At 49.1% G+C, this 217,986-nt stretch carries 167 protein-coding genes, 1 tRNA gene and 3 pseudogenes; 101 read left to right on the plus strand and 70 right to left on the minus strand.

The window, feature by feature from the left end:
* The 3 genes and pseudogenes from BGO59_RS28365 to BGO59_RS28375 form a co-directional block, all read right to left on the minus strand.
* Positions 1-710, minus strand: a pseudogene (locus BGO59_RS28365) (alpha/beta hydrolase); the annotation flags it as partial.
* A 31-nt stretch (positions 711-741) separates the two neighbouring features.
* Positions 742-2,202: an alpha-L-fucosidase gene (locus BGO59_RS28370; protein WP_293689429.1), complete on the minus strand. Its 1,461-nt coding sequence runs from the start codon at positions 2,200-2,202 to the stop codon at positions 742-744.
* A 23-nt stretch (positions 2,203-2,225) separates the two neighbouring features.
* On the minus strand, positions 2,226-3,335 hold the full coding sequence (locus tag BGO59_RS28375) for a glycoside hydrolase family 18 protein (protein ID WP_293689894.1): 1,110 nt from the start codon (positions 3,333-3,335) through the stop codon (positions 2,226-2,228).
* A gap of 293 nt (positions 3,336-3,628) precedes the next feature.
* Here BGO59_RS28375 and BGO59_RS28380 point away from each other — a divergent pair, with 293 nt between their 5' ends.
* Together BGO59_RS28380 and BGO59_RS28385 are read left to right on the plus strand one after the other, a co-directional pair.
* On the plus strand, positions 3,629-4,864 hold the full coding sequence (locus BGO59_RS28380) for an ROK family transcriptional regulator (RefSeq protein WP_293689431.1): 1,236 nt from the start codon (positions 3,629-3,631) through the stop codon (positions 4,862-4,864).
* Positions 4,865-4,897: 33 nt separating this feature from the next.
* Positions 4,898-6,460 (plus strand): VCBS repeat-containing protein, encoded by a 1,563-nt coding sequence (locus BGO59_RS28385; protein WP_293689433.1) that lies wholly within the window; start codon positions 4,898-4,900, stop codon positions 6,458-6,460.
* A 67-nt stretch (positions 6,461-6,527) separates the two neighbouring features.
* Here the strand turns inward: BGO59_RS28385 and BGO59_RS28390 are convergent, their stop codons facing one another.
* Entirely contained in the window at positions 6,528-8,132 is a 1,605-nt protein-coding gene (locus BGO59_RS28390; RefSeq protein WP_293689435.1) for a SusD/RagB family nutrient-binding outer membrane lipoprotein, read from the minus strand.
* Between the two features lie 15 nt (positions 8,133-8,147).
* Positions 8,148-11,462 carry a SusC/RagA family TonB-linked outer membrane protein gene (locus BGO59_RS28395; protein ID WP_293689437.1) on the minus strand — a complete coding sequence of 1,105 codons (3,315 nt, stop codon included), beginning with the start codon at positions 11,460-11,462 and terminating at the stop codon, positions 8,148-8,150.
* A gap of 281 nt (positions 11,463-11,743) precedes the next feature.
* Here BGO59_RS28395 and BGO59_RS28400 point away from each other — a divergent pair, with 281 nt between their 5' ends.
* Entirely contained in the window at positions 11,744-12,199 is a 456-nt protein-coding gene (locus tag BGO59_RS28400) for an SRPBCC domain-containing protein (protein WP_293689439.1), read from the plus strand.
* 54 nt (positions 12,200-12,253) lie between these two features.
* Here BGO59_RS28400 and BGO59_RS28405 read toward each other — a convergent pair whose 3' ends face one another.
* A complete protein-coding gene (locus BGO59_RS28405; RefSeq protein ID WP_293689441.1) occupies positions 12,254-13,432 on the minus strand; it encodes a hypothetical protein in 1,179 nt (392 codons plus the stop codon).
* Between the two features lie 186 nt (positions 13,433-13,618).
* On the opposite strand from BGO59_RS28405, the gene BGO59_RS28410 reads away from it, so the two are divergent.
* The gene (locus tag BGO59_RS28410) at positions 13,619-14,335 is read left to right on the plus strand and encodes a DUF5020 family protein (RefSeq protein ID WP_293689443.1); all 717 of its coding nucleotides are present in this window, start codon (positions 13,619-13,621) and stop codon (positions 14,333-14,335) included.
* A 75-nt stretch (positions 14,336-14,410) separates the two neighbouring features.
* On the opposite strand, the gene BGO59_RS28415 is transcribed toward BGO59_RS28410, so the two are convergent.
* Entirely contained in the window at positions 14,411-14,827 is a 417-nt protein-coding gene (locus BGO59_RS28415) for a putative toxin-antitoxin system toxin component, PIN family (RefSeq protein WP_293689445.1), read from the minus strand.
* Complete coding sequence (locus BGO59_RS28420) at positions 14,827-15,045, minus strand: hypothetical protein (protein WP_293689448.1); 219 nt, start codon at positions 15,043-15,045, stop codon at positions 14,827-14,829. Before BGO59_RS28420 ends, BGO59_RS28415 begins: the two co-directional genes overlap by 1 nt.
* A 199-nt stretch (positions 15,046-15,244) precedes the next feature.
* Here BGO59_RS28420 and BGO59_RS28425 point away from each other — a divergent pair, with 199 nt between their 5' ends.
* Positions 15,245-17,668 carry an ABC transporter permease gene (locus tag BGO59_RS28425; protein ID WP_293689451.1) on the plus strand — a complete coding sequence of 808 codons (2,424 nt, stop codon included), beginning with the start codon at positions 15,245-15,247 and terminating at the stop codon, positions 17,666-17,668.
* A 67-nt stretch (positions 17,669-17,735) separates the two neighbouring features.
* On the opposite strand, the gene BGO59_RS28430 is transcribed toward BGO59_RS28425, so the two are convergent.
* Positions 17,736-18,212 carry a Uma2 family endonuclease gene (locus BGO59_RS28430; protein ID WP_293689454.1) on the minus strand — a complete coding sequence of 159 codons (477 nt, stop codon included), beginning with the start codon at positions 18,210-18,212 and terminating at the stop codon, positions 17,736-17,738.
* A 45-nt stretch (positions 18,213-18,257) separates the two neighbouring features.
* Between BGO59_RS28430 and BGO59_RS28435 the strand changes: the two genes are divergently transcribed.
* On the plus strand, positions 18,258-20,723 hold the full coding sequence (locus tag BGO59_RS28435) for an ABC transporter permease (RefSeq protein WP_293689457.1): 2,466 nt from the start codon (positions 18,258-18,260) through the stop codon (positions 20,721-20,723).
* Between the two features lie 137 nt (positions 20,724-20,860).
* Positions 20,861-21,475 (plus strand): hypothetical protein, encoded by a 615-nt coding sequence (locus BGO59_RS28440; protein ID WP_293689460.1) that lies wholly within the window; start codon positions 20,861-20,863, stop codon positions 21,473-21,475.
* On the opposite strand, the gene BGO59_RS28445 is transcribed toward BGO59_RS28440, so the two are convergent.
* Entirely contained in the window at positions 21,476-21,946 is a 471-nt protein-coding gene (locus BGO59_RS28445) for a Uma2 family endonuclease (RefSeq protein WP_293689463.1), read from the minus strand. It lies immediately after the preceding gene.
* Positions 21,947-21,990: 44 nt separating this feature from the next.
* On the opposite strand from BGO59_RS28445, the gene BGO59_RS28450 reads away from it, so the two are divergent.
* The 16 genes from BGO59_RS28450 (at position 21,991) to BGO59_RS28525 (ending at position 50,730) form a co-directional block, all read left to right on the plus strand.
* Positions 21,991-24,414 (plus strand): ABC transporter permease, encoded by a 2,424-nt coding sequence (locus tag BGO59_RS28450; protein WP_293689466.1) that lies wholly within the window; start codon positions 21,991-21,993, stop codon positions 24,412-24,414.
* A gap of 100 nt (positions 24,415-24,514) precedes the next feature.
* Positions 24,515-26,962 (plus strand): ABC transporter permease, encoded by a 2,448-nt coding sequence (locus tag BGO59_RS28455; protein ID WP_293689469.1) that lies wholly within the window; start codon positions 24,515-24,517, stop codon positions 26,960-26,962.
* Between the two features lie 222 nt (positions 26,963-27,184).
* Complete coding sequence (locus BGO59_RS28460; RefSeq protein WP_293689472.1) at positions 27,185-29,611, plus strand: ABC transporter permease; 2,427 nt, start codon at positions 27,185-27,187, stop codon at positions 29,609-29,611.
* Between the two features lie 311 nt (positions 29,612-29,922).
* The gene (locus BGO59_RS28465; protein ID WP_293689475.1) at positions 29,923-32,307 is read left to right on the plus strand and encodes an ABC transporter permease; all 2,385 of its coding nucleotides are present in this window, start codon (positions 29,923-29,925) and stop codon (positions 32,305-32,307) included.
* Between the two features lie 93 nt (positions 32,308-32,400).
* Positions 32,401-34,761 carry an ABC transporter permease gene (locus BGO59_RS28470; RefSeq protein ID WP_293689478.1) on the plus strand — a complete coding sequence of 787 codons (2,361 nt, stop codon included), beginning with the start codon at positions 32,401-32,403 and terminating at the stop codon, positions 34,759-34,761.
* 102 nt (positions 34,762-34,863) lie between these two features.
* Positions 34,864-37,248 carry an ABC transporter permease gene (locus BGO59_RS28475; protein ID WP_293689481.1) on the plus strand — a complete coding sequence of 795 codons (2,385 nt, stop codon included), beginning with the start codon at positions 34,864-34,866 and terminating at the stop codon, positions 37,246-37,248.
* 219 nt (positions 37,249-37,467) lie between these two features.
* Positions 37,468-38,097 carry a hypothetical protein gene (locus BGO59_RS28480; protein ID WP_293689484.1) on the plus strand — a complete coding sequence of 210 codons (630 nt, stop codon included), beginning with the start codon at positions 37,468-37,470 and terminating at the stop codon, positions 38,095-38,097.
* A gap of 176 nt (positions 38,098-38,273) precedes the next feature.
* Positions 38,274-40,634 (plus strand): FtsX-like permease family protein, encoded by a 2,361-nt coding sequence (locus tag BGO59_RS28485; RefSeq protein ID WP_293689487.1) that lies wholly within the window; start codon positions 38,274-38,276, stop codon positions 40,632-40,634.
* Between the two features lie 166 nt (positions 40,635-40,800).
* Positions 40,801-41,346, plus strand: a complete 546-nt coding sequence (locus BGO59_RS28490) for an RNA polymerase sigma factor (RefSeq protein WP_020594712.1) — start codon at positions 40,801-40,803, stop codon at positions 41,344-41,346.
* On the plus strand, positions 41,321-42,157 hold the full coding sequence (locus BGO59_RS28495) for a HEAT repeat domain-containing protein (RefSeq protein ID WP_293689489.1): 837 nt from the start codon (positions 41,321-41,323) through the stop codon (positions 42,155-42,157). Before BGO59_RS28490 ends, BGO59_RS28495 begins: the two co-directional genes overlap by 26 nt.
* An 84-nt stretch (positions 42,158-42,241) precedes the next feature.
* Entirely contained in the window at positions 42,242-43,108 is an 867-nt protein-coding gene (locus BGO59_RS28500) for a DUF4097 family beta strand repeat-containing protein (protein ID WP_293689492.1), read from the plus strand.
* Positions 43,108-44,016 carry a DUF4097 family beta strand repeat-containing protein gene (locus BGO59_RS28505; RefSeq protein WP_293689494.1) on the plus strand — a complete coding sequence of 303 codons (909 nt, stop codon included), beginning with the start codon at positions 43,108-43,110 and terminating at the stop codon, positions 44,014-44,016. The genes BGO59_RS28500 and BGO59_RS28505 overlap by 1 nt, the downstream gene beginning before the upstream one ends.
* 152 nt (positions 44,017-44,168) lie before the next feature.
* Positions 44,169-45,347: a serine hydrolase gene (locus BGO59_RS28510; protein WP_293689497.1), complete on the plus strand. Its 1,179-nt coding sequence runs from the start codon at positions 44,169-44,171 to the stop codon at positions 45,345-45,347.
* A gap of 170 nt (positions 45,348-45,517) precedes the next feature.
* On the plus strand, positions 45,518-47,869 hold the full coding sequence (locus BGO59_RS28515) for an ABC transporter permease (protein ID WP_293689500.1): 2,352 nt from the start codon (positions 45,518-45,520) through the stop codon (positions 47,867-47,869).
* A gap of 89 nt (positions 47,870-47,958) precedes the next feature.
* Positions 47,959-50,334: an ABC transporter permease gene (locus tag BGO59_RS28520; protein WP_293689503.1), complete on the plus strand. Its 2,376-nt coding sequence runs from the start codon at positions 47,959-47,961 to the stop codon at positions 50,332-50,334.
* A gap of 102 nt (positions 50,335-50,436) precedes the next feature.
* The gene (locus tag BGO59_RS28525; RefSeq protein ID WP_293689506.1) at positions 50,437-50,730 is read left to right on the plus strand and encodes a hypothetical protein; all 294 of its coding nucleotides are present in this window, start codon (positions 50,437-50,439) and stop codon (positions 50,728-50,730) included.
* A gap of 105 nt (positions 50,731-50,835) precedes the next feature.
* Here BGO59_RS28525 and BGO59_RS28530 read toward each other — a convergent pair whose 3' ends face one another.
* Together BGO59_RS28530 and BGO59_RS28535 are read right to left on the minus strand one after the other, a co-directional pair.
* A complete protein-coding gene (locus BGO59_RS28530) occupies positions 50,836-52,272 on the minus strand; it encodes a SusD/RagB family nutrient-binding outer membrane lipoprotein (protein ID WP_293689509.1) in 1,437 nt (478 codons plus the stop codon).
* 115 nt (positions 52,273-52,387) lie between these two features.
* Positions 52,388-55,633, minus strand: a complete 3,246-nt coding sequence (locus BGO59_RS28535; protein WP_293689512.1) for a SusC/RagA family TonB-linked outer membrane protein — start codon at positions 55,631-55,633, stop codon at positions 52,388-52,390.
* A gap of 742 nt (positions 55,634-56,375) precedes the next feature.
* Between BGO59_RS28535 and BGO59_RS28540 the strand changes: the two genes are divergently transcribed.
* Both BGO59_RS28540 and BGO59_RS28545 read left to right on the plus strand, forming a co-directional pair.
* Positions 56,376-57,428 (plus strand): DUF4097 family beta strand repeat-containing protein, encoded by a 1,053-nt coding sequence (locus BGO59_RS28540; protein ID WP_293689515.1) that lies wholly within the window; start codon positions 56,376-56,378, stop codon positions 57,426-57,428.
* 79 nt (positions 57,429-57,507) lie between these two features.
* Positions 57,508-57,858, plus strand: coding sequence for a hypothetical protein (locus tag BGO59_RS28545; protein WP_293689518.1), 351 nt, complete (start codon positions 57,508-57,510; stop codon positions 57,856-57,858).
* 10 nt (positions 57,859-57,868) lie between these two features.
* Here BGO59_RS28545 and BGO59_RS28550 read toward each other — a convergent pair whose 3' ends face one another.
* Entirely contained in the window at positions 57,869-58,420 is a 552-nt protein-coding gene (locus BGO59_RS28550) for a biopolymer transporter ExbD (protein WP_293689521.1), read from the minus strand.
* Positions 58,421-58,425: 5 nt separating this feature from the next.
* A complete protein-coding gene (locus tag BGO59_RS28555) occupies positions 58,426-58,974 on the minus strand; it encodes a biopolymer transporter ExbD (RefSeq protein ID WP_293689524.1) in 549 nt (182 codons plus the stop codon).
* Positions 58,975-59,074: 100 nt separating this feature from the next.
* On the opposite strand from BGO59_RS28555, the gene BGO59_RS28560 reads away from it, so the two are divergent.
* The 3 genes from BGO59_RS28560 to BGO59_RS28570 all read left to right on the plus strand — a co-directional run bounded on the left by BGO59_RS28560 (position 59,075) and on the right by BGO59_RS28570 (position 63,837).
* Positions 59,075-59,551, plus strand: a complete 477-nt coding sequence (locus BGO59_RS28560; RefSeq protein ID WP_293689526.1) for a DUF1648 domain-containing protein — start codon at positions 59,075-59,077, stop codon at positions 59,549-59,551.
* Positions 59,552-59,580: 29 nt separating this feature from the next.
* Positions 59,581-62,646 (plus strand): FAD-binding and (Fe-S)-binding domain-containing protein, encoded by a 3,066-nt coding sequence (locus BGO59_RS28565; RefSeq protein WP_293689528.1) that lies wholly within the window; start codon positions 59,581-59,583, stop codon positions 62,644-62,646.
* Positions 62,647-62,784: 138 nt separating this feature from the next.
* A complete protein-coding gene (locus BGO59_RS28570; RefSeq protein WP_293689530.1) occupies positions 62,785-63,837 on the plus strand; it encodes a hypothetical protein in 1,053 nt (350 codons plus the stop codon).
* A gap of 91 nt (positions 63,838-63,928) precedes the next feature.
* On the opposite strand, the gene BGO59_RS28575 is transcribed toward BGO59_RS28570, so the two are convergent.
* Positions 63,929-64,834 carry a hypothetical protein gene (locus tag BGO59_RS28575; protein ID WP_293689533.1) on the minus strand — a complete coding sequence of 302 codons (906 nt, stop codon included), beginning with the start codon at positions 64,832-64,834 and terminating at the stop codon, positions 63,929-63,931.
* Between the two features lie 80 nt (positions 64,835-64,914).
* Between BGO59_RS28575 and BGO59_RS28580 the strand changes: the two genes are divergently transcribed.
* A complete protein-coding gene (locus tag BGO59_RS28580; RefSeq protein ID WP_293689536.1) occupies positions 64,915-65,595 on the plus strand; it encodes a DUF1080 domain-containing protein in 681 nt (226 codons plus the stop codon).
* Between the two features lie 293 nt (positions 65,596-65,888).
* Here BGO59_RS28580 and BGO59_RS28585 read toward each other — a convergent pair whose 3' ends face one another.
* Positions 65,889-66,110: a hypothetical protein gene (locus BGO59_RS28585; RefSeq protein WP_293689539.1), complete on the minus strand. Its 222-nt coding sequence runs from the start codon at positions 66,108-66,110 to the stop codon at positions 65,889-65,891.
* Between the two features lie 123 nt (positions 66,111-66,233).
* On the opposite strand from BGO59_RS28585, the gene BGO59_RS28590 reads away from it, so the two are divergent.
* From BGO59_RS28590 to BGO59_RS28600, 3 genes are all read left to right on the plus strand, one after another.
* Positions 66,234-67,709, plus strand: coding sequence for an acyl-CoA synthetase (locus BGO59_RS28590; RefSeq protein WP_293689542.1), 1,476 nt, complete (start codon positions 66,234-66,236; stop codon positions 67,707-67,709).
* A gap of 3 nt (positions 67,710-67,712) precedes the next feature.
* Complete coding sequence (locus BGO59_RS28595) at positions 67,713-67,835, plus strand: hypothetical protein (RefSeq protein ID WP_262508068.1); 123 nt, start codon at positions 67,713-67,715, stop codon at positions 67,833-67,835.
* 82 nt (positions 67,836-67,917) lie between these two features.
* Complete coding sequence (locus BGO59_RS28600) at positions 67,918-69,474, plus strand: hypothetical protein (protein ID WP_293689551.1); 1,557 nt, start codon at positions 67,918-67,920, stop codon at positions 69,472-69,474.
* A 119-nt stretch (positions 69,475-69,593) separates the two neighbouring features.
* On the opposite strand, the gene BGO59_RS28605 is transcribed toward BGO59_RS28600, so the two are convergent.
* From BGO59_RS28605 to BGO59_RS28660, 12 genes are all read right to left on the minus strand, one after another.
* On the minus strand, positions 69,594-70,985 hold the full coding sequence (locus tag BGO59_RS28605; protein ID WP_293689554.1) for a sialate O-acetylesterase: 1,392 nt from the start codon (positions 70,983-70,985) through the stop codon (positions 69,594-69,596).
* A 239-nt stretch (positions 70,986-71,224) separates the two neighbouring features.
* Positions 71,225-72,685 (minus strand): FAD-dependent oxidoreductase, encoded by a 1,461-nt coding sequence (locus BGO59_RS28610; protein WP_293689557.1) that lies wholly within the window; start codon positions 72,683-72,685, stop codon positions 71,225-71,227.
* A 101-nt stretch (positions 72,686-72,786) separates the two neighbouring features.
* Positions 72,787-74,232, minus strand: a complete 1,446-nt coding sequence (locus BGO59_RS28615) for a RagB/SusD family nutrient uptake outer membrane protein (protein ID WP_293689560.1) — start codon at positions 74,230-74,232, stop codon at positions 72,787-72,789.
* 153 nt (positions 74,233-74,385) lie between these two features.
* Positions 74,386-77,793, minus strand: coding sequence for a TonB-dependent receptor (locus BGO59_RS28620; protein WP_293689563.1), 3,408 nt, complete (start codon positions 77,791-77,793; stop codon positions 74,386-74,388).
* 23 nt (positions 77,794-77,816) lie between these two features.
* Positions 77,817-78,845: a FecR family protein gene (locus BGO59_RS28625; protein ID WP_293689566.1), complete on the minus strand. Its 1,029-nt coding sequence runs from the start codon at positions 78,843-78,845 to the stop codon at positions 77,817-77,819.
* Positions 78,846-78,888: 43 nt separating this feature from the next.
* Entirely contained in the window at positions 78,889-79,539 is a 651-nt protein-coding gene (locus tag BGO59_RS28630) for an RNA polymerase sigma-70 factor (RefSeq protein ID WP_293689569.1), read from the minus strand.
* Positions 79,540-79,750: 211 nt separating this feature from the next.
* Positions 79,751-81,091, minus strand: coding sequence for a hypothetical protein (locus BGO59_RS28635; protein ID WP_293689571.1), 1,341 nt, complete (start codon positions 81,089-81,091; stop codon positions 79,751-79,753).
* Positions 81,092-81,241: 150 nt separating this feature from the next.
* On the minus strand, positions 81,242-82,573 hold the full coding sequence (locus BGO59_RS28640) for a hypothetical protein (protein ID WP_293689573.1): 1,332 nt from the start codon (positions 82,571-82,573) through the stop codon (positions 81,242-81,244).
* On the minus strand, positions 82,570-84,066 hold the full coding sequence (locus BGO59_RS28645) for a RagB/SusD family nutrient uptake outer membrane protein (protein WP_293689576.1): 1,497 nt from the start codon (positions 84,064-84,066) through the stop codon (positions 82,570-82,572). Before BGO59_RS28645 ends, BGO59_RS28640 begins: the two co-directional genes overlap by 4 nt.
* Before the next feature lie 19 nt (positions 84,067-84,085).
* Entirely contained in the window at positions 84,086-87,457 is a 3,372-nt protein-coding gene (locus tag BGO59_RS28650; RefSeq protein ID WP_293689579.1) for a TonB-dependent receptor, read from the minus strand.
* A 224-nt stretch (positions 87,458-87,681) separates the two neighbouring features.
* Entirely contained in the window at positions 87,682-88,800 is a 1,119-nt protein-coding gene (locus tag BGO59_RS28655; protein WP_293689582.1) for a FecR family protein, read from the minus strand.
* Between the two features lie 70 nt (positions 88,801-88,870).
* Positions 88,871-89,509, minus strand: a complete 639-nt coding sequence (locus BGO59_RS28660) for a sigma-70 family RNA polymerase sigma factor (protein WP_293689585.1) — start codon at positions 89,507-89,509, stop codon at positions 88,871-88,873.
* A gap of 200 nt (positions 89,510-89,709) precedes the next feature.
* Here BGO59_RS28660 and BGO59_RS28665 point away from each other — a divergent pair, with 200 nt between their 5' ends.
* Entirely contained in the window at positions 89,710-91,026 is a 1,317-nt protein-coding gene (locus BGO59_RS28665) for an AAA family ATPase (protein ID WP_293689588.1), read from the plus strand.
* Positions 91,023-91,859: an HNH endonuclease gene (locus BGO59_RS28670; protein ID WP_293689591.1), complete on the plus strand. Its 837-nt coding sequence runs from the start codon at positions 91,023-91,025 to the stop codon at positions 91,857-91,859. Before BGO59_RS28665 ends, BGO59_RS28670 begins: the two co-directional genes overlap by 4 nt.
* Before the next feature lie 24 nt (positions 91,860-91,883).
* On the opposite strand, the gene BGO59_RS28675 is transcribed toward BGO59_RS28670, so the two are convergent.
* The 3 genes from BGO59_RS28675 to arfB form a co-directional block, all read right to left on the minus strand.
* Positions 91,884-93,341 carry a sulfatase gene (locus BGO59_RS28675; RefSeq protein WP_293689594.1) on the minus strand — a complete coding sequence of 486 codons (1,458 nt, stop codon included), beginning with the start codon at positions 93,339-93,341 and terminating at the stop codon, positions 91,884-91,886.
* Positions 93,342-93,355: 14 nt separating this feature from the next.
* On the minus strand, positions 93,356-93,481 hold the full coding sequence (locus BGO59_RS28680) for a hypothetical protein (protein WP_293689597.1): 126 nt from the start codon (positions 93,479-93,481) through the stop codon (positions 93,356-93,358).
* Positions 93,482-93,677: 196 nt separating this feature from the next.
* Complete coding sequence (gene arfB, locus BGO59_RS28685; protein WP_293689600.1) at positions 93,678-94,079, minus strand: alternative ribosome rescue aminoacyl-tRNA hydrolase ArfB; 402 nt, start codon at positions 94,077-94,079, stop codon at positions 93,678-93,680.
* A 169-nt stretch (positions 94,080-94,248) separates the two neighbouring features.
* Here arfB and BGO59_RS28690 point away from each other — a divergent pair, with 169 nt between their 5' ends.
* The 5 genes from BGO59_RS28690 (at position 94,249) to BGO59_RS28710 (ending at position 96,273) form a co-directional block, all read left to right on the plus strand.
* Positions 94,249-94,626 (plus strand): hypothetical protein, encoded by a 378-nt coding sequence (locus BGO59_RS28690; RefSeq protein ID WP_293689603.1) that lies wholly within the window; start codon positions 94,249-94,251, stop codon positions 94,624-94,626.
* 173 nt (positions 94,627-94,799) lie between these two features.
* Entirely contained in the window at positions 94,800-95,159 is a 360-nt protein-coding gene (locus BGO59_RS28695; RefSeq protein ID WP_293689606.1) for a hypothetical protein, read from the plus strand.
* Between the two features lie 22 nt (positions 95,160-95,181).
* Positions 95,182-95,529 (plus strand): hypothetical protein, encoded by a 348-nt coding sequence (locus tag BGO59_RS28700; protein ID WP_293689609.1) that lies wholly within the window; start codon positions 95,182-95,184, stop codon positions 95,527-95,529.
* Positions 95,530-95,570: 41 nt separating this feature from the next.
* Positions 95,571-95,921, plus strand: a complete 351-nt coding sequence (locus tag BGO59_RS28705) for a hypothetical protein (RefSeq protein WP_293689612.1) — start codon at positions 95,571-95,573, stop codon at positions 95,919-95,921.
* Between the two features lies 1 nt (position 95,922).
* On the plus strand, positions 95,923-96,273 hold the full coding sequence (locus BGO59_RS28710) for a hypothetical protein (RefSeq protein ID WP_293689615.1): 351 nt from the start codon (positions 95,923-95,925) through the stop codon (positions 96,271-96,273).
* A gap of 59 nt (positions 96,274-96,332) precedes the next feature.
* Here the strand turns inward: BGO59_RS28710 and BGO59_RS28715 are convergent, their stop codons facing one another.
* The 7 genes from BGO59_RS28715 to BGO59_RS28745 all read right to left on the minus strand — a co-directional run bounded on the left by BGO59_RS28715 (position 96,333) and on the right by BGO59_RS28745 (position 101,817).
* Positions 96,333-96,971 carry a hypothetical protein gene (locus BGO59_RS28715; RefSeq protein WP_293689618.1) on the minus strand — a complete coding sequence of 213 codons (639 nt, stop codon included), beginning with the start codon at positions 96,969-96,971 and terminating at the stop codon, positions 96,333-96,335.
* 67 nt (positions 96,972-97,038) lie between these two features.
* Positions 97,039-98,289 (minus strand): VCBS repeat-containing protein, encoded by a 1,251-nt coding sequence (locus BGO59_RS28720; RefSeq protein WP_293689621.1) that lies wholly within the window; start codon positions 98,287-98,289, stop codon positions 97,039-97,041.
* A gap of 43 nt (positions 98,290-98,332) precedes the next feature.
* Positions 98,333-99,193, minus strand: a complete 861-nt coding sequence (locus BGO59_RS28725; protein ID WP_293689624.1) for an MBL fold metallo-hydrolase — start codon at positions 99,191-99,193, stop codon at positions 98,333-98,335.
* A gap of 18 nt (positions 99,194-99,211) precedes the next feature.
* Entirely contained in the window at positions 99,212-100,066 is an 855-nt protein-coding gene (locus tag BGO59_RS28730; protein WP_293689627.1) for an SDR family oxidoreductase, read from the minus strand.
* A 39-nt stretch (positions 100,067-100,105) separates the two neighbouring features.
* Positions 100,106-100,840, minus strand: coding sequence for an SDR family oxidoreductase (locus tag BGO59_RS28735; protein ID WP_293689630.1), 735 nt, complete (start codon positions 100,838-100,840; stop codon positions 100,106-100,108).
* Positions 100,824-101,174 (minus strand): darcynin family protein, encoded by a 351-nt coding sequence (locus BGO59_RS28740; protein ID WP_293689633.1) that lies wholly within the window; start codon positions 101,172-101,174, stop codon positions 100,824-100,826. Before BGO59_RS28740 ends, BGO59_RS28735 begins: the two co-directional genes overlap by 17 nt.
* Before the next feature lie 76 nt (positions 101,175-101,250).
* The gene (locus BGO59_RS28745; RefSeq protein WP_293689636.1) at positions 101,251-101,817 is read right to left on the minus strand and encodes a Crp/Fnr family transcriptional regulator; all 567 of its coding nucleotides are present in this window, start codon (positions 101,815-101,817) and stop codon (positions 101,251-101,253) included.
* A 143-nt stretch (positions 101,818-101,960) separates the two neighbouring features.
* On the opposite strand from BGO59_RS28745, the gene BGO59_RS28750 reads away from it, so the two are divergent.
* Together BGO59_RS28750 and BGO59_RS28755 are read left to right on the plus strand one after the other, a co-directional pair.
* Entirely contained in the window at positions 101,961-102,527 is a 567-nt protein-coding gene (locus BGO59_RS28750) for a hypothetical protein (protein WP_293689639.1), read from the plus strand.
* A 164-nt stretch (positions 102,528-102,691) separates the two neighbouring features.
* On the plus strand, positions 102,692-103,171 hold the full coding sequence (locus tag BGO59_RS28755) for a hypothetical protein (RefSeq protein WP_293689642.1): 480 nt from the start codon (positions 102,692-102,694) through the stop codon (positions 103,169-103,171).
* 69 nt (positions 103,172-103,240) lie between these two features.
* On the opposite strand, the gene BGO59_RS28760 is transcribed toward BGO59_RS28755, so the two are convergent.
* Positions 103,241-103,603, minus strand: a complete 363-nt coding sequence (locus tag BGO59_RS28760; RefSeq protein WP_293689645.1) for a hypothetical protein — start codon at positions 103,601-103,603, stop codon at positions 103,241-103,243.
* 237 nt (positions 103,604-103,840) lie between these two features.
* Between BGO59_RS28760 and BGO59_RS28765 the strand changes: the two genes are divergently transcribed.
* Together BGO59_RS28765 and BGO59_RS28770 are read left to right on the plus strand one after the other, a co-directional pair.
* A complete protein-coding gene (locus BGO59_RS28765) occupies positions 103,841-104,260 on the plus strand; it encodes a hypothetical protein (RefSeq protein WP_293689648.1) in 420 nt (139 codons plus the stop codon).
* A 108-nt stretch (positions 104,261-104,368) separates the two neighbouring features.
* Positions 104,369-105,298, plus strand: coding sequence for a homoserine kinase (locus BGO59_RS28770; protein ID WP_293689650.1), 930 nt, complete (start codon positions 104,369-104,371; stop codon positions 105,296-105,298).
* 90 nt (positions 105,299-105,388) lie between these two features.
* Here the strand turns inward: BGO59_RS28770 and BGO59_RS28775 are convergent, their stop codons facing one another.
* A complete protein-coding gene (locus BGO59_RS28775; RefSeq protein WP_293689653.1) occupies positions 105,389-106,720 on the minus strand; it encodes a lytic transglycosylase domain-containing protein in 1,332 nt (443 codons plus the stop codon).
* Between the two features lie 351 nt (positions 106,721-107,071).
* Here BGO59_RS28775 and BGO59_RS28780 point away from each other — a divergent pair, with 351 nt between their 5' ends.
* Positions 107,072-109,507: a glycoside hydrolase family 20 protein gene (locus tag BGO59_RS28780; protein WP_293689656.1), complete on the plus strand. Its 2,436-nt coding sequence runs from the start codon at positions 107,072-107,074 to the stop codon at positions 109,505-109,507.
* Between the two features lie 72 nt (positions 109,508-109,579).
* On the opposite strand, the gene BGO59_RS28785 is transcribed toward BGO59_RS28780, so the two are convergent.
* Positions 109,580-110,314 (minus strand): hypothetical protein, encoded by a 735-nt coding sequence (locus BGO59_RS28785; protein ID WP_293689659.1) that lies wholly within the window; start codon positions 110,312-110,314, stop codon positions 109,580-109,582.
* A 134-nt stretch (positions 110,315-110,448) separates the two neighbouring features.
* Between BGO59_RS28785 and BGO59_RS28790 the strand changes: the two genes are divergently transcribed.
* The 6 genes from BGO59_RS28790 (at position 110,449) to BGO59_RS28815 (ending at position 116,577) form a co-directional block, all read left to right on the plus strand.
* Positions 110,449-110,937 (plus strand): hypothetical protein, encoded by a 489-nt coding sequence (locus BGO59_RS28790; RefSeq protein ID WP_293689662.1) that lies wholly within the window; start codon positions 110,449-110,451, stop codon positions 110,935-110,937.
* Positions 110,938-111,081: 144 nt separating this feature from the next.
* The gene (locus BGO59_RS28795) at positions 111,082-111,471 is read left to right on the plus strand and encodes a helix-turn-helix domain-containing protein (protein ID WP_293689665.1); all 390 of its coding nucleotides are present in this window, start codon (positions 111,082-111,084) and stop codon (positions 111,469-111,471) included.
* Positions 111,472-111,520: 49 nt separating this feature from the next.
* Positions 111,521-111,907: a VOC family protein gene (locus BGO59_RS28800; RefSeq protein WP_293689668.1), complete on the plus strand. Its 387-nt coding sequence runs from the start codon at positions 111,521-111,523 to the stop codon at positions 111,905-111,907.
* A gap of 197 nt (positions 111,908-112,104) precedes the next feature.
* On the plus strand, positions 112,105-114,297 hold the full coding sequence (locus BGO59_RS28805) for an alpha-galactosidase (protein ID WP_293689671.1): 2,193 nt from the start codon (positions 112,105-112,107) through the stop codon (positions 114,295-114,297).
* A gap of 130 nt (positions 114,298-114,427) precedes the next feature.
* Positions 114,428-116,086: an FAD-binding dehydrogenase gene (locus BGO59_RS28810; protein WP_293689674.1), complete on the plus strand. Its 1,659-nt coding sequence runs from the start codon at positions 114,428-114,430 to the stop codon at positions 116,084-116,086.
* A gap of 56 nt (positions 116,087-116,142) precedes the next feature.
* Complete coding sequence (locus BGO59_RS28815; RefSeq protein WP_293689677.1) at positions 116,143-116,577, plus strand: SRPBCC domain-containing protein; 435 nt, start codon at positions 116,143-116,145, stop codon at positions 116,575-116,577.
* A gap of 13 nt (positions 116,578-116,590) precedes the next feature.
* On the opposite strand, the gene BGO59_RS28820 is transcribed toward BGO59_RS28815, so the two are convergent.
* Positions 116,591-117,949 (minus strand): T9SS type A sorting domain-containing protein, encoded by a 1,359-nt coding sequence (locus BGO59_RS28820; RefSeq protein WP_293689680.1) that lies wholly within the window; start codon positions 117,947-117,949, stop codon positions 116,591-116,593.
* A gap of 577 nt (positions 117,950-118,526) precedes the next feature.
* Here BGO59_RS28820 and BGO59_RS28825 point away from each other — a divergent pair.
* From BGO59_RS28825 to BGO59_RS28850, 6 genes are all read left to right on the plus strand, one after another.
* Positions 118,527-119,996: an APC family permease gene (locus BGO59_RS28825; RefSeq protein WP_293689683.1), complete on the plus strand. Its 1,470-nt coding sequence runs from the start codon at positions 118,527-118,529 to the stop codon at positions 119,994-119,996.
* 175 nt (positions 119,997-120,171) lie between these two features.
* Positions 120,172-120,864, plus strand: coding sequence for a hemerythrin domain-containing protein (locus BGO59_RS28830; protein WP_293689686.1), 693 nt, complete (start codon positions 120,172-120,174; stop codon positions 120,862-120,864).
* Positions 120,865-120,967: 103 nt separating this feature from the next.
* Positions 120,968-121,594, plus strand: a complete 627-nt coding sequence (locus BGO59_RS28835; protein ID WP_293689689.1) for a TMEM175 family protein — start codon at positions 120,968-120,970, stop codon at positions 121,592-121,594.
* Between the two features lie 15 nt (positions 121,595-121,609).
* Positions 121,610-122,983, plus strand: coding sequence for a peptidoglycan DD-metalloendopeptidase family protein (locus tag BGO59_RS28840; RefSeq protein WP_293689692.1), 1,374 nt, complete (start codon positions 121,610-121,612; stop codon positions 122,981-122,983).
* A 76-nt stretch (positions 122,984-123,059) separates the two neighbouring features.
* Entirely contained in the window at positions 123,060-123,422 is a 363-nt protein-coding gene (locus BGO59_RS28845) for a DUF6686 family protein (RefSeq protein WP_293689694.1), read from the plus strand.
* Positions 123,423-123,525: 103 nt separating this feature from the next.
* The gene (locus BGO59_RS28850) at positions 123,526-124,059 is read left to right on the plus strand and encodes a ferritin (protein WP_293689697.1); all 534 of its coding nucleotides are present in this window, start codon (positions 123,526-123,528) and stop codon (positions 124,057-124,059) included.
* A 53-nt stretch (positions 124,060-124,112) separates the two neighbouring features.
* Here the strand turns inward: BGO59_RS28850 and BGO59_RS28855 are convergent, their stop codons facing one another.
* The 4 genes from BGO59_RS28855 to atpA all read right to left on the minus strand — a co-directional run bounded on the left by BGO59_RS28855 (position 124,113) and on the right by atpA (position 128,097).
* Positions 124,113-124,409, minus strand: a complete 297-nt coding sequence (locus BGO59_RS28855) for a hypothetical protein (protein WP_293689700.1) — start codon at positions 124,407-124,409, stop codon at positions 124,113-124,115.
* A gap of 100 nt (positions 124,410-124,509) precedes the next feature.
* Positions 124,510-125,079 carry a DUF4136 domain-containing protein gene (locus BGO59_RS28860; RefSeq protein WP_080054538.1) on the minus strand — a complete coding sequence of 190 codons (570 nt, stop codon included), beginning with the start codon at positions 125,077-125,079 and terminating at the stop codon, positions 124,510-124,512.
* A 367-nt stretch (positions 125,080-125,446) separates the two neighbouring features.
* On the minus strand, positions 125,447-126,331 hold the full coding sequence (gene atpG / locus BGO59_RS28865; RefSeq protein ID WP_293689702.1) for an ATP synthase F1 subunit gamma: 885 nt from the start codon (positions 126,329-126,331) through the stop codon (positions 125,447-125,449).
* A gap of 191 nt (positions 126,332-126,522) precedes the next feature.
* Positions 126,523-128,097, minus strand: coding sequence for a F0F1 ATP synthase subunit alpha (gene atpA, locus BGO59_RS28870; RefSeq protein WP_293689704.1), 1,575 nt, complete (start codon positions 128,095-128,097; stop codon positions 126,523-126,525).
* A 373-nt stretch (positions 128,098-128,470) separates the two neighbouring features.
* Here atpA and BGO59_RS28875 point away from each other — a divergent pair, with 373 nt between their 5' ends.
* From BGO59_RS28875 to BGO59_RS28885, 3 genes are all read left to right on the plus strand, one after another.
* Positions 128,471-129,241, plus strand: coding sequence for an FKBP-type peptidyl-prolyl cis-trans isomerase (locus BGO59_RS28875; RefSeq protein WP_293689706.1), 771 nt, complete (start codon positions 128,471-128,473; stop codon positions 129,239-129,241).
* Between the two features lie 136 nt (positions 129,242-129,377).
* Positions 129,378-131,492 carry a carboxy terminal-processing peptidase gene (locus tag BGO59_RS28880; protein WP_293689708.1) on the plus strand — a complete coding sequence of 705 codons (2,115 nt, stop codon included), beginning with the start codon at positions 129,378-129,380 and terminating at the stop codon, positions 131,490-131,492.
* A gap of 144 nt (positions 131,493-131,636) precedes the next feature.
* Entirely contained in the window at positions 131,637-131,876 is a 240-nt protein-coding gene (locus tag BGO59_RS28885) for a hypothetical protein (RefSeq protein ID WP_293689710.1), read from the plus strand.
* Positions 131,877-131,899: 23 nt separating this feature from the next.
* Here the strand turns inward: BGO59_RS28885 and BGO59_RS28890 are convergent, their stop codons facing one another.
* On the minus strand, positions 131,900-133,288 hold the full coding sequence (locus tag BGO59_RS28890) for an MATE family efflux transporter (RefSeq protein ID WP_293689712.1): 1,389 nt from the start codon (positions 133,286-133,288) through the stop codon (positions 131,900-131,902).
* A gap of 139 nt (positions 133,289-133,427) precedes the next feature.
* Between BGO59_RS28890 and BGO59_RS28895 the strand changes: the two genes are divergently transcribed.
* The 7 genes from BGO59_RS28895 to BGO59_RS28925 all read left to right on the plus strand — a co-directional run bounded on the left by BGO59_RS28895 (position 133,428) and on the right by BGO59_RS28925 (position 139,091).
* Positions 133,428-134,204, plus strand: coding sequence for a DUF4290 domain-containing protein (locus BGO59_RS28895; protein ID WP_293689715.1), 777 nt, complete (start codon positions 133,428-133,430; stop codon positions 134,202-134,204).
* A 114-nt stretch (positions 134,205-134,318) separates the two neighbouring features.
* A complete protein-coding gene (gene murA, locus BGO59_RS28900) occupies positions 134,319-135,626 on the plus strand; it encodes a UDP-N-acetylglucosamine 1-carboxyvinyltransferase (protein ID WP_293689717.1) in 1,308 nt (435 codons plus the stop codon).
* A 61-nt stretch (positions 135,627-135,687) separates the two neighbouring features.
* Complete coding sequence (locus tag BGO59_RS28905) at positions 135,688-136,017, plus strand: hypothetical protein (RefSeq protein WP_293689720.1); 330 nt, start codon at positions 135,688-135,690, stop codon at positions 136,015-136,017.
* The gene (locus BGO59_RS28910) at positions 135,998-136,540 is read left to right on the plus strand and encodes a hypothetical protein (protein WP_293689722.1); all 543 of its coding nucleotides are present in this window, start codon (positions 135,998-136,000) and stop codon (positions 136,538-136,540) included. Before BGO59_RS28905 ends, BGO59_RS28910 begins: the two co-directional genes overlap by 20 nt.
* A 92-nt stretch (positions 136,541-136,632) precedes the next feature.
* The gene (locus BGO59_RS28915; RefSeq protein WP_293689724.1) at positions 136,633-137,277 is read left to right on the plus strand and encodes a DUF305 domain-containing protein; all 645 of its coding nucleotides are present in this window, start codon (positions 136,633-136,635) and stop codon (positions 137,275-137,277) included.
* 42 nt (positions 137,278-137,319) lie between these two features.
* Complete coding sequence (locus tag BGO59_RS28920; RefSeq protein ID WP_293689726.1) at positions 137,320-138,150, plus strand: bacteriorhodopsin; 831 nt, start codon at positions 137,320-137,322, stop codon at positions 138,148-138,150.
* A gap of 35 nt (positions 138,151-138,185) precedes the next feature.
* On the plus strand, positions 138,186-139,091 hold the full coding sequence (locus BGO59_RS28925; RefSeq protein WP_293689728.1) for an S-adenosyl-l-methionine hydroxide adenosyltransferase family protein: 906 nt from the start codon (positions 138,186-138,188) through the stop codon (positions 139,089-139,091).
* A gap of 58 nt (positions 139,092-139,149) precedes the next feature.
* Here BGO59_RS28925 and BGO59_RS28930 read toward each other — a convergent pair whose 3' ends face one another.
* Positions 139,150-140,982 (minus strand): ABC transporter ATP-binding protein, encoded by a 1,833-nt coding sequence (locus BGO59_RS28930; RefSeq protein WP_293689730.1) that lies wholly within the window; start codon positions 140,980-140,982, stop codon positions 139,150-139,152.
* 188 nt (positions 140,983-141,170) lie between these two features.
* Here BGO59_RS28930 and BGO59_RS28935 point away from each other — a divergent pair, with 188 nt between their 5' ends.
* From BGO59_RS28935 to BGO59_RS28945, 3 genes are read left to right on the plus strand one after another with little or no spacing between them, the layout of a single operon-like run.
* Positions 141,171-141,515 (plus strand): PadR family transcriptional regulator, encoded by a 345-nt coding sequence (locus BGO59_RS28935; protein WP_293689732.1) that lies wholly within the window; start codon positions 141,171-141,173, stop codon positions 141,513-141,515.
* 2 nt (positions 141,516-141,517) lie between these two features.
* Positions 141,518-142,189 (plus strand): hypothetical protein, encoded by a 672-nt coding sequence (locus tag BGO59_RS28940; RefSeq protein ID WP_293689735.1) that lies wholly within the window; start codon positions 141,518-141,520, stop codon positions 142,187-142,189.
* 4 nt (positions 142,190-142,193) lie between these two features.
* On the plus strand, positions 142,194-142,877 hold the full coding sequence (locus tag BGO59_RS28945; protein WP_293689737.1) for a hypothetical protein: 684 nt from the start codon (positions 142,194-142,196) through the stop codon (positions 142,875-142,877).
* Positions 142,878-142,881: 4 nt separating this feature from the next.
* Here the strand turns inward: BGO59_RS28945 and BGO59_RS28950 are convergent, their stop codons facing one another.
* The gene (locus BGO59_RS28950; RefSeq protein WP_293689739.1) at positions 142,882-143,943 is read right to left on the minus strand and encodes a glycosyltransferase family 1 protein; all 1,062 of its coding nucleotides are present in this window, start codon (positions 143,941-143,943) and stop codon (positions 142,882-142,884) included.
* Between the two features lie 102 nt (positions 143,944-144,045).
* Between BGO59_RS28950 and hemE the strand changes: the two genes are divergently transcribed.
* Positions 144,046-145,089, plus strand: a complete 1,044-nt coding sequence (gene hemE, locus BGO59_RS28955; RefSeq protein ID WP_293689742.1) for a uroporphyrinogen decarboxylase — start codon at positions 144,046-144,048, stop codon at positions 145,087-145,089.
* A gap of 99 nt (positions 145,090-145,188) precedes the next feature.
* Here the strand turns inward: hemE and BGO59_RS28960 are convergent, their stop codons facing one another.
* The 5 genes from BGO59_RS28960 to BGO59_RS28980 all read right to left on the minus strand — a co-directional run bounded on the left by BGO59_RS28960 (position 145,189) and on the right by BGO59_RS28980 (position 150,003).
* A complete protein-coding gene (locus tag BGO59_RS28960; protein ID WP_293689745.1) occupies positions 145,189-145,905 on the minus strand; it encodes a hypothetical protein in 717 nt (238 codons plus the stop codon).
* A 65-nt stretch (positions 145,906-145,970) separates the two neighbouring features.
* Complete coding sequence (locus BGO59_RS28965) at positions 145,971-146,432, minus strand: hypothetical protein (RefSeq protein WP_293689747.1); 462 nt, start codon at positions 146,430-146,432, stop codon at positions 145,971-145,973.
* A gap of 52 nt (positions 146,433-146,484) precedes the next feature.
* A complete protein-coding gene (locus BGO59_RS28970) occupies positions 146,485-147,486 on the minus strand; it encodes a bifunctional heptose 7-phosphate kinase/heptose 1-phosphate adenyltransferase (RefSeq protein WP_293689750.1) in 1,002 nt (333 codons plus the stop codon).
* 84 nt (positions 147,487-147,570) lie between these two features.
* Positions 147,571-149,088, minus strand: a complete 1,518-nt coding sequence (locus BGO59_RS28975; RefSeq protein WP_293689753.1) for an NADH-quinone oxidoreductase subunit N — start codon at positions 149,086-149,088, stop codon at positions 147,571-147,573.
* 102 nt (positions 149,089-149,190) lie between these two features.
* Positions 149,191-150,003, minus strand: coding sequence for a TerC family protein (locus BGO59_RS28980; protein ID WP_293689756.1), 813 nt, complete (start codon positions 150,001-150,003; stop codon positions 149,191-149,193).
* A 478-nt stretch (positions 150,004-150,481) separates the two neighbouring features.
* Between BGO59_RS28980 and BGO59_RS28985 the strand changes: the two genes are divergently transcribed.
* Both BGO59_RS28985 and BGO59_RS28990 read left to right on the plus strand, forming a co-directional pair.
* Positions 150,482-155,566, plus strand: a complete 5,085-nt coding sequence (locus BGO59_RS28985; RefSeq protein WP_293689759.1) for a translocation/assembly module TamB domain-containing protein — start codon at positions 150,482-150,484, stop codon at positions 155,564-155,566.
* A gap of 189 nt (positions 155,567-155,755) precedes the next feature.
* Positions 155,756-158,011, plus strand: a complete 2,256-nt coding sequence (locus BGO59_RS28990) for a BamA/TamA family outer membrane protein (protein ID WP_293689762.1) — start codon at positions 155,756-155,758, stop codon at positions 158,009-158,011.
* Positions 158,012-158,018: 7 nt separating this feature from the next.
* Here the strand turns inward: BGO59_RS28990 and BGO59_RS28995 are convergent, their stop codons facing one another.
* Complete coding sequence (locus BGO59_RS28995; RefSeq protein WP_293689765.1) at positions 158,019-158,738, minus strand: arylesterase; 720 nt, start codon at positions 158,736-158,738, stop codon at positions 158,019-158,021.
* A 129-nt stretch (positions 158,739-158,867) separates the two neighbouring features.
* On the opposite strand from BGO59_RS28995, the gene BGO59_RS29000 reads away from it, so the two are divergent.
* From BGO59_RS29000 to BGO59_RS29020, 5 genes are read left to right on the plus strand one after another with little or no spacing between them, the layout of a single operon-like run.
* A complete protein-coding gene (locus tag BGO59_RS29000; RefSeq protein WP_293689768.1) occupies positions 158,868-159,560 on the plus strand; it encodes an ABC transporter ATP-binding protein in 693 nt (230 codons plus the stop codon).
* A 56-nt stretch (positions 159,561-159,616) separates the two neighbouring features.
* A complete protein-coding gene (locus BGO59_RS29005) occupies positions 159,617-162,175 on the plus strand; it encodes an FtsX-like permease family protein (protein WP_293689771.1) in 2,559 nt (852 codons plus the stop codon).
* A 51-nt stretch (positions 162,176-162,226) separates the two neighbouring features.
* A complete protein-coding gene (locus tag BGO59_RS29010) occupies positions 162,227-162,463 on the plus strand; it encodes a hypothetical protein (RefSeq protein WP_293689774.1) in 237 nt (78 codons plus the stop codon).
* The gene (locus tag BGO59_RS29015) at positions 162,460-162,867 is read left to right on the plus strand and encodes an HNH endonuclease signature motif containing protein (protein ID WP_293689777.1); all 408 of its coding nucleotides are present in this window, start codon (positions 162,460-162,462) and stop codon (positions 162,865-162,867) included. Before BGO59_RS29010 ends, BGO59_RS29015 begins: the two co-directional genes overlap by 4 nt.
* A gap of 60 nt (positions 162,868-162,927) precedes the next feature.
* Positions 162,928-164,535, plus strand: a complete 1,608-nt coding sequence (locus tag BGO59_RS29020; protein ID WP_293689780.1) for a CehA/McbA family metallohydrolase — start codon at positions 162,928-162,930, stop codon at positions 164,533-164,535.
* Positions 164,536-164,537: 2 nt separating this feature from the next.
* Here BGO59_RS29020 and BGO59_RS29025 read toward each other — a convergent pair whose 3' ends face one another.
* The 5 genes from BGO59_RS29025 to BGO59_RS29045 form a co-directional block, all read right to left on the minus strand.
* On the minus strand, positions 164,538-165,170 hold the full coding sequence (locus tag BGO59_RS29025) for an ATP-binding cassette domain-containing protein (protein ID WP_293689783.1): 633 nt from the start codon (positions 165,168-165,170) through the stop codon (positions 164,538-164,540).
* A 75-nt stretch (positions 165,171-165,245) separates the two neighbouring features.
* Positions 165,246-166,040 carry an acyl-ACP--UDP-N-acetylglucosamine O-acyltransferase gene (gene lpxA / locus BGO59_RS29030; RefSeq protein ID WP_293689786.1) on the minus strand — a complete coding sequence of 265 codons (795 nt, stop codon included), beginning with the start codon at positions 166,038-166,040 and terminating at the stop codon, positions 165,246-165,248.
* A gap of 90 nt (positions 166,041-166,130) precedes the next feature.
* Positions 166,131-167,525, minus strand: coding sequence for a bifunctional UDP-3-O-[3-hydroxymyristoyl] N-acetylglucosamine deacetylase/3-hydroxyacyl-ACP dehydratase (locus BGO59_RS29035; protein ID WP_020594596.1), 1,395 nt, complete (start codon positions 167,523-167,525; stop codon positions 166,131-166,133).
* Between the two features lie 102 nt (positions 167,526-167,627).
* Positions 167,628-168,656 carry a UDP-3-O-(3-hydroxymyristoyl)glucosamine N-acyltransferase gene (gene lpxD / locus BGO59_RS29040; RefSeq protein WP_293689794.1) on the minus strand — a complete coding sequence of 343 codons (1,029 nt, stop codon included), beginning with the start codon at positions 168,654-168,656 and terminating at the stop codon, positions 167,628-167,630.
* Positions 168,657-168,829: 173 nt separating this feature from the next.
* Entirely contained in the window at positions 168,830-170,071 is a 1,242-nt protein-coding gene (locus tag BGO59_RS29045; RefSeq protein ID WP_293689797.1) for an HD domain-containing protein, read from the minus strand.
* A gap of 127 nt (positions 170,072-170,198) precedes the next feature.
* Here BGO59_RS29045 and BGO59_RS29050 point away from each other — a divergent pair.
* The 9 genes and pseudogenes from BGO59_RS29050 to BGO59_RS29085 all read left to right on the plus strand — a co-directional run bounded on the left by BGO59_RS29050 (position 170,199) and on the right by BGO59_RS29085 (position 184,432).
* Positions 170,199-170,272 (plus strand) — tRNA-Ile (locus tag BGO59_RS29050).
* A gap of 597 nt (positions 170,273-170,869) precedes the next feature.
* Entirely contained in the window at positions 170,870-173,344 is a 2,475-nt protein-coding gene (locus BGO59_RS29055) for a glycoside hydrolase family 95 protein (RefSeq protein WP_293689800.1), read from the plus strand.
* 62 nt (positions 173,345-173,406) lie between these two features.
* Complete coding sequence (locus BGO59_RS29060; RefSeq protein ID WP_293689803.1) at positions 173,407-176,052, plus strand: c-type cytochrome; 2,646 nt, start codon at positions 173,407-173,409, stop codon at positions 176,050-176,052.
* Positions 176,053-176,149: 97 nt separating this feature from the next.
* Positions 176,150-176,287: pseudogene (locus BGO59_RS36485) on the plus strand (hypothetical protein); the annotation flags it as partial.
* A gap of 155 nt (positions 176,288-176,442) precedes the next feature.
* Complete coding sequence (locus BGO59_RS29065) at positions 176,443-177,117, plus strand: response regulator transcription factor (protein ID WP_293689806.1); 675 nt, start codon at positions 176,443-176,445, stop codon at positions 177,115-177,117.
* Positions 177,118-177,119: 2 nt separating this feature from the next.
* Positions 177,120-178,520, plus strand: coding sequence for a HAMP domain-containing sensor histidine kinase (locus BGO59_RS29070; RefSeq protein ID WP_293689809.1), 1,401 nt, complete (start codon positions 177,120-177,122; stop codon positions 178,518-178,520).
* 64 nt (positions 178,521-178,584) lie between these two features.
* Positions 178,585-180,024, plus strand: a complete 1,440-nt coding sequence (locus BGO59_RS29075) for a TolC family protein (RefSeq protein WP_293689812.1) — start codon at positions 178,585-178,587, stop codon at positions 180,022-180,024.
* 10 nt (positions 180,025-180,034) lie between these two features.
* Entirely contained in the window at positions 180,035-183,298 is a 3,264-nt protein-coding gene (locus BGO59_RS29080; RefSeq protein WP_293689815.1) for an efflux RND transporter permease subunit, read from the plus strand.
* 3 nt (positions 183,299-183,301) lie between these two features.
* The gene (locus BGO59_RS29085) at positions 183,302-184,432 is read left to right on the plus strand and encodes an efflux RND transporter periplasmic adaptor subunit (RefSeq protein ID WP_293689817.1); all 1,131 of its coding nucleotides are present in this window, start codon (positions 183,302-183,304) and stop codon (positions 184,430-184,432) included.
* Positions 184,433-184,537: 105 nt separating this feature from the next.
* On the opposite strand, the gene BGO59_RS29090 is transcribed toward BGO59_RS29085, so the two are convergent.
* Both BGO59_RS29090 and BGO59_RS29095 read right to left on the minus strand, forming a co-directional pair.
* Positions 184,538-187,642: a two-component regulator propeller domain-containing protein gene (locus tag BGO59_RS29090; RefSeq protein WP_293689820.1), complete on the minus strand. Its 3,105-nt coding sequence runs from the start codon at positions 187,640-187,642 to the stop codon at positions 184,538-184,540.
* Positions 187,639-188,280, minus strand: a complete 642-nt coding sequence (locus BGO59_RS29095; RefSeq protein WP_293689822.1) for a response regulator transcription factor — start codon at positions 188,278-188,280, stop codon at positions 187,639-187,641. Before BGO59_RS29095 ends, BGO59_RS29090 begins: the two co-directional genes overlap by 4 nt.
* 510 nt (positions 188,281-188,790) lie before the next feature.
* Here BGO59_RS29095 and BGO59_RS29100 point away from each other — a divergent pair.
* From BGO59_RS29100 to BGO59_RS29140, 9 genes are all read left to right on the plus strand, one after another.
* Positions 188,791-189,312 carry an RNA polymerase sigma factor gene (locus BGO59_RS29100; RefSeq protein WP_293689825.1) on the plus strand — a complete coding sequence of 174 codons (522 nt, stop codon included), beginning with the start codon at positions 188,791-188,793 and terminating at the stop codon, positions 189,310-189,312.
* Positions 189,313-189,347: 35 nt separating this feature from the next.
* Complete coding sequence (locus tag BGO59_RS29105) at positions 189,348-189,797, plus strand: response regulator (RefSeq protein ID WP_293689828.1); 450 nt, start codon at positions 189,348-189,350, stop codon at positions 189,795-189,797.
* 384 nt (positions 189,798-190,181) lie between these two features.
* On the plus strand, positions 190,182-191,198 hold the full coding sequence (locus BGO59_RS29110) for an aldose 1-epimerase family protein (protein ID WP_293689901.1): 1,017 nt from the start codon (positions 190,182-190,184) through the stop codon (positions 191,196-191,198).
* Between the two features lie 35 nt (positions 191,199-191,233).
* The gene (locus tag BGO59_RS29115) at positions 191,234-192,733 is read left to right on the plus strand and encodes a sugar ABC transporter ATP-binding protein (RefSeq protein ID WP_293689831.1); all 1,500 of its coding nucleotides are present in this window, start codon (positions 191,234-191,236) and stop codon (positions 192,731-192,733) included.
* Positions 192,734-192,756: 23 nt separating this feature from the next.
* Positions 192,757-193,746: an ABC transporter permease gene (locus tag BGO59_RS29120; RefSeq protein WP_293689834.1), complete on the plus strand. Its 990-nt coding sequence runs from the start codon at positions 192,757-192,759 to the stop codon at positions 193,744-193,746.
* 146 nt (positions 193,747-193,892) lie between these two features.
* Positions 193,893-194,840 (plus strand): sugar ABC transporter substrate-binding protein, encoded by a 948-nt coding sequence (locus tag BGO59_RS29125; protein ID WP_293689837.1) that lies wholly within the window; start codon positions 193,893-193,895, stop codon positions 194,838-194,840.
* Positions 194,841-195,057: 217 nt separating this feature from the next.
* Positions 195,058-195,891 carry a ThuA domain-containing protein gene (locus tag BGO59_RS29130; RefSeq protein ID WP_293689904.1) on the plus strand — a complete coding sequence of 278 codons (834 nt, stop codon included), beginning with the start codon at positions 195,058-195,060 and terminating at the stop codon, positions 195,889-195,891.
* A gap of 21 nt (positions 195,892-195,912) precedes the next feature.
* The gene (locus tag BGO59_RS29135) at positions 195,913-199,101 is read left to right on the plus strand and encodes a PVC-type heme-binding CxxCH protein (protein ID WP_293689840.1); all 3,189 of its coding nucleotides are present in this window, start codon (positions 195,913-195,915) and stop codon (positions 199,099-199,101) included.
* Positions 199,102-199,129: 28 nt separating this feature from the next.
* Positions 199,130-200,023 carry a sugar phosphate isomerase/epimerase gene (locus tag BGO59_RS29140; RefSeq protein ID WP_293689843.1) on the plus strand — a complete coding sequence of 298 codons (894 nt, stop codon included), beginning with the start codon at positions 199,130-199,132 and terminating at the stop codon, positions 200,021-200,023.
* A 196-nt stretch (positions 200,024-200,219) separates the two neighbouring features.
* On the opposite strand, the gene BGO59_RS29145 is transcribed toward BGO59_RS29140, so the two are convergent.
* Positions 200,220-202,415, minus strand: coding sequence for a PQQ-binding-like beta-propeller repeat protein (locus tag BGO59_RS29145; RefSeq protein WP_293689846.1), 2,196 nt, complete (start codon positions 202,413-202,415; stop codon positions 200,220-200,222).
* Between the two features lie 128 nt (positions 202,416-202,543).
* Here BGO59_RS29145 and BGO59_RS29150 point away from each other — a divergent pair.
* A pseudogene (locus tag BGO59_RS29150) lies at positions 202,544-202,743 on the plus strand (hypothetical protein); the annotation flags it as partial.
* Between the two features lie 187 nt (positions 202,744-202,930).
* Here BGO59_RS29150 and BGO59_RS29155 read toward each other — a convergent pair.
* Together BGO59_RS29155 and BGO59_RS29160 are read right to left on the minus strand one after the other, a co-directional pair.
* A complete protein-coding gene (locus tag BGO59_RS29155; RefSeq protein WP_293689849.1) occupies positions 202,931-203,437 on the minus strand; it encodes a hypothetical protein in 507 nt (168 codons plus the stop codon).
* Between the two features lie 11 nt (positions 203,438-203,448).
* Positions 203,449-204,603: a zinc-dependent alcohol dehydrogenase gene (locus BGO59_RS29160; RefSeq protein ID WP_293689852.1), complete on the minus strand. Its 1,155-nt coding sequence runs from the start codon at positions 204,601-204,603 to the stop codon at positions 203,449-203,451.
* 302 nt (positions 204,604-204,905) lie between these two features.
* On the opposite strand from BGO59_RS29160, the gene BGO59_RS29165 reads away from it, so the two are divergent.
* Positions 204,906-205,769, plus strand: a complete 864-nt coding sequence (locus BGO59_RS29165) for a manganese catalase family protein (RefSeq protein WP_293689854.1) — start codon at positions 204,906-204,908, stop codon at positions 205,767-205,769.
* Between the two features lie 90 nt (positions 205,770-205,859).
* On the opposite strand, the gene BGO59_RS29170 is transcribed toward BGO59_RS29165, so the two are convergent.
* Genes BGO59_RS29170 through BGO59_RS29180 form a run of 3 tightly spaced genes read right to left on the minus strand, consistent with a single transcriptional unit; the run spans position 205,860 to position 208,797 of the window.
* Complete coding sequence (locus tag BGO59_RS29170; protein WP_293689856.1) at positions 205,860-206,927, minus strand: VWA domain-containing protein; 1,068 nt, start codon at positions 206,925-206,927, stop codon at positions 205,860-205,862.
* Between the two features lie 4 nt (positions 206,928-206,931).
* A complete protein-coding gene (locus BGO59_RS29175) occupies positions 206,932-207,936 on the minus strand; it encodes a hypothetical protein (protein ID WP_293689859.1) in 1,005 nt (334 codons plus the stop codon).
* Positions 207,937-208,797, minus strand: a complete 861-nt coding sequence (locus BGO59_RS29180; RefSeq protein WP_293689861.1) for a DUF58 domain-containing protein — start codon at positions 208,795-208,797, stop codon at positions 207,937-207,939.
* A gap of 177 nt (positions 208,798-208,974) precedes the next feature.
* Here BGO59_RS29180 and BGO59_RS29185 point away from each other — a divergent pair, with 177 nt between their 5' ends.
* The 3 genes from BGO59_RS29185 (at position 208,975) to BGO59_RS29195 (ending at position 213,804) form a co-directional block, all read left to right on the plus strand.
* Positions 208,975-209,349, plus strand: coding sequence for a DUF4296 domain-containing protein (locus tag BGO59_RS29185; protein ID WP_293689864.1), 375 nt, complete (start codon positions 208,975-208,977; stop codon positions 209,347-209,349).
* A 173-nt stretch (positions 209,350-209,522) separates the two neighbouring features.
* Entirely contained in the window at positions 209,523-210,323 is an 801-nt protein-coding gene (locus tag BGO59_RS29190) for a polyprenol monophosphomannose synthase (protein WP_293689867.1), read from the plus strand.
* Positions 210,324-210,546: 223 nt separating this feature from the next.
* Positions 210,547-213,804, plus strand: a complete 3,258-nt coding sequence (locus BGO59_RS29195) for a C25 family cysteine peptidase (protein WP_293689870.1) — start codon at positions 210,547-210,549, stop codon at positions 213,802-213,804.
* 1 nt (position 213,805) lies between these two features.
* Here the strand turns inward: BGO59_RS29195 and BGO59_RS29200 are convergent, their stop codons facing one another.
* The gene (locus BGO59_RS29200; protein ID WP_293689873.1) at positions 213,806-214,465 is read right to left on the minus strand and encodes a hypothetical protein; all 660 of its coding nucleotides are present in this window, start codon (positions 214,463-214,465) and stop codon (positions 213,806-213,808) included.
* Between the two features lie 178 nt (positions 214,466-214,643).
* On the opposite strand from BGO59_RS29200, the gene BGO59_RS29205 reads away from it, so the two are divergent.
* Positions 214,644-216,596: an asparagine synthetase B gene (locus BGO59_RS29205; protein WP_293689876.1), complete on the plus strand. Its 1,953-nt coding sequence runs from the start codon at positions 214,644-214,646 to the stop codon at positions 216,594-216,596.
* Here BGO59_RS29205 and BGO59_RS29210 read toward each other — a convergent pair.
* Positions 216,554-217,801, minus strand: a complete 1,248-nt coding sequence (locus BGO59_RS29210) for a nucleotidyltransferase family protein (RefSeq protein WP_293689879.1) — start codon at positions 217,799-217,801, stop codon at positions 216,554-216,556. The genes BGO59_RS29205 and BGO59_RS29210 overlap by 43 nt on opposite strands.
* Between the last annotated feature and the right edge of the window lie 185 nt (positions 217,802-217,986).

Below are 217,986 nucleotides of genomic sequence, written 5' to 3' on the forward strand. Positions count from 1 at the left end.
TGCAGATCGGTGAGGGGTTTGGTTGATGCATTGACAACCACTACGGCCCCTTGTAACGCGGCATTAGATTCGCCTAACCGGATACTGGGTAAGGTAGGGTCGTCGGTACTGAGCAATGCTGGCTTATTCGGAAAATCCAGAATGGCCGTGATCATAATTCCCCGCACATAAAACTCATTTAAGCCTTTGCGTAGCTTTATCGGAATGTGCAGGTAGCCCATATTATAGGCATCGCCCATGTGCAGTTCACCATTTACATAGACGTTACTATTACCTTTTATGGTCAGCAACGCCATCTGTTCACGCGATGAGGGGTAGGTCAGATAGGTGTAGCCACCTCCTCCACCGATACCTCCCCGCAAACTACCGGCCACCACGCCCGGTCCTGCCGGTGCTCCTCCATTACCCCGATTGTTGCCCCGCAACCGAAGCCGACCCAGGCTATCGGCTTCTACAGCAATCCAATTAATGGCACGACCTTGATCGTCGGTACCGAATGCGGCACCTTCTGCCGGGGCCGTTAGCGAACCTGTATACAGCCGATAGGCCAGCGGGTCGGTATAAATGGCTTCGCGACCATATCGGCTACCGGTCAGCGCCACCAGCCCTTTTGTAAATGTGTAGGATCGAACAGGTTCCGGGGTCGTTTGCGCCCACAGTTGACTGATTGACAAGAACGAGAGGGCCAGGCTGGCCAGTAGTTTTCGCATTGTTGATTAAAAATCGAGGATCAAAATAAAGTTACCGCTCCGACACTTTGAAAACCCAGGCGGGTTGTGATTGCAACCACTTACGGGCTGCATCGGGCAACACAACAACAAAACCGTCGGATGATTTGCTATACTTGAGCGGCTTGGCGTAACCCAGTAGTTTAATGGTTGGCTTGCTTGTCTTGACAATCGAACTGAGTGTTAGCGTAGCCGTTGGTGTTTCCTGTTCGACAGGTAGGTACGTCTGATAAACCGTTGATCCATTGCCCGTATATGCCCACTGCTTTTGCCGATACGGCGCAACAGGCTTAGTGTCGTAAATCGACTCGCCATTGATCCGCAGCCAGGCACCAATTTCCTGTAATCGCTGGTAAGCCTCTGGATGCCAGTCGCCGTTGGGGCTGGGAGCAATGTTCAGCAGGAGGTTGCCGTTCTTCGCTACAATGTCCACCAATGTATGAATTAGCTTACGCGTCGGTTTAAAATTCTCTTTCGGAATATACGACCACGAATCGCCCATGGTCATGCACGACTCCCAGGGAATAGGCATGTACGAATCAGGAATGGATTGTTCGGGGGTTACGTAATTCTCAAATTCGCCGGTAACGGTTCGATCGACGACCAGCAAACCCGGTTGATGGCTTCGACCCATACGGGCAATACGCGCCATGTCGATGTCCTGATCGTAGGGTATGGTACGTTGCCAGCTAATGGTTGAGTCGATGGTTGTTCGGGGGCGTACCCAGCCTCCATCGAGCCAGAGAATATCGATTTTACCATAATCGGTCATCAACTCCTGAATCTGGTTGTAGGTAAAATCCTTGAATTTCTGCCAACGCTCCGGGTATTTCTGGGGCGAGTAAGATACGTTGCGGTCTTTGGGCGGGAAATAGGGGTCCCAGTAGTAGGGTGTATGCCAGTCGGGCTTCGAAAAATAAGCTCCTACCATAAAGTTCTGTGCCCGAAACGCATTGAACACTTCTTTGGCGACGTTGCTGCGTGGATTCGACGAGAACGGTGATTTCGGATCGGTAATTTTGTAATCCGTTTGCTTGGTATCGAACATACAAAACCCATCATGGTGCTTGGTCGTAAACACCACGTATTTCATACCAGCCTCTTTAGCCGCCGTCGCCCAGCGTTCGGGATTGAACTCGGTTGGGTTGAAGGTGGTCTGAAGGTTTTCGTAAGCCCGTTTGTAGTCGTACCAGTTGGCTGCGTATGGACCTCTCCGTACGCACCATCCCTCATCTTCGGGGCATAGCGACCAGGATTCGACAATACCCCACTGGCTATACGTTCCCCAGTGCATCAGGAGCCCAAACTTAATTCCCTGCCACTGTGTGAGTTTCTGGCGAACCAGGCTATCTGTAGGCGTTATGTAGTGCGTGTGGTTCTGTTCGGAATGCTGTTGCGCCAGCAACGTACCGGGCAGCAGACAACTAGCCACCAACCAGGCATAACAGCGTGAGTAAAACGATTGTCTCTTCATACTATCTTGTGGGAGGAATTAGGTTAATTCAAGCCGTTCACAACGGTATCGAGCAGGGCTTTGTGTTTCAGATCGTAAATGTATTCCCAGAACATAATCCCGCCCAGCCCCTTCTGTTTCACGTAGTTGAGTTTAGGAATAAAGGATTCGGTATCGGCATACGAAATAAAGGTGCGTGAGGTAGGATTCCAGAGATAGGGGGCTTTGGCATCGGCATCCCAGTAGCGTACAAACCCATTTTTGTTGATGTACTTATCGACCAGTTCATCGTGACTAAGAAAGGAATGCTTTCCTGTCGACGGCTGATACAGGCCGTTATCGACCGGACGAACATCGGACCAGCCGCGTCCATAGAAGGGAATCCCCAAAACGATTTTGCGAGCCGGAACACCCGCCTTAATATGTCCATCTACAGCCGACATAGAGCTGTTACGCGACTGATCGCCCTTTTTCGACTGCGCCAATGGACTGTGATGCCCGGTTACTTTGTCATTGCCATGATACAGATCGTAGGTCATGATGTTTACATAATCCAGGTAGCGTTGCGCTTCGCCCAAATTGGTATGACTCACAAAAGCCGTATCGCCCCCAGTAGCGGCCGTCAGCAGATAGTGATTTGAGCCCGTACGTTTATCACGTTGCCCCTGCTTGTCGAGTTGGTCCCGGATTGCTTTGAGAAACAACGTAAAATTGCCCTTGTCTTCGGGCCGAAAAATGTTTCCGGCACCAATTTGAGCGGGGTACTCCCAATCGATATCAACGCCATCGAGCTTATATTTTTTGAGGAAAGCCACCGCACTAGCCGCAAATTTCTGCCGGGAAGCGTCGGTTAAAGCAGCGTCGGAAAAGTACTTGCAACCGCCCCAGCCACCGACCGAGATCAGGATTTTCAGATCTTTATTGATAGCCCGGAGCGACGTTAGCGCCACCAGATTGGCAGAGTCTTTGGGGGAAATAGTCGCAAATTCGCCGTTTTGGGCCGGTACGGTAAAGGCGTAATTGATATGGGTCAGTTTGCGCGCTTCAATCTGCTCTTTGGTCCACCCATTCCCACTTACATACCCAATGAGTACGTATCGTTTGGGAGAAGACTGAGCTATTCCTTCTGTAGAACAAATAAAAAATAGGCCGATGCAGCAAACGGCCAATAAATTGGCGACGATTTGATAGGATGACTTCACAATATTTTGATCAGGGTGAGTTAGAACAAAGATACCTAGATTTTAAATTTTTTATAAAATAAGGCCGCATTAAGAAAAATATTTATTAACTATGTTAGTGAAATGCCATAAACATTGCTCAACTACACTTACTTGCTAAGTTTTTTAAGTTTTTCAATAGAAATGGCATGGTTATGTCTTATTAATGAACAGGACTTGTTCGCTTCTAATTGAACGACCGCTCTAGCAAGGAGTCGTTAACGTATATGCTCTCATCTGCCACCTCGGAAGGCAATCTTCTTGCCGCCAAACGCTCCATCGTTGCTTTCAAAAAAAATCAGCAGGTTAAAAAGGCACTTCTCCATCTGTATCAGGAAGGGTCTTTGACACTGGCAAAGCTGGCCGAATTATTAAATACCAGTATTCCGTCGGCAACGCAGATTATTGACCAGTTGACAGATGATGGCTGGGTCAACACCATCGGAACAGTATCAGGCAATAATGGTCGGCGACCTGTCCTTTTCAGTCTGAATCCATCAGGGCATTACGCAGTGATTCTGGATAGCAACACACACGACACCACCTTGCTACTGGTTAACCCACTACGGGAAATTATTTTTCAACAGCGTGTCGACATGGCCCTGGAAGACAGTCCGCGTTTTTCAGAATTTCTGGTATCGTTCGTTAATGAAGCCGTTGCCGAGTCAGGTGTTGATAAATCCAGCATCGTCGGTGTTGGCCTATCGTTACCCGGCCTGATCGATTCACAGCATGGGCTTAACCTAAGCTATACGAACCTGGCTTTACCCGATCAGTCGCTTACGGCCTGGTTAGAACAGCAGTGGAATTGGCCTGTGTTTATGATTAACGATACCAAAGCCACCGCTTTAGGTGAACATCGATTTGGGAGTAGTGTGGGTAAACAACACGCGCTGACCATCAATATCGACTGGGGTGTGGGCTTGGGCATTATCATCAATGGTGAGGTTTTCCATGGCGCTTCGGGCTTTGCGGGCGAACTGGGGCACATCCAGGTAGCTCCTCAGGGCGAGTTATGCTATTGCGGAAAAATAGGCTGTCTGGATACATTGACCTCCGCATCGTCGCTCGTCAAGCGAGTACAGCGAGAAGTACAGGCCGGCCAGGTAACCAAACTAGCGGTCTTCCACGACGATCCAGGCCAGATTACTATCAGCCACGTGATCCAGGCAGCTGCCCAGGGCGACACCTTCGCCATCGATCAACTACATGAAACGGGTTATCAGCTTGGCAAAGGACTGGCCATTGCCGTTACCTTGTTCAATCCCGAGATTATCGTAATCGATGGCGTATTGGCCGAAGCGTCTCTGTTCATCACCAATTCCATCAAGCTCGCCATTAATAAACATTGCCTGAGTGGCTTCCGCAATGATTTACTGGTCGAGGTTACGCAACTAAATGGGGCGGCCAAGTGGTTAGGTACACATGCGCATGTGCTCGAAAGCCTGTTCGCCGATACCTGATTTTCTTCTTAGTTTCTGTAAACGAATTGCTGGATGGTTCCCTTAAAAACGGGTCTGCTTCTTTTTATCGCTGTTGGCATTGCTTCTTTTGCCAGTATTGACCAGGATTTCGCTCCGGTTCGCCAGGGAAAAGCGGTTAAGGATTCGGTCTTAACCGGAAAACAACTGGCATCGCGTTATTGTGGAAGTTGCCACCTGGTTCCAGAACCCGAGTTGCTGGATAAAAAAACCTGGACTGGTCGTGTTTTGCCCGTTATGGCCATGCGCCTGGGGCTTAAATTGCCAGGGCAGGATACGCTCCAGGCGCTCTCGCCCGAAGAAGAAAATGCGATCAGGCCGCTACATATTTACCCGGAAACACCTGTACTGTCGATGAGCGACTGGGGAAAAATCGTCAGCTACTATGAACAGACAGCTCCCGAAGAACCCTTACCACAAAAACCTCACCCATCGATAACGAATACCCTGCCGCTGTTTACGGTGAAAGCTCTGTCGATTGGTGATAAATCGGTACCGCAAACAACGTTGTTAAAATACGATAACCGGAAGGGCCAATTGTATGTGGGCGATGCACAGAATTCACTTTATGTGCTGGACAAAAACCTGCAACTGGTCAATACCTGGTGGATCGATACCCCTCCGACAGACATAGATTTTCCCGAAAATGCGGCCCCACGACTGCTCACTATCGGTGTCTTCAGTCCGTCCGATCAACACCTGGGCCGACTAATGACCTTGGAACGGTCGGCCAAGCCGGGCACCTCTCCCATCAATATCAAAGGATTACCCCGCCCGGTTCAGTTCACCGCTAGTGACCTAAACGGCGATGGCAGGCAGGATGCTCTCGTCTGCGGATTTGGGAACAATGCTGGAAAACTGTTTTGGTACGATGGGTTCGACCCTACCAAAGAACATGTTCTGAAGGCATTACCGGGTGCCCGAAACGTACAGATTGCCGATTTCAACCACGATAAAAAGCCCGATATTATGGTGCTGATGGCCCAGGCGCGGGAAGAGGTAACCATCTTCTATAATCAGGGCAAAGGTCAATTCGCCGAAAAAACGGTCTTGCGGTTTTCACCTTTGTTTGGGTCCAGTTATGTTGAACTCGTCGATTTCAACAAGGATGGCTTTCTGGATATCTTACTGACCAATGGCGATAACTGGGACTATTCGGCCATCCATAAAAATTATCATGGTGTACACATCTACCTCAACGACCGGAAAGATAATTTTAAAGAGGCCTGGTTTTTCCCCATCTATGGAGCCAGCAAAGCTATTGCCCGCGACTTCGACAACGATGGCGATATGGATATAGCAGCTACTGCTTTTTATACCACGCTGGAACAGCCCGAACAGAGCTTTATTTATTTCTCGAACGAAGGCAAGCTGAACTTCAAACCCTTCAGCACGCCCGAAGCCGCTTATGGAAAATGGCTCACGATGGAAGCCGCCGACGTTGATCAGGATGGTGATACCGACATTGTACTCGGCTCTTATTTTCATACGGTTGGCGAAATGACCCAGCTCCTATATAGAGGTATTACCACCTTTCCGCAACTGCTCGTGCTGGAAAACCAACGTCAACAAAAATAGGCAGGCCAATAGCCTACCTATTTTTTATACTTAACCAAACCTACTCTAACTTAACTGTATTAACTGCTTATTTTACGTCCCAGAAAACCTTGGTGGTCAACTTATCAGAAGCCCGTACGGTCTCGTAGTTAGCAGTGTTGTACGTGATTTCGTTGCCTGGAATGGTCCACTTCACGGGCGGTAACGTCTGATTGTTCGAGTTATCGGTCCAGAAGCTCAGTACAGGATAATCTAACCGACGAACATCCGACCAGTTTTCATAAGGCTGAACCAGGTTATAGTGCAACCATTTCTGGGTAGCAATCAGCTTCAGTTTATCAGCATTCGTAGCCGCTTTCGCCCAGCTTACGCCATTGCCTGCAATGTAAGTCGCAATAGAGGCATCTGTAGCGGCTGCGGGCTTCGCCGAACCCGTAATACCCGTTGCATTTGACAGTGCTAAAAGCCCGTTGTAGAACTGAACCGACTGCGTGATGGCCGTTTCGTAGGCCGTTTTAGCAGCGGCATCATTATTAGCACGCAGATAGTATTCCGCCTTGATTAAATTAACCTGGGCTGCATTGATCAAAATGCCAGGGAAGAACTGGTTACGGCTCAGCGTATAACGGTTATAGATCGCAATCTGTCCACCATTGATCTGTGCTGTCTGAGTAGCCGAAGTACCCAGTGGGTCAACACCTACGTATTTCCCACCGGCATTAGCACCGGGCTCGAATAACAGCGGCAGACGAGGATCGCTATTGGCATTCATGTTGTCGATGATTGCCTTACCAGCCGTATTACCATACCAGCCATCGCCTTCAATCCCACTCTGAAATCCTTTAGAATTGATATCGGTGTTCAGATCATAGACGTTCATCTGGATGTTCTGTGCGTTTGTTTCCACAACCGGATAGGTACTTGGGCTACCCAGGATCTCAGCGATTTCTGAGTTTGAACGCGACTTGAAAGCATCTACATCCGAAACCCGGTTCAGCAGACGCAAACGCAGGGAGTTGGTATACCGTTTCCAGAGCGTCAGGTCACCTTTATTGAGGAAATCCTGCGTCTGGAACGACTTCTGATAACCAGCGTTCAGCGAGATCCCGTTCATTTCGGTGGCGATGCTTTTCAGATCGTCCAGCAGGAAGGAGTAGATCCCATCGGCCGTATCGAATTTAGCACTCGACGTCTGGTATTCTCCACCATTCGTACTTAATAAACCAGCCTGGCTGAAGGGGATCGGCCCGAACAGATCGACAAGCTTGGCGGTATAATCATAGACAAACACCGCAGCACTCAGCATGAATATGCGAAGATCTTTCTGCTGATCGGCTGGCTTTGTAGCATATACTTTCTGCAGTTCACGATACTGCGCCAGTACGTTGTAGTAGTTATACCAGACATCTTCCACACCCGACGAACCTGGCACATACTGGCCCGACTCATTAGGCCAGCCCACAGCCTGGTTATAACGGTTCAGAGAAGTACGCAACGTAACGAAGTAAAACCGATAACCTGGCAGCACGTAATCACGGCTGGCATAGAGAACCCCGGTGAATTGCTTTTCAACCGTTGTGGTCGAAATCTTCGCAGGATCAGGATAGGCTTCCGTAAACTCAGAGTCCTTACAGGCTACGTTTGCCAGGAGCATTCCTGATAAAAGCAGTAATGATATATGTTTCTTTTTCATGATTGCATTAAGAGATTAGAAGCTAGCCCGTAGCATGACGCCCATTGTACGGAAAGATGGGTTGTTACCTGCGTTGCTGATGTTATCAGTCCAGCGGGTTCCGGTGTTGGCCTGTTCAGCATCCATATCCTTGATGGTTCTGTAGATAAAGAACAGGTTCCGGCCAAATACCGACAACGTCAGGTTTTGCGTACCGATTTTACGGGTAAGTGCAACAGGCAGGCGATAGCCCAGCGAAAGCTCCCGCATTTTGATGTAGGTGTTGTCTTTCACGTATAGCTCATACCGTGCACTACCATACTGTGGTCCACCCCAGTTATAGGTAGAGTTGTAGTAAACTGCCTGCGAAACAATGTTGGTGTTCTTTTCGCCAGTAGCCAGTACACCATCCATCAGCATACCATCATTATAAACGGTTTGACCGTTAGGGCCAGCGGCTGCTGTCGTCTGCACACCCTTGCCGTTGGCATCGATGTAGTACGACAATCCACCATGTTCAGCATCCATCGCGGTGAGGCTTTCTTCGGTCAACCCACGCGAGGTCATCCAGTTGATACCCGTCGGCATGATAGCACCCCCGAAACGGAAGTCGGTGATCACATCCAGCGTAAATCCTTTGTAGGTGAAGTTATTCAGCAAACCACCCGTCAGTTTTGGCATAGCATTACCAGCCTTAATCCAGTTGTTGCCATCCAGTTGATAGATACCGTTCGGACCAACAATTTTCTGGCCTTGTGCATTGGTCAGGATTCCATGCACGTAGATGTCGCCCATTGGCTGACCCACAACCGAACGAAGCTGAGCAGCATTACCGTCGTAATCAGCATGCAAAAGCTCGGTAGAACCATTGGCCAGTTTCTCGACCTTGTTCGTGTTTTTGGCCAGGTTCAATGTCAGATCCCAGCGGAAGTCGCTCGTCCGAATTGGAGCGATGTTCAACGCCATTTCCAGACCCTGGTTGCGCAATGTACCGATGTTTGCCAGTACCGATTTAGCACCCGTCGAAGCAGCAATAGTCAGCGGCAGGATCTGATCTACGATTTGTGCATTATAGTAAGCCAGGTCGACACGTAACCGATCTTTGAACAGACGGGTCTCTAAACCAAATTCAAACTCGCGCTTCTGCTCAGGACGAATTTTGTCGTTGCCATAATCGCTGCTGATGTTCGTATACAATACAGAGCTTCCGCCCGACTGCTGTACGTTCAGGTTACCCTGCGTATAGGCATTGTTGGCGCGATAGATAGAGGGGTAGTTACCCACGATACCGTACGATGCCCGCAGTTTGGCATAGCTGATAGCTGTAGGCAGTTTCAACAATTCGCTGATAATAAACGACGAGTTTACAGAGGGGTAAACGAACGCGTTATTGCCAGGAGCAAGCGTCGATGTTTTATCCCGACGCAACGTTCCTTCTACGTAGATAACGTCTTTATAGTTGAAATTCACCGTACCCAGGAAAGCATCGCGCACCCAGCGATCCCGTGAACTGCTACCACCTACCGTGTTTACAGAAGCCGACAGATCGAAGAAGTTCTCTGTGCTCAAACCACCATTGGTCGACCGAGTCATCAACGTATTCAACTGCTTATAGGCATTGTAACCACCCATGGCCGAAAGCGTAATATCTTCGTTCAGCTTTTTGGTGTATGATAACAACACGTCGGTATAGACATTGCTATACAGGTTGTTGCTCAGCCCAAACGAACCCGAGTATCCAAACGCCAGCGGAATCGAGCTACGTTGCTTATCTTCGATACGCTCCGAGGTGAAGTCGGTTCCTACACGCCCACGCAGGTTCAGGTTTGGTACGATTTCCCAGTTCTGGGTGATGCTGGCAATGATCCGGTTGCTGTATTCATCGTAGGTATTGGCCCGCGTACTCCATACATAATCACCAATGTCCGTTTTGAATCCGTTCCGAATGATGTTCTCGTTCGGGGTCAGGCTTTGGTTGGTACCCGTTACATATTTATACCCCAGGCTGGTCTGATACTTGTTAAAATACCAATCGGCCGATTCGAAGCGGTTCATCATCCCGGAGAAGTTGTTGATCATCCGGTCAACTTTGTACGGGCGATTGTGCGTGTACTGGTTGATGTAGTTCACGACCAGATCCGTCTTCAGATTCTTACTCTCATTGAAGCTGGCATTCAGGTTCATGATGTTCTTTTCGTTTTTCGCTTTGTAGCTGATCATGCCATTATCCTGGCGGGTATACGAAAAACGGAGCGACGAGTTTTCAGTAGCCTTCGAAATCGAGAGGTTAATGTTGGCACTGTTTGCACTCTGGAACAGATCGGCGTAGCTGTTGTTGGATGCCGAGTATGGACGAATCACACCATCGAATGCCATGACAGGCTGACCATCGAATTTGGGACCGAAGTTAACAGTCGCGTTAAGCAGCCCACGTGTATCGCCTTTACCATCACCATTGGTGTCGTAATAGATGAATCCGTTGGCATCCTGTCCGCCATTGTTGTAGTTCAGCATATAGCCAGGACCACGAACATTTTGATAACGGGGCAGATAGGCGATATTATCGACACTATAGCTGGCACTGAAGTCGATGCCCAGTCCTTTCCGGCCTTTGCCACTTTTGGTCGTAACCAGAATAACCCCGTTTACGGCTTCAGAGCCATACAGGGCGGCTGCCGAAGCACCTTTCAGGATCGAAAGGTTTTCAATATCGGCTGGGTTCAGGTCCAGGATACCATTACCCCGAATCCGCTGGTCGCCCCAGTAATCGTTGTTTCGGGCTTCGCCGTTCCGAATGGGGATACCATCCATTACAATAAGTGGCTGGGTATTACCCGTAATCGAAGACAGACCACGAATATTGATGTTGACAGCACTAGTAGCACCACCCGGTGTTGCGTTGATAGTTACACCTGGGGCCTTTCCGTACAGAGCAGTAGCAAAGTTCGGGGTAGCCGTTTTCACCAATTGATCGTTGTTCACAATCGCTGTGGCATAGCCCAATGCCCGTTCCTCCTTTTTGATACCCAACGCTGTAACAACAAATTCATTCAGCATCGTAGCATCTTCTTCCAGCGTTACATCGACCGTTGTCCGGTTGTCGATGGCTACTTCTTTGGTTTTGTAGCCAATGTAAGAGAACACCAGTGTTTTATTCCGACCAGACGCAATGCTGTATTTACCTTGTGCATCCGTCACGGTTCCCGAATTGGACCCTTTTACCACAATGGAAACACCCGGCAAGGGTTGTCCATCTGTTGTTGTGGTAACTTTACCCGAAATGGTCTGCGCCAGTACGGGGCTACTTATTACCAACAGTAGGATAATAAGCCTAAGTACAGTTTTTGCCATAGAAAAAGCTATTAAATCTTCAGTTAAGTTTAATTACAGACAATATTAATATATTTTTTTAATTACCTAAAACAAAATAAATTTTTTTAAAAAATAACCTGATTAATTAAAATAAATTAGACAAAACTCGTATCAGGACAAGATTTGAAGCTATGATCACCCATTTTTCCGCAAAATTAGCCCGTTTTCATTGAGCGTCCACTCCTAGCAAAATGAAGCCTATTTAGCCTTAAGCTAGTTATAAATCCTGAATCGACGGACAAGAAATACCTATTCCAACCATGCAGCCTAACGCTATAGTATATAGGACAGTGCCCATTAAAGCTCCCCTTTCAACCGTGTGGGATTCGCTGACGGAACCCGATTTGATAAAACGATGGATGTGGGATTCCGATGTTGCGATCTATACCGACTGGAGCGTCGGCAGTCAGATCCGTATCCAGGGAGATTTCCATGGGATTCGTTTTGACAATAAGGGGACCGTTTTGCAGTATATCCCAGAGCGCACCCTCCAGTATACTTATTGGAGTACGTTATCCGAAATTGCCGACGCGCCCGAAAACTATTCGATCATCGAGTTTTCATTGGATACACATGCCGATCAGACAATTCTTATATTTCGGCAAAGCCAGTTCGCGACCTACGCCATCTACAAACACTTCGAATTCTATTGGAACACAACGCTTCACATCCTGAAGCAACGGCTGGAGACCCCTCTTTCAACAGACCAGAATTAATCAAGAAGTTAGCGGCAGGGCCCCGATGGGATCATACTGACGGTCGTTATCGTATTAGTTGCACGACTGCCCATCCAGTCGAAAATAGCGGACTTTTACGGGTGCTACCGCCGTCGAATCGACATAGCCTTTGAGGGCAAACAGACCTATATAGTTCGGGGCGATGTCAAATTCGTACGTAGTTAGCTCCTTAAACGAAAAGTTGTCGACCGGACTGGCGGAGTAGAGTATCCGAAATTTCCGCCCCTGTTTTTCGATTCGAAAGGCAAAGTTTTTCAGGTTGGTGTCGGCAATACGACGCTCTTCAGCATTACTGATATGAAACAGAGGCTGATGGATAAACTCTTCCAGATTGGCATCCGCTTTCCCATACGACGAAATAGCCTGAATCAGAATCTCGGCCGGACGATGAAAGCCCCCGAAAAAATCGTTGTACGAGAGCGACAACCGGATGCTTTTACCCGTAAACAGGGTATCTTCCATCAGCAGCAAACCCGCCTGCTGCCAATTGCCCATAGGAACGAAATCTGTCATGTGCATTTCGGTTCGGAAGCAATCATTCCTGATTTCGCGAATCAGCAGGTTCTGTACGCGTGGTGTCTCGCCAGTCTTAGGCCAATTATCCCCCTTTAGCGTAAACAGTGTCAGACGTCCGGGGCTTTCATTCCGTCGTTTCCAGTAGGATTCATTTTTATGTTGTACCGTCCAACCGCTCTGGCTGAGATAGGCATCGGATGTATTGCGAAAATCTTCCTGAACCTGCTCCAGATTTGACTGATGAAAAAACAAGTACCCTACCACCAGCACGATCAATAGTAGAACCGCTACGAGCCAGCCATCGCCCGACCTTTTCGGCTCCATATTGGCTGTCTTAATCAGTGTTGGTGTACCTATCTGTTCGCGGTATCGAAACCAATGCGAAAAGTTCTCTCCCGCTTTTTTTCGTTCGGCTTCAGTAATGGAGGGCGCGTCGAGCACATAACGCGCCAGGGTATCGAGCGTAGCTATGGACGGATTCTCCTGCTTGCTGGTCGAAGGATTCAAGACAAAAGCCGTATAGTTTTTAATGCTTCGCCAGCCGATCACCAACCCGGTTCGTTCTTCGATCTCGGTACTCAGGTGTTTACTCTCCGGCTCCGACAATGGGCTTTTCAGCGGATGGTCGAAGCATTTTCTGACCACCGCATCCATTAGTTCGGCAAACGCCCGCCTATCGAAGTCGTCTCTATACATACGCTATGTAAATGGATAATGGATAATGTACAATGAATGATAGATAATTAGCATACACTTTTCATTATGCATTGTGCATTATCCATTGTGCATTTTTACAGAATTCACATTTCCGCGACGTTTCCGCCCTAATTCCGCCCGATTCAGCCCATGCGACGAAGTTTTGCCGAAACAATTTCGTCGTCGATGAAAACGCTTCTTCTGTTTTTTTTCTGTCTGATTATGCTGGCTGGCAAAGCGCAACAGCTTCAACTTCATTATGATTTCCGCCATTCGCTCGACCCTACGTTGAACCGAACGAATTTTGCCTCCCTTTCTTTTGAGTACTTCAAGAGCAATGACTCCACCGGCTCGTTTCTCCTGAAAATGCAGACCGACTTTTCGGGCGAAAATAACAACATCGGGCAGCTTTTCGTACAGGTATCCCGGAATCTGCGGTTCTGGCGGCCAAAGGTGTATCTGGCACTCACCTACAGTGGCGGTCTAGGGGTAGCACCGCCATCCTTTGGGTATTACCTCACCAATACGTTTGGCGTGGGAGCTGCCTATCCGTTTCAATGGCGTGGTGCCTGGTTCAGTACGAGTCTGGTGTATCGATACAATGCCTTTCTGAAGCCAAGCTACGATCCACAGCTAACGTTTTATTTCGGAAAAGGCTTTTTCAACTATCGGCTCATGATTGCCGGGAGCCTGGTGGCCTGGAGTGAAAACCGCAATCAGGGTAATGATTTTACGAAAGGGCTGGCTGGTAAAAAAGTAGCATTCTTTGGCGATCCTCAATGCTGGGTTAAAGTAGGCAAAACGGTTTCTGTCGGCTCGCGCATTAACCTCTTTTATCACACTTTAACAAACGAAAACCGGATTCAGGTATACCCCACGCTGGCGTTGAAAAATCAGTTTTAATTGCTATTAACCATTTTCCCCATCAGATGAAGGGAGTTGCCCTCACCCTACCCAAGCAAAACGCTGTACATTGACTCACTGAAGCAACTTCTTAAGCAGAGAGCAAAAAGCATCGAACGACAGCAAATCAATTTTAGGAAAAGGAATAGTAGGCAGGTGCCCAAAATGGCCATCGTTCGTTATTATATAATCGGCATTTCCAATTATAGCGGCATCGGTGAATTTATTGTCGTCGGGATCGTTCGGAATAAGCAGGAATCGAAATGCGGGCTCTACCCGAATCACTGTTGGAAAATTATCTAAAGCTAACAAAGTCCGCTCGGCGAAGGTGGCTGAATAGTGGCGTTCGAGTAGTTCAGCGTACTCAGCCAAGATCTCGGTTGATACCACTAATTCAAACTGTCCTTCCTTTAACGCATCATACACCCAGCGATAAGCGGAAAAATACGGTGTAATGACTAAAATGATATTGGTGTCGAGTAAGACCCTCATTATTGTTTGTAGGGAGTACGGAGGTGCGCGGTTAACAACTCATCCATATCCTTTTGAGTTATTGATTTCTGTTCTTGCAATCTGACCATTTCTTCATCTGCTTTTTTAACAAAATAGTCAGCCAGCAGGGCTTTAATGTCCTTGAGTTCATTTTGGCTCAAGTCATGTGAGAACAATTGCAGCAGGTGTAATTGTACCGGATTGAGTTTTGTCGTCATTTCAGTTGATGGATAGTCTCCGTACCAAAGTTACGAAATCAGAAGATTAGAACTCCATACCCCTGTCCGTAACTGAACTTATCGCGTCCATAAACGGACACACAGCAATTGCCTCAAGACATATAACACTGACAATCAACTTCTTAACTTTCTGGTACGGCATTTGGGCATCTTTTATGAATAAACTTCAGATGCTGGTATGCTACGCAATTATTTGCTAATCGCTTTTCGTAATCTGCAGAAGCACAAAACGTTTAGTTTCATCAACATTGTTGGGGTAGCCGTCGGGCTGGCGTGTTTTCTGCTCATCGCCCTGTATGTACAGGACGAACTCAGCTACGACCGCTACAACACCCATGCCGACCGAGCTTACCGGCTTACCCGTACGTTTCTTACATCGGATGGATCCCCTTCGTTGAAACTGGCGCAGGCCGCACCACCCTTTGGCCCTCTGATCAAACAGGATTTTTCAGAAGTTGAACAGGTTGTCCGAACGCTGGACATAAGCAATGGTCTGTTACGCGTTGGCGAACATTCGTTCAATGAGCCGGACATTTTTCTGGCCGAAGCGAATCTGTTTAAAATACTTGATTTCGATATTGTTAGTGGCAATCCCGATCAGGCACTGGCCAATCCGTTTTCGATCATGTTCTCCCGGCCTATGGCCCAAAAATATTTCGGCAGCGAAAGTCCCGTGGGCAAGACGGTTCGGTTCAATAACCAGTTCGACCTGACCGTTACGGGTGTGTACGAACCACTACCCACTCAGGCCCATTTCCATCCCGGCTTTCTGATTTCGTTCTCGACCCTGAACGACAACCGGATTTACGGAGCCGAAGGCTTACGGACCAACTGGAGCAACAATTCCTTCAACACCTATGTATTGCTAAAACCAGGACATGACGGTGCTTCGGTCGATCCTAAACAGATTGAAGCTGGTTTTCCAGCCTTCCAGGACAAATACGTCCCAGCCGAAGAGGGTCGAAAAGCATCTACCTGGTCGGTATTGAACCTGCAAAAACTAACGGACATCCATCTTCGGTCGCATACTGATTCGGAAGTGGAGCCCACCGGCGACATCACTTATATTTATCTTTTTTCGGCCATCGGTTTATTCATTTTGCTGATTGCCTGCATCAATTATATGAATCTGGCCACTGCCCGTTCGGCGGGGCGAGCCAAAGAGGTTGGTATGCGTAAGGTTGTAGGGGCCTTGCGCAACCAGCTCATTGGTCAGTTTCTGAGCGAATCCCTGGTGCTGGTCCTGTTTGCCCTGGGCGTTGCTGTATTTCTGGTCATGCTGGGATTACCGGCTCTCAACGATTTTACCCACAAGCAACTATCGTTCAGCCAACTCCTAAATCCAGTTTTTCTAGCCATTCTGGTCGGCATTACGCTCCTGACAGGGTTGGTGGCCGGTAGTTATCCCGCCTTTTTCCTGACCTCGTTCCGGCCACTGGGCGTACTGAAAGGACAAATAGCCTCGACTGTACGAAGTGGAAAACTTCGGCAAGTGCTGGTTATCACCCAGTTTTCCATCGCCATTGTTCTAATCATCAGCACCGCTGTGGTCTACAACCAGATGAAATACATCCAGAATTACCGACTGGGCTATGCGAAAGATCAAGTGTTGATTCTCCGTGATGTGGGTGATTCAACCACGAACTATGAAACACTGAAACAGCAACTGGTTCAAACCGGCTCTGTGCGCGATCTGGGTCGCTCATCGCGGATACCGTCGGGCCGACTGCTGGATTCATACGGGGCTATGGCCATGAAAGGCGACACCATGGCTCCAGTTAAAATCAACCTGCGGGGGCTGAGTGTCGATTACGATTTTATTCCAGCCTACCAGATCAGCATGGCCGCTGGACGCAACTTTGCCCGTACCTATTCGACCGATACAGCGATGGTTATTCTGAATGAAACCGCCGTTCGGCAACTGGGCTGGACACCGGAGCAGGCGATTGGCAAACCATTTCACTACGGCCCCGCTAAAGGCCAGATCATTGGTGTCACGAAAGACTTTCATTTTGAGTCCCTTCACCAGCAAATGGCAGCCCTGGCTATGATTCTGCGTCCCGGTCAGCTCAACTGGCTATCGATACCGCTCAAAGGCAATATGCCGGAAGCGGTGCAGCGGGTCGAGTCGGTCTGGAAACAGTTTTTCCCGCAACAACCGTTCGATTACAAGTTTCTGGACGAGCGCTTTGATCGGCTCTATGCGCGTGAGCAAACTCAACAAACCCTGTTCAGCGTGTTTGCCGGCATCGCCATTCTGATTTCGTGTTTGGGTCTGTTTGGGCTGTCGATGTTTATGGCCGAAGCCCGTACCAAAGAGATTGGCATTCGAAAAGTGCTGGGCGCGTCGGAAGCCAGTCTGGTTGCCCTGTTCTCAAAAGACTTTATGAAGCTGGTGCTGGTCGCGCTGGTTATTGCCTCACCCGTGGCCTGGTACGCCATGCACAACTGGCTGAAGGATTTTGCCTATCGTACCGACATTCAGTGGTGGGTATTTGCGCTGGCTGGTGGCCTGACGGTTCTGATCGCCCTGCTGACGGTCAGTTTCCAAAGTGTAAAAGCGGCCCTAACGAATCCAATTAAATCACTTAAATCAGAATAGCATGGAGCGAGGTGCTGGGAGCAAGGAGTAACTTAACCCCAGCACCTCGCCCCCTGCCCTATAATTCTTATGCAAAAATGGCGGGTAAATTTAGCTCAAACCCAGTATTAGGATCATGCAATACATCAGCTTCGTAGAAAAACTGATAATGGCCAGGACGATCATAAACGAATATACCCTGCACAGCAGGTGCCACAATCCAACAGGATTTTACACCAAAGTCGAAGTAAATAGTTGTTTTGTCGACCATTTGTTCAAGACTTTGTGAAGGTGATTGTATTTCAATACAGACCAATGGAGCATCTGTTCGTTTAGCAGGTTCATGTTGATAGTCTAGCATGATAGCAGGATAGATGACAACATCGGGCGTAGTTCCATCGGGTAGGGTAGCTAATGTTACCTCGCTGGCAATTCGGTACTCATTGCGGTAGGCCGTCTTAAGTTCGAAAACCAGATTAGCCTGAATAGCACCGTGAGTAAGATTAGGCATAGGTTTACCGCGTTCTGTTTCATAGTCAGATAATTGCTCTGTAATTGCTTCCATGTCCGAACACGTGTTTTTTATCAAAGTTAACCAAAACGCTTAACAATGCTTCTCAACTATCTCAAAATCGCCGTTCGGAATCTGCTGAGGAGTAAGTCGTTCTCAGCGATCAATATTTTTGGGCTCTCGGTCGGGATGACCTGCTGTATGCTCCTGCTGCTGTACATACGCAGCGAGTTGTCGTATGACAAACATCAGGAACATGCGGACAGGCTGTATCTGATGGCTCAGGAAACCATCATCGGTAAGGGGAACAAAGGGGCCAGTATGGACAAGAACTCGAACGCATCAGCTCCCTATGCATTTGCCCTGAAATCCGAATTCCCGGAAATTGACCAGGTAACCCGCTTGTGGATCAACCTGATCGACGATAAGGCGTTGTTGCAGGTACGTGAAAACGGGAAATCGGTCAAGGCCTTCTACGAAACAAAAGGCTATCAGGTCGATTCGACATTCTTTGACCTGTTTTCGTATCAGTTTACCGAAGGCAATGCCCATACTGCCCTAATCGACCAGCATTCTGTAGTGCTATCAGAAGAAATTGCCCATAAGTTATTTGGCAATGGCCCCGCCCTGAACAAACTGATACGAATTGGTGGTACATCGGGCAGTGGTGAAGATTTCAAAGTCACAGGTGTTTACCGCGACGAAAGCGCCCGTTCACACATCGACGCCAAATTCTTTTTGCCTCTCAGTGCTGGTTGGGTAGGCGGTTTTCTTCGAAACGCCAAGTTGGACTTTTGCTGCAACAATATGTTCGTCACGTATCTGAAGTTGCAACCCAACGCCGACCCCGCTCAGTTGACCCAGAAATTTCCGGCCTTTATGGCGAAGTATGCTGCCAACGACCTAAAAAACGTGGGTTTCGACAAAAAACTGTTTCTGGTTCCGGTATCTGCTATTCACCTCTACGATCAGATCAATACCATTGTTACGCCAACCAATACCACAACCTACCTCTACATTCTGGCTTCCATTGCGCTGTTTACGCTGCTAATTGCCTGTATCAACTTTATGAATCTGAGTACGGCCCGTTCCGCCAAACGAGCTGCCGAAGTTGGGGTTCGGAAGGTAATGGGCGCCGAACGGGGTTCACTAATCGGGCAATTTCTAGGCGAGTCGATGGTATTATCCCTGCTGGCGTTAGGTATTGCTGTGGCGCTGGTCGTCGTCCTGCTGCCTATCTTCAATCAGTTAACTAATAAGTCATTGCAGTTGCTGGAACTGTTCGAACCACGCATTATTCTGACGTTCATCGGCCTTGCCCTTCTCACGGGTTTGCTGGCCGGAAGTTACCCCGCCTTCTACCTGTCGATGTTCAATCCCGCGCAGGTGCTGAAAGGCAAATTTGCCAATACCTTATCCGCAGTCGCGCTACGTCGTGGGCTGGTGGTGTTTCAGTTTGTGATTTCGGTAGGGCTGGTGCTAGCCACGTTTGTGATTCAGGAGCAAATGCGTTTTCTGCGCAACACGCCCCTCGGTTTTACCCAGGATCAGCAGATTGCCGTTGCCCTGACCAGCAAAGAAGCTCATGATGTCTATAGCGCCTATCGCACCGAAATTCTGCGCAACAATCAGATTACGGGCGCTGCCGGAACCCAATATTATCCGGGTATCAACAACGCCAGTGATTTTTTACTGTACCGACCCGACCAAGGGCCAATGAATGCCGATCAGGTCAAAACAAACTGGGTCGATTACGATTTCCTGCCAACGATGGGTTTCAAACTCCTGGCAGGCCGGATGTTTTCCCGGCAGTTTCCGGGCGACACCAGCAACCGGCTCGTCGTCAACGAAGCTACCTTACGTAAATTCCATATTCCCTTAAACAAAGCCATCGGGCAAAAACTACAGTTCGACTGGCAGGGCCAAACAAACAGGTACGAGATTATGGGCGTACTTAAGGATTTCCATTTCGAAGACCTTCGGCAAAGCATTGAACCGTACGCGTTTCTGTTGAGCAGCCGTCCCAATTACAATTACATCATCGTGCATGTCAACACCGCCAACATGTCGAACGTCATAAATTTTCTGGAACAAAAGTGGAAATCCCTTCGCCCGGAAGAGCCGTTTACGTATACGTTCCTCAATGAAGATTTTCAGAAGAATTACGAAGCCGAAGCCCGTACTTCTCGAATTGTGAGCTATTTTACCATTATTTCCATCCTCATTTCGTGTCTGGGTCTGTTCGGCCTGGCCGCGTTTGCCGCTCAACAACGAACCAAAGAGATCGGGGTACGGAAAGTCCTGGGGGCCTCGGTGACGAACATTGTGCTGTTACTCGCTAAAGACTTCCTCATTCTGGTGATTGTTGCCATTGTGATCGCTTCACCCATTGGTTGGTATGTTATGAACAAGTGGTTGCAGAATTTCGAGTATAAAATCGATATACCCTGGTGGATTTTTGCCGTGTCAGGTATTCTGGCCATTACCATTGCATTCATAACCGTCAGTTTCCAAAGTATCAAAGCTGCGTTGGTTAATCCGGTAAAATCATTAAAAACAGAATGATGTAGAGACGCGACACCTCGCGTCTCCTGACCGGATGGTTTTTTCGGTTATTGACATTACTATGGTTATTACTGGCTTAAACAATTGCTGACGCATAGGAGACGCCAGGGATGGCGTCTCTACATTAACAAACATTTATGAAAACACATATCACAATCCTACTGGCGCTGGCAAGCTCACTGGCGATGGCGCAGAAACATTCGTCGCTCAGCACGAGCATTAACGACGATGAGAAGACCCTCTCGATTCGCGTAAATGGTACGGTCGATGGGCAAAAGATCGATTATGACCGGAATTTCAATGTGTCGGGTTTAAATCTTGCCGAACGCAACGCCCTTCGCGAACGCATTCTGGACTCGTTGCACATCAGCAGGCCTGAACCACCGATTCCACCCACCGAGCCTTCGATCAGTATGACTGCTCCTGTAGCACCAAAGGCTCCTAAAACACCAAAACCCCCTCGCTTTGATGGCAGTGAGTCCGTCACGATCATCAGTAGCGATGGCCCGACCATAACGAGTAGCAATGGCGGCAATCAGGCTGTAGCAGTTGGCGGCAAAAATCCCTACACCAAAGAAGTGAATTACGACTCAGAGACGGGCAAGCTATTCCTGCGCTATCGGTTCACAAAAGACGGTGAAGACATTACCTACGAGCGTACGCTCAACGCCCGCGACAAGTCGCAGCAGGAACGGCAACAGCTTATTAAACGTATCGAAAAAGAGATTGGTGTACCGAAGAGTGAGAAGTGATTAGCCTTCAAAGATTTCGCTCAACTGGAGTTGGATGCCAGTTACGGGGTCGGCAACGAGGCCATTCGCAAAATTAAGCTGCCGACGGTCAGGCAGCAGAATCGAAACCGTTTGGACCGTAGGCACCACTAGCCAGACCGATTTAACGCCAGCCGGGAAATGCTTTTTATAGATGCGTTCGGTCAGGCTGTTCAGGCTTTGCTCAGGAGAGAGAATCTCGATGGTCGTAAGTGGAACATCCTGTACAACAATTTCATCGGCTAGCCAGTCTATGTGCCGTTTCGGAAATATGCATAAGTCTGGACGAGTTTTACCTGAAGCAAATTCAAGATCAAGTTCCGTGAAAATACTGTATTGCGTACGGTAAGATAGCTTGAATAGAAAAGCCAGATGGCTTTGTAATTCAGAATGATTTAAACTGGACATTTTTTCGTCTTCGAATTCGGTGGGTTGATCAATGACGGCCTCCATAATGCAACGAAGTTTTTTATCAAAGATAACAAAAACGCCATAAGATGCTCCTTAACTATATCAAAATCGCCTGGCGGAATCTGGTTCGCAACAAGGCCTTCTCAGCCATCAATATTGTCGGGTTGGCCCTTGGCCTGGCAACGTGCCTGCTCATCAGTTTGTACCTGTTCAATGAACTCAGCTACGACCGCTACAACGAAAAAGCCGACCGGATTGTGCGGGTCGTTTTTCAGGCCATTACGAATGGTGGACAGATCAATGAGGCCAATGTGATGCCACCCGTGGCTCCGACGCTCAAAGCCGACTACCCGGAAGTGGAAGAAGCAACCCGTATCCGGGCTGCCGGGGCACCATCTATCACGGTGGGCGATAAAACGTTTCGGGATGACCAAATTGCGTTCGTCGATTCCAACTTCTTTCAGGTATTTACCCTACCCCTGCTTCAGGGCGATGCCAAAACAGCGCTGATCCAGCCCAACACGGCTGTTATCACCCAGGCGATGGCGCGTCAACTTTTCGGTACTGAAAACCCGATTGGAAAATCGATACCAATCAAAAGCTGGAATACCCTCTTCCGGGTAACCGGCGTAATCGACAAAATTCCGGTCAACTCACATTTCCATTTCGATATGTTCGTGTCGATGGCCGGGGATTCCGACGCGAAATCGCCTTCTTGGATGACGTCGAGCTATCACACGTATTTGGTACTTGCCAAAGGATACGACCCTGCAAAGCAGGAAGCCAAGCTGCCGCAGATGGTCAGCAAGTATATGGCAGCACAACTTCAGCAAGCCTTTGGTATGACACTGAGCCAGTTCCGGCAGAAAGGCAACGACGTTAGATTTCTATTGCAACCCTTAACCGACATTCATCTGCACTCGAACCTGACGGGCGAACTGGAACCCAACGGCGATGCTCAGTATGTCTATATTTTCGGGGCTATTGCGCTGTTTATGCTGGTTATTGCCTGTATTAATTTCATGAATCTGAGTACAGCCGGTGCCTCGAAACGAGCAAAAGAAGTGGGTATTCGGAAGGTGATGGGTTCAGTGCGCCAAAGCCTGACCAACCAGTTTCTGATTGAGTCGCTGCTCCTGACGGCCATTGCGCTGGTGCTGGCCGTTGGGCTGGTTTATCTGGCATTACCGCTTTTCAATGACCTTTCGGGCAAAGAACTCACCTTCAATTTTACGACCAAGCCCTGGCTTCTACCAGGTTTATTGCTGCTGGGCGTAGTAGTAGGTGTGCTGGCCGGAAGTTATCCTGCCTTTTTCCTGTCGTCGTTCAGGCCCGTTCAGGTGCTGAAAGGCACCAAGTTTACGGGTGATCGAAAAAGTATTGGGCTGCGAAGCGGACTGGTAGTGGTTCAGTTTTTTATTTCGATTACGTTGATGATTGGCACAACGGTCGTGTATCGGCAACTCAGCTACATTCAGAACAAACGACTGGGCTACGATAAAGACCAGGTGCTGGTACTGCCCGAAACCTGGCAGCTTGGTAAACAGGCAGAGGTGTTCCGCAATATGGTCATGCAGGACCCTCGGGTGGTCAATGTCAGCACATCGGGATACCTACCAGCGGGGCCGAGCTATAACAACAATTACATTAGTTACCCCGAGTCTAACTCAACACAGTTGGTTAAAACGCTTCGGTACGAGGTCGATTACAATTACATTCCGACGTTGGGCATGCAGATGGCCTATGGACGCAATTTTTCCAGAGCTTACGGTACCGATTCGTCGGGGGTAATCCTGAACGAAACGGCCGCCCGAACGTTTGGCTGGAACGGCAATGCACTTGGGCACACCATTACCCATACCGAAAACGACGGAAAAATCGGAACCTATCGAGTTATTGGTGTAGTAAAAGATTTTCATTTTCGCTCGATGCACGAAGCCATTTCTCCCCTGGTTATGATGTTGGGTAGTAATTCTGGCGCTGTCATTGTGAAGATCAAAACCAAAGACATCCATGGCCTATTGGCTTCGCTGAAAAAGCAATGGGAGCAACTGACCACCGAAGCGCCATTTGCCTACTCGTTCCTGGAGGAACGCTTCAACAATACCTATCTGGCCGAACAGAAAACCGGGCGCATTCTGGGCCTTTTTGCCGGACTAACCATTTTTGTAGCCTGCCTGGGACTGTTTGGCCTGGCAACGTTTATGGCGGAACAGCGCACCAAAGAGATTGGCGTTCGGAAAGTATTGGGTGCCAGTGTTCCAAGTATCGTCGGTCTGCTTTCCAAAGATTTTCTGAAGCTGGTGGCTATTGCCATTGTGCTGGCAAGTCCGGTGGCCTGGTACGCCATGAACCGATGGCTGGCTGATTTCGCCTATAAGATCGACATCGAGTGGTGGATGTTTGTACTGGCGGGTGTACTGGCCGTCGGCATTGCGCTGTTGACCGTGAGTTTCCAGAGCATCAAAGCCGCGCTGATGAATCCGGTGAAATCGTTACGAGCAGAATGACCTACTGTAGAGACGCAATCCCTTGCGTCTCATGACCGGATGGTTTAGGCTGACGCACAGGAGACGCAAGGGATTGCGTCTCTACATACCACCTGACCCCATGCTTCTTAACTATATCAAAATCGCTATCCGCAATCTGAGTCGTAATCGGCTGACCACCCTCCTTAACGTAGCGGGGCTATCGGTAGGCATTGCATCTTGTCTGGTCATTTATCTCATCGTAGAGTTCGAACTGGGTTTCGACAAACGAGTGCCTGACAGGGAGCAAGTTTACCGACTCGTGTCCAAATTCAAGTTCGGGGACGATTTCTACTACAATTCAGGCTTATCGGCGCCTATCCCGGAAGTGGTGCGAACCAAACTGGCGGGTGTCAGAACCGTAGCACCGTTTCACACAGGGAGTTTTCAGGTTGTTGATGTTCCGCAGCCGGGTAAGGAACCGCTTCAGGTTCGGGCCGGAAAGAACGAGCGGGAATGGATGGTCAGTACGACCGAAGCTTTTTTCGAGATTCTACCCCGTGAGTGGCTGGCAGGTTCCCCTAAAACATCGCTGTCGAAGCCCGGACAGGTTATTCTTACCGAGAAGCAGGCCCGGTTGTATTTTGGTAATGCCAGTCCAGCCCTAATCGGCCGTCAACTGATTGGGGAACAATACAAAGACACCTTGATGCTGACCGTTTCAGGCTTGATAAAAGACCTTCACACGCCCAGTGATTTTGATTTTCAGGCCTTTATTTCCCTGACAACACAAACCAGCAGCAAAAAACGGCGGGACAATCTGGGGTTCGGCCAATGGAACAATACCAACTCGTCGTCGCAATGCCTGCTCAAACTAATACCCGGCACCGACCCCAAACGGTTTGGCGAGCAGGTGACCAAACTAGTAACAGCCAACGTACCACCCAGTGAAGAATCGGGCGACCGCTGGCTGTTACTCCAGCCATTGTCCGACATTCATTTCAATGCCGATTATGCCAGCGGCCATCACATTGCCCATAAGCCGACCTTACTCATCTTGGGCTTAGTGGGTGGGTTTCTTTTACTGCTGGCCTGTATCAATTTCATCAATCTGGCAACGGCTCAATCGACACAACGGGCGAAGGAAATTGGTATTCGTAAATCGCTGGGTAGCGAACGGAGCCAATTGATGGCGCAGTTTCTGGGCGAAACCCTATTGCTTACCTTGCTGGCGTCAAGTCTGGCTATGCTACTCTCGAAGGGAGCGATAGCGTATCTGGGCGAAATAATCCCGAAAGGTGTGGTGCTTGATTATACCCGGCCCAGTCTGTATCTGTTCCTGATGGGCGTAGCCCTGTTTACGGCCTTACTGGCCGGTTTTTATCCGGGTACGCTGCTGGCCCGGTTGTCGCCAGTCGTTACACTGCGAAACCAGACAGGGCAGGCAACGGGCAATGCGCTTTTGCGAAAGGGGCTGATTGTCGGTCAGTTTACCGTAGCGCAGGTGTTTATCATCGGCGCGTTGCTGGTGGGAAAGCAACTTCGGTTTATGATCAACTCCGACCAAGGGTTTCAGCGCGAAGCCGTCGTTACGTTTCACACGCCAACCAGTTCGTTTTTCAATGGCGATCACCACGATGTTCGGTTTACGCTCGCCGACCGAATTCGTACACTGGCGGGTGTCGAACGAGTAAGTCTGGCCAATCAGACACCCCTCTCGGGTGGTTATTCCACCTCTACGCTGGAATATACAGGTAAAAAGGGCAAGTCGGAGGTGAATGTATACCGCAAGGAAGTGGATACCAGCTTCATCGCACTATATGGCCTAAAGCTGTTGGCTGGTCGAAATCTGATGGCAAGCGATACCGCCAATGAATTTGTCATCAACGAAACCCTGGCCCGGCATATGGGGTATCAAAAACCATCGCAAGCCATTGGAAAGATGCTGGCCAAAATGCCGATTGTTGGTGTTATCCGGGATTTCAATCACCGTTCACTACACACTACCATACAGCCGACGGCCCTGATGAGCCAGAAATCAAATCTGCATATATTCAATGTGCGCTTCAGGCAGACCGGGGCCGCTTCATTCGACCAGACATTGGCGCAAATAAAAACGCTCTGGGCCAGTACGTATCCGGGTGAAACGTTTGAACCCAAATTCGTTGATGAATCGATTGCCGACCTGTACCGTCAGGAACGTGACCTGGGCAAACTCATTACACTGGCAACAGGCATAGCCATACTGATTAGCTGCCTGGGTCTTTTTGGCCTCGTCACCTTTACCGCCGAGCGCCGAACGAAAGAAATCGGGGTTCGAAAAGTGCTTGGAGCCTCCGTCGCCAGCCTGGTCGCTCTGCTCTCGAAAGATTTTCTGGTGCTGGTTCTGATTGCCATTATCATTGCATCGCCCTTGGCGTGGTGGGGTGTCCGTACATGGCTGGACGGATTCGCCTATCGTATCGACCTTCCCTGGGGCATGTTCTTCCTGGCCGGCCTACTGGTGATCGGTATCGCGCTCATTACGGTAAGTTTTCAAAGTATCAAGGCAGCTTTAATGAGTCCGGTAAAAAGCTTAAGAGCGGAGTAGACGAGTACGGGAAAGAAGAAAAAGCGAAGTTCTTCCTTACTTTTTGTACCTGTCCGCAAACGAATGAGCGACCGTCCGTTTGCGGACATTCTTAGCCAGACCTACAGATTAATCCACTGACAGTAAGACACTTATCTTTGTGGTATACCTTTTGGGGATGTATTGACTCAACGATGATATGTTGAAGAATTTGCCTTTGGTTCTTCCCTAGCTTTTTCTGTCATGCTAAAAAATTATTTCACCACAGCTCTTCGCGCTCTCCGGCGCAACTGGAACTACACGGTTATCAATGTACTGGGGTTAACCTTCGGACTGGCCTGCTGCCTGATTCTGTTTCTGGCTATCCGGCATGAACTGAGTTACGACCGACACAATGCCAATGCTGATCGCACGTACCGGCTCGTTTCGTACAATAAAAAATCGGAAGACGAAGGGCGCAATGTAGGCATTCCAATGCCTGCCTTAGCCGCTTTACGCAACGACTTCCCCGAACTGAAGCATCAGGTCACGATGGCGTATGGACTGTATGATGGTCTAGTTAAAGTGAATGACAAAAAAGCCAGCAAATTTCAGGAGCATGGTGGCGTAATCGCCTTCATCGAGCCAGAGTACTTCCGCATTTTCGATTACCAGTGGAAAGCCGGGAATCCTCAAACAGCCCTTAAAAATCCGAACACAGTTGTCCTTTCGGAAGCCATAGCGCACAAATACTTTGGCGATGTTGATCCAATGGGCAAAAGCATCCGGGTAGAGAATAAAGTGGACTTTACCGTAACAGGCATTGTTCAGAATCCGCCTGCCACCAGCAGTGTTCCTTTCGACGTGCTACTGTCCTTTGCATCCCTCAAACAATACGGTGTTAACGGTGGCTGGGACGACTGGGGGGCTTCGTACAGTGGAGCTCATATCTACCTGACTCTCCCGAATCAGGTTACCTCGGCGCAAATGGAAGCGCAACTGGTTCCGTTTGTCAAGAAATACATGCAGCCTGAGCAGGCCAATGAACTACAATATGAACTCCAGCCGCTAACCAGCATCCATTCCGATACACGCACCGAAAATGCAGCCGGACGTACGGTGAGCAAACAGATGATCTGGGCGATGGCCCTGATTGGCCTGTTCATTCTATTTACGGCCTGCATCAACTTCATCAATCTGGCTACGGCACAGGCCATTCGTCGGGCTAAAGAAGTGGGCGTTCGGAAAGTACTGGGCAGTTCACGTATGCAGTTGGTACGGCAGTTTCTGAGCGAAACGGGATTACTTACCCTACTGGCTATCGTGCTGGCGTTTGGTATAGCCTCTCAATCGTTGCCCTATGTTTCAGAGCTGCTGGACATCAAAGCGACTGCGCTTACGCTGATCGATCCTACGGTAATTGGTTTCGTGATTATCCTGGCGCTCCTGACAACGCTGCTGGCCGGTTTTTATCCGGCCTTAGTACTGTCGGGTTATCAGCCCGTTCAGGCATTACGCAGTAAGATTCGCATGGCGGGGAGCAGTCAGCTAACCCTTCGCCGGAGCCTGATTGTGTTTCAGTTTGCCATTTCACAAATACTGGTCATTGGCACCATCATCGCCTATAGCCAGATGAACTACTTCCGCTCGGCCGATCTGGGCTACAATAAGGATGCCGTACTGACCGTCAATATCCCCGAACGTAAACCGGGGCAACTGGAGCAACTCAAATCCGAAATTGCGCAACTACCGAACGTAAAAGCGCTGAGTTACGGCATTTCCATTCCTTCAGCCGACGGTAACTGGTGGACAGGCATCCGCTATGAGAACGCCGATAAAGATGCCGACTTTGGGGTGATCATGCGCTATGCAGACACCGCTTATTTCAGCACTTATGGCCTGAAGCTGATTGCCGGACGGATGTATCAGCCGGGCGATACCGCTCGGGATATTGTCGTAAACGAATCGATGGTTAAAAAGCTGGGACTCCGCAGCCCTCAACAGATTCTGGGCAAATCCATAACCATTGCAGGTGGCAACAACCCAAAAAAGCAGGTGGTTGGCGTAGTTCATGACTTTAATACCTTCTCGCTGCACCAGCAAACGAACCCCTGTATTCTGGCGCCCCGTCGTAGCGCCTACCATACGCTGGGCATCAAACTATCGACCCAACAGGGTGGAACGGAAGCCATTAGCCGATTGATTCGTCAGGTCGAAACCAACTGGACTGCCGTCTATCCCGACTTTGTTTTCCAGTACCAGTTTCTGGATCAGCAACTGGCGGATTTCTACAAGGGCGAAGAGCGTTTCTTCTCTCTCTTCCGACTGCTGGCCGGTATTGCCATTTTCATTGGTTGCCTTGGTCTGTATGGTGTAGTCGCCTTCATGGCCGAATCGCGAACCAAAGAAATTGGCATTCGCAAAACACTGGGCGCGTCAACAGCGCATATTTTCAGCCTGTTCTCAGTCGATTTTATCAAACTGATCATTGTCGCCCTGGTCATTGCGTCGCCTGCGGCCTGGTATATTATGACGAAATGGCTGGCCGACTTTCCGTACAAGATCGACATCGAGTGGTGGATGTTTGTCCTGACGGGAGTACTGGCTGTAGGCATCGCCCTCATTACGGTCAGTTTCCAAAGCCTGAAAGCAGCGTTTATCAATCCAGTGAAAAGCTTGCGCAGCGAGTAGCTCTGTCTGGGGTCAATTCCCAGGAACTGGCATGATAAGCGTAGTTCACTAGTGCGTTTCTCAAAACCTCGTCAATTAGTTTAACGCGGTTTTGAGAAACCTCGCTGTGTCAGCTGTAAGCATCTGCCACCACACTACATCTGCTTCCTACGACGATAGCTGTCCGTAAACAACACCCAGTCGTCCGTTAGCGGACAAGGGCGCTCAATACCATACAGGGCATTTCCCTGATAATCAATAAGATAGCTCAAGTAAAAAGATTTGGTTATGTATTTGTTGTAGAAGTAGCATCTTAACGCTAAACGCCGGTCATGATCAGAAACTACCTCAAAATCGCACTGCGGAATCTTTGGAAAAACCGCCTGTTTAGTAGTCTCAATGTTATGGGGATGGGGATTGGTCTGGCGGCTGTCGGGCTGATGAGCCTGTACATCATCCACGAACTCAGCTACGACCGTTTTCATACCAACGCCGACCGGATTGTTCGGGTCGTTCACTATGCGAACTGGCCCGGTGGTAACCTCCAGCTTGCGCCTACCTCTGCCCCTTTTGCCGATGCACTGAAAGCCGAATACCCAGACATTGAGAAAACCGTACGCATTCATCCCGAAGGTGGTGGACAGATCACGTACAAGGATAAAAAGCTGGACGTTGGCGACATCATGTTTGCCGACAAAACAGTATTCGACGTTTTCTCCTTCCCGTTTCTATACGGCGATCCAGCCAGCGCCCTCACGCAGCCGCAGAGCATTGTCCTGACCAAAAGCCTGGCTGAAAAACTGTTTGGCGATGCCGCTAAAGTCGTTGGGCAGACAATCGAATTCAGCAATCACTTTCCTAACAAAGTAACGGGGGTTATAGAAGATGTTCCGTCCAGCTCGCATTTACAGTTCAGTGCTCTGCGGTCGCTACCCGATAACTTCACCAACGGCTGGCAGAATTTCGAGCTATATACCTACTTACTGCTAGCCAAAGGCAGCGATTACAAAACGCTGGAACCTAAGCTGGCTTCTTTCTTCCCCAAATACCTCAAACGGGAAATGGGCGACGTAACGTACCGCATGGAGTTACAGCCAATAACCTCGATTCACCTGCATTCGCACCTGGATTACGAAATTAGTCCAAACGGCAACAGTACCACCATCTATACTTTTGCTGTAGTGGCGGCCCTGATTTTATTGATTGCCGGTATCAACTATGTCAACCTCTACACCGCTCGCTCTATTGCTCGTACCCGCGAAGTGGGCGTTCGGAAAGCGATTGGCTCCCGTCGTGGTCAGTTGATGAGCCAGTTCCTGACCGAGTCGATGCTGATGGCATTTCTGGCTAGCCTGGTCGGCCTACTATTAGCTAAGGCAGCATTGCCTCTGTTCAATGATCTGGCAGGTAAATCGCTGACGTTAAGTCAATATGGCCCCGTGGCCACGGGTCTGGTGCTGGTGGCATTTACCGTTTTGCTGGGCGTTGGCAGTGGTCTTTATCCGGCATTTCTTCTTTCCGGCTTCCGGCCGGTTGTAGCCCTCAACGGGCGGCTGGGGATGAAACTCGGCGGCAGTCGATTCCGCGAAGCACTGGTTGTGTTTCAGTTCGTTGCGGCTGTTGTCCTGATTGCCTGTTCGTGGGTTATTTACCGGCAGATGGGCTATTTCCTGCATAAAGACCTGGGATTCAACAAAGATCAGGTGCTAACCTTCCATCTGGATAATCAGGGCGTCCGCAAACAGATTCAATCATTGAAAGAAGAGCTGCGGAAAAGTCCGCTGATTGAGCAGGTATCGGCCGCCACCAATCCGATTGGCAACAACAACATTGGCACCAATGGCATGTTTTTCGAGCAGAATGGCGTCATGCCAACGAGTACGCAGATCGTTCAAACGTTCCAGGTCGACGCCGATTATCTGAATACTATGCAAATCAAGTTGCTGGAAGGCCGCAACTTTACTGAGTCGATCAGCGATGGGTTCGGCGCGGTGCTTGTCAACGAAACCCTGGCCAAAACGCTGGGCTGGCAGCATCCGGTGGGTAAGCGCGTCAAGTATTTCCTGGGCAAAGATCAAACCGCCGAAGCACGGGTGATAGGCGTTGTCAAAGACTTCCATACGTACTCGCTCCAGCATAAAATTGAGCCACTGGTGTTGCAAATGCCCGCTCCTGATCAAAAAGATAACCTGTATGTTCGGATTCGGCCTGCCAAAACAACGGAAGCACTGGCTTATATCCAGTCGGTTTACCAGAAATTTGATCCCGATGCGGAGTTAAGCTTCCATTTTCTGGACGAGAACTTTTCCCAACAGTATCAGGCCGAGCAAAAGCAGGGGACGGTCTTACTTACCTTTACCATATTGGCTGTACTGATTGCCTGCATGGGCTTGTTTGGACTGGCCGCTTTTGCCGCTGAAGCCCGGACGAAAGAAATTGGCGTTCGGAAAGTATTGGGCGCTTCGGTGGCGAGTATTGTCGCTTTGCTAAGTAAGGATTTTCTCAAGCTGGTTCTCATCGCAATCGTCGTAGCGACACCGCTTGCCTGGTACATTGCCAATCAGTGGCTACAAAGTTTTGCCTACAAGATCGAGCTTACGTGGTGGTTCTTCATACTGGCCGGTCTGATTGCTATCGTTATTGCCCTGGCTACCGTCAGTTTCCAAAGTGTTAAAGCCGCGTTGATGAATCCAGTTAAATCATTACGTTCGGAATGATGTAGAGACGCGATACCTCGCGTCTCAAGACCGGATGTTTATTACTGACGCATATGAGACGCGAGGTATCGCGTCTCTACATCCCTACTTCCTATGCTAACCAACTACCTCAAAATCGCACTTCGAAATTTATTGCGGAGTAAGGGCTTTTCGGTTATCAACATCGTCGGTCTGTCTATCGGCATGGCCAGCGCCATTCTGATTATTCTCTGGATCCAGCACGAACTCAGCTACGATCAGTTTCACGAAAAAAAAGACCGGATTTATGAAGCCTGGAATCGGTCGATTTTCAGCAATAAACTGGAATGCTGGAATACGACGCCACGGGTGCTGGCAAAGACCATGACCCGTGATTTCCCGGAAGTAGAACGCACAGCCCGTGTCGACTGGACCCAGGACATGCTGTTTACGGTTGGTGATAAACGGCTGGTGGCAAAAGGCAATGTCGTGGATTCGACGTTCCTGAGCATGTTCAGTTTTCCTTTACTGCGGGGCAATCCGCAAACGGTGCTGAACGGGGCAAATACCCTTGTCGTTACCGAGAAGCTGGCGCAAAAGCTGTTTGGTAACGCCGATCCTATGGGTCGTACCGTAAAGCTGAACAACAAAGACCTGTTCACCGTAACTGGCGTGTTGAAAGACCTGCCCACCAACACCCGGTTCAACTTTGAGTATTTATTATCCTGGGCCTACAACCGACAAAACGGCAATGACGACGAGTATTGGGGCAATAATTCAACCCAAACGTATGTCGAATTGAAACCGAAGGCCACGCTGGCCTCCATTGAGCCCAAGTTAAAATTGCTGCGTAAACGGTATGACAAAGACGACCCGAAAGGCGAGGTTTTCCTCTACCCCATGAGCCGGTGGCGGTTATACTCCAGTTTTACGCATGGTGTCGAAAACGGGGGACTGATTGATTTTGTCAAGCTCTTTGGCCTCATTGCCGTCTTTATTCTGCTGATTGCCTGTATCAATTTCATGAACCTGAGTACGGCCCGTAGCGAGAAACGAGCCAAAGAGGTAGGCATTCGGAAAGCATCGGGAGCACAGCGCGGTTCGCTGATTGCTCAGTTTCTGGGCGAATCTATTTTAATTGCTTTTCTGGCAGGCATTGCCGCCCTTGGTATTGTACAGGCCAGTTTACCCGCTTTCAACACGCTGACGGATAAACTCCTGTCGGTTCCTTACAACCAACTGTATGCCTGGTTCTTTTTCGGCGGTTTTGTGCTGCTGTCCGGACTGCTGGCGGGTAGTTATCCAGCATTTTTTCTCTCGTCCTTTAAACCCGTAAACGTGTTAAAGGGCCACTTCCGAAAAGTAAATGCGCTCATAACGCCCCGAAAAGTACTGGTTGTACTTCAGTTCACGTTTGCCGTTATGCTGATTATCAGCACCATCATTGTTCGTGAGCAGATTCAGTATGCCCGCGACCGAAGCATGGGTTACGCCAAAGACAATCTGATTTATCATAGCCTGTCGGGCGATATTGGCAAAAACTACGAACTCATCAAGAACGAGTTGATGACCAGCCAGGTAGCCGTTTCGATCAGCAAAACCAGTGCGCCACTTACCCAGGGGTGGAGCAATAGCTGGGGCTTTCAATGGGCGGGGAAAGCTCAAAATGACAAAACCATCATTGATCGATTCGGTGCCGACGATAACCTGATCAAAACGACGGGCCTACAACTGGCACAGGGCCGCGACTTCGACCTGAAACAATACCCCAGCGACTCAACGGCGATGATTTTGAACGAGTCGGCCGTCAAATTAATGGGATTCAAACAGCCAATTGGTCAGGTCGTACAAGACAATGGGCGCGATTGGCACGTGGTGGGGGTTATTAAAGATTTTATTCTTCAGTCGCCCTATTTTCCGACCAAGCCAATGGCCATCGAAGGTAGTAAAGGCTGGCTCAGTATCATGCATATTAAACTGAATCCGGCCAATTCAACCGAACAGAACCTACGCAAAGCCGAGGCTATTTTCAAAAAATACAATCCGGAATATCCATTTGATTACAAGTTTATCGATCAGGAATACGCCCAAAAATTCGATAACGAACAACGGATTGCCACCCTTTCGGGCCTGTTCGCTGGCCTGACGATCCTTATTTCGTGTCTGGGCCTGATTGGTCTGGCAACGTTTACGGCCCAGCAACGCACCAAAGAAATTGGCATTCGTAAAGTTTTGGGGGCATCCATACTAAGTGTCGTTGCGCTACTGTCCAAAGACTTTGTGCGGCTGGTGATCATCTCGATCCTGATTGCCTCGCCGATAGCCTGGTACGCGATGGATAAATGGCTGGCCGACTACGAGTACAAAGTTCAGATTCAGTGGTGGATGTTTGTGCTAGCGGGCCTGCTGGCCGTAGGCATTGCCTTACTAACCGTGTCGTTCCAATCGATAAAAGCAGCTTTGATCAATCCAGCAAAATCACTCAAAACGGAATAAAAAGCGTGGTGCATGGAGCTAGGAGTAAAATACTCCCTGCCCCTTGCACCATGCACCGCGCTCCATGCACCCTGCTCCTCGCTTTTTTTAACCTCCTTTCCTATGCTTCGATTTGCTATTCGTAATCTCCTAAAAACCAAACTATTTGGTTTGCTGAACGTAACAGGTCTTGCTGTCGGAATGGCGGCATCGGTGCTTATTCTGCTATGGGTACAAAACGAGTTAAGTTTTGATAGTTATCACGCCAAATCGGCCCGTACCTATCCGATCATCAGCCATAATCAGGTTAATAAAGAAGAAACATGGCACTGGTCCACAACGCCCCTACCGCTGGCAGAACTAGCCAAGCGGTTGCCCGAAGTTGAAACAATAACTCGCCTTTCCAAACCCTTCTGGAACGGTCTGACGATGAAGATTGGCGGCCAATTGATTCAGGAACCCAAAGTGGCCTGCGTCGATGAAAATTGGTTTTCGGTATTCGATTACGCGCTTGTCGATGGGAGTCTGACCGATTTTAACCGCAACATGCGCAGCATCGCCCTAGCCGAATCGAAGGCCACCAAGTTGTTTGGATCAACTAAAGCCGTTGGGCAGTTGGTTCGTATCGATACACTGGATTATGTAGTACGGGCTGTTTTTAAAGATAACCCCGTCAATTCCAGTTTCCAGTACGATTGCCTGATGCCATTATCGGCTCACCTGTCGAACCCCGATACGTATAAAAATGAGAACAACTGGAACAATTTCAATTACGAAACGTACGTGGTTCTACGCCCCGGAGCCGATGCGAAAAAAGTCAGCAAAAAACTGACTCAGATCGTTCAGGTGGCCAAACCAGACGAAAAAACCAAGAAACCTGATACCAGCATTACCCTCGAACTGGAAGCCCTGACCGATATGCACTTCGATACCGTCGATCGATACGGCAGTGAGCAAGGCGATCGACGGACCGTTTACATCTTCTTTGGGCTGGCCCTGGCCATTCTGCTCATGGCGTGTATCAATTACGTGAATCTGACGACCGCCCGCGCCAGCGTTCGCGCTAAAGAAGTGGGGGTAAAAAAGATCATCGGGGCCGGTCATTCGCAACTATTTGCCCAGTTTATGCTGGAATCCATCCTGATGTGTGCGGTAGCGCTGGGGATTGCGCTAGTATGTACCTATAGCTTTTTGCCTGTGTTCAATAGCCTGACCAACAAAACCTTTTCCATCCATTTTGGAAACCCCTCGTTATGGATAGTTCTGCTCGGTACAGTATTGACCGCTATCGTTCTGACCGGCATTTACCCGGCGGTGCTGCTGTCGTCGTTTCAGCCCGTCCGGGCTATACGGGGACTCAATGTGCTCGGGTCTTCCAACAGCCTGTTCCGCAAAAGTTTAGTGGTTGTTCAGTTCTCCATTTCCATTGCGTTCCTGATTGCTACGCTGGTCGTTTACTACCAGATCAAGTTCATTCGAACCACAAAACTGGGTTACGACCGCGATCATATCCTAGCTCTCACCATTCCCTGGAACGTCCAGCCCAAGGTCGATCCGCTGGTAATGAAAAGTAAGCTTCTGCAACATTCCAGCATCAAAGAAGCGACCATTGCCAGCCAGAATATCGTGGAAATCAAAAGTGCGCATAGTGGTAGCCTCGACTGGGATGGACGCCCAACCGATTTTCAGCCCACCGTCGGCCAGATTTCGGTAGAACCTTCGTACCAGAACGTATTCAATCTGAAAATGGCCGAAGGACGCTGGTTTGCCGAAAACAATACCGCCGACGAGCATAATGTTGTTTTGAACGAAGCGGCCGTCCGAAAATTTAAGCTCCGGAAACCCGTTGTCGGTCAGCGTTTCCATTTTCAGGGATCAAAAGGGGTGGTACTCGGCGTTGTTCGGGACTTTCATTTCAAAAGTCTACACGAAGAAATTAGTCCGCTGGTGATGTTCAACAATCCGGGCTGGCGCAGTGGCATTTACGTAAAAATTGTGCCGGGTAAAGAGGCCGACGCCATCAAAGCTATTCAGCAAATCTGGACCGAGCTGGTACCGAGCCGTCCGCTGGAATACACGTTTCTTGATGAAACCTTTGATCGACTTTACAAGACCGAAGCCCGCACGGCTACGTTATTCAATGCCTTTTCGCTGGTTGCGGTTCTGATTTCCTGCCTGGGCTTGTTTGGGTTGGCTACGTTCACGGCCGAAATGCGAACGAAAGAAATTGGCATTCGAAAAGTGCTGGGTGCCTCGGTAATGAGTTTGATGACGCTGCTATCAACCGATTTTCTGAAGCTAGTTCTGATTGCGATGCTGGTAGCCATTCCCGTCGGCTATTATTTCATGAATAGCTGGCTCCAGTCTTTCGCCTATAAAATTGACCTCGATTGGTGGCTCTTTGCCCTGGCGGGCCTGATGGCCGTAACTGTAGCCCTGTTGACCATCAGTTTTCAGAGTGCCAAAGCAGCCCTGACGAACCCTGTGAAAAGTCTACGGAACGAGTGAATAGTTGGGTGCTGGGAGCGTAGTGCATGCCGGAGTAAACCAGATGCCATGCACTACGCTCCCAGCACCCAGCCCTTTGTCCACTGGCGTACAGTGTTTTGTCCGATTTCGGACATCCAATTTCTTCATATATAGCGAACAAATTGATAAACAAGCCAATACACTCTTGGCATGATCATAGAGGAGAGTAATTTTACTTAACTTTATTTCTGCCGATTCATGAAAACGCTGTTTACGCTGGTATTGGTTGCGGTTAGCTTTGGTGCAATAGCACAACGGTCGTCGAGCAAACATGTATCGACCGATGGTCGGCATTTACGTATTCGTGTCGATATGCAGGAGGCTGGGCATTCGCTCCATTACAACCGCTCGTTCGATGTATCGGAGATGGAGAAAAGCGAGGTAAAAGTCCTGGAAAACAGCATCATCGATTCGCTGGAGCGCGCGTTTAGCGAGCCAGCCGTAGCGGTTACCACGAGCCACAAGCGGGACAGTTGGAGCAAGGATAAATCATACAAATCCGATTATTCGCCAGCCCAGCAGGCATCTTACGATGAGCAGCGGATAGCGTATTCCAGAAACTCCGAAGAGAAGGAGAAAATGTATGAGTTTTCTACCGAAGCCAAAGCCAATCCTTCATTCTCGCCAAGCGAGGTGTCGCCCCAGTCGGTGAAAGTTCAGGAAGACAAAGAAAACGGTCGGCTCTGGATGCAATACACGTTTATGAAAGACGGCGAGGAGCTGATCATTGAGCGTACAGCCAATGTAGTTGGTAAAAGCGAACGCGAAAAACAAGCCATTATCCGCGACACCGAACGTAGCTTTGGCATCAAAACGGTGAATCAATAAAAAGACGAAAACATAAAGGGAGACGGGAGGCAAGGAGTGAGGTTCATTAAAACCTCACTCCTTGCCTCCCGTCTCCCTTTATGGCTCCTGGGCTGTCAAGTGTAAACAAATAGACAATTAGTTAATATCTAATTTTTTATTTACTTTACTTCGTTTCTTTATTCCGTCCACTTCTCATGTTCCGTAACTATCTCAGCATCACGACTCGTAACCTTAAACGCAACTTCCGGTACGTTATCATCAACGTACTGGGGCTCAGCATCGGGATCGGTTTTGGGTTATTGGCTTTTCTGAATTACCAGTACGCTCATACCTTCGACAACTGGCACAGAAACCGAGCCCGCATTGTTCGGGTCGAGAGCGTTAAAGCGGATAACCTGGCGCTGTATGGCACTTGCCCATCGCCACTGGCTACAGATGCCCAGCAAATTTCGGGTGTTGAAACGGGATTACGATTTGAGGCCCGCCGGGCAGTAGTCAAGTACGGAGACAATACCTTTAACGAAGTCCTGAATTTTGCCGACCTGAATTTCTTCCGCGTATTTGATTTTAAGATCATCAAAGGTTCGGCCGATTTTTCTGACCCGTCGAGCGTTCTGATTTCAAACGAAATTGCCACAAAGTATTTCGGTAATGAGAACCCGATTGGCAAATCTATTATCGTCTATGCCGATCAGCCATTCAAAAAAGCACTGACCGTACGCGGTGTGATCGATAGCCAACAAAAGCAATCCAGCATCCGATTCGACTTTCTGACGCACCTGTCCAACCAGTTCGACAACAACAAACCCGTCGATTACACCAACTGGGAATACCGGGCCGATGCCGTATTTCTCTTGCTAAAACACGCTTCCGACCGAACGGCGGTTGAAGCCGCGCTGGCTACCTTTGTGGCTCGTCAGCAATCGGCCGACCCAGAGTGGAAAATCAGCCGGTTCGTCGTTGAGCCCTTTGCCACAGTAGCTCTTTCCGGCCGTAGCCTGCGAAACAACAGTTTGTATCCATCGCTGCCCTCTGCGGCTGTTTGGGGAACCGTGGCAATGGCTATCATGATTCTGCTGACGGCCGCTCTCAATTTTGCCAATATGACCATTGCGGTCTGTAACGGACGCCTGCGCGAAATAGGTGTCCGGAAAGTGCTGGGGGGCACACAAAGCCAGTTGGTGGTGCAATTACTTACCGAATCGAGTGTGATCTGCACGCTGTCCATTTTGCTGGGTATGATTCTGGCGTATCCGATTGTGAGCTGGTACAACCATATGTGGTCGTATCTGGAACTGACCATCGACTATACCCAGCCTACGGTACTTGCTTTTCTGCTTGGCTTATTGATTTTTACTACCCTTCTGGCGGGTTCGTATCCTGCTTTTTATGTGAGTGCCTTTCGCCCGACTCATATTTTCCGGGGAGCGTTGCGGTTTGGCGGCTCAGGGCTTTTCTCCCGCGTTATGATGGGCATGCAGATTGCCATTTCCCTGACAGCCGTGGTTACCGGACTTAGTTTCGAACGCAATGCTGAGTTCAATCGAACCGCCAATGTGGGTTATGACCGGCAAAATGTTATCGGAGCTTATGTGTATGATGAATCGACCTGGCAGGTTTTCAAAACAGCGGCTCAGTCGATTCCCAACATTGAAGCCGTTGGTGGTACGCAGAATCTGCCCGGATTTAGCTTCAGCATGACCAATTTTAACCTGACTAGTGAATCGCACGAGAGTATGCTGTATAACGTGGGCGATGATTTTCTGCGAATGCTCCAGATTGAGCTTCTTGATGGTCAGCCACTGCTCCCGCTTCAGGGCGACCAGCCCGCCCAGACAGTACTGGTCAACGAAACGTTTGTGCGTGAATTTGGTGAAGGTAAACCACTCATCGGTCAGTCCATTCGACTTGATTCAACCACGTATCAGATTGGCGGAGTCGTGCGCGACTTTATGACCAATACACCGTTTCGCCCCATTTCTTCGGCTATTATCCGGCCCGTACCGCCCAGCCGGTTTGTTTATTTTATTGCCCGCGTGAAGGCCGAACACCAAAAGCAGGTATTTGCCGCACTCGAAAAGACCTGGAAGCGGCTGTTTCCCTACAAACCGTTCGATGGTGTTTACCTCAACAATGCGCTGGCCGAAGCCGAATCTGTGTCGACCAGTATTGCTGAAACAATGGGCGTTTTCTCGCTGGTAACGGTATTACTGGCTATTTCGGGCCTGTTTTCGTTGATCTCGCTCAATGTTCTGAAACGGATGCGTGAGGTGGCTGTTCGGCGAGTGTTAGGCGCTACCGGAGCCCAGGTCGGCTGGGTACTGCATAAGAACTACTTGTGGATTCTGGCCATAGCCACGCTTATCGGTTGCTCGTTAGGCTACTATATGGCGATCATGCTCATGAACAGCGTGTTTAAAATCAACAATGGCGTTTCGGCGGTCGCTATCATCCTCTCAGCTATAGCTGTGCTGACCATCGCCTTTTCAACCATCCTGCTCAAGCTCTGGCAAACCCTCCAGCTAAACCCAGTCGATGCGTTGAAGGCAGAATAAAACCCCTATCTTAACGATATTCTATCTTTATTTCCTCTCCTTCACTTTCTTCTCAAAAAATTTTTCACTTTCTCTGTAACCTTGGTCAACTTCCGCAGTTTCCAGTCCAAAACCCACTAAACGCAATAGCAAAAACGGTTTGAACGCGCTGACAGACAACGCACTCATGCTGCAGGTAAAAGCAGGAAATCTGGACACGATGGGCTTACTCTTCGAGCGATACCATCGGCCCTTGTTCGGCTTCCTGTTCCATATGACCAACCAGCGGGAGGCTAGTGAAGATATGCTGCAAACGGTGTTTTACCGGATGCTGAAATACCGGCATACCTTCACGGGCGATGGCGAGTTCAGAAGCTGGATGTATCACCTGGCCCGCAATGTTCTGGTCGATCATAGCAAGCAGAACAAACAAAGTTCGCAGCAATACGACCTGGCCGATGTAGCGGAACGAATTAGCGGGGGGCCAATGGCCGACGAGCGATTCCAGAAAGAACAGGAACTGGATACGCTGAACCGGGCCATGGCCAAATTGAGTCCTGATAATCGCGAAGTGTTGGTGCTAAGCCGGTATCAGGAATTGAAGTACGAGGAAATTGCCCGTGTACTCAACACGACAGAAGGCGCGATAAAAGTGCGGGTACATCGGGCGATGGCTGAGTTAAAAAAAATTTATCTGACTCTTGAGAATGGAAAAACTGCCTATAAACTGTGAACAAACGCAGGAGCAATTCAGCGAATGGCTCAGTAACCAGCTACCCGATGGCGAACGAGCGATTATGGAAGCGCACCTGGCAGACTGTTCGGCCTGCCGGGAAGATGCCGAATCGACCCGGCAACTCTGGCAACTAATGGGCAAATCGACCTTGCCCGAACCCAGTGCAGCCGCACGCGTACGGTTCCAGGCTATGCTCGACACGTATAAAGACACAATGGCTGTCGAAAAGGAAAGTGTATTTGAAACGTTACTGGCCAAACTTCGCCAGCTCTGGACACCTCAGTACGCCATGCGGCTGGTCTATAGCGTAGCTCTGCTGGCCGTCGGAATAGCGGCCGGTTACTGGTTTCAGCGGTCCAATGCCCCCACCGTAGCCTATCAACAGCAGGTCGATACACTATCGCGGCAGGTGGAACAGATGCGCCAGATGATGATGCTCTCACTGCTGGAAAATCCGGCAGCTTCCGAGCGGCTTCGGGCAGTGAGTTATACGGAAGAAATCAATGAGGTTGACGATAAGGTCATCGACGCCCTGCTGACAACATTAAACAACGACTCAAACGTGAACGTCCGGCTGGTTACGCTCGAAGCGCTGGCCAAACTGGCCGATAATCCAAAAGCCAGAGAAGGGCTGGTCCAATCGATTGCCCAGCAAGACTCGCCCCTGGTGCAGTCGGCACTGGCCGATGTGATGGTAAAATTGCAGGAAAAACGATCCATTAAACCCCTTCGGCAATTACTCCGCGACGATAACCTGAACCACATGGTCAAGGGTAAAATTGAACAAAGTATTCGGGAACTGTCCTGATTGTAACGCGGGTGGAAACCCACAACTCTGTCTAGAATCGCGGGTTTCCACTCGCGTTACTAAAACCATAACCCCAAAAAAACTATGCAACTGTTTATGATCCCCGTTTTGGCGGGGCTGGTGATCTCTTGTGCCCAAACACCGGCCAGCGCCCAGGAAGCCAAAGAGCACATCCGTAAAGAATTTACGGTCTCGAAAAGCTCCAGCAACGTATTTGCTCTGTACAACATCAACGGCTTCGTGAAAGTCGAAGGCTACTCGGGCGACAAAGTCATTGTGGAAGTCGACAAAGCGATCACGGCAAAAACCAATGCCGACCTGGAAATTGGCAAGAAAGAATTTCAACTTGGCTTCGACCAGAAAGGCGACAGCGTTACAGTTTACATCGCTGAGCCGTTCGATTCGCGTCCTCGTCGGCAACGGCATAACAACTGGAACAATGACCGTGATATTGAGTATGATTTTACCCTCGATTTTATGGTGAAAGTACCCAACCACATGAACCTGGTTGTCTCAACAGTGAACCGGGGTGAAGTGACGGTGAACGATGTGAGTGGCACGGTGAAAGCCCGGAATGTAAATGGCGCTATTACATTGACCAACATCAAAGGTACCACCGATGCCAACACAGTAAACGGAGCCGTCGATATCAAGTACCTGGGCAATCCGCCCGAAAACTCGTTTTATCATACCATCAACGGCGATATCCGGGTAACCTATCCGGCCAATCTATCGGCCGATATTCAGTTCAAGAGTATGCACGGAAGTTTTTACACCGACTTTCCCAATGCCGAAACCTTACCGATGGAGGCCGTTAAATCCGAACAGAAAACGGGGAATGGCACTGTCTACAAGCTCAACAAAACCACCGCTGTCCGTATTGGCAACGGAGGCAAAACATTCAAGTTTGAAACACTAAACGGAAGCATTTACATTAAAAAACAATCCTGATGAAAACGATTAAAATAACGAAATTGACAATGCATAATGCACAATGCCTACTGAAAAAAGGCTTTAGTTTCGGGTTCCTATTCATTATTCATTATTCATTATTCATTGGCTTCAGCCCATTGCTGGCGCAGAATGACGTAAAAGAACAACTGGTTGTCCCCCTGAGTGATCCTGGTAAGCCGGGTACGCTACGGACCAATTTAATCAACGGCTCAATCACAGTGGTTGGCTATAGCGGCAAAGATGTCGTGATTGACATCACATCCAGCGGAAGCCGTCGCGATGGCGACCGCGACAGAGCCCGAGATCGCGATCAGGGGGCATCGGCAGGTATGAAACGAATCAACGCTGGTAATCCGCTCGATATAAGTGCCCGTGAAAAGAATAATACGGTAAACGTAGAAGCCAACTCGATCAATCAGCCTATTGATCTGACTATCAAAGTACCTCAGCAATTTAATTTGCGCATCGGTACAGTTAATCATGGCGAAATCTCGGTCGATAATGTATCGGGCGAACTGGAAGTCAACAACGTCAATGGCGCTATTGAACTGACGAATGTATCGGGTTCTGTGGTTGCCAATACGGTAAACGGTGCCGTAAAAGCCAGCTTCAAGACTGTCAATACCGATACGCCAATGGCCTTTTCGACACTCAACGGTAATGTGGATGTAACCTTCCCGGCCAATGCGAAAATGAACGTCAAACTCAAATCTGATCGGGGCGATATGTACAGTGACTTCGATATTGACGTAGACAAGACCCAATCGAAAGTGAACCGGACCAATCAGAACGGTATGTATCGGGTAAGCATTGACGATTGGGTGCAGGGCAAAATTAACGGAGGTGGCCGCGAAATCATGATGAAAAACATGAACGGCAACATCTACATCCGCAAAGCCAAGTAAGGTTTATGGTTTACAGTATTCCGTTTACGGTGGCTGACGCATCAACTCCTCTTGCGACAGCTACCGTAAACGGAATACTGTAGCCAGCATGCAACCCCACCGTGTCAATTTGCATCCTGCTATTGATACAACCCTCAAACCAGCTCAATCCCATGAATGTCTGGCTCACGTCTGTCCTCTTGCTTGTCACCCTGGTAGCCGAACCCGTTCACCCGAAACGTCTACCGATTGTAGTCAGGCTACCCGAAAAAGCATCGACCGATAATCCCCTCGAAACCTACGTCGATTCACTGGTCGAACGGGCTGCTCAGCAATTTATGCGGATGCCTCAGGCTGTCGGACTTTCCATCGGGATTATCAAAGACGGACAGCCATTTATGTACAACTACGGAACCATCGAACGGGGCCGACATCAACTCCCAACCAGCCAGACCGTTTACCCGATTGCCTCCATCACCAAGACATTTACCGGAGCTTTGCTGGCTCAGGCCGTAGTGGATGGCAACGTAAAACTCGACGACGACGTTCGTACCTACCTGACCGGCGATTACCCAAACCTGACCTACCAGGGGCATCCTATTCGGTTATTTCATCTGATTAATCATCGGTCGGGCCTACCCTTCCTCCTACCCAACAAACCTGAGGCCTTCAGCAACACCAATACACCCGCGTCGGCCGTGGCTATGGACCTTATGCGCCCCTACAGCCGGGCCGATTTTTATGCCGACCTGCATCAGGTTACACTGGACACGATTCCGGGTGTTGCTTTCAAGTATTCGAATACAGGGGCTCAATTGCTGGGGTATATTTTAGAACGCGTTTACGGCCAATCGTTCGAACAGCTTATCCACCAAAAGCTGACCCGGCCACTGGCGATGAGCGATACAAAAATTACGTTGACGCCTTCGGCTCAGACCCGCGTAGCCAAAGGCTATGACTGTGAAGGCATTCTGATGCCCGATAGCCCCGACGAACTTCAGGCTGCCGGAGCGTTAAAATCGACCGTTGCCGATATGCTGAAATACGTTCAGTGGACTATTTCCGAAAAGTCCCTTACGGCAAAATTAACCCATCAGCCAACCTGGACGAACGGTGGTCAATATGCATCGGGCTTAAACTGGCAAATGCTTCAATCGGCAGCCAATCGGGTAATCTGGCAGGATGGTAACATTCCAGGTTTCAGTAGCTTATGCGCCAACTACCCAGAGCAGAATCTGGGTATTGTCGTTTTCGCAAACGAGTGTGACCGCACAACCGCTTCCCGAATTAAAGCCATGACCAATCAGATCATAAAACAACTGGACGAACGGGCTATATCACTACCTAACTAACTTTCCGAACCAACTATCATTAATACTGCCTGTCCGCAACTGAACTAAACCCGTCCGAAACCGGACGCAGTTGCTTCTTATTTCCAAAGTAAATAATTGACAATCAGGAGAGTAAAACAGATGGTATAATATTTGAGCATACGTTACCCAACCTAAACGAACGGGATACGATGCTTAGCAATTATCTAAAAATAGCACTCCGTAATTTCTGGCGAAACAAGCTTTATACCAGCCTGAATGTCGGTGGCTTGGCTATTGGCTTAGCCGCCTGTTTGCTAATGGTTTTGTACGTTGACCACGAGTTTTCGTATGATCAGTTTCATCCCAAAGCCAGACGGATTGTTCGGGTAACCAGTGTAATGAAAACGCCAGAGTCATCGCTGGCTATAGCTTCTGACCCAATACCACTAGCCCCCACCCTGAAACGAGATTACCCAGAAGTAGAGACCGCCGTTCGCTTTCTAATGACGGGGGGAACTGTCAAAACGAACGATAAGCTAGTCAACCAGGCTGATGTATACTATGCCGATAACGACGTTTTTTCGGTATTTGCCTATCCATTTTTAGCGGGTAATCCGGCTACGGCTTTAGTCAATCCCAATAGCGCTGTCGTTACCGAAAAGTTCGCCCATAAATACTTCGGCAAAACGGATATACTAGGCAAATCGATTGAGATCAATAAGACTACTTATCAAATTACGGGCGTTATGGCTAACCTGCCCAGTAATACCGATCTGCCTATCAGCGCCTTACTGTCTAAAAAGCAATCTGAATCAACGGATTGGCTGGGCGATGATTTCCCGGCTTATACGTACATACTGTTTAGGAACGAGCCAAACCTACCGGATTTCTCAAAAAAGCTGGCTAAACTGTCAAAAAAATACCTGGCTCCTGCGCTAAAAAAAGCAGGCGCCGAAAATTACTCGATTAACTTTGACCTAGAGCCGCTGACCGATGCCCACTACAGCCAGGGCAAACTAGAAGATACGCCAAAAGGCAATCGGCAATTCAGTTATTTGTTTGCCTTTCTGGCCGTATTTGTGCTGGTAATTGCCCTTCTGAACTACATCAATCTGCTGACAGCCAAAGCAACGGAACGAGCCAAAGAAGTGGGTATTCGTAAAGCAACGGGAGCGCAGTATGGCCAATTGGTCCGACAGTTTCTGCTCGAATCGCTTTTGCTCAGTGGTTTATCCATTGGCATTGCCCTTGGCTTATTGCAATTAACGATTCCGTTGTTCAACGACCAGCTGGCTATTCAGATGCAGTTTGGCTGGGCCGAAGCCGTTTCAGTAGTTGTTTGTACCTGGCTCATAGTCACGCTATTGGGAGGACTATACCCCGCTTTCGTACTATCAGGCTATCGGCCTGTTGAGGTCTTGAAGGGGCAGCTAACCAGTCATGGACAGGGCTTGTGGCTCCGGAAAACAATTATCGTATTTCAGTTTGTGCTGGCAGTGAGCATGATCGCTGGTGTATTGGTTATTCATCGGCAGATGCATTACCTCCAGCATTATGACGTTGGTTATACCCGCGAACAAATCCTTAGTCTTTACTTACCCGATGATTCGACTGCCCGGGCGGCTGCACCCGCCTTTGCCAATAGTTTGAAACAACATTCGGAAGTCGATGGTATAACGCTGGGATTCGGCTTAGCAAACGGGCCAATGGCGATGTCTTCAACGACGATTCGAACCAATGGCAAAAAACGGGAAGTGATGAGCAATTACCTGTTCATCGACGATAAGTTCGTACCACTCCTGAATATAGGCTTGAAAGCCGGGCGAAATTTATCTTCCCAATACAAAACAGATCTGAACGGAGGCTTTCTGGTCAATGAGGCTTTTGTAAAAATGGCGGGCTGGAAACAGGGTGAAGGACAGGCTATTTCAGGATTTGGTCATAAAGGCACAGTAGTAGGTGTTTTAAAGAATTTCAATTATCGCTCCCTGCACAATCCAGTTGAGCCATTGGTACTCATCTACTGCACTGTCCCGGCCATTAATGTAATGGCCCGTGTAAGGCCAAGCGCATTACCGATCATACAAACAATCTGGCAACAACACTATCCTAACTATCCGTTTGAGTACAGCTTCCTGGATACATCGTTCGATTCGGAGTACCGAAAAGATCGGCTTATGATGATGATTTTCAATTGTTTTGCCGGGCTTACTATTTTGGTTTCCTGTCTGGGGCTCTTTGGCCTGATAGCCTTTACAACCGAGCGCCGAACCAAAGAAATTGGCGTTCGAAAAGTACTGGGGGCATCGGTAGCCAATATTGTTACGCTACTCACCAACGATTTCCTGAAACTGATTGGTATAGCCATTCTGATTGCCAGTCCGCTAGCCTGGTGGGCCGCCGATCGCTGGCTACAGGCGTTTGCGTATAAAACCGATCTGTCGTGGTGGGTATTTGCCCTGGCGGGGGTTCTGTCCATCGCCATTGCCTTGCTGACGATTAGTTTCCAAAGTATAAAAGCGGCCCTGATGAATCCTGTTAACTCACTTAAAACGGAATAGAAGGAGGAAGGCAAAAAGGAGAAAGAAACCAATTATGCTCACCTCTTCTCCTTTTTCCCTTCTCCCTTCTCCCTTAATGCCCTCTTCCCATGCTCCAAAACTTCTTTAAAACGGCCTTTCGAAATCTCTGGAAACACAAGCTGTTTACCTTCATCAACATCTTTGGCCTGGCGTCGGGGATGCTGGTGTGTATGTTGGCGATGATCGACATAAAAGGGGCTTTTGACTACGACACCTTTCATCCGAACGCCGACCGAACGTACCGGATTCTTACCGACGTCACGACGACCAGCAACGACAAACAGGGATTTGCCACCTCGCCCTTACCCCTGGCAGAAACCCTAAAACGTCAATACGCTTTTGTGGACCGGGCCACCCGAGTCATTCGTCACAATGGCGACTTTACGGCCAATCGAAAACAATTGCCGGTAGTCTATAGCGCTGTTGATCCTGATTTCTTTACCCTTTTCGGCTTTCAACTGGCAAAAGGACAAGCTGCTATTACACCACGCACAGCCGTACTTACTCCCCAAACGGCAGCACGTTTTTTCGGCACAGCCAATCCAATTGGCAAACGCATCGACCACCCCGAGCTAGGTGCGTTGACTATTTCCGGTATTTTGGCTGAACCACCCGCTAAAACCCACCTGAATTTCGATGTACTGATTTCAACAGCCTCCCTTTCTGGTTCGGATTGGAATCAATTACGCACTAACTGGAAACAGTATACGCAAGGGTATACGTACATCTCGCTCAAGCCCGGCACCTCTGCTGATGCGCTCACAAATGTGCTACCTGCCTTAGCTGCTCAGGTAACCAAAGGCTTACACTTTGCCAACGAAAAAGGGTATACGTTCCGCAGTCAGTCGTTGGCAACCCTTTCACCATCGCGGGAAGAGTTGATGCTGGGCACCTATGAACCTTCGTCGGGTAAGTTGGAAACCGAAATGATCGTTGGCTTACTTACGCTGTTGCTGGCTTCGTTCAACTACATCAACCTGACCCTGGCCCGCTCCCTGAGTCGCGCCCGTGAAGTCGGAATCCGGAAAGTAGCTGGCGCCTTGCGCTGGCAACTGATGGGACAGTTTATGGCCGAATCAGCCATCCTATCCATTCTGGGGCTTGGCTTAGCGTATGGGATGCTGCAATTGGTAAAACCTATGCCTTTTGTACAACAATGGCTCATTGGTGGCGTACAGTGGGAGCAGGATGTACGCGTTTGGATTGTGTTCATTCTCTTTAGCCTGATCACGGGTATGCTGGCGGGTCTGTTGCCTGCCCGTGTTCTGTCGGGATTTCAACCAGCTCAGGTGCTAAGGAGCCAAACGGGTCTGCGTGTATTCCGGGGCATTACGTTACGCAAGTCACTGATTGTGATTCAGTTTTCGATTTCACTGGTGGCCATGATCGCTTTGCTGGGTATGGCTCGGCAGCAACATTACATGGGTACGGCGGACTATGGTTTTCAACGGGATAATGTGCTGACGATCCCGCTAAACGGTTCTTCTGCCGGACGGTTATCGACAGAAATCAATCGTCTGGCGGGCGTAGAGCACGTTAGCGCTACTGTAGCCAGGTTAGGCGATCATGGTGGTAACGGGCAAATGGTGCACCGTCAGCGAACCGGGGGCGATTCCGCAGCAACGGATGTTTTTTCAACCGATACGAATCTTCTATCAACCGTTGGGCTAACGTTAGTAGCAGGTCAGAATATGCCCGCATCGGTATCCGATTCAGCATCGCATCTTGTTCTGGTCAATGAAGAAGCCGTGCGGGCGTTTAAGCTGGGCGAACCGGGAGCCGCCGTAGGCCAAACGCTCTGGCTGAACGACAGCACCGAGGTTCAGATCGCAGGTGTTGTGAAAGATTTTCAGTTTACCACGATGGCCATGAAAATACATCCGCTGATGCTTCGCTACCAACCTGACCAATTTCGGTTTCTGAATGTAAAAGTGGCCGACGGCAATCCCGAAGCCGTTAAAGCCAGCATTGCCCAAGTCTGGAAACGGCAGAATCCGTACGAGCCTTTCGAAGGAGTCTGGTACGATACCTATCTGTCCGACCGACATAGCCATACCGACGACATTTCCTTTATGGGGTTATTGATTGGTTTTGCGTTATCGATTGCCTGTCTGGGGCTATTGGGTATGGTCACGTATACGACCCAGCTACGCACTAAAGAAGTGGGTATTCGTAAAGTTATGGGCGCCCGTATCGATCAGGTTATCTGGTTGTTATCGTGGGATTTCCTGAAGCTATTATTGATTGCCGGTGCCATTGCCCTTCCTATTGGGTATCTGGCCACCAGTTTCTTTCTGATGTCCTTCGCCTATCACATTTCGGTAGGTGTGGGTATGTTAGGTGCCTGTTTTGGCACGATGTTACTTTTAGGCGGTTTAACGATTGGCTGGCGCACGTATCGAACAGCGCTGACCAATCCAACGGATAGTTTACGGTCTGAATAGCGGTATGCGTGGAGCAGGGAGCAGGGTGTTTTGCTCCTTACTCCCTCCATGCACCCTGCCTCACGCAAAATACATTTCAATCAAATTCCTTTTCCTAACACTATGTCATACATCGCTATACCTATTTCTTCGATGCCTGGGAAGCAGGAAATCGAAATCGACGTGACCATCAATGGACAGAAGCAGGCACTGCATTACCGGGTCGAACTGTTCTATTGGAGCGATTGCCTGGTGCCCACCTTCGACCGAGTCGAATGCATCCGACAGTTGCTCTCTACGTATGACCAGGATTGGACACTCTATTACATTGGCTCACCAACGGATGAGTTTGTACCGATCACCTTCGTTAAAAAAGAAGATCTGGCTAAACAGCGAAACCTGCTGATGAGCCGATAAGATAACCTGATAAGTTGCTAATAGAATGATGAATCAGAAAGGGCCAGTCAGCTTGACTGGCCCTTTTTTCGGGTCTACGGTATTTGGTTCACCACACCCTATAAACTACTTATAAATCGCCAAGGCCTCAAACGTAGCGGGTACAGGCTTCGGTGTACTTGGGTTCGAGTTGATCTCATTTTGCGGGTAGATAAACCGCCAAGGCAGTTGGGTACCACTATTCGGCGTCAGCTTGATCCCATACGCTTCGGTCCGAGTCCGGCGTTCATCGTTCCAGCCAATATGCTGCCCGTAAAAGGAAACGTACCGTTCCTGCAAAATTTCGCGTAGCAACGCGTTATTGGCTGTAATACCATCAGCATTTTCAATCCCGCCAGCCGCAAAATCAGCCGCTACGTACGGCTCATATTTGTAGGAACCCGCCGTTAGATAAGCCGCGTTGATGTTACCACCCGTGTTCAACCAGGCCCGGTATGCATTCAAATGACCCAGGGCCACATCAAACCCTTTACCCGAACGCAAGGCGGCCTCGGCCAATGTCAGGCTATTCTCCTGATACGTAACCAGCGGGAAACTGGCACTCTGCGCGAAGAAACCCGTTGTACCCGTTGTGTTCGGTTCCATTTTGCCAGGGCTGTTGACGCCGACTTCCAGGTAATAAAACTTGAACCGGGCTGTCTCAATTGTTTTCGAGTTTCCTCTGTAGCGGGCACTTGTCGGATTGAGCAACGTCGTGTTATAAGCGCCCACCGCGTTTATATCACCTGTCCGTGAACTAGCCAGAAAAGACCAGTATTGGTTCTGGTTTACGTTGGCGGTGTTGCCATGTGGCGCATATAACGAATTGGCAAATACACTGATCCCGCTTTGAGCGGCTATATAGGCTTCGTCATACTTCTTCAGATCGGTCAACAGACGCGCTTTCAGCGTGTAGGCCACCTGCGTCCATTTTGTGGCATCGCCCCCAAAGTGAATGTCTTCGGTCGTCACCGTCCCGACACCCGATTTCAGATCGGTAATGGCCTCATCCAGCGAAGCCAGGAGTTTGGTATACACGGTTGGCTGGGCTTCAAAAGCTGGGTTCGGATACTTTGTATTATCGCCCGCCTGATCGAAGGGAATATCACCCCACAATTCCGTCCCCGTAGCCAGTGCATTGGCCCGCAGAATTTTAGCAATCGCAACCATTTTACGATTACCCAGTGCCGTTGCCTGCCCAATGGTCAGCAGCGCATTGGCATTAGTGGCCTGATATACCAGATTCCAGTCGCCATCGTAAATCCCGGCCGACACGTTGTAATTATAATAATCCAGCCATTGCCTGTCGGCCCCGGACGCGTAACCCGACCAGATGGTTGTCAATCGGCTAGCCATACCCTCCTGCGTAGCCATGTTGGCAATCTCAGTCCCGGTCAGCAACAGACTGGCGGTCGATTTAGTAGGGTTGTTTGGGTCTACGTTCAGATTCTCAACAATCGACGAGCAGGCGAATAGCTGAAGACCAAACACAAGGGCGAAAACTGATCTATAGAGTCGTTTCATGAAGATTTCAATGGTTAGTGCATACTGGATAATGGATAATGGATAATGGATAATGAATAATGGTGGTTAGCCTGAGACCTCATTGTACATTGTGCATTATCCATTATCCATTTAATTAGTAGTTGATTTTTATACTGAACAGCAATGACTTCGTGTTCGGGCTGTTGAAGTAATCCTGTCCGCGCGAGTTGCTGGCTCCATTGAGTGCCGTTTCGGGATCGATCCCCACCATCTTTGTCCACAGTACCGGATTTCGGCCCGTTACGGTAATATCGATCGACTGCAACTTGCTCTTCTGGCGGAACTTGGGCGAGCTAATAGAGTACCCCAACGAAAGCTCACGGATACGGGTCCAGCTGGCATCGGTGATAAACTGCTCGACGAGTGTACTGAAACCGCCCCCAATGGATGTGTAATACGATTGATCGAGCAGTACAGGCCCCGCGCCAAAGTCTTTGATATTACCCCGAACGGTGCTGCCAGCAGCAATCGTTTTACCCGCGTAATTTTTCAGGTCCTGAGTCAGCGTCACCTCATTACCGACATCGGCATGGGTACCAAAGTTGTAGAGCGTTCCTCGGGTACCATTGTAGAAATCACCACCCTGGAATGTCTCAAAAAGTACATTCAGCGAGATTTTCTTGTACGTCAGATTCGTGCCGAAGCCTCCCCGATAATCCGGGTTTGGATCACCAATCACGCCGAACTGCGAGGCCACCTGCGGGAACCCATTGGCGTTCAGGTTAAGCGAGCCATCATCTTTCCGGAGATAGGTCCCTCCATAGAGTGCCGACATGGCATAGCCCACTTTCGCAACGGTACTGGCGGTTGTACTGAATCCTCCTAACGTAATAATGTCCGTTCCGGCCAGGTTCGTTACCCGGTTTATGTTTCGGCTCAGGTTTCCGAATACATTCCAATTAAAACCACTCTTATTCAGCAGGTTGTAATTAAATTCTACTTCCCAGCCCTTGTTGGTCATCGACCCGGCGTTGGTGTATTTGGAGGTATAGCCCGTCGACCCGGCCACCGCTACATTGAGCAACAGGTTGGTAATCTCGTTCTGGTAATAGGTGAAACCAGCCGTCAGGCGGTTGTTCAGGAAACGAAGATCCGTACCCACTTCCCATTCGGTTTTCCGTTCGGGTTGCAGAAAAGGGTCGCCCTGAGTAGCACTGCGCACATACGCGCCATTGCCATAGCCAGCACCACTGAGCGTATTGGCCCAACTGCTGAACGAGGCATTTACGTACGTTGTGGTGTTCCGATAGGCATCGGGTTGCACGCCCACCGTACCGTAAGAAGCCCGCAGTTTACCGAACGATAGAACAGGGCTGTCGCGAAACGCAGGAAGTTGCGTAAACTGCCAGGCCACATCGGCCGATGGATAGTAGAACGTCGATTTTGTCTGACTACCAAAGGTTGAGCCGGATTCCCCTGCCAGCGATGCATTGACATAGAGCTGATTATAAAAACCCAGGTTCAGGGTCGAATACAGGCGGGCCATCCGGCGGTGCGTGGTTGTCCGATAGGGCGCGTCGTTCGAGACCAGCGAGTTACCAAAATTAGCGGGTGCATCTGGAATGATGAACGTGTTCATAGTGCCACCCAGATTGAGGTATTTCCGGTCGTTGATATTAAAGCCTACAATGAGCGTACTCGTAATATTCTTGCCAAAATCCTTGAATATCCGGCCAATCAGGTCACCGTTCATCTCCGATTCTTTATAGATATTCTCCTCATAACTTCCCAAACCACTGTTGGAGGCCGAGTTTACCGGATAGTTCGTAATGCGGTGATCGGTGTTGGCATCAATACCGCCCCGTACCGTAACGTCGAACCAGGTGGCGGGTGTAATGAGCAGTTCTGAACTCATAATGAACCGATCAACCTCTGAAAAGTTGGTCAATTCATTGATCGCCCACAACGGGTCGTTATAGATTGGATTAGCCAGAGCACCCAGGTAATTTCGGTACGCCCGCTGCCGGTTCGGTATCGCACTGGCCGTTGGCGACGCAAAGTAATTCCCTTTATAATCGCGACTATCGAAATCGGTAGGGGTACGCAGGTAGCCAATGTACAGACCGTTTACGCTGTTACTCCGTTGAATCCGGTTCGAGGTCGTTCGGGCATAAGTGGCGTTGGTCGATGATTTTATAACATCGTTGAACCGACGTTCGGAGTTAAACCGGAGCGTAGTCCGATTATAATCGCTTTGCCCGTTGATAATCCCTTTCTGACGCAGATCGCCAAAGCTCAGGTAGAAATTCCCTTTTTCGTTTCCGCCACTGATCGACAGGTTATTATCGACATACGTACCCGTTCTGAAAACGGCGTCTTTCCGTATGTCGTTGTAGGTTTCCTTCGAATTTTTGGTGATAATGGGGTAATACGTCTTGCCACTATAAGCCTCAAAACGAGCCCCGTTCATATTGACAACATCGTCGCCCCCGGCCCGATTGGCAATTTTATCACCCCACGAATTGGCAACGGTCGGGTTATAAACGCCATCCGATCCCTGACCATAATTGCTTTGCAACGGATGCAGCAAATTAGGTTTATCGAACGAAACGGTAGAGCTAAACGAGATATTGACCTTATCGCTGTTGGCGCCTTTTTTGGTTGTGATCACAATCACCCCATTGGCAGCCCGTGAGCCCCACAAAGCCGCTGCCGAAGCCCCTTTCAGAATCTGCATCGATGCAATGTCTTCGGGGTTAATATCGTTCAGACGCGACTGCTGGGTTACCCCGGCAGCCCCGTCGCCCAGTGTCGAGTTGCTGATGGGAATACCATCTACAATAACCAGTGGCTGCGTCGAGCCCGTAATGGTGTTCTGTCCCCGAATCTGGATGTAGGAACCAGCTCCTGGGTCACCCGCCGATTTCGTAATCTGAACGCCAGCCGCTTTACCCGACATCCCGTTGATTACCCCCGTTTCGCCCGAGCGAACGATGTCTTTCGCTTCAATTTTGGAGGCTGTAGCTCCTCGTTTATCCGCATTCTCTTTAAACCCTAACGCACTCACAATCACTTCATCGAGCGAGGTTTCGTCGTGCTGTAACCGAACCGATATAGATGTCTGATTGCCAACGGTTACCTCGGCTGTTTTCATGCCGATAAATGAATAAATCAGTACCGCATTTTTGAACAGATTGTCGGGGATGGCAATGGAATACGTTCCTTCTGCGTTTGTTGATGCCCCAATGGTGGTGCCTTTGATCACTACGTTTACACCGGGAAGGCCTGAGTTATCTTCGCCGGACGTGACCGTACCTTTTATAACCCGGCCCTGTGCCCAAAGCTGAAGGGGGATAAAAAAGGCAAAAAGTACGATAAGAAGTAGTTGTTTGTGCTGCATTTCACTCCATGATTAGGTTAAAAAGAACACCTACGCCAGTGACTGACTGGTGCTAATGGAAAAAGAACAGGCGCTTTATTACGAAGAAAGAAATCTGAGCAAGGCAGGTACCACGCCCTTCCTCGTTGTTGTACTTAGAGACTTACTGATGCTGGCCAGGCATGCAACCGAACAACCTGTTGTCAGGCTATTTTTAATCCAAATATAATTCCAATAAAAACATAAAATCAATACTATATTTTTAATTAAAATATTTATTCACAATTTTATTCTAATATATTATTGAATATTTAAAATATTATTTCAAATTCTTTGATTATTTCAAAATAAAACCCAAAACAGCCTAAAAATTCAATCAATCAACTAAGTATTTTTTCAAGATAATTACCTGACTTATAAACAGTATTCAGCGCTACAGATCCGTATAAATAACTAGCAATAGTACCATTTTGCAATTTACGGCACTTTATTATGTGCCAATTAATGACCTAACGAAATACTATGGATCTTGGTAAAGCGTCATACCTGTCCGCCAATGAACAGCCATCTGTCCGCAGACGGACAGGCGAAATACCCTCCTTGCAATCAATGCACTAAAAATCAACAACTTACCTAAACTGGCACACCCCTTGCCAATCCATTCTTACCCGTATGGCTACTGCCCGACAGGTAACAACAAACGCTAATGCAACCTTCGTAAGCAAAACCGCATCTTTGGTACATCGAAATCAAAACCAATCGTATGAAACGGAATCAATTCTTCTTAACACTCCTCGGCGTAGCAACCCTCTCGCTGACAACCCTTGCCAATCGCCCTTCCGACGACCAACCCCCTTACCAGACCAAAACCTTTTCGGGCAATATCAACACCGTTCGGGCCGAAACCTCAGGCGGTAGCCTGACCGTAGAGGGCGGCTCAGGAAAAGAGGTAAAAGTGGAGATGTATGTACGGGGCAATAACGGCAACGGCAATCTGGACAAGTCAGAAATTGAGGAGCGGCTCAGAGATTACGACATCTCGATTACGCAGGAAGGCAACACAGTAGTGGCCACTGCCAAACGCCGGAACAACGACCGCGACTGGAAACGCTCGCTCAGCATTGGCTTCAAATTCTACACGCCCCGTAATATCGCTACCGACCTGCGCACTTCCGGGGGCAGCATTCACCTGGCAGCCCTGACCGGCACACAGAAATTCCGTACCAGTGGAGGTAGCCTGCACATGAGTGATGTGGATGGCGACATCAACGGCCAAACCTCGGGCGGCAGCATTCATCTGGACGGTTGTCAGGCAAACGGCTCCGGTGAAATCGACCTGCAAACCTCGGGCGGCTCCATCGAAGCCAAATCATCATCGGGCAAAATGCGGCTGCATACCTCAGGCGGTAGCATTCGCCTGACCAATCTGAAAGGTCCTATCGATGCCCAAACCAGTGGTGGTAGCGTGAATGGCGAAGATATTGAAGGCGACATCAAAGCGGGTACATCGGGCGGCTCGGTTCGCCTGGACAACATCGTGGGCAGCATCGACGCCAGCACCAGCGCCGGTGGGGTTGACGTAAGCATCAGCAAACTGACGGGCCCCATTCGTCTGTCGACCAGCGCTGGTAGCGTTCGCGTCAGAATGCCTCTTGATAAAGGCATCAGCTTAAACCTGAGTGGCAACCACATCAAAATCCCGCTGAGCAACTTCAGTGGCGACACAGACCGGAACCACATTAAAGGTACGCTCAATGGTGGTGGCATCCCCGTTACACTTTCGGCTTCGGCAGGCAGTGTATATGTGAACCAGTAAGCAATGAAAAATGTAGACTGAATAATGAACAATGTCTGAGGTGCATTGTCCATTATTCAGTCTACATTTTTCATTACGAATGAACGCTTCTTTTTTCGACCGCCGACTCCTCCTGAACATCCTCCTGACGCTGATCGGGAGCGCTTTTCTTCTGTATTGCATTCGCGTTGCCATAGCGGCCCATCTTCCTTACCTGGTCGCAACCCTTCTGGCTACGGGTTTGGGGTTTCTGGAACCCCGTAAAGGCTGGTTTCTGGCCATTGTCCAGGCAGCATCGATCTGGCTCGTCTACACGTTCGTTCTCGAACACCCGACCAATTCCTTTAACATCGAGCTACAGAATTTTGGTTTGTACGGTTCCATGATCCTGACATTTGTGGGTAGTTTTATCGGTAGCCGCCTGAAGCGCGTTTTTGATCGGGGGAAGTGAATGGCTTTTCTTACTCTTCTATTGAACAGTAAAAAGGCTCCATTTTCAGAAACAACGTTCCGCTACCTATTCGATTGTGGGTAAACAGCTGCTCATAATACGTCACCCCGCACTGCTCAAATCCGGTAAGTGTCGTAATCGGCAAATAAGGAATATCTACCTCTCTCAGCACATCCAGTGCTTCAGCTACATTGCGCATTGTAGCTAACTGAGTAGGCTTCACCCTAACAGCCATATCGCCGTCAGCTGCTTTTTTCAACCCTTCCAGTAATTTCGACAGATTGCCTGTTTCAGAACTGATCTGACTCAGTTCGACCATGTCATCACCATGCCAATGTTGCATAATACCAATCTGGTTTTTCGCCAGAAGGAAAAGAGTAACTACTTTTTTTGGAGTATGCTGGATCTCAAGCTTTCTGCATTCTTTGGGTACTGTAACGCCCATCATGTCAGGCTTTGTTGCCGCCTTCAACCAAACAAAGAATACGATCAGTAGTAAAGCCACACTCACAATAGGCTTAAAGTCAACGTGAAGAGAAGCAGATATTCGTCGTGTCAGCATAGCGATTAGATAATAGGTATTCTTTTAGCATATAAAGGAATCTGCATCAATACAGGAGTTGACGGGTTAGCCGCTTTATATCGTTTGTATTTCTCCAGCATAGCCTTCTCGTCGGCAGTCAGATCGTACCCCAGATGAAACCCGATATGCCCAAGAATTTGCAGTTCGTCCAGCACGTCAACAATATTTTTGAAAGTTGCCTGATTCGTAGGTTTAATCAGGACGATAGCCCCATACTCGTGGTTCAGGCTGATGCTCAGTAGCTGCTTCCTGATGCCTTCAACGGAGTAATCGGTTTCTAAAAACTCCGCATTCGAGCCATCGGGTCGATACGTCAGAAAACCTATTCGATTGTTGGCCAAAAGGAATACGTGTGCATCTGGTTTCGGATGCTCTGCACAGAAAATCTTCTTGGTATTACGAATAGATGTAGACATGATAGCAGGCTTTTGCACCGTTTTGATCAGCATAAAGAAGGTAAGCAGTAAAAAGGCAAGATCGACAAAGGGGGTAAAGTCAACGCGAATGGGTGTAGATGTTCGGCGGAAAGTCATAGTGGTAGTCGTTTGCTGATGGATGCAGGTAAGCGATCAATTCCATAAGTCACTATGCTTTCCTACCTTCGATGCATCCATTCCCTCCATACGTACAGACATGACTACTTATGAACGCACGGCCAATTGGCTGACCATATTGCTGCTTACGCTTCTAACAGTCCTTTCCATAGTTGGTGCGGTATGGCTCCCCAGTCCAATAGCCATTCATTACAACCTACAGGGCCAGCCTGACCGATGGGGTAGCCCGGCAACCTTATTGATACTACCTGTGATCGCTGTATTTACGACCAGCCTGCTATGGGTTTCTCAAAAAATCCATCCCGATTTCATGAACTTTCCAGGTCCACGTACTTCGGAGAATGTCGCCCGCCAGCTAGGAAATATCCGTTTGATGACTGCCAGCCTGCGGCTGTTTGTGGTGAGCTTATTTCTGCTGATACAGGGGCAATCGATTTGGGCTAAATTTTACAATCATGACCAGCTTTCTGGCTGGACAATACCGTGCATGATCAGCTTCGTGTTCGTGCTTGTTGGTTTCTTTGTCTGGAGAGCTTACAAACTGGTTCCGAAGTAGTGAACTTAGTTTATTCGTACATTTGACCTATGTTTCGTCTTCCTCATAAACCGCCTTTTGCCTCCCTGGAACCTTCATTTGAAGGGGACCTCTATTTCGATGAATCACCCGAACACACCGCCCAGCGTTTACTCTACGCAACGGATGCATCGGTTTATCAGGAGATGCCTATCGCGGTAGCCCTACCCAGATCGGTCGCCGACATCAAACGACTGCTACGATTCGCCCAGCAACATGGGTTGGGCTTGATTCCTCGTGCCGCCGGAACCTCACTAGCCGGTCAGGTCGTAGGCAGCGGCATCGTGGTCGATATTTCCAAATATTTCGGAACCATTCAGGAGGTCAATGCCGCCGAACGATGGGTACGTGTACAACCTGGCGTTATCCGCGACGATCTGAACGCCTTTCTGAAACCACATGGTCTGCTGTTCGGTCCCGAAACCAGTACCGCCAGCCGGGCTATGATCGGCGGAATGATCGGCAACAACTCCTGTGGCCTTCACTCCATCATCTGGGGCACCACCCGCGATCATCTGCTCGAAGTTCGGGCCGTTCTGAGCGACGGTGCGGAGGTCACATTTGGCCCATTGACACAGGAGCAGTTCGACGCGAAATGCCGGGGCGAAAACGTAGTTAGCCCACTCGAACAACGAATTTACGTACAATTCCGCGACTGGCTTTCCAAACCCGAAGTCCAGCAACACATTCGCGAAGGCTATCCAAAACCAACCGTCACCCGCCGAAATACAGGGTATGCGCTGGATGCGCTATTGAATTTTTTTAGCGGGGAGAAGGGAGAAGGGAGAAGGGAGCAGGAAAATGTGAGTTCGGCTTCCCTTATTACCCAGCCCGCTGCGCCTTGCTCCCCGTACTTCAACTTTGCCAACCTCATTGCAGGGTCAGAAGGAACGCTCTGCTTTATTGTCGAAGCGAAGTTGAATCTGCTGCCGTTGCCGCCTAAAGAAACGGCCCTGGTCTGCGCGCACTTTTCAACGATTCGCCAATCGCTGGAAGCCAATCTGGTAGCACTGGCGCATCATTGTGCGGCCTCGGAACTGGTCGATGATTACATCCTGCAACTGACCAAAACCAACATCGAGCAAACCAAAAACCGGGCGTTTGTCGAAGGAGATCCTAAGGCTATTCTGATGGTCGAGTTTTTCGATGACACCAAAGAAGGGGTTACCCAAAAAGCGAATGCGTTTGTTGATGTGCTGAAAGAAAAGGGATTGGGCTACACCTATCCGATTCTGTTCGACGAAGAAACAAAAAAGCCCTGGGCACTGCGAAAAGCGGGACTCAGCATCATGTACAATATTCCGGGTGACGCAAAACCGGCCAACGTGATCGAAGATACGGCCGTTGATGTTCGTGACCTGCCCGACTACATCGATGAACTGGATCGGATGGCCTGGGAGAATCACGGCCTGAAACTCGAATACTCGGCCCATGCCGGAGCGGGTGAAATCCACGTTCTACCACTTATCAATCTGAAATCGTCGGAAGGGCGCGCCAATTTCCGGGCCTTGCTGATGGATACAGCGCAGTTGGTCAAAAAATATGGTGGCTCTTTATCGGGTGAGCATGGCGACGGGCGGCTCCGGGGCGAATTCATTGCCTATATGCTGGGGCCAGAAAATTATCAGTTGTGCAAAGAGGTCAAAACCCTTTGGGACCCCCACAACACCTTCAACCCCGGCAAAGTCATCGACCCGCCACCGATGAACGAGTCGTTGCGGTCGGAAGCCGATGTAGTGATTTCGCAACCCAAAACCGTTTTCGACTTTTCGAAAGATGGCGGTTTACTCGAACTGGCGGAAAAATGCTCTGGCTCCGGCGACTGCCGTAAAACCGAAATTTCGGGCGGCACCATGTGCCCAAGTTACATGGCCACCCGGCGGGAACGCGATACCACCCGCGCCCGCGCCAATATTCTCCGGCATTTTTACAGTAATCAATCGGCCCCTACTGAGCTGGACTACGAAGCAGCTAAAGAAGTACTCGACTTGTGCCTGTCGTGCAAAGGCTGCAAAGCCGAATGCCCGTCGAGTGTCGATATGGCGCGCATGAAAGCCGAATTCACACAACAGCATTACCATGAGAAAGGTGTTCCGCTACGGGCCAAACTCGTTGGTAACTTCACGAAGATGATGTCGTTGGCTAGTTTAGCTCCCTGGGCTTACAACGCCATTTACAACGCTCCTGCCCTTCGCCGGGTAGCCAACCAACTGGTCGGTTTCCACCCCGACCGAACCATGCCGCATTTAGCGGATACGACGTTGAAGAAGTGGTTTTTGAAAAGGAGTGAGGAGCGAGGAGTGAGGAGCGCGAATAGCTTGCGCCAGCGCTCCTCACTCCTCGCTCCTCACTCCTCGCTCCTTTTTTTCTGCGATGAATTTACCAATTACAACGACGTGGAAGTTGGACAGAAAGCGATTCAGTTGCTGGAACGACTGGGCTATACGGTCACAATTCCCGACCATGCCGAGAGTGGCCGAACCTACCTGTCGAAAGGCCTGGTTGATGAAGCTCGAAAGCTCGCTATTCGAAACGTGACCCTGCTGAAAGACCAGGTAACCGCCGAAACGCCGTTGATAGGCTTAGAACCTTCGGCCATTCTAACCTTCCGCGACGAATACCCTGATCTGGTGCCTACTGAACTGAAAGCCGATGCCCAGCGCATTGCCAAAAACGTTTTTCTGTTCGAGGAATGGCTGGCTCAGGAAGTTGACGCCGGACGAGTGAACAAAAGTTTATTTACCGAAGAAGCCAGACTGGTGAAAGTACACGGCCATTGCCATCAAAAAGCGCTCTCGTCGATGGTTCCGGTAAAAAAGGTGCTATCCTTACCCGCCAATTACAACGTACAGTTAATACCATCCGGCTGTTGCGGAATGGCCGGGTCGTTTGGGTATGAAGCGGAACATTACGAACTATCGATGCAAATCGGGGAGTTAGTCTTGTTCCCTACGGTACGAAAAGCTGAAACGGCTATCATTTCGGCTGCCGGTACAAGTTGCCGCCATCAGATCAAGGATGGAACTGGCCGAAAGGCCCAGCACCCCGCCGAGATTTTATTTGATGCGCTGTTGTGATTCTTTTCCGACAGGATTTACAGGATGAACAGGATTTTTGGCTTATAAATGGATAATCCTGCTCATTCTGTAAATCCTGTCGGAAAACCTTTTGCGTTTCCAGTAGTTCTTTTTAAACCTAAAACGTTCACAGTTCTCATGGAAAATTCAAATTCATCAGCCCTTAGCGATGGCGCTCAACAGGCCAATCTGGTGTCGAACGAAAACGCAGAAGCGATGTTCGGTGCCGATCAGGGCGAAACAAATATGGTCAAACTCGTCGACGGTAAACTGACTCCTATTGGTGATACCGACGATGACGTTGTGGATGAACAACTTCGTAATCGGTATAGCTCCGACGAAGAACGAACCGTACAGGGCGATCCATCGCGGGGAAAAACGTACGAAAATTCGGAAGCCTCATTGCACGTAGGCGAAGGTGTCGATGAAGCCATCTTACCGAATGATCCAATTGCTGTTGCCGATATTACGGGAAATCCGGATTCGGGTTCAACGATAGCAACTGGCCTTCCATCGGAAGACGAACCCAACAATTCGACCAATTCGGACTCGAAAAGCACATCGACCAATTCGTTTGCAGGCTGGAATTATATTGGCGGAGGCCAACCGTTGAGCAGCAACGGGATTCAGAACATGGTTCCGCCTACACCCGGTACACCCGATCCAACGCAGCCTATTCCACCAACGCCCGGTGTGCCTCCGGAAACGCCCCCTACTCCACCCACACCCGGCCCTGAAATCCCTGACTTACCGGATACCCCAAAGCCAGCCGTTCCCGATATTCGGAATGGCCTTACTCCATTGAGCACATTCACAGCTACGGTAGCGGCTCCGGCCGAACCGAAGTCGGCCAATGCAGAGAAGGGTACGCAATACGAAGGGATTCATAAGGATATAGCCGAAGCAGCAAAAGCCGTTCCGGGTACGGAGGAAGGTATGGAAGACGCTCCTGATACGGGTGATTCGGCTCGGCCCTACGATGTAAATGCCAAAGATCCAGCTCAGAACCAACCCGGCGAACGGCCTGAAGAAGGCCGGGAAGCAGAAAAGTTACCCCGCGAAATGGCCGATGAAAGTAGCATTGCGGCACAAAATATGATTTCTGGACCCGATCGTTCCGACCAGAAATCGACCGAAGGGCTCGACCGGAAATACAACGACCTGGACGCTACCCGCGACATGGCAACCTAGTGACTGAATACTCCAAAATCTGAAAGCGCCCAAAACAGTGAATGATTACTGTTGAGGGCGCTTTCAGATTTATAAATGACTTGATTAATAGCTATTTTTTTAGTTCGCTCTTTACTCTTCGCACAAACTCGTCTGAGACACTCGCGAAATTGGCGACTTCTGCATCCGTAAATTTCTCAGCAAGCAGCAGTTTACGGACCACTTCAATGCTTTTTTGCTCATATCCTTCTTCCAAGCCTTCTTCTCTGGCTAGCATTTTAATTGTGTCGATGATACCCATAGCTTTCTGACTTCCGGTTAGCAGTTCAATCTCCTTATCAAAGTTACGATTTATGTCTGGATCTCCAATGTAGACAAACGTCTTCAAAAAGAACAGAAAACGTTGTATTTGTTCGCTGTCGTAGCGTTGGCTTTGAATCAACGCTTTGGCAATGGTCAGTCGTTCTTCCCCCAGTTCTTTTTCAGGAATTTTGCCTAACAACAAAGCTTTCTGGGCCGCCAGAACGATGAGCGCAAACGGATTAGCCATTGCTATCAACTCACTTTCCGAATGATCGAGAATATGGTAAGCGTTGTATTTGTACGTGATCTCAGTTCCTAAAAACCGTTTGTGGTACTGATCCGGTCGGGGTTGATTTTTACCACCTGTAAACACCGCCAGGGCAACAATATCCACTTCATACCGATCATAAATACGGTACCAGTATTGCAACATCCGATGAGCGAATCCACGCGTATCGTCACCCTGAATTTCCAGGTGTACTAAAATCCATTCTTCAGTACCGTCCAGCAGCCAGGCTTTGACCAGCATATCTACAAATCGGGAACCACCCTGCTTTTCCAGTTCGGGAAAGAGTTCGCTCAACTCCTTGTCCATGAACTCAAAACCTCGGTTCATGTCGAATAACTCGTCAGCCTCTGGAAAGAAAAATCGTAATAAATCAGGAAAAGCTTCCTCAAAAGCGCTTTTCAATAAAATGTCGTTCTTTCTACGCATCGGGCAAAGATAGACGATGTGCGGACGTGTAGTTAAAATCCACTGTTCCAGTTACCTTTATCTCAAAAATTCTAATCTCCATGAAACGATTACTGATTCTGAGCGTACTCTTTTGTCCATTATCCTTCACATTTCCCCCAAAATGGACCTCGTTATTTGACGGAAAAACGATAAAAGGCTGGCACAGCTACCATAAAGATGGGATTGTTGGCTGGTATGTCGAAGATGGGGCCATGACACCCGACGGTACGGGCGGTGATCTCGTTACGGATAAGGAATACGAAAACTTTGAGCTGGAGTTTGAATTCAAAATCCCCAAAGGCAGCAACAGTGGTGTGGTGTATAAAATCATCGACAGCCCGGAAATTAAGTCAACCTACATGTCGGGGCCAGAGTATCAGGTGATTGACGACAAAGGCTATCTGGATGGTGACGGAAAACCCTATAAGTTGAAAGATACGCAGTTAACCGGTGCCAACTACGACATGATTCCCCCGGCCGATATGAATGCAGCCAAAGCACCGGGCGAGTGGAACAAAGGCCGTATTGTAGTAAACAAAAACCATGTGGAGCACTTCCTGAACGGCAAAAAAATGGTCGATTACGAATACGGTTCCGACAACTGGAAAGCACTGGTTGCCAAAAGTAAGTTTGCCAACTGGCCTTACGCAACGCCCCATGCAAAAGGCAAAATCGCCCTTCAGAACCACAGCCCCAAAGAGCGTGTCTGGTACCGGAATATCCAGATTCGGGAATTATAAAGAACTAGTCAGTTGTGGTCCGTTGCCTTCGGCGTCATTCATGGTCATTAGTCGCATTCCAATAATAACAATCCCTGACGCCGAAGGCAACGGACCACGAATGCAACTGGCTTATTTTTTACGTTTCCAGTCATTTAGTTTTTTCCGCAAAGCCTCTACTGCGTTTATTGTATTATTGATGCCATACACAATCAAATTCAAGTATGGCCTCTGTCACCACACCGCTTATCACCACCCAGTTTCGCGCCCGCTTCCAGAATTTGTTCGGGTGGAGCATCAACCATAATCATCCGTCATGCCTGCGTACGGGCTGCTCCACTGGCCTGCACAACAACAGCCCCTTTCCCCGGCACGATTGACCCGATACCATAAACGCTGTACGTACAGGAGGCCCCCGCTATCCCAATGGCTTTGGTTTGAGGATCAATAAGTATGATCGACCAGGTTGCGTAAGCCTGTATGACGCTAGCGGTCAGTACCAAACCAATCAGACTCAATCGTTGAAGAGCTTTCATGTGGAAGAAAGTAGTATAGACATTTTTGGGTAACTTACGATTCTGTAGGTATATCGCCAATACATTTGGCAAACCAACACTGGTTAATAGGGTAACAAGCTGCTAATCGCTACTTTGGGGTCTATGATTCATCTTATTCAGCAAGCTCATCGCCATTCATCCACTACGGCCATTCTGGCTAACGGTCAAGGATATACGTACAAACAACTGCTGGAGGATTCGGCAGCGTTTAGCCAGCAGTTGCTCAACGGCCAGAGCGATCTTGCCGAAGCACGCGTAGCCTTCATGGTCGAGCCGGGGTACGACTATGTACGAGTGCAATGGGGCATCTGGCGTGCCGGGGGTATCGCGGTGCCGCTCTGCATTACGTATCCGCCAGCCTCCCTGCAATATGTGATCGACGATACGGCAGCCAGCATTATAGTAGCCTCTGCCCGATACACGTCTGTTCTCCAACCACTTGTTGACGCTAAGAATCTGCGTTTTATCGAGCTAACTCATCCAGAAAGCAATCCGCCTGTTGAACTGCCCGACGTTGACCCAGCGCGGGGCGCGATGATTCTGTATACCAGTGGCACAACGAATCTGCCTAAAGGGGTGGTGAGCACACACGCCAATCTGGAAGCGCAGATGACAACCCTCGTCGAAGCCTGGGAATGGCAGCCAAGCGATCATATTCTTTGCGTATTGCCCCTGCATCATGTGCATGGTATTGTCAACGTAATCGGGTGTGCGCTCTGGTCAGGCGCCTGTTGTGAGTTTCTGCCAGAATTTTCGCCCGCAGCCGTCTTCAACGCCTTTCAGCAGGGAGCCATTAATCTGTTTATGGCTGTGCCGACCATTTATTTCAAACTGATTGCCTATTGGGAAGGGCTACCGACCAATGAGCAGCAGGCTCTGACAAACACGATGCGCTCGTTCCGGCTGATGGTTTCTGGATCCGCAGCCTTGCCCGTGACGGTCATGGAGAAGTGGGAACGGGTCAGTGGTCATGTGCTGCTGGAACGCTATGGTATGACCGAAATTGGTATGGCGATCAGCAATCCGTATCGAGGGCAACGGGTGCCAGGGCATATTGGCCAGCCGCTACCGGGCGTTGGTGTTCGACTGGTAGATGAAGAAAATAATCCAGTAGCCGACGGCCAGCCTGGCGAAATTCAGGTGAAAGGGCCGACCGTATTCCGCGAGTACTGGCAGCGGCCACAGGCTACTCAGGAGGCCTTTACCCCAGATGGCTGGTTCCGAACGGGCGATGTAGCGGTGGTTGACGAAGGAAGTTATAAAATTCTGGGACGCAGCTCGGTCGATATTATTAAGTCAGGCGGCTACAAGCTGTCGGCGCTTGAAATCGAAGAGGTATTACGCACGCATCCAGCCATCGGCGATTGCGGTGTTATCGGACTGCCCGACGAAGAATGGGGCGAAATTGTGGGCGCGGTACTGGTGACCAAAGAGCCGATTGACCTAACCGACCTGAACCAGTGGATGCGCACCCGAATGCCTGCTTACAAAGTACCGCGCCATTATCGGATTGTGACCGAACTGCCCCGTAATGCCATGGGTAAAGTGACGAAAAACGACTTAAAACAAATTTTCTGACCAATGGACTTTCTGACTGCGTTTCCGTACTGGTTCATTATCGTGATCATGATTCTCAACGCCATTGCAGTTCAGTTCATGAACATCGACATCCGTAACGACGACAAAAAAATGGATAATGAGTAATGGATAATGAATACCTCCTACTGAATTTCAGTGGAATCCATTATCAATTATTCATTATGCATTGCTCATTATCCATCATTCTATGGCCTACTTCTCCGAACATGCTACGGTGCTGATTTGCATGGTAGTTTACCTGATTTCACTGATTACGTTTGGCTGGTATCTGCAACGGCAGGCCAGCAAAACCGTGGGCGAATACTACGTAGCCGATCGCAGGATACCCGGCTGGGTGGTATCGCTGGCCTTCTTTTCAACCTTTGTCAGCACCAACACCTACATCGGTCAGGCGGGCGAATCGTTCCGGTACGGCCTTTCCTGGACCTGGGTGGGTGTTTTCTGGGCAGTGTTCTGCATCATTTCGTGGCAGATTTTAGGTCCCCGCATGCGGAATCAGAGCATCCGACTAAAGTCGTTTACCGTACCCGATTATTTTCAGTTGCGCTACCAGAGCCAGCTTTCGCGCAGCATCCGGGTGTTATCAGCCGTGATTATTCTGTTTGCAACGGTCTGGTACATGACGGGTATTGCCAAAGGCTGTGCCCACCTGCTTCAGTCGTTGCTCGATATTCCTTATGCATATGGCGCGGCCTTCATGCTGTTCTTCACCTGTTTTTATACCATTGCGGGCGGGATGTACGGCATCATGTGGACCGACGCTGTTCAGGGTATTCTGATGTTCATTGTAGCGATCATCATGCTAGCCTTGCCCTTCATCTACGTAGGAGGGTATGATGCGCTGATGGCTAAAATTGCGTTCGTCGATCATGTGTCGAAAAAAGGAGCCCCTATTGGCAATGGATTGGTGACGTTTGGGCAACTGACCTCATTTACCTACATCGTCGGGATTGGCCTGTCGATTGGCATGAAACAAATCTCCGAACCCAAACTACTCATCCGGTTCTATACTGTGAAAGACAAGGCAGGCATGAAGTTCGCCATGACCTGGACGCCCATTTTTATGGGTGTTTCGCTCGTTTGCGTCATGGGTCTGGGCGCTTTGGTACACGGCATGGTAAGTAGTGACGAAGCGGCCCAACTCATCAACAATACTGACGAAGTGGTGGGCTTTATGCTCAAGAAATTCAACAATCCACTCATTAGTGGTATCTGTCTGATGGGGTTATTTGCGGCTGGGATGGCGGCACTGGCATCGGTCACGCTGGTGGTGGGAACAACCCTTGTGAAAGACATCTGGAATGTCTGGCAACCGATGCCTGTGGAGAAAATCATTCCCCGCACCAAAGTGGTTATGCTGCTCTACTGCATCATCGTGTATTATTTCACCATCTTCCCACCTGCCGATGTGGTCGAATTATCCGCTTTTGCCGGGTCGGTCTATGTAGCCAGTTTCTTTCCAACCATTTTTGGCGGGTTATATTTCCGCTGGGGGACCGATCTGGGTGCCGTCGCGTCGATGCTGGCGGGGATTGTGGTCAATATCGTCTGGCGGTTTGGCGTCCGAACCCGTTACGAGAACCTGGGCGACATTCACGAAGTATTTCCGGCGTTTCTGGCGTCGTTTGTGGCCTATGTGCTGGTGAGCCAGCTAACGGCCCAACGAAAACCTACACAAGACCACCTGGCAACGGTTTTCGGCGAAGAATCGAAGCTGGATTTTATTCCATCCGCCAATCGTTAAAACCGTTTTTCTACGATCTCCAAACTATAAATCTCCCGGCAGATGCCGCCGGGGATTTATTAAAACCAACCTATTTCTGAAAATTCCTGATCGGTCTGGACGAAGCCATTTTGGGCCAATCAAAATTTAGTCAGGCCCAAATCCCAATTATCGGTGCGAAACGGGATAACAGGTAAACCTTCTCGGCTGAACAGATTTGGTTCGGGGGCGTCGCGAAAAGCAAACCGCACAGCTACGGGAGTTTTAACGCTCTCGGCCCAAACCTCAATCTCATTGCCGACGATCCGGGCCTTGGCTTTTACAAACACCTGATCGATACCCGCAATGCCAAATTCAGTCAGTTCATTCCCTGTACTCATGAACCCGTTTGGTACTTGATCGAACGTAAGCCGAATTACCGAACCACGTATTTGCATCGACCGATATTTAGGGCTTTTATAGGCGATTACTGGTCGCTTGTAATTCTCAGCTAACGCCCAGTTTGCCAGCCGATTACCAACCTCTTTTTTAAAGATCGGATGTACATCATCCAGATTATCAGCTAAATCAGTTGTAACAACCATACCCGTTTTGGGTATATCCATAGCGTTGGCTTGGGCTTCCCGAAGTAGTGGCGTTTCAAATTTTCCTCCGTACCGATACGGAGCCAGTTGTACGTAGTAAAACGGAAAATCAGTCTGCCAAAGCCCTCGCCAACCCTCAATCAGCAGGTGCATGAGCCGGTAATAGGCTGGTGCATAATGCCGGTTCGATTCACCCTGATACCAGATCACTCCTGCAATAGCAAACGACGTAATAGGGGCAACCATGCCATTGTACAACCAACCGGCTTTGGCAGGTGCCCATTGGTTTTGGGGCATCATCTGAATCGAGTGACGCGTCTCGGGGTAAAGCATAGCCAGTGCTTCGGGCATCCAGGATTCAATCTTTGTGGCACCCCACGACATATCAATCAGGCCAATCGGGACATTCAGGCCTGCATGCAGCTTTTTACCGAAAAAATAACCGACCGCACTAAAGGCTTTCAGACTAGCCGAATCACAGATTTGCCACCGCCCTTTTACATCGTCCTGAGGTACAGGAGACGACCGTTTTGTCATCTTAAACAGGCGAATACTCGGATTGAACGCCTGTGGCAACTCAGCCTGCGCATCTTTAACGCCCCCTGCCGCACTCAGGCCCATATTCGACTGACCCGAGCAAAGCCATACTTCACCAATCAGGATGTTGGTCAATTGGATGGTCGAACTCCCCGCAATGGTAATCGTATGAGGCCCACCAGCGGCTGGTGTTCGTAATCGAACTTTCCAGGTAGCATCGTCGGAGCAGGTTACGCTTATGGGTCGATTGTCCCAACTGGCCGTGACGATGATTTTTTCCGGCGGACTCCCCCAACCCCAGATGGCAACATCCGTCTGTTGCTGCAATACCATATTCGATCCCAGAATAGACGGTAAGCTAACTTCAGCTCTGGCAGCCAGAGCCAGCAGGAAGAAGACTATGGTTTTCAACAGCTTTATGTTTTAACGAATTATATGGTGTCTATCCGTGGTGTCGGTTACTTTAACCGACACGTGAGGTTCCTCAAAACCTAATTCGATCTGTTCGGTTTTAAGAAACCTCACGTGTCAGCTATGAGTAGCTGACATCACGATATGCTTTAGTCAGGATTTGACTTTTTTGATCAACCCTAAACTCCCATTTAGATCTCTCCTTGGGTCGGGGTGACAACATATAAAACCCCATAACCCTAAGCCCGCATACCCAGCTTAGTCAGCAATTGGGCAGCATCGCTCCAGGCTACTTCATTGGGCAGTTTATTGGTTTTGGCCGCAATGGAAGCCACAGCACCAGCCGCTTCGCCCATGGCAACGGCATTGCCCGTTACCCGATAACTGGCATGAGCTACAAAGTCGCCACTGATGCAACGTCCGGCCATCATTAGCCCATCCACATCTTTAGCAATCAGTGCCCGTAGTGGAATATCGTACGGGATCATTTTGATGCCACCCCGACCGATGGTTTCTACCTCGTTGGTTTTCCGATCAGCCGCGTGAATGTCGACGCCAAAGGTTGGCCGAACCACTGCATCCTCATGCCGAGCACCAACAACCAAATCCTGTTTGGTAACCGTGTAGCGACCATGAATCCGTCGGCCATCGCGAATACCAATCTGCTCAGGGGTAGCTACAATCTGCATACCTTCCCAGGGACCACCAAGTTTGTTCAGTCCCCGCACAATGTTGTACACTTCAGCTCTGGCCTGCACCGTGGCTTCGGTAATCTCGTCGGCGTCGAACGCTTTGATATTGTACTCATGGTTGACCATAATCATGACCAGATTATCCCGAATCAGGAAGAGCGTGGGCATACCATACGAGGGCGTAATACCTGCCCTGGCAATCTCTTTTTTGAACGCTTCAACCGCCGGAACGTGCCAGTTCTTTTTATCGCCATCATTTGTGTAAAACGAAATGAATTGCTTCAGGGCCGCTGGATCACGCACAACGGCCAACGTATTAAGTGTCAGTGGCTGGCAGGGACATGTATCGCCACCATGCCCGATTTCCCAACTGTTGCCTGCCTGGGCTCCCACATCACCATCGCCAGTAGCATCGATGAACACTTTTGCTTTCCACGCTTCACGACCCGACTTGGAATCGGTCACAATCGTAGTAAGCTGTTTTTTATCTTTATAAGCGGACGACACGCGGGTGAGCAACCGAAACTTTACACCCGCTTCGATACACATTTCTTCCAGCAACACCTTCATTTCGTCGGGGTGGTACACAAACTGATCGGCGATTTTGTTGCGACGAGCGTTTCGCTCATCGAGTTTCGCCTTGATTTCTTTGGTTAGCCCCGGCTTGTCGAAATCGAAAATGTAGGTCAGTAACCCGGCCGTCCAAACGCCCCCCAAACACCCGTGCACTTCGATCAACTGCGTTTTGGCTCCCGCACGAGCAGCCGTAATAGCGGCCGATACACCCGCCGGCCCAGCTCCACACACCACGACGTCGAACTCGCCTTTGATGGGTACATTGCGGGCGGGTTCTTTAAACTCGTCAGCCGTTTTCGATGCTGCTTCGGCATCTGATGCCAGTATAGGCAACGCAGCGGCCCCAGCTCCGGCAATCGTCGATTGAATAAATTTCCGGCGGTTCAGGCTGAACAGGGCCGATAGGCGGTTTTGATTCTCAGTTGGTTCCATGACGAGAGATATAGGAATAAATAATGGATAATGTAAAATGGACAATGCACTCACTCACAGGCCAATAACTATCCATTTTGCATTATTCATTAAATTGACATTTAGTACCCTGGATTTTGGTCTTTTACCGGATCAATGGCGGTGTTATAGCTTACTTCCGAAACCGGAATGGGCCACAGATAATGCTTCTGAGCGATGGTTTTGCCTTTGGCAGCCAGAATGATTTCAGCAGCTTTTCCCGTTCGTTTGAGTTCGAGCCAGCGTTTGCCTTCATACTGAAATTCGTACCCCCGCTCCTTCACCAGCAGATTCAGGAATGCAGCCGCTGAACCGTAATCAGCAAGTTTAAAATCGACCGAGGATGGGGTGCCCGACGGCTTGCCATACGCCCGACGATGTACCTGGTTGAGGGCTTCCATTGCGGCTGCTGTAGGGCCATTCGCGGCCTGACTAGCCGCTTCAGCATAAATCAGTAACAAATCGGCGTAGCGGTACCAGCTTACGTCGTTGGCGGCTCCGGCAAATTCGAGTGAATTGGGGTCGATGTATTTTTTACTAAGTAAGGACGTGGCCCCAACCCCAATATTCCACGGATACCAAAGTGTTTTACGAAGGTCGGCGTTGTCCCAGTTGCTGTAGGCAGGTAAAGTACTGTCGTTGTACAGCCCAAATACACCACCGCCACCACCCAGCAGCTTGGTTCCGGGGTGATTCGTCAGTGTGGGGAACAGGTTGCCCTGACCGGGTTGATGCGAGAACTTCAGCGAAAAAATCTCTTCGCTGGTCGTGATGACATCCGGGCCGAATAGCTTCTGAAAATCATCGACCGTAGAGACCTGAACCAGCGCGTATTTATTGGCTTTAATCACTTCATCGGCCTTATCGCGGGCTTCGGCAAATTTACCAAGTTGCAGATATACATCGGCTAGCATGGTTTTGGCAGCCCATTTTGTGGGTCGTCCAATGTCCGTCACCTGATCGGGCAGGCCCGTTTCGGCTGCCTGCAAATCCGACAAAATCAGCGCATAGACTTCATCGACGGTGTTTCGTTTTGCCGTAATATCGGCCATATTGGCTTCCGTTCGGATGGGAACTCCACTCCAGTTACGCACCAGATGGAAGTAACTGAACGCCCGCAGAAACTTAGCCTCAGCGACTGATTTGGCAATATCGGCCTGACTGATCGACTTCCCGTTGGGTGCATTTTTAATCACCAGATTCGCATTGCGGATACTCAGATAAAAGGCAGACCACGCCCCCGATACCCGGCTGACATTGACGTTGTCCAGTCCCGCGAAATTATTCAGGATAGCGTAACTGCCCCGGCCAAGCCCATAGTCGGTATGGCCTTCCAGTACGGCGATATAAACGCCCATACCACTGGTATTGCTATCGCGCAAAGGCGTGTAAATGGCATTGACTGCCGCCTGTACTTCGGCCAGCGTATTGTAGAATGTCTCTACCGCCAGCGATTTAGGCGCTTCCTTCAGCACATCCTCACAGGATGCCAGAAAGAGCGTGGAGAGGAGGAATAGGAGTTTTTTCATAAATTTTAAAGAGTGAATGAGCGAAAGAGTGAATGAGCGAAATCGGACCGCCGAAGCGGAGTGAGTATTCCCACGAGGCCTGAGCGACATATTGCGTAGTTGTTTTTAGGACACATCGCTCTTTCACTCATTCACTCTTTCGCTCTTTGACCATTAAAACCCAGCTCGCACACCAAAGGTGATGGACTTGGCAGTGGGGTAACTGTATTGATCGAAACCCTGAGCAATGGAGTTGGAGCCACCACTGGAGTTCACTTCGGGGTCCCACCACGAATAGTTCGTAAACGTCAGCAGATTTTGACCACTGGCATACACCTGCATCGACCGAATCCAGGTTGCCCCCCATTTTAGAGTTGGCAGATTGTACGCTAACTGAATGTTTTTCAGCCGTAAGTAAGAGCCGTTTTCCACAAATCGATTGGAGACGTTGACGCGTGTGGTACTGCTCACGAGCGGGTATTTGGCGGTGGTGTTAGTGGGTGTCCAGTGATTCAGAAAAACCTCGCGCGGCATATTCAGCCCATAACCGTAATCGACCGTATTATTGATGGCACTGGTATTGAAAATATCGTTCCCCTGCGTGCCCTGCAAAAAGAGGGTCAGGTCGAAGTTTTTGTACGACATGCTGGAATTGAAGCCGTAGATAAATTTCGGATTCGGATTGCCAATAAAAGTTTTGTCGCGAACGGTAATGGTCCCATCGCCATCCATGTCCTTGTATTTTATTTTGCCTTTATCGTCGTACCCATCTTCGATATAGCCCCAGAACATGCCCATCGGCTGGCCTTCCCGAAGAATATTTCGCGTATCGGTAATGGCCGATATGTCGACAAAAGCACCCAGAATATCTTGCCCACCGTATAATTTCAGCACCTTGTTCCGGTTCAGCGCCACATTCGTGTTCACATTCCACTTGAACGCGCCCGTCAGAATATTGGCATTGATCCCCAACTCCAAGCCTTTGTTCTGCACTTCGCCCACATTCTGAATGGTGGTTGTAAAGCCCAGAGACGACGGTAGTTGTACGGTATTCAGCAGATCACGAGTGTTTTTGATGTAGTAATCGGCCGTGATCAGTATACGATTTTGCAGGATACCCAAGTCAATGCCGATGTCCTTTTGCTCCGTAGTTTCCCATTTCAGATTGCCGGGCAGGTTTGTACCGGGCGAGTAGGCCGTATAAAGCGCATCACCAAAGATGGTTTTTCCCGAATATAGTTGATTCAATGTAGCATAAGCATTGATCGCCTGGCTACCTGTAAGTCCCCAACTGGCCCGAAGCTTCAGATCTGAAACCAGGGTGCTGTTCTTCAAAAACTCTTCGTTCGAAATCCGCCACGCCAGGGCACCGGATGGAAAGTAGCCCCACTTACTGCCTTCGCTGTACTTGGACGACCCATCGGCCCGGAAACTAACCGTCGCCAGATATTTACTATCGAATGCATAGTTGACCCGGCCCAGATACGACAACAAAACCGACTTGGAATAACCCGATGCTGGAATACCGGGCGTTCCGGCCGCGCCCAGATCAGACGTCTGGCTGGAATTGCTGATGTAGTTGGCCCCGCTGCCGCTCAATGTCGTTGTCAGAAAGTCCTGGTACGTGAACCCGGCCACGGCCGAAATGCTGTGCTTTTGCCGGATGGTTTTGTTATAGCTAATGGTATTCTCATTCAAGAGGCTGGTCAGTTGCGTTGTACTCACACTGGCGTTGCCCGTTGAGCCGAAATAGTTAGTCGTTGTATAGGAGTCGGTGCGGTCGTCGGAGTTTTCGATACCACCCGAAATTTTAATGGTCAGCTCAGGAATGGGGTTGTAAATAAACGCGGCATTGGTCAGAACCCGGTTGCCTTTGGTCAGGCTGCTCTGTTCGTTCAGTATATTGATCGGGTTCCGTAGCTGGGTATTGACAAACGCATAGGTTGTGCCAAATACTTCGTAAGAGCCGTCGGCTTTGTAAGGCCCTAAGACGGGTGGGGCCGATATGGCTCCGGCAATGAGCGATCCGCCCCGGTTGCTACCCTGGCTATTCTGGGCGTTCGTCGTGATTTTGGTTAACGTACTGGCAAAGTTGACCGATAGTTTTTTGCTGAGCGCATGGTTGATATTGGTCCGTATGGAGTAGCGGTTGTAGTCACTGCCGCGAATGATTCCGTCCTGGCTGAACACACTTCCCGACAGTGAAAATTGCGTTTTTTCGTTTCCCCCACTGATGTTCAGCGATGCCGTTTTCATGGGGGCCGTCTGAAAAACCAGGTTCTGCCAGTCGGTGCCCTGCCCGAACGCATTGATCTGGTCCTGGGTAAAATAGGGTTTCAACCCATCGTTGGCCGCCTGTTCGTTGTAAAACGTCGCGTATTCTTTGGCGTTCATCATATCCAGCTTTTTGCGTAGGGTTTGCGAACTGTAGCTGGCTTCAAAATCGACCGTAGCCTTGCCCGCCTTTCCCCGCTTGGTGGTGATGAGTACAACCCCATTGGCACCACGGGAGCCATAAATAGCGGTGGCCGAAGCATCTTTCAGGATTTCGATGTTTTCGATATCAGCATTGTTTAATACGGTCGGATTACTCCCCGACAGCGGGAAACCATCCACTACATACAGCGGCTCGTTACTCCCCTGAATCGAGTTGGTCCCGCGAATCCGCACGCTGACACTCCCACCGGGAGCACCCGTATTTTGTAATACCTGCACCCCAGCCGCCCGACCCGACAACGCCTGTAACACGTTCGTAGCCGGATAGGCGTTCAGGTCTTTGGCCTTCACCTGAGCCAGCGACCCCGTCAGGTCGCTTTTCTTAACCGTCCCATAACCTACCACCACCACCTCATCCAGCGACTTATCATCGGGTATCATTTGTACATCGATAGTACTTCGGCTACCGATGCTGATCTCCTGATTCTGATAGCCCACAAAGGAGAAGACCAGCGTAGCCGCTCCATCTGGTATATTCAGTCGGTATTTTCCTTCGGCATCGGTGGTGGCGCCACGGGTCGTATTCTTTACGACCACACTTACCCCAGGAAGCCCTTCACCCGTTTCGCTTTTGACGATTCCCGAAATGGTTCTTTCGACAACTACCGGAGCCACTGCCTTTTCGGCCGATAGTGTGGTAGCTGACCTATTGTCAACGAGTTGGGGCGTTGTGGAGGTCTGTGCATTTAGCATCGGCGTTTCCGAACGGACGTCGGCTGTAGGCGACTTTCCCGGCTTTTTTTCGCCAATCACCATGTACACCCCACTTTTCACTTTCTTGTAACGAAGTCCCTGAGGACGCAGAATTGTATCCAGATTTTTTTCCAGCGAAGCCGCTGGATCGACCATCGAGGAAAGTACCGTCTGATCGTTGATTAATTTGTCTTCAAATAAAATATCGACGTGGTAACGCGCCTTAAACAAATTGAGTACATCCCGGAGTTGAAGCGTCTGCGAAGCGGTCATGGAGGACTGAACGGGCTTTTGAGTAGCCCAATTGGCAGCCATCACCTGTGCTTCTCCGGGGTAGCCATTCAGCAATACGCTGATGAGCAAAGCCACTGACGAGCGGAGAGCCTGTTGCATGTGAGTAAGTAAAAGGTTAGGAGTTAATTCGTAAAGGTTACGTTGTTGTTATCGCGGTGGTAGTTGATCTGGAGCAGATCGGCCACCAGTTTGATCAGTTCGTTGGCATCCTGAGCCGGAAAAGCTCCCGAAATGGTCCGATTGGCCAGTTCTTCGCCTTCTATATGGACAGTCAGGCCATAGTTATCGTGCAGGGTCTGGGCAATCTCACGCAGCGACGTAGTCTCGAACGTAAAGCGGTGCTGTTTCCACGACGATGCATTTTCAGGATGCGAGGTTTGTTTAAAGGCCAATTTGCCCTGCGCATCAAGTGTGACCAAATCACCGGGTTTCATAATCATGGCGGGTTGATCCGGTTGTTTGGGCAGGGTCAGAGCCACTTTCCCCGACCGCAATACAACCTGCGTCCGGCGCTCCCGACTAAAAACTGTAAATTGCGTCCCCAACACATTCACGGCCAAGCCTTTCGGCGTCAGAACGACAAATCGCTGGTGATTCGGAAGATGACGCACCGAAAAATCGGCCTCTCCGGTTAGTTCAACCTGTCGGCCAGCCGTTTCCGCTGATAAGAGCGGAATACGACTTTCGGAACCGAATCCAAATCTGGGGAAACGAATGCGGGAATTGGCGTTCAACTCCACAACCGACCCATCAGGCAACAGGCAGTGTTTGGTTTCGCCAAAGCCAGTTTCGATGGTTTTGTAGCGAATAACGTCGCCAGCCAGCCAATTGCCGATGCCCAGGATCAGGAGAACAGAAGCAGCCGCCAGCCAAATCCCCAATCGGCTACTATGCCACCACTGAACCGATGTATCTTCGACCGGAGAACTTACCCGAACGGTACTACCTATACGTTCCTGGGTAGCGTCAAAAGCGTTCTGCCAGTTGGTCGTTAGTTGGAGGTTGGCAAGTTCCCACTCATGCAGCCACTGGTAATACGTATCCTGATTACCGGGTTGGGCCAGCCAGCGTTCAATTGATTTTTTCTGGAGTGGACTCACCTTTCCGGCGAAATAGTCGAAAGCGAGCGTTTTATTCACAAGTTCTTCCATAACAAAGGGGTTTGGGGAATGACACAGTGTGGCCGTTTTACCCTTAGTGTAACCCGACAAAAAGTAAGCAAACCATCGTCAGAATGGCCCGTCGGATTTGAGACAAGGCCCGAGACAAATGAGCTTCTACGGTTTTCAGGGCAATGCCCAATTCGGCCGCGATCTCCAGATTCTTCCGGTTTTCGAATCGGCTCATCAGAAACACACGTTGGCATTGCGACGGTAACTCCTTGATGACTTTCTCCAGCCGCTGAAAGGTTTCATCGTATTCAACCAGCGTTTGGGGTGACTCTTCCGCCCCGGCATACTCCATCTCGTCAATCGACGCCGGGGTACGGTTGCCCGTCAGTTCGTCGCGCAGGTAATTATAGGCTCGATGGCGTACGGCGGCATAGAGATAGGTACGATAGGTAAATTGTACAGAGCGATGCGCATCGGTTTTCCAGAGCTGATAAAATACTTCGCTGACAATATCTTCGGCTACCTCACGGGTATACACAAAGCGCAGGGCGTGGCTGCAAAGAGGGTTATAATAAAGCCGGAACAGGGCTTCGAACCCTTTTTCCGACGATTCGGCGAAGGCCGCTCTGATAAAAAACTCGTTATCCACAACGGCCGTTGCGTGACTGCCCGCACGCAGGGGGCGGGGTACATCACCTGAATCGAAGCGCTGATATCCTTCTGGTTCGGTCATAAGATTACCGGTCAAGTACGCGAATGACACGAATATTGGCGATTACCCTTAGTCGAAAATAACTTTTTTGTGAAAATTTTTCCCTGATTTTCACAAAAACACCACGAAAGGCCTATAAAATAAATTTCCCGGCAGATCACCACCGGGAATTTACCAAACCAACCTATCAATGGAACACGATCATTATGATGCCGGGCCGACCTCCTAAAAATCAGCGTTCTATCCGTTTATGCATCTTTGCTTCGTAATACGCCGGAAGCACAATAAAGAACCGGGACGTATAGAGCTGTTTCCAATCATAATGTGTCAAAGCCCCCATCAGATCAGCCTGATACTGATCAATCAACGTCTTGTTGCCCGACAGTAACACAACCCAGCAGGCCCAGAGAGGCTCCCGCATGTGTTTGTCTTCGTACACCCGGGCGGGCGATAGTTTGGCCCATTCGCGTCCCTGTTGAAGCGCTAATGCCAGCGTCGTAGCAATATCGGGCTGCGGCTTCCAAAGCTCGTTCAGCGTCCGCCAGTTTTCGTTGAAAGTAATGGTGTGCTGATTATCAAACTGTTTATAGCGCGACAGATGCAGGGCTGCTTTTTCGGCCGTCCGATTTAACCCCTGCCGAAATTTCTCCCGAATGGCGGGCACTTGTTCCAGTTCAATTAAGGCTTTCAGATTGGCCTGTGATATGCCTGTGATCCAGAATTCGTTTTCGGTTATGTTTCCTTTTTCAGGGCTGACGGTTTCGTAGGGAATCCCCTGAGCGCACAGTTCCAGTCGGGTTAGGGAATCACCTTCGGGAATTTCATTCAGCCGTTGGTGATAGCCGTCCAGCCATTTCTTGTCGTGAGTCAGGTCGAACAGTGCTCGATAGATGAACACCAACCGAGCCGAAATTCGGCACCCTTTGTCGGTCAGGTTGCCCCGAAAACCATAGTCTTCGCGGTCACAGGGGAGCTTCCAGTCTAATTTTTCCAGCGCATTAGCCACTTTTTCGACCAGTTGAATAAGTTTCTGCTGCTCAGCCCGGTCGGGGATTCCACTTTTGATGTACCGCCACATACCGTAGAACCATGGCCCGGTCTGATCGTCGGACCCGGCCACATGGTGACTCTGTCCATCGTCGGCAACGCCCCGCGCAATGAACCCTGGTATGTGCCCAATAGTAGCCAGCCGGACCATCCCATTGGCTATTTTACGAGCCTCAAGTGCATCCTCCCGTTTCCGGCTGATCTTCCAGCGATTACATAATCCATCGATATAAATTCCGTTAAAAAAAGCCCCGTTTTCGATGGGCGAAAACCAGGATAAGCCATTGGGTTTATCGGTATTGCATTCTTCGGCTGTTGGCATAAAGATCGTCCCATCCCGGCCCGCATAGTCATACAGAATCCCATATTTCGGGCTGATAAACCGTCGATTGATCTCCTGATGCGCCCGCTCGATCTGCTGCTCAAGCGTGGAAGGAGCAGTTTTAGATGGCTTCGATTGAGAGTAAACCACTGAAGCGTGGCAAAAGCAACCCATTAAGAGCCAGTAATAAGTGGGTATTTTCATTAAGATTTGGGGAAATTAACCAACAGCCCACCGCTTTAGCTGTGGGTCTATAAACAATCAATTACCGCGCATTCAACCGTTAAAACGGTTATGATAACATCGACCTTTTTTAACACACACAGCTAAAGCAGTGGGTTAATAGAATCTTCATCATAACTTTTTATGATTCCGAAGGCGAAACCAAACGGCTTCGACGGGAAAAAACTGTGAGTAATACAGCTTGTCGTATTGAAAATGTCCGATAGCCCCCAGCATCTCAGCCCGGTATTGGTTGACCAGATTTGTATCGGGAGATAAGGCGACAATCCACGACATCCAGAGTGGCTCCCGCACAAAACCCAATTCCTGATTTCGACGTGGGGATAGCTTAACCAGTTCAGCCAGTTGCGCGGCCGAAACATCTAAGGCATCCTGTTCACTGTGTTGTGGTGTCCACCATTGGTTCAGTTGCCGCCAGTCGTGCAGATAGGGTTTCAAGTCGTTGTTATCCAACTGATGCCAGCGGGCAATGTCGACAGCAGCACTGCGGGCACTGGCATTCAGCCCCTGTTCATACGCCTGCTTCAGGGTCAGGTCCGTTTCCATTTCCCAGAGCGCCCGCACATCCACCGTACTCGTAATACCCGTCCAGCGAAACTGCTTCGGCACATCGAACTTCATCCCATCGGCACAGATTTGCAACCGGCTCCGGCGAGGTTCACCACCCAGTTCAGCGGCCGCTTCCCGATACAGTTTATCCCAGTTGGGATTGCCCGTCAGTTGATGCATCGCTTTCAGAATGAACAGCAGCCGAGGGGCACCTTCCCAGGTAAAAATGGCAAAGCTGTTCCGATACCGGGCAGGTGCATAGGACATAGTCGGTAGTCGCCAATTAGTCGATACTAATACGTTCGCGACCTCCTCCATTTTAGTGATGATCTGCCGACGTTCGGCGGGTTCGGCCATGTCGGAATAGAGATACCGCCATAGTCCGTAAAACCAGGGCGATGTCTGATCATTGGAGCCCATCGAGGGTGGAGTTTTACCATCGGTTGCTACACCACGGCCGATAAAACCGGGTGTATCGCCCACCGACGCCAGTAACAACAATCCCTGCACCAGCTTTCGGGCTTTTTGTCGGTCGCTCTCCTGATGCCGATGCAGCCACCGCTGACAAAGCCCGTCCAGGTACAGTCCGTTGAACATGGAGCCGTTTTCAGTCGGTGTCCACCAGCCTAGTGCATTGGGTTTGTTCTGCCGAAACTCTTCTGCTGTTGGTCGGTCGAAATGTCCGTCAGCCTCAGCAAAATCGATCAACACCTGATGTTCATCCACGAACCGACGCCAGATTTCCTGGTGAGCCTTTTCCATATTCAGACTGTCGGCCGTCCCCGAAAAAACGGGTCCGTCGGGAACGACCGATGCCGTTGGCAGGAACGCACAAAGTCCGATTACAACCAGCCCCGCGACGACCAGTTTACCTGCTTGATAAAGCCTGCTCATTTCCAGTCCGGGTTCTGTTCGAGCTTGGGGTTGGCCCGGATTTCGTCCATCGGAATGGGGTAGTAACGGTGTTTGGCCTGCGGAGCCCGCACCGGATACACCTCATTGACTGCCTTCGGAATCACGGTTAGGAAGGTATTCGTCCGGGTCAGGTCGAACCAGCGGTCGCCTTCGGCAAAAAACTCCCAGCTTCGTTCTTGGAGCACCGCACTGATAAAGTTGTCTTTGCTCAACCCCGTTTGTAAATCGGCCAGCCCTGCCCGCTTCCGAATAGCGTTAATGTACTGATAGGCCGTTGCAGTAGGACCGTTCTGCCGCGCTTCGGCCTCAGCAGCAATCAGATACATATCGGCCAGCCGCAGCATTGGTACATTGTTCCGCCCCTTCGCTCCGATTGAGTTTTTGTCCATGTACTTTTTGATCAGCACCCCCTTCACCGTATAGGGGGTAATGTCTTTTTGCAGAATCACTTTCCCGGCCACACTGATGTAAGTCGTGTCGAGCAGTTGCCGCCGTTTGTCCTTCGGGTCGAAGGAGTCAAAGAACGACTGAAAGGCAAACAGCGACCCAAAGGTTGAGTTGCCATAGTCGCGTCCGGCACTGTTTGGCGGGCCACACAAGCCCATCATCGTTGTAGCCCGCGCTTTTGTACTGTAATCGCCCTCGAAGGCAAACATATTCTCCTGCCGGGCCAGGTCTTCTTTCTCCACATTGTACAGATCCAGTACGTCGGTCATGAGGCTATATTTCCCTGAATTGATTACCTCAATGGCTTTCGCTTTAGCCGTTGCCCAATCCTCGGCATACAGAGCTGCTTTAGCGTATAATCCAGTAGCCGCTTCTTTCGACGGTCGTCCTTTTACTGTCGATGCCGAATACGAGGGCAATTTGGCGATTGCGTCGTCCAGGTCTTTGTAAATCTGTTTGTAGACATCGGCTTTCGGGCTTTTAGCTACCAGCGCATCCGATTCACTTTTGCTGGGTGATGTCCGAATCACCACATCCCCAAAGCTTTTGGCCAGGGTAAAATGATACAGCGCCCGCAAAAACTTAGCTTCACCGACAATGGCATCCCGGCGTGTGGTCTCCATATTAATGGATGGTACGCGTTCGATGACCCAGTTCGCATTTTCGATGCCTTTGTAACAAAACTGCCATAAACCCAGCGGGCTCTCAGCCGTACGCCCAAAACTTTTGGAAGACGAATAATCCGAATCGTAACTGTAGAGCGCAAAGACGTTGCGGCCTACCACCGGCTTCACCCAAAGCTGATCGGCCGCAAAATCGGAGGCCAGCACCATAGGAGCCTGATCGAACAGGTCGTTGATGGAGCCATAGGCGGCTGTCAGGGCCGCTTCAGCATCCTGTGAACTCTTATAAAAATCGGTGGTGATCACGGACGAATACACCGTTTCGTCCAGGCTCTGACAGGCGCTGGCACAAACAGCGACGACAAATGCTGCCAGGGTGGATTTAGAAAAATAGCATTTCATAAAAGTCAGGAGTTAGTGGTCAGAAGGTACACTGAAGGCCAACGACATACGATTTAGCTGCCGGGTACGTACCATTGTCGTAGAACAAAGCGTTGGAGCTGCCGTAGTTGTTCGACTCGGGGTCCCAGCCCTGGTAGTTGGTTATCGTAAACAGGTTATTGCCACTGACGTAGGCCCGAATGCTCTTGCTGAATTTGGTACGGGGAAGGTTATAAGCCAGTGTCAGGTTCTTGACCCGGATGTAGGAATTATCCTCTACCCAGCGATCGCCCACAGGCAGGTTCGTTCCCTGGGCCGGTTTCACATACTCGTTATTCGGATTGGTGGCCGACCAGCGATTGGCCATACCTTCCAGCAGATTGACCTGTCCCGAAGGGGTCTCGAATGTAAACCGGAACCCATTGAACAGTCGGCTACCCTGTACGCCCTGCACAAACCCACTCAGCTCGAAATTCTTGTATTTTACCGAACTCGAAAAGCCGAAAAAGTACTTCGGCTGTGCATTGCCGACAATCACCTGATCATCCGTACTGATCTTGCCATCGCCATTGACGTCCTTGATTTTGAAGCCACCCGTCCGGGCGTCGTACCCAGGCAGAAAGGTCTCGCCCGTCTGGTTGATGCCGTCCAGAATATAGGTCCGATAAACACCCAGCGGGTAGCCAACTTTTAGAATCGAATAGCTCGACAAGGCCAACTCCTGCTGAATACCATCCAGTGCCAGCACTTTATTTTGGTTAAAGGTTATATTCCCCGACGCGTCCCATTTGACGATTCCGGTTAAAATCTTCCCGCTAATACCGAGTTCAAATCCCTTATTTTCGATGGAGCCATAATTCCCCGTGATGGTTGTGTAGCCCGACGACCAGGGCAACGCTTTGGTGAACAACAGGTTATCGGTACGCTTATGATAGTAATCAGCAACCACGTTCAGGCGGTTGTTAAGCAAAGCCAGATCGACACCAATATCAAGCTGAGTAGCCTGCTCCCATTTCAGATCGGGATTAGCAATGGCTGTCGGGTTGATGCCCGTCTGGACGTTGTTGTTGAAATTGTAGTTGTAGCCCTGACCGCTCACCGTTGCCAGCGACTGATACGACCCAATGGCTCCGGCATTCCCGGTTACGCCATAACTCGCTCGTACTTTCAGGTCGGTGATAAACGTGACGGGTTTCATGAAATCTTCTTCAATGACTCGCCAGGCACCCGATATGGCCGGAAAAAAGCCGTATTTGTTGTTCGCTCCGAATTTGCTCGATCCGTCGATCCGGCCCGTCAGGTCCAGGAAATACCGATCTTTGAAGCCATACGAAACCCGGCCCAGATACGATACCAGGCTACTTTTACTACGCGAACTGGACAAGGCATAGACCGTTGCATTGCCCGTTGCGTAGTTCTGCGTAAAGTCGTTGCCAAAGCCGGAAGCCGTTTGATTATTGGTTTGTAAAATATCGGATTGGGTCGCGTATACGGCGGTGATATTGAGGGAATGATGCTGGCGAAAAACGTTTTTATACGTCAGGATACTCTCATGCAGGAGCGAGCGAAAATAGTTGCTGTTGTTGCTGGCACTACCGTTGACGGCATTGGGGTTATTGAGCGAAATCGAATCGACGATAGAGCGAGGGGAATACTGCTCCTGCAACCCAGATGTCAGGTCGGCGTTGAAACTGGCCCGGTAGGTAAGCCCTTTTACAATGGCGACTTCCAGGTACAGATTACCTAACAGACGATTATTGGTCGTATAATCCTTTTTAGCCAGTTCGCCCATTGGGTTGACTGTTTCCCGGTAGCGGCCGTTCATCTGATCGGCAAAGGAATAGACGCTACCATCGGGTCGAAAGGGAAGTAATACCGGCGGAGCAGCCACCGCCCGACCCAGAATCCCCTCACGAGCGCTGGTCACGTTCACCCCCGTCCCGCCCGCATTGACCCGGTTTTCGTTCGTGACGGTATAGTAGAGGCTGGTACCGAGTTTAAACCGGTCGTTGATCCGATGGTCAATATTGGCCCGAAAGGCATACCGTTTGTAATTGGTCGATTTGATGATGCCGTCCTGATTGAAGTAGTTGGCACCCAGCGCAATCTGGGTTTTATTATTACCGCTGGTTACCGACAACTGGTGGTTCTGGATCATGGCCTTTCGGAAGATCAGATCCAGGTAGTTAGTGCCTTTGCCGACGCTAGCCGGATTGGGATAAATAACGGTCGGGTTATACGTGTCGTTTTCCAACTGAGCAAATTGCGACGCATCCAGAATACCCAGTTTTCGGGTAGTTTCCTGCTGGCCCACATAGCCATCATACGTCACGTTGGTCACGCCATCTTTCCCCCGTTTGGTCGTAATCAGGACTACCCCATTGGCGGCTCTGGCTCCATAAATAGCGGTTGCAGCCGCATCTTTCAGCACTTCTACCGACTCAATATCCGACGGGTTTATCTGCGACAAAGGGTTAGCGGCATTAACCGCCGACGTAGCCGAAATCTGAATACCATCGATTACATAGAGCGGTTCCGAGGTTCCGTTGATCGAGTTGGTGCCCCGAATGCGCACGCTGATATTGCCGCCGGGTGTCCCCGAATTCTGACGCATATCGAGTCCAGGTACACGACCCTGAATACCCTGAGCCAAATTAGCGACGGGTGTCACTTTTAACTCCTCGGCTTTCACCGACGCGATAGAGCCTGTGATCGAGCTTTTGGTACGCGTGCCATACCCAACTACCACCACTTCGCCCAAGGCTTTGGTGTCAGGAGCCAACTGCACATCGATAGTAGAACGACTGCCAATAGCCATTTCCTGATTCAGATAACCAACAAACGAAAAGACCAACACAGTGCCTGATTCATTGTCAGGAATGGAAAGTCGATAGCGTCCATCCACATCGGTGGTTGTACCGCGTGTAGTATTTTTCACCACCACACTCACACCCGGTAGCCCCTGCCCTGTTTCGCTTTTCACCGTGCCCGTGATAGTTCTGTCGGCAGCTTCCAGATGTGCCTGCGATGGACCCGTATCGCCCACATCATCGGCCGATGGGCCGGGTACAATGGCAATCTGACTGCCCGTTACCACGTACCGCAGTTGCAGGGGTTTTAACAGCCGTTCCAGAATATCGGCCAGTTTTTCGTCTGTAGCCGCCAGCGACACCTTTCGGTCGATCTGAACAATCTGCCGACTGTAGACGAACTTGATATGCGCGGTTTTTTCCAGCGTTTGCAGAGCCTGCCGGAACGTGTTGTTATCCAGCCGGATACTGACTCGCTGATCAAGGAGTTCCTGGGCATTTGCTGCCAGAACGCCGTTGACCAGCCATACCGTAAGCAACAATTGGAGTAGCGAGATTCGCATAAGCATCCGAATCGTTTCGTGATTTGTAAACTTGTACATAACTTGGGGGTAGGTCTAGTTATTCCGGGCAAAGGAGTAGCTATACCGGTCGGCGGTGGCCCGAAATAGCCGCCAGATCGGTCAAGTGCGCCCGTTATGTTGCAGCATAGCGGGCTTTTTTTAATGGATAATGGGCAATGAATAATTGACAATGAATAATGTATAATGTGCTACCAGAGGCTCACTCATTGAGCATTATGCATTGTCAATTATTCATTTACTTTTCAACAGCCTTTGCTGGTAATAATGATGCGGGCATCCACCACTTCGTACGAAGCGCCGATAGAAGCACACAACAACTGAAGCTGATCGTAGAGCGAAACACCCGCCAGAGATGCCGTTAGGGTGCAATGCCGCAGCGCCGACGCGTCGTAAATAATCTCCACCCCATACGCTTTCTTTAACCGCTCGAAAACTGCTGTCGCCGGGGTATCGTCGAACGTAAACGTTTCCGGTGTTTCGGATGTCGTGGGAAGCAGGTTCGGTTTCGCTACCAGCTCTTTCTGGTAACTTCCCTGGCTGGCATCGTACGTTACCTGTTGATTGGCCGTCAAGACAACGCCTGCTTTGGGCACATTTGGAGACGATCGGGCCGAAGCCCAGTCTTTCTGATTCATCACCGACACTTTGCCCGACAGAACGGACACCATCATTCGGGTATCGCCGGGCCGAGCCTGCACCCGGAATCGGGTACCTAATACGCGCGTTACCAGGGTTCCGCTATAGACCAGAAACGGGCGCTTCCCTTCATGAACGACCGAGAACAGAGCATCACCTTTCAGGTATACTTCCCGTTTCTCCGAATCAAAGGTGTGTGGATAGGAAGCCTGGCTATGAGCCATCAGGGTCAACTGGCTCCCATCGGGTAAGGAAAGTTGTACGGGTTGCGAGGTGCCATTGACCTGATTTACCCATTTATCCGTGGTAGGCTCATCGACCTTAGATGGATTATGAGAAACAGTTGTCGAGTTGGCTTCACCGCGATTGGCAAGAAACCACCCGCCAGCGCTCAGTATGAGCAACACCATAGCGGCTGCCAGCCATCGGTACTGGGTCCATAGGTTTCGCTGAACGGGCCAGTTCGACTGTACGGGTACGTGCCGGGTCAGTTTCACGATCTGTTCTACCTCCCGTTGCTCCTGATCAGCCGAAAGACTATGCGGACGGTGTTTGAGGGCTTCGGCCATGTCTTTAGCCAATAGCAGGGTATCGCGCTGGTCGGGATGCTGCTGCTGCCACTGCTCCCAGAACTGACGGGCTTCAGGATGGTTGTGTTTTACCCAGGCCAGAAACCAGCTATCCGTCAGAAAGTCTTCGACGGTATACTGTTGATAAGCTTTCATATCGTGTGGGAGTAAGCCGTTTCGGTTGTTAATAGGGACATTTTTCGGGATGATACTCAGCACATCGTCTTTATTTTGTGAACGATTCGTGCAGCAACCAGCCCGCCAGCAGCGAGAGTAGTGACGGCCAGCTTTCACGCAGGCGAGTCAGTCCCCGATGCAAGAGATTGGCAACCGACTGCTTATTGACGGCCAGTATATCGGCAATTTCCTCGTTCGACAATTCGGCATAGAATTTCAGGTGAATGGCCTCCCGCTGCCGATCCGACAGTTGCGCCAGTAATGCATTCAATCGAGCCGTCTGATATTCCGACAATTCGGTATGGATCATGGCCTGCTCCGCCGTTATTTCATCTGAACTCACGTCATCGAACGGCATGCTATCGTCGCTCACGACGGCCGAATGACGCATCACTTCCCGATGAATTTTGCGTCGAAGCGACTTGTAGAGATAGGGTCGGATGTAGGGCGTCTGTACAATCTTGTTTCGGTAGGTCCACAAGTCCAGAAACAGGTCTTGCAGGCAATCTTTCAGCAGATCAGAATCGCGGGTGAAGCGGCCACCGTAGAAGTGGAGTTCCCGGTAAAAATGCTGGACCAACCCCTGAAAAGCCGCTTCCTGCCCCTCCCGGAACTGTTGCCAGAGTACGGTTTCGTCGGTTCGCTCCCAGGTGCGCTGTGCGGTATGACTCAGGTCGGGCTTCAGCATAATCTTCCTCGTTATCCGTAATTCAATGAGTAGCCTGATGGATGATTCCGGGCGGTTACGCTGGTTAATAGGGGCGATAATTCAAATAATACTCAGGATTGTGCAAAAATTGTTGAAAAATAAGTTTCTGAGTTCTTTTGCCCCCAGCATTGTATCCATCAGTATAACCATGACACTGACTTTTCTTAATTTTACCCACTATGTATATCCGACGCATCGAAATCAATAATATACGCTCCATCGAGCATTTCGAAATGACGTTCCCCGAAGGTCAGGAAGCAGGCTGGCACGTGCTGATTGGCGACAATGGCTCGGGGAAATCGACTATTGTACGGTCAGTAGCGTTGGCGTTGTTGGATTATGAGGATATTAATGCTACTCGTCAGAGTTGGGATGATTGGTTAAAAAAAGGGCAACAGTCTGGCAATATTACTTTAGACGTATTACCCCAAAAAGGATATGATTCAGAAAGCCAAGAAGTTGTAACGAATAAAGTTAGCCTAAAAAAGGATACTAATAAGCCCAGAAACGTTGAAATTGATGAGGTTATATTTCGAGGATCAATAAGGTATAACAGCATTAAAACTGAATCCATTTCTGAGAATAATGCATCATATAAGCGACGTTATTTTATAAAGAATGCTTGGTTCTCTGCTGGTTATGGGCCTTTTCGTCGCTTTACAGGTGGTGACCGCCAAAAGGAGGAAGATTTAGAAAGATCAAACCCAAAACTAGCAGCACATTTATCAATATTTGGGGAAGATATCGCTCTATCAGGCGCCTTAAATTATTTAAGAGAGTTATATCTATCCAGCTTAGATACTGAAGATGAGAGTAGTAGTATAGCTGAATTTGAGTTAATGATGCTAAGTGACTTTATCAATCTTTCAAACTTATTGCCTAATAACACAAAGATTGGGCGAGTAAATAAAGACGGAATTTTTCTAAAAGATGGGAATGGCACCACAATCTCAGTATTACAAATGAGTGACGGGTATCGTTCTATACTCAGTTTAGTAATAGACTTATTACGCCATCTTATAAGGGCCTATAATATTCACGATATATATGATTCATATAATAAAGACAAGAAAATAGATTTCCCCGGCGTCGTTCTCATTGATGAAGTAGATGCGCACCTTCACCCTACCTGGCAAACGAATATTGGGCAGTGGTTCACCAAGTATTTTCCTAATCTTCAATTCATTGTCACCACACATAGTCCACTTGTTTGCCGGGCGGCTGAGAAAGGCTCAATCTGGCAACTACCTGCCCCCGGTAGCGATGATGTGGCGCATGAAATAACCGGCGACGAAAAGAAACGATTAGTCTATGGCAACGTGCTGGATGCCTACGGGACCAATGCATTTGGTGATAATGTAGCCCGCTCTGAATCGGCCAATGATAAGCTCAACGAACTGGCTGAACTCAACATTAAGTCGATTATGGGTCAGATTTCACCCGACGAAGAAAAACAGCTCAATGCGTTACGCAGCATTTTCCCAACCCAAGGATGATTAAATTACCCGATGTTCAGCCTGAGCAGAAAGTACTGGATTCATTAACCGCGTTTCAGCAAGAAATCGATAGCCAGGATGGATTCGAAGCGCAATCTGCTCTGGCCAAAACCAGTTTTAGCAACCGAAACAGGAAAGGAAATGCAACATTTGATGAAGTCAAAAAAGCCTTGACGCACATGTGCTCTGGGGCTCGTCGGTGTGTGTATTGCGAGGATTCCGTTGCCGATGAAGTTGAACATATTTACCCCAAAGATTTATACCCTGAAAAGGTCTTTGACTGGAATAACTATGTGTATGCTTGTGGCAATTGTAACGGGCCTAAAAACAATAAGTTTGCCGTTTTCCGGGCTGATTCGGGAGAATTTCAGGCGGTTAATCCACCTCGTGGTACTCTATCCATAAAGCCACCTAACGGTGAGGCCGTTCTCATTAATCCACGACTAGATGATCCGCTGGAGTTCTGTATGCTTGATCTGAAGGACACGTTTAAGTTCGTCATTATCAAACCCAAAGGCTCTAAAGATTACCAACGAGCGGAATATACATTTGATGAAGTTTTACGATTAAATCATGTCGAACGTGAATTTCTTCGACAGGCTCGACAGGAAGCCTATGGCGATTATAAGGCTCGCTTGCGTGAGTTTATACATCACCGTGATGTAGGAAGTCCACAAGTACAACTCGATAGTATGATTGATCAGTTGAGAAAAAAGGGGCATCCTACCGTTTGGCGGGAAATGCAACGCTATCACAAACGAAAGATCCTTGCCCAAATTGACAAGGATCTCGATGATTTATTTGATCAGGCTCCTGAAGCGCTGAACTGGTAAGTTTATGAATTAGCTAGCATTAGGTTATTGCGTGATCCGGCCGGGTTCACGGACGTTGGTACCGGCCCGCTTCTGAATGTCGTCGCCCAGATCGGCGCGGGCTTCTTCAGCGATTTTTTCCAGTTTGGCGACAATCTCAGGATGTTGCTCCCGAACGTCGTAGCGCTCACCCGGATCACGACGGAGGTCATACAAACCTGCCGAAAACTCGTGCGTTTCGGTACTGGGCCCTGGCTTCCCGTTCTGCCCCGGCAGAAATCCTTCGTAGGTACGACCCGGATGCGCTAACACCAGTTTCCAATCACCTTCCCGAACGGCTTCCAGGCTGTTTTTGCGGTAATAGTAGTAGAACTTATCGCGAGGAGTGACGGATTCATCGCCTTTGAGCAGGGCAATCCAGTCGACACCATCGATGCGGTTTTTAGGAAGTCGGGCACCGCAGAGCTTGGTTACGGTCGGCAGAATATCCAGCGTAGTCAGGAGCTTATTGCATACCCGGCCTGCTGGCACCACGCCCGGCCAGCGAACCAGGCAAGGCACCCGGTGCCCGCCCTCAAACGACGTTCCCTTTCCTTCGCGGAAGCCGCCCGACGAACCCGCATGATCGCCGTAGTTGAGCCAGGGACCATTATCGCTGATGAAAATAACGAGCGTGTTTTTGTCCAGATTCTGTTTTTTCAATTCGCCCAGAATCTGTCCGACGGACCAGTCCAGTTCGGTCAGCACATCACCAAACAATCCACGGGCGGTTTTCCCTTTAAACTTGTCCGAAGCTGCCAGTGGTACGTGCGGCAGCGGATGTGGGACATACAGAAAAAACGGAGCATTCTTGTGTCGACGGATGAAGGAAAGCGCTTTTTCGGTCACTGTTGAGGTGATTTTGCTGGCGTCGTTCAGGTCTTTGATCTCTTCTTTAGGCTCGTTTCCTTCAATCCAGTTCAGCGGAGGATAGTGTGCCTGCGCCTGCGCCGGATGAAGCGGCCACATATCGTGCGAATAGGGTACACCATAATACTCATCGAAGCCCTGTTGAAGCGGTAAAAACTGCTTCCGGTCGCCCAGATGCCATTTTCCAAAAATACCCGTAGCATAGCCACGCTCCTTGAGCAAGTCAGCCAGGGTTTCTTCGTTCGGGTTCAGCCCGATAGGCGAGTTAGGCCCAAGAGCGCCCGAAATACCCAGCCGATTTGGATAACAACCCGTCAGCAGAGCCGCTCGCGATGCACTACAGACGGCCTGAGCAACCAGAAAGTTGGAGAATCGTGACCCTTCGGCGGCCATGCGATCCAGATTCGGAGTTGTGTAGTCCAGCGCTCCGGTTACCGATAAGTCGCCATAGCCCATATCGTCCATAAAAAACAGGACAACATTGGGCGGAGCCGGAGCCGGTTTCTCAACCCAGGCACTGATCAGTAAACCAACGCCAAGCAAAGTGAAGGTACTAACTAATAGATGCGACAATCGTCGGGGAAGTAAGTTCATGGCAGGTAGTTTAGTCAAAATTCCGGGTTGATTATTTCCCATTCGTTGATATGCGTTGGTCTATGTTCGCTTGCCCCGATAGCCTCAAACTGACGCAGCAGGTCGGGTTTCTCGTCCGCTACATTCATTAGTCGTTTCATTAACATCGTGGGCCAGATCGTACCTAATCCAAGCAGCAGTAAAAGAGTAGCTATTAGCGCCAGTCTATTGACTTATTATTGTCTCCGCTTGTCCGCAATTGAACCATGGAAAAAGTGCTTTCTCCACAAGTCGTATGTGTTGTCGGTTAGTAGCAACCTCGCCGTGTCAGATGTGAGCATCTGACAGCACACACGTCTAATAGTCCACGCGTTTGCGGCCCTCTTTCACGTCAGCTTTACGCTTCTTCTGGCTAATGCGTTCTTCAATTGAAGCTTTGGAAGGCTTGGTAGCTTTGCGGGGTTTGGGTGTTTCGAACGCTTTTTCAACCAGCCGATAAAACTTCCTGGTGACTTTCTCCTTATTGGCTAGCTGAGTGCGCTCGGTTTGATGGGTCAGGACCAGTTCGCCCTCTGTAGTTAGTTTAGTTGCTAACTTCTCTTCCAGGATAGCCCGCTCATCGTCGGAGAGCAACGTCGAGTGACGAACATTGAACCGCAACTCCGCTTTAGTGGCAACTTTATTTACATTCTGGCCTCCCGCACCCCCACTGCGGGCAAACTGGTATTGAATTTCGGGCTGTAATCGTGTGGCATCCATACCGGGCAAGGTAAGTAACAAATCAGAAAAATCCATCCTTCCAGCGAACAATCCCCACACGCGTCAGTTCAATTTCAAAGCAAACCAATACCACGGGTGGAAGGCTCTAGCGAGTTAATAAACCAAAAGCCTTTCGCACGAAACAACACTTACTCAACGAAACGAACCAATGATTTCCAACGATCAAACTCAGATTGCGCTTATTGATGAAACCGTCAATACGCTCGACGGAAACATCGACACTATCACCGCAACAGATGGGCTATCGCTCATCGATAAATGGCTGAACCGCCTGGAAGATGTCAGCGATGAAGCCACCGACGATATTGCCGAAACACTCGAACGGCTTCGGCCTGAACTGGATGCTGCTCAACGGTACAACCGGATCGATAACCGCCAGATTGCGAATCTACTACAGGACCTGATTGAGCAAACCCGTACCATTGCGACTACGGTTGAAGCCACCGCTGAGCAGGTAGAGCTTTCGCAATTGATTGCCCTTCTTGAAAATCTGCATCGCCAGGCAGTGAGCCATCTTGACAGGTAAACGATGCTCAATCAGGATGTATTTCTTGCCTACCCCACTCATACAATACCCTTCTGGTGGACAAAAAACCCAAACAAACACCCAGTTAGTAAGTTATTCTAAGATCAATCACCGACAGACTGGGAATTGTCGGCCTACATAGTCGCCCGGCCTGTTGCTAACGTTTAAGCAATATGGTTTCTCACGCATTGGATCAGCGGTTATTTGATCAAACAGATAGCCTTACTGACGAACACAATTCCATCGTAACGTCTACGCCCGGACGTGTCGATCTCATCGACGGTTGGCTGAAAGTGATTCAAGGTAATGAGCGAACAACACTCATCGAAGAAAAGCTTACGGCTCTACGGGACCAGCTCCAGCTGAATCATCCCGATCCAGACCAGGTACGGGCTTTACTGTTAGACCTTGCCGACTTAACCTCACTAATCGCTCAGGGTTCACACATGCAGGAACAAACCGCTTCCAAACTGGAAAATCTGGCTACCACACTCCGTAAACTAGCGGGTGTTCAGGTGGTCGAAACGCGATAAACTCCTGTTAATCATTTTCACTATGCTAGGAACGAATCAATGGGAAGCGAGTATGCTCGATAATACGCTCGCTATATTCCGTACTAATAGCCAGCCTATCTCTCCCGACCAGGGTATTACGCTGATTGATGGTTGGTTACAAGCCTTACAAGGTGACCCAAATATGGAGCAGCTTACAGGGCAACTTACTGAGTTGCGTACGGCTTTGCAGGATACTTCGCCCAATACAAAGTACATACGACAGCTAATGGCTAGCCTGGCCGACAAAGCGCAGGCTATAGCCGAAGATGAAAACTCCGAAGGCACCTGGACGGGTGGTTTGGAAAGCCTGTCTAAAATTTTACGCCATTATGGCGCCCCTACTAGTTAACGACAATTACAACCCCATCACCACCATAAACAAGACTACCTATGGAAGCAACAGAAACAACACTCGAACACCGGATGCTGATTGATACATTGGGTGCATTCGGCGATGGAACACACGCTACCATTACAGCTGACCAGGGAATTTTACTACTCGAAGGCTGGCGAAATGCTCTTCCCGGCAATGTCGGCACGGAACGCATTCTGGGGGAAATTACGGCCTTGCGCGACCACTTAAGATCAGGTCATGTGGATGGTGAAAAAGTACGCCAATGGCTTTTGAACATGTCCAGCCACATGATGATCCTCTCGCATGAGCCTTCAGTCGACAGAGATACTGTGCCCCAGCTCCAACAACTAGCAACAGTGCTCCGCAATTTTACTAACCAGATCTGATATGTTTACGCACGAAGATGCCTCCGAACTACTTGATTCGACCATGACCGTTCTGGAAAGCGAATCGGGCTCCACCACGCCCCAGGATGGCTCACCTATTATTGACCAATGGCTGACTCAACTGCATCAGGCGGACAATGCGGGCCCGATTGCCCAAACGCTTGAACAGGTGAAAGAACAACTACAGATGGATTCCATAAATAGTGATGAACTCTGTCGGTTATTGAACACGCTGGCCACTCAAACATCGGAGTTTAGTACAATGATGGGTTCAGAAGGCGACATGGCCACGCGGTTGGAGGCTCTTTCGGCGGGACTAAAACTACTGGCAGGGCAGGTCAATCATGCTTAAGGTTGGTTAAACACTCGTCCGCCATTGTTCGCGGACGAGTGAAACCATTAGCAGCAGGGTTAATTGTCTGAAACCGCTTTTGCTAACGAATACCATGCCTGATTCAGGGTCTTTTGAATTTTCTGCCAGTCGGCCTCCGTCATTGCCTCGCCCCGCTGATCCCGAAACAACATGGCGTCGGTACGTAACCGGCCGTATTCGGCACAACGCTCAACCGGAATCTGGTACAGATTAGCTACCGTCTGTGCCTGAAGGCTGGCCCATTCAACAGGCGGATGTTGCTCCCGCTCCCGACGGATAATCCACCATTCCAGTTCATGGCGGGCCGCTTGATTTACATTAAATGGCTGTTTACTGATAGCGCTAATAGCTCCATAAAACGCTTCCAGGTCAGGCAGGGCGCGGTTGTAATCGGCCCTGTTTTTTCCATCTTTAAATAGAAACGCAGCTTTGGCCGCGTGATAGGCAATAACAAACGACCGCCAGAATGGAGCGTCTACCTGCCTTCGCACCAACTCGGCCGACTGCCAGAATAGCTTCAAAGGCTTCCGTTTGTAGTAGGATCGCCACATATCGGTATCGAGTCGGGCCACGTCGGCCGGATCAAAATGACGCAGATCAACCTTATGGGGCCTATATACATCAACGAGTATCCAACCTATTAACAGAGCCAGTACGACCTGTGCTATTCGTTTCATCACCTTTTAGGACCACTCGTTTTCATTGTAAACCCGTACGGTTCTCCCCCTTACATTGAGTGGCAAATCAGTGCTTTAACTGATTCCAGTAGATCAGCACATTGAGTGTTGCCCGACCCGATGCAATGAGATCTAAGTCGCCATCGCCGTCCAGATCAGCCGCTTGAATATCTTCGCAAGCCATCCGTACACGATCGTCGATGGGATAGCCCCCTACGTTATCCTGCTCCTGCGGTTTGTATAGCCGAACCCCAACTTTCTTTTCAGCATTTGGATTACGCCAGCCTGCTACAATCTGATCGCTGCCCAGTCCCAGAAAATCGCCACAAACCAGTGCATGACCCTGGTTGAATATGTCGGTGAGTATGCTGATTTGCTTGTCCGTAACGGCTTTTCTGCCTTTCTGAACCGAGTAAGCCCCCGTTTCAACCTGGAGCAGATTACCATGCATGGGCTGAATGGTCACAATCGATTTCCCCTTATCCAGCCGTCGGATTTCACCGATACCGTCTACGCCTTTATTCAGGAGTGGTAACGCATTACTGGCCCCTTCATCATCGACTGAGCGCCATTTGTTCTTCCGCCATTCAAAAATCTGACCGCCTTCTTTTCCGGCTACAATGAGCCCTGTGGCATCGCCATCTTCCCAGATTTCAAAGTTATGCGTCAGGTGCATGGTTGAGTCAACCAGATGCCGTTTCCAGCTATCGCGCGGGTTTTTCGGAAACTCATACCCCCAGATTCGGACGCCCTGTCCGTTCCCATTCCGATTATGCAAGCCATGCAGCGGCACTACGATCAATTGATAGTTCTTCCCCACTTTTGCCCAGCGCATCCGGTGGGTAGTTACCTCGTGCGGCAGTCGGATTGGTTCCCAGCGCTGGGTAGGGTCCTGCGGTCGGACCAGATAAAAAACGGCCCCCGATTTCGTACTGTCGTCGGTTTCGGCAGGATTCCAGCCAGCGCCCACGGCAACTTCTACGCGTCCATCGCCATCGAGATCACGGGCGGCAATGCACACATTGTCTTGCGGAGTCAGGTTGGCAGCCATCACGTACCGTTTCCATCGGGCAGAGGTATCGCCCGCCATACGGGCACCCGGATTTTTATACCAGACAAACTCTTTCTGATCGGCCAGCAGTATATCTGATTGCCCATCGCCGTCTACATCGCCAATAGCCAGACCATACCCAATACTAATCTGATTATCAACCACCTGAACCTTAAAATTCGGCATCCCTGACGGGGATGAACCTGGTTGAGCCACTGCGGACGCAACAACGGCAAGACCCAGAAGTAAGAAGAAGGCGTTTTTCATGATGGATGTTGTCTTACAGACCAAAGTCGACTCAATTCGGCTTCTACCGAATCAGGCTTACCCGCTCGCCCAACAGCATCACCCGATAAGGCGTATCGTATTGCTGGCAGGCACGCACAAAATCAGCCGGGTCAGCGGTATTGAATGCAAACAGATCATAATGGTGCGGTATCACAAGCTTAGCGCCAATTTCTTTTCCTAGTCGGGCAGCTTCCTCGGCATCCAGATTACCAGCTACCCGTCGTTCGGGTTTATTGCCATTGATGGGCAGGAACGCTACATCGACCTGAAACGGCCGTAGTAATTCGACCATGCCTTCATACCAAAGCGTGTCGCCGGAATGGTACACACGGTACGACCTTTCGTGGCCCAGTCCAATCTCCACTACAAACCCCATGAACTTAGGTCGCCCTTCGGCATCTCGTTCGAGTTCGTTATGTGCAGCCGGAACCCCGTGAAGGACAAAGCCTTCGACCGTAACTGACTCCCCATCGACCAGACCAATAGGCCAATTCATATTACATTGAAGCCGGTCGGCAATGAAGGTTCGGTTCGCTTCGGGAATGACCAGTTGAATCGCCGGATTTGCCTGAATTAACGGAAGCAATGTTTCAGCATCCAGGTGATCGGTATGGTTATGGCTTGATGTTACCACATTGACTCCCGTCAGCATATCTGGTTTTGTAACCAACTCCGAAATACGCACATGCGGCTTATCAGTGTTGGCATATTTACGGCTCAAGGAATCGGACAGATACGGATCGAACAGCAACTGCTTACCGGCATATTGGAGGAGAAAACCACTTTGGCCAAGCCACCAGATATGTAGGGTATCGGGTTGCTCACAAGCGGCTTCAATATCAGCCAATAGGGTGTTGTCTTTTTTAAAGGCAGGTTTCAGCATATGGGTAGCCCTGGTGATTTATGATTTCTTCAGTCCGCTTATGCGTCCCACAATCCAGTCGACGAGTCGGGTGGGGAGCCGGGGTATTAGCCAGCCTATCAACTTATTCGGTACAATGGCATAGCGAATTCTGGGCCGTGCCGTTTCATGAATAGCTACGATACGTTCGCCTAGGTAATCGACCGAAAAGCCATCCGCTTCGGACGTTTCGACCTGTTTCAAAAACCATTGCATGGCCGGATAATAGGGTGTAGCCTGATAAGCACTCATATCCGTTCCTTTACTCCAAATGGGTGTTTTTACCGCACCAGGGCCGACAATAATCACCTTGATCCCAAACAAAGCCAGTTCCCGGCGCAGGCTATGCGAAAACCCTTCGACGGCAAACTTCGATCCCACGTACGCGCTCATAAAGGGAATCGCCACTTCCCCGTTTACCGAACTGATGTTCAGAATACGACCAGGTTGAACGGGGTGATCAGGCCTAGCGCCCAGTAATGGCAGAAATGCCTGCGTTACCTGTACCAGGCCAACCACGTTGACATCAAAATGCTGCCTGAAAACATCCATCGGCTGGTATTGTACAGGACCGCCAAAAGCAACGCCCGCATTATTGACTAACCCACCCAGCCCGCTACCCGCCAGCCGTTGGGTTAGGTAGTCGGCAGCGTTCGAAACAGCTTCCGAATCAGTCACATCAAATACGAGCGGTTCAAACAGAGGGCCAAATTCGGCCTTCAGTTGATCGCCATCCTGTAGTTTACGGACACTGCCGAATACCGTGTAGCCGCGACCGATGAAGTGTTTGGCGGCTCCATAGCCAATGCCGGTCGATACCCCTGTTATCAGAATAGTCTTACTGATCGCTTTCATGACGTAAAGCTACGCGGAACTCCTTAAGTCAGGCATTCATCAGCCATTTTTCAGCATCCGGTCGGCAAGTCCGGGAACCAGGCGGTGAATAATCCGAAACAGCTTCACTTTCCCAACATTCACGACCTGCCGCCCATGTTCTACCCCCCGAATCAGTTCATCGGCTACTTGTTTGGGCGAAATCTTTCCCCTGCCTCGTCCGGTAGTCATGGGCGTATCGACCAGCGGAAGCACAACATCGACAACCTGCACCGTTGAATCTTCTAACTGATACCGTAAGGCTTTCGTGAGTACCTGCAAACCCGCTTTCGTAGCCGAATAAACCGGAGCCGACCGTTTGGGCGAAATACCTAATCCCGATGTGATGTTTACAATAGCCGCTTCGGGTTGCTGGCGTAACTGAGGAAGCAAGGCATCGCAGAGTTGAATTGCGGCCGTCAGATTGACCTGGATTTCACTACCAATTCTTGACTGACCCGAAGCGTCGTCGCCGAGGAGGTAATTGAACTGCACTCCAGCGTTGTTGATTAAAACCGAGCAGTCTGGAAAACGCTCCTGAACCGTTTGAATCAGGTCCGCTACCTCCGAAGGCACTGACAAATTACACGAAAGGAAAGTAGCATCGGGGTAGCCATCGCGCAGCTCAGCCATTCGTTTTTCGTTTCGCCCAACCACTACCAGCCGATTTCCACGGTTATATAGGCTATGCAGAAGCGCCAGCCCTACCCCCGACGTTCCTCCGGTCAGCAGAATGGTTTTATTCGTTAATTTCATGGCGTTGCTGGCTGGCTTCAAATTCCCGAAAACCGTTTTCGACCGACACAATCACATCGACCAGTTCAATGTAGGGTTTCCCAAACAGCGATGTATCGCGCAGGGACTCTATCAGAAAATAGTAGTGTCGTAAATCCGTACAAGAAATCAGCAGCACGTCCGACACACGGGCGTGAAAGGCCTCAGCATCAAATAAGCGGCTCGACACCTGCGACTGGTAACTTACCAGCACAGGAGCTACTTCGGCTGTAAAAATGGCATTACGCTCTGCGCGTGTTAGTTGCAGCCAGGCAGGTAAAGCTCGGTATAGCACAAAGATGGTGTACGTTGTCATAAACAAGTTTTAATTGGTTATGACAAAACAAGCATCCCATAACTGGCCAGGCATTTACATAGGTAAAGAAATGTGTTTACCGATCGGCCCGAATCCGGCTTAGCTGCGTTGGGGTAATGCCCAGGTGCGAGGCAATATGGTACTGCGGAATGGCCTGCTCGATGGCAGGGAAATTGCACTTAAATTTTTCGTAACGGGCTTTAGCATCCAGCATGACCAGATCGATTTCTCGCTGCTCTTTAATCAGAAACAGGTGTTCGGCCTGCTTACGAGCCAGCCGTTCAATAGTCGGGTGTTCATCGTACAACGCTTCAATTTGTCGAAAATCGGCCGTCAATACTGAACAAGGGGTTAAAGCCTGAACCGACAAAGGACTTGGACGATTAAGTAACAGGGCATAATAAATACCCATCAGGTCATTTTCGATGAAAAACGTTTTGTTGTATTCGACTCCATCGGGCGACGTAGCGAAGCATCGAAAAATTCCGCTTATGACAAAGGCGACGCTATGGGTGCTATCGCCAGCCCGCACAAAAAATTCATGCTTAGCCAGGAGCTGAGGGGTGAATAATCGGCCAAATGCAGCCTTTGCTTCTGGTGTAAGTGCAACTAATCGATCGAGTTGACGAAACAACGTTTCCATATTCCGCAAAGTACGCGATTCAGTCAACCAATTCGTTGTAAATTGAGTTACCGATTTAAAGAGCGAATGAGTGAAAGAGTGGATGAGTGAAAGCTTTTCTGCGAATCACTCATCCACTCTTTCACTCATTCGCTCTTTAAGAAATGCAGGACATTGAGCCGTTTTATGGTTGGGAAAAGTACTACAACGCTTCGGAAGATGAGCGATCGCCATTTCACGAGCGTGAGTACAATATGCAGCAATACGAGAACACGATTTATGGCTATTACATCCACCCGCTATGGGATGAAATAGGCTCTGAAACGCTGTATTGCAAGATTCTGTTCGCCAATTACGACCGTGAGTTTGTGGTTATCGAACTCTTTGGGGAATGGAACGACACCTTACATAACGATATTATGTATTTGAAAAGACAGGTGGTCGATCCGCTCGTTGGTGAGGGAATTAAGTATTTTATTCTCGTCACGGAAAACATCCTCAACTTCCACGGCTCCGACGACAGCTATTACGAGGAGTGGTTCGAAGATGTGGAAGACGGCTGGATTGCAGCCATTCATTCGCCGGAGTTCATTGAACGTGAATGGAAGAAATACCACCTCGACTATTACATCAACTTCGGTGGTACGCTCGACATTGCCAACTGGCGGACCCTAAAACCAGCCGGTCTGTTTGAACTAGTCAACACGTTAATCGTAAGAAGGTTAGGATAAGCGAAGCAGAAAGAGAGGAGCGAGAATAAAGACACTTACTATCGCCTTTTATCACTCCGCCTTTCTTCTTCTCCTCCCCTACCTCCTTTCCTCCCGCTTCCCCTTGCTTTTCCTCTTGTTTCTCGTCAACTTTCGCCCATTACCAACATCCCACAAAACATCCTATGGATACGAATGATAAGGCAAAGGCTACCGAGCAGGCTCAGGCCGCTAAAGCAACAGCCGCAGAAAAATTAGAAGCCTTCAAAACGGAAGCCAGCCAACACCTTGATGACACGGCTGCCCAGCTCGATGAACTAAAAGATAAACTAGTGGCACAGGCCCAGGAGTTTGGCAAAGACATTGACATTGAAGGGATCAAAGCCAAGGCAACGGAGCATTTTGAGGCCGCCAAAGCGTCTACAGCCGAAAACCTCGCTAATCTACAGGCCCAAGCCGAAACCGTTTTTGCCGCAGCTTCGGCCAAAGCCGATGAATTATCAGATGCTGCCGAGGATAAATTCGATGAGTTGAAAGCCGATGCCGCCGTACAACTGGAAGCTGCTCAGGCTAAGTTGGATGAGCTAAAGGCTGAAGCTGCTCTCCAGATCGAAGTTGCCAAAGAAAAAGCCAAAGGTGTTTGGAACCAGTTGTTTGGTGAATAGCTCGGGGCAATTCGTTAAAAAAAGCAGCCTGACTCATGTTAAGTCAGGCTGCTTTTTTTAACGAATTAACTAGCCGCCATGTTTGGGGCCATGAGGTGGGTGTCCTGGGCCTCCGGTTCCACTAGCGGGTGGTGTAGCCGTACCACTATGCGGTGGGCCATCCGTACCACTGTGGGGAGGTGTATCGGTGCCCGAATGAGGCCCGGTAGCCGTTCCACTGTGTGGGGGGCGAGGCCCACCGGGACCGTGCCCATCCGTACCGCTATGCGGGGGCGTATCAGTGCCCGAATGAGGCCCGGTAGCCGTTCCACTGGTCGTGGCACTAGTACGGGCCGCGTTCGTCGAATCGGGCGATAGGTCCGAGCTTTTTGTGCAGGCATACCCAACCAGCAAAGCGGTTACTACGCAGCCTGATACAATTAATTTCTTCATTGGCGTATTGTTTAGGGAATAAATCAGTATTTCGTTTTATATCCTGTAAAAGCCTTACGCGAACTACTAGCTAAACGTGGCACTTTTAACGAAAAATTAATCCTAAAAAATTTAAGCACAATAAGCTAACAATCAATGATTTACATTAACTATAAGTAAGTAATAACGCTTATACGACAGTTAAGTGCTTCCAACTACTAGCTAGGATAAAAGGTCTTACTATAAATATGCATCGTTATGAACCGTTTGGTCGCCTTCTTACTACTCTTCAGCCTAACCCATTGCCAGTTGTCGGAGGATATAATTCCGGATGACCCAATTACACCTGTAGCTGGCCAGGGGCTGCCTGGAACCTGGCAATGGTTTGAACGAGGCTACTCATCAGGGGCGGGTTATTACCTCGACCCAATTCCGGCTAAACCAGCGCAGACACTGACGTTTTCGGCCGACGGGCATGTACAGGTTCAGGGCAGCGGTCTGATCAATTATCAGCCATTCAGCCAGTTTCGAATCGACACAACCGGCAGTGAAATTCTTATGCGTTTTTTGCCCAGTACGGCCAACTACTCAGAACGGATGATTCTAAAAGGTGATACCCTCCGCCTGTATCAATCCTGTTATGAAGGTTGTCATTTGGGATTTTTACGAATCAGATAGAACGCCTGGGCCGGCTGGTAACTAACGAACTGAAAAGCAACGAGAAACACCAGAAACCTTGATTTTTGGGTCAAATGCTTACCTTTGCGCTTCGTTGATTCTTCTATCGTGGATTCTATTCGTGTGTTTGCTCCCGCTACGGTGGCCAATGTGGCCTGCGGGTTCGATATTTTTGGATTTGCTGTTGATAATCCCGGCGATCAAATTACCCTTACTATTAGCGAGGAACCCGGCGTTCGAATTACCGATATTCTGGGTGATGAAGGTCGTTTACCGCGCGAAGCGAGCCGCAATACGGCTGGTATTTCTATACAGACCTACCTCAAACACATTAACCGCACCGATCTCGGCCTCGATATTTTGCTGCATAAGCAAATGCCACTCGGTAGTGGGCTTGGGTCTAGTGCGGCTAGTGCGGTAGCCGGTGTGTTTGCGGTCAACGAACTCCTTGGGCGCCCACTCCCCGTCATAAAGTTGCTACCTTTTGCGATGGAAGGCGAACGAATTGCGTGTGGGTCAGCCCATGCCGATAACGTTGGCCCCTCCTTACTGGGTGGTTTTGTGGTTGTTCGGAGCTACCAGCCACTGGACGTCATTCGGATCGATACCCCAGCCAACTTATACTGTACGCTCGTTCATCCCGACATTGAGGTCAACACGAAAGATGCCCGGTTTATTCTGAAGAACGAGGTATCGCTGAAAAACACCATCACTCAAATGGGTAATGTAGCCGGGCTAATTGCTGGTTTGATGACCCCGGATTACGACCTCATCAGCCGCTCACTGGTCGATGTGATTATTGAGCCGGTACGTTCCATTCTGATTCCCGAATTTAATGAAGCCAAACAGGCTGCCCTGGATAATGGCGCATTAGGTTGTAGTATTTCAGGTTCAGGTCCTTCGATGTTTGCCCTCAGCCGGGACGCACAAACGGCCGAACAAATTGGTGCTGCCATGCAACAAGCCTTCTTGTCGGTCGGTATCACCAGCGAGGCCTACGTGTCCGAAATCAACAAACAAGGACCGAAAGTTTTATAATGATTGAATTGTTGAATTGTTGAATGATTGAATAGCGGACGCATACCCTATTCAATCATTCAGCAACTCAATCATTCAACAATTCAATCATTACAATTCTTCCCACGTCAATTGCCAGCCATCCAGTCGGGATGGGCGGGAAACACCGGGTTGTTTGGGCTGTTCAGTAGCGACCAGTTTTAGGGGAGAAACCTGCTGAGTTTGAGCGGAAGTCAAGCGGTCAGTACGGAGGAAGACCCGCCCCGAACCCGGATCAATGATCTCGACATGCGCCTGAATTAGATCGCCCACGGCAAAAGTGCGACCATTGAGCGTAACAGGCTGTACTACCTGGAACATACAGAGTTGCCCTTCCGTTACGGGCCCTTCGCTCAGGCTTCGAGTCACCAGCCGGACAACAGACGACGATGGCGACGCGGCTTTTTCAACAGGAGCAGCTGGTTCTGTCGTTGTTACCGACACTTCGGATTTACGTTCAGGCTCCGTTTCTTCGTCATCGGTCAGTAGCACGACATTGGTCGTTGAATCGCTCACAAACACGGGCCCATCCTCTTCACCAGTCGTTGACAACCGATTGGACGCCAGACTTTCAAACGTTTTTTCATCAATATCAAACGAGGACAGGATAGTTGCCCGCTCAGCCGATGCAATGGCCTCCAGGCCATTACTGAGGGCGGCCAAATGCCGACTACTTAAGCGATCCCGATAATTTTGCGGGCGGGTAAGGAGTTCCTTTATAGCGACCGTCTGATACAAATACGCTTTGGTTTCAGCAGCGCGGTACGGCAACGCCATGGGGTGAACGTTGGGGTGCTGACGGGTGAGCTGCTGGATATAATTAGGCCCTGCATTATAGGCCGTAGCAACCAGCATCCAGGAGCCCAACTGGTCGTATAAATCATTGATATACCGGCAAGCTGCGTGGGTCGCTTTAACCAGGTTGAACCGTTCATCACGCCGACGCGATACATTTAACCCAAGCGACTGGGCTGTCTGAGGCATCAACTGCCAGAAACCGGCCGCCCCTTTCCTCGACACGGCGTGGTTGGTAACGGCGCTCTCAAGTAAGGGGAGAAACTTAAAATCAGATGGAATCCGGTACTGCTTCAGAATAGGCTCAATGAGTGGAAACACAACGGCCGCCCGTCGTTTTAATATAGTGAGATCTTCTGCGTAAGAAGCCTGCTGGTTCAACGTCCGAATCCAACGCTGTACAATGGCAGGTTGATTGATTGGAATAATTTCTCCACAGAAGTGGACTGGGCTTTCATCATTGCTGGCCCCTTTCAGGTGAGTAGCCAGTGCTTTTACAGGCGCAGCAACATTTAGGGCAAGTAGTGAGTTAGTTTGGGCAACTGCCGATGAAAACATTAACGTGACGCCGACAAGTCCAGCCGCCACTATCAGGGATAGTTTCGCCATTAACAACTATGGGTTACGATGGATACCTACTCAGCCGCTCAGCCTGAACGGCACTCGATACATACGCGGCTTTATACTTCCGTGCAACAACCCACTCATTCAGCAGCCGCATTAAAACTCTTTGCTGAACAGTGCTAACGTATTTTCAGGAAACGATCGTTATAAAAGAACCAATCGTTGAATTCGTTGAGTCAGTAGTAGGAGACTGGGAGGCCCAGTTGCTGTCTAATAGAAGGCGAAAAAAACGCCGAAAAATCTGGCCAACGGGTGGCGGATGGCCATTGTGTTCGTAAAAGTACAAATGTGGGCTAAGAAAAACAACATTTTAGCCTCAATTCGTGAAATCCAATTATGATTACCCGCTTTTTAGTATTCGTTGCGCTGTATTTTCTCTGGTCTCCCACCTTTTGCCAAACGACCGATCGGTACACAATTATCCCCCAACCAGCCCAGTTAGAGCCCCAGGCGGGTGAGTTCATCATTGATCATACAACCACGATTCTAGTACCGGCTACGGATACAGAATTGAAGTCGATTGCAGACCAGTTCGCTCTCCAGGTCAGCCGAAGTACGGGGATTAGCCTTGGCGTCAGGCCAACGACCCAGGTTGCCTTGCCAGGGCAGACTTCCGGAACGAACCTCATTCAATTCCTCCCGCTTCGCGACAGCACAATGGGCCTGGAAGGTTATCACCTCGACATTACGCCCAGGCAGATTACAGTACAGGCCACTACCCCTAAAGGTTTTTTTTATGCCATACAGACCTTATATCAACTACTTCCACCGATTGTAGTACGTACAGGGGCTGGCGCTAAAGGTATAGGGAGTTTACTGGAAGGCAACTCACCAGCTCAGAGCCCTATGCTCCTCACGCTGCCGGTTCCAGCCTGCCACATTCAGGACAAACCGCGCTATTCGTATCGGGGTATGCATCTGGATGTAGGGCGGCACTTCTTTTCGGTGGATTTTCTCAAAAAATACCTCGATCTGATGGCGCTCCACAAGTTCAATGCCTTCCACTGGCATTTGACAGACGACCAGGGTTGGCGCATTGAAATTAAAAAGTACCCGAAACTGACGCAGATCGGTTCACACCGGAGCGAGACCATCCTGGGGCACTACGACGAGTACGATCCGCAGGTGTTCGACGGAAAACCCTATGGTGGCTATTACACGCAGGACGATATTCGCGAAGTAGTTCGGTATGCTGCTTCGCGCTACATCACAATCGTTCCCGAGATCGAACTACCAGGTCATGCGACGGCCGCTTTGGCATCCTATCCCGAATTGGGCTGTTCACCTCAAAAAGGGTATCAGGTGGCGACCAAATGGGGGGTGTTTGGTGATGTGTTCTGCCCGACAGAAAAAACGTTCGCGTTTCTGGAAGATGTACTTACCGAGGTTATGGCCTTATTTCCAGGCCAGTACATTCATATTGGGGGTGACGAATGCCCGAAGAGTACTTGGCGCCAAAGTGCGTTTTGCCAGCAACTGATAAAGCGGGAAAAACTAAAAAATGCGAACGAATTACAACGCTATTTCATCAAGCGAATCGATCAGTTTGTTAGCTCGAAAGGCCGTCGAATCATCGGGTGGGACGAAATTCTGGAAGGGGCCAGCCCCAAACTTCGGCTGTCGGCTCAAGCTACCGTGATGTGCTGGCGGGGTATTCGGGGAGGAATTCAGGCGGCACGTCAGCATCACGATGTCATTATGACACCCGGTCAGTTCTGTTACTTCGATCATTTACAGGGCGATCCGCAACAGGAACCGACGGGTTTCGGCGGCTCGCTGCCCCTGGCCAGCGTATACAGTTACGATCCTACACCTGCCGGGTTGACGTCCGAAGAAGCATCGCATATTCTGGGAGCACAAGGTAATTTGTGGACTGAGTACATTCCGACACCGCAACAGGCCGAATACATGCTTTGGCCCCGCGCGGCTGCTCTGGCGGAAGTCGTCTGGACACCGCTGGCCCAGAAGAATTACCCCGATTTTCTGCGTCGGCTCATGGCCCATTTTACGCGCCTGGATTACCTGAATGTGTCCTATAGCCGTACGATCTTCGATGCATTACCAATAGCCAAACCCACTGCCGAAAGACAGCTTGAGGTAAGCCTGATACCTACCGATCCAGCAATGGGTAATCTGATTCAAAACATCCGGTACACAACCAATGGCACAATCCCATCCAGCGAATCACCCCAATACGATAAGCCCATCCTTCTCACCCAATCCACCACTATTCGAACGGCAACCTTCTCGATGGGCAAACCAGTCAGTCAATCCGCCAAGGTTGAGAAAGACTTTATTGTTTCGAAAGCGACAGGAAAACCCTACACCCTGCTCAATGCCCCCACCAGCGGACGACCCGACAGGGGATATAGCCTTACCGATGGTAACACCGGCAGTGTGGGCGGGTATGAAGTGGCCGGAGTTGTGGCGTTCAGGAACGATTTCAACGTGATTGTCGATCTTGGGAAATCAGAAACGGTCGAACGCGTTCGGGTAGGCTTCCTGAAATACACCGCTCGAAACCTTTGCCTGCCCAAACAGGTCGACTTATCGGTATCGGAGGATGGCAAAACATTCACACCAGTACTAACGGCAAAAACCAACGCAGCCGAAGGGGGCAAACGCGGTTTTGTCCGGCTCCCATTCGATTTCGCTCCTACTCAGGCCCGTTACATTCGTATCATCGCTCACAATGTCAATCTGGTACCGGCGGGGTTGCGCAATCCGGGTAAACCTGCCCAGCTGGCGGTGGATGAGCTTGAGGTCAATTGATCCGGGATGATAGAACGCAGATTTTTATGATCCATATGATTTACACAGGTTAAGAGATATGCGTTCTATAGGTTAATCAGCCGTCGAAAATTTGAGATTCCAGCGATTGCCTTTGGGCTGGATAATCAATTGAGAATACCCGCCTTCGCCATCGATGGTCAGTTGCTGTTTGGCAGCGTCATAAGTTCCTTTCGTCTTTTCTTTGCCAAACCAGGCTGTACGGAATAGTACCAGCACCTCCTGCATGGTAAACTTTTCCTTCGGCAGTTCCAGTAGCTGGGTTGCTCCCCCCTCGTAATATTGTTCTTCAAATCGGGCCCCATCGGCATACAGGTACTGATACCGTTCAATGGTGCCGTTGGTAGCGGGCAGCGTGGTCCGTTTGCCTTTTACGGGCGAAATAGTCCGATAAAACGCATCCATCAGCGAAACACTGCCATCCATTTTGTCGCGTTGCAAAGGCTTATACCGAGACAGATACCCGTCAAACAAATAGCCCTGCTGGCCATCACGCGTTTTTACGGCCACCCAACCACCTTTTACGGCAAACGAACCGATCGTTTCAGCAGTATAGGAACTACCCGGCTCTGGTAAAGACACCACTGTAAGTGCAGCGCCATTGGCTGGCACCGAAGCAATCTTGACCCCATCTTTCGAAGCCGTTTTTCGGAGTGTCAGGCTATTGGATGCATGCACATACACAATATCATTCACCTGAAACGGCTTATCTGTAGGCGCTAAAACAATCGAAGAAAGGAACGTAAGAAGACTCGATAAGGTAGGAATGACCAATATACTTTTTACCATATGCAGACTAGTTTAAGCCGATTGGCGACGGTGGTTTTGAAACAGTTACCCCAAAACAGGGTTGGTTTGACAAAGAAATAGCGCGAAGCAACTACCTGTCGAATTTACTTATCTATCGTGCAAGTGTATGCAGTATGCTACTTCTCAGCCTGTTCTACGACCTTAACACACGAACGATGCTCTTAAAACAATCAATTGTTCTGCTTTTACTAAGTTTAGGGACAAGTACATTTGCACAGTCGCCAATGAAAGTGGCAAATTACGCCTACGGCCAGCCCGGCACCGACACCTATGAAGCGTTTAGCTTTTGGGTGAAAAATGAAAAACGGGCAACAATCGACTACACCTATGGCAAAGACCGAAAAGAAACACCCTTGCAGTTTGTCGGCAAATCGCAGCCTGGAAGCAAAGCCGGGTTTATGGTTCAGTTCCCTAACCACTATACGTTGTACGTAACACCATTGGGCAACCAGTTACAGGTAGTGGATGAACAGAAAAAATACCGAAAAACGTTTAGCTGGCAATACGAAGGGCCCGTCAATGGCGTTGGAACCTTCTGCGATGTTTGCGCCCAGGATGAAAAAGAGGCCATGCGTTTGATTCAACAGTATTACCTGAAATGAATGAGTGGATGGTTTAGAACTTACTTGATTTTGTCGCAAGTGTGAAAATGAGTGATTTGGTCATTTTTCCCTCCGGCCGGAATGACAAAAAGTATTCAACAAACTCTTAAACAGTATCTCTATCGATAATTCATTCAATTCGTAATGACATACTACGCAACTCAGGTGTTTGCCATTCGGGACCAGGTTTTTCCAGCGGCTTATCAGGTCAGGCAGATAATCCGGGCGAAACAGTTTATTGATAGCAACTTGGCCGAGCCGATAAGCCTGGAAACGATGGCCCAGGTCGCGTTGCTGTCAAAGTTTCATTTTCTACGGCTTTTCAAACGGTGTTACGGTCGCACACCGCACCAGTATCGCACCGAACAGCGACTTATCCGTGCCAAACAACTTCTGCAAACCGGCCTATCGACGACCGAGGTCTGCCATGCCCTGAATTTTGAAAGCGTTACGTCGTTTATCGGATTGTTTAAAAAATACACCAGACAAACACCGTTGGCCTACCAGCAAAAAAAGCAATTTTCGAGAGCCTGAACGCTGTTTTCCGATTGATCTTTGCCCTATTCAACAACTACTTCGTTTTATGCGAATCAAACTGGTGAGTGTGCTGGTCGACGATCAGGAAAAAGCGCTCCAATTTTATACGAACATTTTGGGGTTCGTCAAAAAAACGGAAATACCACTGGGCGACCATCGATGGTTAACCGTTGTTTCTCAGGAAGAACAGGATGGCACCGAAATCGTACTCGAACCGATGGGCTTTCCACCCGCCCAAACCTACCAGAAAGCCCTGTTCGATGCCGGTATTCCTTTGACCGCTTTTCAGGTCGATGATATTGAGGCCGAATACCGCCGACTAACCGAGGTAGGCGTTTCGTTCAGCATGGCTCCCACTCCAATGGGCACCACTACCCTGGCCGTCTTTGCCGACACCTGTGGTAATAATATCCAGATTTATCAGATAAACTGATTAGTAACAGACAAGCAAGCCACAAACAAATAAAAATCAATCTATTTTAATTAGTCCCATGATAGTCGCAACGTTTCGTCCAGTTAAGCTACTGAGATGGTACGGCTTACAACGATGGCACTTGAATACTCCACTAAAGCTTGTAGAAAAGACCGTAACCTGTAAATGCCTATTTTGCAGTCTGAATTCTTTCAACTATGAAATTGGCTTATTTCCTCTTACCCTTCCTTTTGCTGGTGGTACTGTCGGTACAGGCGGCACCGGGCGATACACATATTATTATCGAAACCAGCCAAACGGCGCTGGTAATCCGAATCGACAAAGAGCAGATTCCTACGCTGGTTCATCTGGGAGCCAAACTTCGCAATACAACCGAATACGCAGCCATTCCAGCCAACGGGAAGCGGGGTGAAGATTATACGGGTATTTATAATTCGGTGTATACACCCGCCGGAGGTCGTAACCTGCTGGAACCAGCGATTCAGGTCACCCATGCCGATGGCAACCCCTCACTCGACCTCAAATATATCCGGCACGAAACCCAGTCGATAGCCGATGGGGTCGTACTTACCAAAGTCTATTTGAAAGACCCGCAGTATCCGTTCGAGGTGACGCTGTATTATAAGGCGTATCAAAAAGAGGATGTCATTGAGCAATGGTCATCTATCCGACATACTGAGAAAAAGTCCGTTGTACTGCATAAGTACGCATCGGCTAACCTCTACATTCCGGCTCAAAACTATTACCTGACACACTTCCACGGCGATTGGGCCAATGAAATGAATCCGTCGAAAGTGCTGCTGACCGAAGGCATTAAAGTGCTGGATTCCAAACTCGGTACACGGGCCGATCTGTTCCAGCCGCCTTCGTTTCTGGTATCCCTCAATCAACCTGCCGAAGAAGACCAGGGCGAGGTCATTGCGGGAACCCTGGCCTGGTCGGGCAATTATCAGTTGGCGTTTGAAGTCGATCCACTTCACAATCTGCGGGTTATACCGGGTATTAATCCATATGCATCGGCTTACAACTTAGCGCCGGGCGTTGAGTTTACCACCCCGGCTTTTCTGTTCACCTACTCCCAACAGGGCAAGGGCGGTGCCAGTCGCCATTTGCACCGCTGGGCCCGAAAACATCGTATTCCACAAGGCGAAGGCAACCGACTGACGCTGCTGAACAACTGGGAAGCAACCTATTTCGATTTCAACGAAGAAAAACTAAGTTCGCTGTTCAAAGACGGTAAAAAACTGGGCGTCGATCTGTTCCTGCTCGACGATGGCTGGTTTGGCAACAAATACCCCCGCAACGACGACCACGCGGCCCTGGGCGACTGGCAGGAGAACGTCAAAAAATTACCGCATGGCTTGGGTTATCTGGTAAAAGAAGCTGAGAATGCGGGGATCAAATTCGGTATCTGGCTGGAGCCGGAAATGGTCAGTCCGAAGAGCGAACTCTACGAAAAGCACCCTGATTGGGTGATTAAACTGCCTAATCGGTCGGAGTATTATTTCCGCAATCAGTTGGTGCTCGACCTATCGAATCCGAAAGTACAAGACTTCGTGTACAATCTGGTGAATGACTTACTTACCAAAAACCCAACGCTGGGCTTTATCAAGTGGGATTGTAATGCAGTCATTTACAATGCCTATTCGGCTACCAATCTGAATCAGTCGAATCTATACGTCGATTACGTACTGGGCCTATACAAAGTGCTGGACCGGCTCCGGGCCAAGTACCCTACACTGCCCATGATGCTTTGCTCTGGTGGCGGTGGCCGAGTCGATTATGGGGCGCTGAAGTACTTTACTGAATACTGGCCCAGCGACAACACCGATGCCTTGGAGCGGATTTTTATTCAGTGGAATTACTCGTATTTTTTCCCCTCCATTGCCAGTTGCAACCACGTAACCGACTGGGGAAAACAGCCGATCAAATTCCGAACAGACGTAGCCATGATGGGCAAACTGGGCTACGACATTGTGGTGAGTAAACTAACCGACGACGAACTACAGTTCAGTCAGCAGGCGCTGAAAACCTACGAACGCATCAAAACCACCATCTGGCAGGGCGATCTGTTCCGGCTGGCGTCTCCATATACAAACGATGTTGCATCTAGCCTGTACATTAGCGAGCAGCAGGATCGGGCGGTCTGGTTCACGTATCTGGTCAAAAATCGCTATAAAGCGGGTAGCCAGGCCCCTATTAAACTGAAGGGCCTGCGCCCCGACAAGCTGTATAAAATTCAGGAACTCAATGTCTATCCGGGCACACGCTCCGCTATCAATACAGCTAGCCCCACCTACTCAGGCAATTACCTGATGACCATCGGCTTCAACCCGCAGGTTGACACCCGCCGAACCAGTGTGGTACTGGAACTGACCGAAGCAAACTAGTAGGCTGGCTATGGATCAGGCTTTCGTAGTTGCCATAGAACACAGATGGTTATGATTTACATAGGTCTTAACTAATCATATAAATCATAATCATCTGCGTTCTATTCTCTATAAAAGCGTAACATGTACTATGCAAACAGACGCGGATGTCATTATTGTCGGCGCTGGTCTGGCAGGCCTGGTAGCTGCCGCTGAACTGGCCGATGCCGGGAAGCGCGTTATACTGGTCGATCAGGAGCCGGAGCAAAGCATGGGCGGGCAGGCATTCTGGTCGTTTGGCGGCCTGTTTCTGGTCGATTCGCCCGAACAGCGACGCCTGAAGATTCGGGATTCGTACGAGCTGGCCCTCACGGACTGGATGGGCACAGCCGCCTTCGACCGCCCGGAAGATCACTGGCCCCGGAAATGGGCCGAAGCTTACGTAGCGTTTGCGGCTGGCGAAAAACGTTCCTGGCTACACCAGCAGGGCATCCGTTTTTTTCCGATTGTGGGTTGGGCCGAACGGGGTGGGTACGGCGCTATCGGGCATGGCAATTCAGTACCCCGTTTTCACGTCACCTGGGGTACGGGGCCCGGCGTTTTAGCTCCGTTTGAGCAACGGGTTCGGGAAGCCGCTAAACGTGGGTTGATTACGCTGAAGTTTCGTCATCGAGTCAATGAATTGCTCATAACAAACGGTGCTGTGGATGGTGTTCAGGGTGAAATTCTGGAGCCCAGCACCGTGAAGCGGGGTGAAAAAAGCTCCCGCGTTCCTATCGGAGACTTTACGTTTCGCGCCCAAGCTATTGTTGTTACGTCAGGAGGTATTGGTGCCAATCACGAACTAGTCCGGCAGAACTGGCCTAAACGTCTGGGAGATCCTCCTAACCATATGCTATCGGGCGTACCCGATCATGTAGACGGGCGTATGCTGGCTATTTCGGAAGCCGCCGGTGCCAATCTCATCAACCGCGACCGCATGTGGCATTATACAGAAGGCGTTCAGAATTGGGCACCCATCTGGAGCCAGCACGGCATTCGGATTTTGCCCGGCCCATCGTCGCTATGGTTCGACGCCCTCGGCAATCGATTACCTGTACCACTCTTTCCGGGCTTCGATACGTTGGGCACCCTGAGCCACATCCAGCAAACCGGCTACGACTACACCTGGTTTATTCTGAATCAGGCCATAATTCGGAAGGAATTTGCCTTGTCGGGATCGGAACAGAACCCGGATTTGACGGGTAAAAGCTGGCGACAGGTGTTGGGCCGGGCAGTAGGCAAAAACGCTCCGGCCCCTGTCGAAGCATTCAAACAAAACGGAGCCGATTTTATCGTTAAGGATACGCTGGCCGATCTGGTTGATGCCATGAACAGGCTAGCGGGCGAACCGCTGCTCAATCTGGCCACTATTGAACGCGAAATCGTAGCGCGTGACCGACAGCTACTTAACCCGTTTAGCAAAGATGCCCAGATCACGGCCATTCGGGGTGCCCGTCGCTATTTGGGCGATCGACTGATTCGAACAGCGAAACCGCACCCTATTCTTGACCCATCGGCCGGGCCACTGATCGCCGTCCGGCTGCACATTCTTACCCGTAAAACACTGGGCGGGTTGCAAACTGACCTTTCAAGTCGGGTGCTGAGAATCAATGGGGAGCCTGTTCCAGGGCTATATGCAGCGGGCGAAGTGGCGGGGTTTGGTGGGGGCGGTATGCATGGGTATCGGGCATTGGAAGGTACATTTCTGGGCGGCTGTCTGTTTTCAGGACGCACCGCCGGTCGGGCAGCGGCCCAGGCTATTCAGTAAGCAAACATTTTCGGGCGTATCGGTCTTATACTAGACTACCAATTACTCCATACGCCATGAAAAATTTTGTTGTCCGAAAAAAGATTAGCCTGAAAGCCACCCCTGAACAGGTTTGGAACGCCCTCACCAATCCCGAGAAAACGAAAAAATACTTCTTCAACTGCGAAGTATTTTCAGACTGGGAAGTAGGCAGTACGATCCTGTTTACCGGCCGTATGTTTCTCATCCGAAAAATTGAGTTGAAAGGCCAAATCCTAAAGTTTGAACCCAATAAGCTCCTCAAATACACGCTGATGAACGACGGAGCGGATGAAGAATCAGGGGATTTTTCGACCGTAACCGATGAACTGACCTACAAAGACGGCAAAACCATCCTTTCCATTACCGACGATGTAGGCCCGGCTAAAGGAGCCGAAGAACGCTACGAACGTTCGCTGAAAGGCTGGGATAGTATCCTGAAGGGATTGAAGAAAGTGGTGGAAGCACCTTGATGCTTACCAGAAACTACAATTTCATAATGCGCCGGGCCGTTTTCCTGTCGCCAACGTTGATTAGCAACAAATAGCTGCCATTCGGATAGTCGGTCATGGGGAGTACGGCCGTTTCCTGCTGCGTTTCTTTCCTGTACAACGACTGACCAACCAGATCGACCAGTTCCAGACGAGCGGATTGTTGGCCAGTTAGCCCCCGAATACGAATTGTCAGTGATGAAACGGTTGGATTCGGGAACACCTCTACGACCTCGGCTAACGTAGGATCTTCTATACCTAAAAGTGGGTTGATCAGGACTGAAACTGGAACCCGCTCGCTCTCGCAGGAGCCTATTTTCTGAGCCACGTAATACGTAGCCGGCCCTACCTGGTTAGTCGCTGGCTTCGGCGCCACACTGGAGCCCTCACCACCCGTCGCATCAGTACCGTACCATACTAAGGACGCCGTACTATCGGTCGTTGTGGCACTTAGCGGCATCGCTACCTGACCCTGATAATAACTCACCACCATGGTAGCCGTAGTAGGCTTCGAAGGCGTGGGATTGACGGTTACAGTTAGAAAAGTAGCCCAAAACATAGCATCAGACCATGAATAACCTTGATTTAATGAACAGCCTTTTTGGGGGTCCATTGGTTCCAGACTGAACATATAACGCTTTACATTTGGCGTACGCGTATCGGGAACAGGAGGATCGAATGTTGGGCCATTTGACGTATATAATGCAGGATTATCATAATAGACGACTCTGTAATTATCAGGTGCTGGTCCATGCCCATTCATATTTAGCGGATAAGCCTTTTCCCCCTGGCAATAGCTCAGACGGCCGTAACGGGGGTCTCCTTCGTCTGATTTCCACGGATTAGCTGGTGCAGGACCACGCCATGGCCGCCACAGAATTCTAACTTTTGTTTGTACACGCTCACTTTCACAGCCATCGACGAGTTGCGATACATAATAGACTTTCTCATCTAGCGGATACACATAATAGGGTGGTGAGTTATAATAATTCTTGTATACATCGAATTCTGCCCAGGTTTTACAAGCTATAGTATCCTGAATGGAATGCGATTCGCAGTATGGATAATGAGCGTAATCGGAGAAGTAATTATACTGTCCACCCACATACATTCTTGGTTCTGCTCCGTCGATAAGCTTCACTTTGACAGGAATGTAACGATCCCAATCTTTTGATGAATACCCATCGCAGGCTAACGTAAGCGAATCGACCAACGGCGGGGCTGGCTTCGACTCGCCCCCTCTTACCAATAACCGGGTAGGGCTGGGCATGCCAATAACATCAGGATTTGTAGCTTTTACCCTAACCGAATAAAATCGACCAGCAACTACATCCGCTGGAATAGTAGCACTCATGGGTATTCCATAGGTAAAAATGGGGTTCTTGGTAGGAATATCTATATACAGGCCACCATCTGAAATTTGGACCGTAAAAACGGTATTGGTAGAATAGCCTTCAATAGTGGACAAAGACGAAGTTGAAACAGTGAACGAAGAGCCTGGGCATGTAGCGGTAATACTTAGTGGCTTGGTTTCGAGTACGGTTTGAGCTTGTAGTCTAAAAACCAGGCATATGAAAATAAGCCCTGCCCAAATGGGCCAAAGTATACGATAAGTCATAGTTGGATGGGTTAGCCAATGCATGACGAATATAGTCATACACCTAAGAACCAAAAACATCCGTTAGGGTTTAAGTTACCCGTCAGCCAAATGAAAAAGCCTTTTTTAACGATCTACTTAGTCTTTGGCGATTAAGTTGAAATCCATAAAGAGTGAGTTACAGGTTAGCCAAAAATGGCCAAATAAAATAGCCCTGTCATGCCTCCGACCTTTATTTGTCTTTGGGTAAGTCGGCCGTTAACCATAGAAATTAGGGGTATCCGTTTGCTTTTCTGACGAATTGAGCGGTTCTTGTAGGTATATCTTCTTCTTCATGGCAGAAAACGTCTCTAATTCCGTTTCGTCGGTCGACACCGCCGAACCCACCGAATTTAATCGTTCATTGAGTCTCCTCGACTCTACACTTATAGTATCCGGCTCCATGATTGGCTCCGGCGTTTTTATTGTATCGGCCGACATGGCCCGCAACCTGGGTTCGTCGGGCTGGTTGCTTATGCTCTGGGTACTGACGGGCGTATTGACGGTAGCCGCTGCGCTGAGTTATGGTGAGCTGGCGGGCATGATGCCCAAGGCGGGTGGACAATATATCTATATTCAACGCGCTTTCGGCCCTTTGACTGGCTTCGTCTATGGCTGGACGGTATTTATGGTTATCCAGACCGGAACCATTGCGGCTGTAGCCGTGGCTTTCACCAAGTATACCGCTGTCTTTATTCCGGCTTTAGGGCCAGATAATGTGCTACTAGCGCTTGGACCTATAAAAGTGACGCTCGGGTCATTGTTTGCCATATCGAGTCTGGTATTCCTTACCTGGCTAAATAGCCGGGGGGTGCAAAGTGGGAAATTCATTCAGAACGTATTTACCTCCGCCAAACTGATTGCTCTGCTGGGTTTGATCGTGATTGGTATTACTATCGGGTTGAGTAGCGGTTTATTATCAACCAACCTGACCAATGCCTGGGAAGCCAGTACGACATCAGCTACCGGCGACGTAATTCCACTGGCGGGTATGGCGCTGATTCTGGCTTTTGGTACGTCGATGATTGGATCGCTATTTTCGGCTGATGCCTGGAACAACGTGACGTTCATTGCGGGAGAAATCAAGAATCCGCGCCGGAATATTCCTTTAGCCCTGTTTTTTGGCACGCTGATCGTAACAACTATTTACTTTCTGGCGAATGTATCGTACCTCTCCCTGCTTCCCCTGAAAGGATCGCCCAACGGCACCGACATCATCAGCCGGGGTATTCAGTTTGCCGTTGCCGACCGCGTGGCCACAGCCGCTGTTGAAACCATATTTGGTAACGTAGCGGTCGCCATTATGGCCGTGCTGATTATGATTTCGACCTTTGGCTGTAACAATGGGTTGATCCTGGCAGGGGCACGACTCTACTACGCCATGGCAAAAGACGGGCTGTTTCTGAAACAGGCATCACACCTCAACCAGCATGCTGTGCCAGGCCGGGCACTTTGGGTTCAGTGCATCTGGGCATCCGTTCTCTGTCTGTCGGGCAAATACGGCGACCTACTGGACTATTGTACCTTTGCTTCGCTAGTGTTTTATATGGTAACCATTGCCGGACTTTTCCGGCTTCGTCGCACCGAACCGAATACCGAGCGACCGTACCGGGCGTTTGGCTATCCGATTGTTCCAGCACTGTACATCGTTGCAGCACTGGCCATTTGTATCATTCTACTGTATACCAAAACATTCAACACGGGTATGGGTCTGCTAATTGCCGGATTGGGTATACCCGTTTATCTATTAACCAAGCGGAAATAATCCGATGATCGAACATGGATTGGTGTGATGCCGGTCCGTGTTCGATCAATTGGCAACTTTACACTTCACCTGCTCCTTTCTACAATTCACCCGCCTTCTTTCGCAACTGGCCGACATGTAGCTCGTCAAGGTGTTTCAGCATAGCTAGTTTTGTTCTGTTAACCAACAACTACTTATGAACACCTTAGAACGTCCCGATACCTTCCGCAAGGTGCATAAAGCACTGCGCAAAACGTTGTTCGATACCACCTATTTAGCCGGTCGCACCGATTTTACGATCGACCATGAACTGGAAGCGTTAAAAACCCAGGTTAACGAGCTAGTTCACTTCCTGCATATGCATGCGCACAAGGAAGAAACGTACAGTTTTCCCCTTATCGAAGCCAAATGTCCCGGTGCATCGGCTCATGATCAGGCCGAACACGAAAAAATCGATCAGCTCATTGCCGATCTTGAGCATCGGTTGGCAACCACCCAGGCCAGCCCGTTAGCTGTCCGGCCTGGCCTGGGTTATGATTTTTACCTGGCACTTAATCGGTTTGTATCGGTCTACCTGATGCATATGGACGAAGAAGAAACCGACACCACTGCGCAAACCTACGCCCTCTGTACGGATGAAGAGATTCAAGGCGTTACGCAGAAAATCATTGCCAGTATGTCGCCAGCCGATGCCGGTTTATCGTATCGGTATATGATTCCAGCCCTGCATTCGGGCGAACGAACAGCTTTTTTCAAGGAAGTACAGGCAACCGCTCCACCTTTTGTTCTGCAAAACCTTTTAAGCGTCGCCAGCACAACGCTCTCTGCTCATGAGTTTCAACAGCTAGAAACCGCTGTAGTAAGGCGGGTGGAAACCCGCAATTTTTAGGCATATAACGCGGGTTCCTACCCGCGTTACTATAAGTGCAGTTCATTTCATAACTTATTGGCTCATCGAACCGTTTGTTTGTCAATGAATGACATAACGGCAGATGGCAGATTTCCAGGAAAACGAAACCCTACGCATGGAAACCTTCAGCGATGGGGTTTTCGCCATTGATATTACGCTGCTTACATTTCAGTTGAAAACGCCCAGTCTGCGGGCTGCCACCTCCAACCATTCGCTGGCTTTAGCGCTGTTTCATCAATGGCCAAATTACATCGCCTATTTTGTTAGCTTCACAACCATCTTTATCATCTGGCTTAATCATCACCGGATGTATAATGTCATCCAGCGCAGCGATGTCCGGTTTATGTTTTACAACGGCCTTCTGCTACTGCTAGTCAGCATTATTCCGTTTACGACCTCGCTACTCGCCGATTACATCAACACCCCGGCACATTCGCTTTCGTCGGCGCTGTATATGTTCCTTTTCTCGGGGATTTCCTGGGTCTTATTTGTGATGTGGAACTACGCTACCGACAACTATCGGCTCATTAAACACCCCGTAGGTGATGTACGTATACAAACCATTCGGACCAGCCAGCTGCTTAGTGCCCTTACGTATGCGTTTGCCGCTGTTGTATCATTCTTACTGCCGTTCCTAAGCATTCTGGTTGGTTTGGGGATGGTCGTCTATTTATCCCAATTGAAATATCACTGCAACAAAGTCGTTTAATGCTATAGTATAACTATGGTAATCAAGTATTATTCTCACCTACTTTTAGCAGGACTTGTCGCTGGCTGGCTTAGCGCCTGCACAGGTGTTGGACCGGCCACCAATTTGTTTCGTTCCACGTCGCCCCATGATCAATACAGCCAATCGCTCAAGGAGGCAAAGCTGGATCAGACCGCCCTGGGTACCGATTGGCTAGGTGCTGCTGACCGAGCCCTCCACGACTCGCTGAAAATCACGGTGCCGTATCGCGAAAGCGGCTATTTTTCGGCTAACAAAGCATTTGCTGTAGGCTATCGGCTGGATGGGCAACGGGGGGATCGGTTCCTGGTTCGGGTAGAAACCCAGGGCCAGAAAACCACGCAGATTTTTATCGATGTATTTTCGCTTGACGATCGAAACCGAACGTCCTTAATGGCAGCATCGAAAGCCGATACGAATGTGCTGACCTGGGAGCCTCGAAAAAATCAGACGTACCTGATCCGTATTCAGCCAGAACTGCTCCGAAGTGCCAGTTACACCATTTCAATTACGCGTGAACCCGCTTTAGCTTTTCCCGTCAAAGGGCTCGATAGTCGTCAGATCAGCAGCTATTTTGGCGCAGCCCGCGATGGAGGCCGCCGTCGGCACGAGGGTATCGATATTTTTGCTCCCAAAGGAACGCCTGCACTCGCTTCGGTCAATGGCATTGTTACAGGCGTTGGCACTAACTCGCTGGGTGGCAACGTCGCCTTTCTGACGGATAACGAACGAGAAATCCGGCTTTATTACGCTCATCTGGACAGTTGGCATGTCACCAATGGGCAACGCGTTGCGGTAGGCGATACGATTGGCTTCGTGGGTAATACCGGCAATGCCCGTACGACTGGCCCTCATCTGCATTTTGGCATTTATGGCCTGACAGATGGAGCTACTGACCCGCTCCCTTTCGTCAGACTCGGACGCGGCCCAGCCAAACAGATGATCCTGGCTAGTGGCCGTTTAGGTGATTCGGTACGTGTGTCGGCCGCGAAATCGCTGGTTCGCCTGTCACCTGGCAGTGATTCGCCCATCGTGCGTGAGTTGCCTAAGTCATCAGCGTTAACCATTCTCGGTGGAACGGAAACCTGGTTGCGAATCGAAACGCCTGATGGCCTGACAGGCTATATTCTCAATAGTACTACAGAAACGCCCAAACAGCCCGTTCGGCGTTTAACGTTATCGACACCAGGCACGCTACGGGATGCCGCTGGCGAGCAGGCGGGGATTATCACCACATTACCTATAGGCTCTACCGTCGATGTGCTGGCCCGAACCGATGTCTTCCAACTTGTCCGAAGTTCTACTGGAAAAACAGGCTGGTTACCAGTACAAGCTAACTCGGCCCAATCTGTCAATTCGGCCGTTCGTTAAAGGGCCACAAAATATTGTTTAGAAACTATCTAAATTAATAGTTTCGGCTTATCTTTGTTTGTTCATTTGCGTACCCATGACCAGTAACGTACCGACAACCTATCAGGAAGTCTTCCGAACCGACAAAGGTGTTGTTTATCAATGTGATGCGAGCTACCGCCTGATTCTGGAATTCTGGAATACCCGCACCCAATTTTCAGCACGCGACTTTGCCCATTTCCGCCGTATGGTCGAAACCATCGACATCCGGCAGATGGCGCTTAGCACAGCCGCATCCGATGACGTTGAAATCCTGACACTACCCCGTTCAGAACGTTGCTATGTGCTTACCCTATGCGAGATTGTTCATTTGCGTGAGTTGCTCAACGGTGCCAAACTTATGCTGGACCTGAACTCCATGCTGCGCGAATGTGGCTGTACCCTACCCCAGCCCGCATAAATAGATTACGTCTAAATTTCTTGATAGTCAGCCGGCTTTATAACATGAGCCGGTTTTTTTTGTTTTTTTGGGAAAAGATCTCACCGGCAACAGCCATTTACTTATGAAAGACTTAGCAAGACTTCGCACCGCAATTAAAGAGAGCGTTGAGCTGGCGTTGAACCAGCAAATACAGATGGAAATGGTATCTTCCTCGAAATACCTGGCGATGGCAGGCTGGTGCGACCGTAATGGACTAGACCACTGTGCAGGCTTTTTTTACAAGCAGTCGGACGAGGAACGTCATCATGCCATGAAGCTTTTCCACTACCTCTGCGACCAGGGCGCTACGGCTTATTCGCCCGAAGTTCCAGCCGTTGCGCAGGAATTCGACTCGCTAAGGTCTGTATTTGAAGGGGCTTTAGAGCAGGAAGTGTCGGTAACGGACTCGATCAACCGCATTATCGGCATCTGCCGTCGCGAAAGTGACTATGCTACTGAAGAATTGCTGAAGTGGTATGTAAAAGAGCAAATGGAAGAAGAGTACATTGCCCGTCGCTGCCTCGAACTGATCGACCAGATTCCATCCGACCAGATTTATTATCTCGATAAAAAACTCGCCAGCGTTACTTACGATGGCAACGTATTTGACGAATAACCAACCTATGAGAACGTAGAAAAGGCATCTGGTATGGATGCCTTTTTTTATGACTACCATTTGGGTGGTGGCGATTGAGAAACGGCCTTCGTTGGTGTATCGATAGGCACCGTATTCCAGGACGTATCGATAGGTAGCGCTGCTTTGATTGTATCACAATCCTGTAACCGCTCCTGCAATTCGTTGATTTTACTCTCCTGCTGAGTCAGATTTCTCTGAAGATCAATTGTGGCGTCTTCCAGTCGTTGATGTCGATTATAAGCCACACCAAGCAACGCCATAATGCCTAACAGCAGCACGATGACAACTGCCACGAGCGAATAAATAACTCCTCGGCTTACGGTGGACATAACCTCAAAACGAAAGGCACAAAATAACAAAAAGGTATGCCCATAAAAAAACCTGCCCTTTGCAGAAGGCAGGTTTTTATTTTACTACTTTGAAACGCCCTTAACGAGCCGCGCCATAATCCTGACCGGCACTTTCAGGGAAGTTTTTCATGATACTGGAAACCGTTTCGCGGAATGCCTGATCACGATCACGTTCTTTGTTCCGGGTGTTTAGCTGCCCCGTTGCCCAGCCTTGCCAGATGATATCGTTGGTACGAGCATCCAGTACGTTGATTACCACACGGTTCTCTTCATACTGCCGCGAATACACATTGTTGCCCATGCCACCGTACCACCACGAATAAGGCGAGTACATATTGTTCGACTGGATTTGCTGACGATCTTTCGAATCCATAAAAAACCGAACCACCAGATCCGCTTCGCCCTGTGTTACAGGCTTGTAGCCACGCGATTTCAGCGACTGGTCAAGCGCATCGGCAATCCGACGCTGGTTGAGGTTGCTACCTACAATGGGGTCAGCATTCCGTTGCCGATCAGCTTCGATCCGGTAGGTCGTAAACTGACGAACATTCACTTTAGGATCGTAGTCGTATTTTACTGTAATAGCAGGAGCACAGGACGCCAGCGTACCGACGACGAACAGACTAGTTATTATGCCTTTGAGTTTCATGTATTTTGAGTCGTTAAATGGTCCTTAAACCGCTTAATTAACGTTAGAGAAATAGTCATTCGTATATGACAACTTAATAACAACAAAAGTGCTTCATGCGTTTCGATCCTGGGTTAAATATTTAGGCAGAAACAGATCATTAAAAGTCTGATAATCAACACCCCTACTTTACAATTAAGTAATTTTAACAACGCTTTAACCTGGCCCGGTCAACGGGCGCTTGCAGGCTTGCCCCAGTACTTCTTCTTTCTTTTTCTATGACGCAATCAGGCAGGAAAGCGTTGCAATGAGTTAGTAAAAGTTACGAAAAAATAAAGCCGCTCCCTGATCAGGGAACGGCTTTATTTTTTTAACGGTAAGTCGATGATTAGCCATTAGCCAACGCTTCGGCACCACCCACAATTTCAAGAATTTCGGTAGTAATCGCAGCCTGCCGGGTCCGGTTGTAGACCAGTCGAAGCTCTTTCAGCAGTTCGCCGGCATTCTCGGTTGCTTTATCCATAGCGGTCATCCGGGCACCATGCTCAGCTGCATTTGAATCCAGAACCGCTTTATACAGTTGAATCTTAATTGTTTTTGGAATCAGTTCCGTCACAATCTGCTCCTCCGAGGGCTCGAACAGGTAGTTGATGGAAGTAGCTCCCCCCGCAGGCGACTCAGCCGCTACGATTGGCAGCATCTGTTCAGTCCGAATAATTTGTACCGCTGCATTTCGGAATTCATTATAGACAATCTCTACCACATCGTAACGACCATTGGCAAAGCCTTCCATAGCCTCTTCGGCCGCAGCCCGGACCGTACCAAAATTGAGTGAATTAAACGTATCGATGTGATTGGTATTCACTTTAAAGCCACGGCGCTGAAACGCTTCTCCACCTTTCTTACCAATGGCCATAATTTCCACATTGCCCGAGCGAGCCTGTGTGGAATACTTTTCATCGATCAGTGTCAATGCTCCCTTTATCGCATTCGAGTTGAATGCCCCGGCCAAGCCACGATCAGAGGTAATCACAATGATCAGGACCCGCCCAATAGTCCGTGTTTGCTTATATGGACTTTCCGAAGCCGTTTCCGCCCCTGCCGATACCGTTCCAAGCATCTGACTCAGTTTCTGGGCGTAGGGCCGCAATTGCGTTATGTTATCCTGCGCCCGACGCAGTTTAGCCGCCGACACCATTTTCATGGCTTTGGTGATCTGCTGAGTCGAGTTGATCGAAGCAATCCGGGCGCGTACTTCTTTTAGTGAGGCCATTCCTTTAAGGAGTTAGCAGTTAGGAGCGAGGAGTGAGGAGTTGCTGACGCACATATAATATTCCCTAGTTTCGTTCCTAACTCCTTAAGCTATTAATAAAAGGAGTTAATAGTGAGGAATTAGGAGCGAGGAGAAAACCGAACGTATCAGCATGCTCTCCCCTAACTCCTCGCTCCTAACTCCTTAAAAAATTAATAATTTGCTGAAAGATCAGCGGCTACTTTCTTCAAGGTTGCCGTTCCTTCGTCGGTCAGTTTACCGGCACGCAGTTCGTCCAATACCTTCGGATACTGAGCGCTCAACACCATACCAAACTCACTTTCGAACGCTTTTACCTTGGTGACAGGAACTTTGTCCAGTAAGCCGTTTGTCGACGCATAGATGATGGCCACCTGCTGTTCAACCGGAACGGGTGAGTACTGCGCCTGTTTCAGCATTTCCTGATTCCGGCGTCCCCGCTCAATGGTCAGTTTGGTCGACGCATCAAGGTCAGAACCGAACTTGGCAAACGCTTCCAGCTCGCGGAACTGAGCCTGATCGAGTTTCAGTGTACCTGCCACTTTCTTCATCGACTTGATCTGGGCGTTACCACCTACCCGCGATACCGAGATACCTACGTTGATAGCTGGACGGATACCCGAGTTAAACAGGTTCGACTCCAGGAAGATCTGACCATCGGTGATCGAAATTACGTTCGTAGGAATGTAAGCCGAAACGTCACCAGCTTGTGTCTCAATAATTGGAAGAGCTGTCAACGAACCGCCCCCTTTCACCTTGTCTTTCAACGCGGGTGGCAGGTCATTCATATTTCTCGCGATATCGTCGTTGCTGTTGATTTTCGCAGCCCGCTCCAGCAAACGGCTGTGCAGGTAGAATACGTCACCAGGATACGCTTCCCGTCCTGGAGGGCGACGCAGCAGCAGCGACACTTCGCGGTAAGCGACAGCCTGCTTCGACAGATCGTCGTATACAACCAGTGCCGGACGGCCTGTATCTCGGAAGAACTCCCCGATAGCTGCACCTGTAAACGGAGCAAAGAACTGCATCGGCGAAGGGTCCGATGCGTTGGCTGCCACAATCACCGTGTAATCCATAGCACCCGCTTTCCGCAGGGTAGCTTCTACCTGCTTAACGGTCGATGCTTTCTGACCGCAGGCAACGTAGATACAATAAACGGGCTGGCCTTTGTCGTAAAATTCTTTCTGGTTGATGATGGTGTCGATGGCCACAGCGGTCTTACCCGTCTGACGGTCACCGATGATCAATTCACGCTGACCACGGCCGATGGGGATCATGGCATCGATAGCTTTGATACCCGTTTGCAGTGGCTCGTTTACCGGCTGACGGAAAATTACGCCTGGTGCTTTGCGCTCCATCGGCATGGGAAACAACTCACCCTGAATAGGGCCCATACCATCTATCGGCAGACCCAGGGTGTTAACAACGCGGCCAAGAATACCATCACCTACGTTTACGTAAGCAATCTGATTGGTACGCTTAACGGTATCGCCTTCTTTGATTTCCGAATAATCGCCGAGCAATACAGCACCAACGTTATCTTCTTCAAGGTTCAGAGCCATGGCCTGAAGCCCATTCTCGAACGACAGCAATTCACCGGCCTGCACCTTCGAGAGGCCGTAGATACGCGCTACGCCGTCGCCGATTTGCAGCACCGTACCGACTTCTTCGAGTTCAGCTTCAGATTGTGTTCCGGCCAGTTGACGGCGGAGGATCGCTGATATCTCGTCGGGTCTTACGGATTCCATATATGTGAGAGGGAAATTTAGTTTATTTTTTCGGCCGCAAAGGTACGATTAAAATTTAATAAAAATACGATGAAATGAAGAAATAACGACTGAATCTTAGACTTTTCCGATATTCTTCATCAAAAGCGAGCACCATTGGCTGGCCCCGAACGACCGTTCATCCAAATTAACGGTACTTTAAGGGGCTAAAATTGATTTCTGCCAAATTTTCAACTACTTTTATTTGTGTGATCAGTGAAAGGATTAGGCTGAAATTGACCGCCCCCTCATCAACATTTTTTAGCCGAACCTGCTTATCGTTAAACTTTTATCCTATTCATTCACGTTTCAGTAGTATTAGGTCTCAATTCAATTACACCCGTTTTATTTTCGCATGAAGTTTAATCAATGGATGCTGGCCGGCACTGTATCGGCATTAGTAGTTGCTGGTTCCGCCACCGCCCAAGTCAAAAAGCCTGCCGTAAAAAAACCTGCTCTGGCCCCAAAAACAGCCACAGCTCCCAAACCTGCCAAAGGCACCTTAACCTCCGAACGCGACTCTCTTAGCTATAGCATCGGCGTCAGTATCGCCCAGAATATCAAACAGCAAGGCCCGAAAGATGTCAATTCAGCGCTGATTGCCCAGGGTCTAGATGAAGCCCTGAAAGGGGGTACGATGCTGCTGTCGATGGATCAGGTTCAGCAGGTTATCCAGAATTTTTACCAGAAGCAGATGGTCACCAAAAATGCAGAGGCCATGAAGGCATCGGCTGAAAACAAAAAAATTGGTGAAGCATTCCTGGCCGAAAATAAAACCAAAACGGGTGTAGTAACCACGGCTAGTGGTTTACAATACTCCATTGAGAAAGAAGGTACCGGTCCCAAGCCGACCGCTACTGATCGAGTAAAGGTTCATTATGCAGGCCGACTATTGGATGGTACTGAATTTGACAGTTCTATCAAGCGCGGCCAACCCGCCGAATTTGGCGTAGGCGAAGTCATCAGAGGCTGGACCGAAGCCCTCCAGCTGATGCCCGTAGGCTCCAAATGGAAGCTCTATATTCCCTCTGATTTAGCCTATGGCGACCGGGGTGCCGGTGCCGATATTAAACCCGGCTCAACATTAGTGTTCGATGTTGAGTTACTTGATATTGTAAAACAATAACCAAAGAGCGAAAGAATGAAAGAGCGAAAGAGTGAATTGGAACCAACTAGTTTTGCACCATTGGTTCAGTTTCGCTCTTTCACCGCTCCGGCGGCCCGGTCTTTCGCTCTTTCGCCATTAACCTGGGTAATAATAGATGAAGAAGTATCTGGTGACTCTTATGCCCGTGCTGATGCTGAGTTTTCAGCCGGATTTGCCCTCGAATGGTGCTGTAGGCCACGCTTCGTCCCTACAAACCTCATCTCAATCGCCGACAGCCGACGATCTGAAGCCGACTGTTTCCCAGGAACGGGTCGAACAACTGGTAGCCAAACTATTGACGACCTACCACTATCGGAAGGTGCGGCTCAATGATTCCCTTTCGTCAGTTGTTTGGGACAATTACCTCAAAGAACTCGATGGCAACAAAACGTATTTATTGGCGTCGGATGTAGCGTCGTTCGAAAAATACCGCTATCAGATCGATGATGCACTGATCAATGGCGATCTGACGGCGGCTTACGACCTGTATAATGTGTTCCGCAAGCGGTTCAAAGAGCGTAGTGACTTCGTGAAAGAGCAACTCAAAAAGCCGTTCACCTTCACGGAAGATGAAACCTTCAACACCGATCGTGAAAAAGCGCCCTGGCCAAAAACGGTTGAAGAGCAAAACGACGTGTGGCGTAAAATCCTGAAGAATCAGGAACTAGAACTGCGACTGGGCAATCGGAAAGATAGTGCTGTTGTGGCTACCATGAACCAGCGTTATGCGAATCTGGACAAAGCTTACAACCGCATCAAAAGCGCCGACGTATTCCAGATTTACATGAACTCGTTTGCCGAAGCACTTGACCCGCATACGAACTATTTCTCGCCAACCAATGCCGATCGGTTCAATCAGGAAATGAGCCAGTCGCTGGAAGGTATTGGCGCTATGCTTCAGGAAGACGGCGAGTATATCAAGATAACGCAGGTGTTGCCTGGTGGCCCGGCCTTTAAAAGTAATTTGATCAAAGTAAATGATAAAATTGCGGGGGTTGCTCAGGGGGATAATGGCCCAATGGTCAATACCATGAACTGGCAGGTCGATGAAGTGGTCAAGCTCATTAAAGGACCAAAAGGTACAGTTGTGCGTTTGCAGATTGTTTCGCCCGATGCTATTGCGGGTGCCCCTCCGAAAGAACTTCGATTGGTGCGGGAGAAGATCAAACTGGAAGAGCAGCGTGCCAAAAAAGAAATCATTGAGGTAACCGACAATGGTAAACCCTTCAAAATTGGTGTGATTAACATTCCGATGTTCTATCGCGATTTCGAAGGCGCCCGTAAGCGTGAAGAAGGCTTCAGCAGCACCACGAGCGACGTGAAGAAGTTCGTCGAAGAACTTAAAGGCGAAAAAGTAGACGGTATTGTAATTGACCTGCGTGATAACGGGGGTGGTTCGCTTACCGAAGCCATTGACCTGACGGGTATTTTTATTCCGAAAGGTCCAGTTGTTCAGGTAAAAGAATCATCGGGCGAAACCGAAGTTTATGCCGACAAAGACGGTGGCACAACGGTTTATAATGGTCCGATGGCCGTTCTGGTAAACCGCTTCAGCGCATCGGCTTCCGAAATTTTCGCAGCTGCTATTCAGGATTACAAGCGGGGCATTATCGTGGGTGGCCAAACCTTCGGGAAAGGCACCGTGCAAACGCTGATCGATCTGAACCAGTGGCTTCCAAAAGAACCGGAAAAAGTAGGTCAGGTGAAAATGACCATTCAGAAATTCTACCGGATCAATGGCAGCAGTACGCAGCACAAAGGGGTAACGCCCGATGTCGAACTACCTTCTGCTTTCTCGGCCGAAGAGTACGGTGAAAGTTCTCAGCCAAGCGCACTGCCCTGGGATCATATCAACTCAACGCGCTATGAGCTGTCGAACGATCTGGACGATAAAGTTCTTACTCGTCTTCGAGATCGTTTTGAACAACGGCTGAAATCAGACCCAGAGCTGAAAAAGCTGGCGCAGGATTTAGCCGATTTCAAGAAGGCGAAAGAAAATACAGTCGTATCACTCCAGGAGTCGAAGCGTCGGAAAGAGCGGGAAGAAGCGGAACGCAAACGGGCTGCTGCCAACAAAGTTTCACAAATGTCGGCTACGACCGATGAAACCGGCACGCCATCGACCGCAGCGACTGCCAAGAAGAAAAAAGACCTGTACCTGAACGAAGCTGGTCTGGTATTGGCCGATTACATTCTGGCGTCAAATCTGGCTGTGAATAAGAAAATGTAGTGAGTTGTCTCATTTCATTACTGAAAAGCCTGCACTTCGAACCGAGATGCAGGCTTTTCAGTTTGTAATGTTTGTAACGCGGGTAGAAACACGCGTTTTTAGTCTTGCACTTATCCCTGCGGGTTCCCACCCGTGTTACAAACTGTGTGGTATTTTCTTATCAAACAAGCCGATCTCGAAACAGCCCAATACCAAAGTCTGCAAAGACAGTCATTGCTAACTGAGGTTGAAACATTCAACGAACCCTACGAGAATTGGTACGTTTTCACCGTGGAGAAGGAGAGTTATGTTTCGTTCATGGATGACCTTGATCGACAGGGTATTGCTTATGAACTAACGGCCAATCGTCCAACTCGTGCCGAATTGCTGGAACGCATGCGATGACCTTACTCCAACCGAAGCGTCGACTAGGCTGAGGGTGAAGTAAAATCAGGTAACTGAATCAGTTTGACCCTGCGGAAAAACCGCCAGGTAAGCAGAACCGCTGCTATGGTAAGGCCGGCCAATAAGCCAATCCAGACACCAATAGCATCCATACCCAGAGGAAAAGCCAAGACATAGCTCAAGGGTAGCGCCACAATCCAGTACGAGAACAGTGTAATCAGCGTTGGAACATTTACATCCGACAAGCCCCGCAGACTACCCAATGCCACAACCTGAACCCCGTCGGAAAGCTGGAACACCCCAGCAATAATCACCAGCGATGCGGCAATCCGTATAACCGCCGGGTTGTCACGAATATAGAGGGTAACCAGCCATTCGTTGGCCGTTAGAAAGACCAGGGCCATCAGCGTCATGAAACTGATCGACAGCATAAAAGCCGCAATCCCTGCCTGCCAAACCCCTTCCCGACTTCCCCGCCCTACAGACGCGCTTACTCGTATAGCTGCTGCCGACGAAATACCTGTTGCCATCATATAGGTAACCGACGCCATATTGATCGCAATCTGGTGAGCGGCCAATCGATCCTCGCCAAGCCAGCCCACAATGACTACCGCCAGTGAAAACGTAGCTACCTCAAAGAAAAAGGTCAAGCCGCCCGGTATACAGAGCCGCAGGATTTCCCAGGCTTCGGCATTCGTTGGTAACGTACGGAACTGAGGGAGCAGAAATGGTTTAAAACGTCCCGACCGATACACATACATCAGCATAGCACCCGCCATAAACGTTCGCGATAGAAGGGTAGCAACTGCCGACCCCATCAACCCCATAGCTGGAAAAGGCCCTGCCCCTTTAATGAGCAAATAGTTAAACAGGGCATTCAGGAAGAGGGCCGAAAGCGTAATGACCATAGCGACACGTGGATAGCGTAAACCATCGCACAACTGGCGAGCACCCACAAAAATCATTAACGGTACCAACGACGCGCTCAGAATCAACATAAAATCGCGGGACAACCGCGTTACTTCTGCACTCTGACCAAACAGATCAAAATTGAACGCCAATAAGGCAGAAAGGCTTCCTAAAACGAAACTTAGCAAAAGTCCTACCCGTAACCCTGCCCGAAACAGGCGGTTTACGGCAGCAGGGTCATTTTGGTTGTGCGACTTCGACACCAGAGCCGCCACTACCGTTAAACCACCTACCCCAATACTCGACATCAGGAACGACAACGAATTGGCCAGCCCGGCAGCCCCCAGTGGAACAGCCCCCAGCAGACGCCCAACGAACAGGTTATCTGTAACCCCCATCAATACAACACCCAACTGAGCAATGATAATCGGAACGCTCAGACGAATGGTATCGGTGATTTCGGAGCGGTAACGGGTTAGCAAAGAGGTGGGAGTATAGGACATAGGGGTACTAAACAGAAGTCGACGACAAAGGTAACCTTTCCCACTTGCTTATTCCCTATGCCCCTACTCCTTTGCCCATTGCCGCTTGGTCCTTTCTTCGTACTTTTGTTTTCTTATTGATATAAACCAGGCAAGGCCTTTGAAAGAATACGGCAGCAGTATCCAAAAGCTGGTTGACAACATGGTCAACATTGAAGATCGGGAGAAGCGTACCCGCTACGCGCATATCCTGATCGAGTTAATGCGACAGATTCACCCCAACATGAAAGATGGGCAGGACTACTACAACAAACTGTGGGATGACCTATATATCATGTCGGGCTTTACTCTCGATGTCGACAGCCCCTACCCTCCTCCATCGGAAGAAGCCCTGGGTAAAAAACCACAGCGAGTCCCCTACAACACGCACCATCTAAAATTCAAACATTTTGGCCGAAATGTGGATTTACTGGTAGCGAAAGCCGTTGCGCTGGAAGATCAGGAAGAACGTAGAGCGTTTGTTTCGTACCTAACCCGCCTGATGCGTACGTTTTACCAGGCCTGGAATAAAGAATCGGTAGAAGACGAAACCATCTACCAAAGTCTGATCGAGATCTCGAACGGGCAACTTTACGACGACATCAAACTCATTCGGGAAGAAGGGCTGGTGGAGTCTACCCCGCGCGAGCGTACGGGTGATCAGCCCCAGCGTATCAGCGGCAATGCGAATTATCGCAATGATCGCAACCGCGACGGAGGCTCGAATCAGGGACGCCAAAATCGTGATGGAGGCAACCGAAACTTTGGCAACCGAAATAATGGGAATGGGCCAGGTTCCAATCAGGGGCGCCAAAACCGCGATGGTAACCGAAATTTCGGCAATCGCAATGGCGGCTCAGGTGGCCAAAACCGAAACAACGACCGTCGGAGACGATAAACTAGATTAATGAGTAATGGTTAATGCATAATGAACAATGTTGATAGAGCTATCGACAACATTATACATTAACCATTATTCATTATGCATTAATCATTATTCATCATTTCCTAAATGGCATCTTTTCAAATTACAGGTGGGCGCCGACTCAAAGGCGAACTTATTCCGCAAGGAGCAAAAAATGAAGCTTTACAGATTCTTTGTGCCGTACTGCTCACAAAGGAGCCTGTTGTGATTCATAATATCCCAAACATTCGCGATGTCAACCAGCTCATCGACCTGTTGGGTGATTTAGGGGTTTGGGTTACCAAAATTGGCGAAAGTTCGTACCGTTTCCAGGCTAGTGATGTTAACCTGGAGTATCTGGAATCCGAGACATATAAACGAAAAGCAGCTGCTCTGCGTGGTTCGGTTATGCTGCTGGGCCCTATGCTGGCTCGATTCAAAAAAGGACGGATTCCTCGACCAGGTGGCGATAAAATCGGCCGTCGTCGGCTGGATACCCATTTTCTGGGCTTTGAGAAGTTGGGAGCCCAGTTCAACTACGACGCCAATGATGGTGGCTATTATCAGGTTGATGCCAGTAACCTACGTGGTACCTATATGCTGCTGGATGAAGCGTCGGTAACGGGTACAGCCAACGTGCTGATGGCGGCTGTTATGGCGGAGGGTATTACGACCATTTATAATGCAGCCTGTGAACCCTACCTACAGCAACTCAGTCGAATGCTCAATTCGATGGGAGCTAAAATTTCGGGGGTTGGCTCCAATCTGCTAACCATCGAAGGTGTATCGGAACTGAAAGGTACCGAACACACCATGTTGCCCGACATGATCGAAATTGGCTCGTTTATTGGTCTGGCAGCCATGACACAGTCAGAAATTACAATCAAAAACTGCCGGATTCCTGAGCTGGGTATCATCCCCGACCAGTTTAAGCGACTAGGCATTCAGATGGAATTCCGGGGCGACGATATTTACATTCCGGCTCAGGAGCATTATCAGATCGAGACGTTTCTGGATGGCGGTATGATGACCGTTGCCGATGCGCCCTGGCCAGGGTTCACACCCGATTTGCTGAGCATTGTGCTGGTAACGGCTGTTCAGGCGCAGGGAACGTTGCTTATCCACCAGAAAATGTTCGAAAGTCGGCTCTTCTTTGTGGATAAACTCATCGACATGGGTGCTCAGATTATTCTGTGCGATCCGCACCGGGCTACGGTGGTAGGCCTCAATCGGCAGATGCCCCTAAAAGGTATCCGTATGTCATCGCCAGATATTCGGGCAGGCGTTGCATTGCTCATTGCGGCTATGTCGGCCAAAGGAACCAGCATCATCGACAGCATCGAGCAAATTGACCGGGGTTACCAGAATATCGATACCCGACTAAACGCCATAGGTGCCGAGATCATTCGGTTGTAACCAAAAAGGCTTTATTTTTGAACCCAATACACTATGGTGTATTGGGTTTTCTTTTATTATCATGAATAATAGAGGCCGTTTTCAGGCACAGGGACAGCATTTAGAAGAATCTGAATCTTGGGCTCAGGAAGAGCCCTTATACTCTGATCAAGCAAAGAGTAAATTGTTAAATCTAAAAGAAAAACTATCTTCACCTGAGAGAAAGAAGAGGGAAAAAGCGTTTACTCAATGTCAAGTCGCTATTACCAGAGCCTGTGAGAATGGTGGTATTTTAGTAGATGGTAATAGGCCATACATAAAATCTTACCCAGGGAATGATAAGGAACGAGTTGATGTGGAAGTATGGAAAGGAAAAGCTTTTTTAAGAAGAAATGATGATGCAACTTGCTAGATATAAAAACTTTCTTTTAGATAAAGACCTCTATTTCCAAAACAAAAAATTCTGGAATGATACAGTCAGTCGTTTAAGTAATGCTGACTATACTGAGTGGGTCATTACAAAGTTTGCGAATGGTGAGGATTTTTTTGATGGTAATCCGATTTTCTCTGCGCTTTACGAGCGCTTGAATAAAGCCATAAGAATTATACAAATAGAAAAAGACATTCTTATTCCTGAACTTAGAGTTTGGCTGGAGAATGTACAGTATGAAGATAGATCGAACATTAAAGAGTTACTAATTGTCATTCAACCGAGCGATAGTGCTTTTCAAACAGCGCAATCCATCATAACCACCTTCTTAAAAGGGTTGTCTGTCAAGAAATATATCACAACCTCCAATGCATTTTATAAAAGTAAAGCTCAACAAGCCCGCGCTAAATTGGTCATGGAATCGTTTGAAAAAACCAACCAATACTCACAGCCCCGCAAGGTTATAGCAAAAAAGTCGGCTAAAGGAGAGTTGAGAGCGATATAGCCAACTAAACCTTCTGGCTTCATTTTTGTCTTTAGTATATAATCCGTTTACTTAGGCGATTGATATTGTCTGTAAAAAACCATTTGCAAAGCATGAAAACGCTACAATCCAATTTAGTGATCTGGGGATTAGCCTTCTCTCTGTCTGGAATTTCGTTTGCCGCCTGCGCTCAGGCAACCACAAGTGCCGCCACGTCAACCCATTCAGCCAGCGACCCGGCTAAAACGGCCTTATTGACTCCTCTGCAACAGACGGTTACGAAAATAAAAAAACTGGTAGCCACCGGAGACCCTGACTTCGATTATGCCTTTCAGGCGAAGATTCATGCCCAGGGCGCTCAGGACTTACTGAAACAGGAAATTCAAAACGGCAAGGATACATCGCTGTTGAAAATGGCAAAAACGCTGTTGCCAGCTACCGAAGCCGATATTAATCTGGTCGATGGTACAATGCGCCAGTTGAAGCCTACCCGCCCGAGCCAGGCGTTTACACAACAGCAAAGCCGCAATATTGAGGCTATGGGTCTGAAGTTGCAGCAAACCGGCACCAGCGATAAACTGACCAGCAACCTGGATAAGAACTTCGCCACCTTGCTAGCCGATCAGCGTCAGGATGCTATCGATATGGCTACGACTTATCTGCAATACGGCAAAAACGAAACACTGCGGACGTACGCCCAGCAGTTGATCGACCGGTCGAAGAAAGAAATCGAGCAGATTAAAGGAATGCAAAAATAAAAACCCGGTTCAACGGGGTATATAGAAATGGGAGGTATATTCATGCCTCCCATTTTTGTGTTTATGGACGTAACCAACTCATTCATTCCAACGGCAGGTACGGCGGGCATCCTGCCTATGATTACCTATTTTTTTCTGATCGTAGCAATGCTTGCCTTTATCGGCAATTTTGTCTTCATACTATTTTCCTCAACCAGACTATCACTTTCACCCATACGACCACCTTACCGCCAGATGCCAAATCTGCTGGCTATTTGTGCATTAATAGTGGGCTTTGTTTATTACCTGCTACAAGCTTATTACCGGGATGTACTGGCAGAACTACCTACTGTCACGGACCCGAACGACCGCCAAACGCTGCTGCGTGAGTCCTATAATGCCCTTGGTCAGTACCGTTATATGGGCTGGTTCATAACCACTCCATTGCTGCTCCTGCATCTTATTCTTATTACCCATATCCAACTTGAATCCATTAAACGTCCACTGGCATCCCTATTGCTATCGGCTTTTTTCATGGCGATTGCCAGTTATATAGGACACCAACAACTATCGTTTGATAATGAGATTCAGATTGGACAGAAGCTGACCTGGGGGCTGATTGCCCTTGTCGATTACGTATTCATCCTGTTTACGCTAAACCGATTACGTAATCAATGTGTGGGTGACACACTCAGCAAACAACCGTTTATTCGTCTGACGGCCCTATCGATTATCAGTAGTTGGGGGATTTATTTACTCGGCTATTTCCTGACGCTCCTGCCTATCGATCTCAACTGGATTCACCTTTTGTTTACAGTAACTGACCTTACGAGTGTAATTGGCAGTAGTCTAATCGCTTATCTATACAGCCCCCACGAACTTTCCGAAAGGTGATTTATAATTCCTCGATACCGTAACCTCCTACCATCATGCATAACCTCTACAAACTTTCTCTCTTTCTCTGGCTATTCAGCTCCCAAGCCAGCTATGCCCAAAATGGAATCGTCGTCTTTCAGTCTGATTTTGGGCTGAAAGATGGGGCCGTATCTGCTATGAAAGGAGTAGCCATGGGCGTATCACCCGCGCTCAAATTATTCGACCTCACACACGACATTCCGGCTTATAACATTTGGGAAGCTGCCTATCGACTGCATCAAACGGTTCCTTACTATCCAAAAGGCACGGTGTTTGTATCCGTTTGCGATCCGGGAGTTGGGACCGAACGACATTCGGTAGTACTACTGACAAAAACGGGTCACTATATCGTAACGCCCGACAACGGAACGCTCACCTTAGTAGCCGAGCATCTGGGTATCGGCCAGGTCCGGCAGATCGACGAAGCAATCAACCGACTACGGAATTCAAACCAGTCATACACGTTTCACGGACGCGATGTATATGCCTATACAGCCGCCCGACTGGCCTCGCATACCATTCGTTTCGAACAGGTAGGCCCTAAGTTGCCAAACGAAGTTGTACGATTGCCCTACCAAAAAGCGGAAGCAGCCAATGGTATGTTGAAGGGAACCATCCCGGTGTTGGATATTCAGTACGGGAATGTCTGGAGTAATATTCCCAAGTCGATGATTGACCAGCTTGGCATAAAGCCGGGGGGCATGGTTCGGGTGCAGATTTTTCAGAACGATCAATCGCTGTATGACAGATCCGTTGCGTTCGTCAACACCTTCGGCGAAGCGGCCATTGGCGACGATGTGGCCTATATCAACAGTCTACTGAACTTCTCAATAGCCGTCAATCAGGGAAATTTCTCAGAAAAATATAAAGTGTTCAGCGGCCCCGACTGGAAGATTGTCGTTAGTAAGACGAGCAAGTAACGCGGGTGGAAACCCGCGATGGTGGCTAATAGCGCGGGTCTCCACCACCTTACAACAGCTATACATTCTGCATCGTGCTCAGCTTCCGATAGAACCCTTCATCCAGCGATAGCAGTTCGTCGTGGCGACCGCGCTCAACGATACGTCCCTGATTGACGACCAGAATCTCATCGGCATGCTGAATGGTACTCAGTCGGTGGGCAATAACGAGCGTTGTTCGGTTGGCCATCAGACGCGTCAGGGCTTCCTGAACCAGTTTTTCGGATTCGGTATCGAGGGCCGATGTGGCCTCATCCAGAATCAGAATCGGCGGATTTTTCAGGATTGCGCGGGCAATGCTGATACGCTGCCGCTGCCCCCCCGATAGTTTGCCCCCTCGATCGCCAATGACAGTCTGGTATCCATCGGGTTGCGCCATGATGAATTCGTGGGCATTCGCAATCCGGGCAGCTTCCATTACCTGGGCCTCAGTCGCTTTACTACCAAAGGCGATGTTGTTAAAAATGGTGTCGTTGAACAGAATACTTTCCTGCGTCACAATACCCATCTGAGCCCGTAGGGATGCCATTGTGCAGTCGCGCAGATCCACCCCGTCGATTCGAATATTACCTGATGTTGGATCATAAAAACGGGGAATCAGATCGGCAATGGTCGATTTACCGCCACCCGATGAACCAACCAGGGCGATGGTTTTGCCTTTAGTCAGTTCAAAACTAATGTCGCGCAATACAGGCGTATCTTCATTGTAGGCAAACGATACAGACTGCACCGAAATCCGGTCGCTAAACGTACCCAGTGTAATAGCTCCCGGTTTGTCCTGAACGGCCGATTGGGTATCGATCAGTTCCAGCACCCGCTCGCCCGACGCTAGCCCCCGCTGCGAACCGCTAAAGGCGTTGGAAATATCCTTGGCCGGGCGCGTCACCTGCGAGAAAATAGCGATGTAGGCAATAAACTGGGCGGCTGTCAGGTCCGATTGGCCACTCAGTACCAGCGATCCACCGTAGAGCAAGATTCCGGCTACCACTGCCACGCCCATCACTTCAGAAAAGGGAGAGGCCAGCTCCCGGCGGTTTGCCAGCGACCGAACAGCCTGTCGATAGCCTTCGTTTTCCTGCCGAAACTTATTGAGAATAAACCCTTCGGCCACAAAGCCTTTTACCACCCGCATGCCGCCAAATGTTTCGTCGAGCAAACTTACCAGGCTACTCAGGCGCTGCTGACCTTCCTGAGCATCGCGTTTCATCCGTCGAACCAGGGTAGCAATAAATCCCCCCGAAATCGGGATAACGATGATGGCAAATAGCGTCAGCTTTACTGAAATGCTCAGTAACGCAATGATGTAGCCGATCAGCAAAAACACTTCTTTCGACCCCGCCGACAATGTATTGGCAATGGAGTTTTCAACCTCCTGCACATCCGTCGTGATGCGCGACATCAGATTCCCTTTCCGCTCGTTGGAGAAAAAGCCCAGATGCAGGTGAATGGTCCGGCTAAAAACGGTTTCACGCAGGGTAGCCACCATCCGGGCCTTGAACGACTCTAGCTGCCTGACTGACAGATACTTAAAAACATTACTCAGTAAAACCGATACGATTATAATACCACACACAAATTGGAGAGCGCCGATTTTACCATACTCCTGAAATACCTGAGCAAAGTAATAATTAAAAGCTTCGGTCGGCGATGAAGTAATGGAGGGAGCCGGTTGATTCAGAAACGCCTGCATCCGTTTGGCATCGACCTGTTCGAACAGGATGCTTAGCAGGGGAATCAGCAGCGTAAAATTAAGTACACCAAACACACTGGCAATCAGCGACGTCAACACAAATGGCGCCAGGAAGCGACCCAGTGGTCTGGCAAACGAGAGTAATCGACTATATGTTTTCATTCGTGGTGCAAAGATAACTGAAACGTCGGCCCGGCGGAATTTATCTGATTTAGGGATTAAACAGATTTTGCTCGCATTGCGAATCCATACAGCTACAAAATCCTATTCATCCGTAAATCCGTTAAATCCCGATTTAGACCTATACCTAAGATTTGGAGGTATATAATTTCTTTGTGTATATTTAATGCATGAACACGTCCAATAACTCCTCTTTATTGAAAGGTAGCCTGTCGGTGATTATTCTACGTCTATTGGAAGATCGTGACAAGATGTATGGCTACGAGATCACGCAGAAGGTGAAGGAACTAACGGCTGGTGAAATGACCATTACCGAAGGGGCTTTGTACCCAGCCCTGCACAAGCTCGAAGCCGAAGGGTTACTAACTACCGAAACGCAGATTGTGGATGGTCGCGCCCGTAAATACTACTCGCTCACCAAAACCGGGCATACCGAAGCCGCCGGACGCATCGCCGATTTAACCGCCTTTCTGGAAAACCTGAATCTGGTTCTGAAACTGAAACCTAGCCTTTAAACATGTCCCTTTCGAATAAACAAATTACGGCTCTACGGCACGACCTGATCGGGTTGGCGTCTATTACCTACGACGATTTACTAGCTGAATTAGTTGACCACTATGCTACACTTACCGAACAGAAGATGGCAGCAGGGCAGTCATTCGATGAAGCCAGTAAATGGGCCTGGTTCGAATTAGGTGGTGGCATAGGCCTTGATCACATACAAAAGGACTATGAAAAAAGTATTGTCCGGCAGGTGCGCATTCAGCATAGGGCCATTCTGAAAAGTTATTTTCGCTGGCCCACAATTCTATCGACTACCCTGCTGTGTTTGCTTCTTTTCATACTTGTCCCTTTACTCCCTCCCAACACAGTAGCTACCAGTATTTTCTATCTCGCGTTATCTCCATTAGTACTGCTGGTTTGGGGGTATTTCAAAAGCGTCGATCAGCGCATTTCAACGGGTAAACTGGTGTGGCAGTACTTTCAAAATCAAGGTATGATTCCCATAAACCTATTACAGATCAGCCTCAATCTGACTAATGCCTTTTCTGAAAAAAGCTCACATACTATTCGCAATTTTTTACAAACCTACCCAATAGTATCTGTCCTGATTTGCCTGCTGACCCTACTGTATAGCCTTAGTTTTGTTCAGCTTTTCTATAAAAAGTTTTATTATAAACTCGCCTAAAGCCATGCTCACTGCTGCCCAACAAGCCGATCTTGATTATCATCTTCGCGAAGTCAATTTGCTCACGAACGAAGAATTGATTCTTGAACTGACCGACCATTATACGGTCGCCCTTACCGAATACATATCGCAGGGCATGACGTTTGAAACCGCGTTAACCGAGGTTCAAAAAGCCTTTGGGAGTCGAAAAGGGTTACAGAAAATGGAGCGGCAGTACAACCGGGTAACGTTTGTACACTATGACCAGCGCTGGCAACAGGCATTGGCAGCACAGTTTCAGAAACCGCTCGTATGGCGTCAGACAGCCCCTGTTTACCTGATGCTACTCGCTTTATCTTTTCTCTGGTATACGCACCAATGGGATTACATCTTTAGCGGAGCGGCACAAGGCTTTATCATAGGAAAACTTACTGGGCTGCTCTTGATAGCGTGGCCATACTTGAAAGCCCTATTCAGGCATGGTATCCATAATATCCCTACCGAAGCGCTGTATCTGCTAAAACGACACGGTGTCATACTCCCAATGTTATATGGTTTAGGTGTCGTCGGATATTACTGGATTCTTCCGGCTTTACCATACCCCTATCAGCCAATCCTGCTTTCATTATATCTGAGCCTCTTTGGGTTGTATATGCGTACCGGAAACCTAATGTATGAGTCGTTGTATGACACTTACTCAACTCGATAAAACATCACTGAACTAATCCTGTATATAACTCCCAATACGTTTTGGCAACATCAGGCCAGCTAAACGTGGCGGCTCGTCGGCGCAGACGCTCCTGGCGGAGGGGGTTTTGAGCGAAATCCCGCAGTCCCTCATCCAGGGTTTGGGCCATAGACTCAGGCTCGAAATTTTCAAAATAATAGGCTTCCTTTCCGCCTACTTCGGGTAGGCTGGTGAGCCGGGAAATAAACACGGGCTTTCCGAATGTCATGGCTTCGGCTACGGGCAAACCGAATCCTTCCGATAAAGATGGGAACAAGAAGGCCGTACAATGCGCATAAAGCCACCGTTTTGTTGATTCATCGATCGAACCCGGCATCAGTAGTCTGTCGGCAATGCCCAGCTTTACCGCCTGCTCGCGAATGTGCTGAGCATAGGGGTGACCATCAGGACCAGCCAGTACCAATCGGTAATCTGGAAAGGCCTCCAGCATAGGTAGTAAAGTATGGACGTTCTTTTTTGGGTGAATAACACCCACAAACAGAAAGAAGGGCGCATCAACCAATGAATCAATCCATGCTGACTTCGGCGGTTCTGTTGGGGTCTCGGCCGGATTAACGGCTACTCCATTTGAAATAACCTGTACCGGTTTATCGGTCACCAACTGTTCACGAACCACCGATGCTGTATACTGAGAAATGGCGGTTAAGGCCGTCGCTCGATTTACTTTTTTTTGTAAACGAGCTAGTTTACGGGCTTTGGTAGATTCCGAATAATCCGGTCGTTCAAGAAAATTAAGGTCGTGAATCGTCAGGATGAGTTTTGCCTGACTGGGCAGATAAGCCGAATCCTGATGCAAACAATGCCACACATCATATTGACCGGGTATCCAGAATTTGCGAGTCCAGGAGGCTTCTATATAGCTCACCGAACCCCCGAAAATGCCTGTTTTACCTTCGGGGACCAGAAACATTAGCTGCCATTCGACGGGCGATTGGCGCACAAGTTCCTGACCAAGATGCAAACAGACCTGCCCTAACCCACTGTTAAGATCACGCAGACGTTCGGTATCGATAAAAAGTGTGGGCATGTAAAGGCGATTTTTCGGCAAAATTGGCGAATTCTAAAATGGTTTGGGAACACACCCGACTTCATGGCCTGAAATTTCGCCTTGCCAGCGTACTTTTGCGGTATGACTTTACAAAATGATCTGCTGCTCCGCACCGCACGGGGCGAACTGACCGAACGAGCTCCGGTCTGGATGATGCGGCAGGCCGGGCGCGTGTTGCCTGAGTACCGTGCCGTCCGCGAACAGGCTGGTAGTTTCATCACACTAGCCAAAACCCCCGAACTGGCTGCCGAAGTGACCATTCAGCCTGTCGATGCGTTTGGTGTCGACGCGGCCATTATCTTCTCCGATATTCTGGTGATTCCCGAAGCCATGGGGTTACCTTACGAAATGGTCGAGAGCCGGGGCCCTGTTTTTCCCGAAACGGTCCGCACTATGGACGACCTCAAACGGCTACGGGTAGCCGATGCTGAAAGTGATCTGGGCTACGTACTGGATGCCATCAAGCTGACCAAGAAAGAGTTGAATGGCCGGGTTCCGCTCATTGGATTTGCCGGGGCGCCGTTCACCATTTTCTGTTACATGACGGAGGGCAAAGGTTCCAAAACCTTCTCGGTTGCCAAAAAACTGCTCTATACCGACCCCGATTTTGCCCACGCGTTGCTCCAGCAAATTACGGACAGCACGATTGGCTATTTGCAGGCCCAGATCCAGGCAGGGGCCGATCTGGTACAGATTTTCGATTCCTGGGCAGGTATTCTCTCGCCCGAACAGTACCGGACATTCTCGCTGCCTTATATCAAGCAAATCTGCGATCTGATCACCGGAACACCGGACCGCGAAGTACCCATCACTGTTTTTGCAAAAGGTGCCTTTTTTGCCCGACAGGAAATCGGTCAGCTAAGCTGCGATGTGGTTGGCCTGGACTGGAACATGGACCCGCATGAGTCGCGGCAATTGATTCCCGACCGGGTATTGCAGGGTAATCTGGACCCTTGTGTGCTTTATGCCGATTTCGCCCAGATTCGGGCCGAAGTGAAGCGGATGTTTGATGGTTTCGGTCATCAGCATTACATCGCCAACCTCGGCCACGGCATCTACCCCGATACCGACCGCGACAAAGCCCGCTGTTTTGTCGACGCGGTGAAGGAACTAGGAGCCGTTTGATGTTTCATCAGGTGACTACATGAAAAGTACAAACTGTGACATCTAGTACTGTTTGTACTTTTCTCAGGCTGGTTTTATAACTAATCTTATGTAAAGAGATTAATCAAAGATCAATTCACATTCAGGTGCTTTTACCTTATACCCCGTTATCTTGCTTTCTTCCAATTTCCGATGTAAGTTCTCCGATATATAATTCCGTATAGATAAAAATTGTGTTCCCCAAAAATCTAGTGCTTTATCAAAGTTTTCATTAAACACGAGTTTTATAGCTTTAGGAGCAGGAGGGGTGTTCGTGTATATGTTTTTATAATCCTCAAAACTCAGTATTGAAGTACTTCCAAATTGATCTAAAACAGGGTGCCTACTTGCCTGAAAGGCTGATTGGCTAAAATTTACATTAGTCTGTCCTGTCTCCATCTGGTAGTAAAACCACCAGTAACCGTCTATATGCTTAAGAGTTTTGCCGCGCTTTTCTGGTTGATGCAAAACGACTTTATAAAAGCAATGCTCAGGTAAATGACAGCTCTCTAAAATGGTTTTCAACCGATCACTGACAAAATAACCTCTTAGGACACCAGCAACGTCTATAAAATCAGTTAAATAAGCGTCTTTATCCAATGTGATCCCAATCCATTTTGCATCAAAATTTGGTTTATTACCAGCCATGTAGTCGTGAGCATCTTTAATAAATGCCTTCAATTCCTGATGGACTAACCAGAATTCTTTAGTAGTCCATGCTTGTGATGTGCCATCCCTGATGCCTATAATTTTAGGGCGGTCGTCCATCTGTAACTGTAGAAATTTTGGACCAGTCATGAGTAGTCAGAATGCGTATCGGCCATTGAGATCTGTTATATAAGTGGCAATATGCTAGCTAAGATTCATTTTAGTGAATTAATTGCTTTCCAAACAGCATCAACTGTATTCCAAAAACTATTAACCTGTTCTGAGTCTAAATTTGCTTTATAGAATGGAGTGTTATCTGGATACCAATTTGTTGGCGACAAACGACCGGCAGTAGGTAATAGTAAATAAGTTTGGTTACACTCAACTTCTAGATCACCCGCTTGACTGCCTCCCACATAGCAATATCGTTTCTCAGTATCCTTGCTTTTGATATCTGTAAAGCTATTCAACAACACTTTAGAAAAGCCTTTGAAAAAGAGGTAGGCAAAGTCAACGTAAGCTAACTTATTAGTAGGGTTAAGAACGTGCTCAGATATGCCAAGATTGATAATTGGCACAAGTATAGAATCCTCTCGAACGACTAATGATCCACGATAACTTTCAGACGTATCGATAGCATCTTCAATAGCTGCGAATGCTCTAAACTCTTGACTCATCTCTGTTGTGTAATCAATTATGTGTTAAGCCATAGTCTGATACACTCACAGGTCAAGCCAACAGATTCTCTTTTGCTTCTTCTTTCAATTTAGCTTTGTCGATTGGTACTACGCCAACTGATTCGCAAACCAGTCCACCTCCGAGATTCGACAATCCAGCAATAACATGTGGGGGTTGTTTTAGAGCAACACAGCAGGCAGCAATACTGATCACGGTATCGCCCGCACCCGATACGTCGGCAATTTTGCGAATGTGAGCCGGAAGTTTCTGTTTCTCTCCGTTGAAGTCAATAAATACCCCTCGCTCTGAAAGCGTAATCAGCGCACCCTTTACATTCAGTTGCTGCTTCAGTTGGTCAACAGCGGCCTGAAATTCGTCGGGGTCATCGACATCAAAATCAACTTTCAATCCCTCGCGTAGTTCTTTCAGATTGGGTTTAAAAAGGGTCGTATTCTGATACGACAGGAAGTTACGTTTCTTGGGATCAACCACCGTCGGAACGCCCTGTTCATTGGCAAAATCGGTGATTTCGGCAATAGCATCCTTACTCAGAACACCTTTGTCGTAATCCTCAAAAATAACGACATGGCAGGTCGGAATCAGACTTTTAGCTTTGTCGATCAGCTTTGCCCGTTCAACCGAAGTGATGTATTTATCAGTCTCGGTATCGACACGAACGACCTGCTGTGATCCGGCAATAATCCGCTCTTTGATGGTCGTGATTCGGTCGTCACTACGAATAAGCCCATCGCAGTTTAACCCCCGGTCACAGAGTTCTTTTTCAAGCTGATCGCCCGACGCATCTGTACCAATTACGGAACAAATAATGGCTTCGGCCCCTAGTGCCTGTACATTGAGCAGTACGTTTCCAGCCCCCCCCAGTCGCAATTCACGACGGTCGAACCGAACAATAGGAACGGGAGCTTCGGGAGAAATCCGCTCAACATGGCCCCACACGTAGGAATCAAGCATAACGTCGCCAATGATCAATACGCGTAGATTATCGAACTGATCGAACAATTCATCAAGCGTCATATCCAGAACAGGATTCATAAATTGAACAGGTTGTGAATTACAAAGAAACGAAAACAAACGATTCGCCCGGATAGGTTTGCCGACTACTTATAGAACGATGATCTACCAGTTAGTTAACCAACGCGATACCAGATCCGGTTTGAGAAAAAGCCCAATGGCAGGAATCGTCAGGATAACTGCTGTCCAGACTGCCAGTTTAGGCAAAGCAACGTTAGGAAAGGGTTCCAATTCTGTGGGTCTTGATCGGAAGAATAACAGAAACGGAATCTTAAGATAATAGGCTAGCCCAATCAGTGTGTTTAAAAGACCTAAAGCAAACAATAGCAACAGCCAGCTATCGCCCGTTTGCTGATAGGCATCGTAAAGAGCTGAAAACGATAGGAGCTTAGCCGTAAAACCGACTGTCGGTGGCAAACCCGTTAGGGCAATCATAACCACGGTAAGCGCAATTGACAGCAGCGGTTGTTGTGAACCTAGTCCGGCAAAATTTTTGATGGTCAGATCACTGCCGTTGCTACGCGCCAACAGGTCAATCAGAAAAAAAGCAGCCAGTGTTATAAACAGGTACGTACCTATGTAAAACAAAACAGCATTGAACCCAGCTTCGCTCATCGCCACCACCCCAACCAGTAGAAATCCGGCATGGGCAATGCTCGAATACGCTAGCAGCCGTTTGGCGTCCGTTTGCCGGAGCGCCGACAGATTCCCGATCAGAATACCAGCCAGGGCCAATACAGCCAGCGGAGTTTGTATCGCTGCCGTTGTGGCTCCCCCTACTGGCGAGTCGATTGGCAAAGACGTTACTACCCGCATCAGAACCAATATAGCAGCCGCTTTGGGGGCTATCGAGAAAAAGGCAGCTACCGGAACCGGAGCAGCCTCATACGCATCGGGGGTCCAGACATGAAAGGGAACGCCAGCCAACTTAAACAACAGACCAGCCAGCGTCAGTACTATAGCAACCGTTGCAACGGGAATTTCCTGCTGAGCCAGTTGGGCACCGAAAGCATCGGCCGTCAGATCAAGGGTTCCGGTCATGCCATACAGCAACGACATACCATAAAGCATAACGGCCGAACTGATTGAACCAAACAACAGGTATTTGATGCCTCCTTCTGAGGCTTTTCGATCGGTGGTGAGTGCCGTAAGCAGATACGAGCAGATCGAAACCAACTCGATGCTCAGGTAAATACTAAGCAGATTGACCGAAATGGTCATCAGAAACAAACCTAAGGTCATGGCAACCAGTATCGAGTACCATTCCAAAGGCAGTTTTGTGGCACGCCCAAATCGCTCCGATGACGTTGCCACTTCATAAAGTAATACGGCAACAGCACTTAAGGCCACTACCTGCTGAATGAAAATAGCCTGGTTATCGACAAAAAGCAGATGCATGAACAAAAAACTGCGCGTAGGTAACCTAATAGCCCACACACCTGCTACCCCTACGACGAGTATACTTAAGCCAGCCAGATAGGGTCGAGCATTTGACAGAGCCACTGCCCGAACCAGCACCAACTCAACTACCAGGAGCACACATACGGCCACTGATAGCCAGATCTCGGGCCCAAAGCCACCGAGGCTATTTAGAATGTCGTTTAGTTGGTCGGTAAGAGACAAAGCTTTTTAAACGAGTGAGAAGCCAGAAGTGAGAAGTGCGAAGGCTGACGCTTGTTTTCCTGATTCGTCGGCCTGCTCACTCCTCACTCCTCGCTCCTGGTACTACATAATCCCATCTTTACCCGGCTGCCCATCATACTGATGCAGCTTAACGGGTTTTTCTTTTTTACGGAGCTGAATATTCAGGAATTCAACTAGCAAGGAGAAGGCAATAGCAAAATACAGGTATCCTTTCGGTACGCTGCCCACTTCCTGATCGAACATAACTACTTCCGAAAGGTGAGCCCCTTCAGCCAGCAGCATGAATCCGATCATGATCAGAAAGGCCAGACCCAGCATCTGAATAGTAGGGTGATCGTTTACAAAACGACCGACTGGACCAGCAAAGAACATCATAATCAGAATCGACAGCACCACAGCAACCATCATAACGGCAACGTTCTGCGTCAGGCCAATGGCCGTCAGGATCGAGTCGATCGAGAAAACGATGTTGGTCACTGCAATCTGTGCCACTACACTGGAAATGGTCGTTTTGCTTTTTGTTCCGCCAGTTGTTTCGTCATGGTCTCCCCCTTCAAGTTTGTGATGGATTTCAGACGTTGCTTTGTAAAGCAGAAACAACCCGCCACCAAACAGAATAAGACTTTGCCCTGTAAAAGCAGCTTTAAACCAGCCAGCATCGACATGGGTAAACGGTTTACTCAAAGAGATCACAAACGAGATACCCATTAGCAACACCAACCGAAAGGCCATCGCCAGACCGAGACCAATATTTCGGGCTTTTGGCTGATCGTTACGGGCAAGCTTGTTGGCCGCGATAGAGATAAAAATGATATTGTCGATCCCCAGTACGATTTCCAAAAACGTTAGGGTTATCAAACTGACAATAGCTTCAGCAGTAAACAGGTCGCTCATTCGGTGAACAGATGTATGGCCCAAAATTACCCGCTACAAGCCGGGTCTGCAACATCTTGTTTAACAAAGACGTAGAAACCGGATAAAAGGCATGCCAAAAGGACCATTGGTACACAGCCTAAAAACAATGAAAGAAGCAACATATTCTCTACATATTGCGTACTGGTATGAAGGGTATCCAGCCTGGGATCAAAACCCTGCGTTTTCGGCATAGTTCATGTAAAGCAATACATATTATGGCCTATGACCGTATAAGTCTGGGTGCAATTCAAAAATATAGACTCATAAATAGTTCATTAAAAAGAAAATTCTAGACATTTGAAAGCCATTAAAAGCTCCCGGTAACATAATGACCTATATACGCGTTATTCAATGAAACATAGTATTAGAAAGCCTGTTATGTCCGGTTTCACATGCCACAATACATAAGGTTTAGTGTATTGCCATTTAGTAACATTCTGAAAAAACGTTTTTATCTGTGCCAAAACTGATTGTTCGTGTTCTACTCGGGTTACTTGCCCTCGTCCTATTATTGGCGGGGTTTTTGGTGCTTGTAGCCACTACACCCTGGGGACAGCAATTTGTTACGAAACAGGTAAACTCCTACCTGGCCAAAAAACTTCAGTCACCTTTTCATATCGGACACATCCGCTACTCAATTCCCGACTGGATTGAATTAGAGGATGTCTTTTTCCAGACTCCTAAAGGCGATACCCTCCTGAATGGCGGCCGGATGCGGGTCGATCTGGATATGTGGGGGTTACTTAATAACCGTGTGGCTCTCAATCAGATTGAGTTGGAGCGTATACGGTTGAACATTACCCGCACACTGCCCGACACGACATTCAACTTTCAATACATTCTCAACGCATTTGACACCGGCTCAGCACCCGAACCCTCAGATACGGTGTCGACTCCGATGGCGATTAATCTGACGGGAATAGCCCTTCGGGATGTGCGGATCAAGTATAAAGACGATGTAGCCGGAGCCGATGTCAATGCGTACCTCGATAGCTTACGGGCAACCTTCAGCGAAACCGACGTCGATAAATCGAAGTATCACCTGTCTAGTGTTACAGGCAACGGGCTGAATGTCTACACGCGATTGTATGAGGGCTTGCCGACACCCCCCAGTGCTCCCAGCAAGCCCGGCGATACGCTTGATCTGGCGTTGGGAAAATGGCAACTCAACCATACTAAATGGGACGTACGCGTCGAAACAGCTGATTTTGTCACCAAAGGAGCCGCCGATCGGCTCGCTATGGAGTCGGACTATCTGTATCTGGAAGGGCAAAAAATTGGCATTAAATCACTTGAATTAACCAATGGGGATATTGCCGCTCTCCTGACCAAACCCACAAAAAAACCGGTAACTACGCCAGGAGCATCCACATCAGCAACCGTAGCGTCATCCACGCCGGGCGAATCCACGCCAGGCTGGCAGGCTAAGCTGACGAATGTGCGGTTCGCCAACAACCGAATCCAGTTCGATGATGAAACAGCTCCCCGCCAGAAACAGGGCCTTGATTATGGGCATCTCGATTTACGGAGTCTGGGCATCGACGGTCGTTTTCTGGTTTATCAGGACTTAGGCAAGCGAGGACAACGCATCAGCGGTCAACTGCGCAACGGACGGTTCCGGGCAACGAGCGGTTTTGTGCTCCAGCAACTCGACGGCAACGTACTTTATACCGATACCACCACCACGCTTACGAAACTATACGTTCAGACACCGACGACCCTTTTGCGCGACCAGCTTGTGCTGCGTTATGATTCGTTGAGTCAGTTAACCGATCCACGCTTTGCCAAACGCGTGAGTGTGAAGGTAAATCTGCGCGACAGTCGGTTATCGGTCGATGATGTCCTTCAATTGGCTCCAGCCTTAGCCAATACTCCTCCATTTGCCGGAAATAAGGGTGGCGTATTCCGTGCCAATGCTCAGGCCGTTGGTACCCTGGCTTCACTGAATCTGCCCCGACTGGAATTTCAGATGCTGTCGGGGACTCGCATCCGGGCGAGTGGACGGCTGACCAATGTAACCGACCCCAATCATCTGGGTGTGGCCATGACCGTTCAGGAAGCAACCACTAGTCTGGCAGATATCAACAAACTGGCTCCGAAAAGTTCAATCCCATCGTCCATTGCCCTACCGCCTTCCATCAAACTAACGGGCAAGATCAACGGGCAACTGAATGACCTTATTTTAGATACCAGGCTAAACACAGCCTGGGGCACGGCCAACTTCGACGGGCGGCTGGCTGGTTTCGTTTCTGGCAAACGACAAACCTATAAAGGCACGCTTAATTTAGCCGATTTTGACGCGGGCAAGTGGTTGAAACAGACAGGCACCGTTGGTAAAATAACGGGCCGGGCTACGGTCGATGGACAAGGCATAGATGTCAATACCCTCACCACTCGCTTCGATCTGGCCGTTCAATCGGCCGAACTAAACGGCTATACTTACCAGAATCTCGATGCCGAAGGGAAGCTGGCCAATGGAAACCTGACCATTACCGGAGCCCTTAAAGACCCCAACGCCAACCTGAAACTCGATGCGCAGGTAGGCCTGAAAGGTGAGTTCCCAAGCGTAACCGGAGAGACGGTGATTCAGGAACTGAATCTGCAAAAGCTGAAACTCTACAAAGACCCGCTATCGCTGAAAGGGCGGATTGTCATGAACATGGCATCGACCAACCCTGATAAGCCTGTCGGTACTATTTCGGCACAGGATGCGGTGCTTGATCTGAATGGCAAAAGCTATCCCGTCGATTCGCTTTATGCTCGTCTGGATGCCAATGGCCTTAACAAAAGCGTGATCGCTCAGTTGCCCGGTGCCCGACTTAGCCTGGACGGGCAATTCAACTACCCACAACTTTACGACATCATTGCGGGCGAAATTAGCCAGTACATTGCCCTACCGGCATTGGCCTACAAACGCATTCCTCCTCCCCATGCGTTTACTCTCTCACTAAAAGCCTACCAAAATCCACTCTTCCAGGCCTTTGTGCCCGCGCTCACCCGCATGGATACGGTTCGACTGGATGCATACCTGGACAACAATCGGGATACGACCCTCTCAGCTACACTCCGAACGGGTGTCATTGTATACGATACCACCACCCTACAGGGCAGTTCCTTTGCCATACGGGGGGCCAACAACCAGCTTAAAGTAGATGGGCGGATTGCTGGTGTACTCTATAATGGCATGACCATCCGGGAAACGGACTTAAACGGAATCGCAGCCAACAATCGGTTCCAGTTTTCGATGGTCAACAAAGATTCGATCAATCGGGATTTACATGGGCTGGCTGGCACACTTAGCGTTGTCGATTCGAGTTATCGATTCCAGTTTGCCCGAAATGGCCTCCTGACCAATTACCAGCGGTGGCAGACCGACACAAGCGGTTTTGCCCAATATGGCAATAATGGGGTCTTGATCAACAATCTGCATATTGAACAGGGGAAGCAATCACTCGAAATCAGCAGTACTGAACAGTATGGCAATGCCCCGATTCGGGTTACGGCCCGCTCCCTCGATGTAGCCAACCTGGCCCGGTTAGCCAATCAGGATACAACCCTGGCCAGTGGCGAACTGAATGGCACCGTCGTAGTGCGAAATTATATGGGCACTAATGAGAGTCTGGCGTTTATTGGGTCGGTCTATGTCGATAGCTTACAGGTGATGCAGAAACCCATCGGTAATCTGACCGCCCGGTTCAACAATACGACCGAAGGACGAATCAGTGTCAACACAACCCTGGCTGGCCCTTACAATGATGCTGCCATAACCGGATTCTATAACCCAAATAATGCCAAAGAAGCCCTGAATCTGGCCATCAAACTGAATCGGCTCGACGCCCGAACAATCGAAGCCTTTAGTTTCGGTGAATTACGTCAGGCCAAAGGCAAACTCACTGGCGACTTTAGTGTAGCTGGGGCCATCGATAACCCGGAGATGGACGGTAGTGTCGCCTTCGATTCGGTTGCGTTCAATATCAAACAGCTTAATTCAACCTATCATATCGATCAAGAGAAACTGGCCTTCTCTGGACAAACGATCACCTTAAACGACTTTAGTCTGCGCGATTCGCTGGGTCGAACGCTTACCACCAATGGCACCGTCGTGCTCAAAAACCTGCCGAATGCGGCTTACAACCTACGTGTTCAGGCCGATCATTTCCAGGTACTCAATGCCTCCCGAAAAGACAATGACTATGCCTATGGCCAGGCTTCGGTCAGCACCGATCTCCGAATTAAAGGAACGGGGAGTGATGCTTCTGTCAATGGTACGGTCCGTCTCGAAGATGGCAGCAAAATTTCGATGGTGTTGCCCGATGAAACCGCCAGTGCCAATGAAGCCAACGGCATTGTTACGTTCATCAACCATAACGACTCGCTGGCGCTGGTAAAGTATCTGTACCAACCTAAGCAGGATAGTCTGGCCCCCCGGCTCTCGTTTGACAAGTTAACAAACTCAACCATTTCAGTCGATCTGGAGGCCGATGAAAAATCAGAACTGACCATTGTCGTGGATGAACTCAACGGCGACTACCTAAGAGTACGAGGGAATGCCCGGCTCAATGTAGGAGTCAATGCTGCGGGTCAGGTAAGTGTACTTGGCCGATATGAGGTAACCGAAGGCGAATATTCGCTGACCTACCAGGTACTGAAACGTAAGTTCGAGCTTCAGAAAGGCGGTTACATCAACTTCTCGGGCGATCCACTTAAAGCTGACATCAACATGACGGCTATTTACAAGGTATCGACTTCTCCGGGTGATCTGATTGGTAATGAGTCGACCAACGTAGATGCCTCATCCCTAAAGCGGAAATTACCGTTTGAGGTGTTATTAACGATTAGTGATAATCTGGCATCACCTAAGCTAAGTTTCGACATTCGTTCACCAGAGGCTGAAAGTGACATAGCAGCAACGAGTGTTTTAGGCACAAACGTCGAGAATAAACTGAAAGAGCTTCGACAAGACCCATCGCAGGTCAATAAACAGGTTTTTGCGTTGTTAGTACTAAATCGGTTTCTGCCTGAAAATACCTCCGATTTCTTCTCTGGCTCCGATAATGGCGGGCTCAACACACAGGCCGAAAACCTTGCCCGTAGTAGCGTCAGTAAACTTATTTCCGATCAGTTGGGCCGACTGGCATCGGGTGTACTGAAGGGGTTTGATGTCGATTTTAATTTACTTTCTCAGGCAGGTAGTGCCAATACAGGCGGCACAAACAACGGCTCTCGTACCGATCTGAATGTAGGTGTATCACGAAGTTTTCTGGCGGGTCGTGTTACCGTTTCGGTTGGTAAAAACTTTGTGCTCGACAACTCAGCTAGTGCAGCTACTCCCAGCCAGAATCAGGTATTCGACAACGTTTCGGCCAACTATAATGTTACCCGAGATGGCCGGTACGTATTACGAGCATATCGCCGGAACGACTATCAGGCCGTACTGGATGGATATGTTATTGAAACGGGTATTGGGTTCATTATTACGATGGACTACAATACGTTATCTGAAATCTTCCGGAAGTCGTCGCCGGGTACAACGATGAACTAATCCGTTATGAGATTCTTATCTACGATACACAACTACCGCACCATTCTTCTCACTCGGCCGAATCAACCAAAAGGCGCTTTTTTGTTCCGTGGTTTGCGTATAGTCTCTATTAGCTGCTTTTTGTTTGCCACATGGCTTCTAAGTGCCTGTAACATAGCTAAACACCTACCTCCGAACGAACGGCTCTATATGGGAACCGACATCGTCATCCACGCCGATTCTACGATTTCCAAAGATCAGCAGAGTAGCTTACAAACCCAATTGGAAGGCCTTGCCCGCCCCCGGCCCAACAAACAAATTTTCGGTTATCCTTATAAAGTGGGGTTATATTACTTGTTTGGCGAACCTAAAAAGCCGAATGGGTTTCGATCCTGGTTTCGGAATAAATTTGGTCAGGAACCCATATTAGCCAGTGCCAAAGCCATTACGTCGAACATCCCTATTTTCAAGGCAACGTTACAGAATCAGGGGTATTTCGGCTCAGATGCAACTGGCAAATTAAAAGAGGAAGGTTATAAAGCACGGGGCGTTTATGATGTGGATGTAAAGCAACGGTTTTACATCGATTCGACGGGCGTTCTGGTCGATTCAACACCCGTACGAAAAGCCCTGCTGGCGGCTTCTCGTCGAACCATTATTAAAAAAGGAGACCCCTATCTGTTCGACAATATCAAGCTGGAACGGGAGCGGATTAGTCAGGCTATTAAACAACGGGGATTTTACTATTTCCTACCCGATTATGTGGCCGTACTGGCAGATAATGACACGGCTACGCACCATACCAAGCTCTACTTCGCCATCAAACCCGACATGCCCGAAGCGGCAGGTGTTCCATACACGATCCGCGATGTCTTTATTTACTCCAATTACAACCTGTCGACAGCCCGGAATGACACGAATCGCCGACGTGCTTACCAGACCGAACAACAATTCCGAATTATTGACTCGACGCGTCGGTTCGACCCTAAACTTTTCCGCGATATTGTAACTGTACGACCCGGCCAACGGTATAACAGCCGTATGCAGGACTTAACGCTGTCGCGGTTTATTAACGTAGGCGCCTTTAAGTTTGTAAGAAATCGGTTCGAACCCGATCAGCAGGGCGACTCTGCTGTGCTCGATGTGCATTATTATCTGACACCCTACCCGGCCAAATCCATACGGGTAGAATTGGACGGGACCTCCCGATCCACTAATTTCAACGGTACTCAGGTGGTTGTAAGCTGGCGCAACCGAAACGCGCTTCATCGTGCCGAACTCCTTACGGTCAATGCCAATGCTGGTATCGAATTTCAGGTCGGCGATGCTGGAGAAAGTGTCACCAATTATCGCTTAGGCACCGACCTAAACTTGAGTTTCCCACGGCTGGTAGCTCCGTTCAGTTTCCGCTACGATCAACGGCAGGCATTACCTAAAACCAACGCTACGATTGGGTATCAGACCATTATCCGGGGTGGTTTGTACCGAATTAACTCCGCTCAGACCACGTTTGGCTATGCCTGGCGCCAGAATCAACAAGTCGAGCACGTTTTCCAGCCTTTCAATATCAACTATGTCTATGTGCCCTTAAATAGCGTAGGTGACCGGGTCTATGAAATTATTAGTGACCCCAATATCCCTGCCATTGTCAGAGCGCAATACCAGACTACTGTTTTCCTATCAGATCAGCTTATTCTTAGTTCATTATACACATTCAATTATAATTCCCCAGCCCGTTCTATTTCGCCGAATACATTTCGATTCACAGCAAATGCCGAAGCTGCCGGGAACCTAGCCAGCCTTTTCTTTCGGAAATCGCTCCCAACCGATGATCGTAAAGGGATTTTTGGTGTGCCCTATGCTCAGTTTATTCGATTGGATGCCAATTTGCGGTACTACCGTCAACTAAACCCTAAGCTAACATTGGCCAATCGGCTGTTTGCTGGTTTAGGCGTTCCCTATGGAAATTATAAAGGCTATCAGATTCCTTTCACCAAACAGTATTTTGTGGGTGGTAGCAATAGCATCCGGGCATTCCGGCCCAGAGCTATCGGTCCAGGCCTATTTACCCGCGATACGATTCGAAATCTACCACCATTTCAGGACGGTGGAGGAGATATAAAACTAGAAGCAAATACCGAATTACGGCTCAAGTTTAACAAATACCTGGAAGGCGCCTTATTCGTCGATGCAGGCAATGTCTGGACGTATTATAACCTTGATAATTTCGAAGGTGATGTTGAAACCTTTTCGTCCAATTTTTACAAGCAAATTGCTGTGGGCGCAGGTGTCGGCATCCGACTGGATTTATCGTATTTCCTGATTCGCCTTGATCTGGCAACCCCACTACGAAAGCCTTACAAGACCGACGGTAACGAATGGGTAGTCGATAAGATGGCGTTTGGTAGCCCTGACTGGCGAAAGCAAAACCTCGTGCTCAATATTGGTGTAGGCTACCCGTTTTAATTTTTCTTTACTCTTTTTCCAACACGGGTTTTAGCGCCTTCCAGACTGTGTTCGCTACAATTTTATGGCCGTCGGGTGTGGGATGGATGCCGTCGGGTTGGTTCAGTTTGGGAATGCCGCCAACTCCTTCGAGCAAAAACGGAATCAGAACGGCTTTGTTCTTATCAGCCAGTTCTTTAAACAACCCTCGAAACTCTTTCGTATAGGTCGTTCCCATATTGGGCGGAATCTGCATACCAGCCAGTACGATGGTTGCTTCCGGGCTTTTCTTACGAACTGTATCCATAATAGCCTGTAAATTTTGCCGGGTGGCGGTGAGTGGTAATCCCCGAAGGCCGTCGTTACCACCCAGCTCGAGTACGAATACAGCCACGGGCTGACGCATCACCCAACTAATCCGGCTTTTTCCGCCCGCTGTCGTTTCGCCACTTAGTCCAGCATTGACAACCGTATAATTCAACCCGGCCGAATCGATCTTCTGACCAACCAAAGCAGGGAATGCCTGCGACGGTTCGACACCATAACCGGCTGTTAAGCTATTTCCATAAAATAGAACAATCTGTTTTTTCGCCGGAGCCGTCGGCGAAGCGGTAGAGGGCTTGGCAGTACGATCACTTGATCCTGAAGTAGTTTTGGTATCGGATGAGCCGCAATTCCAGACCGTTAAGCAAACGATCAGGCCGCTTATCACAGAATGAACCGTTTGTCGATTTTGCCAGAACTTCATTGGTTGTCTGTCGGTTAGATGTAAACACAGAGAACGCAGAGGATGGTACGAAGCCTAAAAAAAAGTTGTTCCTCGCTTTCTCCGTGTAAATCTCCGTTATCTCTGTGTTTAGAACAACCTTTTTGTTCCATGAGTATCCTGCACGTCGAAAATCTTACCAAAACCTATATCAGTGGAGGCCGTGAACTAACCGTACTTCATGGCGTCAATTTTACGCTTGAACCGGGCGATACCTTTGCCATCGTTGGCCCATCGGGCAGTGGCAAAACAACGCTATTGGGCTTATGCGCTGGGCTGGACCGGGCTTCTTCCGGCAGCGTTTACCTGAACGACATTCGGCTGGATACACTCAATGAAGATCAGCGGGCCGCCATTCGGAACCAATATGTTGGGTTCATTTTCCAGAACTTCCAACTTCTGCCCACGCTGACTGCCCTCGAAAACGTGATGGTTCCGCTCGAACTACGGGGCGAAAAAGGAGCTGCCAAAACCGCTCAGGCGTTGCTGGATCGGGTTGGCCTGGGACAGCGAGGGCACCACTACCCTACTCAGCTTTCGGGGGGCGAACAGCAACGGGTTTCGCTGGCGCGTGCTTTTGCCAACCGCCCTAAACTCCTCTTTGCCGATGAACCAACCGGCAACCTCGATGCCGACACCAGCGCTACGGTTGTCGATCTGCTGTTCGAACTCAACCGCGAAGCAGGAACCACCCTCGTACTGGTTACCCACGATATGGAACTGGCTTCCCGCACGCAACGGATCATTCGAATTAAGGGAGGGACGGTAGTTAATGATCGAATGACTGAATTATTGAATGACTGAATAAAGTAACTGAGATAATTCAATCATTCAACAATTCTATCATTCAATCATTACCTATGGATTCCCCTCAGTTGCATACAAATATCCGCCCCGGAACAAACTGGTTATTTCGGATGGCCTGGCGCGATAGTCGGCGGAGCCGCCAGCGATTATTGCTGTTTATGTCGGCAATCGTACTGGGCATTGCTGCTTTGGTAGCCATCAACTCCTTCGGTGATAATCTGGCCCAAAGCATCGACGACCAGGCCCGTGAATTATTGGGAGCAGACCTGACCATCTCGTGGTCACGCGAACCATCGGCTAAAACCAATAAACTCCTAAAAACGATTGGCCGCGACCGGGCGTATGAGGTTTCCTTCCCATCGCTGGTATCGATTCCCAAAACGGGAGGTGTACGACTAGCTCAAATTAAAGGTCTTGAGGGTGCTTTCCCCTACTATGGCACCTGGGAAGTTCAGCCAGTATCGGCTATCCAAACGTTTCGCAAAGCCAATAGCCGGGTTGCTTTGGTAGATGATGGATTGCTGGTTCAGTTAGGGGCTCAACCCGGCGATTCAGTGAAGATTGGTAATCTCAATTTTCTGGTTGCGGGGCGGGTTACGAAAACCCCCGGCCAAGCTGCTGTAGCTGCCACTGTAGCTCCTACCGTTTTTGTACCGAATCAATTTTTAGCCGGTACAGGCCTGCTACAGCGAGGTAGCCGGATAGCCTATAAATACTATTACCAATTTGCTCCCGGCACCGATGTAGAGAAGTTCATCAAGCCACTTTCCTCGCAATTGGATAAGGAAGGAATAAATTTTGATACGGTAGCTGGGCGTAAAAAACAGACCGGACGGGCGTTTGGCGATCTGACCAAATTTCTAAGTCTGGTGGCCTTTGTGGCCTTATTGTTGGGCTGTGTGGGTGTTGCCAGTGCCGTTCAATTGTACGTCAAAGAGAAAATTGCATCCGTAGCCATTCTGCGGACGCTTGGAACCAGTGGCCGTCAGGCTTTTCTGATTTACTTAATCCAGACGGCGATCATGGGCTTTTTAGGGGCCGCCATTGGCGCTTTGGCTGGTTCGGCCATTCAGTTGATTCTTCCCCGCATATTCAGCAATTTCCTGCCCGTTACCGTCGAAACATCGGTATCACTTCCGGCTATTCTGGGTGGTCTGGGTACAGGGTTACTGATTTCGGTTTTGTTTTCGTTGCTACCCTTGCTGGCGATTCGGAATGTATCGCCTTTACGAGCTATCCGTAACTCGTATGAAGATGACCTGAGCGGGCGTGACCCACTTCGTTGGCTGGTATACCTGCTTGTGCTCCTGTTTATTGTTGGCTTTGCCTATTTGCAAACCAAAAATCTGATGTTGTCCATTGGCTTTACGGGTGGTCTGATGCTGGCCTTTGGCATATTAACCGCGCTGGGCTTAGGGCTGATCTGGCTGGTTCGTCGATTTTTCCCCGCTTCGTGGAGTTACGTCTGGCGGCAAAGTCTGGCCAACCTCTATCGACCCAATAACCAAACGCTGATACTCGTAACCTCTATTGGGTTGGGCGCTTTCCTGATAGCAACTCTTTACCTTACTCAAGGTTTGTTGCTGGGGCAGGTCGAACTGTCGGCTAGTGGCAAGCAACCCAACATGGTCCTGTTCGATATTCAGAATGAGCAGCTTGGCGGTGTAAAAAAATTAGTCGCTGCCCAAAAATTGCCGGTTTTGCAAGAAGTCCCGGTCGTAACCATGCGTCTGTCGGATATTAACGGCAAAACAGATAACGCAAACCGGAGCGATACCACCGCCAGACCACCGAAGTGGGCCTTTACCCGCGAGTACCGAGTGACGTACCGTGATACACTCATTTCGTCGGAGAAGCTGGTTTTGGGCAAAGCGCCCCATCAGGCCAATGGTGCTGTTTATGTTTCTATAGAGAAGCCTTTCTTCGACCGCATGCACCTTAAACTGGGCGATACGCTGAATTTCAACGTGCAGGGCGCTCCTATTCAGACGATTGTAGGGGGCACACGCGAAGTGGAATGGAACCGGGTACAGACTAACTTTCTGGTGGTATTTCCTTCAGGTGTTCTGGAACAGGCCCCCCAATTCCATGTGCTGATGACCCGCGTGCCCAACAATCAGGTCTCGGCCCAGCTTCAGCGCGGTTTGGTTACTCAATTTCCGAATGTCTCGGCCATCGACTTGGGCCTGATCCTGAAAACGGTTGATGAAATTCTTGAGCAGATCTCGTTCGTCATCCAGTTTATGGCCTTGTTCAGTATTCTGACAGGTTTATTGGTCTTAGCCAGTTCGGTCGTTATCAGTAAGTTTCAGCGGCTGCGTGAGAGTGTATTGTTACGTACTTTGGGAGCTAGCCGGGAACAGATTTTACGGATTACCATTCTGGAATATGGCTTGCTGGGGCTGTTAGCCTCTCTTTCGGGTATTGTTCTCTCCATAGCTGGAACCTGGGGATTAGCCCGGTTCGTATTTGACGTTCCGTATAAACCAGCCGTTGTGCCGCTGGTGGTTGTGGCTTTAGTCGTTACCGTCATGACGATCCTAATTGGCGTATTCAACAGCCGGGAAGTGCTCTCGAGGCCACCGCTAGATGTGTTGCGAGCCGAAGTATAATGTGACTAATCGTAACATTTTATCGTTCTTTGTGAAAAACGGCATCCGATCATGAGTGTAACCGAAGCGTTCGGCGATATAGCCAGTAGCCTGGCTCAATTGGCTCCCGATAAAATTAGTACTCTAAAGGCTCCTGCTTCTATGTCTAGGCGAGTCGAGGAGCTAGTTAATCGAAAAAAAGATGGTCTTATCACTCCCGAAGAATCGAGCGAACTAGAGCGTTTTTTAGCCCTCGATCTATTTATCAGCCTTACTAAAGCGCGGGCCCGGGTTTTAATGAAGGGATGAGACAAACGATTTCTACTAAAAAACGTCGTTCTGTCGCTCAACGCGCCAACTATCGGTGCGAGTATTGCCGAGTACATGAAAATGATTCTTTCCTGACTTTCGAGATCGACCATATCATTAGTGTAAAACATGGCGGAGGTAATGAGCTGGAAAACCTGGCCTATGCGTGTCCACATTGCAATACTCATAAAGGATCAGATTTAACCACTTTTCTCGATTCTTACGACGACATAGTTATTTTATTCAACCCCCGTAAACACGAATGGGGCGCTCATTTTGAAGCGCTTGATGGCGAGGTCATCCCTAAAACCCGTATAGGGCAAGCGACTATCAAAGTACTTCAACTGAACGATCCAGATCGGGTTATTCTTCGTCAGTTACTGGCACAAGCAGGTAGGTATTAAAGAGTCAGTAAATGTCGATTCTATTCGTTCTTTTAGATCGAAACGTTACGGTCTATTTACATGGTGGATTCTTTCGGCTGGCGCGTCTGCAAACGGCTCCTCTTTCTGGTATTGATGTCGTTTCTTACTGCTAATGGGCAGTCAGTTGGGCGATTATCAATCACAATCCTGGATGCCTCAACCGGAAAGCCTACGCCTGTTCGTGTGCAGCTTACGCAAAATGGTCGTCCAGTAGCCCAGCTTCCTGTCGAAGCGGTGGCGGTTATGTATGGCCTGTGGGATCATGAAGATGGCTATGGGTTTCAGCCCGACAGTTCGTTTTATGTACCGGGGCGATTTCAGTTGTCGTTGCCACCGGGTACGTATGCCGTAGCTATTTCCAAAGGTCCCGAATACCTCCCTCAGAAACATATACTGACGATTACTGCCGGAAAAACCGTTCAGAAAACGCTACGACTGGAGCGATGGATCAATATGGCTGCCAAAGGCTGGTACTCGACCGATGGGCATATTCACCTCCGGCGCTCTCCACGCGACAACCCCTATATTGCCTGCTGGCTTCAGGCCGAAGATGTGCATGTGGGCGCATTTCTACGTATGGGTGATTTCTGGGAAACCTACTACCCGCAGTATGCTTACGGTGACAAAGGCGTTTATCAACAGGGTAATTATCTGCTGACGAGCGGCCAGGAAGATCCACGAACTTCCGAACTGGGTCACGTCTTTGCGTTGGGAGCTGCTGATCGCGTCCGAAAAAGCAATCGCTACTACTTCTTCGACGAAGTTTTCGATAAAATTCATCAGCTTGGTGGTATCACGGGCTATGCTCATCAGGCCGAAACGTTTCATGGGTACCGGGGCTTAACGCTCGATGGACTGCGCGGCAAGGTCGATGCGTTTGAATTGCTACAATTTTGTGTCGATGCTCACCCATTGCATACACAGCACTATTATCATTTGCTGGATCTCGGCATTCCACTCACCGCCACCGCAGGCTCCGACTTTCCCTGGTGCGGGCAAGATCATGGGCATGGCCCCGTCGAACACTCATCACGTATTGGCAATGCACGCTTTTACACCTACCTGGGTGCAGACAAAAAGTTTACATTTTCGAACTGGCGCGATGCAGTAGCGGCTGGCCATACATTTGTGTCGAGCGGCCCAATTCTTGATTTAAAAGTAGCCAATGCGATTCCGGGTGATCATCTGGACCTAAAAAAAGGTGCATCGGCATCGATTACGGTTCATGCGTATGGAGATGATCGTCAGGTGCCGCTGGATACGCTTGAACTGGTCAGTCATGGAAACGTAATTGGTCGGGTAACGGCTCAGGAAACAGGTCAATCGAGTCATCACCTGTCTCTTCAGCTAACGCTTCCCAACCTTGAAAGTGGCCGCTGGATTGCCGCCCGATGTTCGGCAGGTACTTGTCGGTCAGCTCATACAACCCCCGTTTACTTAACCGTTAATGGAGATGGATTTTACAACCGGGAAACGGCCAGCCATTACCTTGACCTAAGCGAACAATACCTGACTGAGATTGAGCAGCAGTTTAACCCCGACCCTACAAAAGTCGATCAGCAAGCCTGGAAATACAAAGACGGTTTACAGGCTCGGATTGCCGAAACCCGACGAATTATTGAAGCGTTACGAAAAAAACTGAAGTAGACTTATTTCCACTGCGTAATATCAATCACATTCGGGCAGAAGTCGTATTCTTCCGGCTGGTTGGAGCCGATCAGCAGAAGCCGGGGCAATGGGTTTATAGGAGCAATCAATTGCTGCACCTGCTCCTGATACCAGTTCATCCCCTGCCGGTCCAGATTGGATGTCGGCTCATCGAGGATAATAATCGGCGAACTGGAGAAGAAGGCTAACCCAAGCTTCACTCGTTGTTTCATCCCCGACGAAAAATACTTGATTTCTTTATCGCGGGCGTGGCTTAGCCAAAGCTTCTCAGCAATCGTTTCGGGGGTTTGACCAGCTACAAACGGTTTGAATGTCTGGTGGAATGTCAGCAGTTCGTCCAGCGTTAATTCCTCAATCAGTTCGAGATAAGGTGCGGCTATCGTCACATACCGAAACCAGTCATCGTCTTCAAGGGCTTTACCATGTAACGAATAGGTAAGTGTTCCTTCCGTAATAGGCAAGCTCCCAGCCAGCAATTGTAGCAGTGTCGATTTCCCACTACCATTTGGCCCTACAAACGTATAGCTATTTCCGGCGGTAAGCGTCAGATCGACCCGCCGAAAAATCCACTCTTTCCGATACTTCTTGCCGATTTTTTCAGCAGCGATATGCATACATGATAATGTAAAATGGATAATGAGTAATGATGTAGTCCTAGTCATTATTCATTATCCATTATTCATTAAATCTTACTCCCGCTCTCCATTGGCCGATGGGCCGCGCATGATGCCTCGTTCGGAACTACGGATGAAGTTCACGATCTCATCACGCTCGTCCGAAGCAGGCAGTTCCAGTTCGATCTGAGCTAAAGCATCGGCATTGTTCAAGCCACGCAGATAGATGTAGCGATAAATTTCCTGAATCTGATTGATCTGTTCGTTGCTATACCCCCTCCGACGGATACCCACCGAGTTGATACCGGCATAGGTGAGCGGTTCGCGAGCGGCTTTTGAATAGGGCGGCACATCCTTCCGAACCAGGGAGCCACCAGAAATAAAGGCATGCGATCCAATCCGGGAAAATTGCAATACCGAACTCGATCCACCAATAATAGCCCAGTCGCCCATATGTACGTGACCTGCCATCTGCACATTGTTGGTAATGATGCAGTGATTTCCGATTCGGCAGTCGTGCGCAACGTGTGCATAGGCCATAATCAGGCAGTTAGCCCCGATCTGGGTTTTCCAGTGCTCTTCAGTCCCCCGGCTGATGGTCGCATACTCACGGATCGTCGTATTATCGCCGATGAAAGTCCGCGTATATTCGTTATTGAATTTCAAATCCTGCGGAGTTGCCGAAATAACCGCTCCAGGATAAATTTTGCAGTTTCGGCCAATACGCGCTCCTTCATTGATAACGGCATGGGAACCAATCCATGTTCCTTCGCCAATCTCAACGTCTTTGTGAATAATGGCAAACGGCTCAATCACTACATTCTGCGCAATCTTCGCTTCAGAGTGAATATATGCTAACGGTTGAATCATTGTATGAATGTGTACAATGAATAATGGATAATGAATAATGCTTGACAGTTGAGTTCTCAACCTAGACTTACATTATTCATTACCCATTATTCATTTTTTCTTTACTAAGCTGGCAATCATATCGGCTTCGCAGACCAGTTGATTCGCTACATACCCCCGGCCCTGCATTTTTACGATCCCCCGCTTCATGGGCGAGGTAAACTCACACCGGAATATGACCGTATCGCCAGGCAATACGTTCCGCCGGAACCGACAATTTTCAATACCCACTAAGAACGGCCAGTAATTTTCAGGATCAGGCACCGTACTCAAAACCAGAATACCACCCGTTTGCGCCATAGCTTCGAGCTGCATAACACCAGGCATCACCGGATTACCAGGAAAATGGCCGGGGAAAAACGGCTCATTCATCGTTACATTTTTGATGCCGACTACACTATTCTCGTCCAGCGCAATGATTTTGTCGATCATCTGGAACGGATAGCGGTGAGGCAACAACTGCGATATACGATTGATATCCAGCACAGCTGGTTGCATTGGGTCGTATTTAGGCACCTGATTAGCCGCGTTTTTTTGAATAAGCTTCTTGATTTTTTTGGCAAAGGCCACATTGGCTGCGTGCCCAGGCCGGGCCGCCAGAATCTGCGCTTTAATAGGTCGGCCAATCAGCGCCAGGTCACCCACTACGTCGAGCAGTTTGTGCCGGGCCATTTCGTTCGGGTAGTGTAGCTTCAGGTTATTCAAGATTCCCTGTTGCTTATTCACACTTACCTTCGGCTTATGAAGCAGTTCGGCCAGGTAATCCAGTTCGCCATCCTGTACATCCCGGTCAACAATCACGATGGCATTAGTCAGGTCTCCTCCTTTGATCAGATTCTGCTTATAGAGCGCTTCCAGTTCATGCAGGAAAACAAACGTGCGGCTGCTGGCAATCTGTTCGGGAAACTGGCTAATGTCGTTCAGATAGGCATGCTGGCTACTGATAACCTTTGAGTTATAATCCACCATTACCGTTAGCCGATAGTCGTCGAGCGGCAGTGCTGCCAGTTCGATGTCTTTCTCTGCATTTCGGTAATGAACGTATTCGTTCACTTCAAAATAGTTACGGGTGGCATTCTGCTCTTCGATTCCAGCATCTCGCAAGGCATCGATAAACTGAATGGAAGAGCCATCCATAATAGGCGGTTCAGGACCGTCTAGTTGAATCAGGATGTTATCCAGTTGTAAACCAACCAATGCAGCCAGCGTATGCTCAACCGTGTGAATCCGGGCTCCACTCTGCTCAATGGTGGTTCCGCGCGAAAGGTCAACCACGTTATCGACGTCTGCATCCACAATGGGTTGACCCGGCAAATCGACGCGCTGGAATTTATAACCATGATTGGTTGGTGCCGGCAGAAACGTCATCGTTGCCTGTACACCCGTGTGGAGTCCCACTCCCGATACCGAAACGGCTTTCTGAATCGTCTGTTGTTTGGTATTCATTCCTTTTCAGTTTACAGTTACCGCTTTACGGTTTACAGTAGGCCGACGCATAACGTTGCTGGTGCGTCTATCCACCGCCACCCGTAAATCATAGACCGTAAGCTATTTTTCGTTTTTCTTTTCCAGTTTAAACACTCTTTGTTCCAGATCGGGCAGCCGACGAAATACCGCCAGCGAGCGCATACTTTCCTTTAAGCCAAAAGCGGGCGAGCTATTGAGCGACGTACCTTCCTCCTCAACACTTTTGCCCACACCCGACTGTGCCCCCACTTTAGTGCCATTAGCAATGGTCAAATGACCGGCAAACCCAACCTGACCGGCAATAATACAGTTATCGCCGAGTTTGGTAGAGCCCGAAACTCCAGTCTGCGCGGCAATGACCGTGTTTTTCCCAATCTCGACATTATGGGCAATCTGGATCAGATTATCCAGCTTGGCTCCCTGCCGAATAATGGTCGATCCCATCGTAGCGCAGTCGATAGTCGTATTGGACCCAACATTTACATTATCCTCCAGAATCACATTGCCCAGTTGGGGAATGGTTTTATAGGTTCCGTCGGGTTGGGGCGCAAAACCAAAACCTTCACTGCCAATAACTGCGTTAGGATGGATAACACAATTCCGGCCAATTACACAATTATCCAGAATCCGAACTCCGGGATAGATAATGGTATTATCACCGATCCGAACGTTGTTCCCAACGTAAGCTTGTGGGTATATTTTTACGTTACTTCCGATCTGACAATTTCGACCAACGTACGAAAATGCCCCCCGGTAGCCCTGCTCACCCATCTGACTTCCATCACCTATATAGGATGGCTGTTCAATACCAACCCGAGCAAAAATTAATTGCTTGTGGTATTCCTCCAGCAGGCGAGTGAAGGCGGAGTAGGAATTTTCTACAAAAATAAGAGCCGAGGCAACCGGCTTTTTAGGCTCGAACGACCGATCGACAATCACCGCCGAGGCTTGGGTGGTATAAAGATGCGGTTCGTATTTGAGGTTCGACAGAAATGAGATATCCCCTGGTTGCCCCTCCTCAATCTTAGCTAACCCAGTGATTGTCAGCGATTCATTCCCGGCGACTTCGCCCCCCAGCAGTGTGGCAATCTGCTTGACTGTAAACTCCATATATATATGACGGCCGTCGCAAAACACCCATTATAGCCAGGTGTTCAGGGCGCTAAGGTAGCGAACAAATTGCACTTTTCCGCAATTGGTCAAGCGGTTAATTGGTGAATCATTCCGAGCGAATACGGATTTACAGGTATGCTATGCTACTAATGACGAACGGCACCAATCAATTACTCCAAAAAATTTTTGGCCCAGCAAACATAGTACCGACGGACAATGTTGGTTAGTACCTGAATATTCGACAGATCTGAGGCATCGGCAATATCTATCACGTTGCCGCTTTTCAATTTGATTGCAATACGGTCGCCCGAAGGCAAGTAAGCAGCATTCGTGGCCTGTCCTTCGATCAGAAAGTAGGAAAGCCAGTCCTCCGGCATGCCCGTTTGTCGCAATTGCTTCTCAAGTTGGACAAGTAATTCACCAGCAAACGGCTCAGTCGACAGCATGATCTTAAATAAGCGCCGATTCAATAGCATCTGGCAGAGTTTCGAAAAAATCGGGTCGGGATGCGAGGCCCCCTGCTTCACACAGGTCCAGATGTCAAAATCATCTAATCGGGTAAATGCGTCAAGATAGGTTCGGTTGGTCTGAAAATCATGCATCGACACATTATCGCGCAGAAACAACCGAAACACATCGGAGGCAAACACCGACTCAGCGCCCTCCTGCCGACTCAGGAACCGGGCTCGTCGTAATATCTGAATCATCATCGACTCACAGCAGATCGACGTTTTGTGCAGATACACCTGCCAATACATGAGCCGCCGGGCATTCAGGAAGTTTTCGACGCTCAGAATGCCCTTGGCCTCGACCACAAGCTGATCGTCGACCAGATCAAGCATTTTAATAATTCGTTCGGCCCCAATGGCTCCTTCGGCTACACCCGTATAATAGCCGTCGCGGTTGAGGTAATCCATCCGGTCCATATCTAACTGACTGGATATAAGCTGATGGAAAAAGGGGCGTTCATAAGTCCCCTCAAACATGCGGATCGCCAGCGACAATGCTCCGTTAAACTGCTGGTTTAGATCGTGCATGAGCATCAGTGAAATCTGTTCATGGGGAACATCGTCCAGCAAACAACATTCCAATACGTGCGAAAACGGCCCATGTCCTACATCATGCAGCAGAATGGCGATCTGCGCGGCTTCGCATTCTTCATTGCTAATGTGGTGCCCCTTGCTTTGCAATGTACTCATCGCCTGCCCCATCAGGTGCATGGCGCCAAGGGCATGATGAAAGCGGGTGTGCAAAGCCCCCGGATACACGTACTCGGAGAGCCCTAGTTGCTTAATTCGTCGAAGTCGCTGGAAATAAGGGTGCTCGACTAAATCGTAGAGCAGCTCGGTTGGAATGGTGATAAACCCGTAAACCGGGTCGTTGAGAATTTTCTTTTTGTTGGGCGTTGCCATTAGGCAAAGATACCAGACTGAAACACAGGATTCGAGGCTCACTTAGTGAAATATCCATCCAAATCTGTTCATTCTGTCAAAAAATATGTAAATTTGCGTTGCTGAACTTGAGCAATCAACCAGCAATGGGCTTGTAACTCAGTCGGTTAGAGTGCCTGACTCATAATCAGTAAGTCGCAGGTTCGAGCCCTGCCTGGCCCACTTAGCAAAAAGCCGCTTAACATTTCTGTTGAGCGGCTTTTTTATTGACTTGCCATTTCGTCAGCAGACAGCACCGTATTGTTTATCCAATCTACTGCCTTTCTAGACACATCTCTTTTCAAGCTATTCAGCAAAACCAGCACTTATTAGGATGTACCGACCATTTTCTGAGGCCAATTCAACCTTTTAACGGTAAGCATACTTGAAAACCTCGATAAAACCATCTTGTTCATCTAGACTCGACAACATCATTTATGGTAGGGTAAAATACCTTATAAACCTGGCAATATTTATATAAAAGATCCCAAAAACACTTTTTCTTTGTATTATTCCAGATCGCATGTATCTATTGTGGACTGTATGGCCTGCTTACTCACCACTAACCAGGCCTTTTTCATTGCTGGAAAAATCCGAAACTTCAACAAATACTGCTAGTAATTTGACGGTAAACGAAGGCTTTTCGGGTAAAAAATAGCGGTAAGCTTCTATTTGGCTAAAATAGCTTCGCTAATTGGTAAAAAGGAGTGGATCAATCTCCTATTATTGCTCTTTCTTTGTCAGAAAGCCTTACAGCAATGGCGGGTTAAAACACAGTATATGAAATCATTTGTTCTTTGCGGGCTTCAGGTCCTTCTCCTGTTGCCCATGCAGACACAGGCCCAGCCGGGTCCAAAACTTTGGTATAATAAACCAGCAACACAGTGGGTAGAAGCCTTACCAATCGGTAACGGGCATGTAGGCGCTATGGTATTTGGCGGAATTGAGCATGAGCTTATTCAACTCAACGAATCGACACTCTGGTCGGGTGGCCCGGTCAAGAAGAATGTTAACCCAACGGCTGCCTCATACCTCCCTGCCATCCGTGATGCACTGCTGAATCAGCAAGATTATACGAAAGCGGATGAGCTGACAAAGAAAATGCAGGGGTTTTATACCGAGTCCTATCTGCCCCTGGCGGATCTGATGATCGACCAAAAACTTCCAGGAGGTACTCCGTCGGCCTATTATCGGGATCTTAACATTGCCGACGCCGTAGCCACAACCCGCTTTACCGTTAATGGAGTCACCTACAAGCGTGAACTCTTCACGAGCGCCCCAGTGAATGGATTAATTATCCGTATCAGTGCCGATAAAGCTCGCCAGTTGACGCTGACTATCGGAACGCGATCTCAACTACGGATTCAGAAAACACCTGCCAGCGCCAACGAGCTGGTCGTAAATGGGAAAGCCCCCGCCAAAGTCGACCCGTCTTACTACAACGTCAAAGGACGAAATCCGATCATTTACGACGATAGTACTGGGTGTAATGGTATGCGGTTTCAGTACCGGATTAAAGCTGTAGCAAAAGACGGTACCGTAAAGACCGATACGGCTGGTATTGCTATCGACAAAGCCAGCGAAGTGATTTTGTACGTAACAGCCGCTACCAGTTTCAACGGGTTCGACAAGTGCCCGGATAAGGAAGGAAAAGATGAGAAAAAGCTGGCAGCTATGTATCTGGCGAAGGCTACTCAACAGCCCTATTCGAAACTACTGGAAGCCCACAAAGCCGACTATCACCGGTATTTTGATCGTTGCCAGCTATCTGTTCGGGATACGACAGCGACCAACCCCAGTCACTCGCTCCCCAGCGACGAACGGTTAATGGCCTACTCGACGGGCCGTTATGATCCGAATCTGGAAACGTTATACTTCAACTATGGCCGCTATCTGCTGATTTCATCATCCCGCCCCGACGGTCCTCCCGCCAATTTACAGGGTATATGGAACAAAGAATTACGGGCGCCCTGGAGTTCGAACTACACGATCAATATCAACACCGAGATGAACTACTGGCCTGCCGAGGTCACTAATTTGTCGGAAATGCACATGGCTCTGCTCGACTGGATTCCTAACCTGGCCAAAACCGGGCATCAGACGGCACAGGAGTATTACCGGGCCAAAGGCTGGGTGGCGCACCATAATTCCGATATATGGGCCTTGAGCAATGCCGTTGGCGACCGTGGAGCGGGCGATCCGGTTTGGGCAAACTGGGCCATGGGCGGGAACTGGCTATGCCAGCACCTGTGGGAACATTATCGATTTACGGGCGACAAGAAGTTTCTGGAACAAGCCTACCCTATCATGAAAGAAGCGGCCCTGTTCTCGCTCGACTGGCTGATCCCCGATAAGACGGGCCATCTGGTGACGGCTCCTTCGACAACCCCGGAAAACAAATTCATCGATTCGACGGGTAAGGCTCAGGGCGTTTCGGTAGCGACAACAATGGACATGTCGATTATATGGGATCTGTTTACCAATGTGATCGAGGCATCGACCGCACTCAATCAGGACAACGCTTTCCGGGAGCTGCTAGTGGCCAAGCGGAGTAAGTTGTTTCCGCTCCAGATTGGCAAACAAGGGCAATTGCTCGAATGGAATAAGGAATTTGCCGAAACCGATCCGCATCACCGACATATCTCCCACCTGTTTGGTCTGCATCCTGGCCGCCAGATTACGCCACTCACGCCAACTTATTTTGCAGCCGCCCGGAAAACGCTCGAACTACGGGGCGACGAAGGAACCGGCTGGAGTAAGGGCTGGAAAATTAACTGGTGGGCCCGATTGCAGGATGGAAATCACGCTTACTCACTGATTCGCCAACTGATGCAATACACCAATACAACAGGCACCCAGATGAGCCACGGCGGTGGAACCTATCCCAACTTCTTCGATGCGCACCCACCCTTCCAGATCGACGGTAACTTTGCCGGAACTGCCGGTATGGCCGAAATGCTGCTACAAAGCCATCTTGGGCGCGTTCATCTGCTGCCTGCTCTGCCCGACAACTGGTCGGAAGGCAAGGTTACGGGTCTGAAAGCGCGGGGTGGATTTACGGTTGCAATGAACTGGAAGAATCGCTCGTTGACTCAGGCACAAATTCAGTCACTAGCTGGCGAAGACCTTATTCTGCTTACCAATGTACCTTTTCAACTAGAAGGCTATGCCCAGAAAGCGACGAAAACCCCGGAAGGATATACGATGCAGTTGAAAACAGTGAAAAATAAAGTATATACGATTAAAGTTCTTTAACTCTATCTGTCTGAAGTTGCCTGTTTGACCTACCAACAGGCAACTCAATTTACTGATCAATCATGATTCGCTTTTCCGCTTTACACATTGCGTTTCTGGTGGTACTGCTGGGTATGTTTACTCCGCAAATGGCTCCCCAACGAACGAATCGTTCATTTTCCTACCCTGCCGCCGACACCCTGCTGAAAGGCGCAAGCTGGCCAGCGGATCTGGCTCTGACAGCGTTTGCGGGCCCAGGGCTTACGCCCAGTCCGGCCTGTCTGGCCGTTGCTCCAACCGGAGAAGTATATGTAGGGGTCGATAAAATTGGCTCTTTGGGGAAAGACCCAGGCAAAGGCAGCATTGTCAGACTCATCGACACCGATAATGATGGGCGCGCCGATAAGCATACCATTTTCGCAGAGGTCGATAATCCACGGGGTATCTTACCATTGGGGGATCGACTCCTGGTTCTGCATACGGTCTTCTCTCCCGCAACGAAGCAGGCAACCGGCATGGACCTTGTTGCTTTTGACGACAAAAATGGAGACGGCATAGCCGACGGGCCACCTCAACCACTGGTCCAGCACATCAGCAATGTCAATTTCATTCAGAGTCGTGGTACCGACCATGCTACCAACGGTATTCGTATGGGTATCGACGGCTGGGTCTATATTGCTGTTGGTGACTTTGGCTTCTACAAAGCAACGGATCGGTCGGGCAAGCAATTAACGATGCTGGGAGGAGGCATTGTGCGAGTTCGGCCGGATGGCACAGAAATGGAGTTTTTTACGCACGGAACCCGGAACATTTATGACGTTGCCATCGACCCATACATGAATGTGTTTACGCGTGACAACACCAACGATGGTGGCGGCTGGAACATCCGGTTTTCGCATCACATTCAGTCGGGGGAATATGGCTATCCTGTTCTCTTTAAACACTTCACCGACGAAATTCTTCCGGCACTTGTCGATGTAGGTGGCGGGTCAGGCACGGGCTCACTCTACATGGATGAACCCTCGTGGCCCGACAAGTATAACCATGTTCCGATGATGGCCGACTGGGGACGTAATCAGCTATACCTACACCGGGTCACGACCGACGGTGCCAGTTTCGTACAGAAAGAAGAAGAGTTTATCAAACTGCCCCAGATTACCGACGTAGATGTCGACGGATCAGGACGTGTTTATCTCTCAGCCTGGGATGGAGCCGGTTACTCTGGTAATCCTCAAAAAGGCTACGTAGCACGGGCCATACCGAAAAACTGGAGCTACGTACCGTTTGCGACCGTAAAAGGAGCTTCTGTTAAAAAACTGACAAGTCTGCTTCGGTCAGGTAGCGCCGTGGCACGTTTAGCTGCCCAGCAGGAACTGCTTACCCGCGCCGATTCAAAAGTAGTGAAAGCCGTATGGGATATAACAACCGACAAGCAACTACCCGCAGCCAACCGAATTGCAGCTATGTACACCTATGCTCAGGCTGCCGGTGCCGCTGGTATTCCGAATCTGGTGAAACTAACGACCGATGAAACCATGCAGGAGTTTGCCCTACGGGCGCTGGCCGACCGAAAGCCCTTCATCAATACGGTTCCGATTGAGCCATTCCTGAAAGGCATCAGCAGCTCATCGCCCCGCGTTCAGGCAGCAGCGATTATCGGCTTAGGTCGTCTGGGCAAGGCAGAAGCCGCTACGGCGCTACTACAGATACCGGTGCCTATCTCATTTACGCCACCCGCTCTAGGAACCGAAGGACCGCATGCTACACCTAATTCGGCCATAGTACCTGCTCACCTCGCAGTACGCTCGCTGGTGAGTTTACACGCTGTCGACGCCTGTATAAAAGCTCTCTCCACCGGACAATCTAAACTGGCGCTCTGGGCTCTGCGCTACATGCATGACTCTAAAGCCGTAGATGGACTCGTGACCGCTTATGGTAAAACGACTGATCCGGCCATGAAACAACAGCTCTTGACCACATTGGCCCGGCTTTACAAAAAAGAAGCAGACTATGATGGTTCGTGGTGGTGGAGCACTCGCCCCGATACACACGGTCCATACTACCGGGCCATTGAATGGGAATCGTCGCCAACGATTAAAAAACTGCTGATCGATGAATGGAAACAAAGCAGTCAGAAGCAGTTTTTCACCGACTTAAACAGCCGTCTGCGCCTGGAAATTCCGGAATTTGGGGTAGAAGAAACAGTTGTTGCCAAAGAAGAGCCCAAGGTTGATCTGGAGAAGATCAAGAACAAAAAAGGGCAAATTGGTGAATCGTCAATCGAAGATGTGATGCTGGCAATGGCAAAAATTAAAGGTGACCCTGCCATCGGGAAAAGCTTGTTTACGCAGCAGGGCTGCATCGCCTGCCACAGCCTTAGCCGCAATGAACCCATGAAAGGTCCTTTTATGGGTCAGATTGGCTCAATTATGACCCGCGACCAAATTGCGGAGTCGATTCTTAAGCCTAATGCTTCTATTTCGCAGGGATTTGCTACCGTGTCGATTTCGGCTAAAGGGAACAAGAACTACACCGGCTTCGTCACCGAAGAATCGGCTTCCCGGCTTGTTTTACGGGATATAACCGGACAGGTTTACACAATTAAAGTGGCCGATATACTCTCCCGAAAAGAGATGGAAACGTCAATGATGCCAACAGGACTGGCCAACGCCCTTTCTTACGAAGAATTTGCTTCGTTGATTACGTTCCTTTCCGAACAAAAAAAGTAAGCAGAGTCAAACGATCAGGCGTCTACCCAGATACGGAATGTTACCATCCGTATCTGGGTAGACGCTAAACATATAGAGCGATTACACGAATGTCTGGACTTCGCAAAGCAGAAACTCCTCTGAGTCATTGCCGTGCGGAGGTGGATATATTGGCTTACCAGGAGTTATGGCTAAAGATGTTTTGATCAGGAATTACACAAGCTCACGTTTACCCAGAGAACCGACCCATTGGTGATTTACCTAGTGCCGTAATGCCAGTAAAGACCCGCATCATTCTGAGAAACCCTTGACAGATTTGACACGTTATTGCATTTTAACCATGATCAATCTCGTTTGCTTCTTAAAGCTTTCTCTTCAGTAGAACCAAGTGGGTATGTCTAACCTTAGTCCATGAAAATATTACTTGTTGAAGATGAAGTGAGTCTGGCCTCCTTCATTCGTAAAGGCATCGAGAGCGAGGGTTATGAAATTGACCTGGCCTATGACGGGCTGGTGGGTCAGCGTATGGCGAATAATAATAGCTATGACGTTATTGTCCTGGATGTTAACCTGCCGTATATCAACGGATTTGAATTATGTCGACAGATTAAGCAGGAGTCACCTAAGCAATCAATACTGCTATTGACGGCCTTGGATAGCCTGCCCGATAAAGAAAGTGGCTTCGGAGCCGGTGCCGACGATTACCTGGTGAAACCCTTTGAGTTCCGTGAATTACTGTTACGGATTAAAGCCCTGGCCCGCCGAAACAGCGATTACAGCGGTCTGAAAACCGTATTACGTGTAGCTGATCTGGAGCTGGATACGGAAGCCCACGCCGTTACCAGAGCGGGGCAACGAATTGACCTGACCGCCCGGGAATACGCGCTTCTGGAATACCTGATGATCAACAAAGGAAAAATTGTCAGCCGAATCGATATAGCCGAGAAAGTCTGGGATCTTCATTTCGACACGAACACCAACGTCATTGAAGTGTATATTAATTACTTACGCAAGAAAATCGACAAGGATTTCAGTCCAAAGCTAGTACACACCATTGTGGGCATGGGTTATGTCTTACGGGGCTAATTATGCAGATCAAGCACAAACTTATCCTTTGGTTTTCGGCACTGGTAGCCAGCATATTACTCATTTTTTCGGTCTATGTTTACAGTACCTACGCCAGCTTCCGACAACGGTCTATCGAAGATCGGCTGGAGCGAAAAGCCAGGGTCACTGAGCAATTGCTGACACTGAAAGGCGTAGCAGGCAGCGTGATTACCTCCATGCCCGAACAGGTTGAGTTTGTTTACTCGCCTACCGATAGCCTAATCTATAAAAGCCAGAATACCAACGACTTTATAGCTGAACTTTCGTTCCGGAACCGCGTTCGCCGGGAGCGGCTAGTCCGTTTCCAGTACACGAGTTCGGGGCACACATACCCTAAAGATGGCGTAGCGCTAACCTATGCAGGTTTATCGCCCTCGCCCGATGGCCGGGAGTATGTAGCCATTGTGACCGCTTATGATCAGGACGGGTATCAACGGCAACGGGAACTACGAGACCTGTTTATCATTGGCAACGTAATGGCCATCGGCCTGGTGATTTTCTTAGGCTATTTTTTTTCCCGACAGGCCCTCAAACCGCTTACCAAACTAATCGATCAGATTAACGCGCCCACGGCCAGCAAACTCCCTTTCCGGTTGCAGGCCGAAAATCCTCAGGATGAAGTAGGCGTATTGGCCCAGGCCTTTAATGAGTTACTGACACGACAGGAACGACTCGTCGAAAATCAGCGCTCCTTTATTGCCCAGGCATCTCATGAACTGCGAACGCCATTAACCACCATCAAAGGCTGGCTGGAAACTTCCCTTATCTACGACGCAGACCCCGATGCACTTAAGCGAGGTATCACGCAGGCCGTTACCGAACTGGATAAACTTACAGCGCTGGCAAACGGGTTATTGCAACTGGCACGCATCGACGGAATCGATGCCCACCTTGACCGAAAACTTCTTGAACTGGTAGAGGTTGTACTCGATGCTGCCGATACCCTGGGTCAGCAACGCCCTGGGCAAGCATTGTCTGTACAGGTCAGCGACGGAATCATTGAACAAGCCACCCCCATTACAGTGTTGGGTAATGCCTACCTACTCAGAACTGCCTTGCTGAATCTACTGGATAATGCGGCTAAGTATTCCAGTGGGCAACCTGTTACAGTATGCCTGGAGATGGACACCGACGAGCGGGCTCGTATCCGTATCGAAGATCGGGGAATTGGTCTGGCACCCGGCGAAGAAGACCGGGTATTACAGCCGTTAGTCCGAGGGTCTAATGTAGAGACAATTGCCGGATTCGGCATTGGATTAACCTTGGCGCATCGAATCATCACGCTCCATCAGGGACGGCTTCACTTACGTCCACGACCAGGTGGCGGCACCATTACCGAAGTCATTTTACCCTTACAAACATCCCCCTCTAATACTAACTAATCTGGCTCTAATCTGGCTCTAATATTGGCATCCTAGCTTTGGCCTTATCCATCGATATAGGCTCATGCTCAGCGGAGATAAACGATATTATTGGTTCATAGCGATTCTGACCAGTTGCTGGATAAGTCAAAGTTCAGCGCAATCAGGTAACCCGTCTTCGACCCTGCCCAATCAACTTACCTTGTCCAGAGCACTGGACTTAGCGCGGACGAATTACCCTGCCTTACGGGGCAAATTAGCCAACATCCGGGCTACAGAAGCTGATGCTCAGGCGTTGGCTATGGCGTTGCTGCCTCAGGCGGGTGTCCAGGCCCAGACGCTGAATGCCACCTCCAATCAGGTCCGGGGGGCCTACGTTTCCAATGGCGGTCTGTTATTGCCCATATCTGGAGTGCGTACAGACGGATTTAATAGCCAGGCTGCCTGGACCAGTGGCGCTTCGCTGTTGGTAGACTGGGAGGCTATTACCTTCGGTCGTCGGGAGGCACGGCGCAGTCAGGCACGGTTAGCCATCGAACAGGCACAGGCTGATTATGAGGGCGAACTATTCACCCATCAGGTACGCGTCTGCGATGCGTATCTACTAGCCCTCAATGCCCAGAAATCAGTCGCCTTGCAACGGGCCAATCTTCAGCGGGCGCAGGAACTTCAACGAATAATTCGGGCCAGTACCGAAGGAGGTCTTCGGCCGGGTATCGATAGTTCGGTAGCCAATACCGAAGTAGCCCGCGCCCGTTTGCAGGTGTTGGAAAGCCAGCAAATGGCTCAGCAGCAGGTGCTCCGGCTCACCGAATTAATCGGTCTGCCCAATCCGACTGTTCAACTGGATTCGCTGGTGTTTTACAACCAGCTTCCGCAGGTACCCGCTATGCCTGGCAGCAACCCGGCGCTGCATCCTCAACTACGGGTCTACCAGAAGAACATCGACCTGGGGCGAGCCAGCGAAACCTTACTGAAGGCCAGTGCCCTGCCGTCTGTCTCGGTACTTGGGTCGCTTCAGGGGCGCGGTTCCGGTATCAGCGAACAGGCACAGTCGGATGGTACGTTTCGGATCGACCCTTCGCTGGGTGCTGGTTTGCCCTTACGCTCGTATAATTACATTTTGGGGTTAACGGCCATCTGGCGCCCAACTGATTTGTGGCGTACTAAATATGCTGTGTCGGCCCAGCGGGAACGAATCAATGCCAGTCAGCAGCTATACGACCAACAGGCGCTGGGCATACAAGCTGCGAGCCAGAATGCCGTTTTGCAACTCGAACTGGCTCAGGCTCGTGCACAGCAGGCTCCTTTACAACTGGACGCGGCCAAACAGGCCTATATACAGGCACAGGCTCGGTACGAATCGGGGCTGGACAATATTCAGGCACTGACTCAAACCAGTGCGCTATTGAACCGGGCCGAAGTTGATCAGGCGCTGGTCACCAGCAGTGTGTGGCGAGCCTTGCTGCTACGGGCCGCTACGGCTGGTGATCTGGACTCGTTTCTGCAACAACTTCCCCACTAACTCAACTGTCATGATCAAAGCTGCCTTAGCCAAACCCATTACCGTACTCGTTGCTCTGGCCGGAATTGTTCTGTTTGCGGTACTGGCACTACTCAGTATCCCGGTCGATATTTTTCCCCGGCTCAACCTTCCGACCATTTACATTGCCCAACCCTACGGTGGTATGACCCCCGCCCAGATGGAGGGGTTCATTGCGACCCGGTATCAGAACCAGTTGCTGTATGTATCGGGCATCAAAAATGTCGAAGTAAAGAACATTCAGGGCCTCTGCCTGGTCAAATGCTCGTTCTATGAAGACGTCAACATGGCGCAGGTATCGGGCGAAGTTGCCAATCAGGTCAGCCGGGTAATGAATTACCTGCCACCGGGAACTGTACCACCCACCGTGGTTCGGTTTGATGCATCGAGCTTGCCGGTTGGGCAGTTGGTATTCAGTAGCCGGAGGGCTTCGCTGGGCGAAATGCAGGATTTAGCGTCGACCCGGATTCGTCCCCTGTTCTCGCAAATTCCGGGCGCATCGGCTCCTCCCCCATTCGGTGGCAACGAGCGGACGGTGGTGGTGAAAGTAAACCCCGAACGGATGCGCAGCTACGAGCTGACTCCGGATGAAATTGTACAGGCTGTGGTGAAGAATAACCAGATTTCACCTGCCGGAAGCGTTCAGATGGGTGATTATACTGTCATGACGCCCAGCAATACAGTGCTCGACAAGGTGGGCGAGTTCATGAACATTCCGTTACGCAAGGGGGTGGGTCCTACGGTGTTTCTGCGCGACGTAGCTACGGTAGAGGATGCCACAGATATAACAGTCGGGTACGCTCTGGTCAATGGCAAAAGGTCGGTGTATATACCCGTTACCAAAAGTGCCGATGCGTCGACTATGAGCGTGGTGAATGCGCTGAAGGCCAAGCTACCCGAGATGAAAGCCCTGTTACCCGACGATGTGCAGCTTTCCTATGAATTTGACCAGTCAGTCTACGTCACCCAGGCAGTACATAGTCTGGCTTTAGAGGGCGGACTGGGCGCTATCCTGACGGGTTTGATGGTGCTGCTTTTTCTGGGCGACTGGCGCAGTTCGCTGATCGTGATCCTGACCATTCCGGTATCCATCATGAGTGCCATTTTGCTCCTCAACCTGACCGGGCAAACCATCAATATCATGACGCTGTCGGGGCTGGCACTGGCCATCGGGATTCTGGTCGATCAGGCAACGGTAGTCATTGAAAACATTCACCAGCATCTGGAAATGGGTAAGCCCAAAGCCCGCGCCATTCTGGATGCCTGTCAGGAAATGTCGTTCCCACTGCTGCTCATTACCTTGTGTATTCTGGCGGTATTTGCCCCGGCTTTTCTGATGAATGGCGTTCCGCGCGGGATGTTCCTGCCCTTATCGCTATCCGTAGGCTTTTCGATTATTGCGTCGTACATCCTGTCGCAGACGTTTGTGCCGGTCGTAGCCAACTGGTGGCTGAAAAACCATGAACACGCTCATCCGCATGACCTGAGCATCCTGCCCGATTTGGAGAATCAGCCAGAAGCCCGACAGGAGCACTATGAAGAGAAACACCCTGAAAAAGTAACGGGCTTCGAACGCTTCAAGCTGGGTTACTTACGGCTACTCGATAAGATGATGGGCCGACGCACAGTGGTTATTGGCGTGTATGCCCTGGTTTGCGCACTCCTGATTGGCATTGGGTTTACCCAGATTGGCCAGGATATGATGCCCCGGCAAAATCATGCGCACCAGTTTCAGGTACGGATCGTAGGTCCACAGGGGTTGCGGATCGAACGTACCGAGGCCCTGACCAAACGGGTTATCAAGCAGATCAGCGACATCGTTGGGCCACAGAACATCGCGATTTCGTCGGCCTTTGTGGGTATGACGCCCTCCAGCTATGGCACTAGTGCCCTATATGTATTCAATGCTGGCCCTCACGAAGCCGTATTACAGGTCAATCTGTCTGAAGACTACAAAGTTGAGTCACTTGACGCGCTCAAAGAACAGGTTCGCCAGCGGATTCGTCAGAAGATGCCCAATGTCCGGCTGTCGTTCGAGCCGATCGACCTGACGGATAAAATCATGAGCCAGGGCGCCCAGACACCGATTGAAATTCTGGTCGGCGGAAAAGACCTGATTGAAGGCCAGCATTACGCCAATCGATTACTGACTCGCCTGCGCGAAATTCCTTACTTACGCGATCTACGGATCAATCAGCCCCTTAGCTATCCGACCGTTTCGGTAAAGGTCGACCGTGAGCGGGCTGCCCAATTAGGGTTGAGTACCGACGAAATCTCCAAGTCGCTGGTAGCCGCTACCTCATCAAGTCGGTTTACAGCCAAAAACCTATGGCTCGACCAGTCAAAAGGGTTTGCCTATCAGGTGCAGATCCAACTGGAGCAGGATCAGATGAAATCCGTAGCCGACATCCAGGCCATCCCGCTCGTAAAAGGGCAGCTTCGCCCCACCCTCGGTGATGTGGCTACGATCACGCCAACCACCATTCCAGGCCAATACGACCGTATAGGCCCTCGACGAATTATTACGGTATCGGCCAACATCAATAACCGGGATTTAGGCACGGCAACCCGCGATGTTCAGGCAGCGATTACAGCGGCTGGCGATCCTCCAAAAGGCTCTGTAGTGGAACTACGGGGACTGGCGCAACTGCTTCAGGAAACGCTCAGCAGCCTGCAATTCGGGCTGGGATTAGCCATTGTCGTGATCTTTCTGCTGCTGGCGGCTAACTATCAGTCGTTCAAAGTGGCCAGTGTAGTGCTTGTGAGCATACCCGCTGTACTGGCTGGTGCGCTTACGCTGCTGCTGGTAACGGGACAGACGCTGAATCTGCAATCGTACATGGGCATTATCATGTCGGTGGGGGTATCGGTGGCGAATGCTCTGCTGCTGGTAACCAATGCCGAATCCCTGCGACTTCGGTACCGCGATGCCCGAGCAGCTGCACGAGTGGCAGGGGCAGCTCGTTTGCGACCTATTCTGATGACTGCCCTCGCCATGATTGCCGGGATGATTCCAATGGCCAGCGGCCTTGGCGAATCGGGCGAGCAAACGGCTCCCCTGGGCCGGGCCGTGATTGGCGGATTGCTTTTTTCGACTGTGGCCGCGCTGCTGATTCTGCCCGTCGTGTTTGCGGCTGTTCAACGAAAAACAACCTTCGATTCGCCGTCGCTGGACCCCGACGACCCAACCAGTACGGTGTACGACGGAATACCCGTTGCCGCTACAGAGTCTCACCAAACCAGTTTAACCTATTAATCCATGCAACTATATTCTGCTCTCCGATCTGGCTTCCAATTGGCTTTTATGGCCGGGATGACGTTCCTGCTGAGCCAGTGCGGTAACTCGTCGGCCGAAAAAAGTCGAATGGAGGAAGCGCCAGCCGACGAAGAAATTCGTTACGAAGCCATCCGGGTAACCACTTCCCGACCTACCTCGGAACTAAACTTACCCGGCGAACTGGAAAGTTATTACGAAACCGATATTTATCCGCGCGTGAGCAGCTATGTCAAAGCCCTGCATGTCGACATTGGTGATCAGGTTCGTAAAGGACAGGTGCTGGCCGAACTGGAAGCCCCCGAACTGACGGCCAATCTGACCGAAGCCTACTCAAAGGTGAAAGCGGCCGAAGCAGTTTTTGGGACCAGTAAAGCCACGTTTTTGCGGGTGTTGCGCACCAGCCGTACACTTGGGGCCATCTCGCCAGTCGATCTTGAATCGTCCCGTACCAAAGCCATTTCGGATAGTTTGGCCGTTGTAGCCGCTAATGCGCACTACAGTTCTGTAAACCAGTTAGTGAGTTACCTGAAAATAACCGCTCCGTTTACGGGCGTTATCACCGACCGCCGTCTATCGCCCGGAGCGTTTGTTGGGCCGGGTGGACAAAATGGGGTACCTATTCTGAAGATAAAACAGCTGGACCGACTCCGACTACGGATAGCTGTCCCGGAAGCTTATCTGGGCGATATTCGCAGTGGCAACCCCGTGAAGTTTACGGTTCGCAGCTTTCCCAATCAGACGTTTACGGGCCGGATTAACCGTATCTCCAATAGTGTACGACCCGAAACCCGGTCGGAAATGGTCGAAATCGATTTTCAGAATAAAGGTGGTAAGCTGAAACCCGGTATGTTTGCTTCGGTTCGACTACCCGTGGCCTCATCAGGCGAAGGCAGCGTCTACGTACCCAAATCGGCCGTTATCAGTACGATGGAACGCACCTTTATTCAGAAAGTAGTAGATGGAAAAGTTATTCGGACAACGGTCCAGAAAGGTGATGATGCCGCTGGGCAAACGCAGGTTTTTGGCGATGTTAAGCCGGGCGATATTATTCTTAAAACAGCCAGTGAAGACATTGACGATCAGGGCCCGATTAAAACACAGCTGGTGAACTAGTAATCATATCGGCTCCAGACTGGCTCTACTTTGGGCACTGACAGCTTCTGCTATCAGTGCTTTTTGGTTTATACCTGAACCTGAACTGGTCAATAGTTAAAACCACTAGCTAAGGTTACTAGGGTCTATATGTAAGATTATACGTACCTGAAGCCCATTATTATTTTCCAACTCTATATCGCCATGTATAAGATGCAGCAAATGAAGGATTAACTTATACCCATATCCGAAATGATCTCCGCTGATTGTATCCTCAGCAAACGCTTCCTGAATTTCAGTTAAAACCTGTTCGTTCATACCAGGTCCACTATCCTGAATGGTCAGAATAAGGTATTCATTATTTATCACTTCTGCCATTAGCCAAACAGACCCTACCAATGTATTCTTTATAGCATTATCGACAAGATTCCTCAATATCGTGACAAGAATATTTTCATCTGTATACAGCATGGCTTCTGTATAAGGGATTTCCAGCAAAATACCTTTGTTGGCAGCGATTCCTCCATAAAGGTCATGAATTTTATGGAGCGCTTCTGATAACTGTGTTGATTGATAATTTACAGAAAGGCCCTCCTGCTGGTACTTTAGCCATTCAAAAAAATTAACTGAAAAGCTATAGACATCGTTAATCCCTTCTTTTAACAATTTTATTTTTCGTATAACAGCTTCGCTTAAGCCCTCATGTATAGACAGCCTATAGTCAAGTTCTTCTATACCACTTTTAAGCGCAAAAAGTGGTGATTTCATATCGTGTAAAAGTAAATTAATAATACGATCTTTTTGAACAAGGCTAGCCTTCAATCGAGACTCTACGAACTGCAATCGTTCTACAGTATGATTAAGATGATTGACAGACTCATTCAACTCCTGTGACCTTTCTTTTACTTTTTCATCTAAGCTAATCGTCATTTTTTGATAATAATCAACTCGATAAGCAAAAGCTACAATAATAATCGCTAGTATAATGAAACTAATAATTAATTTAAACCAGATTGTTTCGTAATAATAAGGTTCAATTTTAAAATTGAAAAAAATCAGTGAAGATGGATACCCTTTTATTCTAATACGCATTCTATACGCGCCATAGGTAAGATTACGGATAGAAATATCTTCTTCATTATCAAAGGGAATCCACTCGCGGTCATATCCTTCAATCATTCGTTCAAAATTCAATAGTTCTGGATTATTTATCCACGGAGAACTAACAGTAATCAATAAAGAATTATAATCAGGGGGTAATGTCAGTTGAGACAGGTTGTCAGCTCGCCTACCATTTACATTTACATTCTCAATGAATACATGTTTCGACTTATAATTTACAGGAAAATCGTCTGGATTAAATACAACTAATCCTTTCAGACTAGGCAGGGAAACACTTCCATCAGACAAATACACTTTATCCGGGTAAGCACCACCATTGAATTCGTTCGTTATTAACCCATCTTTTTTCGTATAAACACTATAGGGACCAATTTCGCCTAATCCTTTAAAAAACTGGATGATAGTACTCCGCTTATTGCTAAGAAGACCATTATTGGTACTAAACCAAATGCGACCTTGCTTATCCTCAAATATACTATTGATAACACTTAGCCGTTTGTTTGCATCGATAGGTAATTGCTTAATAGTATCTGATTTTAACAGATAAATTCCATCTGTATACGTACCTAGCCAAGTATATCCGTCTTTATCTAGATAAATATTCCGAATATTGATTTCAGGTATAATTGACCTAGCTTTCCCGGTACGTATATTGCCGCTAATCAGGCCTAAGCTAGTCCCGATTAGTAAACTATCCTTAGTCAAAAACAAATACCCATTAATATATTGACTTTTAGTTCCCGGAAGTACTAAACGACAGATTGGCTTATCTTCTTTTAAGGAATAAATTTTTTTACTAGTGGAAAAATACAACGTTGAATCATAATCTGATAGTCTGAAACAATGGATGTAATCACTAATAAAGGCAATTAGGGAGTCTGTATTCGTCAATAAATTAAATTTATGGAGCCATTGATTTTGTTCGTAGTATAAATTATCATGATCAACAATGCTATAAAAACTTGAGTAAGGTTCTAAAAAAAGCCTTTTAATAGCAGGTTGATAAGTAGGTTTTTCAAAAGTAAATAAAGTCCCATTAGCAATTATCTGATCTTTTTTATAAAGGTTTTGCACATAAAACGAGTTTTGCCGCCACGTTCCATAAGGTATTCTTATGTTTCGAAAACGATTCGGACGAATACTAAGTAATCCATCTATTGCACTCTGCAAGTAGTAGGTATCAGATTCTTTTTCGTAGTACAAATCATTAGGTGTAAAATCCTGTATTCCGTCTACAAGTAGTTCAGAATTAATAGTATGTGCATCCAACGTTAATTTGTATAAGCTACCCTGGCAAAACGCATACGTGCCTGAGGCAACACACATAAGTGAATAAGGCGCCTTTGAGCGACTAATTTTATCAAAAAAAACTCCTTTTGTATTGACTATCTCAGTTTCACCGGTATCACTTTTATATATACTTGCCTTATAATTAGTTGAGATCATGACAAGTTGTCCTCCAATAATCGTTATTGGACTTTTTCCGATGCGTTTGTCAGCAATATATCTTGTTGGTTTATTTTTCTTAGCAATCAAAATCGAGCCAGGCTTTACTAGGAAAAAACAATTTTCACCTGTGATGAACGATGCATCCGAAGAGAATTCTATCTGATTCTTTTTCAGTGGTTGAAAAAAAAGCCGGGAGGATTTCGTGTCTAACGCTTCAAAGCCAGGGCAATCGCTAACAATATAATCACCTTTCACAGATACAGGTCGCGTACCTGATCCGGAAAACTCTCTTATTTTGTAATATTGATCACCCTCAAAAGCGATCAATATCTCATTCCTCTTATTTTGCTTTACGTAAGCAACTCGGGAAGAAACTGGTGGTTTATCATAGGCATCATAGAGGTGGAAATGAATTCCATCGTATTTAACCAAACCATTCTCAGTTCCAATCCAGCAATATCCTAAATGGTCGATGGCCAGTCCTTTAATACTATTTTGTGGAAGCCCATTCTCTGTTGTATATCGGCTGATAATAAATTTTTCACTGGCTGCTTGAGCAAACGTATTGCTACAAATTACAGGTAGTAGTACAAGGCTTAAAAATAGATATTTAAACATTCTGAAAACCCAAAAAAAACTAGTACACTTCGCTTCTCTCATCTTACCGAAACGGTATATAAGCCATTTTTCAACGCAAATACAATCAGGTCCGCTGTCCTATTCACCTTAAACTTTTTCATAATCTTTTTTTGGTAAGTCTGCACTGTATGTGCACTCAAATTCATCTCATAAGCAATTTCTTTTACCGTCATTCCAGTGCAGATTTTCTTTAGTACTTCTTTTTCACGTGGCGACAAGTAGTAAATATGTTTATCCTCTGTAAACATACTCTTGATAAGGTTCTTCTGGAGAATAGGGCTTATAAATTCCTGACCGTTCATTACTTCGTGTATAGCTTCGGGTAATTCTATTAAAGAAGCATCTTTAGATATATATGCACTAGCGCCATTACGCAATGCTTGTCGTATTGTTTGAGCATCACTAACTGATGTAAGAACAATTACTTTAGCAACATTTTTAGTTATTGTACGTATAGTCGATATTAATTCTAATCCACTCATTTGCGGCATAAGCAGATCCGTAACTACTATATCAGGGAACATCTCATCGCTTATAGAGTCAATAAACGTGTAAGGATTATTAAAAATTAACAGTTGGGATTCATCAAACATGTCTTTCAGTGCCAAAGCGATAGCATCTGTTAATAACTTATGATCATCCACAATAGCGATACGCATATTCTAACTACAATTAACTAACAACAATCCTAAATATACATATATTAATCCAATTAATCCTAATAATAAATCCATTTTTTGTTACATATCTTTTTATTAGGTATATCCAATACCCTAAATTTAGGGTATTGGATATACCTAATAAAAAGATATGTAATTTAATGAAACTAGCGAATATGTATATATAGTTTAAGATACCATCTTTGCAAAGCAGACTGTTGGATTAGCTTACAACTAACTTAGCAAATGCATTTGTCAAGATAAATCGTAAAAACATATAAGGCTATGGGATATTTTTCAAATATGAATGTGCGGTTATTGATAATTTGGAAATATTCAACAAATCAATTCAAGCTAATTTTTTAAAGTACGTATAAACTCTAATATATCTAGTATGTGTATTTCAGTGTTTTATCTCACTTGAAATAACATTTTTTTTCAAAAATCCCATCAATAATTGAATCGGTAAATTTGCATTATAATTTCCCACTGTAACATTTAAGCTTAGTAATGAACAGAAACAACCCACCTATTCACTATCACAAAGATTCGTTTGAACTCTTTTACAGCCGTTACTTTAACAACGTGTATAGAAAATGTTTGCACATGGTGAAAGATGTTGATACAGCTAAAGATTACACACATGATATTTTCATCAAAGTATTTGAGGCTTTTAATACGTTTCAACATCGCTCATCATACGCTACCTGGCTTTATTCGATTACCCATAATTATTGCTTAGAGCAGATAAGAAGAAATAGAGTCAGGTGCTTACCAGGACATGCATGGGTAGACTATGGAGTTGATACTGATAAGGCCGACGAACTGGATTTATATGTAGAAAGGCTTTTTCTAGTTCGCAAGGCAATGGAAGCACTTCCAGCAGAAAATAAAGCTCTACTTTCTTTGAGGTATGAAACAGGAATGAGTATAAAGGAGATTGCTGATTTGTTTAACCTCTCTGATGATGCGGTTAAAATGAGACTTAAGCGAAGTCGAGATAGAATAAAGCAGTTAGCTTTACATGGATAAGTTGACCTTGATAACCTGGTTAAAGTCCTGCAAAAATGATAACTTATCAGCAACCCATTGGGCCAAGATTTCCCATTCTACTGCTGGAAGATGATCAGTCAGTAATTGACATTATTCAGGAAGCCTCTAAAACAGCATTTCCAGAAGCCGATTTTATCGTCATAAAAACATTTGAGGATGCTATTGCCTTTTTAGACAATCTGGAAGGCAAAGGCGCCAAGTTAGTACTTTTAGATATCCATTTGTCTGGAACGCAAACAGGATTAGATCTCTTGGAGCGTATTAAGGTAAGTCCGCGCTATAAATTACTGCCTGCTATTATCTTCACCATGAGCGATAACCAAACGTATATAAGTAGAGCCTATCAATTGGGAGCAAACTCGTTTATTAATAAACCCTTTTCGTTCCTAGAGTGGAAAAATCTCTTATTGACTATTCGCCTATTCTGGTATAAAACGGCCACGTTACCAAACATCTATTTTTAAGGCAGCATCTACCATGAACATGCCCGGACTTCGGCCAGGAGGATTGTACTGACCGAAGTCCGGGCATGTTCATGTACGTATGTGGCGTGTTGTTTTCAGCGATTTCCTCTAGATGGCTCCACGGAATTAGTCTATATGCACTGGAAAGTCGTATTAAATTCATTATCTAAAAGCCAATAAACCAGCCGTTATAGACGCTGTTGTAAAAAATACTGCCTGGGTATGTACTAAACTTGTTGGGTAGCTCCGGCTCACTAACGACTTTTAGGTAAGCACCGTTATTCTACCGATGTATGTTCGGTATGGTAGCCTGACGGACAAACGCAAATCAAAACCATTACTGTGATACAACCCTGGTATAGTAAAATCTCGAACCCAGCGCAGATGGGCGGCATCGAGACTTCTGTTCTTGATAATGGCGCAGGTCGGGGAACCCGAATTGCCTGGATCAACACCGGAACCGGCCTCCGGTACAAACTGGTTCTCGACCGGGCCATGGATATTGCCGATGCCTTTTACAATCAGCATAGCCTTGCCTGGCTAAGTCATTCCGGCATTACATCGCCCCAGCCATTTACTGAACGGGGCCTGGACTGGCTACGGACATTCAACGGGGGGTTGCTGACTACCTGCGGGCTATCACATGTGGGTGGCCCCGAAAAGGATGCCTACGGCGAACGAGGGTTACATGGCCAAATCAGCAATATCCCGGCTATCATTGAATCGATCAGCCAGCCAGACCCGGCTATGGGCAAACTGGATATGAGCATTACCGGGCGAATGATAGAAACCAGGGTATTTGGCCCGAGTCTGGAGCTGACCCGAACTATATCAGGAACGCTTGGCCAGCCCGTCATTCGTATTCATGATGAAGTGGTGAATCGAGCCAATACGCCCGCTCCCCACATGGTACTTTATCATTTTAACTTCGGCTGGCCATTGGTCGATGAAGGCACCAAGTTGCTCTGGAAGGGCCCCTGGCAGGCTCGTGAAGGTGGTATCAATGCTGAAATTTTCCGGGATGGATATGATTTCCGTACATGCCCGGCTCCACTCGATCGCCATAATGGTACGGGCGAAGCCGTTGCGTTTATCGATGCCACGCCCGATCAGAATGGCCAGTGTAGCGCCGGCCTTTACAATCCTATGCTGGGCATAGCCGTAGCCATGCGGTTTCAGAAAGCCGAGTTACCCTGGCTCACGAACTGGCAGCATTGGGGAAAAGGTGAGTATGTAACCGGAATCGAACCCAGCACGCACCCACCCATCGGCCAGGCGAAGGCGCGGGAACAGCAAACCCTTATTTTTTTAGAGCCCGGCGAAAAGCGGTCCTATACAGTCGAACTGGAAGTACTTTCCCACCCCGATCAGATCAATGAACTGGTCAATCGTTTAGCCTAGGCCGAAATAGCTGTTCAGTACAGCGTACATTCCTTATGAATTCAAATTCCGACTACATTCTTCAGGTAAGCGGGCTAACTAAAACGTTTTCGGGCGTGAAAGCACTCGATCAGGTTCAGTTGGCGGTGCGCAAAGGAGAAGTTCATGCGCTGATGGGTGAGAACGGGGCCGGAAAGTCTACCTTAATGAAGATTCTGATCGGTCTTTTACCTGCCGACTCAGGCGAAATCATCTTCGAAGGTGCCGAACTGACGGCCGCTCATGTCCGGGATGTGATGAAAAAAGGCATCTCCATGATTCATCAGGAAATGCTGGTCGTACCTGAACTGACCGTTGCGCAGAATATTTTCCTGGGTCGGGAAACGAAGGGGAAGCTATTCAGTTGGCTGGATGATCGAACCCTGACGAAACAAGCGGCTATGTTGCTCCGGGAGATGGACATCCAAATCGATCCCAGCATCAAAATGAAGTACCTGAGCGTGGCCCAGATGCAGATGGTCGAAATAGCAAAGGCCATTTCCAACAACGCGAAGGTGATCATCATGGACGAACCCACCTCAGCGCTTTCGGAGAAAGAAGTCGCCACCCTCTTTCGGCTGATCAAAGACCTCACTTCTAAAGGCGTAGCGATTATCTACATCTCACACAAGATGGAAGAGATCACCGCTCTGGCCGATACGATCACGGTACTTCGCGACGGTAAATACATCGGCACCCGGCCCGCTTCCGAACTGGATATGGACACGCTGATCACGATGATGGTGGGTCGAAAAATTGAGAGCCTGTTTCCAGAGTCTACAACCCAACGGGGGAACGAAATCCTGTCAGTAAAGCAATTAACCCGTCATGGGCAGTTTACCAATATCAATTTTGCTGTCCACGAAGGTGAAGTGCTGGGCATTGGTGGCTTGATGGGCGCAGGCAGAACTGAAGTTGCCCGTACTATTTTTGGCCTCGACCAACCCGATAGTGGCCAGATGTATATCCGGGGAGAACAAGCCGACATACGTTCCCCACAGGATGCCATCCGGCGGGGCATTGGCTACGTGAGTGAAGACCGGAAGGGCTTCGGATTTATTCCCCGGTTGTCGGTACGGGAGAATATAACCCTGGCAAGTTTACCCGCTCATGCCAAGGGCGGGCTGGTTCGGGCAGCGAGTGAATCGGCAGTCGCTAATCGCATGATGGCCGATCTACGCATCAAGGCCGCCAGCCCTGAGCAGTTCGTCACGTTTTTGAGCGGAGGAAACCAGCAAAAAGTAGTCATTGGTAAAGTATTGCTTTCCTCCCCATCAATCATTATTCTTGACGAGCCGACACGCGGTATCGATATTGGCGCGAAAGCTGAAATTTATAAACTCATTCACCAATTGAAAGAAGCGGGTAAAGCCGTCATCCTGATCTCGTCTGAACTTCCTGAACTCCTGGGGCTAAGCGACCGGATAGTGGTCATGGCGAAGGGAAAACAAACAGCCGAACTATCGGCTCAGGAGGCTTCGCAGGAAGTCGTTATGCACTACGCAATGCAGGTTTGACAGCCCACCTTTTCGACAGATACATGGAAAACAACCTCAACAGCTATTTCGATAAGGATAGCGGGTCATACAAACTACTGGTGCGCCTTCAGGAAGTTCGCAAATACGGCCTCCTGATTGCGTTTGTGGCGGTTTGTCTGGCACTTTCCCTCACGACTCCCCGCTTTCTGACTATTCAGAATCTGATGATCATTGTGACGCAGGTTTCCATCAATGCGCTGCTGGCGTTTGGGGTTACGTTTGTCATCATTACAGGGGGTATCGATTTGTCGATCGGGTCGATGGTAGCCGTTACGGGGGTAGTAGCCGCCACATTTGCCCACCCCGACGAGTACCCGGTAATTGTCCCGGTCGCCGTGGGGCTACTGGCCGGACTCCTCTTCGGGGCTTTCAACGGATTCGTAGTAACCCGCAGTAAGGTCCCGCCGTTTATTGTTACACTAGGTACCATGACCATCGGCCGTGGCTTAGCCCTTATTCTTAGCAAAGGTCGCCCCGTCTCCAATCTATCCGACTCCTTCAATTTCATCGGTGGCGGCAAAATCCTGGGTATTCCTACGCTGATTATCACTCTGATTGTAACCTTTATTGCCTGCACAGTTGTTCTCCGAAAAACCGTGTTAGGCCGTTATATGTATGCTGTAGGTGGCAACGAACAGGCAGCCCGGGCTTCTGGTATTGAGTTGAGTACAGTCAAAATGATCGTCTACACACTCTGTGGTGGTCTGGCAGCCTTGGCTGGTATTCTGCTAACCTCGCGTATCACAACGGGCCAGCCGAATGCGGGCGCAGGTTTCGAACTGGATGCGATTGCAGCTGCTATTATTGGTGGCACCAGTACCTCGGGAGGAACCGGCACCATGACCGGAACGCTGCTGGGTGCCCTGCTTATCGGCGTCATTAGCAACGGCCTCGATTTGCTCAACGTAACCTCTTATTATCAGCAGGTTGTGATGGGTATTATCATCATTGGGGCAGTTGTACTGGATAGCGTCAATCAGATAAAAAATTGATCTACTTTATGTCATCCCGACGCAGGAGGGATCTCGAGCGTCAGGAAATTTGAGATCCCTCCTGTATCGGATGACAAAATCCTAACTGCAAATAGATTACTAGAAACCAAGTAGCCTAAAATCCAACGTACTCATTCAATATGACCATGAAGCCGATTTCATCCATAGTCATTACGCTCAGCCTGATTAGCACCTTAGTAGCCTGCAATCAATCCACTACCAGCGAAACCAGTAAAAACGGAGATGGTAAAAAGCTGGTGATTGGCGCTACCATGCTCAGTATGCAGAATGAGTTTATTGTCAATGTTCATGATGAAATGGCTAAAAAAGCCGAAGCTGATGGGATTGACCTGATCACGGTCGATGCCGAACGGTCGGCTTTGAAACAGGTGGAACAGGTCGAAAGCTTCATTGCCCAGCATGTCGACGCAATCATCATGAACCCCTGTGAGGTAGAAGCCAGTTCTCCCGCCGTTGCCAAAGCCTTAGCAGCCAAGATCCCAATCATTAACGTCAATTCGGAGACCAGTACCAAGCCTTCGGCCTTTGTGGGGTCGGATGATGTGGAGTCGGCCCGGATTGCGATGAAATTCATTGCTGAAAAGCTGGGTGGCAAAGGCACCATCGTTATGATGCACGGCTATATGGGTCAGGCTGCACAGATCAAACGCGAACAGGGTGCTCGTGAAATCCTGAAACAGTACCCCAATATTAAATTGATTGCCCACCAAACCGCTGAGTGGGATCGCGCCAAGGCCATGTCGTTGATGGAGAACTGGATTCAGTCATATGGTTCGCAGATCAATGCTGTCTTCGCCCAGAACGACGAAATGGGACTGGGTGCAGCAAAAGCACTGGCGGATGCAGGCCTGAAAGATAAAGTTGTGGTAGTTAGTATCGATGCCATACCCGATGCCCTTCAGGCGGTTCAGAAAGGCACACTGGATGCTACCGTTTTTCAGAATGCCCAGCAGCAAGGCTCAAAAGCCATCGAGACAGCCGAAAAAATTATTAAAGGCCAGCCCTACGAAAAGGAGACGCTTATTCCGTTTCAGTTAGTAACGAAAGCCAATTTGTCCCAATTCATGAAATGAGTGACGACGAATAGAACACGGATTTTTAGGATAATCATGATAGATGATGAATAAAAATTCAAAGTGGCGTTGTGGTGTCGGTTTTGAGAAACCGACACCACAACGCCACGATACTAGGAAAAGACCTGTGTAAATCGTATAAATCATAACCATCTGTTTCCATATACATTTAAAACGAACAGCTGTGAAAACAAAACGAAGAGCTTTTTTGCAAACGATTACGGGTCTGGCCAGCCTGAGTGCCCTATCGGCCGTCGGCGCAGCCGCCCCGCAGAAACCGCTGGTGGTATTTGTGACCGGTGATCATGAATACAGTGGTGAACTGACCTTACCGCTCATTGCCGCCGAACTGGAGAAAAATTACGGCCTGCGCACCAAAGTTCTGAAAGCCTACCCCGACTACAATGGCGAGAAAGACATTCCGGGTCTGGAAGCCCTGCGCGAAGCCGATCTGGCAGTATTCTTTCTCCGCTGGCGACAACTCCCTCAGCAGCAGCTCGATTACATCGACGCTTATCTCAAATCGGGCAAACCCGTAATGGGTTTTCGTACCACCACCCACGCCTTCAATTACCCGGCTGGTGATCCGCGCGTCCGCTGGAATGCCTTTGGCGAGTTTGCCTTCGGAGCCCCTCCCGGCTGGGGAGGTAAAGCCGCCCACACGCACTATGGCCACAAGAGTACGACCGACGTGACGGTCATTCCCGAAGCCGCCAAGAACCCAATTCTGACTGGCGTGGCTCCCAGCTTTCATGCATCCTCCTGGCTATATCGGGTACGGCCCGACTATCCCGCACAGGGCGCGACCTGGCTGCTGATGGGCAAATCCGTCAATCCCGATAAAGAAGCCATCGACAACCCGGTAGCCTGGACTTGGAAAAACCAGTGGGGCGGCAAGGCCTTTATGACTACCCTGGGCCATCCCGAAGATTTCCAAGTGGAAGCCTTCCAGAGGCTGGTTATCAACGCCATTCACTGGGAGCTAGGTTTACCCGTCCCTACCCGCTGGAAAGGAAAAATTGACATCAACGTACCCTATGGACATCCTTGAACCCCCTCATATCCTGATCGTATGCGACCATTCGTAGCCCGAAAAACCAGTGTTTATACCCTGTTTGCGATAGTGGGTTTTCTCATTATGCCCATGAGTGCGTTTCAGCGCAAACACTACCCGACTGATGAACCGCCCATCCAACTCAAAAAAGACACGCATATTAGCCTGATCGGTAATAATCTGGGGTCCAGAATGATGAATTATGGACTGTTCGAGACCGAACTCCAGGTTCGTTATCCCGCTTACCGGCTGTTTATCCGCAACATGTGCGACGGTGGCGACACGCCCGGATTCCGGCCACACGCCAGCCGATTTTCGCCCTGGGCCTTTCCCGGTGCCGAAAAATTCCAGACCGAGCTGGCCAACAAATCCGAAAGTGAAGGTCATTTTGAAACCCCCGATCAATGGCTCACCCGTCTGAAAACCGATGTGATTGTCGCGTTTTTTGGCTACAACGAGTCGTTTCAGGGGCCAGAAGGGCTAGCCAATTACAAAGCCGAACTCGACGCGTTTGTCAAATGGACGCTGAGCCAGAAATACAACGGCGTAACGGCTCCCCAACTGGCCCTGGTTTCGCCCATTGCCTTCGAAGACTTATCGGCGACCTACGACCTGCCCAATGGCAAGAAGGAGAACGAAAACCTGAGGCTTTACACCCAGGGGATGAAAGAGGTGGCTCAACAGAACAAGGTGCTTTTCGTCGATGCCTTTACACCCTCGCTGGCCTGGTACGAAGCCACGCCCGAACCCCTCACCATCGACGGGTCGCAGTTGAACGAAGCAGGTTACAAAAAGCTGAGCCTCTTACTGGCCGATCAGCTTTTTGGGCAAACAGCCGCCCAGGCCGAAGCCAACCGGGCCTACGTTCAGGAAGCGGTCCTGGAAAAGAACTGGATGTGGCACAACGACTATAAAATTCCTAACGGCGTTCACGTGTATGGCCGTCGGTATAATCCGTTCGGGCCAGATAACTACCCCGCCGAAATTGAAAAGATTCGGCAAATGACGGCCATTCGGGATACGGCCGTCTGGCAGGCGGCTTCCGAAGGCAAACGGATGGATATTGCCGCAGCCGATGAGCGTACCCGACAGCTCCCAACGGTAAAAACCAACTTTAATCCCGAAAAAAACGGGAGCCTGACTTACCTGTACGGCCAGGATGCGTTGAGCAAACTAAACGTACCCGCTGGTTATAAGATCGAACTGTTTGCCTCAGAGCAGGAATTCCCCGATCTGGCCAAGCCCATGCAGATGTCGTTCGACAACAAAGGGCGGCTTTGGGTAGCCTGTATGCCCAGCTACCCCCACTACAAGCCGGGTGATCCCAAACCCAACGACAAAATCATTATTCTGGAAGATACCAATGGTGATGGCAAGGCCGACAAGCAAACCGTTTTTGCCGATAAGCTGCACCTGCCGTTGGGCTTCGAGATCGCCAAAGAAGGGGTCTACGTGTCGCAGGGGACTAATCTCAAACTATTTACCGACACCAATGGCGACGATAAGGCCGATAAGGTTGAAATCCTGCTGAGTGGGTACGATGACCACGACACCCACCACAACAGCCACGCCTTTACGGTCGATCCATCGGGGGCTATTTATTCGGGCGAAGGAGTGTTTTTGCACACCAATGTCGAAACCTCCTATGGCCCGGTTCGGGCAACCAACGGCGGCTTTTATCGCTATGCCCCCCAATTGCATAAACTCGAACGCACGGCTCAGCTTTCGATTCCCAACCCCTGGGGTATTGCCTTCGACGATTGGGGGCAGCCATTTTTCGCCGAAACATCCAGTCCCGATGTGCGGTGGATGATGCCGGGTTCGGTTCTGCCCCGCTACGGTGAGGCCACCGACAAATCGAAACAGTTGATCGAGGAAGCGCACCGGGTACGTCCTACATCGGGTCTGGAATTCGTTTCGAGCCGCCATTTTCCGGATGACATCCAGGGGGATTTCCTGATCAACAATACCATCGGTTTTCTGGGAACCAAAGAACACACGCTGGTCGATGACGGAACCGGCTACAAAAGCAAACACCGGATGGATCTGGTCGTGAGCGACGACCGGAACTTCCGCCCGGTGGATATGGAGTTTGCGCCCGACGGCTCACTGTATCTGATCGACTGGCACAACATCCTGATTGGTCATATGCAACACAACGCCCGCGACCCCCTGCGCGACCATTCGCACGGCCGGGTGTACCGCATCACCTATCCGTCACGCCCATTGGTCACACCAGCCAAAATTGATGGAGCTAGTGTAGAGGAACTATTGGAAAACCTCAAACTGCCGGAGTATCGCACCCGCTATCGCACCCGACGAGAACTGCGCGGACGGGATGCATCTGACGTACTGGCGAAACTGAAAACCTGGGTAGCAAAACTGGATAAGAACGATCCTCGCTACGAGCATCACCTGCTGGAAGGGCTGTGGGTAAGCTGGGGAATGGACAAAGTCGACCAGAACCTACTCCGCCAGGTACTGAAAGCGAAAGACTACCATGCCCGTGCAGCCGCTGTTCAGGTGGTACGGTATACGGGGCATCAGGTAGCCGATCAGGCAAACTTGCTGATGCAGGCGGCTAAAGATGAGAATAGCCGGGTTCGCCTGGCGGCTATCGTTGCGGCATCCTGGATTGGCAAGGAAAAAGGGTTGCCCATTCTGACCGAAGCCGCCAAAAAACCGTTGGACGACTGGATGACACCTGCTTATGAAACAGCGGTAGCTCACCTGAAAGGCGAAAATGTCAAAAAGAAAAAAGAGATCACCGTTACCTCCAGCCTGAAAGGACAGGAATTGGAGTTGTACACGCAGGGGCGACAGATTTTTGCCAAGGAAGGATACTGCATTACCTGCCACCAGGCTGATGGCAAGGGGCTGGCCGCTTCGGGCTTCCCTCCGCTCACCGGTACCAACTGGGTAACAGGTAGTGAAGATCGTCTGATCAAAATTGCGTTGAAAGGCTTGATGGGTCCCATCGAAGTTGCTGGTAAAAACTATCCCGGCCAAGTACCGATGACGCCCTTCGGAGGTTTACTAAACGATAAGGAAGTGGCAGCCGTGCTGACCTACGTCCGAAACTCGTTTGGCAACAAAGCCTCGGCAGTCCTGCCCGAAACGGTCAAAAAAGTGAGAGCCGCCACTCAGCCAAAAAAGGATTTTTATACCCCAGCACAATTACTGAAAGAGCATCCGCTGGAGAAATAAACAACGGATTCATTTCATTCTTTATCCTATGTCATTATCCGATTCTTCATCCGTTTCTTCGCCTAAAGCCTTATCGCCGGTTGGCTTCAACCTGCTGGTCTGGACGGCGGCCATCTCCGAACAAATGAACCCTATCGCCGATCGGCTAAAAACGATTGGCTACGATGGCGTCGAATGTTTTATCGATACGCAGGATGTGGCCGTGTATCAGAAGTTTGGTGATCATTTAAAGCAGACGGGTCTACAAAGTACCTGCGTAACGGTGGTTGGTCCCGATACCAATCCGGCCAGCGAATCGGCCAGTATACGGCAGCAGGCCGTGGAGCATTTGAAGGGGGTAGTCGACCGGGCCCATGCCATGGGAGCCTCGGTCATCTGTGGGCCGTTCCATTCGGCTTTCGCTACGTTTACCCGTCGTGAACCCCAGCCCGAAGAATACGACCGCAGTGCCGACGTGCTACACACCGTTGGCGATTATGCCCGGCAGGCTGGTATCGTGCTGACACCCGAAGCGCTCAACCGTTTCGAATGCTACCTCTGCAACACGATGGAACAACTGGCCGAGCTGGTCCGCCGGACCGATCATCCAAATGTGCGGGCCATGTTCGATACGCACCACGCCAATATGGAAGAAAAACGCTTCCCGGATGCGATTCGCACGATTGCTCCGTATCTGGCCCATGTCCATATCAGCGAAAACGACCGGGGTACGCCCGGTGATGGACATATTCCCTGGGACGATACCTTCCGAACATTGGCTGAGACCAACTACCAGGGCTGGATGACGATTGAAGCCTTTACGCGGAACGACATTGACTTTGCCAATTCGATCAACGTCTGGCGGGAATTCAGCAGCCCCTGGGATATTGCCGAAAACGGCCTGAAGTTCATCCGGTCGATGCAGACAAAATACGCCCGTTAACAGACGGTAGGTTTGTGAAATGCAGAGGTCATTTGAGTGAAAAGAGGGTGCTTTTGGTGAGGGCAGATTCTCAAATCTGCCCTAGCAAGGTTTCTCAAAACCGAGCCATACGAACCGTTCGGTTTTGAGAAACCGCACACGTCAGGTTTAAGAACCTGACGCCACTAACGCTAATAAACCTTACTAAATACAAAGACTATTTGAGGGCAAAGGCGATGTAATTTCCACCGATTTTCTGGCCTCTACCGCCCCCAGCGGCAATCACGATGTATTGTTTTCCGCTCACCTCGTAGCTGATGGGCGTTGCAAAACCACCCGCCGGAAGCTGGTATTCCCAAACTACCTTACCTGTTTTCCTGTCGAAAGCCCGGATTTTCTCGTCTCTCGTTCCAGCAATAAATACCAGACCACCTGCCGTAACCAATGGGCCACCATAGCTATCGGTTCCGGTGGTAGGAATGCCTTTCTTAGCCAGTTCGGGATACTCACCCAACGGAACCCGCCAGAGGTAATCGCCCGTGTTCAGGTCAATCGCGTTCAACGTGCCCCAGGGTGGTTTAATGCCCGGATAACCTTCTTTATCGGTAAAGCGCTGCCATACCTTGCTCACATAGGTAGGCACATACGGAAAGCCACTTTTGCTACCGGAAACGGGTGTAACAGCCGAAGCCTGCGCTACTTTAGCTGATCCGCTTTCGGTGTTCAGCAGAAAACTAACGAGTGCATCCCGATCTTTCTCCGACAGATGACCGAATGAGGGCATCCGACCGCTCCCCGTCTTAAGCAAGGTTTTAATTTCGTCGGCCGACCGCTTTTTCCCGATGTCGATGAGCGACGGTAATTCGGGGCCACTGCCACGTCGGTCCTGCCCGTGACAGGTGGCGCAGTTCGCGATGTACAAGGCATTACCCGCCGTAACAGGGGTAGTACGCTGCGCCAGATCGGCCCGTTTAGTCATGATCAGCTCCCAGGGGTCTTCATTAACGTTCTGAAAAAGAATTCCCGATGGGTCGATGGCGTTGCCGCCCCATTCGGCCCCACCACTGTAGCCGAACAGCAGCGTACCTTTTTCGGAGGGGGGTGCAAACTTGTTATCCGTCTTTAGGCGCAGATACCGCTCCTTTACATACGCATGAGCTTCGGGCGACAGGTCGGTAATATCCGCTTCGGTATACACCTGCCGGGTTAGTGGAAGTGGTTTACGAGGAAATTTCTGCGTCGGCCAGGGGTGCTCGCCAGGTAAGCCGTTGATAGGTACCTTTCGCTCATCGACCGGAAAGAGGGACGTCCCTTTATCCCGATCCAGCACGTACACTAGCCCGTCTTTGGTGGTCTGCACGACGGCATCTATGCGCCGGGATTTACCATCCGGGCCGGGGCGATTCAACGTAATCAGGTTGGGTGGGCAAGGGTGATCCCGGTCCCAAAGGTCGTGGTGAATGGTCTGATAATACCATTTCATCTTGCCCGTTTCGGCTTCCAGCGCCATAATGCAATTGGCAAACAGGTTCTGGCCTTTGCGGTCGCCCCCATAAAAATCGGATGCAGGTGAGCCCGTTCCGAAATACAAGACTCCCCTTTGTTCATCGAGTACCATGCCACTCCAGTTATTGACTCCTCCAATTTTCTGGTAAGCGTCTTTCGGCCAGGTATCATAACCGAACTCGCCCGGCTGTGGAATCGTGTGAAATACCCATTTCAGTTTGCCCGTGACCACATCAAACGCCCGAATATGGCCGGGAGCCGCATCGCCCGATTCAGATACACTCGATCCGATGATGAACGTATTACGATATACGATCCCCGGCGAAGTTGCATTGACGGACAGCTTGCTTACATCATGGTCCAGATTCGTTTGCAGCCCCTCGTGCAAATCGGCTTTGCCGTCTGTTCCAAAGCTGGCAATGGATTGACCCGTTTCGGCATTGACGGCATACAAACTTGACCCCACGGTGTACAGAATCCGCTTGTCTGATTCGCTTTGCCAATACACCACCCCGCGATTGGAATTGCGTCGATCATTGCGTGATGGTTCAAAGCGCCACAGTTGCTCACCCGTTCCAGCCTTCAGAGCAAAAAGGTTCAGATCGGGCGTAGTCCCGTACAGAACGCCATCCACCACAATGGGTTGACACTGAATGGCCCGATCAGGCCGACGGCCGTTGGCGTCCGGTTTTTCAGAAGCATCGTACATCCAGGCTACCGCTAAGTTTGCTACGTTTTGGGTATTGATCTGGTTCAGTGGCGAATAGCGATTTCCGGCTTTATTGCCCCCGTAGTTGGGCCAATCCTTACCCGTCGTTATCGGGCCTTCGCTCGTGACCATACCCGCTACAAGCATGCTACTTATCACCAGTCCTAAAACGGCTCCCTTGTGATCCAGACGAATCATAAAAATCAGTATAAAGAAGATGTAAGGCTACCGATCAGCCTCTACCTTCTAAAAGAAACAGTCGCCAATAATTTCATCAATCGTTACAGAAAAATTAGTACAATACGAATAACTAACCGTGGCGGTATTATCGAATCATAACGATTCGCCATAACGAAGCACCCAAACAAATTGAGGTTCATTTTGTCGAAAATGACATCGACCCAACGGGTTTAGGAGAGCCCCTTTCCCGCCTGTGTTTGGTGCTGTAGCCAACGCCTTGTATAAGACTACGGGCAAACGACACTACAATCAACCCTTTAGGCCCGATGTAGAGAAGCGTATCTAACATGGCTTCACGCAACGTTTTATTCGAGCAGCAAGTAATGAAGAAGTACTTGCTGCTCTTTTTATTTTCTAATAGGGTTGAACAAACTGATCGTTCAAATTTTGGGCATCAATAGCTTTTTCAAGCGCAATCTGCTCATTTTCGTGAGGCAGTTCGATTCGGGGGTTTGCGTATTCTTATCTATGCGTCACGCCCTTCTGGGGCTCTTTGTCCGGGACATGATCGTGAGGATTGTGGTCGTCACCACCGCTCCGATCAGCACTTGCTGAAGCAGGTTTTTTCGATTGTATTTCCAGTCGGCCAGCATTCCCTTCTCGGCAAAAATGTTGGGAACAATCCCTTGTCTGACATCATCGATAATCCCTTCTACCACGTTGACCCGGTCGGCAAGCAGCAACGGGAGCCAATGCCCATATTCCGATTCGCTGAATCGAAAGGCAAACCGGCGAATCTGGCCGCTCAGTCCAGATGGAGGTACTGACGTACCAAAAACGGCGCTGACGTTTGGGCGTTCGATCGAGCGAAGCACCTCCGTGTCGATGGGCTGTTGTGTTGGCCGCTGCCAGGAGTAGCCCCGTTGTTCGGCATCGGTGCGATTCTTGATAGGATAGGTCGGGTCATTTTTCGGATCGGCATCGATGCCCCAGCCCCGAATATGCGTGTACTTTTCTGCTAATGTCTGGATGGTTTCCATAGTCTTGTGTGTTAGCTTCGAGCTGAAGGTGGAATAAGGACGGGTTTAATGCAGTTATCGAGTTTGTTGGCAAAGATGTTATAGGCATCGGCGACGTCTTCCAGCGGTACCCGGTGGGTAATCAGGGCTTTAGGGGCCAAAATACCATTTTGAACATGGTCGATCAGCCGTGGCAGGAGCCGTTTTACCGAAGCCTGATTGGCCCGAATGGTTAGTCCTTTATTGACTACATTTCCGATCGGAACCAGATTATCCGTGGGGCCATATACACCCACAACCGAAACGATACCGCCTTTTTTGACCGAGTTGATAGCCCAGTGAAGAGCTGTGGCCGAACCGGCCTGAATCAACAATTTTCGCCCGGTAATGGTCTGTAGCGCACTTCCGGCAGCTTCAGCCCCAACGGCGTCAATGCATACATCGGCCCCCAGCCAGTCCGTCATTTTTTTGATAAACACCACCGGGTCGTCCATCTCTTTAAAGTTGTAGGCTTCGCAGGGAGCATAGTTTCGGACAAACTCCAGCCGGTAATCGACCTGATCGATCACAATGACGCGTCCCGCCCCAAACAGCCACGAACAGCGTGCTGCCATAATGCCTACCGGCCCAGCCCCAAATACCACAACGGTATCGCCGGGCTGAATACCGCCCATCTCGGCTGCCTGGTAGCCTGTTGGCACTACATCCGTCAGCAGCACAGCATCATCGGGGTCCATGCCAGAAGGAATAACCGTAGGGCCAAAATTAGCGTAGGGCACCCGAACAAATTCGGCCTGGCCCCCATCGAAACCACCGGCCGTGTGCGAATACCCAAAGATGCCCCCTACCGCCGTAGCTTCGGTGTTGGATTCGTGGCAGTTACCATACAAACCCTGCTGACAAAAGGAGCATTTGCCACAGGCAATATTGAAGGGTACCAGCACCTGATCGCCTATTTTGAGTTTGTGTACTTCAGGGCCTACTTCCTCGACAATGCCGATAAATTCATGCCCGAACGTCGATCCAACGCGTGTATCAGGCACATTACCATTATACAAATGCAAATCTGACCCACAAATGCAGGAACGGGTCACCCGCACGATGGCATCTTCCGGGTGTTTGATTTCGGGATACGGTTTTGAGTCAATACGGACCCGTCGAGGGCCCCGGTAATTCATGGCTAGCATACGTATGTTCTGATGACTAAGATTAATTGATCGGGACTGTCTATAACCAACTCATTTGCTGGGCGGAATGCCCAGACGAGATAAAACGAGTAAGGGAATGGGGCGTGTCCATTTCGGAAACGGACACTTAAAAGCTCACCGGCCGTTCGCTCACTCTGCCTTTTATTTTAAAGCCACTGGCTGTTCAAAGAGCGTTGGTAAGACAATGCCAATGCCGTTTATCGATTGATAAAAAGGCTGGCTCGGACACTCCTTTTGCTCATGATGTGAGCCGGAGACAAGCTAATAAACCCTCTATTTTTATGTTTTATCACGACAAGAAACTCCAGTACACCGTCAAAGTCGACAAACCGGATCCTCAGTTCGCCCGCGCCCTTCAACAAGCCATCGGCGGTATTGAAGGTGAAATCCGGGTTTGCCTTCAGTATCTGTTTCAGGCCTGGAATTCGCGAGGACCTGTTCGCTATCGGGATATGTTGCTGAATCCCGGCACCGAAGAGATCGCGCACATCGAAATGCTGGCAACCGCCGTTTGTCTGAACTTGCAAGGCGCTTCCAGCAGTGTGATCGATACAATTGTTGGCAACGACCCACTAATGGAAAAACTCATCGGCGGAGGAGACCCTCGGCACTTCCTGTCGGGTGGCATGGGCGCGTTGGCATCTGATGCTAATGGCGTTCCGTTCAACGGTTCCTGGGTAGTCAGCTCCGGTAATATAGCCTCCGATATGTTTGCCAATGTAATGGCCGAAGCAACCGGGCGCACGCTGGCCACACGGCTCTATGAAATGACAGACGATGCGGGTATGAAAGACATGCTCTCTTTTCTGATTGCCCGCGATACCATGCACCAACAGCAATGGCTGGCCGTTCTGGAAGAGTTAGGGCATGGCGATATCCGGGGTGTATTGCCCATCCCGAACAGTTTTCCACAAAGCCAGGAACATCAGGAGTTCAGCTATGCTTTTGTAGATACTAACATTGACCCCGACTCCCAATCGGCCGGCCAGAACCGACGCTGGACACAAGGCTCATCGCTGGATGGCAAGAGTGAATTCCGGGAAATCAAAGCGCAGCCCGTGGGCTATGAGCCTATGTTAGCTCCTCCTCTGCCGGAAGGCCATGCGCAAACAGAACAGATTGAACAGGCTGGTCAGAAAAGCTAATTTCCAGAAACAGGCTGAGCGCATAGGTTATCAACAAGACAGGCCTATGCACTCAGCCTGACCCAACACGCGGCATAACTCTTCGCCTGATTAATCTTCCAGTATATTACCAAAGATGGTGTTTTTCAACAGCAAAGCTCCTAACAGGAAGCTGATTCCCCAATACAAATACACACGATAAAAATCCTGAATGTCTTCATAGACCCTGACTTGTACTGGTGCTTTTTCAAGACGGTTGATCTGAGAAAATATGCGTTGCAGACTCCGGGCATCAGTAGCCCGGTAAAAACTACCGCTCCCAATAGCAGCAATCGTTTTCAGAATACCCTCATCAACCGTACCGGCTTTCACGGACGAAGCACGCCCAACCGCAATGGTGTAAAGGCGCATTGAAAATGCCCTGGCTAGTTTGGCAGCCGTAACAGGATCAAGATTTCCGGCTGTGTTATCACCATCGCTCAGGAGTATAATTAGTTTGCTGCGTTCCGGGCCGGTCTGTTCAATGTCGATCTGAGATGTGTCTGCCTGTGTAGTACCCGGGTCTCGCATACGATTGATACACCGAGCCAACGCATCGCCAATTGCCGTACCCGACGTTCGAATCATGCGTGTGTTAAGGTCATTTAAGTACTGTTTTAATAAGGCATAGTCGGTTGTAAGTGGGCACAAGGAGAACGCTTCACCCGCGAAAATCACCAGACCGATTCGATCATTTTTGCGACTATTGACAAATGCCTGAGCCACCCGACGGGCAGCAGCTAGCCGATTGGGTGGCAAATCGCTCTCATTCATCGACTCTGATACATCGATAGCCAGCATAATGTCGATTCCTTCCGACTGCTCATCGCGTTGCTGGCGTACGATCTGCGGGCGAGCCAAGGCTACCAGAAGCATAGCCACCCCCACAAACACACTAATTGGCAACAGATAACGTAGCAGGCTTAACCATCGATCGACTAAATTGTCAGTGCCTATACGCCTTTGCCGAATCTGTCCGAGCGATATATTTAGCTGCTGTCGGGCATTTCGACTTAGATAATACCGCAAAAAAAATAACACCAGAATCCCCGGAATCAGCGAAAGAGCCAGTGGGTGCGCAAAATGATATTGCTGCCATTGCACCGAACGAAACCAATAAACAGAATACCAGGGCTCCATGCAATCAGACTATTGATGAGGGTTCGGTTGTTTTTTCATCGGTAGATGCCTCCACGCTTCCACTAACCTGCAAACGAGTACGGGCACGCCGGTAGGTCTGTGTAGCTATTTCGCCCAACAGGCGCAAAGCAGGCTGCGATTGGGGCGAAAACGAACCACCATAGATCATTCGGTCGGCCTCTCGCAACGCATCCGTTACCCGGTTATCAGCCATTTGCTCGGCTAGTTCAGGAGTAGTCATAGATGTATAAGGCAACGAATCCAGTCGTTCTAAATAGACCTTCCAAAGAACGATTGCCTGATTAGCCGTTTCAGAAGCGGTGTATGAATTTATGTTTCGGCAGAAACGGTTGTATTCACTCAGAAAACGGAGGTGTTGCCGATTGAGCTGATATAGCTTCCACTGCCGAGTGATCGTCCGTCCAAAAAGTGCGTATATCAGTAGGGCGGCTAAGCTCACCAGTGAAAATCCGGTTATCAATGCCAGGTAATTGAATTGCTGTTGCAGTGTTGCCAGATCCGTTTCGGTTGCCAGTTTTGGCGGTTGTGACTGAACAGAATCCGACTTGGCAAGGGGTAACTTTGACCGAAGGAATACCGAATCGACCCCGGACCATAGCTGGGTGCAGTCGGCGTCGCCAATCACCCGAATCGGCACCTGTAATCGTTGAATCGTATCTGTTTCAAACGAGATCAGGGTGTATACGGCACTATCGCGGCTGACGGCTGCAACACCGGCGCCTGTAGTCTGAGTGGGGAAAACGACCACCTTTTGCACCTGATAAGGCGAAAAGTGACGCGCCGTATCGGGGAACAATACATCGTTTATGGCTGGATGGCGATAGGTAAGCGAGTACTGAAATGGCCGACCAATTTCGACACTATCAGCTAAAAAATAGCCTTGTAATGGAGGCTGTCGCACTGATCGGTTCTGGGCCAGTGATACACCTGGCACCCAAAACCCCAACAGCAACACTGACAAAACGATAGCGCGAAGCGTATAAATCATTTACTTTCTCACCCTGAATAACTCAACGAGTTTTGGTACAAAATCTTCCTGCGAATCAAGAGCCAGGTAATTGGCATTGTATTGCTTGCAAAGCCGCTCAAGCCGCACCTGGTTCTGCTGAAATGTATTATGGAGGCTATTCCGAAAAGCAGCCGACGAGGTATTCACCCAAACGGTTCGCCCGGTTTCGGTATCATGAACGGGAATAATCCCCAGGCGGGGCAATTTAACCTCTCGTTGATCATACAAGTGAATAACGACCAAATCATGCTTTTTCGCCAGTGCTTTCAGATTATGCTCATATTGCTGGTCAATAAAATCAGACAGCAGAATCACCACGCTCCTACGTTTTAGCGCATTAAGCGTAAACAACAGCGCATCCGCAATACTGGTCCGGCCCGACTCCGGTTTCAGCTTATACAAGCTCATAATCAACTGATAGCCCGTTTTGAGGCCGTTGGATGGCCTGATGTATTTCTCTTTCTGATCCGAAAAACAATACATACCTACATGGCTGGCTTCCCGAATCGCCGACAAAGCCAGTACCCCACACACTTCTTTGGTAGCCGCCAGTTTATCCCGGTAGCTTGGCCCAACGTGTTGTGAGGCACTCACATCGACTACAAAAAAGACAGTCTGGTCTTTTTCTTCCCGAAATACTTTTACGAACGTACCATGCCCTTTCGAAGATACGTTCCAGTCGATAGCCCGCACATCATCACCGTACTGATACGTCCGTAAGTCGGTAAATTCCAGCCCCGTACCTTTAAATACCGACCGAAAACTTCCGCGCATCTGCGAATTGACCGCCTTTCGGATGCGGATGTCGAAATTTCGGAGCCGTGCCAGGAATTCGTCCATAGAGAGCAGACGTTATGCTTTTTTAACAATCAATCCCGAACTTTGCCTTGCAAGATCAGCTTACAAAGCTATTAGTTTTCGGTTTACCGTATTCGGTTTATGGGAGCACAGACGAATAACAATGTGTGTATCAGCTTTCGTAAACTAGATACCTAACCCTCAATCAAACCGTACTCTATGTTTCGGAACCATTTTCAATCCCGCTGGTGGAGCCTACTGGTAAGCGGCTGGCTAATGGCTGCCTGTACAGCTCCTGAAGATGAGCGACCTGACAAACTGGTTCCAACCGATCAGATGGCCGATATTCTGACAGAGGTTCATCTGGCCGAAGCACGAGTCAGTCGCATGGCCTTGACGTCAATCGACTCATCAAATATTGTCTACAAGCGACTAGAGAACCAGATCATCAAAAAATACCAGCTCGATACGGCAGTCTATCGGAAAAGCTACATCTTTTATTCATCTCATCCGCGAGAGATGGAAACGATCTATCAACAGGTTACGAAAAATCTGCAAAACATAATCAGTGGGAAGACACCCAAGAAAACATGATCGCTGACGAATCAGGGGGTGAATGAACTGATCGTCATAGCAAAAACCCCATACGTTGCCGATATGATAGGAGACCAAAACCCTGATTAACAATTTTTAATGATTAATTTGTACAAAAAGCACGGGTTTTATTGTTGTACAAATAATCCCTCTCTAAACGTAACAAAGAAGCTGTGAAAGAACGACTGGTCGTCATCCCTACGTATAATGAAATCGAGAATATCGAAGCGATTATCCGGAAAGTATTCAGCCTGCCGGAGCCGTTCGATATTCTTATAGTCGACGATGGTTCGCCAGATGGTACTGCCCAGTGCGTTCGCGATTTACAGCACGACTTTCCCAGCACCGGGCCTTCGCACCGACTCCATCTACTCGAACGACGTGGAAAGTTAGGATTGGGCACAGCCTACATCGATGGCTTCAAATGGGCTTTATCGCGTGGCTATCGGTATCTGTTTGAAATGGACGCCGACTTTTCCCACAATCCTGATGATCTGGTTCGGTTATACCGCGCCTGCGCCAACGAAGGTCCCGACCGGGCCGATGTAGCCGTCGGGTCACGCTACATCCGGGGGGTAAACGTCGTGAACTGGCCGATGGGCCGGGTATTGATGTCGTATTTCGCAGGCGTCTATGTTCGGTTTATCACAGGGATGTCGGTGATGGACCCAACGGCCGGTTTTGTCTGCTATCGGGCTGAGGTGCTGGAGGTTATCCTACATAACCCGATCAAATTTGTTGGATACGCGTTTCAGATCGAAATGAAGTTTACCTGTTGGAAATATGGCTTCCGAATCCAGGAAGTCCCCATTATTTTCACCGACCGCACAAAGGGGGAATCGAAGATGTCCTCGAAAATCTTTAAGGAAGCGGTTTTTGGCGTACTCCAAATGAAGGTCAGCAGTTTTTTCCGGCATTATATCCCCCGCCGGGAATCGGCAGCCAAACTCGAAGAGTCGGTTGATGCACTTTAGTATACGCTCATCATAAACTATCTGGATTAACCAGGTTACCGAACTAATCTTTATCTTTGGTAATACGTCATAAACTCTCATGAAAACGGAGTCGATAGTGGCGTAATTTGCTCAACGTAACTCCCTCCCCTCGCCACAAGTGATTGGGTAAAGGGGCAGTTCAGCCGCTGCCCTGGTCTGTCGATGAGCCGTTTTTGTCCTGGTTAGGCCATCCGTTTTCCTGATGAAACAAGGATTACTTTTAGTAGCATTTACGATTCATTGGCTTGCTCTGTACGGGCAACGCACCGTTGGCTCCGAGTGGATTAAACCCTCGCAGAAATACCTGAAGTTTACGACCAACCAGACTGGCATCTACCGCATTACGTACGATGATCTCAAATCGGCAGATGCTTCTTTTCTTCAAACCAATCCTACCAACTGGCAACTCTTTTTTCGAGGAAAAGAACTAGCGGTTCGCATCGTTGGCCAGCAGGATGGTGCGTTCGACCCACAGGATTATCTGGAATTTTATGGAGAAGGCAATGATGGCAGTCAGGATTCGCTATTATATCGGCCCCAAAAGCGACTGCACCCTTATCAGACATTATTTTCTGATAAAACAGCCTATTTCCTGACCAATAGTTCGGGGCAAACCGGCAAACGGGTACCCGAGCAGAACCTAGCCTCTCAGGGGCTGACTGCCGAAAAATTCCACATTGAAGAAACTGTTCAGGCCTATACCAGCGAGTATACCTTCAACAACTTAAAGGGAATCGAGCCCGTTCTCCAGCAGAGTTATTTCGAGCCGGGCGAAGGCTGGTCAGGACCCTTGCTAACCACTGATTCGATCGGTGTTGTAACCATGACGTTACTGAATCGGGTTAGTACCGTTTCCTGGCCAATCGTACTGGAAGGCATGGTCAATGGCCGTGATAACACAAATCATACTATTACGGTCGATGCCGGAACTATTGCCCAGATTCCCCCACTTTCGGTTGCTGGCTTTAGTGCTCAAACCTTCCAAAGCGCTATCAATCCATCAGGTCTTCAGAATGAACAGGTTACGGTTCGATTTAAATCGCAAAAGATCGATAATACCAACAATTTTTCGATTACCTACGTAAAAGTATCATACCCCCAGGCTACGGATATGGCGGGGCAATCGAACAAAGTGTTTCATTTACCTCCGAACACCCAATCCAGTTCGCTGCTCGCCATTAAAAACGCCCCGGCAGGGGCTGTTGCGTACGACATCACCGATAAAGCCAACTGCCAGTTTCTGGTTTTGCAAACAGCGCCGGGTCAGGCGCAGGCCGTTGTAACAGGCATGAGTCAGAAGCGGGATATTTATGTATCGAGCCAATTTCTTAAACCCCTATCGATACAGACGACCCGTTTTACGTCGAACTTCCCGCCATCGGCAACCTACCTTATCATTACGCATTCATCGCTGAAACAGTCGGCCAGCACCTATGCGGCTTACCGGGCATCTGATGCGGGGGGCAGGCACATTCCTTTTATTGTAGACGTGGACTCGCTTTATGACCAGTTTAATTATGGCGAACGGAGTCCTCTGGCTCTTCGGCGTTTTGCCGATTATATGCTGGCCAACACAGCGGTAAAAAATATGCTGCTGATTGGTAAGGCCTGTAGCTACCCGTACTACGTTAAAACAGCCCCCGACGACCTGGTCCCAACGATTGGCTATCCGGGTTCCGATATTTTGTTGACAGCAGGTTTAGGCGGCTATCCAGTTAATACACCTGCCCTCCCTACGGGTCGGCTGAATGTAACGAAGAACGAGCATGTACTGGCCTATCTGGAAAAAATAAAGCAAGTTGAAAACCCAGCTCAGAACGGACTTTGGCGTAAACATCTCATTCATGTCAGTGGCGGCAAAACGAAAGAGGAGGCCCAACGGCTCAGTAGCGCCCTGGCCACTATTGGAAATATGGTGACCAATGGGCTTTTAGGAGGGCAGATTTCAACGTTCAGTAAAACGACTACAGCCGAGGTCGAGTCGATTAATATTTCACCTTTAGTCAATGATGGTGTTAGCCTGATCACCTTTTTTGGCCACGCTGGTCCTAATGTGACAGACATGAATTTTGGGTATGCCTCCTCACCAGACAATGGCCTTCGTAATTCATTTTACCCTTTCATGATTTTTAACGGCTGCGGTGTCGGCGAGATATTCTCCCGTTTCAATGCTTTGTCGACCGACTGGTTACTAGCCCCTTCGAAAGGCGCGGCCGTCGTACTGGCACATTCCTACTGGAGCTATGAAGGCACTACTGCTTACTACCTCAACAACCTGTACACTTCGCTTTTTACAGATGCCAATACGTTAGGGATGCCTTTCGGGAAAGTGCAGCAACAGTTAAATACGGCTATTCAGAAGGGGGCTTACGGCCCTTATGATGAATCCATGATGCTGGAAATGATCTTACAGGGCGATCCGGTTGTATCCTTATACCCACTTCCTAATCCTGATTTTTCCATTGATGCAAAAGGCCTCTATATTCAGTCGTCGGTAGTTGGCAGCCCGATCAAAAGCAGCGATTCCATTCAGGTCGTTATTCCCCTGGCCAATCTGGGTAGATTCGTGGCCGGACAGTCGGTTGCTGTATCGCTAAAGAAAACGACCAATACCGGAACCACAACCGATGCATTCCGTTTCAATGCCTTTCGCTATCAGGATACGCTAACGTATACAATCGCTAAAGACCCAACTCTGCAAAAGGTTGAGGTAACCATCGATCCAGCAAACCAGATTACCGAATTATCGAAAACCAATAATACGGCTGCGCTCACCATCGACTGGTCGCAGGCAGAAAGTGGTACGAGTTATCCCATAAAGGCCTTACCAGATCGAATAAACCCGGAGATCAATGTATTTATTGATGGAGCCATTCGCGAAAATCGTTCCGTTGTCGGTTTAAGTCCACGGGTCGATATTTTTATTCAGGACGAGAATCCTCTTTCGCGCCAGGATACCAGCGCAGTCGATGTTTATTTACGAAGCTGCGAGACCTGTGCTCCCCAGAAGCTGCCCGCTCAGCTCTTATCGGTGTCGGCTGTTTCAGCTAACCAACTTCAGGTCTCAACATATTTATCGCTCAAAGCAGGCAGTACCTATCAGCTTATCGTTTTTGGAAAAGATGCCGCCGGAAACCGAATTTCCTCACCCTATCGACTGGATCTCGTGACACTGTCGAACGAGGAAACAATTACGGTAAACACCTACCCAAATCCTGCTACCAGTTACGTCAAATTCGAGTTAAATCTGAACGTCAACGATTTGCCAACTGAATCGAGGCTCATCATCTATAACCAGGCGGGTATTCAAGTATTTAATAGCACCTTGCCTGTATCGACGGGTAAGAATCTGTTGCTTTGGCAGGGCGTATCGCCGGGCCTTTACCCGTACTCACTCCGTCTAACCTGGAAAGACGGACGTACCGATGAGCGGGCCGGGAAGGTGATCTGGCAACCTTGATCTAGTTTAATCGGTTGCTGGCAATCAATGACCATTTCTGTCGGCTACCTGCCGAAATAATCCCTTTGCCAATACAATCTGGTGTAGACTGGCAATAAGCCAACGATGTATTTTCGCGGTATACCAGCCCAACATTCTGTGCATATACCCGGCTGTATTTCTGTTGATTGATCAGGGTTGAATCATTCGTACCCAGTACCGACACCGTATGATCGAACGTCTGACTGCCAACTTTAAAGGGGCGTCCGGCATCCTGGTAATGCAATACCGTATCCGGGTTGGCATTATACGTATTCAGGTTCCAGCTTGTCGACGCTGCAACGGGAAACAGCAGTTGTAGCTTAGGCACATTACCATCCTGACTAATTACTTCTGAAAGGTTTTTATAAACCGTCCGAATAGCGTTGATTTGCCAATCTGATTGGGTAGGCAGTTTGATGGATTCCTCTACCTGATAAACAACCTGCCCATTCTGTGTATAGGAATTACTGATTTTCTGCTGAAGCTGATAGGTACGTGTAGTTGGCGCACCAGTGAGCGTATACGTTTCCTGGGTTACCTGATAAATCCAGTAATCACCTGTCTGAATCGGGAAATAAGTTGAATCATCGGGCGTAGGAGATGTATTGGTCGATTGGCACCCAACGCCAAGGCTAATCATTGTCAGCAGAGTAACTTGATAGAGGCTACTTTTTAAACGCATTTGGCGGCTTAACTATAAAATGGTCGGATCGCTCAGGCAGGCGGCTCCCCCGTCAATCTGATAAACTTGTACACGATGACTACCCGAAAGCGAAGATACAAAAAGGGTTACGTTATTACGTTTTCACGACTAAACCATGAGCGGCATTGCAGGAATAATTCGATTTGATGGGCAACCGATTCATCCTACGGATCGATCAAATCTGATTCGGTTACTACAACATCGGGGCAAAGCAACGAGCCACGTTGTATCTCAGGGGGAACTTTTTACGTTTGGAAGCCAGCCCGAAACGAATAGCCAAGCTTCGCTATACAGTGTTTCTGATGCCGACCTATTTGCCGATGATATACCAGAAAACCCATTCTCTTCCGGTTTTTTACAGAAAGGTACAGTCTTATTTAACGAATTGAATGCCGATTTCGCCACCGCGCTCTGGGACGAACGGAACCAACAACTGATCTGCGCCCGCGACCCACTAGGTGTTAAGCCACTTTACTATACGCATCAGCCCGGCCGTTTCTTCGCGTTTGCCTCAGAAATTAAAGCCTTGTTGGCGTTGCAGGAGGTATACGTAAAGCCCAATCGACGGAAATTTAAAGAGTACCTGACCTGGAGTACCGTTTATGTACCTTACACCAACGAAACGTTCTACGAAGCCATTTTCAGCGCTCTACCAGGACATTATTTATCCGTAAGTTCACAGACTGTCCAGATTCACCCGTACTGGCAGCCTGCGCTGCGTCGATTTGAAGGGCTATCCGGTCCCGAAGCGTATGCATCTTTATTTCAGGAGCACTTTACAACGGCTATCAGGCACCGGATTCAGGGTAAAAAAATAGTAGGTTCTCACCTTAGTGGCGGGCTGGACTCTTCGTCTGTCAGTTGCGTGGCCCAATCACTTTTACGATCGCAGCACCGTTCAGATCTACATACGTTTTCTATCGACACCAATCAACCGTCGGCTAGTGAGCAGGAGTATGTAAAGGCTGTAGTTGACCAGTGGCATCCGAAGCATACCACGGTTCGCCCCTTAGCCAACATCCTGGATTCAGTTCTGACAATAAATAAGCTCTTTGATCAGCCAGAACACTTCATAATTCCTTCCAGCTTTCATTTGAGTGTTTCGACAGATGCACAACAACTTGGTTGCGACATACTGCTAACCGGGCATGATGGCGACAGCACCGCTCCTAACGGGTTTGATTTTCTGGATGAATTACTGCAGGCAAACGATTGGGTAGCTTTACAGGAAGCATGCCAGCAATTAGTAGCAGTCCAGGGGAACAATCTGGGCTATTTGAGCACTGACTGGCCGAAGCTAAGGGAGCAGGTAAAGTATGAGAAATTTGTTCTGTCTGTGATCAGCCCTGAGCTAAAAAAACGCTTCAGGAGCCAATCTGTGATTTCATTTCTAAATACACTCGTCAAGCAGAAACGTTTTTTTGGTCTTTCTTCATCAACTATTCTATCGCATTTACTAAAACGTATCCAGAGCCGACTCAGCCATCAACCGTTAATTAGCGATGCATTAAGTCATGATTTTAAAAACCAACTGGACAATCGTCCAGCAATGTCCACCAAAAATCTGGTAGCCCAATTAAGCACTGAACACAAGGCACCCTTTGCACAAATACTTCACACAACCAACGTAATCTGCAATGAGCAAATGAATCATATCGGTGCTTATTACGGCCACACGTACTCGTTTCCTTTCTTCGACAAGTCAATTATCGAATTAGGATTGGCAACGCCTTTAGCTGTGCATTTTAACCAGGGGCGTGGGCGAGGGCTAATTCGTAACGGATTGCGTACAATCTTACCAGAAGCTATTTTGTCGCGTTTTACGAAGGCAAATTTTGTAGAATACGGCACAGTATCAGCTCAGGCATTATATAAATCGACCCAGGAACGATTTACCTTGCCCAGCCACCCCATCTGGGAAGTTATTGACAAGACAATTTTCGAAAAGATCGTAGCTATTGTGTTTAGTTCAAGCTATCCAGCCAATAGGAAAACGCGCTACAACTGGCAACTAAGCCGAATTATTTATTTAACACTTTGGCTCGATTCACTGGATTCTACATTCTGATTAGTCGTTGCATTCTTTCCCTTGCTTACTCTATCTGATTTAGCGGGCAAAAATCGAAGCAACGATTGAACCGCGCGGATAAACACGGTCATAAAACCTAGTTCTTTTGGTATATAAATATAGCTTCCCCCAACATTGAAAAGACTGGGTTGAAAAACACGACTCGTTAGAAATGTTCTATACACTTTGGCCTTACCAGACAAATTAGTCTGTGTCTTTGCCAAAAACTTCAGCTGACGTACAATGGCATCGCTGAATTCGTAAGACTTTTTGTTAGTCCAGTTTTCAGCATATTCCTCAGCTACCCGTCTGGTTATTAGTTGATCTACCAGCGGCTTAATAGAATCAGGCAAACGGAAAGACCAGATTTCCTGACACCAGTATAAACCTGCCAGAAATACACCTTCAAACCCATAACGTCTTAACTCAGCCATAAGCCAGTCCCAGTTAATATCGTATCGAGCCAGTAAAAAATATAAATCATTTATATAATATATCCGCTGCCAGATGTTGGTAACTCCATGATGAGTCACCAGCAGAACGATCTGCTTTTCAATATGGAATTCAGGTTGGGAGCGCATGTATGGTAGGTCAAATACTACGTAATGCTTATTAAATCCCAGCATTTGCCAGTGTAAATCAATATCAAAAAAACTATCTCCAAAGAATGGCTTAAACAAACTAACCTCGAACAAATCCGTTAATAAAGCTTTGTCTTTTTGCTGGCAATAAATGGTATGTTTTCTATTTAATTGATAACCGTGCTGTTGCAAAAGTTCTATTGTTCGGAATACATCTTCTTTATTGATTAAGAGATCAATATCACCTGTACTACGAAGGCTAGATTCGGGGTAAAAATTTTCAGCTAGATATACCCCTTTTAACGCTAAATGGTCAATACCGTTTTCGGCTAACAACTTAGCGACCGAATGATAGTGATGACGTTTTAATAAATGATCAGTTGCCGCTTCCCGACAATCGTTTTGCAATCTTGCCAGGAAACCTGTTGAACCAATCGAACTTTTCTGCAAAGCTTGGTATAGAAAAGGCTTCAGGCGATGACGATCTGCTAACTGATACAGTAGCTCCCAGTCAATTGAATGCTCCTCTAAGAAACGGCCCAACTTATCTTTTTTCTCCGCATTTATGTACAGTTTACACGTCATCAGCAAAACTGTAATTTCTGGAGATTGATACATTTGCATTTACTGTACTTTTATCTTTTTCTAGTTCAACACAGCGATGCTAAACGGAATTTTATTAGTCAATACGACCATGACGAATCGAATGTAAAGGCAATTTGCATAAATGAAAAATAGCTTGATGAGATCACAGGATCATCACCAAGCTATTTTATAGACAGGAAGCTATCGCCCTATCCAGAGAAGGT

The sequence above is a fragment of the Spirosoma sp. 48-14 genome (genome assembly GCF_001898575.1).
Taxonomy (GTDB): Bacteria; Bacteroidota; Bacteroidia; order Cytophagales; family Spirosomataceae; genus Spirosoma.

Excerpts from the sequence above, each read along its gene's own strand:
- BGO59_RS28530 (WP_293689509.1), bottom strand. The coding sequence starts at position 52,272 with ATGAAACGACTCTATAGATCAGTTTTCGCCCTTGTGTTTGGTCTTCAG.
- BGO59_RS28450 (WP_293689466.1), top strand. The coding sequence starts at position 21,991 with ATGCTCCTTAACTATATCAAAATCGCCTGGCGGAATCTGGTTCGCAAC.
- BGO59_RS28480 (WP_293689484.1), top strand. The coding sequence starts at position 37,468 with ATGAAAACGCTGTTTACGCTGGTATTGGTTGCGGTTAGCTTTGGTGCA.
- BGO59_RS29000 (WP_293689768.1), top strand. The coding sequence starts at position 158,868 with ATGAGTATCCTGCACGTCGAAAATCTTACCAAAACCTATATCAGTGGA.
- BGO59_RS28510 (WP_293689497.1), top strand. The coding sequence starts at position 44,169 with ATGAATGTCTGGCTCACGTCTGTCCTCTTGCTTGTCACCCTGGTAGCC.
- BGO59_RS29175 (WP_293689859.1), bottom strand. The coding sequence starts at position 207,936 with ATGATTTATACGCTTCGCGCTATCGTTTTGTCAGTGTTGCTGTTGGGG.
- BGO59_RS28940 (WP_293689735.1), top strand. The coding sequence starts at position 141,518 with ATGTCCCTTTCGAATAAACAAATTACGGCTCTACGGCACGACCTGATC.
- BGO59_RS28390 (WP_293689435.1), bottom strand. The coding sequence starts at position 8,132 with ATGAAAAAGAAACATATATCATTACTGCTTTTATCAGGAATGCTCCTG.
- BGO59_RS28590 (WP_293689542.1), top strand. The coding sequence starts at position 66,234 with ATGATTCATCTTATTCAGCAAGCTCATCGCCATTCATCCACTACGGCC.
- BGO59_RS28670 (WP_293689591.1), top strand. The coding sequence starts at position 91,023 with ATGATTAAATTACCCGATGTTCAGCCTGAGCAGAAAGTACTGGATTCA.
- BGO59_RS28575 (WP_293689533.1), bottom strand. The coding sequence starts at position 64,834 with ATGCGTAGAAAGAACGACATTTTATTGAAAAGCGCTTTTGAGGAAGCT.
- BGO59_RS28545 (WP_293689518.1), top strand. The coding sequence starts at position 57,508 with ATGAACGCTTCTTTTTTCGACCGCCGACTCCTCCTGAACATCCTCCTG.
- BGO59_RS29120 (WP_293689834.1), top strand. The coding sequence starts at position 192,757 with ATGGAAAACAACCTCAACAGCTATTTCGATAAGGATAGCGGGTCATAC.
- BGO59_RS28775 (WP_293689653.1), bottom strand. The coding sequence starts at position 106,720 with ATGGCGAAACTATCCCTGATAGTGGCGGCTGGACTTGTCGGCGTCACG.
- BGO59_RS29060 (WP_293689803.1), top strand. The coding sequence starts at position 173,407 with ATGATTCGCTTTTCCGCTTTACACATTGCGTTTCTGGTGGTACTGCTG.
- BGO59_RS28555 (WP_293689524.1), bottom strand. The coding sequence starts at position 58,974 with ATGACTTTCCGCCGAACATCTACACCCATTCGCGTTGACTTTACCCCC.
- BGO59_RS28660 (WP_293689585.1), bottom strand. The coding sequence starts at position 89,509 with ATGCTGAAGCCCGACCTGAGTCATACCGCACAGCGCACCTGGGAGCGA.
- BGO59_RS28855 (WP_293689700.1), bottom strand. The coding sequence starts at position 124,409 with ATGTCCACCGTAAGCCGAGGAGTTATTTATTCGCTCGTGGCAGTTGTC.
- BGO59_RS29125 (WP_293689837.1), top strand. The coding sequence starts at position 193,893 with ATGAAGCCGATTTCATCCATAGTCATTACGCTCAGCCTGATTAGCACC.
- BGO59_RS28625 (WP_293689566.1), bottom strand. The coding sequence starts at position 78,845 with ATGGAAGAACTTGTGAATAAAACGCTCGCTTTCGACTATTTCGCCGGA.
- BGO59_RS29110 (WP_293689901.1), top strand. The coding sequence starts at position 190,182 with ATGGGCGGCATCGAGACTTCTGTTCTTGATAATGGCGCAGGTCGGGGA.
- BGO59_RS28385 (WP_293689433.1), top strand. The coding sequence starts at position 4,898 with ATGGTTCCCTTAAAAACGGGTCTGCTTCTTTTTATCGCTGTTGGCATT.
- BGO59_RS28640 (WP_293689573.1), bottom strand. The coding sequence starts at position 82,573 with ATGAGCAGGCTTTATCAAGCAGGTAAACTGGTCGTCGCGGGGCTGGTT.
- BGO59_RS28370 (WP_293689429.1), bottom strand. The coding sequence starts at position 2,202 with ATGAAGAGACAATCGTTTTACTCACGCTGTTATGCCTGGTTGGTGGCT.
- BGO59_RS29005 (WP_293689771.1), top strand. The coding sequence starts at position 159,617 with ATGGATTCCCCTCAGTTGCATACAAATATCCGCCCCGGAACAAACTGG.
- BGO59_RS28755 (WP_293689642.1), top strand. The coding sequence starts at position 102,692 with ATGGATACGAATGATAAGGCAAAGGCTACCGAGCAGGCTCAGGCCGCT.
- BGO59_RS28570 (WP_293689530.1), top strand. The coding sequence starts at position 62,785 with ATGGAAAATTCAAATTCATCAGCCCTTAGCGATGGCGCTCAACAGGCC.
- BGO59_RS28720 (WP_293689621.1), bottom strand. The coding sequence starts at position 98,289 with ATGAAAAACGCCTTCTTCTTACTTCTGGGTCTTGCCGTTGTTGCGTCC.
- BGO59_RS28790 (WP_293689662.1), top strand. The coding sequence starts at position 110,449 with ATGCTACTTCTCAGCCTGTTCTACGACCTTAACACACGAACGATGCTC.
- BGO59_RS28735 (WP_293689630.1), bottom strand. The coding sequence starts at position 100,840 with ATGAAATTAACGAATAAAACCATTCTGCTGACCGGAGGAACGTCGGGG.
- BGO59_RS29170 (WP_293689856.1), bottom strand. The coding sequence starts at position 206,927 with ATGGAGCCCTGGTATTCTGTTTATTGGTTTCGTTCGGTGCAATGGCAG.
- BGO59_RS28650 (WP_293689579.1), bottom strand. The coding sequence starts at position 87,457 with ATGTACAAGTTTACAAATCACGAAACGATTCGGATGCTTATGCGAATC.
- BGO59_RS28780 (WP_293689656.1), top strand. The coding sequence starts at position 107,072 with ATGATTACCCGCTTTTTAGTATTCGTTGCGCTGTATTTTCTCTGGTCT.
- BGO59_RS28610 (WP_293689557.1), bottom strand. The coding sequence starts at position 72,685 with ATGGAACCAACTGAGAATCAAAACCGCCTATCGGCCCTGTTCAGCCTG.
- BGO59_RS28675 (WP_293689594.1), bottom strand. The coding sequence starts at position 93,341 with ATGAACTTACTTCCCCGACGATTGTCGCATCTATTAGTTAGTACCTTC.
- BGO59_RS28465 (WP_293689475.1), top strand. The coding sequence starts at position 29,923 with ATGATCAGAAACTACCTCAAAATCGCACTGCGGAATCTTTGGAAAAAC.
- lpxD (WP_293689794.1), bottom strand. The coding sequence starts at position 168,656 with ATGGAGTTTACAGTCAAGCAGATTGCCACACTGCTGGGGGGCGAAGTC.
- BGO59_RS28455 (WP_293689469.1), top strand. The coding sequence starts at position 24,515 with ATGCTTCTTAACTATATCAAAATCGCTATCCGCAATCTGAGTCGTAAT.
- BGO59_RS29205 (WP_293689876.1), top strand. The coding sequence starts at position 214,644 with ATGAGCGGCATTGCAGGAATAATTCGATTTGATGGGCAACCGATTCAT.
- murA (WP_293689717.1), top strand. The coding sequence starts at position 134,319 with ATGGCATCTTTTCAAATTACAGGTGGGCGCCGACTCAAAGGCGAACTT.
- BGO59_RS28585 (WP_293689539.1), bottom strand. The coding sequence starts at position 66,110 with ATGAAAGCTCTTCAACGATTGAGTCTGATTGGTTTGGTACTGACCGCT.
- BGO59_RS29135 (WP_293689840.1), top strand. The coding sequence starts at position 195,913 with ATGCGACCATTCGTAGCCCGAAAAACCAGTGTTTATACCCTGTTTGCG.
- BGO59_RS28840 (WP_293689692.1), top strand. The coding sequence starts at position 121,610 with ATGGTAATCAAGTATTATTCTCACCTACTTTTAGCAGGACTTGTCGCT.
- BGO59_RS29075 (WP_293689812.1), top strand. The coding sequence starts at position 178,585 with ATGCTCAGCGGAGATAAACGATATTATTGGTTCATAGCGATTCTGACC.
- BGO59_RS29200 (WP_293689873.1), bottom strand. The coding sequence starts at position 214,465 with ATGATTAGCCTTGGCGTTGGGTGCCAATCGACCAATACATCTCCTACG.
- BGO59_RS28880 (WP_293689708.1), top strand. The coding sequence starts at position 129,378 with ATGAAGAAGTATCTGGTGACTCTTATGCCCGTGCTGATGCTGAGTTTT.
- BGO59_RS28645 (WP_293689576.1), bottom strand. The coding sequence starts at position 84,066 with ATGAAATGCTATTTTTCTAAATCCACCCTGGCAGCATTTGTCGTCGCT.
- BGO59_RS28415 (WP_293689445.1), bottom strand. The coding sequence starts at position 14,827 with ATGAGGGTCTTACTCGACACCAATATCATTTTAGTCATTACACCGTAT.
- BGO59_RS28635 (WP_293689571.1), bottom strand. The coding sequence starts at position 81,091 with ATGAAAATACCCACTTATTACTGGCTCTTAATGGGTTGCTTTTGCCAC.
- BGO59_RS28380 (WP_293689431.1), top strand. The coding sequence starts at position 3,629 with ATGCTCTCATCTGCCACCTCGGAAGGCAATCTTCTTGCCGCCAAACGC.
- BGO59_RS28550 (WP_293689521.1), bottom strand. The coding sequence starts at position 58,420 with ATGCTGACACGACGAATATCTGCTTCTCTTCACGTTGACTTTAAGCCT.
- BGO59_RS28420 (WP_293689448.1), bottom strand. The coding sequence starts at position 15,045 with ATGACGACAAAACTCAATCCGGTACAATTACACCTGCTGCAATTGTTC.
- BGO59_RS28990 (WP_293689762.1), top strand. The coding sequence starts at position 155,756 with ATGGGAACCGACATCGTCATCCACGCCGATTCTACGATTTCCAAAGAT.
- BGO59_RS28965 (WP_293689747.1), bottom strand. The coding sequence starts at position 146,432 with ATGAGTCAAGAGTTTAGAGCATTCGCAGCTATTGAAGATGCTATCGAT.
- BGO59_RS28875 (WP_293689706.1), top strand. The coding sequence starts at position 128,471 with ATGAAGTTTAATCAATGGATGCTGGCCGGCACTGTATCGGCATTAGTA.
- BGO59_RS28470 (WP_293689478.1), top strand. The coding sequence starts at position 32,401 with ATGCTAACCAACTACCTCAAAATCGCACTTCGAAATTTATTGCGGAGT.
- BGO59_RS29145 (WP_293689846.1), bottom strand. The coding sequence starts at position 202,415 with ATGATTCGTCTGGATCACAAGGGAGCCGTTTTAGGACTGGTGATAAGT.
- BGO59_RS28830 (WP_293689686.1), top strand. The coding sequence starts at position 120,172 with ATGAACACCTTAGAACGTCCCGATACCTTCCGCAAGGTGCATAAAGCA.
- atpG (WP_293689702.1), bottom strand. The coding sequence starts at position 126,331 with ATGGCCTCACTAAAAGAAGTACGCGCCCGGATTGCTTCGATCAACTCG.
- BGO59_RS28490 (WP_020594712.1), top strand. The coding sequence starts at position 40,801 with ATGCTGCAGGTAAAAGCAGGAAATCTGGACACGATGGGCTTACTCTTC.
- BGO59_RS28535 (WP_293689512.1), bottom strand. The coding sequence starts at position 55,633 with ATGCAGCACAAACAACTACTTCTTATCGTACTTTTTGCCTTTTTTATC.
- BGO59_RS28730 (WP_293689627.1), bottom strand. The coding sequence starts at position 100,066 with ATGAAAGCGATCAGTAAGACTATTCTGATAACAGGGGTATCGACCGGC.
- BGO59_RS28705 (WP_293689612.1), top strand. The coding sequence starts at position 95,571 with ATGGAAGCAACAGAAACAACACTCGAACACCGGATGCTGATTGATACA.
- BGO59_RS28945 (WP_293689737.1), top strand. The coding sequence starts at position 142,194 with ATGCTCACTGCTGCCCAACAAGCCGATCTTGATTATCATCTTCGCGAA.
- BGO59_RS28655 (WP_293689582.1), bottom strand. The coding sequence starts at position 88,800 with ATGAAAGCTTATCAACAGTATACCGTCGAAGACTTTCTGACGGATAGC.
- BGO59_RS28800 (WP_293689668.1), top strand. The coding sequence starts at position 111,521 with ATGCGAATCAAACTGGTGAGTGTGCTGGTCGACGATCAGGAAAAAGCG.
- BGO59_RS29115 (WP_293689831.1), top strand. The coding sequence starts at position 191,234 with ATGAATTCAAATTCCGACTACATTCTTCAGGTAAGCGGGCTAACTAAA.
- BGO59_RS28890 (WP_293689712.1), bottom strand. The coding sequence starts at position 133,288 with ATGTCCTATACTCCCACCTCTTTGCTAACCCGTTACCGCTCCGAAATC.
- BGO59_RS28930 (WP_293689730.1), bottom strand. The coding sequence starts at position 140,982 with ATGAAAACATATAGTCGATTACTCTCGTTTGCCAGACCACTGGGTCGC.
- BGO59_RS28460 (WP_293689472.1), top strand. The coding sequence starts at position 27,185 with ATGCTAAAAAATTATTTCACCACAGCTCTTCGCGCTCTCCGGCGCAAC.
- BGO59_RS29090 (WP_293689820.1), bottom strand. The coding sequence starts at position 187,642 with ATGAGAGAAGCGAAGTGTACTAGTTTTTTTTGGGTTTTCAGAATGTTT.
- BGO59_RS28410 (WP_293689443.1), top strand. The coding sequence starts at position 13,619 with ATGAAAACGCTTCTTCTGTTTTTTTTCTGTCTGATTATGCTGGCTGGC.
- BGO59_RS28475 (WP_293689481.1), top strand. The coding sequence starts at position 34,864 with ATGCTTCGATTTGCTATTCGTAATCTCCTAAAAACCAAACTATTTGGT.
- BGO59_RS28700 (WP_293689609.1), top strand. The coding sequence starts at position 95,182 with ATGCTAGGAACGAATCAATGGGAAGCGAGTATGCTCGATAATACGCTC.
- arfB (WP_293689600.1), bottom strand. The coding sequence starts at position 94,079 with ATGGATGCCACACGATTACAGCCCGAAATTCAATACCAGTTTGCCCGC.
- BGO59_RS28740 (WP_293689633.1), bottom strand. The coding sequence starts at position 101,174 with ATGACAACGTACACCATCTTTGTGCTATACCGAGCTTTACCTGCCTGG.
- BGO59_RS28435 (WP_293689457.1), top strand. The coding sequence starts at position 18,258 with ATGCTTCTCAACTATCTCAAAATCGCCGTTCGGAATCTGCTGAGGAGT.
- BGO59_RS28795 (WP_293689665.1), top strand. The coding sequence starts at position 111,082 with ATGACATACTACGCAACTCAGGTGTTTGCCATTCGGGACCAGGTTTTT.
- BGO59_RS29035 (WP_020594596.1), bottom strand. The coding sequence starts at position 167,525 with ATGAATACCAAACAACAGACGATTCAGAAAGCCGTTTCGGTATCGGGA.
- BGO59_RS28515 (WP_293689500.1), top strand. The coding sequence starts at position 45,518 with ATGCTTAGCAATTATCTAAAAATAGCACTCCGTAATTTCTGGCGAAAC.
- BGO59_RS28960 (WP_293689745.1), bottom strand. The coding sequence starts at position 145,905 with ATGACTGGTCCAAAATTTCTACAGTTACAGATGGACGACCGCCCTAAA.
- BGO59_RS28920 (WP_293689726.1), top strand. The coding sequence starts at position 137,320 with ATGCCTCCCATTTTTGTGTTTATGGACGTAACCAACTCATTCATTCCA.
- BGO59_RS28915 (WP_293689724.1), top strand. The coding sequence starts at position 136,633 with ATGAAAACGCTACAATCCAATTTAGTGATCTGGGGATTAGCCTTCTCT.
- BGO59_RS29180 (WP_293689861.1), bottom strand. The coding sequence starts at position 208,797 with ATGGACGAATTCCTGGCACGGCTCCGAAATTTCGACATCCGCATCCGA.
- BGO59_RS28750 (WP_293689639.1), top strand. The coding sequence starts at position 101,961 with ATGCAGGACATTGAGCCGTTTTATGGTTGGGAAAAGTACTACAACGCT.
- BGO59_RS28525 (WP_293689506.1), top strand. The coding sequence starts at position 50,437 with ATGTCATACATCGCTATACCTATTTCTTCGATGCCTGGGAAGCAGGAA.
- BGO59_RS28425 (WP_293689451.1), top strand. The coding sequence starts at position 15,245 with ATGCTACGCAATTATTTGCTAATCGCTTTTCGTAATCTGCAGAAGCAC.
- BGO59_RS28905 (WP_293689720.1), top strand. The coding sequence starts at position 135,688 with ATGAATAATAGAGGCCGTTTTCAGGCACAGGGACAGCATTTAGAAGAA.
- BGO59_RS29165 (WP_293689854.1), top strand. The coding sequence starts at position 204,906 with ATGTTTTATCACGACAAGAAACTCCAGTACACCGTCAAAGTCGACAAA.
- BGO59_RS29160 (WP_293689852.1), bottom strand. The coding sequence starts at position 204,603 with ATGCTAGCCATGAATTACCGGGGCCCTCGACGGGTCCGTATTGACTCA.
- BGO59_RS28810 (WP_293689674.1), top strand. The coding sequence starts at position 114,428 with ATGCAAACAGACGCGGATGTCATTATTGTCGGCGCTGGTCTGGCAGGC.
- BGO59_RS28495 (WP_293689489.1), top strand. The coding sequence starts at position 41,321 with ATGGAAAAACTGCCTATAAACTGTGAACAAACGCAGGAGCAATTCAGC.
- BGO59_RS28995 (WP_293689765.1), bottom strand. The coding sequence starts at position 158,738 with ATGAAGTTCTGGCAAAATCGACAAACGGTTCATTCTGTGATAAGCGGC.
- hemE (WP_293689742.1), top strand. The coding sequence starts at position 144,046 with ATGACTTTACAAAATGATCTGCTGCTCCGCACCGCACGGGGCGAACTG.
- BGO59_RS29105 (WP_293689828.1), top strand. The coding sequence starts at position 189,348 with ATGATAACTTATCAGCAACCCATTGGGCCAAGATTTCCCATTCTACTG.
- BGO59_RS29155 (WP_293689849.1), bottom strand. The coding sequence starts at position 203,437 with ATGGAAACCATCCAGACATTAGCAGAAAAGTACACGCATATTCGGGGC.
- BGO59_RS28760 (WP_293689645.1), bottom strand. The coding sequence starts at position 103,603 with ATGAAGAAATTAATTGTATCAGGCTGCGTAGTAACCGCTTTGCTGGTT.
- BGO59_RS29100 (WP_293689825.1), top strand. The coding sequence starts at position 188,791 with ATGAACAGAAACAACCCACCTATTCACTATCACAAAGATTCGTTTGAA.
- BGO59_RS28835 (WP_293689689.1), top strand. The coding sequence starts at position 120,968 with ATGGCAGATTTCCAGGAAAACGAAACCCTACGCATGGAAACCTTCAGC.
- BGO59_RS29095 (WP_293689822.1), bottom strand. The coding sequence starts at position 188,280 with ATGCGTATCGCTATTGTGGATGATCATAAGTTATTAACAGATGCTATC.
- BGO59_RS28395 (WP_293689437.1), bottom strand. The coding sequence starts at position 11,462 with ATGGCAAAAACTGTACTTAGGCTTATTATCCTACTGTTGGTAATAAGT.
- BGO59_RS28445 (WP_293689463.1), bottom strand. The coding sequence starts at position 21,946 with ATGGAGGCCGTCATTGATCAACCCACCGAATTCGAAGACGAAAAAATG.
- BGO59_RS28400 (WP_293689439.1), top strand. The coding sequence starts at position 11,744 with ATGCAGCCTAACGCTATAGTATATAGGACAGTGCCCATTAAAGCTCCC.
- BGO59_RS28845 (WP_293689694.1), top strand. The coding sequence starts at position 123,060 with ATGACCAGTAACGTACCGACAACCTATCAGGAAGTCTTCCGAACCGAC.
- BGO59_RS28910 (WP_293689722.1), top strand. The coding sequence starts at position 135,998 with ATGATGATGCAACTTGCTAGATATAAAAACTTTCTTTTAGATAAAGAC.
- BGO59_RS29085 (WP_293689817.1), top strand. The coding sequence starts at position 183,302 with ATGCAACTATATTCTGCTCTCCGATCTGGCTTCCAATTGGCTTTTATG.
- BGO59_RS29080 (WP_293689815.1), top strand. The coding sequence starts at position 180,035 with ATGATCAAAGCTGCCTTAGCCAAACCCATTACCGTACTCGTTGCTCTG.
- BGO59_RS28595 (WP_262508068.1), top strand. The coding sequence starts at position 67,713 with ATGGACTTTCTGACTGCGTTTCCGTACTGGTTCATTATCGTGATCATG.
- BGO59_RS28405 (WP_293689441.1), bottom strand. The coding sequence starts at position 13,432 with ATGTATAGAGACGACTTCGATAGGCGGGCGTTTGCCGAACTAATGGAT.
- atpA (WP_293689704.1), bottom strand. The coding sequence starts at position 128,097 with ATGGAATCCGTAAGACCCGACGAGATATCAGCGATCCTCCGCCGTCAA.
- BGO59_RS28820 (WP_293689680.1), bottom strand. The coding sequence starts at position 117,949 with ATGAGTGCTACTATTCCAGCGGATGTAGTTGCTGGTCGATTTTATTCG.
- BGO59_RS28485 (WP_293689487.1), top strand. The coding sequence starts at position 38,274 with ATGTTCCGTAACTATCTCAGCATCACGACTCGTAACCTTAAACGCAAC.
- BGO59_RS29010 (WP_293689774.1), top strand. The coding sequence starts at position 162,227 with ATGAGTGTAACCGAAGCGTTCGGCGATATAGCCAGTAGCCTGGCTCAA.
- BGO59_RS28565 (WP_293689528.1), top strand. The coding sequence starts at position 59,581 with ATGTTTCGTCTTCCTCATAAACCGCCTTTTGCCTCCCTGGAACCTTCA.
- BGO59_RS28970 (WP_293689750.1), bottom strand. The coding sequence starts at position 147,486 with ATGAATCCTGTTCTGGATATGACGCTTGATGAATTGTTCGATCAGTTC.
- BGO59_RS29025 (WP_293689783.1), bottom strand. The coding sequence starts at position 165,170 with ATGCATATCGCTGCTGAAAAAATCGGCAAGAAGTATCGGAAAGAGTGG.
- BGO59_RS28850 (WP_293689697.1), top strand. The coding sequence starts at position 123,526 with ATGAAAGACTTAGCAAGACTTCGCACCGCAATTAAAGAGAGCGTTGAG.
- BGO59_RS28710 (WP_293689615.1), top strand. The coding sequence starts at position 95,923 with ATGTTTACGCACGAAGATGCCTCCGAACTACTTGATTCGACCATGACC.
- BGO59_RS28440 (WP_293689460.1), top strand. The coding sequence starts at position 20,861 with ATGAAAACACATATCACAATCCTACTGGCGCTGGCAAGCTCACTGGCG.
- BGO59_RS28695 (WP_293689606.1), top strand. The coding sequence starts at position 94,800 with ATGGTTTCTCACGCATTGGATCAGCGGTTATTTGATCAAACAGATAGC.
- BGO59_RS29185 (WP_293689864.1), top strand. The coding sequence starts at position 208,975 with ATGTTTCGGAACCATTTTCAATCCCGCTGGTGGAGCCTACTGGTAAGC.
- BGO59_RS28860 (WP_080054538.1), bottom strand. The coding sequence starts at position 125,079 with ATGAAACTCAAAGGCATAATAACTAGTCTGTTCGTCGTCGGTACGCTG.
- BGO59_RS28980 (WP_293689756.1), bottom strand. The coding sequence starts at position 150,003 with ATGAGCGACCTGTTTACTGCTGAAGCTATTGTCAGTTTGATAACCCTA.
- BGO59_RS28925 (WP_293689728.1), top strand. The coding sequence starts at position 138,186 with ATGCATAACCTCTACAAACTTTCTCTCTTTCTCTGGCTATTCAGCTCC.
- BGO59_RS29210 (WP_293689879.1), bottom strand. The coding sequence starts at position 217,801 with ATGCAAATGTATCAATCTCCAGAAATTACAGTTTTGCTGATGACGTGT.
- BGO59_RS28950 (WP_293689739.1), bottom strand. The coding sequence starts at position 143,943 with ATGCCCACACTTTTTATCGATACCGAACGTCTGCGTGATCTTAACAGT.
- BGO59_RS28620 (WP_293689563.1), bottom strand. The coding sequence starts at position 77,793 with ATGCAACAGGCTCTCCGCTCGTCAGTGGCTTTGCTCATCAGCGTATTG.
- BGO59_RS28430 (WP_293689454.1), bottom strand. The coding sequence starts at position 18,212 with ATGGAAGCAATTACAGAGCAATTATCTGACTATGAAACAGAACGCGGT.
- BGO59_RS28745 (WP_293689636.1), bottom strand. The coding sequence starts at position 101,817 with ATGGAAACGTTGTTTCGTCAACTCGATCGATTAGTTGCACTTACACCA.
- BGO59_RS29020 (WP_293689780.1), top strand. The coding sequence starts at position 162,928 with ATGGTGGATTCTTTCGGCTGGCGCGTCTGCAAACGGCTCCTCTTTCTG.
- BGO59_RS28505 (WP_293689494.1), top strand. The coding sequence starts at position 43,108 with ATGAAAACGATTAAAATAACGAAATTGACAATGCATAATGCACAATGC.
- lpxA (WP_293689786.1), bottom strand. The coding sequence starts at position 166,040 with ATGATTCAACCGTTAGCATATATTCACTCTGAAGCGAAGATTGCGCAG.
- BGO59_RS28580 (WP_293689536.1), top strand. The coding sequence starts at position 64,915 with ATGAAACGATTACTGATTCTGAGCGTACTCTTTTGTCCATTATCCTTC.
- BGO59_RS28805 (WP_293689671.1), top strand. The coding sequence starts at position 112,105 with ATGAAATTGGCTTATTTCCTCTTACCCTTCCTTTTGCTGGTGGTACTG.
- BGO59_RS28600 (WP_293689551.1), top strand. The coding sequence starts at position 67,918 with ATGGCCTACTTCTCCGAACATGCTACGGTGCTGATTTGCATGGTAGTT.
- BGO59_RS28690 (WP_293689603.1), top strand. The coding sequence starts at position 94,249 with ATGATTTCCAACGATCAAACTCAGATTGCGCTTATTGATGAAACCGTC.
- BGO59_RS28500 (WP_293689492.1), top strand. The coding sequence starts at position 42,242 with ATGCAACTGTTTATGATCCCCGTTTTGGCGGGGCTGGTGATCTCTTGT.
- BGO59_RS29065 (WP_293689806.1), top strand. The coding sequence starts at position 176,443 with ATGAAAATATTACTTGTTGAAGATGAAGTGAGTCTGGCCTCCTTCATT.
- BGO59_RS29045 (WP_293689797.1), bottom strand. The coding sequence starts at position 170,071 with ATGGCAACGCCCAACAAAAAGAAAATTCTCAACGACCCGGTTTACGGG.
- BGO59_RS28520 (WP_293689503.1), top strand. The coding sequence starts at position 47,959 with ATGCTCCAAAACTTCTTTAAAACGGCCTTTCGAAATCTCTGGAAACAC.
- BGO59_RS28715 (WP_293689618.1), bottom strand. The coding sequence starts at position 96,971 with ATGAAACGAATAGCACAGGTCGTACTGGCTCTGTTAATAGGTTGGATA.
- BGO59_RS29015 (WP_293689777.1), top strand. The coding sequence starts at position 162,460 with ATGAGACAAACGATTTCTACTAAAAAACGTCGTTCTGTCGCTCAACGC.
- BGO59_RS28725 (WP_293689624.1), bottom strand. The coding sequence starts at position 99,193 with ATGCTGAAACCTGCCTTTAAAAAAGACAACACCCTATTGGCTGATATT.
- BGO59_RS28560 (WP_293689526.1), top strand. The coding sequence starts at position 59,075 with ATGACTACTTATGAACGCACGGCCAATTGGCTGACCATATTGCTGCTT.
- BGO59_RS29055 (WP_293689800.1), top strand. The coding sequence starts at position 170,870 with ATGAAATCATTTGTTCTTTGCGGGCTTCAGGTCCTTCTCCTGTTGCCC.
- BGO59_RS28680 (WP_293689597.1), bottom strand. The coding sequence starts at position 93,481 with ATGAAACGACTAATGAATGTAGCGGACGAGAAACCCGACCTGCTGCGT.
- BGO59_RS29070 (WP_293689809.1), top strand. The coding sequence starts at position 177,120 with ATGCAGATCAAGCACAAACTTATCCTTTGGTTTTCGGCACTGGTAGCC.
- BGO59_RS28615 (WP_293689560.1), bottom strand. The coding sequence starts at position 74,232 with ATGAAAAAACTCCTATTCCTCCTCTCCACGCTCTTTCTGGCATCCTGT.
- BGO59_RS28825 (WP_293689683.1), top strand. The coding sequence starts at position 118,527 with ATGGCAGAAAACGTCTCTAATTCCGTTTCGTCGGTCGACACCGCCGAA.
- BGO59_RS29140 (WP_293689843.1), top strand. The coding sequence starts at position 199,130 with ATGTCATTATCCGATTCTTCATCCGTTTCTTCGCCTAAAGCCTTATCG.
- BGO59_RS28665 (WP_293689588.1), top strand. The coding sequence starts at position 89,710 with ATGTATATCCGACGCATCGAAATCAATAATATACGCTCCATCGAGCAT.
- BGO59_RS28540 (WP_293689515.1), top strand. The coding sequence starts at position 56,376 with ATGAAACGGAATCAATTCTTCTTAACACTCCTCGGCGTAGCAACCCTC.
- BGO59_RS28785 (WP_293689659.1), bottom strand. The coding sequence starts at position 110,314 with ATGGTAAAAAGTATATTGGTCATTCCTACCTTATCGAGTCTTCTTACG.
- BGO59_RS28815 (WP_293689677.1), top strand. The coding sequence starts at position 116,143 with ATGAAAAATTTTGTTGTCCGAAAAAAGATTAGCCTGAAAGCCACCCCT.
- BGO59_RS28765 (WP_293689648.1), top strand. The coding sequence starts at position 103,841 with ATGAACCGTTTGGTCGCCTTCTTACTACTCTTCAGCCTAACCCATTGC.
- BGO59_RS28935 (WP_293689732.1), top strand. The coding sequence starts at position 141,171 with ATGAACACGTCCAATAACTCCTCTTTATTGAAAGGTAGCCTGTCGGTG.
- BGO59_RS28630 (WP_293689569.1), bottom strand. The coding sequence starts at position 79,539 with ATGACCGAACCAGAAGGATATCAGCGCTTCGATTCAGGTGATGTACCC.
- BGO59_RS29195 (WP_293689870.1), top strand. The coding sequence starts at position 210,547 with ATGAAACAAGGATTACTTTTAGTAGCATTTACGATTCATTGGCTTGCT.